Source organism: Serratia sp. YWN4 (assembly GCF_055790845.1).
This window is the reverse complement of the sequence record NZ_CM147696.1, coordinates 2,702,209-2,932,894: the sequence shown is the minus strand read 5'-3', so window position 1 is coordinate 2,932,894 and position 230,686 is coordinate 2,702,209. Positions and strand designations below refer to the sequence as shown.

206 protein-coding genes, 1 tRNA gene, 1 other RNA gene, 4 pseudogenes, 1 riboswitch and 1 other annotated feature (2 of these 214 running past the window's edge) are annotated in these 230,686 nt (G+C 52.5%); of the genes and pseudogenes, 97 read left to right on the top strand and 115 right to left on the bottom strand.

Translation table 11 applies throughout. The annotated features are described in order from the left end of the window. Nucleotides 1-1,622: the 3' portion of a long-chain-fatty-acid--CoA ligase FadD gene (fadD, locus tag ACX9GT_RS13940; RefSeq protein WP_473187347.1), read on the top strand. 67 nt of this gene lie to the left of the window's left edge; the window shows 1,622 of its 1,689 coding nt (coding positions 68-1,689); its start codon lies off the left edge, out of view; the stop codon is at nucleotides 1,620-1,622. A gap of 121 nt (nucleotides 1,623-1,743) precedes the next feature. Then, the gene (gene rnd / locus ACX9GT_RS13935; protein WP_473187346.1) at nucleotides 1,744-2,865 is read left to right on the top strand and encodes a ribonuclease D; all 1,122 of its coding nucleotides are present in this window, start codon (nucleotides 1,744-1,746) and stop codon (nucleotides 2,863-2,865) included. A gap of 223 nt (nucleotides 2,866-3,088) precedes the next feature. Here the strand turns inward: rnd and minE are convergent, their stop codons facing one another. The 3 genes from minE to minC are packed head-to-tail and all read right to left on the bottom strand — an operon-like array spanning nucleotide 3,089 to nucleotide 4,886. After that, nucleotides 3,089-3,358 (bottom strand): cell division topological specificity factor MinE, encoded by a 270-nt coding sequence (gene minE, locus ACX9GT_RS13930; RefSeq protein ID WP_459402523.1) that lies wholly within the window; start codon nucleotides 3,356-3,358, stop codon nucleotides 3,089-3,091. A gap of 3 nt (nucleotides 3,359-3,361) precedes the next feature. After that, nucleotides 3,362-4,174 carry a septum site-determining protein MinD gene (gene minD, locus ACX9GT_RS13925; RefSeq protein ID WP_459402524.1) on the bottom strand — a complete coding sequence of 271 codons (813 nt, stop codon included), beginning with the start codon at nucleotides 4,172-4,174 and terminating at the stop codon, nucleotides 3,362-3,364. Between the two features lie 25 nt (nucleotides 4,175-4,199). Beyond that, entirely contained in the window at nucleotides 4,200-4,886 is a 687-nt protein-coding gene (minC, locus tag ACX9GT_RS13920) for a septum site-determining protein MinC (protein ID WP_473187345.1), read from the bottom strand. Nucleotides 4,887-5,022: 136 nt separating this feature from the next. Here minC and ACX9GT_RS13915 point away from each other — a divergent pair, with 136 nt between their 5' ends. The 4 genes from ACX9GT_RS13915 to ACX9GT_RS13900 all read left to right on the top strand — a co-directional run bounded on the left by ACX9GT_RS13915 (nucleotide 5,023) and on the right by ACX9GT_RS13900 (nucleotide 7,788). Next, entirely contained in the window at nucleotides 5,023-5,295 is a 273-nt protein-coding gene (locus ACX9GT_RS13915; RefSeq protein WP_473187344.1) for a YcgL domain-containing protein, read from the top strand. 89 nt (nucleotides 5,296-5,384) lie between these two features. Further along, nucleotides 5,385-6,419: a lytic murein transglycosylase gene (locus tag ACX9GT_RS13910; RefSeq protein ID WP_473191590.1), complete on the top strand. Its 1,035-nt coding sequence runs from the start codon at nucleotides 5,385-5,387 to the stop codon at nucleotides 6,417-6,419. A gap of 89 nt (nucleotides 6,420-6,508) precedes the next feature. After that, the gene (locus ACX9GT_RS13905; RefSeq protein ID WP_473187343.1) at nucleotides 6,509-7,165 is read left to right on the top strand and encodes a fumarylacetoacetate hydrolase family protein; all 657 of its coding nucleotides are present in this window, start codon (nucleotides 6,509-6,511) and stop codon (nucleotides 7,163-7,165) included. 176 nt (nucleotides 7,166-7,341) lie between these two features. Beyond that, nucleotides 7,342-7,788 carry a YcgN family cysteine cluster protein gene (locus ACX9GT_RS13900; RefSeq protein ID WP_473187342.1) on the top strand — a complete coding sequence of 149 codons (447 nt, stop codon included), beginning with the start codon at nucleotides 7,342-7,344 and terminating at the stop codon, nucleotides 7,786-7,788. On the opposite strand, the gene ACX9GT_RS13895 is transcribed toward ACX9GT_RS13900, so the two are convergent. From ACX9GT_RS13895 to nhaB, 4 genes and pseudogenes are all read right to left on the bottom strand, one after another. Next, the gene (locus tag ACX9GT_RS13895) at nucleotides 7,703-7,981 is read right to left on the bottom strand and encodes a hypothetical protein (RefSeq protein ID WP_473191589.1); all 279 of its coding nucleotides are present in this window, start codon (nucleotides 7,979-7,981) and stop codon (nucleotides 7,703-7,705) included. The genes ACX9GT_RS13900 and ACX9GT_RS13895 overlap by 86 nt on opposite strands. Beyond that, nucleotides 7,900-8,718: pseudogene (locus ACX9GT_RS13890) on the bottom strand (Kdo hydroxylase family protein); the annotation flags it as partial. The pseudogene ACX9GT_RS13890 and the gene ACX9GT_RS13895, both read right to left, overlap by 82 nt. Before the next feature lie 637 nt (nucleotides 8,719-9,355). Beyond that, nucleotides 9,356-9,886: a disulfide bond formation protein DsbB gene (dsbB, locus tag ACX9GT_RS13885; RefSeq protein ID WP_473191588.1), complete on the bottom strand. Its 531-nt coding sequence runs from the start codon at nucleotides 9,884-9,886 to the stop codon at nucleotides 9,356-9,358. Nucleotides 9,887-10,008: 122 nt separating this feature from the next. Beyond that, complete coding sequence (nhaB, locus tag ACX9GT_RS13880) at nucleotides 10,009-11,592, bottom strand: sodium/proton antiporter NhaB (protein WP_473187341.1); 1,584 nt, start codon at nucleotides 11,590-11,592, stop codon at nucleotides 10,009-10,011. 244 nt (nucleotides 11,593-11,836) lie between these two features. Between nhaB and fadR the strand changes: the two genes are divergently transcribed. Beyond that, nucleotides 11,837-12,556: a fatty acid metabolism transcriptional regulator FadR gene (fadR, locus tag ACX9GT_RS13875; protein ID WP_459402532.1), complete on the top strand. Its 720-nt coding sequence runs from the start codon at nucleotides 11,837-11,839 to the stop codon at nucleotides 12,554-12,556. A gap of 57 nt (nucleotides 12,557-12,613) precedes the next feature. Here fadR and ACX9GT_RS13870 read toward each other — a convergent pair whose 3' ends face one another. Both ACX9GT_RS13870 and ACX9GT_RS13865 read right to left on the bottom strand, forming a co-directional pair. Then, entirely contained in the window at nucleotides 12,614-14,149 is a 1,536-nt protein-coding gene (locus tag ACX9GT_RS13870; RefSeq protein WP_473187340.1) for a SpoVR family protein, read from the bottom strand. Between the two features lie 280 nt (nucleotides 14,150-14,429). Next, a complete protein-coding gene (locus ACX9GT_RS13865; protein ID WP_473187339.1) occupies nucleotides 14,430-14,966 on the bottom strand; it encodes a hypothetical protein in 537 nt (178 codons plus the stop codon). 496 nt (nucleotides 14,967-15,462) lie between these two features. Between ACX9GT_RS13865 and ACX9GT_RS13860 the strand changes: the two genes are divergently transcribed. Both ACX9GT_RS13860 and dadX read left to right on the top strand, forming a co-directional pair. After that, nucleotides 15,463-16,767 carry a D-amino acid dehydrogenase gene (locus ACX9GT_RS13860; RefSeq protein WP_473191587.1) on the top strand — a complete coding sequence of 435 codons (1,305 nt, stop codon included), beginning with the start codon at nucleotides 15,463-15,465 and terminating at the stop codon, nucleotides 16,765-16,767. Between the two features lie 62 nt (nucleotides 16,768-16,829). Beyond that, complete coding sequence (dadX, locus tag ACX9GT_RS13855) at nucleotides 16,830-17,900, top strand: catabolic alanine racemase DadX (RefSeq protein ID WP_473187338.1); 1,071 nt, start codon at nucleotides 16,830-16,832, stop codon at nucleotides 17,898-17,900. Between the two features lie 298 nt (nucleotides 17,901-18,198). Here dadX and ACX9GT_RS13850 read toward each other — a convergent pair whose 3' ends face one another. After that, the gene (locus ACX9GT_RS13850; RefSeq protein WP_473187337.1) at nucleotides 18,199-18,375 is read right to left on the bottom strand and encodes a GhoT/OrtT family toxin; all 177 of its coding nucleotides are present in this window, start codon (nucleotides 18,373-18,375) and stop codon (nucleotides 18,199-18,201) included. Between the two features lie 360 nt (nucleotides 18,376-18,735). On the opposite strand from ACX9GT_RS13850, the gene cspE reads away from it, so the two are divergent. Continuing rightward, entirely contained in the window at nucleotides 18,736-18,948 is a 213-nt protein-coding gene (gene cspE, locus ACX9GT_RS13845; RefSeq protein ID WP_076940257.1) for a transcription antiterminator/RNA stability regulator CspE, read from the top strand. A gap of 401 nt (nucleotides 18,949-19,349) precedes the next feature. Here the strand turns inward: cspE and ACX9GT_RS13840 are convergent, their stop codons facing one another. Further along, nucleotides 19,350-20,621 carry a YeaH/YhbH family protein gene (locus ACX9GT_RS13840; protein WP_473187336.1) on the bottom strand — a complete coding sequence of 424 codons (1,272 nt, stop codon included), beginning with the start codon at nucleotides 20,619-20,621 and terminating at the stop codon, nucleotides 19,350-19,352. A 170-nt stretch (nucleotides 20,622-20,791) separates the two neighbouring features. Next, nucleotides 20,792-22,726 carry a protein kinase YeaG gene (yeaG, locus tag ACX9GT_RS13835; RefSeq protein WP_459402537.1) on the bottom strand — a complete coding sequence of 645 codons (1,935 nt, stop codon included), beginning with the start codon at nucleotides 22,724-22,726 and terminating at the stop codon, nucleotides 20,792-20,794. 488 nt (nucleotides 22,727-23,214) lie between these two features. On the opposite strand from yeaG, the gene ACX9GT_RS13830 reads away from it, so the two are divergent. After that, a complete protein-coding gene (locus ACX9GT_RS13830) occupies nucleotides 23,215-23,919 on the top strand; it encodes a MipA/OmpV family protein (protein WP_473191586.1) in 705 nt (234 codons plus the stop codon). Nucleotides 23,920-24,014: 95 nt separating this feature from the next. Here the strand turns inward: ACX9GT_RS13830 and ACX9GT_RS13825 are convergent, their stop codons facing one another. Both ACX9GT_RS13825 and gapA read right to left on the bottom strand, forming a co-directional pair. Then, entirely contained in the window at nucleotides 24,015-24,890 is an 876-nt protein-coding gene (locus ACX9GT_RS13825; protein ID WP_473187335.1) for a D-hexose-6-phosphate mutarotase, read from the bottom strand. An 86-nt stretch (nucleotides 24,891-24,976) separates the two neighbouring features. Continuing rightward, on the bottom strand, nucleotides 24,977-25,972 hold the full coding sequence (gene gapA, locus ACX9GT_RS13820; RefSeq protein ID WP_473187334.1) for a glyceraldehyde-3-phosphate dehydrogenase: 996 nt from the start codon (nucleotides 25,970-25,972) through the stop codon (nucleotides 24,977-24,979). A gap of 348 nt (nucleotides 25,973-26,320) precedes the next feature. Between gapA and msrB the strand changes: the two genes are divergently transcribed. Continuing rightward, complete coding sequence (gene msrB, locus ACX9GT_RS13815) at nucleotides 26,321-26,734, top strand: peptide-methionine (R)-S-oxide reductase MsrB (protein WP_473187333.1); 414 nt, start codon at nucleotides 26,321-26,323, stop codon at nucleotides 26,732-26,734. A gap of 64 nt (nucleotides 26,735-26,798) precedes the next feature. Then, on the top strand, nucleotides 26,799-27,071 hold the full coding sequence (locus tag ACX9GT_RS13810; RefSeq protein WP_473187332.1) for a YeaC family protein: 273 nt from the start codon (nucleotides 26,799-26,801) through the stop codon (nucleotides 27,069-27,071). A gap of 131 nt (nucleotides 27,072-27,202) precedes the next feature. Here ACX9GT_RS13810 and pncA read toward each other — a convergent pair whose 3' ends face one another. The 3 genes from pncA to sppA form a co-directional block, all read right to left on the bottom strand. Further along, entirely contained in the window at nucleotides 27,203-27,835 is a 633-nt protein-coding gene (gene pncA / locus ACX9GT_RS13805) for a bifunctional nicotinamidase/pyrazinamidase (RefSeq protein ID WP_473187331.1), read from the bottom strand. A gap of 17 nt (nucleotides 27,836-27,852) precedes the next feature. Beyond that, the gene (ansA, locus tag ACX9GT_RS13800; protein ID WP_459402542.1) at nucleotides 27,853-28,869 is read right to left on the bottom strand and encodes an asparaginase; all 1,017 of its coding nucleotides are present in this window, start codon (nucleotides 28,867-28,869) and stop codon (nucleotides 27,853-27,855) included. A gap of 81 nt (nucleotides 28,870-28,950) precedes the next feature. Next, nucleotides 28,951-30,807 (bottom strand): signal peptide peptidase SppA, encoded by a 1,857-nt coding sequence (sppA, locus tag ACX9GT_RS13795; protein ID WP_473187330.1) that lies wholly within the window; start codon nucleotides 30,805-30,807, stop codon nucleotides 28,951-28,953. Between the two features lie 160 nt (nucleotides 30,808-30,967). On the opposite strand from sppA, the gene ACX9GT_RS13790 reads away from it, so the two are divergent. From ACX9GT_RS13790 to ACX9GT_RS13775, 4 genes are all read left to right on the top strand, one after another. Continuing rightward, complete coding sequence (locus tag ACX9GT_RS13790; protein WP_473187329.1) at nucleotides 30,968-31,519, top strand: NAD(P)H nitroreductase; 552 nt, start codon at nucleotides 30,968-30,970, stop codon at nucleotides 31,517-31,519. Nucleotides 31,520-31,688: 169 nt separating this feature from the next. Then, nucleotides 31,689-32,732, top strand: coding sequence for a selenide, water dikinase SelD (selD, locus tag ACX9GT_RS13785; protein WP_473187328.1), 1,044 nt, complete (start codon nucleotides 31,689-31,691; stop codon nucleotides 32,730-32,732). After that, the gene (gene mnmH / locus ACX9GT_RS13780; RefSeq protein ID WP_473187327.1) at nucleotides 32,732-33,850 is read left to right on the top strand and encodes a tRNA 2-selenouridine(34) synthase MnmH; all 1,119 of its coding nucleotides are present in this window, start codon (nucleotides 32,732-32,734) and stop codon (nucleotides 33,848-33,850) included. The genes selD and mnmH overlap by 1 nt, the downstream gene beginning before the upstream one ends. Then, the gene (locus ACX9GT_RS13775) at nucleotides 33,850-35,778 is read left to right on the top strand and encodes a DNA topoisomerase III (protein WP_473187326.1); all 1,929 of its coding nucleotides are present in this window, start codon (nucleotides 33,850-33,852) and stop codon (nucleotides 35,776-35,778) included. Before mnmH ends, ACX9GT_RS13775 begins: the two co-directional genes overlap by 1 nt. 62 nt (nucleotides 35,779-35,840) lie before the next feature. Here ACX9GT_RS13775 and ACX9GT_RS13770 read toward each other — a convergent pair whose 3' ends face one another. The 7 genes from ACX9GT_RS13770 to ACX9GT_RS13740 form a co-directional block, all read right to left on the bottom strand. After that, a complete protein-coding gene (locus tag ACX9GT_RS13770) occupies nucleotides 35,841-36,236 on the bottom strand; it encodes a pyrimidine (deoxy)nucleoside triphosphate diphosphatase (RefSeq protein WP_473187325.1) in 396 nt (131 codons plus the stop codon). Nucleotides 36,237-36,284: 48 nt separating this feature from the next. Next, complete coding sequence (gene xthA, locus ACX9GT_RS13765; RefSeq protein WP_473187324.1) at nucleotides 36,285-37,091, bottom strand: exodeoxyribonuclease III; 807 nt, start codon at nucleotides 37,089-37,091, stop codon at nucleotides 36,285-36,287. 102 nt (nucleotides 37,092-37,193) lie between these two features. Then, on the bottom strand, nucleotides 37,194-37,766 hold the full coding sequence (locus tag ACX9GT_RS13760; RefSeq protein WP_473187323.1) for an LOG family protein: 573 nt from the start codon (nucleotides 37,764-37,766) through the stop codon (nucleotides 37,194-37,196). Nucleotides 37,767-37,857: 91 nt separating this feature from the next. Beyond that, nucleotides 37,858-37,957: non-coding RNA, RtT sRNA (locus tag ACX9GT_RS13755), on the bottom strand. A 45-nt stretch (nucleotides 37,958-38,002) separates the two neighbouring features. Beyond that, nucleotides 38,003-38,087: transfer RNA gene (locus ACX9GT_RS13750), tRNA-Tyr, on the bottom strand. Between the two features lie 158 nt (nucleotides 38,088-38,245). Continuing rightward, nucleotides 38,246-39,094 (bottom strand): formyltetrahydrofolate deformylase, encoded by an 849-nt coding sequence (gene purU, locus ACX9GT_RS13745; RefSeq protein WP_473187322.1) that lies wholly within the window; start codon nucleotides 39,092-39,094, stop codon nucleotides 38,246-38,248. 37 nt (nucleotides 39,095-39,131) lie between these two features. After that, nucleotides 39,132-39,593 carry a YchJ family protein gene (locus ACX9GT_RS13740; protein WP_473191585.1) on the bottom strand — a complete coding sequence of 154 codons (462 nt, stop codon included), beginning with the start codon at nucleotides 39,591-39,593 and terminating at the stop codon, nucleotides 39,132-39,134. Between the two features lie 119 nt (nucleotides 39,594-39,712). Between ACX9GT_RS13740 and rssA the strand changes: the two genes are divergently transcribed. From rssA to ACX9GT_RS13715, 5 genes are all read left to right on the top strand, one after another. After that, entirely contained in the window at nucleotides 39,713-40,630 is a 918-nt protein-coding gene (rssA, locus tag ACX9GT_RS13735) for a patatin-like phospholipase RssA (RefSeq protein ID WP_473187321.1), read from the top strand. 105 nt (nucleotides 40,631-40,735) lie between these two features. Further along, nucleotides 40,736-41,749, top strand: a complete 1,014-nt coding sequence (gene rssB / locus ACX9GT_RS13730) for a two-component system response regulator RssB (RefSeq protein WP_473191584.1) — start codon at nucleotides 40,736-40,738, stop codon at nucleotides 41,747-41,749. 204 nt (nucleotides 41,750-41,953) lie between these two features. Next, entirely contained in the window at nucleotides 41,954-42,871 is a 918-nt protein-coding gene (galU, locus tag ACX9GT_RS13725) for a UTP--glucose-1-phosphate uridylyltransferase GalU (RefSeq protein ID WP_473187320.1), read from the top strand. 44 nt (nucleotides 42,872-42,915) lie between these two features. Next, entirely contained in the window at nucleotides 42,916-44,259 is a 1,344-nt protein-coding gene (locus ACX9GT_RS13720; RefSeq protein ID WP_473187319.1) for a UDP-glucose dehydrogenase family protein, read from the top strand. Nucleotides 44,260-44,268: 9 nt separating this feature from the next. Next, a complete protein-coding gene (locus tag ACX9GT_RS13715; RefSeq protein WP_473187318.1) occupies nucleotides 44,269-45,279 on the top strand; it encodes an NAD-dependent epimerase in 1,011 nt (336 codons plus the stop codon). A gap of 153 nt (nucleotides 45,280-45,432) precedes the next feature. Here ACX9GT_RS13715 and hns read toward each other — a convergent pair whose 3' ends face one another. Then, on the bottom strand, nucleotides 45,433-45,840 hold the full coding sequence (gene hns, locus ACX9GT_RS13710; RefSeq protein ID WP_473187317.1) for a histone-like nucleoid-structuring protein H-NS: 408 nt from the start codon (nucleotides 45,838-45,840) through the stop codon (nucleotides 45,433-45,435). A 699-nt stretch (nucleotides 45,841-46,539) separates the two neighbouring features. On the opposite strand from hns, the gene ACX9GT_RS13705 reads away from it, so the two are divergent. Continuing rightward, on the top strand, nucleotides 46,540-47,118 hold the full coding sequence (locus ACX9GT_RS13705) for a thymidine kinase (protein ID WP_473187316.1): 579 nt from the start codon (nucleotides 46,540-46,542) through the stop codon (nucleotides 47,116-47,118). 161 nt (nucleotides 47,119-47,279) lie between these two features. Here ACX9GT_RS13705 and adhE read toward each other — a convergent pair whose 3' ends face one another. After that, nucleotides 47,280-49,952 carry a bifunctional acetaldehyde-CoA/alcohol dehydrogenase gene (adhE, locus tag ACX9GT_RS13700; RefSeq protein WP_473187315.1) on the bottom strand — a complete coding sequence of 891 codons (2,673 nt, stop codon included), beginning with the start codon at nucleotides 49,950-49,952 and terminating at the stop codon, nucleotides 47,280-47,282. 509 nt (nucleotides 49,953-50,461) lie between these two features. On the opposite strand from adhE, the gene ACX9GT_RS13695 reads away from it, so the two are divergent. The 6 genes from ACX9GT_RS13695 (at nucleotide 50,462) to oppF (ending at nucleotide 57,519) form a co-directional block, all read left to right on the top strand. Next, the gene (locus ACX9GT_RS13695; protein ID WP_459402559.1) at nucleotides 50,462-51,106 is read left to right on the top strand and encodes a YchE family NAAT transporter; all 645 of its coding nucleotides are present in this window, start codon (nucleotides 50,462-50,464) and stop codon (nucleotides 51,104-51,106) included. An 869-nt stretch (nucleotides 51,107-51,975) separates the two neighbouring features. Further along, a complete protein-coding gene (oppA, locus tag ACX9GT_RS13690) occupies nucleotides 51,976-53,613 on the top strand; it encodes an oligopeptide ABC transporter substrate-binding protein OppA (protein ID WP_473187314.1) in 1,638 nt (545 codons plus the stop codon). Between the two features lie 74 nt (nucleotides 53,614-53,687). Continuing rightward, nucleotides 53,688-54,608 (top strand): oligopeptide ABC transporter permease OppB, encoded by a 921-nt coding sequence (gene oppB / locus ACX9GT_RS13685; RefSeq protein WP_473187313.1) that lies wholly within the window; start codon nucleotides 53,688-53,690, stop codon nucleotides 54,606-54,608. A 12-nt stretch (nucleotides 54,609-54,620) separates the two neighbouring features. Beyond that, nucleotides 54,621-55,529, top strand: coding sequence for an oligopeptide ABC transporter permease OppC (gene oppC, locus ACX9GT_RS13680; protein WP_473191583.1), 909 nt, complete (start codon nucleotides 54,621-54,623; stop codon nucleotides 55,527-55,529). 11 nt (nucleotides 55,530-55,540) lie between these two features. Next, nucleotides 55,541-56,524, top strand: coding sequence for an oligopeptide ABC transporter ATP-binding protein OppD (gene oppD / locus ACX9GT_RS13675; RefSeq protein WP_473187312.1), 984 nt, complete (start codon nucleotides 55,541-55,543; stop codon nucleotides 56,522-56,524). Then, the gene (gene oppF, locus ACX9GT_RS13670; RefSeq protein WP_473187311.1) at nucleotides 56,521-57,519 is read left to right on the top strand and encodes a murein tripeptide/oligopeptide ABC transporter ATP binding protein OppF; all 999 of its coding nucleotides are present in this window, start codon (nucleotides 56,521-56,523) and stop codon (nucleotides 57,517-57,519) included. The genes oppD and oppF overlap by 4 nt, the downstream gene beginning before the upstream one ends. A 125-nt stretch (nucleotides 57,520-57,644) precedes the next feature. On the opposite strand, the gene tnpA is transcribed toward oppF, so the two are convergent. From tnpA to cls, 4 genes are all read right to left on the bottom strand, one after another. Beyond that, nucleotides 57,645-58,103 (bottom strand): IS200/IS605-like element IS1541B family transposase, encoded by a 459-nt coding sequence (tnpA, locus tag ACX9GT_RS13665; RefSeq protein WP_042659502.1) that lies wholly within the window; start codon nucleotides 58,101-58,103, stop codon nucleotides 57,645-57,647. A gap of 251 nt (nucleotides 58,104-58,354) precedes the next feature. Then, complete coding sequence (locus ACX9GT_RS13660; RefSeq protein ID WP_473187310.1) at nucleotides 58,355-59,788, bottom strand: IS1182 family transposase; 1,434 nt, start codon at nucleotides 59,786-59,788, stop codon at nucleotides 58,355-58,357. 117 nt (nucleotides 59,789-59,905) lie between these two features. Then, nucleotides 59,906-60,229 (bottom strand): HI1450 family dsDNA-mimic protein, encoded by a 324-nt coding sequence (locus ACX9GT_RS13655; RefSeq protein WP_459402565.1) that lies wholly within the window; start codon nucleotides 60,227-60,229, stop codon nucleotides 59,906-59,908. A 56-nt stretch (nucleotides 60,230-60,285) separates the two neighbouring features. Further along, nucleotides 60,286-61,746, bottom strand: coding sequence for a cardiolipin synthase (cls, locus tag ACX9GT_RS13650; protein ID WP_473187309.1), 1,461 nt, complete (start codon nucleotides 61,744-61,746; stop codon nucleotides 60,286-60,288). A 228-nt stretch (nucleotides 61,747-61,974) separates the two neighbouring features. Between cls and ACX9GT_RS13645 the strand changes: the two genes are divergently transcribed. After that, complete coding sequence (locus ACX9GT_RS13645) at nucleotides 61,975-62,151, top strand: YciY family protein (RefSeq protein WP_459402567.1); 177 nt, start codon at nucleotides 61,975-61,977, stop codon at nucleotides 62,149-62,151. A gap of 45 nt (nucleotides 62,152-62,196) precedes the next feature. Here ACX9GT_RS13645 and ACX9GT_RS13640 read toward each other — a convergent pair whose 3' ends face one another. Both ACX9GT_RS13640 and ACX9GT_RS13635 read right to left on the bottom strand, forming a co-directional pair. Further along, nucleotides 62,197-62,688, bottom strand: coding sequence for a Dps family protein (locus ACX9GT_RS13640; protein ID WP_473187308.1), 492 nt, complete (start codon nucleotides 62,686-62,688; stop codon nucleotides 62,197-62,199). Nucleotides 62,689-62,819: 131 nt separating this feature from the next. Beyond that, a complete protein-coding gene (locus ACX9GT_RS13635; RefSeq protein WP_473187307.1) occupies nucleotides 62,820-64,292 on the bottom strand; it encodes an MFS transporter in 1,473 nt (490 codons plus the stop codon). A 121-nt stretch (nucleotides 64,293-64,413) separates the two neighbouring features. On the opposite strand from ACX9GT_RS13635, the gene ACX9GT_RS13630 reads away from it, so the two are divergent. Beyond that, nucleotides 64,414-64,971, top strand: coding sequence for a TetR/AcrR family transcriptional regulator (locus ACX9GT_RS13630; RefSeq protein ID WP_473187306.1), 558 nt, complete (start codon nucleotides 64,414-64,416; stop codon nucleotides 64,969-64,971). Between the two features lie 126 nt (nucleotides 64,972-65,097). Here ACX9GT_RS13630 and ACX9GT_RS13625 read toward each other — a convergent pair whose 3' ends face one another. Continuing rightward, nucleotides 65,098-65,394 carry a YciI family protein gene (locus ACX9GT_RS13625; protein WP_473187305.1) on the bottom strand — a complete coding sequence of 99 codons (297 nt, stop codon included), beginning with the start codon at nucleotides 65,392-65,394 and terminating at the stop codon, nucleotides 65,098-65,100. Between the two features lie 269 nt (nucleotides 65,395-65,663). On the opposite strand from ACX9GT_RS13625, the gene tonB reads away from it, so the two are divergent. After that, nucleotides 65,664-66,386: a TonB system transport protein TonB gene (gene tonB, locus ACX9GT_RS13620; RefSeq protein WP_473187304.1), complete on the top strand. Its 723-nt coding sequence runs from the start codon at nucleotides 65,664-65,666 to the stop codon at nucleotides 66,384-66,386. Between the two features lie 67 nt (nucleotides 66,387-66,453). On the opposite strand, the gene yciA is transcribed toward tonB, so the two are convergent. Beyond that, nucleotides 66,454-66,879 (bottom strand): acyl-CoA thioester hydrolase YciA, encoded by a 426-nt coding sequence (yciA, locus tag ACX9GT_RS13615; protein WP_473187303.1) that lies wholly within the window; start codon nucleotides 66,877-66,879, stop codon nucleotides 66,454-66,456. Between the two features lie 70 nt (nucleotides 66,880-66,949). Further along, nucleotides 66,950-67,489, bottom strand: coding sequence for a septation protein A (locus ACX9GT_RS13610; RefSeq protein WP_473187302.1), 540 nt, complete (start codon nucleotides 67,487-67,489; stop codon nucleotides 66,950-66,952). A gap of 223 nt (nucleotides 67,490-67,712) precedes the next feature. Here ACX9GT_RS13610 and ACX9GT_RS13605 point away from each other — a divergent pair, with 223 nt between their 5' ends. Further along, entirely contained in the window at nucleotides 67,713-69,416 is a 1,704-nt protein-coding gene (locus tag ACX9GT_RS13605; RefSeq protein WP_473187301.1) for a SulP family inorganic anion transporter, read from the top strand. Between the two features lie 47 nt (nucleotides 69,417-69,463). Here ACX9GT_RS13605 and ACX9GT_RS13600 read toward each other — a convergent pair whose 3' ends face one another. Together ACX9GT_RS13600 and ACX9GT_RS13595 are read right to left on the bottom strand one after the other, a co-directional pair. Next, complete coding sequence (locus ACX9GT_RS13600; protein WP_473187300.1) at nucleotides 69,464-70,216, bottom strand: YciC family protein; 753 nt, start codon at nucleotides 70,214-70,216, stop codon at nucleotides 69,464-69,466. A 32-nt stretch (nucleotides 70,217-70,248) separates the two neighbouring features. Then, a complete protein-coding gene (locus tag ACX9GT_RS13595) occupies nucleotides 70,249-70,677 on the bottom strand; it encodes a YkgJ family cysteine cluster protein (RefSeq protein WP_473187299.1) in 429 nt (142 codons plus the stop codon). A gap of 284 nt (nucleotides 70,678-70,961) precedes the next feature. Between ACX9GT_RS13595 and ompW the strand changes: the two genes are divergently transcribed. Continuing rightward, nucleotides 70,962-71,603 (top strand): outer membrane protein OmpW, encoded by a 642-nt coding sequence (ompW, locus tag ACX9GT_RS13590; protein ID WP_473187298.1) that lies wholly within the window; start codon nucleotides 70,962-70,964, stop codon nucleotides 71,601-71,603. 131 nt (nucleotides 71,604-71,734) lie between these two features. Here the strand turns inward: ompW and trpA are convergent, their stop codons facing one another. From trpA to ACX9GT_RS13560, 6 genes are read right to left on the bottom strand one after another with little or no spacing between them, the layout of a single operon-like run. Next, the gene (gene trpA / locus ACX9GT_RS13585) at nucleotides 71,735-72,541 is read right to left on the bottom strand and encodes a tryptophan synthase subunit alpha (protein WP_473187297.1); all 807 of its coding nucleotides are present in this window, start codon (nucleotides 72,539-72,541) and stop codon (nucleotides 71,735-71,737) included. Then, on the bottom strand, nucleotides 72,541-73,731 hold the full coding sequence (gene trpB / locus ACX9GT_RS13580) for a tryptophan synthase subunit beta (RefSeq protein WP_473187296.1): 1,191 nt from the start codon (nucleotides 73,729-73,731) through the stop codon (nucleotides 72,541-72,543). Before trpB ends, trpA begins: the two co-directional genes overlap by 1 nt. A 39-nt stretch (nucleotides 73,732-73,770) precedes the next feature. Then, nucleotides 73,771-75,135: a bifunctional indole-3-glycerol-phosphate synthase TrpC/phosphoribosylanthranilate isomerase TrpF gene (trpCF, locus tag ACX9GT_RS13575; protein WP_473187295.1), complete on the bottom strand. Its 1,365-nt coding sequence runs from the start codon at nucleotides 75,133-75,135 to the stop codon at nucleotides 73,771-73,773. A 3-nt stretch (nucleotides 75,136-75,138) separates the two neighbouring features. After that, nucleotides 75,139-76,137, bottom strand: coding sequence for an anthranilate phosphoribosyltransferase (gene trpD / locus ACX9GT_RS13570; protein WP_473187294.1), 999 nt, complete (start codon nucleotides 76,135-76,137; stop codon nucleotides 75,139-75,141). Between the two features lie 15 nt (nucleotides 76,138-76,152). Then, nucleotides 76,153-76,734: a glutamine amidotransferase-related protein gene (locus ACX9GT_RS13565; RefSeq protein WP_473187293.1), complete on the bottom strand. Its 582-nt coding sequence runs from the start codon at nucleotides 76,732-76,734 to the stop codon at nucleotides 76,153-76,155. Then, complete coding sequence (locus tag ACX9GT_RS13560; protein ID WP_473187292.1) at nucleotides 76,734-78,296, bottom strand: anthranilate synthase component 1; 1,563 nt, start codon at nucleotides 78,294-78,296, stop codon at nucleotides 76,734-76,736. Before ACX9GT_RS13560 ends, ACX9GT_RS13565 begins: the two co-directional genes overlap by 1 nt. Before the next feature lie 25 nt (nucleotides 78,297-78,321). Further along, nucleotides 78,322-78,425: a sequence feature (Trp leader region), on the bottom strand. Nucleotides 78,426-78,689: 264 nt separating this feature from the next. Between ACX9GT_RS13560 and rnm the strand changes: the two genes are divergently transcribed. From rnm to rluB, 3 genes are all read left to right on the top strand, one after another. Then, nucleotides 78,690-79,577: an RNase RNM gene (gene rnm, locus ACX9GT_RS13555; protein WP_473187291.1), complete on the top strand. Its 888-nt coding sequence runs from the start codon at nucleotides 78,690-78,692 to the stop codon at nucleotides 79,575-79,577. A 41-nt stretch (nucleotides 79,578-79,618) separates the two neighbouring features. Continuing rightward, on the top strand, nucleotides 79,619-80,239 hold the full coding sequence (locus ACX9GT_RS13550; protein ID WP_473187290.1) for an L-threonylcarbamoyladenylate synthase: 621 nt from the start codon (nucleotides 79,619-79,621) through the stop codon (nucleotides 80,237-80,239). 153 nt (nucleotides 80,240-80,392) lie between these two features. Continuing rightward, a complete protein-coding gene (gene rluB / locus ACX9GT_RS13545; RefSeq protein ID WP_473187289.1) occupies nucleotides 80,393-81,298 on the top strand; it encodes a 23S rRNA pseudouridine(2605) synthase RluB in 906 nt (301 codons plus the stop codon). Between the two features lie 47 nt (nucleotides 81,299-81,345). Here rluB and cobO read toward each other — a convergent pair whose 3' ends face one another. After that, nucleotides 81,346-81,936 carry a cob(I)yrinic acid a,c-diamide adenosyltransferase gene (gene cobO, locus ACX9GT_RS13540; RefSeq protein WP_473187288.1) on the bottom strand — a complete coding sequence of 197 codons (591 nt, stop codon included), beginning with the start codon at nucleotides 81,934-81,936 and terminating at the stop codon, nucleotides 81,346-81,348. A 13-nt stretch (nucleotides 81,937-81,949) separates the two neighbouring features. Beyond that, a complete protein-coding gene (locus ACX9GT_RS13535; RefSeq protein WP_473187287.1) occupies nucleotides 81,950-82,711 on the bottom strand; it encodes a YciK family oxidoreductase in 762 nt (253 codons plus the stop codon). Between the two features lie 263 nt (nucleotides 82,712-82,974). Between ACX9GT_RS13535 and sohB the strand changes: the two genes are divergently transcribed. Beyond that, nucleotides 82,975-84,021, top strand: coding sequence for a protease SohB (sohB, locus tag ACX9GT_RS13530; protein WP_473187286.1), 1,047 nt, complete (start codon nucleotides 82,975-82,977; stop codon nucleotides 84,019-84,021). Between the two features lie 43 nt (nucleotides 84,022-84,064). Here sohB and ACX9GT_RS13525 read toward each other — a convergent pair whose 3' ends face one another. Beyond that, nucleotides 84,065-84,322, bottom strand: coding sequence for a YciN family protein (locus ACX9GT_RS13525; RefSeq protein ID WP_473187285.1), 258 nt, complete (start codon nucleotides 84,320-84,322; stop codon nucleotides 84,065-84,067). Nucleotides 84,323-84,748: 426 nt separating this feature from the next. Here ACX9GT_RS13525 and topA point away from each other — a divergent pair, with 426 nt between their 5' ends. From topA to acnA, 3 genes are all read left to right on the top strand, one after another. Then, nucleotides 84,749-87,346 carry a type I DNA topoisomerase gene (gene topA / locus ACX9GT_RS13520; protein WP_473187284.1) on the top strand — a complete coding sequence of 866 codons (2,598 nt, stop codon included), beginning with the start codon at nucleotides 84,749-84,751 and terminating at the stop codon, nucleotides 87,344-87,346. A 348-nt stretch (nucleotides 87,347-87,694) separates the two neighbouring features. Continuing rightward, a complete protein-coding gene (gene cysB, locus ACX9GT_RS13515; RefSeq protein ID WP_473187283.1) occupies nucleotides 87,695-88,669 on the top strand; it encodes an HTH-type transcriptional regulator CysB in 975 nt (324 codons plus the stop codon). A 177-nt stretch (nucleotides 88,670-88,846) separates the two neighbouring features. After that, nucleotides 88,847-91,519, top strand: coding sequence for an aconitate hydratase AcnA (acnA, locus tag ACX9GT_RS13510; RefSeq protein WP_473187282.1), 2,673 nt, complete (start codon nucleotides 88,847-88,849; stop codon nucleotides 91,517-91,519). A 50-nt stretch (nucleotides 91,520-91,569) separates the two neighbouring features. Here acnA and ribA read toward each other — a convergent pair whose 3' ends face one another. After that, nucleotides 91,570-92,160, bottom strand: coding sequence for a GTP cyclohydrolase II (gene ribA, locus ACX9GT_RS13505; RefSeq protein WP_473187281.1), 591 nt, complete (start codon nucleotides 92,158-92,160; stop codon nucleotides 91,570-91,572). A gap of 123 nt (nucleotides 92,161-92,283) precedes the next feature. On the opposite strand from ribA, the gene ACX9GT_RS13500 reads away from it, so the two are divergent. Together ACX9GT_RS13500 and ACX9GT_RS13495 are read left to right on the top strand one after the other, a co-directional pair. Then, nucleotides 92,284-93,189: a replication endonuclease gene (locus tag ACX9GT_RS13500; protein WP_473187280.1), complete on the top strand. Its 906-nt coding sequence runs from the start codon at nucleotides 92,284-92,286 to the stop codon at nucleotides 93,187-93,189. Nucleotides 93,190-93,350: 161 nt separating this feature from the next. Then, nucleotides 93,351-94,501, top strand: a protein-coding gene (locus tag ACX9GT_RS13495) for an IS3 family transposase (RefSeq protein ID WP_473187279.1) whose coding sequence is annotated in 2 segments (ribosomal slippage) — nucleotides 93,351-93,612 and nucleotides 93,612-94,501 — 1,152 coding nt in all. Because the reading frame shifts where the segments join, the coding sequence is not laid out codon by codon here. Between the two features lie 385 nt (nucleotides 94,502-94,886). On the opposite strand, the gene ACX9GT_RS13490 is transcribed toward ACX9GT_RS13495, so the two are convergent. Both ACX9GT_RS13490 and ACX9GT_RS13485 read right to left on the bottom strand, forming a co-directional pair. Continuing rightward, entirely contained in the window at nucleotides 94,887-96,146 is a 1,260-nt protein-coding gene (locus ACX9GT_RS13490; protein WP_473187278.1) for a hypothetical protein, read from the bottom strand. A 97-nt stretch (nucleotides 96,147-96,243) separates the two neighbouring features. Beyond that, on the bottom strand, nucleotides 96,244-96,954 hold the full coding sequence (locus ACX9GT_RS13485) for an endonuclease NucS domain-containing protein (RefSeq protein WP_473187277.1): 711 nt from the start codon (nucleotides 96,952-96,954) through the stop codon (nucleotides 96,244-96,246). Nucleotides 96,955-97,550: 596 nt separating this feature from the next. On the opposite strand from ACX9GT_RS13485, the gene ACX9GT_RS13480 reads away from it, so the two are divergent. After that, entirely contained in the window at nucleotides 97,551-97,895 is a 345-nt protein-coding gene (locus ACX9GT_RS13480; protein WP_473187276.1) for a type II toxin-antitoxin system HicB family antitoxin, read from the top strand. 38 nt (nucleotides 97,896-97,933) lie between these two features. Here the strand turns inward: ACX9GT_RS13480 and ACX9GT_RS13475 are convergent. Together ACX9GT_RS13475 and ACX9GT_RS13470 are read right to left on the bottom strand one after the other, a co-directional pair. Further along, nucleotides 97,934-98,312 (bottom strand): annotated as a pseudogene (locus tag ACX9GT_RS13475) (phage portal family protein); the annotation flags it as partial. A gap of 426 nt (nucleotides 98,313-98,738) precedes the next feature. Beyond that, a complete protein-coding gene (locus tag ACX9GT_RS13470) occupies nucleotides 98,739-99,044 on the bottom strand; it encodes a hypothetical protein (protein WP_473187275.1) in 306 nt (101 codons plus the stop codon). A gap of 650 nt (nucleotides 99,045-99,694) precedes the next feature. On the opposite strand from ACX9GT_RS13470, the gene ACX9GT_RS13465 reads away from it, so the two are divergent. The 4 genes from ACX9GT_RS13465 to lapB all read left to right on the top strand — a co-directional run bounded on the left by ACX9GT_RS13465 (nucleotide 99,695) and on the right by lapB (nucleotide 102,918). Then, complete coding sequence (locus tag ACX9GT_RS13465; protein ID WP_473187274.1) at nucleotides 99,695-100,222, top strand: hypothetical protein; 528 nt, start codon at nucleotides 99,695-99,697, stop codon at nucleotides 100,220-100,222. A gap of 201 nt (nucleotides 100,223-100,423) precedes the next feature. Beyond that, the gene (gene pgpB / locus ACX9GT_RS13460) at nucleotides 100,424-101,188 is read left to right on the top strand and encodes a phosphatidylglycerophosphatase B (protein WP_473187273.1); all 765 of its coding nucleotides are present in this window, start codon (nucleotides 100,424-100,426) and stop codon (nucleotides 101,186-101,188) included. A gap of 245 nt (nucleotides 101,189-101,433) precedes the next feature. Beyond that, nucleotides 101,434-101,739, top strand: coding sequence for a LapA family protein (locus ACX9GT_RS13455; protein WP_473187272.1), 306 nt, complete (start codon nucleotides 101,434-101,436; stop codon nucleotides 101,737-101,739). A 6-nt stretch (nucleotides 101,740-101,745) separates the two neighbouring features. Further along, nucleotides 101,746-102,918, top strand: coding sequence for a lipopolysaccharide assembly protein LapB (gene lapB, locus ACX9GT_RS13450; protein WP_473187271.1), 1,173 nt, complete (start codon nucleotides 101,746-101,748; stop codon nucleotides 102,916-102,918). A 41-nt stretch (nucleotides 102,919-102,959) separates the two neighbouring features. Here the strand turns inward: lapB and ACX9GT_RS13445 are convergent, their stop codons facing one another. Then, the gene (locus tag ACX9GT_RS13445; RefSeq protein WP_473187270.1) at nucleotides 102,960-103,247 is read right to left on the bottom strand and encodes an Arc family DNA-binding protein; all 288 of its coding nucleotides are present in this window, start codon (nucleotides 103,245-103,247) and stop codon (nucleotides 102,960-102,962) included. A gap of 157 nt (nucleotides 103,248-103,404) precedes the next feature. After that, on the bottom strand, nucleotides 103,405-103,665 hold the full coding sequence (bhsA, locus tag ACX9GT_RS13440; protein ID WP_473187269.1) for a multiple stress resistance protein BhsA: 261 nt from the start codon (nucleotides 103,663-103,665) through the stop codon (nucleotides 103,405-103,407). Nucleotides 103,666-103,994: 329 nt separating this feature from the next. Between bhsA and pyrF the strand changes: the two genes are divergently transcribed. Next, a complete protein-coding gene (pyrF, locus tag ACX9GT_RS13435; protein WP_473187268.1) occupies nucleotides 103,995-104,723 on the top strand; it encodes an orotidine-5'-phosphate decarboxylase in 729 nt (242 codons plus the stop codon). 10 nt (nucleotides 104,724-104,733) lie between these two features. After that, nucleotides 104,734-105,060 (top strand): stress response translation initiation inhibitor YciH, encoded by a 327-nt coding sequence (gene yciH / locus ACX9GT_RS13430; protein WP_473187267.1) that lies wholly within the window; start codon nucleotides 104,734-104,736, stop codon nucleotides 105,058-105,060. Between the two features lie 95 nt (nucleotides 105,061-105,155). Here yciH and osmB read toward each other — a convergent pair whose 3' ends face one another. Next, nucleotides 105,156-105,371: an osmotically-inducible lipoprotein OsmB gene (osmB, locus tag ACX9GT_RS13425; RefSeq protein WP_473187266.1), complete on the bottom strand. Its 216-nt coding sequence runs from the start codon at nucleotides 105,369-105,371 to the stop codon at nucleotides 105,156-105,158. Between the two features lie 470 nt (nucleotides 105,372-105,841). On the opposite strand from osmB, the gene araD reads away from it, so the two are divergent. Continuing rightward, nucleotides 105,842-106,537: an L-ribulose-5-phosphate 4-epimerase gene (gene araD, locus ACX9GT_RS13420; RefSeq protein ID WP_473187265.1), complete on the top strand. Its 696-nt coding sequence runs from the start codon at nucleotides 105,842-105,844 to the stop codon at nucleotides 106,535-106,537. A gap of 30 nt (nucleotides 106,538-106,567) precedes the next feature. On the opposite strand, the gene ACX9GT_RS13415 is transcribed toward araD, so the two are convergent. Genes ACX9GT_RS13415 through ACX9GT_RS13405 form a run of 3 tightly spaced genes read right to left on the bottom strand, consistent with a single transcriptional unit; the run spans nucleotide 106,568 to nucleotide 110,699 of the window. Continuing rightward, nucleotides 106,568-107,314 carry a DeoR family transcriptional regulator gene (locus ACX9GT_RS13415; protein WP_473187264.1) on the bottom strand — a complete coding sequence of 249 codons (747 nt, stop codon included), beginning with the start codon at nucleotides 107,312-107,314 and terminating at the stop codon, nucleotides 106,568-106,570. Between the two features lie 48 nt (nucleotides 107,315-107,362). Continuing rightward, the gene (locus tag ACX9GT_RS13410; protein WP_473187263.1) at nucleotides 107,363-109,795 is read right to left on the bottom strand and encodes a formate C-acetyltransferase/glycerol dehydratase family glycyl radical enzyme; all 2,433 of its coding nucleotides are present in this window, start codon (nucleotides 109,793-109,795) and stop codon (nucleotides 107,363-107,365) included. Nucleotides 109,796-109,799: 4 nt separating this feature from the next. Next, complete coding sequence (locus ACX9GT_RS13405) at nucleotides 109,800-110,699, bottom strand: glycyl-radical enzyme activating protein (protein ID WP_473187262.1); 900 nt, start codon at nucleotides 110,697-110,699, stop codon at nucleotides 109,800-109,802. Between the two features lie 147 nt (nucleotides 110,700-110,846). Between ACX9GT_RS13405 and fsa the strand changes: the two genes are divergently transcribed. Next, nucleotides 110,847-111,512 (top strand): fructose-6-phosphate aldolase, encoded by a 666-nt coding sequence (fsa, locus tag ACX9GT_RS13400; RefSeq protein ID WP_473187261.1) that lies wholly within the window; start codon nucleotides 110,847-110,849, stop codon nucleotides 111,510-111,512. Between the two features lie 42 nt (nucleotides 111,513-111,554). Here fsa and ACX9GT_RS13395 read toward each other — a convergent pair whose 3' ends face one another. The 3 genes from ACX9GT_RS13395 to ACX9GT_RS13385 form a co-directional block, all read right to left on the bottom strand. After that, nucleotides 111,555-113,621 carry a carbon starvation CstA family protein gene (locus tag ACX9GT_RS13395; protein ID WP_473187260.1) on the bottom strand — a complete coding sequence of 689 codons (2,067 nt, stop codon included), beginning with the start codon at nucleotides 113,619-113,621 and terminating at the stop codon, nucleotides 111,555-111,557. 231 nt (nucleotides 113,622-113,852) lie between these two features. After that, nucleotides 113,853-115,787, bottom strand: coding sequence for an exoribonuclease II (locus ACX9GT_RS13390; protein ID WP_473187259.1), 1,935 nt, complete (start codon nucleotides 115,785-115,787; stop codon nucleotides 113,853-113,855). 181 nt (nucleotides 115,788-115,968) lie between these two features. Beyond that, a complete protein-coding gene (locus ACX9GT_RS13385; RefSeq protein WP_473187258.1) occupies nucleotides 115,969-118,275 on the bottom strand; it encodes an FdhF/YdeP family oxidoreductase in 2,307 nt (768 codons plus the stop codon). Nucleotides 118,276-118,460: 185 nt separating this feature from the next. Here ACX9GT_RS13385 and ACX9GT_RS13380 point away from each other — a divergent pair, with 185 nt between their 5' ends. After that, complete coding sequence (locus ACX9GT_RS13380) at nucleotides 118,461-119,354, top strand: LysR family transcriptional regulator (protein WP_473187257.1); 894 nt, start codon at nucleotides 118,461-118,463, stop codon at nucleotides 119,352-119,354. 91 nt (nucleotides 119,355-119,445) lie between these two features. Here the strand turns inward: ACX9GT_RS13380 and fabI are convergent, their stop codons facing one another. Genes fabI through sapA form a run of 6 tightly spaced genes read right to left on the bottom strand, consistent with a single transcriptional unit; the run spans nucleotide 119,446 to nucleotide 125,541 of the window. Next, nucleotides 119,446-120,234: an enoyl-ACP reductase FabI gene (gene fabI, locus ACX9GT_RS13375; protein ID WP_473187256.1), complete on the bottom strand. Its 789-nt coding sequence runs from the start codon at nucleotides 120,232-120,234 to the stop codon at nucleotides 119,446-119,448. A gap of 24 nt (nucleotides 120,235-120,258) precedes the next feature. After that, nucleotides 120,259-121,071: a putrescine export ABC transporter ATP-binding protein SapF gene (sapF, locus tag ACX9GT_RS13370; protein ID WP_473187255.1), complete on the bottom strand. Its 813-nt coding sequence runs from the start codon at nucleotides 121,069-121,071 to the stop codon at nucleotides 120,259-120,261. A 1-nt stretch (nucleotide 121,072) separates the two neighbouring features. After that, the gene (gene sapD / locus ACX9GT_RS13365) at nucleotides 121,073-122,065 is read right to left on the bottom strand and encodes a putrescine export ABC transporter ATP-binding protein SapD (protein ID WP_473187254.1); all 993 of its coding nucleotides are present in this window, start codon (nucleotides 122,063-122,065) and stop codon (nucleotides 121,073-121,075) included. After that, a complete protein-coding gene (gene sapC, locus ACX9GT_RS13360; protein ID WP_473187253.1) occupies nucleotides 122,065-122,955 on the bottom strand; it encodes a putrescine export ABC transporter permease SapC in 891 nt (296 codons plus the stop codon). The genes sapD and sapC overlap by 1 nt, the downstream gene beginning before the upstream one ends. Then, nucleotides 122,942-123,907, bottom strand: a complete 966-nt coding sequence (gene sapB, locus ACX9GT_RS13355) for a putrescine export ABC transporter permease SapB (protein WP_473187252.1) — start codon at nucleotides 123,905-123,907, stop codon at nucleotides 122,942-122,944. The genes sapC and sapB overlap by 14 nt, the downstream gene beginning before the upstream one ends. Continuing rightward, complete coding sequence (sapA, locus tag ACX9GT_RS13350) at nucleotides 123,904-125,541, bottom strand: ABC transporter substrate-binding protein SapA (RefSeq protein WP_473187251.1); 1,638 nt, start codon at nucleotides 125,539-125,541, stop codon at nucleotides 123,904-123,906. Before sapA ends, sapB begins: the two co-directional genes overlap by 4 nt. 240 nt (nucleotides 125,542-125,781) lie before the next feature. Between sapA and ACX9GT_RS13345 the strand changes: the two genes are divergently transcribed. Further along, a complete protein-coding gene (locus ACX9GT_RS13345; RefSeq protein WP_473187250.1) occupies nucleotides 125,782-126,759 on the top strand; it encodes an RCC1 domain-containing protein in 978 nt (325 codons plus the stop codon). Nucleotides 126,760-126,942: 183 nt separating this feature from the next. Here ACX9GT_RS13345 and ACX9GT_RS13340 read toward each other — a convergent pair whose 3' ends face one another. After that, entirely contained in the window at nucleotides 126,943-127,719 is a 777-nt protein-coding gene (locus ACX9GT_RS13340) for an NAD(P)H-dependent oxidoreductase (protein ID WP_473187249.1), read from the bottom strand. A 91-nt stretch (nucleotides 127,720-127,810) separates the two neighbouring features. On the opposite strand from ACX9GT_RS13340, the pseudogene ACX9GT_RS13335 reads away from it, so the two are divergent. Continuing rightward, nucleotides 127,811-128,703, top strand: a pseudogene (locus ACX9GT_RS13335) (LysR family transcriptional regulator). Between the two features lie 3 nt (nucleotides 128,704-128,706). Here ACX9GT_RS13335 and pspF read toward each other — a convergent pair. Next, complete coding sequence (gene pspF / locus ACX9GT_RS13330; protein WP_473187248.1) at nucleotides 128,707-129,711, bottom strand: phage shock protein operon transcriptional activator; 1,005 nt, start codon at nucleotides 129,709-129,711, stop codon at nucleotides 128,707-128,709. A 186-nt stretch (nucleotides 129,712-129,897) separates the two neighbouring features. On the opposite strand from pspF, the gene pspA reads away from it, so the two are divergent. From pspA to tyrR, 6 genes are all read left to right on the top strand, one after another. Continuing rightward, nucleotides 129,898-130,563 carry a phage shock protein PspA gene (gene pspA / locus ACX9GT_RS13325; protein WP_459402633.1) on the top strand — a complete coding sequence of 222 codons (666 nt, stop codon included), beginning with the start codon at nucleotides 129,898-129,900 and terminating at the stop codon, nucleotides 130,561-130,563. Between the two features lie 57 nt (nucleotides 130,564-130,620). Further along, entirely contained in the window at nucleotides 130,621-130,848 is a 228-nt protein-coding gene (pspB, locus tag ACX9GT_RS13320) for an envelope stress response membrane protein PspB (protein ID WP_044551554.1), read from the top strand. Then, nucleotides 130,848-131,207 (top strand): envelope stress response membrane protein PspC, encoded by a 360-nt coding sequence (pspC, locus tag ACX9GT_RS13315; protein ID WP_473187247.1) that lies wholly within the window; start codon nucleotides 130,848-130,850, stop codon nucleotides 131,205-131,207. The genes pspB and pspC overlap by 1 nt, the downstream gene beginning before the upstream one ends. Nucleotides 131,208-131,240: 33 nt before the next feature. Beyond that, on the top strand, nucleotides 131,241-132,638 hold the full coding sequence (locus ACX9GT_RS13310; RefSeq protein WP_473187246.1) for a YcjX family GTP-binding protein: 1,398 nt from the start codon (nucleotides 131,241-131,243) through the stop codon (nucleotides 132,636-132,638). Continuing rightward, complete coding sequence (locus ACX9GT_RS13305; protein ID WP_473187245.1) at nucleotides 132,635-133,696, top strand: TIGR01620 family protein; 1,062 nt, start codon at nucleotides 132,635-132,637, stop codon at nucleotides 133,694-133,696. Before ACX9GT_RS13310 ends, ACX9GT_RS13305 begins: the two co-directional genes overlap by 4 nt. A gap of 315 nt (nucleotides 133,697-134,011) precedes the next feature. Further along, complete coding sequence (tyrR, locus tag ACX9GT_RS13300; protein ID WP_473187244.1) at nucleotides 134,012-135,583, top strand: transcriptional regulator TyrR; 1,572 nt, start codon at nucleotides 134,012-134,014, stop codon at nucleotides 135,581-135,583. A 100-nt stretch (nucleotides 135,584-135,683) separates the two neighbouring features. Here the strand turns inward: tyrR and ACX9GT_RS13295 are convergent, their stop codons facing one another. The 3 genes from ACX9GT_RS13295 to tpx form a co-directional block, all read right to left on the bottom strand. Further along, a complete protein-coding gene (locus ACX9GT_RS13295; protein WP_473187243.1) occupies nucleotides 135,684-135,980 on the bottom strand; it encodes a type II toxin-antitoxin system RelE/ParE family toxin in 297 nt (98 codons plus the stop codon). Then, entirely contained in the window at nucleotides 135,967-136,233 is a 267-nt protein-coding gene (locus ACX9GT_RS13290; RefSeq protein ID WP_473187242.1) for a type II toxin-antitoxin system ParD family antitoxin, read from the bottom strand. Before ACX9GT_RS13290 ends, ACX9GT_RS13295 begins: the two co-directional genes overlap by 14 nt. A gap of 215 nt (nucleotides 136,234-136,448) precedes the next feature. Further along, nucleotides 136,449-136,949 (bottom strand): thiol peroxidase, encoded by a 501-nt coding sequence (tpx, locus tag ACX9GT_RS13285; RefSeq protein ID WP_473187241.1) that lies wholly within the window; start codon nucleotides 136,947-136,949, stop codon nucleotides 136,449-136,451. 187 nt (nucleotides 136,950-137,136) lie between these two features. Here tpx and ycjG point away from each other — a divergent pair, with 187 nt between their 5' ends. After that, nucleotides 137,137-138,102 carry an L-Ala-D/L-Glu epimerase gene (ycjG, locus tag ACX9GT_RS13280; protein ID WP_473187240.1) on the top strand — a complete coding sequence of 322 codons (966 nt, stop codon included), beginning with the start codon at nucleotides 137,137-137,139 and terminating at the stop codon, nucleotides 138,100-138,102. Nucleotides 138,103-138,120: 18 nt separating this feature from the next. On the opposite strand, the gene mpaA is transcribed toward ycjG, so the two are convergent. Then, nucleotides 138,121-138,828, bottom strand: a complete 708-nt coding sequence (gene mpaA / locus ACX9GT_RS13275) for a murein tripeptide amidase MpaA (RefSeq protein WP_473187239.1) — start codon at nucleotides 138,826-138,828, stop codon at nucleotides 138,121-138,123. Nucleotides 138,829-139,023: 195 nt separating this feature from the next. Here mpaA and ACX9GT_RS13270 point away from each other — a divergent pair, with 195 nt between their 5' ends. From ACX9GT_RS13270 to zntB, 3 genes are all read left to right on the top strand, one after another. Next, the gene (locus ACX9GT_RS13270) at nucleotides 139,024-139,374 is read left to right on the top strand and encodes a hypothetical protein (RefSeq protein ID WP_473187238.1); all 351 of its coding nucleotides are present in this window, start codon (nucleotides 139,024-139,026) and stop codon (nucleotides 139,372-139,374) included. 162 nt (nucleotides 139,375-139,536) lie between these two features. Further along, complete coding sequence (locus ACX9GT_RS13265) at nucleotides 139,537-141,171, top strand: peptide ABC transporter substrate-binding protein (protein WP_473187237.1); 1,635 nt, start codon at nucleotides 139,537-139,539, stop codon at nucleotides 141,169-141,171. Nucleotides 141,172-141,327: 156 nt separating this feature from the next. Next, nucleotides 141,328-142,311 (top strand): zinc transporter ZntB, encoded by a 984-nt coding sequence (zntB, locus tag ACX9GT_RS13260; RefSeq protein WP_473187236.1) that lies wholly within the window; start codon nucleotides 141,328-141,330, stop codon nucleotides 142,309-142,311. A 288-nt stretch (nucleotides 142,312-142,599) separates the two neighbouring features. On the opposite strand, the gene ACX9GT_RS13255 is transcribed toward zntB, so the two are convergent. After that, nucleotides 142,600-142,998, bottom strand: a complete 399-nt coding sequence (locus ACX9GT_RS13255) for a VOC family protein (protein WP_473187235.1) — start codon at nucleotides 142,996-142,998, stop codon at nucleotides 142,600-142,602. A gap of 141 nt (nucleotides 142,999-143,139) precedes the next feature. Then, a complete protein-coding gene (gene ttcA, locus ACX9GT_RS13250) occupies nucleotides 143,140-144,081 on the bottom strand; it encodes a tRNA 2-thiocytidine(32) synthetase TtcA (RefSeq protein ID WP_473187234.1) in 942 nt (313 codons plus the stop codon). A 494-nt stretch (nucleotides 144,082-144,575) separates the two neighbouring features. Between ttcA and ACX9GT_RS13245 the strand changes: the two genes are divergently transcribed. Continuing rightward, a complete protein-coding gene (locus ACX9GT_RS13245; protein ID WP_473187233.1) occupies nucleotides 144,576-145,166 on the top strand; it encodes a hypothetical protein in 591 nt (196 codons plus the stop codon). 208 nt (nucleotides 145,167-145,374) lie between these two features. On the opposite strand, the gene nifJ is transcribed toward ACX9GT_RS13245, so the two are convergent. Further along, nucleotides 145,375-148,908 (bottom strand): pyruvate:ferredoxin (flavodoxin) oxidoreductase, encoded by a 3,534-nt coding sequence (nifJ, locus tag ACX9GT_RS13240; RefSeq protein ID WP_473187232.1) that lies wholly within the window; start codon nucleotides 148,906-148,908, stop codon nucleotides 145,375-145,377. A gap of 236 nt (nucleotides 148,909-149,144) precedes the next feature. On the opposite strand from nifJ, the gene ACX9GT_RS13235 reads away from it, so the two are divergent. Both ACX9GT_RS13235 and ACX9GT_RS13230 read left to right on the top strand, forming a co-directional pair. Then, on the top strand, nucleotides 149,145-149,477 hold the full coding sequence (locus tag ACX9GT_RS13235) for an SMR family transporter (RefSeq protein WP_473187231.1): 333 nt from the start codon (nucleotides 149,145-149,147) through the stop codon (nucleotides 149,475-149,477). Between the two features lie 210 nt (nucleotides 149,478-149,687). Further along, a complete protein-coding gene (locus tag ACX9GT_RS13230; RefSeq protein WP_473187230.1) occupies nucleotides 149,688-149,942 on the top strand; it encodes a putative hemolysin in 255 nt (84 codons plus the stop codon). A 44-nt stretch (nucleotides 149,943-149,986) separates the two neighbouring features. Here the strand turns inward: ACX9GT_RS13230 and ACX9GT_RS13225 are convergent, their stop codons facing one another. Beyond that, nucleotides 149,987-150,973 (bottom strand): 2-hydroxyacid dehydrogenase, encoded by a 987-nt coding sequence (locus ACX9GT_RS13225; RefSeq protein ID WP_473187229.1) that lies wholly within the window; start codon nucleotides 150,971-150,973, stop codon nucleotides 149,987-149,989. A 276-nt stretch (nucleotides 150,974-151,249) separates the two neighbouring features. Between ACX9GT_RS13225 and ACX9GT_RS13220 the strand changes: the two genes are divergently transcribed. From ACX9GT_RS13220 to ACX9GT_RS13210, 3 genes are read left to right on the top strand one after another with little or no spacing between them, the layout of a single operon-like run. Then, nucleotides 151,250-153,862, top strand: a complete 2,613-nt coding sequence (locus ACX9GT_RS13220) for a YdbH family protein (protein ID WP_473187228.1) — start codon at nucleotides 151,250-151,252, stop codon at nucleotides 153,860-153,862. Beyond that, complete coding sequence (locus ACX9GT_RS13215; RefSeq protein ID WP_473187227.1) at nucleotides 153,859-154,056, top strand: YnbE family lipoprotein; 198 nt, start codon at nucleotides 153,859-153,861, stop codon at nucleotides 154,054-154,056. The genes ACX9GT_RS13220 and ACX9GT_RS13215 overlap by 4 nt, the downstream gene beginning before the upstream one ends. A gap of 8 nt (nucleotides 154,057-154,064) precedes the next feature. Beyond that, nucleotides 154,065-154,388: a YdbL family probable chaperone protein gene (locus tag ACX9GT_RS13210; RefSeq protein ID WP_473187226.1), complete on the top strand. Its 324-nt coding sequence runs from the start codon at nucleotides 154,065-154,067 to the stop codon at nucleotides 154,386-154,388. Between the two features lie 90 nt (nucleotides 154,389-154,478). Here the strand turns inward: ACX9GT_RS13210 and azoR are convergent, their stop codons facing one another. Beyond that, nucleotides 154,479-155,084, bottom strand: a complete 606-nt coding sequence (azoR, locus tag ACX9GT_RS13205; protein ID WP_473187225.1) for an FMN-dependent NADH-azoreductase — start codon at nucleotides 155,082-155,084, stop codon at nucleotides 154,479-154,481. 269 nt (nucleotides 155,085-155,353) lie between these two features. Here azoR and hrpA point away from each other — a divergent pair, with 269 nt between their 5' ends. After that, nucleotides 155,354-159,241 carry an ATP-dependent RNA helicase HrpA gene (gene hrpA, locus ACX9GT_RS13200; RefSeq protein WP_473187224.1) on the top strand — a complete coding sequence of 1,296 codons (3,888 nt, stop codon included), beginning with the start codon at nucleotides 155,354-155,356 and terminating at the stop codon, nucleotides 159,239-159,241. Between the two features lie 43 nt (nucleotides 159,242-159,284). Here the strand turns inward: hrpA and ACX9GT_RS13195 are convergent, their stop codons facing one another. The 8 genes from ACX9GT_RS13195 to folM form a co-directional block, all read right to left on the bottom strand. Next, a complete protein-coding gene (locus ACX9GT_RS13195) occupies nucleotides 159,285-160,106 on the bottom strand; it encodes a trypsin-like serine peptidase (RefSeq protein WP_473187223.1) in 822 nt (273 codons plus the stop codon). 117 nt (nucleotides 160,107-160,223) lie between these two features. Next, nucleotides 160,224-160,304 carry a small membrane protein YdgU gene (ydgU, locus tag ACX9GT_RS13190; RefSeq protein WP_473191582.1) on the bottom strand — a complete coding sequence of 27 codons (81 nt, stop codon included), beginning with the start codon at nucleotides 160,302-160,304 and terminating at the stop codon, nucleotides 160,224-160,226. A gap of 93 nt (nucleotides 160,305-160,397) precedes the next feature. Next, the gene (gene asr, locus ACX9GT_RS13185) at nucleotides 160,398-160,676 is read right to left on the bottom strand and encodes an acid resistance repetitive basic protein Asr (RefSeq protein ID WP_473187222.1); all 279 of its coding nucleotides are present in this window, start codon (nucleotides 160,674-160,676) and stop codon (nucleotides 160,398-160,400) included. A gap of 273 nt (nucleotides 160,677-160,949) precedes the next feature. After that, the gene (locus ACX9GT_RS13180) at nucleotides 160,950-162,446 is read right to left on the bottom strand and encodes a carboxypeptidase M32 (protein WP_473187221.1); all 1,497 of its coding nucleotides are present in this window, start codon (nucleotides 162,444-162,446) and stop codon (nucleotides 160,950-160,952) included. A gap of 228 nt (nucleotides 162,447-162,674) precedes the next feature. Beyond that, nucleotides 162,675-164,522 (bottom strand): beta-N-acetylhexosaminidase, encoded by a 1,848-nt coding sequence (gene nagZ / locus ACX9GT_RS13175; protein WP_473187220.1) that lies wholly within the window; start codon nucleotides 164,520-164,522, stop codon nucleotides 162,675-162,677. A 304-nt stretch (nucleotides 164,523-164,826) separates the two neighbouring features. Continuing rightward, on the bottom strand, nucleotides 164,827-166,110 hold the full coding sequence (gene rstB, locus ACX9GT_RS13170) for a two-component system sensor histidine kinase RstB (protein WP_473191471.1): 1,284 nt from the start codon (nucleotides 166,108-166,110) through the stop codon (nucleotides 164,827-164,829). Continuing rightward, nucleotides 166,107-166,832, bottom strand: coding sequence for a two-component system response regulator RstA (rstA, locus tag ACX9GT_RS13165; RefSeq protein WP_473191470.1), 726 nt, complete (start codon nucleotides 166,830-166,832; stop codon nucleotides 166,107-166,109). Before rstA ends, rstB begins: the two co-directional genes overlap by 4 nt. 69 nt (nucleotides 166,833-166,901) lie before the next feature. Next, entirely contained in the window at nucleotides 166,902-167,624 is a 723-nt protein-coding gene (gene folM, locus ACX9GT_RS13160; RefSeq protein WP_473191469.1) for a dihydromonapterin reductase, read from the bottom strand. A gap of 137 nt (nucleotides 167,625-167,761) precedes the next feature. On the opposite strand from folM, the gene ACX9GT_RS13155 reads away from it, so the two are divergent. After that, nucleotides 167,762-168,163 (top strand): hypothetical protein, encoded by a 402-nt coding sequence (locus ACX9GT_RS13155; protein WP_473191468.1) that lies wholly within the window; start codon nucleotides 167,762-167,764, stop codon nucleotides 168,161-168,163. Between the two features lie 164 nt (nucleotides 168,164-168,327). Here the strand turns inward: ACX9GT_RS13155 and ydgH are convergent, their stop codons facing one another. Next, on the bottom strand, nucleotides 168,328-169,278 hold the full coding sequence (gene ydgH / locus ACX9GT_RS13150) for a DUF1471 family protein YdgH (RefSeq protein ID WP_473191467.1): 951 nt from the start codon (nucleotides 169,276-169,278) through the stop codon (nucleotides 168,328-168,330). A gap of 525 nt (nucleotides 169,279-169,803) precedes the next feature. Here ydgH and pntA point away from each other — a divergent pair. The 3 genes from pntA to fabV all read left to right on the top strand — a co-directional run bounded on the left by pntA (nucleotide 169,804) and on the right by fabV (nucleotide 174,135). After that, complete coding sequence (gene pntA / locus ACX9GT_RS13145) at nucleotides 169,804-171,330, top strand: Re/Si-specific NAD(P)(+) transhydrogenase subunit alpha (protein ID WP_473191466.1); 1,527 nt, start codon at nucleotides 169,804-169,806, stop codon at nucleotides 171,328-171,330. Between the two features lie 11 nt (nucleotides 171,331-171,341). Beyond that, nucleotides 171,342-172,730, top strand: a complete 1,389-nt coding sequence (pntB, locus tag ACX9GT_RS13140; protein WP_473191465.1) for a Re/Si-specific NAD(P)(+) transhydrogenase subunit beta — start codon at nucleotides 171,342-171,344, stop codon at nucleotides 172,728-172,730. Nucleotides 172,731-172,941: 211 nt separating this feature from the next. Then, nucleotides 172,942-174,135 carry an enoyl-ACP reductase FabV gene (gene fabV / locus ACX9GT_RS13135; RefSeq protein ID WP_473191464.1) on the top strand — a complete coding sequence of 398 codons (1,194 nt, stop codon included), beginning with the start codon at nucleotides 172,942-172,944 and terminating at the stop codon, nucleotides 174,133-174,135. 54 nt (nucleotides 174,136-174,189) lie between these two features. On the opposite strand, the gene uspE is transcribed toward fabV, so the two are convergent. The 5 genes from uspE to dalD form a co-directional block, all read right to left on the bottom strand. Further along, nucleotides 174,190-175,152 carry a universal stress protein UspE gene (gene uspE, locus ACX9GT_RS13130; protein ID WP_473191463.1) on the bottom strand — a complete coding sequence of 321 codons (963 nt, stop codon included), beginning with the start codon at nucleotides 175,150-175,152 and terminating at the stop codon, nucleotides 174,190-174,192. Between the two features lie 130 nt (nucleotides 175,153-175,282). Then, entirely contained in the window at nucleotides 175,283-176,047 is a 765-nt protein-coding gene (gene fnr / locus ACX9GT_RS13125; protein WP_473191462.1) for a fumarate/nitrate reduction transcriptional regulator Fnr, read from the bottom strand. A 386-nt stretch (nucleotides 176,048-176,433) separates the two neighbouring features. After that, a complete protein-coding gene (locus ACX9GT_RS13120) occupies nucleotides 176,434-177,726 on the bottom strand; it encodes an MFS transporter (protein WP_473191461.1) in 1,293 nt (430 codons plus the stop codon). 57 nt (nucleotides 177,727-177,783) lie between these two features. After that, nucleotides 177,784-179,247, bottom strand: a complete 1,464-nt coding sequence (gene xylB, locus ACX9GT_RS13115) for a xylulokinase (RefSeq protein WP_473191460.1) — start codon at nucleotides 179,245-179,247, stop codon at nucleotides 177,784-177,786. 12 nt (nucleotides 179,248-179,259) lie between these two features. Next, on the bottom strand, nucleotides 179,260-180,645 hold the full coding sequence (gene dalD, locus ACX9GT_RS13110; RefSeq protein ID WP_473191459.1) for a D-arabinitol 4-dehydrogenase: 1,386 nt from the start codon (nucleotides 180,643-180,645) through the stop codon (nucleotides 179,260-179,262). Nucleotides 180,646-180,834: 189 nt separating this feature from the next. Between dalD and ACX9GT_RS13105 the strand changes: the two genes are divergently transcribed. Beyond that, complete coding sequence (locus ACX9GT_RS13105) at nucleotides 180,835-181,788, top strand: sugar-binding transcriptional regulator (protein ID WP_473191458.1); 954 nt, start codon at nucleotides 180,835-180,837, stop codon at nucleotides 181,786-181,788. Between the two features lie 8 nt (nucleotides 181,789-181,796). Here the strand turns inward: ACX9GT_RS13105 and ACX9GT_RS13100 are convergent, their stop codons facing one another. The 3 genes from ACX9GT_RS13100 to ACX9GT_RS13090 form a co-directional block, all read right to left on the bottom strand. Next, nucleotides 181,797-182,990: an MFS transporter gene (locus ACX9GT_RS13100; RefSeq protein ID WP_473191457.1), complete on the bottom strand. Its 1,194-nt coding sequence runs from the start codon at nucleotides 182,988-182,990 to the stop codon at nucleotides 181,797-181,799. A 19-nt stretch (nucleotides 182,991-183,009) separates the two neighbouring features. Then, nucleotides 183,010-183,534 (bottom strand): methylated-DNA--[protein]-cysteine S-methyltransferase, encoded by a 525-nt coding sequence (gene ogt, locus ACX9GT_RS13095; RefSeq protein WP_473191456.1) that lies wholly within the window; start codon nucleotides 183,532-183,534, stop codon nucleotides 183,010-183,012. A gap of 133 nt (nucleotides 183,535-183,667) precedes the next feature. Then, a complete protein-coding gene (locus ACX9GT_RS13090) occupies nucleotides 183,668-184,648 on the bottom strand; it encodes an MBL fold metallo-hydrolase (RefSeq protein ID WP_473191455.1) in 981 nt (326 codons plus the stop codon). A gap of 211 nt (nucleotides 184,649-184,859) precedes the next feature. Between ACX9GT_RS13090 and ACX9GT_RS13085 the strand changes: the two genes are divergently transcribed. Then, nucleotides 184,860-185,426 carry a chromate transporter gene (locus ACX9GT_RS13085; RefSeq protein ID WP_473191454.1) on the top strand — a complete coding sequence of 189 codons (567 nt, stop codon included), beginning with the start codon at nucleotides 184,860-184,862 and terminating at the stop codon, nucleotides 185,424-185,426. After that, complete coding sequence (locus ACX9GT_RS13080) at nucleotides 185,423-185,944, top strand: chromate transporter (protein ID WP_473191453.1); 522 nt, start codon at nucleotides 185,423-185,425, stop codon at nucleotides 185,942-185,944. Before ACX9GT_RS13085 ends, ACX9GT_RS13080 begins: the two co-directional genes overlap by 4 nt. A gap of 142 nt (nucleotides 185,945-186,086) precedes the next feature. On the opposite strand, the gene benD is transcribed toward ACX9GT_RS13080, so the two are convergent. The 6 genes and pseudogenes from benD to ACX9GT_RS13050 form a co-directional block, all read right to left on the bottom strand. Further along, the gene (gene benD, locus ACX9GT_RS13075) at nucleotides 186,087-186,860 is read right to left on the bottom strand and encodes a benzoate diol dehydrogenase BenD (protein ID WP_473191581.1); all 774 of its coding nucleotides are present in this window, start codon (nucleotides 186,858-186,860) and stop codon (nucleotides 186,087-186,089) included. Nucleotides 186,861-186,878: 18 nt separating this feature from the next. After that, on the bottom strand, nucleotides 186,879-187,895 hold the full coding sequence (gene benC, locus ACX9GT_RS13070; protein WP_473191452.1) for a benzoate 1,2-dioxygenase electron transfer component BenC: 1,017 nt from the start codon (nucleotides 187,893-187,895) through the stop codon (nucleotides 186,879-186,881). Between the two features lie 12 nt (nucleotides 187,896-187,907). Continuing rightward, complete coding sequence (benB, locus tag ACX9GT_RS13065) at nucleotides 187,908-188,396, bottom strand: benzoate 1,2-dioxygenase small subunit (RefSeq protein WP_473191451.1); 489 nt, start codon at nucleotides 188,394-188,396, stop codon at nucleotides 187,908-187,910. Beyond that, a pseudogene (locus ACX9GT_RS13060) lies at nucleotides 188,393-189,652 on the bottom strand (Rieske 2Fe-2S domain-containing protein); the annotation flags it as partial. The gene benB and the pseudogene ACX9GT_RS13060, both read right to left, overlap by 4 nt. Before the next feature lie 91 nt (nucleotides 189,653-189,743). Then, nucleotides 189,744-190,886: an IS4 family transposase gene (locus tag ACX9GT_RS13055; RefSeq protein WP_473187570.1), complete on the bottom strand. Its 1,143-nt coding sequence runs from the start codon at nucleotides 190,884-190,886 to the stop codon at nucleotides 189,744-189,746. 721 nt (nucleotides 190,887-191,607) lie between these two features. Next, nucleotides 191,608-192,513 (bottom strand): DMT family transporter, encoded by a 906-nt coding sequence (locus ACX9GT_RS13050; RefSeq protein ID WP_473191450.1) that lies wholly within the window; start codon nucleotides 192,511-192,513, stop codon nucleotides 191,608-191,610. Nucleotides 192,514-192,695: 182 nt separating this feature from the next. Between ACX9GT_RS13050 and ACX9GT_RS13045 the strand changes: the two genes are divergently transcribed. The 5 genes from ACX9GT_RS13045 to ACX9GT_RS13025 all read left to right on the top strand — a co-directional run bounded on the left by ACX9GT_RS13045 (nucleotide 192,696) and on the right by ACX9GT_RS13025 (nucleotide 197,973). After that, entirely contained in the window at nucleotides 192,696-193,565 is an 870-nt protein-coding gene (locus tag ACX9GT_RS13045) for a helix-turn-helix domain-containing protein (RefSeq protein ID WP_473191449.1), read from the top strand. Between the two features lie 19 nt (nucleotides 193,566-193,584). After that, complete coding sequence (locus tag ACX9GT_RS13040) at nucleotides 193,585-194,022, top strand: VOC family protein (protein ID WP_473191448.1); 438 nt, start codon at nucleotides 193,585-193,587, stop codon at nucleotides 194,020-194,022. A 159-nt stretch (nucleotides 194,023-194,181) separates the two neighbouring features. Next, a complete protein-coding gene (locus ACX9GT_RS13035) occupies nucleotides 194,182-195,900 on the top strand; it encodes a penicillin-binding transpeptidase domain-containing protein (RefSeq protein ID WP_473191447.1) in 1,719 nt (572 codons plus the stop codon). Between the two features lie 80 nt (nucleotides 195,901-195,980). Continuing rightward, a complete protein-coding gene (locus ACX9GT_RS13030; RefSeq protein ID WP_473191446.1) occupies nucleotides 195,981-196,586 on the top strand; it encodes a nitroreductase family protein in 606 nt (201 codons plus the stop codon). Nucleotides 196,587-196,869: 283 nt separating this feature from the next. Then, nucleotides 196,870-197,973, top strand: coding sequence for a baeRF11 domain-containing protein (locus tag ACX9GT_RS13025; RefSeq protein ID WP_473191445.1), 1,104 nt, complete (start codon nucleotides 196,870-196,872; stop codon nucleotides 197,971-197,973). Nucleotides 197,974-198,105: 132 nt separating this feature from the next. Here the strand turns inward: ACX9GT_RS13025 and arcA are convergent, their stop codons facing one another. After that, complete coding sequence (arcA, locus tag ACX9GT_RS13020) at nucleotides 198,106-199,377, bottom strand: arginine deiminase (protein WP_473191444.1); 1,272 nt, start codon at nucleotides 199,375-199,377, stop codon at nucleotides 198,106-198,108. 15 nt (nucleotides 199,378-199,392) lie between these two features. Next, nucleotides 199,393-200,907: an amino acid permease gene (locus ACX9GT_RS13015; RefSeq protein WP_473191443.1), complete on the bottom strand. Its 1,515-nt coding sequence runs from the start codon at nucleotides 200,905-200,907 to the stop codon at nucleotides 199,393-199,395. Between the two features lie 580 nt (nucleotides 200,908-201,487). Here ACX9GT_RS13015 and ACX9GT_RS13010 point away from each other — a divergent pair. Then, nucleotides 201,488-202,456, top strand: a complete 969-nt coding sequence (locus ACX9GT_RS13010) for an acyltransferase family protein (protein ID WP_473191442.1) — start codon at nucleotides 201,488-201,490, stop codon at nucleotides 202,454-202,456. Here the strand turns inward: ACX9GT_RS13010 and ACX9GT_RS13005 are convergent. Then, nucleotides 202,415-203,929, bottom strand: a complete 1,515-nt coding sequence (locus tag ACX9GT_RS13005) for a Na+/H+ antiporter NhaC family protein (protein ID WP_473191441.1) — start codon at nucleotides 203,927-203,929, stop codon at nucleotides 202,415-202,417. The genes ACX9GT_RS13010 and ACX9GT_RS13005 overlap by 42 nt on opposite strands. Before the next feature lie 203 nt (nucleotides 203,930-204,132). Next, nucleotides 204,133-204,702 (bottom strand): DJ-1/PfpI family protein, encoded by a 570-nt coding sequence (locus ACX9GT_RS13000; protein WP_473191440.1) that lies wholly within the window; start codon nucleotides 204,700-204,702, stop codon nucleotides 204,133-204,135. A gap of 200 nt (nucleotides 204,703-204,902) precedes the next feature. Here ACX9GT_RS13000 and yghX point away from each other — a divergent pair, with 200 nt between their 5' ends. From yghX to pfkB, 5 genes are all read left to right on the top strand, one after another. Then, complete coding sequence (gene yghX, locus ACX9GT_RS12995) at nucleotides 204,903-205,790, top strand: YghX family hydrolase (RefSeq protein WP_473191439.1); 888 nt, start codon at nucleotides 204,903-204,905, stop codon at nucleotides 205,788-205,790. Between the two features lie 168 nt (nucleotides 205,791-205,958). Further along, nucleotides 205,959-207,056, top strand: a complete 1,098-nt coding sequence (locus tag ACX9GT_RS12990; RefSeq protein ID WP_473191438.1) for a nickel/cobalt efflux protein RcnA — start codon at nucleotides 205,959-205,961, stop codon at nucleotides 207,054-207,056. Between the two features lie 74 nt (nucleotides 207,057-207,130). Continuing rightward, entirely contained in the window at nucleotides 207,131-207,712 is a 582-nt protein-coding gene (locus ACX9GT_RS12985; protein ID WP_473191437.1) for a flavin reductase family protein, read from the top strand. Between the two features lie 19 nt (nucleotides 207,713-207,731). Then, a complete protein-coding gene (locus tag ACX9GT_RS12980) occupies nucleotides 207,732-208,418 on the top strand; it encodes a VIT1/CCC1 transporter family protein (protein WP_473191436.1) in 687 nt (228 codons plus the stop codon). 132 nt (nucleotides 208,419-208,550) lie between these two features. Further along, nucleotides 208,551-209,489 (top strand): 6-phosphofructokinase II, encoded by a 939-nt coding sequence (gene pfkB, locus ACX9GT_RS12975; RefSeq protein ID WP_473191435.1) that lies wholly within the window; start codon nucleotides 208,551-208,553, stop codon nucleotides 209,487-209,489. 21 nt (nucleotides 209,490-209,510) lie between these two features. On the opposite strand, the gene ACX9GT_RS12970 is transcribed toward pfkB, so the two are convergent. Next, nucleotides 209,511-211,067 carry a BCCT family transporter gene (locus ACX9GT_RS12970; protein ID WP_473191434.1) on the bottom strand — a complete coding sequence of 519 codons (1,557 nt, stop codon included), beginning with the start codon at nucleotides 211,065-211,067 and terminating at the stop codon, nucleotides 209,511-209,513. 178 nt (nucleotides 211,068-211,245) lie between these two features. Here ACX9GT_RS12970 and betI point away from each other — a divergent pair, with 178 nt between their 5' ends. From betI to betA, 3 genes are read left to right on the top strand one after another with little or no spacing between them, the layout of a single operon-like run. After that, complete coding sequence (betI, locus tag ACX9GT_RS12965) at nucleotides 211,246-211,833, top strand: transcriptional regulator BetI (protein WP_473191433.1); 588 nt, start codon at nucleotides 211,246-211,248, stop codon at nucleotides 211,831-211,833. 33 nt (nucleotides 211,834-211,866) lie between these two features. Next, a complete protein-coding gene (gene betB, locus ACX9GT_RS12960) occupies nucleotides 211,867-213,339 on the top strand; it encodes a betaine-aldehyde dehydrogenase (RefSeq protein WP_473191432.1) in 1,473 nt (490 codons plus the stop codon). Nucleotides 213,340-213,359: 20 nt separating this feature from the next. Further along, nucleotides 213,360-215,030 carry a choline dehydrogenase gene (gene betA, locus ACX9GT_RS12955; RefSeq protein ID WP_473191431.1) on the top strand — a complete coding sequence of 557 codons (1,671 nt, stop codon included), beginning with the start codon at nucleotides 213,360-213,362 and terminating at the stop codon, nucleotides 215,028-215,030. A 111-nt stretch (nucleotides 215,031-215,141) separates the two neighbouring features. Here betA and ACX9GT_RS12950 read toward each other — a convergent pair whose 3' ends face one another. The 10 genes from ACX9GT_RS12950 to ACX9GT_RS12905 all read right to left on the bottom strand — a co-directional run bounded on the left by ACX9GT_RS12950 (nucleotide 215,142) and on the right by ACX9GT_RS12905 (nucleotide 224,156). Then, nucleotides 215,142-215,471: a type II toxin-antitoxin system RelE/ParE family toxin gene (locus tag ACX9GT_RS12950; RefSeq protein WP_473191430.1), complete on the bottom strand. Its 330-nt coding sequence runs from the start codon at nucleotides 215,469-215,471 to the stop codon at nucleotides 215,142-215,144. Nucleotides 215,472-215,482: 11 nt separating this feature from the next. Then, nucleotides 215,483-215,752, bottom strand: a complete 270-nt coding sequence (locus tag ACX9GT_RS12945) for a hypothetical protein (protein ID WP_473191580.1) — start codon at nucleotides 215,750-215,752, stop codon at nucleotides 215,483-215,485. 318 nt (nucleotides 215,753-216,070) lie between these two features. After that, the gene (locus ACX9GT_RS12940) at nucleotides 216,071-217,213 is read right to left on the bottom strand and encodes an IS4 family transposase (RefSeq protein WP_473187570.1); all 1,143 of its coding nucleotides are present in this window, start codon (nucleotides 217,211-217,213) and stop codon (nucleotides 216,071-216,073) included. Nucleotides 217,214-217,462: 249 nt separating this feature from the next. Beyond that, nucleotides 217,463-217,744 carry a type II toxin-antitoxin system RelE/ParE family toxin gene (locus ACX9GT_RS12935; protein ID WP_473191429.1) on the bottom strand — a complete coding sequence of 94 codons (282 nt, stop codon included), beginning with the start codon at nucleotides 217,742-217,744 and terminating at the stop codon, nucleotides 217,463-217,465. Continuing rightward, entirely contained in the window at nucleotides 217,741-218,007 is a 267-nt protein-coding gene (locus tag ACX9GT_RS12930) for an antitoxin of toxin-antitoxin stability system (RefSeq protein WP_473191428.1), read from the bottom strand. Before ACX9GT_RS12930 ends, ACX9GT_RS12935 begins: the two co-directional genes overlap by 4 nt. A gap of 216 nt (nucleotides 218,008-218,223) precedes the next feature. After that, nucleotides 218,224-218,577: a cupin domain-containing protein gene (locus ACX9GT_RS12925; RefSeq protein WP_473191427.1), complete on the bottom strand. Its 354-nt coding sequence runs from the start codon at nucleotides 218,575-218,577 to the stop codon at nucleotides 218,224-218,226. Between the two features lie 48 nt (nucleotides 218,578-218,625). Beyond that, nucleotides 218,626-221,049, bottom strand: a complete 2,424-nt coding sequence (locus ACX9GT_RS12920) for a DUF3772 domain-containing protein (RefSeq protein ID WP_473191426.1) — start codon at nucleotides 221,047-221,049, stop codon at nucleotides 218,626-218,628. Nucleotides 221,050-221,242: 193 nt separating this feature from the next. After that, complete coding sequence (locus ACX9GT_RS12915; RefSeq protein WP_473191425.1) at nucleotides 221,243-222,607, bottom strand: cation diffusion facilitator family transporter; 1,365 nt, start codon at nucleotides 222,605-222,607, stop codon at nucleotides 221,243-221,245. A gap of 305 nt (nucleotides 222,608-222,912) precedes the next feature. Then, nucleotides 222,913-222,990, bottom strand: coding sequence for a protein MgtS (mgtS, locus tag ACX9GT_RS12910; RefSeq protein WP_473191579.1), 78 nt, complete (start codon nucleotides 222,988-222,990; stop codon nucleotides 222,913-222,915). 143 nt (nucleotides 222,991-223,133) lie between these two features. Continuing rightward, the gene (locus ACX9GT_RS12905) at nucleotides 223,134-224,156 is read right to left on the bottom strand and encodes a magnesium transporter (protein ID WP_473191424.1); all 1,023 of its coding nucleotides are present in this window, start codon (nucleotides 224,154-224,156) and stop codon (nucleotides 223,134-223,136) included. 72 nt (nucleotides 224,157-224,228) lie between these two features. After that, nucleotides 224,229-224,403: riboswitch (M-box (ykoK) riboswitch) on the bottom strand. A gap of 784 nt (nucleotides 224,404-225,187) precedes the next feature. On the opposite strand from ACX9GT_RS12905, the gene ACX9GT_RS12900 reads away from it, so the two are divergent. The 4 genes from ACX9GT_RS12900 to fusA form a co-directional block, all read left to right on the top strand. Beyond that, nucleotides 225,188-226,195, top strand: a complete 1,008-nt coding sequence (locus tag ACX9GT_RS12900) for an iron ABC transporter substrate-binding protein (protein WP_473191423.1) — start codon at nucleotides 225,188-225,190, stop codon at nucleotides 226,193-226,195. Between the two features lie 34 nt (nucleotides 226,196-226,229). Beyond that, entirely contained in the window at nucleotides 226,230-227,816 is a 1,587-nt protein-coding gene (locus ACX9GT_RS12895; RefSeq protein ID WP_473191422.1) for an ABC transporter permease, read from the top strand. Then, entirely contained in the window at nucleotides 227,813-228,850 is a 1,038-nt protein-coding gene (locus tag ACX9GT_RS12890; RefSeq protein WP_473191421.1) for an ABC transporter ATP-binding protein, read from the top strand. The genes ACX9GT_RS12895 and ACX9GT_RS12890 overlap by 4 nt, the downstream gene beginning before the upstream one ends. A gap of 335 nt (nucleotides 228,851-229,185) precedes the next feature. Beyond that, nucleotides 229,186-230,686, top strand: the 5' portion of a protein-coding gene (gene fusA / locus ACX9GT_RS12885) for an elongation factor G (protein ID WP_473191420.1). 605 nt of this gene lie beyond the right edge of the window; the window shows 1,501 of its 2,106 coding nt (coding positions 1-1,501); the start codon lies at nucleotides 229,186-229,188; the stop codon falls past the right edge of the window.

Below are 230,686 nucleotides of genomic sequence, written 5' to 3'. Positions count from 1 at the left end.
CATCTCTGATCGAAGTATTTGAAAATGCGGCCTTACGTTATGCGGATCAGCCCGCTTTTATCAACATGGGCGAGGTGATGACCTTCCGCAAGTTGGAAGAGCGCAGCCGGGCGTTTGCTGCTTATCTGCAAAATGAATTGGGGCTGAAAAAGGGCGATCGTGTCGCACTGATGATGCCAAACCTGCTGCAATATCCGATCGCCCTGTTTGGTATTTTGCGTGCTGGCATGGTGGTGGTGAATGTCAACCCGCTGTATACACCGCGTGAATTGGAACATCAGTTGAACGATAGCGGCGCCAGCGCCATTGTGATTGTCTCCAACTTTGCCCATACGCTGGAAAAAGTGGTGTTCCAAACCCAGGTGAAACACGTGATTTTGACGCGCATGGGCGATCAGCTCTCTGCGGCCAAAGGTACGCTGGTGAACTTTGTGGTGAAATACATCAAGCGTTTGGTGCCTAAATACCATCTGCCGGACGCGATCTCTTTTCGCAGTGCGTTACAGCGTGGTCGTCGTCTGCAATACGTCAAACCGGATGTCGTCAATACCGACTTGGCCTTTCTGCAATATACCGGCGGCACCACCGGTGTGGCTAAAGGCGCGATGCTGACTCACCGTAATATGCAGGCTAACCTGGCTCAGGCGAAAGCAGCCTATGTTCCTTTGCTGCGTGACGGGCAGGAACTGGTGGTGACGGCGCTGCCGCTGTATCACATCTTTGCCTTGACGGTGAACTGCTTGCTGTTTGTGGAACTGGGAGGGCGCAGCCTGCTGATCACCAATCCGCGTGATATTCCAGGGATGGTGAAGGAATTGGCGAAATATCCGTTCACCGCCATGACCGGTGTGAACACATTATTCAATGCGTTGCTGAATAATGAAGATTTCCAGAAACTCGATTTTTCCACGCTGCGGCTGTCGGTAGGCGGCGGCATGTCGGTGCAGAAAGCGGTAGCGGAACGGTGGGAAAAACTGACTGGCAAACACTTGCTTGAGGGCTACGGCCTGACTGAATGCTCTCCGCTGGTATCAGGCAATCCGCACGATCTGAAGCATTATAGTGGTAGTATTGGTTTGCCGGTTCCCTCCACTGATATTCGTTTAGTGGATGATGATGGTAAAGATGTTCCTGCTGGTAATCCCGGTGAACTGTGGGTCAAAGGCCCGCAAGTTATGTTAGGCTATTGGCAGCGGCCAGACGCAACAGATGAAGTGTTGAAAGATGGCTGGCTCGCGACCGGAGATGTCGTTACAGTAGATGACGAAGGTTTTATTCGCATCGTCGATCGTAAGAAAGATATGATCCTGGTTTCCGGATTTAACGTTTATCCGAACGAAATCGAAGATGTGGTCAGCCAGCATCCGAAAGTTCTGGAGTGTGCGGCGATCGGCGTGCCGAGCGGGGCTTCTGGTGAAGCCGTGAAGATTTGTGTCGTGAAGAAAGACGCCTCACTCACCAGTGAGGAGTTGCTCACCCACTGCCGCCGGCATCTCACCGGGTATAAAGTGCCAAAAATTGTTGAGTTCCGTGACGAATTGCCGAAGTCGAACGTTGGCAAAATTTTGCGCCGGGAACTGCGTGACGAACAAAAAAAGCCGAAAGCAGCTGATGCTGCCTAGGTAATGTCGTTACAACTCCTTATTAACAACGCCGGTTTATGCCGGCGTTGTTGTGTTTGAATCATGAAATACCCATTTCCTCCGTGCAGGATAGCGGGTAAACGATAAAGAGAATGACGTTTTGAATTATCAGTTGATCACTACCGACGCTGGCTTGCAACAGGTCTGCGAGCAGGCAAGAAACCATGCCCAGATTGCGCTGGACACCGAGTTCGTAAGAACGCGTACCTATTATCCGCAGTTAGGCCTGATCCAGTTATACGATGGTGAACAACTTTCCCTGATTGATCCACTGCCCATCAAACAATGGCAGCCGTTTATCGATCTGCTGGCTGATACCGGCGTAGTGAAGTTCCTGCATGCCGGTAGTGAAGACCTGGAAGTTTTCCTCAATGCCTTCAAAACGCTGCCGACGCCGATGATTGATACTCAGATCCTGGCGGCGTTTAGCGGCCATGCGCTGTCTTGCGGTTTTGCCAAACTGGTGGCGGAGTATATGCAGGTCGAGCTGGATAAAAGTGAATCCCGTACCGACTGGTTGGCGCGGCCATTAACGGAGCGGCAGTGCATTTATGCTGCTGCCGATGTGTTCTATCTGTTGCCGATGGCCAAGCAACTGGTACAGGAAACCGAAGAAGCGGGCTGCACCGGGGCTGCACACAGTGAATGTTTATTGCTCTGCCAGCGTCGTAGTGAAACGTTAGCGCCAGAACTGGCATATCGCGAGATCACCAACGCCTGGCAATTGCGGCCGCGTCAGTTAGGCTGCTTGCAGAAACTGGCTGAATGGCGCTTGCGCCAGGCCCGTGAGCGCGATTTGGCGGTGAACTTTGTGGTGCGTGAAGAGAACCTGTGGGCCGTTGCCCGCTACATGCCAGCGTCGCTGGGGGAGCTTGATGCACTTGGGCTGAGTGGGCCGGAGATTCGTTATCATGGCAAAACGCTGGTTGCTCTGGTGGCAGAAGCTAACGCGCTTGATGAGTCAGCATTGCCTGAACCAATAACTAATCTGATCGACCAGCCGGGTTACAAGAAAGTCTTCAAGGAAATCAAAGCGGTTATTACCGAAGTGAGTGAAAAGAGCGGTTTAAGCAGCGAACTGCTGGCCTCACGTCGGCAGATTAACCAATTGCTAAATTGGCATTGGAAACTGAAAGGTAACGAGAATCAGCCTGAGTTAATCAGTGGCTGGCGTGGTGATTTATTGGCAGCACCCTTGCAGGATATCTTGAAGAATTATTAATCGCTAACCAGAAAAATGGGGCAGTGTAAGCCTGACTGTTCCATTTTTTGCAGAAATAACGTCGTAAAAAGTTTAACAACCGCTAAAAAATAATCCCTTCAGATTAATTGTGAATTATCTCGGTGCCAAAAAGATCGTTATTCGTGTTTCTTACCTTGCTGCATGTATATATATACAGTCACCCCCTGCATAAAATAGACAGGGGGTAATTAATGCGCTGCAATCATTTAGGTGTTTCTTCCGATTCCGGTAGCGTCACGTTCAGTTCAAGTACCGAAATATCGTCCCCTTTATGCTCGAACTGCACATGCAGCATTTCAGGATCGATTTGAATGTATTTACAAATTACCGCTAGAATGTCGCGTTTTAAATCAGGCAGATAGTGGGGCTCGCTGTCCCCACGGCGACGTTCTGCGACGATAATTTGCAGCCGTTCCTTGGCTACACTGGCTGTTGATTTTTTGCGGGACAGAAAGAAGTCTAACAAAGCCATGGTTTATCCCCCAAAAAGGCGTTTCAGGAAGCCCTTTTTCTCTTCTTCGATGAAGCGGAATGGGCGTTCTTCTCCTAACAGACGGTGAACGGTATCGTCATAGGCCTTACCGGCGTCTGACTCATTATCAAGGATAACAGGTTCACCCTGATTGGAGGCGCGTAATACGGACTGATCTTCCGGAATGACGCCAACCAGCGGAATACGCAGGATTTCCAGCACGTCTTCCATACTCAGCATGTCGCCACGGCTGACGCGGCCCGGATTGTAACGGGTCAGCAGCAGATGTTCCTTGATTGGTGGTTCCCCTTTCTCGGCACGGCGTGATTTGGAGGCCAGAATGCCAAGGATACGGTCGGAGTCACGTACGGAGGACACTTCCGGGTTGGTGGTGATGATAGCTTCATCGGCGAAATACAGCGCCATCAGCGCGCCGGTTTCGATACCCGCCGGAGAGTCGCAAACCACAAATTCAAATCCCATCTCGTCGAGATCGTTGAGGATTTTCTCAACGCCTTCGAAGGTCAGCGCATCTTTATCACGCGTTTGCGAAGCGGGCAGGATGTAGAGGTTCTCGGTGCGTTTGTCTTTGATTAACGCCTGGTTCAGCGTGGCATCACCCTGAATAACGTTAACAAAATCATAAACTACCCGGCGTTCACAGCCCATGATCAGGTCAAGATTACGCAGACCGATATCGAAGTCGATCACCACGGTTTTCTTGCCTTTTTGGGCTAAGCCGGTAGCAATGGCCGCGCTTGATGTGGTCTTGCCAACGCCCCCTTTACCCGATGTAACAACAATAATGCGTGCCATGAAATGGATTCCTTGTCAAAAGGGCTTAATTTAAAGGTTGTATGGTTAAAGCGTTATCCAACAGGCTGAGCCGCGCTGCCTGCCCGAAGAAGTCGGACGGGATCTGATCGCTCAACCAATACTGCCCTGCGATAGAGACTAGCTCAGCACCCAGGTGCGTACAAAAAATCTGGCACTGAGCATCGCCGGAGGCACCAGCCAGTGCACGGCCACGCATCGTGCCGTAAACATGAATGTTGCCGTCGGCAATCAATTCTGCACCGGCGCTGACGCTGCTGGTGACGATCAAATCACTGTTGCGGGCATAAATCTGTTGGCCGGAACGGACAGGAGCACTGATGATACGCGTTTTGGCGGGGGTATTTTCTGGCACCGGCGCGGCGACAGGAGCGGCCATCTTCTGGCTTTTACCTTCATTCAGCAATGGCAAACCGGCACGGGCGATCGCCCGTTTTTGCCGCTCGTCTTTGCAACCGCTGATACCGACCACACGTAAACCCGCAGCCGTGACAGCCTGTTGAATGTCTTTCCAGTTTGCATCACCGTTCAGCGTTGCAACATTGATCACAACAGGGGCATTTTTAAGAAAAGCCGGAGCTTGCTCCACCTTTTCCTGCAATGCCTGACGTATTACCTCGGGTTCCGAATTATACAAATGAACAACCGATAGGGTAAAACTGCTGCCTTTTAGCTCAATTGGCGATTGTGACATCTATCCTGACTCAGTCTCAGCAACGTTAAATCCCCAGAATGCCACTCGGGGTGCGATATTCCGAAGTACTATAAGCATGTTATAGTCAGAGTTATATCCAGGCAAGACGCTGCCTCAATTAAATAGAGTTAAAAAAATGCTTTGTGTGATCTATAGAAGCCCAAAACGTGATCAAACTTATCTTTATGTCGAAAAAAAAGACGATTTCTCTCGAGTGCCGGAAGAGTTGATGAAAAGCTTTGGTACGCCTCAGTTCTCGATGATGCTTTCACTCGACGGGCGCAAGAAATTGGCCTCGGCAGATATTGAAACGGTGAAAGAAGCGTTGCAACAGGATGGCTTTTATCTGCAATTCCCGCCACCGGTGGAAAACTTATTAAACCTGCATCTGTCTGACAGCAAGAAATAACCCTCACGGGTTTTCAGCGCGGAGTTAAACGCCGGTTCTTTGAATATTCTGATTCAGGCCGCAGGTCATCAAAGTTAGGGAAAGTCATGATGAAGTTATCGACAGCGTCGATAGTATTAACCGCGCTGATCCTCGGTGGCTGCGTTCGGCAGATTGTTGCGGCTCCGCTGCCTGCGCCATCAACGCAGGGCAGTTCGCTGGCGGAAACCGGACGCGATCCGGCTGAGTTCCCGGCTTATGTTGAGCAGTTGAAGCATCAAGCGCTGACGCAAGGCATCAGCCAGACGACGGTCGGCAGCGCTTTTGCCAACGTGCATTTTGTTGATCGGGTGGTCAACGCCGATCGCAATCAGTTGGAAAAGAAAACCACGCTGGACGATTATCTGAAGCGCGTATTACCGGCCTGGAAAATCCAGCGCGGGCGCGAAATGGCTCAGCAATATCAACCACAACTGGCACGAGCGGCCGCGCGTTATGGTGTGCCGGAGCGCTATATTGTTGCGTTGTGGGGCATGGAAAGTGGCTTTGGTAAGATACAGGGGAAGGAAGATGTCATTTCAGCCCTGGCGACCTTGGCGTTTGAAGGGCGGCGCGAGGCGTTTTTCAGTAAACAGTTGATGGCGGCACTGCATATTATTGAACAAGGGCATATCGATCCTGAGGGGCTGAAAGGCTCGTGGGCGGGGGCGATGGGGCAGTGTCAGTTTATGCCGACGTCGTTCCTGACTTATGCCGTAGACGGTGATGGCGATGGTCGTATTGATATCTGGAATAATCTTGATGATGTATTTGCCTCCACGGCTAATTATCTGGCGACAGAAGGTTGGAAGGCAGGTGTTGACTGGGGCCGCGAGGTGAAACTGCCCGTAGGATTCAATATCGCCAGCCTGGGGTTGCAAGATGCGCAGGCGCATTCTGTGAATCAATGGGCCGCACGCGGCGTTATGCTGCCGGATGGTTCCGCGTTGCCATCTTCCCGTTTACGCAGTTGGGTGATCGCGCCGGATGATCTACAAGGGCGGGCATTCCTGGTTTATGATAATTTTCGTACCCTCATGCACTGGAATCGCTCATATTATTTTGCGATCAGTGTGGGGATGATGGCCGACGGCATCGGGCAGTAATGCCGATGCCATAAGGGAGCCCGGAGTGGTGCCCTTGTTCAAATATGGGCTTGTATGCTGAGCCCCTACATGTGGTTGGGAGAGGTGATATGTATCAACATAGAGACTGGCAAGGTGCGTTGCTCGATTTCCCGGTAAGTAAAGTGGTCTGTGTCGGCAGCAACTATGCCGATCATATTAAGGAAATGGGCAGTGCGACATCGCCTGAACCCGTGGTATTTATCAAACCGGAAACGGCGCTGTGTGATATTCGCCAGCCAGTAGCGATCCCCAAAGGTTTGGGCTCGGTACACCACGAAGTTGAGTTGGCGGTGCTGATCGGTACTCCGTTGAAGCAGGCCAATGAAGATCGCGTAGCGCGTGCGATCGCCGGATACGGTGTGGCGTTGGACTTGACCCTGCGTGAGTTGCAAGCCGGGTTCAAGAAGGCCGGGCAACCGTGGGAGAAAGCCAAGGGTTTTGACGGTTCTTGCCCAATCTCCGGCTTTATTCCGGTGGCTGAGTTTGGCGATCCGCAAAATGCTGAACTGTCGTTGATCGTCAATGACCAACTGCGTCAGCAGGGTAATACCCGCGATATGATCACCCCGATTTTACCGTTGATCGCCTACATGAGCCGTTTCTTCACACTGCGTGCAGGTGACATCATTCTGACCGGTACGCCTCAGGGCGTCGGGCCGATGGTTTCCGGCGACATGCTGAAAATTTCCCTTAATGGTAAAGCACTCAGCACCCGCGTGATTTAATTTCTTGCTGCCTGCAACATTGATTGTGGCGTTGCAGGCAGAATCAGTTCGACAGCAGTAGGGAGGGGGTAACTGAAACTGCCTGGTTATTTCCTTTTGCATTGAGTGTCTATATAGTGCCCCCCTTGAAACCTGTACGCGGGTGCTCTGTTCATTTACCTATTTTGGATGTAGATATGTCACAACTCCCTTTTTGGCAACAGAAAACGCTGGATGAAATGTCTGAAGCAGAGTGGGAATCGCTGTGCGACGGTTGTGGCCAATGCTGCATGAATAAGCTGATCGACGAAGATACCGACGAAATCTATTTCACCAACGTTGCCTGCGATCAGCTCAATATTAAATCCTGCCAGTGCCGCAATTATGAGCGCCGGTTTGAGCTGGAAGAAGACTGCATCAAGCTGACGCGTGAAAACCTCACCACGTTCGACTGGCTACCGCCAACCTGTGCTTATCGCCTGATTGGTGAAGGTAAACCGCTATTCTCTTGGCATCCGCTGATCAGCGGTTCTAAGGCGGCGATGCACGGTGAACGCATTACGGTGCGCCATATCGCGGTACGCGAAAGCGAAGTGGTGGACTGGCAGGATCACATCTTAAATAAGCCAAGCTGGGCCAGGTAATCACTGATAGGTCAGTTTTCCCCAGCACCGGTAACGTGGCACAAGCTAAATCAGCGGTTGATGAAGCAGCGTTTCCAACACTTTCAGTGGCGCATTCTGCGGTGTTTTCATCGCCTTCACCGGCAGCAGGAAGGTCTGTTCCAGCATAAATTGCCCCGCCATGGCGGCGTGCGGTGTCTGATCGGAAAAGCAAATCCAACTGCTGCCCGGCGGGAATTCAATCGCCTGCTGCGGACCATTCTTCTGATATTCCATATCGGCTTTCATCGCATCATGCATTTGTAGCATCAGATGATCGTAATGACTGCGACGGGTTTTGGTAATTCCCACTTTATCCTGCAACCAACTGATAAAGGGCGAATAACGCCCGATCCGAGGTAGAAAACGCTGCGCCAACTCTGGGAACGGCTCACCGACACGCCAGAGACGGCTTTCACCATGGGGATTGATATTGGTGAAAATCCGTAGAATACGTTCACCGTAATTAGGGCGCGAAGGGAAAGCGTCGACATGAAGACGGGTGTCATCTTTACGCCATGAATTGCTGGCTTTCCAGGCAGAAATAGGGTGCAGGCGCAGGCTGTTGGTTGGCGTATGCAGCGTATGGCGATATTCGGGTAATACCGAAATCACCAACTCCTGGCAGGCCCGATGATGGCGAGCCAGTAATTTCTGCACGGCTTCACGCTTGTCTTCAACTGCCACGCCAGTCAGTTTCTGCTGCTCTGGCTGATAGCTGATATTTTTGCGTTTAGGATCGACCAACTCGGGGGTCAGTAAGGTTTTCTCAGCGTCGGTCAGATTAAAGGCCAGATGGGGGAAAAACAGTACTTTGCCTTGTTCGAGAGCGGCGACGGCATCTATAGAAGAAGGAGAGGTAGCACTCCAATCCCGATAGGGAAGCTGTATGATGGCAGCCTCCTGATTCATTTTAATCTCTGGCATTTTGTTCCCTTACGAAAATACCGCGCCTTTCTCACGGGTTTATCTGTCGAAAAGACAGGTGACTACACAGCCTGATAGGTTGAAGCACGGTGTTATATCTTACCTATGATAGATGTTTATAAACATAATCGGTATACGAAATTAAACAAAGAGTAAATAATGCTATAAATAAATAGCCTAGAGTTAATCTGATGGTGAATTATGAGCTTTATTTATTTTTGTTTATCTTAACAAATCGCGTCAAAATATATCCGCAATGAATAAAATGCGGGTTGTTTATATGAGTGAATGCTGGATGTATACATTTTTGAAACATACCTCAGTGGGCAAATTTTATAGCGGAAAAACAGATTGCTGCTCAAACACAACTTAATGTTATGTAAATTACGCCCTAAATCCTCTGTTCAAGCTTCTTTTTGAGCCCAATGTTAGGTAGTTTGTCGGTTACTCCCGCCCAGTAATGAGAGTTTAATGATGAAGATGGCACGTCTGTTTGCCGTGGCCGGGGCACTGATTGTGCTCGTTTACTTCTTCACACACACTTGATGTGAGGGGATTTTTGCAGTTATAGGCAATTCACTAAAAATGGCGCCAGAGGGCGCCATTTTTGCCAGATGGGCTGTTAGCGGCCGAACAGATCACGCCGGCGCTGACGAACAAATTGACTGATTAACACCAGCACAGCGACTAACAGATAGGCAGCGAAAATCCCCACTAACCACTGTGGCATTTCTAATGACAGGAACTGCCATTGGCGCACGGAACAATCACCCGAAGCGTGGAACACGGCTGGCAGCCATTTGTCGAGCGGCAACCAGGATGGGAAGTTGACGAAGAAATCACAGGTGTTGAATGGTGACGGGTGCAACTGGATCATGGTGTGCTTCCAGGCCAACTGTAAGCCCGCCCAGGCACTGTATATCCACAGCAAGATAGCCACATAGCGCAGCGGCGTTTTGGGTGCCATTGCACCTATCAGCCCAGCCCCGAGGATCCCGAACAGAGCGACGCGTTCGTAGATACACATCACACAAGGTTCCAGCAGCATTACGTGCTGAAAATAGAGAGCAACCAACTCCAGTACCAATGCAGTCAGGACCAGCAGCAGCCAAGCACCGCGCCCCTGTGAGCAACGGTTAAAGAATTGCAACATATATTTGTTCTTCCATGCAGTAAGCAATTGAACCGGCAGTGTAAACCAATTCATCCCCGCTGCCAGCTATCTGGACGCTATTCCGTGAAAAATAGTCACTGGCTACGGGGCGGTTATGGCGGTTAATGTGCCGTGATTGGGGCCACCGCGTCAAGCGATGGCAGCGTTAACCAGTGCCATTGGGTCAGCAAATCGGTGGCTGGAGCCAGCGTATGCTGCACGCACAACAGGCCGACCAGCGTCAGTACCAGCGTGTAAGGCAGCGCCATCCAGACCATACGGCCGTATGACAGACGCACTAACGGTGCTAATGCAGAAGTCAGCAGAAACAGGAACGCGGCTTGACCATTGGGTGTGGCCACAGAAGGCAGATTGGTGCCGGTATTGATGGCCACCGCCAGCATTTCGAATTGTTTGAGTGAAATGGTCCCGTTTTCCAGCGCCGCACGCGCTTCGTTAATATAGACCGTGCCGACAAAAACGTTGTCAGAAACCGACGAAAGCAGGCCGTTAAACAGATAGAACAGCGAAAGTTGCGCGGAAGGTTCTGCCTGCAAGACAAACTCAATCACCGGAGTAAACAGCCGTTGTTCAACGATCACCGCCACGATGGTAAAGAACACTGTCAACAGGGCAGTAAAGGGCAGGGCTTCCTGAAACGCTTTGCCGATGGCGTGTTCATCGGTGATACCGCACAGCGAGGTGGCCAGAATGATCACCGAAAGACCAATCAACCCAACCTCCGCCAGATGGAAAGCCAGCGCAATAACCAGCCAGACGCCAATCAATGCCTGCATCACCAGTTTCAGCTTTTCTTGGCGGTTACGTTTAGCGGTAGCTTTCCGATCGAACTCCTTCAGCACTTCACGTACACGTTCAGGCAACTTGGTGCCGTAACCAAATACCGCAAAACGTTCAACTAACAGACAGACCATTAGACCGCAGACAAACACGGGTAGTGTCACCGGTGCCATGCGCAGGAAAAACTCACCAAAGCCCCATCCGGCGCTTTTAGCGATGATCAGGTTCTGCGGTTCACCCACCATGGTCATGACGCCACCGAGAGCAGTACCGACACCGGCGTGCATCAGCAGGCTGCGCAAAAAGGCTCGGAACTGTTCCAGCGTCTGTTTATGATCTGGGTTGTCAATGCCGCTGTCGTCGCTGACGTCGGGATTATCGTCGGCACCTTTGGATGCGACATTGTGGTAGATCGAATAAAAACCGGTGCCGACGCTGATCACCACGGCAACCACCGTCAGAGCATCAAGGAAAGCGGAAAGCAAAGCTGCCGCGACGCAAAAGGCCAGCGACAGCAGCATTTTGGAGCGGATGTTGAGCAGCAGTTTGGTAAACACAAACAGCAGCAACTGCTTCATGAAATAGATACCGGCCACCATAAACACCAGCAGCAGCAACACTTCAAGATTGTTGCTGATCTCCTCACTGACGTGCGCGGGGCTGGTCATACCGATCAGGACAGCCTCAATGGCCAACAGACCACCAGGCTGCAACGGGTAACACTTCAGCGCCATTGCCAGCGTGAAGATAAACTCAATCACCAGCAACCAGCCAGCCACAAAGGGGTTGATCAGGAAGAACACTAACGGATTAATCACCAGAAAACTGATGATGGCTAATTTGTACCAGTCGGGAGATGACCCGAGAAAATTTTTTATCAATGCCGAGCGTATTGTCATATCCATGCTGTTTTCGCAAAACCTTCAAGAGAGTTAACGCGCTATACCCTAGCAACGGCCATGGGTATGATGCAATCCAAGCTTTGCTTTACGGGGGATATTTCTGCAACTCGGTGTTTTCGCATATTTTTTGCCGGGTTATGCACACTTTCGTTTAATGTTCTTTGCTCCCGCTATGTGATACCCCGGCGATCTGGTATGATCAGCCAACTACTATTACTGCTTATCGTCGCTACGGAACGTCAAACACATGGTTATAAAGGCGCAGAGTCCTGCCGGTTTCGCGGAAGAATATATTATTGAAAGTATTTGGAATAATCGCTTCCCCCCTGGCTCTATTTTGCCCGCGGAGCGTGAGCTTTCAGAACTGATTGGTGTTACGCGCACCACATTACGTGAAGTGTTACAGCGATTGGCTCGTGATGGCTGGTTGACTATTCAGCATGGCAAACCTACCAAAGTAAATAATTTTTGGGAAACTTCAGGTCTTAATATTCTGGAAACCCTGGCACGCCTCGATCACAACAGCGTGCCGCAACTGATCGACAACCTGTTAGCTGTGCGCACCAATATTGCCTCGATCTTTATCCGTGCCGCCGTGCGCAACTACCCAGAGCAGGCGCAGGAAGTGCTGGCGAAAGCCACCCAGGTTGAAGATAAGGCGGATGCGTTCAATCACCTTGACTATGAGATCTTCCGTGGGTTGGCGTTTGCTTCGGGTAACCCGATTTATGGCTTGATTCTCAATGGGTTGAAAGGGTTGTACACGCGTGTTGGCCGTTATTATTTCTCTAACCCTGAGGCGCGCAAACTGGCGCTCAGCTTCTACAACAAACTTTCTACCCTGTGCCATGAAAAAATGTACGATCAGGTGATGGATTGTGTACGTAACTACGGTAAAGAGAGTGGTGCAATCTGGCACAGCATGCAGGGCGCAATGCCGAGTGATTTGGCCGAAGCTCGCCGCTAGCCGGTGTCACGTCAAGTCAAAGGGGCGCTCGATGCGCCCCTTTGTCGTTTTAGCAGTTTATAACGTTGCGGGTCTTGGCGGGCAGCGATCGAGCAGCTCGACGCTGCCATCTTCGTTTTTCTGCTCCAGAATGATATCGAAACCCCACAGGCGATGAAGATGCTTCATCACTTCCCTGCGGCTCTTATCCAGTGGTGCGCGATCCTGCGGAATATAACGCAGCGTCAGTGAGCGATCGCCACGCAGATCAACATTCCAAATCTGAATATTCGGCTCATGATTGCTCAGGTTGTACTGGGCTGACAGCTCCTGGCGTATCGCACGGTAGCCTTCTTCGTTATGGATCGCCGAGATCTCCAGATAATTGTTGCGATCGTCATCCAGCACGGTGAACAAGCGGAAATCACGCATGACTTTCGGCGACAGGAACTGGCTGATAAAGCTCTCGTCCTTAAAATCACGCATGGCGAAATGCAGCGTGTCCAGCCAGTCTTTGCCCGCGATGTCAGGGAACCAGTAACGATCTTCCTCAGTCGGTGACTGGCAGATACGTTTGATGTCCTGGAACATGGCAAAGCCCAGTGCGTATGGGTTAATGCCGTTGTAATAGGGGCTGTTGTACGGCGGCTGGAACACCACGTTGGTATGGCTGTGCAGGAACTCCATCATGAAACGATCCGTCACACGCCCTTCATCATAAAGATGGTTAAGAATGGTGTAATGCCAGAAGGTTGCCCAGCCTTCGTTCATCACCTGCGTTTGTTTCTGCGGATAGAAATACTGGCTCACTTTACGCACGATGCGTAACACTTCACGCTGCCATGGTTCCAGCAGCGGGGCGTTTTTCTCCATAAAATAGAGAATATTTTCCTGCGGTTCACGTGGGTAACGCAGAGCCTGCTCTGGAAGCGCTTCGCGGTCTACGCGTGGCAGGGTTTTCCACAGCGAGTTAACCTGGCTTTGCAGATATTCCTCACGGTTTTTCTGCCGCGCTTTTTCTTCCAGCAGTGAGATTTTTTGTGGCCGTTTGTAGCGATCGACGCCGTAATTCATCAGCGCATGGCAGGAGTCGAGCAGTTTTTCCACTTCTTCAACGCCATAGCGCTCTTCGCACTGGCTGATGTAGTGGCGGGCAAACAGCAGGTAATCCACGATGGAGCTGGCATCGGTCCAACTGCGGAACAGATAGTTGTTCTTGAAAAACGAGTTGTGGCCATAGCAGGCATGCGCCATCACCAGTGCCTGCATGGTGATGGTATTTTCTTCCATCAGATAGGCAATGCACGGGTTGGAGTTGATCACAATTTCATAGGCCAAGCCTTGCTGACCTTGTTTATAGCGCTGCTCGGTTTCAATGAATTTTTTACCGAATGACCAGTGAGTATAGTTAATCGGCATGCCGACGCTGGAGTAGGCGTCCATCATCTGTTCAGAGGTAATGACCTCGATTTGATGCGGATAGGTGTCGAGCCGGTAATGTTTGGCCACCCGATCAACCTGCTCCAGATAGACCTGTAGCAGTTCGAACGTCCAGTCCGGTCCATCGCTCAGACGTTTATCTTCCTTAACCTTTTTATGTGTCGAAGTAGTCATCAGCGCACCCTCATTATTAGCGGACTCTGCTCATTTTGGCAGGCCTTGTATCAATCATAGTTCAAGTTGAAATAAACCGTTATATATCAGCAAAGTAAAATAAACACTTCATCACCGGTTTAGGCTTCAACCTACTTGTTACCGCGATCATACTGATACTCTGCGGTTATTTCTGCTGATTTATAGCCGAGAAGGTGCAGGGCCAAATGCCTCTTCTCTCTTTCGAGTATAGTCCGGCCGAAAGGCTGCGCAACCTGTGGCATGAGGGGGCGGTGCGGCCTTATTGGGTGGCCACAGCAGGTACGGTGATATCCAGACCGTAGAGCCGCAGCGTCGCTGGCGTATCTTCAATGCCAGCAAAGGTATAGCGAACCTTGACCGCTGCTTTTTCCGGGATGGTGATATCGGATTCACCCGGCAGCAGTGCCGCTTTCGGTGGGGAGATAAATCCCTCTTTATCCAGCAATAATAATGAATTGCGTTCATTGAGGTTCGCGAGACGCACGATCTTGTCGGTGTTGTTACGCAGTGCGATCGTGACTTTGTACTCTTGATCGGCCACTTTTTCGATAGTTGATACGGATGGAGCGACGTATTTGGTCAAAGTTTCTTTATCCATCACCACGATTGCACCATCGACGCTGCTGCCGGATTGGCGCCCATCATCCACCCCGTCTTTCACTCCGCTAAGAGCATCTTTCCCTGCGGTGATCACCCCGGAAACGACACTTTTGATGCCGTCTTTAACGACACCGGCCTCTTCAGCCAGTGCTGGAAACGCTGTCATTAGCGCGAATGCGAATGCAATTTTTTTCATATGAAGATCCTTCCCTAAGTTGACGTGATCCTGTTTCAGTCAGCCATCATAGCCTGATGAAAAAGCCGTTGACCATAAATCTTGTATGGGAAAAGCAGGATAGCGTTTTAGAGCGAGTTTTTTCTGCTGTGCGACTGTGGGGTTTTCACAATATTATATTTTGTTTAATCGCGTTTATATTAAAATTAAATTCTAATTTACCGCCATGGTTTTATATTTACATATCGTTAAATAAATGTTGCCAGCAAAGGTTATTGCTATGCTATCAATGCTGTCAATGTCAGCGGTAAAGGTGAGTTTTCTTCTTTTATGCCCCTTATTGCCACATCTTATCGCTATTTATAGGCGGCTATTGCAAAAGATATCCACTTGAATGATAAATTAACTGTGGATGTTGTCACGATTAACGATCAAGTTGTTTGCTAGTTTTTTACGCTGGGTTAATTTCTTGTGAACAGATGATTATGCTTTTCGAGAACTTGAGCTGGAGTCAATGATGCGTGTGGTCATTTTAGGGAGTGGAGTGGTCGGGGTGGCCAGTGCCTGGTATTTGGCAAAAGCCGGTCATGAGGTCACGGTTATCGATCGTCAAACGGGGCCAGCTATGGAGACCAGTGCGGCCAATGCGGGGCAGATCTCACCGGGCTATGCAGCGCCGTGGGCTGCACCGGGTGTGCCGCTGAAAGCGATTAAATGGATGTTCCAGCGCCATGCGCCGCTGGCGATACGTCTTGACGGCAGCAGCTTCCAGCTACGCTGGATGTGGCAGATGTTGAGAAACTGCGATACCGCCCACTATATGACCAACAAAGGCCGTATGGTGCGCCTGGCGGAATACAGCCGTGACTGTATCAAAGTGCTGCGTCAGGAAACCGGTATTCAATACGAAGGCCGTCAAGGTGGCACGCTGCAACTATTCCGTACTCAGCAGCAGTTTGAGAACGCTGCCAAGGATATCGCCGTGCTGGAAGATGCTGGGGTGCCTTATAAACTGCTGGAAGCCAGCCAATTGGCTACGGTTGAACCGGCGTTGGCACAGGTGGCTCATAAGTTGACCGGCGGTTTGCAGTTACCCAATGATGAAACCGGCGATTGCCAGCTGTTTACGCAGCAATTGGCGAAGCTGGCTCAACAGGCTGGCGTCAATTTTCTGTTCAACCGCAGCGTCGATCGCCTGTTGGTGGAGGGCGATAAAATCACCGGGGTGCAATGTGATGGCGAAGTGATAAAGGCAGACTGCTATGTGGTTGCGTTTGGGGCTTATTCCACCGCATTATTGCGCGATCTGGTTTCCATTCCGGTTTATCCACTGAAAGGCTATTCGCTGACGATCCCGATCACCGATGAGGCCGCCGCGCCTTTCTCTACCGTGCTGGATGAAACTTATAAAATCGCCATTACCCGTTTTGATCAGCGCATCCGCGTGGGGGGGATGGCCGAGATTGTCGGTTTCAATACCGAACTGGAACAGAAACGCCGCGAAACGCTGGAAATGGTGGTGCGCGATCTGTATCCAAACGGTGGCAGGATTGAAGATGCCACATTCTGGACCGGTTTGCGCCCGATGACGCCCGATGGCACACCGATCGTTGGCCGTACCGCACTGAAAAATCTCTATCTGAATACCGGCCATGGCACCTTGGGCTGGACCATGGCTTGTGGTTCCGGGCAGTTGCTCGCCGATCTGATTTCTGGCACCACACCAGCAATTCCGTCTGACGATTTGGCGGTGGCGCGTTATAGTGCTGGTTTTCGCCAGAGGCCAACGATCCCTCTGAATGATGTGCACCCGGCACGCTAAAAATTGATGAGTGCCGCAGGTTGTTGCCTGCGGCTTTTGCCATGGAGGCCGAAGGAGAACCGATGCCCCGCCCGATTACAGCCACACTGCATTTAGACGCATTTGCCAATAATTTACAGGTCGTTCGCCGTTTTGCTCCCACCGCTAAAGTCTGGTCGGTTGTTAAGGCTAATGCCTATGGACATGGCTTGAAGCATGTCTGGCGCAGCCTGGCACACACTGATGGTTTTGCCTTGCTCGATCTGGCCGAGGCCGTGCTGTTACGTGAGTCTGGCTGGAGCGGCCCGATTCTGCTACTGGAAGGTTTTTTCCAGCCCGCGGATTTATTGCTGATCGATCGTTATCGATTAACCACCGCCGTGAACAGTGACTGGCAACTTCAGGCGATTGCTGAAGCTCACCTGCAAGCACCTGTGGATGTCTACCTGAAGCTGAATAGCGGGATGAATCGCTTAGGGTTTGCTCCAGAACGTTTGCACAACGTCTGGCTGCAAGCACAGGAGTTGCGCAATATCGGGTCGATGACGTTGATGAGCCATTTTGCCACGGCCGATAGCGCCGAAGGCGTGGTGCAACAGATGGCAACGATCGAGCGTGCGGCGGCGGCAATCTCGCTGCCACGCTGCCTGGCGAACTCTGCCGCTACTTTGTGGCACCCAGCCACCCATGACAGTTGGGTGAGGCCGGGAATTATTCTTTATGGCGCGTCGCCCACCGGGCACTGGCGTGACATCGCTGACACGGGCCTGCAACCGACGATGACATTGAGCAGTGAGATTATTGGTATTCAGACGTTGAAGCAGGGCGATCGCGTTGGTTATGGCGGCCGCTATGCCGCTACTGGGCCGCAGCGTATCGGTATCGTGGCTTGTGGCTATGCCGATGGTTATCCGCGCCATGCACCAACCGGTACGCCAGTGTGGGTAGAGGGCGTACTGACAGGCACATTGGGTACCGTTTCGATGGATATGATGATGGTGGATCTGACACCTTGCCCACAGGCCACTATTGGTACCCAGGTGGAGCTATGGGGGCGGAACTTGCCGGTAGACAAGGTTGCGGCTGCGGCTGGCACGCTGGGTTACGAATTGCTGACCGGATTGGCGGCGCGGGTCACTGTTAACGCTGTCTGACAACTAGATTGGCAGGAGCCTCAAACAGTTCTGTTCATACTTTGAAATAGGTGAAAGCCAGTGAGTCACGGTATGATATTCACCGTCATTCTGTCGGCTTGGTAGCTAGCGTTGAGAACACTTATCTTCATTTTATGCATGATCGGTTATCTGCTGGTACTGGGCTACCTTGGCGTTTTTGTCACCGATAAAATCTGTGAAAAATCCAATAACTTCAGTAGGATTTGCCGCATGGTAGACATCTCTGAGCCCCATATTCAGAGGTAGGATGACGTCATGGAAGTGAACTTTTACCTCGTTAGAACAAGGCAAATAGCAAGACGACGGGTAGGCTCAGTGGCCAGGTCAGACCGATGACTATCGCACTTACGCAGCGAATTTTAATGGTATCCCTGCTGAGCAGATAGGTAAGAATCATAGAAATTAACAGGCCAATTAAGTAAATATGTTGCATTGTTGCCCACAGCGATGACATGAAACCGATCCTAGTTGTTTTTTCAGCCGCGCATTCTAGGAGGTTAACCTACGACAAGCAACGCTTTGCTCGGGCTTATGAACGCTACCTCAGGGCGTTTTGAGATGATTCTAAAACACTTATCAAAAATAATTATAAATATAGTTTGCTAATAACGGATGGTTATGAGTAAATAGCGTCATCGGTTTGTAGCACAGACCTTATGAAAGCAGTTTTAGTAAAGCAGTTCTCAGTATTAGTGATATCCGACAGATACCTCTTCTTCCGCGAATTCTCTTCTTTAGTGCCCCATAAGTTTCCACTGAATAGCAGACCTCATTCGCCACTATGGCGGCCTAAAAAATAATGAAGGAAGTATCTATGTCTAATAAAATGACTGGTTTAGTAAAATGGTTTGACGCGGGTAAAGGTTTTGGTTTTATTTCACCTGCTGATGGCAGCAAAGATGTGTTTGTGCATTTTTCCGCTATTCAGGGTAATGACTATAAAACTCTTGATGAAGGTCAGAAGGTTGAATTCACCATTGAAAATGGTGCTAAAGGCCCTTCAGCAGGCAACGTTACCGCGCTGTAATCTGAACCAGTAGTAGGGCGGTTGAACCTTGCAACAGCGATGATGGCAAAGACCGGAGCAGACAAGCGATAATCCGCACTACCTATTCAACTCCGGCTCAATGCCGGGGTTGAAGATTCCCCTCATCGAAAACAATCACCCAATATTCAAGACTTCAGCAACAGAAAAGTTTATTGAGAAAAGTAGGTTTTTCTGTTGTGAAAGGGCCGTGCTCAGGCCGTGTAACGCTGGAGTGTTCGATGAACGCTTACGCCGCACCATGACAGCCGGGAAAGTGACCGGCACACATTTCAACCCTGGCAGCAATGCCGGGGTTTTTCGTTTTACGGATATAATATTCAGACAGAAATAAAATCAGCCAGAAACCTGGGTTAGCTGGCTGATTGCGATTAAGAAGGGCTCTATGCCGTCTGTTTGTGGAAAAGCTCCCGGAATACCGGATAAATATCCTCTGGCTCACGGATATGCTGCATAGCAAAGTTTTCAAATGTTGCTTGCAGGTTTTCGTATTCGCGCCACAGCGTTTGATGGGCGCGGCGTGTGATCTCGATGTAGCTGTAGTAACGCACCATTGGCAGGATCTGTTTCGCCAGCAGTTCGTGACACAGCGGTGAATCATCTGCCCAGTTATCGCCGTCTGAAGCCTGTGCGGCATAGATGTTCCACTGCGCCGGATCGTAACGCTCCTCAACCACTTCCGCCATCAGCTTCAGCGCGCTGGAAACAATGGTCCCGCCAGTCTCTTGCGAGTAGAAAAATTCCTGCTCGTCCACCTCTTTGGCCTGCGTATGGTGGCGGATGTACACCACCTCGACATTCTTATAAGTCCGGCTCAGGAACAGATAGAGCAAAATATAAAAACGTTTGGCCATATCTTTAGTTGCCTGATCCATTGAACCCGAAACGTCCATCAGGCAGAACATGACCGCCTGGCTGGAAGGCTCCGGACGCCGCTCATAGTTTTTGTAGCGCAGATCGAAGGTGTCGATAAATGGCACGCTGGCGATTTTCTTGCGCAGTTCGGCAATTTCTTTACGCAGACGCTCCTCTTCCAACAGTTGCACCGGCTCGGTGTTTTCCAACTGGGTGAGGGTGTCTTCAAGCTCATGCAGTGCCCGCCGTTTACCTGCAGTCATGGCGGTTCGCCGCGCCAGTGAATTCTGCAACGAACGCACAACGCTGATATTGGCTGGCACACCGTTAGCGGTGTAACCGGCACGATGGGTTTTGTATTCAGTTAACTGCTTATACTGATTTTTCTTCAGGTTTGGCAGCGCCAAATCTTCAAATAACAGGTCGAGATACTCATCTTTGGAGATCTGGAAGACAAACTCATCTTCACCTTCTCCATCCTGGCTGGCGTTACCTTGGCCGCTACCACCGCCGCCGCCGCCACCTTGTGGGCGTTCAACGCGGTCATTTTGCACAAAGTGATCGTTACCTGGATGAACGCGATGATGTGTTCCGCCGCGCCCTTGATGAAACATCGGTTCGTTGATATCACCAGCAGGAATCGAAACCGATTCTCCGCTGTCTACATCGGTGACCGAACGCTTATTGATGGCTTCGGCAATCGACTGTTTGATTTGCGACTTATAACGGCGCAAGAAACGCTGGCGATTCACCATGCTCTTGTTTTTGCCATTCAGCCGTCGGTCAATGAAATAGGCCATAGTTCCCCCAAACGACGTTGCCAACTTTCGTACCCTTCATCAAGCCGCAGCATAGTGAGCTTATGGGCTAACCCCAGTCACTTATTTTTAAGTGACTGGGGATTCGCACATTTACCGCCTACCTGCAACTCGCACTATTCAGGGTATATAACGCTAACCTGCATTAGACGTTATGAGGATTTTCTCACCCGCAGATACCATTCACACAACAGGCGAACTTGTTTACGGGTATAGCCTTTCTCCATCATACGGTCGACGAAGTCATCGTGTTTCTTCTGCTCATCCGTTGAGGTTTTAGCATTAAAGGAAATGACCGGCAGCAACTCCTCGGTGTTCGAGAACATTTTCTTCTCGATAACCGTGCGCAGCTTCTCGTAACTGGTCCAGTTCGGATTCCGGCCGCTGTTATTGGCACGGGCACGCAGAACAAAGTTGACGATCTCGTTGCGGAAATCTTTCGGGTTGCTGATACCTGCCGGTTTTTCAATTTTCTCCAGTTCCGCGTTCAAAGATTCACGGTCAAACAGCTGGCCGGTATCTGGGTCACGGTACTCCTGATCCTGGATCCAGAAGTCAGCATAGGTCACGTAGCGGTCAAAAATGTTCTGGCCGTATTCGGAGTAAGATTCCAGATAGGCGGTCTGAATTTCCTTGCCGATAAACTCGGCATATTTCGGAATCAGATAGCCTTTCAGGTGCTCCAGATATTTTTCAGCCTGATCTTGTGGGAACTGCTCGCGCTCGATCTGCTGTTCCAACACGTAGAACAGATGGACCGGGTTGGCAGCCACTTCAACATGATCAAAATTGAACACCCGAGACAGAATTTTGAAGGCGAAACGGGTCGAAAGGCCGTTCATCCCTTCATCTACTCCGGCATAGTCGCGGTATTCCTGATACGACTTGGCCTTCGGATCGGTATCTTTCAGGCTTTCACCGTCATAAACCCGCATTTTCGAGTAGATACTCGAGTTTTCAGGTTCTTTCAGCCGCGAGAGCACGGTAAAGCGGGCCAGCGTTTCCAGTGTGCCAGGGGCGCACGGCGCGTGGGTCAGCTCACTGTGATCCAGCAGTTTGTCGTAGATTTTGATCTCTTCCGACACCCGCAGGCAGTAAGGCACCTTGACGATATAAACACGGTCGAGGAAAGCCTCGTTGTTTTTGTTGTTACGGAAGGTCACCCATTCCGATTCGTTCGAGTGCGCCAGAATAATACCGCTGAACGGCAGGGCAGAAATCCCCTCGGTCCCGTTGTAGTTACCTTCCTGGGTGGCAGTCAGCAGAGGATGCAGCACTTTAATCGGTGCTTTAAACATCTCGACGAACTCCATGATCCCTTGGTTGGCGCGGCACAGAGCACCGGAGTAGCCATAGGCGTCTGGATCGTTCTGCGCGTGGTTTTCCAGTTTACGGATATCCACTTTGCCCACCAGCGCGGAGATATCCTGGTTGTTCTCATCGCCCGGTTCGGTTTTGGCGATGGCAATCTGATCAAGTATGGAAGGACGAACCTTCACAACTTTGAATTTGGTGATGTCACCACCGAACTCATGCAGGCGTTTCGCGGCCCACGGCGACATAATGGTGCCGAGATAACGCGTTGGGATGTTGTATTCTTTTTCCAGAATATTGGCATCTTCCTGCGGGTTGAACAGGCACAGCGGATGGTCGTTGACCGGGCTGCGCTCACCGTTGGCACTCAGGGTATAAATTGGCACGCGTTGCATCAGCGCTTTCAAGCGTTCTGCCAGCGATGACTTACCGCCGCCCACCGGGCCCAGCAGGTAAAGGATCTGTTTCTTCTCTTCGAGGCCTTGAGCGGCGTGTTTCAGGTAGGAAACTATCTGTTCGATAGCTTCTTCCATGCCGTAGAATTCCTCAAATGCCGGATAGCGTGCGATCACTCTGTTAGAGAACAGGCGAGACATGCGAGACTCAAGCGCGGTGTCCACCATGACTGGTTCACCGATAGCCATGAGCAGACGTTCCGCCGCATTGGCATATGCACTGCGATCTTGCCGGCAAATGGTAAGAAATTCCTGCAGTGTGAACTCTTCGTCCTTGGCAGCTTCGTAGCGCTGGCGATAGTGGTCAAATATGTTCATGGTGATGCCCGTCCTTTCGTTATTAGCACAGGTTAAAGGGAGCTGGTATTTGTATTCTGGCTCCCGAAAGAGAGAAGTTATCTCTGAGTACAGCAACTCGTATGCCAACTTGGTGCGCTTATTATCGCGAGTTGCGCTGTATTGCCACTGAGCTCAGGATAAATTCACCTTCTGATTTAAGCGTAGTTGCATACTGAAAAATTTCCTGCATGAAAAACAGCTTTTTTTAAGTCATATCAATGACTCAGTTATTGCAGCCTGGCCAAATGCCTTGTCTGGCGCGGGTTGCGGCAGAATATGTCATGATTCTGCCATCAATAATTCATGCTTTCGTTCTAAGTTATTCGATCTTGGTCATTTTCTATTGTAAATATTAGGCAGGTAGTTACATTTTCACATAAACTATGCTTCATCGTTTACTCTGCTATTTATGGAAAAAACCAGTGAAGATATCTCATCTCAAAACGCTAGCCATTATTGCTTCTGCAATGGCGTGTGCGCACAGTGCTCAAGCAGGAAACTGGTCGCTTGGTGCAGGCGCGCTGGTTACGCCAGAGCCCTATCGTGGTTATCAAACCCGGGTTTATCCGGTGCCCATCATTAATTATGAGAATGACAATTTCTATTTTCGCAGCCTGACGGCCGGTTATTATCTGTGGAATGACCAACAGAACCAACTGAGCGTTATGGCGTACTACCTCCCACAGGGTTTTAAGCCTGGCGATAGTGATGATGAACGCATGAAGCGTTTAGATAAACGTCGCAGCACGCTGATGGCGGGGGTGACGTATTCACATAATGCAGAGTGGGGGACCATCCGTACTGCATTATCCGCTGATACGCTGAATAACAGTAATGGCATGTTGGGGGATGTAACCTACCTCCATCGCTTTATGCTGGATAGCTGGACGCTAGTGCCGGGCGTGGGTGTGACGTGGAGCAGTAAGAATCAAACGGATTATTACTATGGTGTTAGCGATAACGAATCTCGCCGTAGTGGGTTGAACAGTTATACGCCAGGTAATAGCTTCGCGCCTTATGTGGAACTGACGGCGAATTACAAGTTCAATTCAAATTGGAATGCGTTTATGACCGGTCGTTATATCAGCTTGTCTAACGAAGTGAAGGACAGCCCGATGGTCGATAAATCATATACGGCTCTTTTGCTGACCGGGGTGAGTTACAACTTCTGATGCCAAATGCACGATAATCGTGCGCAGGTTGCACCAAAAAGGGGCGATATCGCCCCTTTTGCTATATTATAGTGCAGTGCATTTAGGCGCAGGATTTAACGGTTTTTGCGGCTGCGGAACGTCACCGCCAGGCGGGCAGGTTGTTCAGCGGTAGCAACCAGCGGTGTAGTCACACGCCCGGTTTCTACACACACCATGGTTTTATAACCTTCATCCGGCATATCTACCATTTTGGCGGACAGCTCGGCACCTGGGTTCCAGGCAATGACATCGCTCATATGCTGGTGATCGATTTCAATGGTGCGTTGTAACACCGGATCGTTGATCAGGCTGCTGGTTGCTGGCTGGGTAAAGACGCGGTCGGTCTGGCCGACAAATACCAGTTCCCCCACCTGACGAGCTTCGGTGATATGGGCCACTTTATCGATATAGTGTTCACCGAGGCCAGCAATGCTGACGCGGGCGATATCGCCGATCTCAAAATACGTGTGCAGTGCGGCAGTTGCCTGATAGTCACCACGAGATTCCAGTTCGATCTCACACTCTTCACCCAACTTGAAACGGGCGATTAGCGTAAAGGCATGAGGCCACTGTGCACGTGTCTGTGCGTTATCTTGCAACGTGAAGGTCAGGATCACTCCGTTTTCATCTTCATCATGGGCAGTCAGGGTCCACGGCTGATTGCGTGCGAAACCATGGGAGGGTGTACCTGCCGTGCCGAACCAGGGCCAGCAAATTGGAACGCCGCCACGGATCGCGATGCCTTCTTTGAACGGGGTATTGTCGCTTAGCCAGATCACCGGCCGATCGCCGTTGGGTTGCCAGGCTAGCAAATGTGCACCCTGCAAAGTAATGGCAGCACGTACTTTAGGGTGGGTAACTACCACGACCGGCAGTTCATCCAACTGTCGTTGGCTGATAAAGGGAGTGATTTGTTCGGTAACGGGTAGGGTGAAGATTTTTTCGTACACGTAAATTGCCTTCTTTTCGCCGCAAAAAACCAGTAAAAAGGGCGACAATAATGTCGCCCTCGTCATCAACTGCACATCATGCCATATTATTTGGAGATGTGAGAGATCAGATCCAGTACTTTGTTGGAATAACCGGTTTCGTTATCGTACCAAGAAACCAGTTTCACAAAGGTGTCGCTCAGAGCAATACCGGCTTTCGCATCGAATACGGAAGTCAGTTTTTCGCCGTTGAAATCGGTAGAAACCACTTCGTCTTCGGTATAACCCAGCACGCCTTTCAGCTCGCCTTCAGAAGCGGCTTTGATAGCAGCACAGATTTCTTTGTAAGAAGCGGGTTTTGCCAGACGAGCAGTCAGGTCAACCACAGACACGTTCGGAGTAGGAACGCGGAACGCCATACCGGTCAGTTTGCCGTTCAGTTCTGGGATGACTTTACCTACTGCTTTAGCAGCACCGGTAGAAGAAGGGATGATGTTCTGGGCTGCGCCGCGGCCGCCGCGCCAGTCTTTATGAGACGGGCCATCAACGGTTTTCTGAGTTGCGGTAGTGGCATGAACCGTGGTCATCAGCGCTTCAACGATGCCGAACTTGTCGTTGATCACTTTAGCCAGTGGTGCCAGGCAGTTGGTGGTGCAAGAAGCGTTAGAAACGATTTCTTGGCCAGCGTAAGATTTGTGGTTCACGCCCATAACAAACATCGGGGTGTCATCTTTAGATGGGCCAGTCAGAACCACTTTCTTCGCGCCTGCAGCGATATGTTTACGCGCAGTTTCGTCGGTCAGGAACAAACCAGTGGCTTCAGCAACGACGTCAACGTTGACTTCGTTCCATTTCAGGTTAGCCGGATCTCTTTCTGAGGTACAACGGATGGTTTTACCGTTAACAACCAGGTGGCCGTCTTTAACTTCTACAGTACCGTTGAAACGGCCATGGGTAGAGTCGTACTTCAGCATGTAAGCCATGTACTCTGCGTCTAACAGATCGTTGATTGCAACGATTTCGATGTCAGAACGTTCCTGAGCAGCACGGAAAACAATGCGACCGATACGGCCAAAACCGTTGATACCTACTTTGATAGTCATATATTCCACCAGCTATTTGTTAGTGAATAAAAGGTTGGTTGTAAAATTACAAAAACCTTACCCAGCGTCAAGCGGAATCGTGTCAATTCTTGCGGCAAATCAAACCACAGAACCGGTTTTGCACGCTTATTGCACATTCCATTCACGTTTACCCTCACAAAGATATGGGGGCAAACTGCTAAGTATAAAGTCCGTACGTGCAATATATGTGATATTGATCACATATGGCTGCGGCGTAACCTTTATGCCGTACAGTTTAGGCCAAAAAGGCCAGCAGCGTTGTTAATTTTTTGTTATTATTACCCATTGTTTTCGTTGATATTATCCACATTTCCGGGAATCGCACAAATGGCTAAAGAGACAACCCCTAACCAACCAGCCACGGAACTGAATGAAATCCAACGCTATGTGACACAGGAACGTGGCACAGAAGCACCTTATTCCGGCAAGTTGCTGCACAACAAGCGTGAAGGGGTATACCACTGCCTGTGCTGTAATGCACCGTTGTTCTACTCCGATAGCAAGTATGATTCTGGCTGCGGATGGCCCAGTTTCTACCAACCGGTTTCGGATGATGCCATTCTTTATCTTGATGATAACTCGCATAATATGCATCGGGTCGAGATCCGTTGTGGTCATTGCGATGCGCATCTGGGGCATGTGTTCCCAGACGGTCCGCAACCAACGGGTGAGCGTTACTGTGTTAACTCTGCTTCATTGAGTTTCACCGACGGCGAGAATGGTGAGAAAACGGCGGGTTAAGTAGTAAATCGATCAACAAAATCGATTCAGCTAATTATTCATCTTTGAGTGAGGAAACGCATAGATGGAAGTGAAAGATCTGATTGCAGCCATGACGCCAGAAATTTACCAGCGCTTGATGCAGGCGGTGGAGTTGGGTAAATGGCCAGACGGTGTTGCCCTGACGCCGGAGCAGAAAGAGAATAGCCTGCAAGCAGTGATGCTATGGCAGTCGATGCACAATGCCGATCCGCAACATATGAGCATTGGTACCGATGGGCAGATTGTGATGAAAAGCAAACAGGAGTTGAAGCAGCAGTTCGCTGCCGAGCCTCTGATCAAACTGAAACCGCAATAACTTCTCGAGTAGGGCGATGCTGGCATCGCCCTGGCTGCTTTACTTTCTAGCGTAATGAAATTTCAGTTAACGTCTGGGCCAGATGGTGATTATTGTCGACACCGTAATTCCCAGAACATCGCCCCGCCTAATTAACGTTGAATAAACTGTGACAGTGTCACTAATTGCGCACCGGCCTGCTGCATTGCTAACAGCGCCTGTTGGCTATCTTGCGGTTGCAGATTGACGCCGCGGCATCCTTCCGTGATCACCAGGGTTTGATAGCCCAGATGCAGAGCGTCCAGCACGCTGAATTTCACACAGTAATCCGTCGCCAATCCCATCACGGCAAGATGCGTAACCCCCTGAGATTTCAACCAGCTATCGAGAGCTGTTTGCGTGCGGTGGCCGTTATCAAAGAACGCGCTGTAGCTGTCGATGTCCGGGTTTTCACCTTTGCGAAACACGGCGGTCAGCGCTTGCTGCCGGAGTTGCGGATGAAATGCGGCTCCTGGGGTTCCTTGAACGCAGTGGACTGGCCACCAGACCTGCGGCAAACCTTCGAGTTCACCGAACGTGCCGACGGTGGCATGAGAATTCACCGCAAAGCTGCGGTGATTGGCTGGGTGCCAATCCTGGCTGGCAATCACCATTTCATGTCGAGCCAGGCAGGCCTCGATGGCCTGATTAGCAATAGCGATGGTTTGATCGCCTTCGGCCACCGCCAGTGCGCCACCGGGGCAAAAATCGTTTTGCAAATCAATCAACAGCAGGGCAGTTTTCATTTCAACTCCGAGATGGGTTAACCCGCAGCGCTCAGTTCGCCACGCAGATCCTGTTGCATCTGGCTGCGGATATCTTCTGGCGTCAGCGGTTGGCTCAGCAGGTAATGCAGTTTGGTCAGGGCAGCTTCTACCGTCATATCAAAGCCGCTGATAACGCCAGCATGGGCCAGGGCATTACCGGTGGCATATCCCCCCATGTTGACCCGGCCTGAGATGCACTGAGTCAGGTTAACCACTACGATGCCACGCGCAGAGGCGTCGCGCAATTCATCCACCAGCTCCGCTTTTTGTGGCGCATTGCCGACCCCGTAGGAGCGCAAAATCAGAGCTTTTACCGGTTGCAGCAAGAAGTTACGCACTACCGCCCCGGAAATCCCCGGATAGATGGTGACCACACCGATCGGCTGCGGCGTAATGTTATGTACTTTCAACTCACCATTACACACCGGTGATGCGATGCCGGTTTGGCGGCGGATATGGATCCCAGCTTCCAATAACGGCGGCAGATTTGGTGAAGCGAAGGCGTCAAAACCATCGGCATGGGCTTTAGTCGTGCGATTGCCACGAAACAGTTTGTTGTTGAAGAACAGGCTGACTTCATTGACCGGATGATTGGCGGCCAGATACAGCGCATTCAGCAGGTTGGTCTGGCCGTCGGAACGGAGTTCTGCCAGCGGAATCTGTGACCCTGTCACAATAACCGGCTTGTCCAGGTTCTCCAACATGAACGACAGCGCCGAGGCGGTAAAAGCCATGGTATCGGTGCCGTGCAGGATGACGAAGCCGTCATATTGGTCGTAATGCTGTTTAATATCATCGGCAATATGTTGCCAGTCTTCTGGTGTCATATCGGAAGAATCGATCAGCGGTGCATATTCATGGATAGTGAAATCTGGCATTTCCGGGCGATGGAATTCGGGCATCAGTGACAGTTGGTGTTGCAGGTGGCCAGAAACCGGGATATAGCCGTGCTCGGAACGTTGCATCCCGATCGTCCCACCGGTATAGGCGACGTAAATGGATTTCTTGTGCATAGCATCAGTCTTAATAGCTTTCAGATGAGCTGAATTATAGGGGGAAAAAGCCCGGCGGATGCCGGGCCAGAGATTAATGCGCTAACGGACTTCTCCGCAGGTCAGGCAGAGAGCATAACGGTGCTGCGGATCGTTCAGATTATTAAACAGACCCGGTTGATCTTTCACCGCCAAAGCGACGGAAGCCAACGGAGCGGGCAGTATCGACTGGATGGCGGCGGGTAACATCGCATGGATGGAAACACCAAATTGGCTGAGGATCATATCCGCCAAACTTGGGTTATCCACGAACCAGTTAAGCTGCCACTGCGGCAATTTGGCCAACTCGGCGGCTTTCTTCACTGCATCGTCAAAGTCACCCAATTGGTCAACCAGGCCATTTTTCTTGGCATCATTGCCAATCCAGACGTGACCCTGAGCGATCTGATCAACCTGTTCTGGCGTCATTTTTCGTGCTTTAGCCACTAGGTTGATAAAGTTCTTATAACCATTCTCGATGTTCAACTGCATCATTTGCGAGAACTCGGCGGGCAATGCCTTGGTAACGGCCAGATCGGCCAACGGTGAGGTGGCTACCCCATCGGTATGCACACCAATGCTGTCTAGCGTGTTCTCAAAGGTGTTGATGATGCCAAAGATGCCGATGGAACCGGTGAGGGTGCTCGGGCTGGCGATGATGTAATCCGCTGGTGTTGAAACCCAGTAACCACCGGAAGCAGCCATGCCACCCATGGAGACGACCACCGGTTTCCCTACCGCCCGCACGGCTGCCAGCTCGGAACGGATCACCTCAGAGGCGGTCACGCTGCCGCCGGGGCTGTTCACACGGAATACCACCGCCTTGATTTTGGGATCCAGACGCGCCTGCCGCAGTTGCGTTGCGGTGCTATCACCGCCCACGGTTCCTGGCGTTTGCTGGCCATCCATGATGGCTCCGTTAGCGAAGATGACGGCGATTTCACCACCTTGCTCCGGCGCTGATTTTGGTTGGTAATCGTAGATGCTGATCGCGTTGAAATTATTGGTTTGCTTATCCCAGCCGAAGATCTTGACCAGTTGTTCTTCAATCACTGTGCGGGACGCCAGCTCATCAACCTGTTTACTGTCGAGCGCAAACTTGGCCGTATCGCCTCCTGCGGCTTGCAGGCCACTGAGGATCGCCGCTGCCCCTGGGAACAGTTGTTCCGGCGTCAGTTGGCGGTTGGCCGCCACGGTATTCAGGTAGTTCTGCCACAGGCCACCCACCCAGCGGCTATCGGCTTCGCGGGCTTCTGGCGACATATCGTTGCGGATCAGCGGTTCCACGGCGGATTTATAGGTGCCGACCCGGAAAATATTGGTCGTGACCTTCAGCGTTTCCAGCAAGGACTTGTAATACAGGCCGTTGGTCGCAAAACCGTGAAGATCTACCACCCCTTGTGGTGACAGATAGATTTTATTGGCATAGCTGGCCAGATAATATTGCGTCTGATTGTAGCTGTCGCCAATCGCAAAGATCGGTTTGCCGCTGTCACGGAATTCGCGCAGCGCTTTGCCAATATATTGCAGAGAAGGCTGGTCGGCGCCGGTGAAGTCATTCAACTGCAACACCATCCCGGTAATGTTTTGATCGTCTTTGGCCTTGCGAATCATCTCCACCAGGTCAAACAGCGAATTTTCCTGTAGACGACTGCTGGAGGTTCCCAGCAGTTCACGGCCCCATTGGCGAACGCGGCTGTTCATCGATGGCTGATCAACCACGACGCCGCTGAGGTTCACTAGCAGCGCGCCACGTGGTGTTTCCACCGGAGTGGTACTGCTTTGGAAAGAAAGATAGATACCGACCCCAACCAGGATCAGCAGAATCAAGAATAAGTTCAGGATAAATTCCCTGATAAAATTCAGCAGACGCCACGTCCACCTGAAAATACCGGCAATGAATCGCCACAATGTGCACATGTGCTCTCCAACAAGAGTCGAGAATGTTCCGCTATCCTAATGAGCGGCCGAAGAAATGTCAGCTTTAAATCGTGAGTCATATACAGTATTGCAGAGGCTGTAACTCCCTGTGGAGCTATGTTAACGTGATCCAAATGAAAATTGTTATCAGGAGTTTACAATGGATGCACTGGATCTTTTACTGAATCGCCGTTCGGCGTCACGGCTGGTGGCCCCTGCGCCAACGGGCGAAGTGCGTCAGAATATCATCAATGCCGGGTTACGCGCGCCCGATCATGGTGCGTTACAGCCATGGCGGTTTGTGCTGATCGAGAATCAGGGTCTGGAGCGTTTCAGTGCCTTGTTACAGGCGGCGGCAAAGCACGATGAGCTTGATGAAGCTGCCGTGGAAAAAGCGAAACAGGCGCCATTTCGCGCCCCGTTGATTATTACCGTGGTGGCGCATTGCAGTGAAAATCCGAAAGTACCCCGTTGGGAACAGGTGATTTCTGCCGGTTGTGCCGTGCAGGCGATGCAGATGGCGGCATTGGCACAAGGGTTCAATGGCATCTGGCGCACCGGTGCCTGGACGGAGCATCCGCTGGTGCGTGAGGCCTTTGCCTGCCGTGAGCAGGATGAGATCGTGGGTTTCCTTTATCTCGGTACTCCACAGTTAAAAGCAACCACCAAAGTGGTGCCCCCAGACAGTGCTACTTTCGTCCGCTATTTCTGATCCTGCTCGCAGGTTTTTAGCAGAAAATGCGCGATATCCCGCAGTTTTGTACTGTTTCTGAGCAGGCTAACGGCATAATGCCAGCCTGCTCTTACCAATCCCCCCGGCAAGCGTTACCCTATACCCCATTGTGATATTCTGAAGCTCGTTACCCAAAGGGAGTGGACTTATGGCATCGTCGGTCATCCGTTTAACCCAGTACAGCCATGGCGCTGGCTGTGGCTGTAAAATCTCACCGAAAGTTCTCGAAACGATACTGCATAGCGAACAGGAAAAGTTTGTTGATCCGCGTTTGCTGGTGGGTAATGAAACTCGTGATGATGCGGCGGTGTATGACATTGGTAATGGCGTTGGCATTATCAGCACCACGGATTTCTTTATGCCGATTGTCGATAATCCGTTTGATTTTGGTCGCATTGCGGCCACCAATGCCATCAGCGATGTGTATGCGATGGGCGGTAAGCCGATCATGGCGATTGCGATTCTGGGCTGGCCGATTGCTGCGCTGCCAGCGGAAGTAGCGCAACAGGTGATTGACGGCGGGCGTTATGCCTGCCAGCAGGCGGGCATCGCTTTGGCCGGGGGCCATTCGATCGACGCGCCTGAACCGATCTTCGGCTTGGCGGTAACCGGCATTGTCAGCACCGAGCGGGTGAAGAAAAACAGTGCGGCGAAGGCAGGAGCGAAATTGTTCCTGACCAAACCATTGGGCATTGGCGTGCTGACCACGGCCGAGAAGAAAAGCAAACTGCGGCCAGAGCACCAAGGGCTGGCAACGCAGGTGATGTGCCAGTTGAATAAACCCGGTGCGGACTTTGCCGATGTGGCGGGCGTGACGGCGATGACCGATGTGACCGGTTTTGGTTTACTGGGGCACCTTAGCGAAATGTGCCAGGGTTCTGAATTGCAGGCGACGGTGTGGTTCGAGCAGGTGCCGAAACTCCCTGACATCGAACGCTATATCAGCGAAGGTTGCGTGCCCGGCGGAACCGGCCGTAACTTCGACAGCTATGGTCATCTGGTCGGTGCTATGAGTGATTTGCAGCGCCAGCTATTGTGCGATCCGCAGACTTCTGGTGGTTTGCTGCTGGCGGTATTGCCGGAGGCTGAGGCCGAGGTGCAGGCGATTGCCGCACGTCATGGCATCACGCTGAAGGCCATTGGTGAATTGCACGCCGCTCAGCCGGGTAAACCGCTGATTGAGGTTGTCTAGTGTTAACCGTGCAAACTCGGCTGGATACCGACGATTATCGACGCATTTTTCTGCAAGATGTGCCACTGATTGATGTGCGTGCGCCAATAGAATTTGGGCAAGGAGCATTCCCTTCAGCCATTAATCTGCCGTTGATGAACGACAGCGAACGCCAGGTGGTGGGAACCTGTTACAAGCAGCACGGCCAGCAGGCGGCGCTTGATCTTGGGCATCAACTGGTTAATGGTCAACTGCGCGAGCAACGCACTCAAGCCTGGATCGCGCAATGTGCCCGGCAGCCGCAGGGGTATATTTATTGTTTCCGCGGTGGGTTGCGCTCACAACTGGTGCAGCAATGGCTACGGGAAGCCGGGGTGGATTATCCGCGCGTTCGCGGTGGCTATAAGGCGCTGCGTACTTTCCTGCTGGAGACTCTGGAATCCTGCTCTGCATTGCCGATGGTGGTCGTGGGTGGCAATACCGGTTGCGGTAAAACGCTGCTGATCAATGAACTGATAGCGGGCATTGATCTGGAAGGTGTAGCGCATCATCGCGGATCGTCTTTTGGCCGGACGTTGGTGGAACAGCATACGCAGATTGATTTTGAGAATCATTTGGCCGTACTGATGTTGAAAAAACAGCATAACGGTTGCCGCCATTGGGTGCTGGAAGATGAAAGCCGGATTATTGGCTCAAACAATCTACCGTTGGCGTTGTTTAACGGTATGCAGCAAGCGCCTCTGGTGGTGATCGACGATCCGTTTGAGGTACGTTTGGCCCGCCTACAGGCTGAATACATCGATCAGATGCGCATTACCTTTGAGCACGCGTATGGTGAACAGGAAGGCTGGCAAAAATATGCTGAATATTTGCACCATGGCCTGTTTGCCATTCGCCGCCGCCTGGGGCTGGAACGTTTCCAGCAGTTGACGCAATGGCTGGATCAGGCGTTGCAGTTGCAGCAATCCCATGGCAACAGCGATGCTCACCAACAGTGGCTGGTGCCGTTGTTGCAACACTATTACGATCCGATGTATCGCTATCAGTTAGAGAAGAAAACCCAGCGGATGATCTTCCGTGGTAACTATGCTGAAGTGAGAGAGTTTTTGATGACGTACAGCCAGAATAACGGTGAATAATGCGCCTGTTTATTGCCGAAAAACCGAGTTTGGCTCGCGCCATTGCCGATGTGTTACCTAAACCCCACCGCCGGGGTGATGGGTTTATTGCCTGTGGCAGCAACGATGTGGTGACCTGGTGTGTCGGCCACTTATTGGAGCAGGCGCAGCCGGATGCTTACGACAGCCGTTATGCGCGTTGGTCGCTGGCGGATTTGCCGATTATCCCCCAGAAGTGGCTGTTGCAGCCGCGGCCTTCGGTCAGCAAGCAGTTAAATGCGATAAAAAGACTGCTGACGGAGGCGGACGAAGTGGTTCATGCCGGTGACCCGGATCGCGAAGGGCAATTACTGGTTGATGAGGTGCTGGATTACCTGGCACTGTCACCAGAAAAGCGCCAGCGCGTGCGCCGCTGTTTGATCAACGATCTTAACCCGCAGGCGGTGGAGCGGGCTATCGAGCGGCTGCGTGATAACCGCGATTTTATCCCGCTGTGCGTTTCTGCGCTGGCGCGTGCGCGTGCCGACTGGCTGTATGGCATCAACATGACCCGTGCTTATACCCTGTTAGGGCGCAATGCGGGTTATGACGGGGTGTTATCGGTCGGGCGGGTACAAACGCCGGTGTTGGGGCTGGTAGTGCGGCGTGACGAAGAGATTGAAAACTTCGTGCCGAAAGACTTTTTCGAAGTAAAAGCGCATATCGTTACGCCAAAAGAGGAGCGCTTTGTCGCCCTATGGCAACCGAGCGATTCCTGTGAGCCTTATCAGGATGAAGAAGGGCGCTTGCTGCATCGGCCGCTGGCCGAGCACGTAGTCAAACGTATTGAGGGCCAGCCCGCTCTGGTGACCTCCTATAATGATAAACGGGAATCAGATACTGCCCCATTGCCGTTTTCCCTTTCCACGCTGCAAATTGAAGCGGCCAAGCGTTTTAACCTCAGCGCCCAGCAGGTGCTGGATATCTGCCAGCGCCTGTATGAAACCCATAAGCTGATTACCTACCCGCGTTCCGACAGCCGCTATCTGCCAGAGGAGCATTTTGCCGGGCGTCATGCGGTGTTGAATGCCATCAGCGTGCATCAGCCCGCTCTCTATCCGCAACCGGTGATCGACAGCGAGCGCCGTAACCGCTGTTGGGACGATAAAAAGGTGGATGCGCACCACGCGATCATTCCAACCGCCCGCGCCAGCAAAGCTAGCCTGAGCCAAGACGAACTGAACGTTTATGGCCTGGTGGCTCGTCAGTATCTGATGCAGTTCTGCCCGGATGCGATGTTCCGTAAATGTGTGATCGAGCTGGATATCGCCGGTGGCAAGTTTATCGCCAAGGCGCGTTTCCTGGCGGAGGCAGGGTGGCGCACTCTGTTGGGCAGCAAGGAGCGCGATGAAGAAAACGAAGGAGCGCCATTGCCGGTAGTCGCCAAAGATGATGAGCTGTTGTGCGAACGTGGCGAAGTGGTTGAACGCCAGACTCAGCCACCGCGGCCGTTCACCGATGCCAGCCTGCTTTCCGCCATGACCGGGATTGCGCGCTTTGTGCAGGACAAAGCCTTAAAGAAAATCCTGCGTGCGACCGATGGTTTAGGCACGGAAGCAACGCGGGCGGGCATTATTGAATTACTGTTCAAACGGGCCTTTCTCTACAAGAAAGGGCGCTATATCCATTCCAGTGAAACCGGTCGGGCGTTGATTCATTCTTTGCCGGACTTGGCGGCACGGCCTGATATGACGGCGCAATGGGAATCCACTCTAACGCAGATCAGTGAGAAATCCTGCCGCTATCAGGACTTTATGCAACCGCTGGAAGGAACCTTGCAGGAACTGATTTACCAGGCTAAACAAAGCCGGGCCAGCATGGCGTTTCGTGGCTTGCCGCCATCGCCTGCTGCTGCCGGGGCAAAAAAACGCAAGAAAAGTGCCCCGAAGGCACAGGTAAAGAGTGAGTAAATCACCAGTGATGCGAGTGTGGAGGGTTTTCTGAAAACAGGGGCTCTGGTAGCCCCTGTGTACTAGGTGGGTAAAGCGGCGATATAGCTCTCCAGCAGCGGGATATCCGCCGGGGCCAGAGGATAACCACGTGCCTGCTGCGGCGTTACCCAGGCAAACGCCGAATGGCAGCGCTTTTGCAATTCACCGCTGAATGTCTCGATCCGCCAGGCATGTAAACGGATGATTCTTTCGCTTTGCTGCCACTGCGTGCTGGCAACATAACTCCCTACGCTGGTCGTAATGCCCAACTCTTCTAGCAGTTCGCGAGCAAGAGCCTGTGGCTGTTGTTCATTGAGTTCGACCTTACCACCGGGAAACTCCCACAGGCCCGCCTGATCGCTGCTGCTATCGCGCTGAGCGAGTAAAATTTTGCCGTCTTTTTCAATAATGGCGGCGACCACGTCGATGATTTTCATGCGGATTATCGGTAAAGCCCCGTTATCACAACGGGGCGGGGAATTAAATTACAGTGAAAACTCAGCCCAGACTGGCGCATGATCTGAAGGTTTTTCCATGCCACGGATCTGATAATCAATCCCCGTCGCCTTGCAGCGCGCCGCCAACGGTGTGCTGGCCAGCAACAGATCGATACGTAACCCACGGTTTTCATCAAAACCGCGTGAACGGTAATCAAACCATGAGAATTCATCGTCGCGCTCGGGGTTGGCGTGACGATAGGTATCCACCAGGCCCCAGTCCAACAGACGTTCCATCCATTCACGCTCTTCCGGCAGGAAAGAACATTTACCGGTGCGCAGCCAGCGCTTACGGCTATCCTCACCGATACCGATATCAAAATCGCTTGGGCTGATGTTCATATCACCCATGATCAATACCGGGGATTCGGCAGAAAGCTGTTGCTCCAAGTAGCTTTGCAGATCCTGGTAGAAACGGGTTTTGGCTGGGAATTTGATCGGGTGGTCGCGGCTTTCACCCTGCGGGAAATAGCCGTTAATCACCGTCAGCGTTCCCTGTGGGGTCGCCAGATCGGCCATGATGATGCGGCGTTGGGCATCTTCTTCGTCGGTAGGGAAACCACGGCGCACGGCAAGCGGTTTATCTTTGGTCAGCAGAGCAACACCGTAGTGGCCTTTTTGCCCATGATAGAACACGTGATAACCATGCTGGCTCACTTCTTCCAGCGGGAACATATCGTCGTGAACTTTTGTTTCCTGTAGGCCGATCACATCAGGCTGATGCTGTTCAATGATGGCGGCCAGTTGATGCGGACGTGCGCGCAGTCCATTGATATTAAAAGAGACAAACTTCATGAGCGGTGCCGTTTTGATCAGAAAAAATGTGTTCAGATAGTAGCAGAATTTGGCCAGAAAAGTAACGCGGACCAGCGGCGGATGGCCGCTGGTAGAGAGGGATTATTTTGCCCAACGGTCGTAATTTTTAGCCTGATAATTGTCGAGTTGCTGTAACAGTGTCTGCGCTGAATCACTGATATGCAGGGTGTTGAGGTAATCTTGGCGCATGAAGCCCTGATCGGCGACCTGCTGCAAGAAGCTGCTCAATGGACGGTAAAAATCGTTCACGTTCAGCAGCCCGACCGGCTTGTTGTGATAACCGATCTGCCCCCAGGTCCAGATTTCGAACAGTTCTTCCAGGGTGCCAATACCGCCTGGCAGGGCAATAAACCCGTCAGCCAGCTCGGCCATACGCGCTTTGCGGGTATGCATATCAGGCACCACTTCCAGCTTGGTCAAGCCGCGATGGGCGGTTTCGGCTTCCACCAAACGTTCAGGTATCACCCCAACGACCTCTCCACAGGCTTCCAGTACCGCATCGGCGACAATGCCCATCAGCCCTTTTTTACCACCGCCATAGACCAAACGCCGCCCCTGAGTGGCAATTGCGTGGCCCAGATTGCGCGCATTTTCAGCATAGGCCGGGTTAATACCTTCGCTGGCACCACAAAAAACGCAGATATTGTTACGCATGCACAGTTCCTTACTGCATTAAAGAAGCCAGTGGTATAGCGAATTGTGGGCGGGAGTTCAAGTGGGGGATACATTGGTTGGATCGACTTAAGCGCTGAGTGGGAAGGATTACCGCGCTGAAGCGCGTTGTCTCGCTGCGCTCGACTCGAACCTTGGTCGAAGTTTCTCATCCTTCCCCTGTGCGGAGAAACATGAATATACGAGGTTGATGGTGGCTTTGTGCGATATATTAAGGATGGTGGTGGGGGAAGGATTCGAACCTTCGAAGTCTGTGACGGCAGATTTACAGTCTGCTCCCTTTGGCCGCTCGGGAACCCCACCACTGGCCTTGCTTGCGAAACGTCTGTCTCGGTAAGCGGGGCGCATCATATCAAATGAAGCGCTCGTGTAAAGCATTGAAATGCAGAAAATGAATCGTTTGCCGTTTTTTTATTCTTGGCGGTGTTTCCGTGAACGAAAGACACCGCTTTCTTGCACAACTACAGGATCACCGTGCGGTTGCCGTACACGAACACCCTTTGTGCCAGCACACGATACAAAGCCCGGCTGAGAACGTTTTTCTCCACATCGCGCCCGGCACGCATCATATCTTCTGCGGAATAGGTGTGATCGACATGAATAACATCCTGCATGATGATTGGGCCTTCATCCAGGCTATCGTTCACGTAGTGCGCCGTGGCGCCGATAATCTTCACGCCGCGCTCATACGCCTGATGGTAAGGGCGTGCGCCGATAAAGGCGGGCAGGAACGAATGGTGAATATTAATCACCTGGTTTGGGTAGTGCTGGACGAATTCCGGCGTCAGAACGCGCATATACTTGGCCAGCACCACATAGTCAGGCAGGTACTGATCGATCTGCGCAGCCATTTTCTGATCGTGCTGTTCACGCGTCAGGCCTTCATGGCTCACCAGATGGAAAGGAATATCAAAGCGCTCTACCAGCGTTTGCAACGTGGTGTGGTTGCCAATAACGGCGGCGATTTCAACATCTAATCCGCCGTAAGCGCTTTTCATCAGCAGATCGCCCAGGCAGTGTGCTTCTTTGGTGACCAGTACCACGATACGGCGGCGGCCTGCGCTGTGCAGTTCACGCACGGAACCCTGAGGCAATGCACCGTCCAAATCCGCCAACAGCGTGGCATCATTGAAAATCCCTTCCAATTCGGTACGCATAAAGAAGCGGCCGGTCAGGTGATCCACAAATTCATTGTTCTGAACGATATTCAGCTCATGTTTGTAACAGATGTTGGTGATCTTGGCGATCAGCCCTTTGGCGTCAGGGCAGATAGTGCGTAGAATTTTTCTTTGTACATTTTGGTGTGGCATAAGTATGTGGATCCTGTCTGATACTTAACTCGCAGGCTCATTGCCCGCAGCACTTTTTGTATTTTTTGCCTGAACCGCAGGGGCAAGTGTCGTTTCGACCCGTTTGGGGTTTGATTCCATCGATATAGTACCAGCGTTGCCCAAGGCGAAGAAAGCGCGAACGTTCATGTATTGCACGGTGCTTTGCCGCGCCATCGCTGAAACGGGCAACAAACTCGACATAACCTTCGTCGGCGTTGTTACCCGCATGTTCTTCAACCACCGTCAGCCCAAGCCATGCGGTATCGTTGAAGCTATTGATAATCGCGTTACGCGACTCTTCCGCCCGGCAATCCGGGTGCCAGGTCGCAACCAGATAATCTGCGCAGTGTTTTACATAGGCGGTATAGCGCGAGCGCATCAGTTTGCCCGGTGTAGGGGCAAGTTGGTCATCATGAATAAAAGGTTCACAACAAAGGCTATACTCCAACCCGCTACCACAAGGGCATAATTCAGTCACCATAACGCCTCAAAAGCTAAAATAAATTTAGTGTATATGTTACCTAACATTATTCGTCAGTGACAATGTACCCTAGGTTTAAGGGTTGAATTCATTCAGCGAGCACAGGACGGCAAGTCATGCGGAAAATCAAAATCGGGCTGGCATTGGGTGCCGGTGCTGCGAAAGGCTGGGCACACATTGGGGTGATCAATGCGTTACGGAAACGGGGGATCGAAATTGATATCGTTGCGGGCTGTTCGGTAGGGGCGTTAGTGGGCGCGGCGTTTGCCAGCCATCGCTTGCCAGCAATGGAGCACTGGGTGCGTTCATTCAGTTACTGGGATGTGATCCGGCTGATGGATCTTACCTGGCAGCGTGGCGGTTTGTTGCGTGGTGAACGCGTCTTCAATGCGGTCGGCCAACTGCTGAAAATTGATGATTTTGCCGATTGTGCGCTCAAGTTTGGTGCAGTTACCACCAATCTCAGCACTGGTCGCGAACTGTGGATGACCAAAGGGGATATCCAGCAGGCAATTCGTGCTTCCTGTAGTATGCCGGGCTTGCTGGCTCCTGTATGGTTTGAAGGCTATTGGCTGGTGGACGGTGCATTAGTCAATCCGGTACCGATCTCGCTGACTCGTGCGATGGGCGCAGATATTGTTATTGCGGTGGATTTACAACATGATGCGCATCTGATGCAACAGGATTTGTTCTCGGTGCACAATACAAATGAAGACACAAATAGTGAAGATGTGAATAATGTAGTGATAGGTAATTGGCGTGGGCGTTTGCGGGAGCGTATCAATAAAGTGATGTTAAAAAAGCCTAATTTTACGCCGACCGCCATGGAGATTATGAGTACGTCCATTCAGATGCTGGAAAATCGGGTGAAACGCACTCGTATGGCCAGCGATCCTCCGGATGTTCTGATACAACCGTATTGCCCCCAGATATCCACACTGGATTTTCATCGCGCCAGCGAGGCGATTGAAGCTGGCCGGTTGGCCGTCGAAAAACAGATAGATATCTTGGCACCATTGATAAAAAATAAATAATTACCGGTTCTTAGGGTGGAATTATGCTGTCAGGGAGACTTTCGGCAGGCACAAGTGACCATTATGAGCCACTATTACATCATGAAAAGGGAAGAGGCTCGGCCGATGGTATTACCACTGACAAACAAGCGCATCTTAATTGTTGAGGACGAACAGGTGTTTCGTTCGGTGCTTGTTGGCTATTTGAAGTCGTTGGGCGCGCAAACCAGTGAAGCGGTCAATGGTTTGTTAGCGCTGAGCGCGGTTGAAGAAGTGAAGCCTGACTTAATCCTGTGCGATCTGGCGATGCCGGAGATGAACGGCATTGAGTTCGTCGAGCACCTGCGCCTAAAAGGGGTACAAATCCCGGTATTGGTGATTTCGGCCACCGATAAAATGACGGATATCGCCAAAGTATTGCGGTTGGGCGTGCAGGATGTACTGTTAAAACCGCTGACTGACCTGAACCGTTTACGTGAGGCGATACTGGCTTGCTTGTATCCTAATATGTTTACCTCACCGGCCATTGAAGAGGTGGAGTTATTTAAGGATTGGGATGCACTGAGCAAGAATCCCTCAGAGGCGGTGAGGTTGCTTAAGCAGTTACAGCCGCCAGTCCAGCAGACTATTGCGGGTTGTCGCATTAATTATCGTCAACTGACTGCGGCTGAAAGCCCTGGTTTGGTGCTGGATATTGCCGCATTGTCAGATAAGGACTTGGCTTTTTATTGTCTGGATGTGACGCGTGCTGGTGATAATGGTGTATTGGCTGCTTTGTTATTGCGCGCACTATTCAATGGATTGTTGCAAGATCATTTAGCGAATCAACAGCATCGTCTGCCGCAAATGTCAGCACTGTTAAAACAAGTTAATCAATTATTGCGCCAAGGAAAGCTTGAAGGGCAATTCCCGCTGTTGATTGGTTATTATCACGCCGAATATAAAAACCTGATCCTTGTTTCGGCCGGTTTGCATGCCACGGTGAATACCGGGGATAATCAAATCCAGTTAAGTACCGGTATACCTCTAGGCACGTTGGGGGCGACCTATCTGAATCAGATCAGCCAACGCTGTGAGGCCTGGCAGTGCCAAATGTGGGGCAGCGGTGGCCGCTTACGTTTAATGCTCAGTGCTGAATAAAACATCAATAGTCACTTATCCTGTTACATTCTGCTATTAAAAACGCCTATTTAACCTCAGAATTTCACTGCTAGGTAATAGTCTTAAATCTTTACTATTTGTTTTTGGGGTAATACTCAGCGGGTTTAAGCTGGTATACTTCGAGGGTTTTTTTGTATAGCAGAAAAAGTTCATAATTTGAGCTCGTATTATGGAGAGGAAATAATGCCTGCTTTAGATCGTAAAGTTCGCAAAGCGGTTATCCCTGTAGCAGGTTTAGGAACTCGGATGTTGCCAGCAACTAAAGCTATTCCGAAAGAAATGCTGCCATTGGTTGATAAACCGTTGATTCAGTATGTGGTGAATGAATGCGTTGCTGCAGGAATCAACGAAATCGTTTTGGTGACTCATTCCTCTAAGAATTCTATTGAAAACCATTTTGATACCAGTTTCGAACTGGAAGCGATGCTGGAAAAACGTGTAAAACGCCAACTGCTGGATGAGGTTCAATCCATTTGCCCAAAAGGCGTCACGGTGATGCAGGTGCGCCAAGGGATTGCCAAAGGGCTTGGCCATGCGATCATGTGTGCTTATCCATTGGTGGGTGATGAGCCGGTTGCCGTTGTGCTGCCTGATGTGATCCTCGATGAATACCGTGCCGATCTGCTGCAGGACAACCTGCATGAAATGCTGCAACGTTTTGAACAAACCGGTATCAGCCAAATTATGGTTGAACCGGTGCAGCATAAAGATGTCGGAAACTACGGCATTGTCGATTGCCAGGGGGCAGCACTGCAACCGGGCGAAAGCGCGCCCATGGTGAGCGTGGTTGAGAAACCTTCTCCAGATGAAGCGCCGTCTGATCTGGCGATTGTGGGGCGCTATGTGCTTTCTGCCGATATCTGGGCACTGCTGGCTAAGACACCACCGGGGGCAGGTGATGAAATTCAACTCACCGACGCGATTGATATGCTGATGCAGACAGAATGTGTTGAAGCCTATCACTTGAAAGGGGTGAGCCACGACTGCGGTAATAAATTGGGTTATATGCAGGCTTTCGTTGAGTATGGCCTGCGCCATGCCAGCCTAGGGCAAGAATTCTCGCTGTGGCTGAAACATTTGGTGAACGGCGCACAGAAATAATTTCATAGCTTATTGTCTTAATTTTTAAAAACTAGGATTTTCCAATGAAAGTAACAGTTTTTGGTATTGGTTATGTTGGCTTGGTACAGGCTGCTGTGTTGGCCGAAGTTGGCCATGATGTGATGTGTATTGATGTAGACGCCAAAAAGGTCGAGAACCTTAAAAATGGGAATATCCCTATTTTTGAGCCGGGCCTGACGCCACTGGTGCAACAGAATTACGAAGCCGGGCGCTTGCATTTTACCACCGATGCGCAAGCCGGTGTTGCCCACGGTACTATTCAGTTTATCGCGGTGGGAACGCCGCCAGATGAAGACGGCTCTGCCGATCTCAAATACGTGACCGCAGTGGCACGCACTATTGCTGAATACATGACCGATCCAAAAATCGTGATTGATAAATCTACAGTGCCAGTGGGTACCGCAGATAAAGTGCGTGAAGTGATGACCGAGACGCTGCGCAAACGCGGCAGTTCCATTACGTTCGATGTGGTCTCCAACCCGGAATTTCTTAAAGAAGGGGCGGCGGTGGCTGACTGCATGCGCCCTGAACGTATTGTTCTGGGTACGGATAACAAAGAGGTTATCGAATCTCTGCGCGAGCTGTATGAGCCGTTCAACCGCAATCACGATCGCATGATTCTGATGGATATCCGCAGTGCGGAACTGACCAAGTATGCAGCAAACTGTATGCTGGCGACTAAAATCAGCTTTATGAACGAAATTTCCAATCTGGCAGAAATGTTGGGTGCCGACATCGAGAAAGTACGCCAGGGTATCGGCTCTGATTCTCGCATTGGCTATCACTTTATTTATCCAGGCTGCGGCTACGGGGGTTCCTGTTTCCCGAAAGATGTTCAGGCGCTGATTCGCACGGCAGAGCACATTGGTTATCAGCCGAAGATATTGCAGGCGGTAGAACAGGTAAACTCCCAACAGAAATATAAGCTGACTGAATTTATCAAGCGTCACTTTGGTCACGACGTAAAAGGGAAAACTTTTGCGCTATGGGGCTTGGCTTTTAAACCTAATACTGATGATATGCGCGAGGCATCCAGCCGGGTGCTGATGGAAACTTTGTGGGAGTTGGGTGCTTCTGTACAGGCCTACGATCCAGAAGCGATGACCGAAGCACAGCGTATCTACGGCCAACGTGCTGACTTGAAGCTGATGGGCACTAAAGAAGCCGCATTACAGGATGCCGACGCCTTGGTTATTTGCACTGAATGGCAGAATTTCCGTGCACCAGATTTTGACGTGATGAAAAAGGCGTTGAAACAGCCAGTGATTTTCGATGGGCGTAACTTATTCGACCCAGAACGTTTGCAGGCGCGCGGTTTTACTTACTATGGTATCGGGCGCGGTGCGTCGATTAAGCCGGTTATTTAAGAGGTGAGCATGAAATTCCTGGTTACAGGCGCTGCAGGTTTTATTGGGTATCACGTAATAGAGCGTTTGTTAGCCGCTGGGCATCAGGTTGTCGGTATCGACAACCTGAATGATTATTATGATGTCAGCCTGAAACAGGCGCGGCTTGATTTGTTGGCTGATAAACCCGCATTTCAATTTATCAGGCTTGATTTAGCCGATCGCAGCGGTATTGCCGGGCTTTTTGTTGCGCACCAGTTTGAACGGGTCATTCATCTTGGTGCTCAGGCCGGGGTGCGTTATTCGTTGGATAATCCCCTGGCTTATGCTGATTCAAACCTGATTGGTCATTTGAACATCCTTGAAGGGTGTCGGCATAATAAGGTGGGGCATTTAGTCTATGCTTCATCCAGTTCGGTATATGGCCTTAATCGCAAGTTACCATTTTCGACGGAAGATTCGGTGGATCATCCCATATCCTTGTATGCGGCGACCAAAAAAGCCAATGAACTGATGTCCCATAGTTATTCGCATTTATATGGGCTTCCTACTACTGGCTTACGTTTCTTCACCGTATATGGCCCTTGGGGGCGTCCGGATATGGCCCTGTTTAAATTCACTAAAGCGATATTGGCGGGTGAAAGTATTGATGTATATAACCACGGCGAAATGCATCGTGATTTTACTTACATTGATGATATTACCGAGGCGGTTGTGCGTTTACAGGCCATCGTTCCGCAACCTAATGCCAATTGGACGGTTGAACAAGGTTCGCCAGCGACCAGCTCTGCGCCGTATCATGTTTATAATATCGGCAATAGCAGCCCTGTGAAGCTCATGGAATATATTCATGCCTTGGAAGAGGCATTAGGTATCACAGCACTGAAAAATATGCTGCCGATGCAACTTGGTGACGTTATGGATACCAGTGCGGATACTGACGAACTTTACCAGACTATCGGATTTAAGCCCGAAATCAGCGTTGAAGAGGGTGTTAAGCGTTTTGTTGCATGGTATAAAGCGTTTTATAAAGTTCAGTAAATGAACACCAATCAGGTAAATAAAGAGGCTTCGGCCTCTTTTTTCGTTTGGTCGTAGAGTGTTGATTACGCCTTGCAGTGAAAGTTAGAGGGAAGGGTTATTGAAAAGCAAAAAGCTCCCATCGGGAGCTTTTTGAGTTAGCTAAAGCCGTTATTACAGCAAGAAATCGTCTAAAGATTTCCCTTGCTCTTCGATAGCTTTTTTAATCACTGCCGGAGTACGGCCCTGGCCGGTCCAGGTTTTCATTTCGCCGTTTTCATCTTTATATTGGTATTTAGCTGGACGTGCTGCGCGTTTTGCTTTGCCTGCGGCTTTAGTGGCAGCCATCGTTTGCAGCAATTCGTTTGGATCAATGCCATCAGCAATCAGCATTTCGCGATATTGTTGCAATTTGCGAGTACGTTCTTCAATTTCAGCTTGAGCTTGGCTGTCTTCATCGCGACGCTCGTTAACAACAACTTCCAATTTCTCAAGCATCTCTTCCAGCGTTTCCAGGCTGCATTCTCTAGCTTGTGCACGTAGAGTACGGATGTTGTTCAAAATCTTTAATGCTTCGCTCATTGTTCTAGTCTCAAATTATATTGGTGGGGGGGCGTTTGGATAATAATAGAGTGCTCTTTTCTTTTCTGCAATAGCCAAATTGAAAGAGATCCTAAATTTACCTTTAAAAAAACCGTTATATGAGAACTGTCTTGCTAATAGCACCTGATAATCTAACTATTACTCTACATGTTGCTAAGCTAAATTTTCAACCGGCGCTGTATGCTCATCGAGCTAAAAGGCATTTCATCGGGCAGTTATAATTGCGCTCTATACAAGATGAGGATGAATTCTATGGGCTTAATCACTGTCGTAAGAGGCAGGCAGTGTAAACAAAAGGGGGGTTAGGTAAGGATAACGTTAGAAATGTCATATCATGTGAGATTGCAATTAACCCCTGGGTAATTGGTGATAAGGTTTTTAATAGCGCTGCCTTATGCCTGTAAGCCTGCACTTTGCGGGCCTATGCATGATAATTGGCTCATCATTAATGAGTTTAGTTAATCATTAGTAATAATTAAATTGTGATGGGCCGAGAGGTGCATTCTGTAAATAGATGTAAAAACGGGCAAGGTTTGCAGCAAAAAGCTTCATTTGAGAACTTGCCTATTACATGCTCTGATAATGACTCGGTGTCAGGCTGAGTCTGACAAAGGGATATGTTACACTGGCCATCGAATCTTTAACTGAATATTTCTTATACCACTGGAGTCGCGGGCCATGGCTCAGCTTTATTTTTATTACTCTGCTATGAATGCAGGAAAATCTACCGCGCTATTACAATCTTCATATAATTATCAAGAACGTGGTATGCGGACCTTGGTGTTTACGGCTGAAATCGATCACCGCTTTGGCGTGGGCAAAGTCAGTTCCCGAATAGGGCTGTCGTCGCAAGCACAGCTCTATAATAATGGAACTCAACTGTATGCCATGATTAACCAGGAACATCAGCAGCAGCCCGTACACTGCGTTCTGGTTGATGAAAGCCAATTCCTGACTAAAGGGCAGGTTGAAGATCTGTGTGAGGTGGTGGATCAATTAGATATTCCGGTGTTGTGTTACGGCTTGCGTACGGACTTTCTCGGTGAGCTGTTTATCGGCAGCCACTATTTGCTGGCTTGGGCTGACAAACTGGTCGAGCTGAAAACCATCTGCCACTGTGGCCGCAAAGCCAATATGGTGCTTCGTTTGGGCGAAAACGGTAAAGCGCTGCATGCTGGCGAGCAGGTGGTTATTGGAGGCAATGAAAGTTATGTGTCCGTATGCCGCAAACATTACAAAGAAGCGATCAAGACATAGGAATAACCTTATCACAGCGGCCAGCAGCGGGTTGCTGTGAGGTTTGAAGATGATGTCTGTAGGACGGGGGCGCTTTTCCGTTAAATCGCGTAGAGCGCTGTTTGAATGAATATAAAAAAACCCGCCGAAAAGGCGGGTTTTTTGTCAGCTCAGGGAGCGGATTACTTCTTGGACTTTTTTTCTGCTTTAGCCGCAACCGGAGCCGCTGCCACAGTTTCTTCGGTATCTTCGCTGAATTCGCGGCCGTAGAAGGTATCCATCAGGATTTGCTTGAGTTCAGCAATCAGCGGATAGCGTGGGTTGGCACCGGTACATTGGTCATCAAACGCATCTTCAGACAGTTTGTCGACCTTCGCCAGGAAGTCCGCTTCCAGCACGCCAGCTTCACGGATAGAAGCAGGGATGCCCAGTTCTGCTTTGATCTCGTCCAGCCATTTCAGCAGTTTCTCGATCTTCTGAGCAGTACGGTCACCCGCGGCGCTCAGGCCAAGGTGATCGGCGATTTCAGCATAACGACGGCGCGCCTGCGGGCGGTCATACTGGCTGAACGCAGTCTGCTTGGTCGGGTTATCGTTAGCGTTATAACGGATAACGTTCGAGATCAACATGGCGTTGGCCAAACCGTGCGGAATGTGGAACTCAGAACCCAGTTTGTGGGCCATTGAGTGACACACACCCAGGAAGGCGTTAGCAAACGCAATACCGGCGATGGTCGCGGCGTTATGCACACGTTCGCGGGCCACTGGGTTTTTCGCGCCTTCTTTATAGCTGGCTGGCAGATATTCTTTCAGCAGCTTCAGGGCTTGCAGCGCCTGACCGTCTGAATATTCGTTGGCCAGAACCGAAACGTAAGCTTCCAGGGCGTGAGTGACCGCATCCAAGCCGCCGAAGGCGCACAGGGATTTAGGCATGTTCATCACCAGGTTGGCATCGACAATCGCCATATCCGGGGTCAGTGCATAATCTGCCAGTGGGTATTTTTGGCCAGTCGCATCGTCGGTCACCACCGCAAACGGCGTCACTTCTGAACCGGTGCCTGAAGTGGTAGTGACGGCGATCATTTTCGCTTTCACGCCCATTTTCGGGAATTTGTAGATACGCTTACGGATATCCATAAAGCGCAACGCCAGGTCTTCGAAATGGGTTTCAGGATGTTCGTACAGCACCCACATGATTTTCGCTGCGTCCATCGGTGAACCCCCACCCAGCGCGATGATCACGTCTGGTTTGAAGGAGTTCATCTGCTCAGCACCTTTACGCACGATGCTCAACGTTGGGTCAGCTTCGACTTCAAAGAACACTTCCGTTTCAATACCGTGCGATTTCAGAACTTTGGTGATCTGATCGGCATAACCGTTATTGAACAGGTAGCGGTCGGTCACGATAAAGGCGCGTTTTGCCCCATCGCTAGCCACTTCATCCAGCGCGATAGGCAGTGAGCCACGGCGGAAGTAGATTGATTTAGGAAGTTTGTGCCACAACATGTTTTCTGCTCGCTTCGCTACAGTTTTCTTGTTGATCAAGTGTTTTGGACCGACGTTTTCAGAGATGGAGTTACCCCCCCAAGAACCACAGCCCAGCGTCAGCGATGGCGCGAGTTTAAAGTTGTACAGGTCACCGATCCCACCCTGAGAGGCCGGGGTGTTGATCAGGATACGTGCGGTTTTCATCTTGTCGCCGAAATACTCAACGCGCGCAGTCTGGTTGTCTTGATCGGTGTACAGGCAAGAAGTGTGGCCGATACCGCCCATGGCGACCAGTTTTTCGGCTTTGCTGACGGCATCTTCGAAGTCTTTGGCACGATACATTGCCAGAGTAGGCGACAGCTTCTCATGGGCAAAGGGTTCGGATTCATCAACCAGCTTCACTTCACCGATCAGAATTTTGGTGCTGGCTGGCACGCTGATACCGGCCATTTCAGCGATTTTTGGTGCAGACTGGCCAACGATGGCGGCGTTCAGGCCACCATTTTTCAGGATGATATCCTGAACGGCTTTCAGCTCTTTACCCTGTAGCATATAGCCGCCATGGGAAGCGAAACGCGCACGCACGGCATCATAGACAGAATCAACCACGATAACCGATTGTTCAGAAGCGCAGATCACACCGCTGTCGAAGGTTTTCGACATCAGGATAGAAGCGACAACACGTTTGATATCGGCAGTTTCATCAACCACCACCGGGGTGTTACCGGCACCGACGCCGATAGCCGGTTTACCGGAGCTGTAGGCTGCTTTCACCATGCCTGGGCCACCGGTGGCCAGAATCAGGTTGATGTCTGGGTGGTGCATCAGTTGGTTAGACAGATCAACGGTAGGCTGATCGATCCAACCAACGATATCTTTTGGCGCACCCGCTGCGATAGCGGCCTGTAGCACGATATCTGCTGCTTTATTGGTAGCATTTTTCGCACGTGGGTGCGGAGAGAAAATAATACCGTTACGGGTCTTCAGGCTGATCAGCGCTTTGAAGATGGCGGTAGAGGTTGGGTTGGTGGTCGGTACGATACCGCAAATCAGGCCAATCGGCTCAGCGATAGTGATGGTACCGAAAGTATCATCTTCAGAGAGGATACCGCAGGTCTTTTCATCTTTATAAGCGTTGTAGATATATTCGGAAGCGAAGTGGTTTTTGATCACTTTGTCTTCAACGATACCCATACCGGATTCTTCAACGGCCATTTTAGCCAAGGGGATACGGGCATCGGCAGCGGCGAGGGCAGCAGCGCGGAAAATCTTATCAACTTGCTCTTGTGAGAAGTTGGCATACTCGCGCTGGGCTTTTTTGACACGTGCTACAAGCTCGTTCAGTTCAGCGACATTCGTTACAGCCATAATGCTCTCCTGATAATGTTAAACTCTTTCAGTGAATAAGCCGTTCGAGCAACTAGTATAGACTTGAGAGAGGAAGGCGTCTGTTAAGGCACCACGGCTTTCCGGTCTTTTGCGCTTATACGGCTGATTGACTTAAAGAGCTTCACTCAGTGCAGGCGGGGGAACAGAACATCTGCTTTACTCTAAATCTGTTCTACCTTCTGACTATGACCAAGAGCTTAACTATTCCTGAGTAGTTATTTTGTGATTTAAATCATAAAAATCGCAAGCTGACACCTTTCAGCATGAGGTTATTGATAATGATTATCATCTTAGTGAGCGTCACTGGCGTTTTCACACGTAAAACATCAATAGCTATACATTAAGTTAACAATGGAGAATTACTTTGTAACATTATGCGGTGGTAGGGGAAAATGCTGTTCTTGGCGGATGGATTACCGGACACAATTCTATTACATTAGCGCGCATCGGCAGTGTCTCTTTCTATAGCTATTTATGCGGAGTTTTTCGTGGGCCAATCTCTGTTGGATTTTTCCGTCTACATCAAGTTCTTTGTTGGCTTGTTTGCATTGGTAAACCCGGTAGGCATCTTACCGGTCTTTATTAGTATGACCAGTTATCAGGCGGAGGCCGGGCGTAATAAAACCAACCTGACGGCCAACCTGTCGGTGGCGATTATTTTGTGGACGTCGCTGTTTCTGGGGGAGGCGATACTGCGCGTGTTCGGCATTTCCATCGACTCGTTCCGCATTGCGGGTGGGATCCTGGTGGTGAGCATTGCGATGTCGATGATCAGCGGCAAATTGGGTGAAGATAAACAGAACAAACAAGAAAAATCAGAGAGCGCAATCCGCGAAAGCATTGGTGTGGTTCCACTGGCACTGCCGCTGATGGCGGGGCCAGGGGCGATCAGCTCAACCATTGTCTGGAGTTCGCGTTACCACAGTTGGCAGAACCTGTTAGGTTTTAGTCTGGCCGTTGCGGTGTTTGCTTTCTGCTGTTGGCTGTTGTTCCGCGCTGCGCCACTGCTGGTGCGTTTGCTGGGGCAAACCGGTATCAACGTTGTTACGCGTATTATGGGTCTGTTGCTGATGGCATTGGGTATCGAATTTATTGTCACCGGCATCAAGGCGATATTCCCTGGGTTGTTATAACCACGAATATCCTTCAGCGGGCCTCATTCTTGAGGCTCGTTGCTTGGGGTTGCCAGAGGTTAATTATTGGCTTAAAGCTTTTTTTAATCATTCAGCATAGATATTATTTTGCTTTAATAAACGGCGGCATCTGCTTGGTTTTTATTCTATTTCACCACTCTGTAGTACAAATCTTCCTTTATTGCCTAATAAAACACCTAGTATTATTTCCAGTACTTTTTATAAGATTATTTTTACTGATTTCCTCCTTCGGCTATCAAATCTGCTGTTAATTTAGTCACATCATTCTGTAGGGCTTGTCTCCGTTTCATCCAGGTGTTATTAGTGATTAACCACGCATAAGCAGGTGTTTATTCTTTGAACTGCTGTTTTGTTAACGAAATGTTTCTTTTCGTGGCTTTTTGCCGTGCAAGCCAGGTGCTATCTAAGGGTTTTCTTTTTTGCTCAATAAAATCATGTAATTAAAATAACATGGCGATTTTATAACGAGAGCGTACGGCCGGTATAGGGGCTGATAAAAGAGAAACGCTTAACATTTTTGCAAAAATTATTGGCTAAGGTTTTTTGCTTCTGCTAGTTTCCGAGCAACTTTACTGCCGATAATTCTTAGTTTTCCGCGTAAGGCAGGAATGAATTTTGCTGATATTATTTTATTTGGTTTTTTTACTAAATATTTCTAAATATGACCAGTTCATATTTTCCAGGTAAAAAGGCCAAGCGGTAATCACGGGTATTACTGGTAACGACAGGTAATACAGAAGAAAGGCTGCACCGCGTCGTTCCGCGCTGTCTGGCCACAACCCCACCCGGTCAACGGGCAACGCAGAACCCACGATGGCTCTGTGATAATAAAAACTGGAGTTCTAGATATGACCAACATCACAAAAAAATCACTCCTGGCGGCCGGTATTATTGCCGCACTGGGCATTACCGCAACCGGAAGTGCTTTTGCGGCCGAAGTGCCAGCGGGCGTGCAACTGGCAGACAAACAGGAAATCGTTAAAAATAACGGTGCAGAAGTGCAGTCTCTCGATCCGCACAAAATTGAAGGCGTGCCGGAAAACAACGTTACCCGCGATCTGATCGAAGGGCTAGCCAACACCACGCCGGATGGTTCCATCGTACCGGGCGCGGCAGAAAGCTGGGATAACAAAGACTTTAAAGTGTGGACCTTCCACCTGCGCAAAGATGCTAAATGGTCGAACGGCCAACCGGTGACGGCACAGGATTTTGTCTATAGCTGGCAGCGTATTGTCGATCCAAAAACCGCATCCCCTTATGCCAGCTACCTGCAATATGCCCACGTAGAGAACGTCGATGACATCATTGCCGGTAAAAAAGACAAATCCACCTTGGGCGTCAAAGCCATTGACGATCATACTTTCCAAGTCACGCTGACCGAGCCGGTGCCTTATTTGGTCGAAATGACCCAGCACTACGCCATGAAGCCAGTAAATAAAGAAGCGGTGGAGAAGTTTGGCGAGAAATGGACGTTGCCGCAAAACTACGTCAGTAACGGTGCCTATAAGCTGAAAGATTGGGTAGTCAACGAGCGTATCGTACTGGAGCGTAACCCGGAATATTGGGATAACGCCAAAACCGTCATCAATAAGGTGACCTTCCTGCCGATTGCCTCGGAAGTGACCGATGTAAACCGCTACCGCACCGGCGAGATCGACATGACCTACAATAACTTGCCGATCGAACTGTTCCAAAAGCTGAAAAAAGAGATCCCGAACGAAGTGCGCGTAGCACCTTACGTCTGTACCTATTACTACGAAATGAACAACCAGAAAGCGCCGTTTAACGATGCCCGCGTGCGCGAGGCGCTAAAATTGGGGCTAGATCGCGATATTATCGTCAATAAAGTCAAAAACCAGGGCGATCTCCCGGCTTACAGCTACACTCCGCCTTACGTTGATGGTGCCAAAATGACCGCACCAGAGTGGTTCGGCTGGACGCAGGACAAACGTAATGAAGAAGCGAAAAAACTGCTGGCCGAAGCAGGCTATGGCCCAGGCAAGCCGCTGAGCTTCTCGCTGCTGTACAACACCTCCGATCTGCATAAAAAACTGGCGATTGCCGCCGCCTCGATCTGGAAGAAAAACCTGGGGGTGGATGTGAAGTTGGTGAACCAGGAGTGGAAAACCTTCCTGGATTCGCGCCATCAGGGGAACTACGATGTGGCACGTGCTGCCTGGTGTGCTGATTACAACGAACCTAGCGCTTTCGTAAATACTATGCTGTCTGACAGCAGCAACAACACCTCACACTATAAAAACCCGGTGTTCGATAAGTTAGTGGCTGACACACTGCAAGCCAAAACTAAAGAAGAGCGCGCTGCGCTGTATCAGAAAGCCGAAGCTCAGTTGGATAAAGATTCCGTTATTGCTCCGGTTTACTACTATGTGAATGCTCGCCTGGTGAAGCCTTATGTTGGTGGCTACACCGAGACTGACCCGCTTGATAACGTGTACGACAAAAACCTGTACATCATCAAGCATTGATACGGTAAGGGCCGGTGGCGTGAGTCGCCGGTCCATTTTCAGACGATAAGCCGTTATCAGGCTGGAGCAGGGCTATGCTTAAATTTATCTTTCGTCGCCTATTAGAGGCGATCCCGACGCTATTTATTCTTATCACCATCTCTTTCTTTATGATGCGCTTGGCACCCGGTAGCCCATTTACCGGCGAGCGTGCATTACCGCCAGAGGTCATGGCCAATATCGAAGCCAAATACCATTTGAATGATCCGATCTGGAAACAGTACGGGCATTATTTAGTGCAATTGTCGAAAGGCGATTTCGGCCCTTCATTTAAATACAAAGACTATTCGGTTAATGACCTAGTGGCGGCTTCCTTCCCGGTTTCGGCCAAGCTCGGTTTGGCCGCCTTTGTGCTGGCGGTGGTGCTGGGCGTCAGCGCTGGGGTGATCGCGGCCTTGAAGCAGAACACCAAATGGGACTACATGGTCATGGGGTTTGCCATGACCGGCGTGGTGATCCCCAGTTTTGTCGTCGCGCCGTTGCTGGTGCTGATTTTTGCCATCACTTTGAAATGGCTGCCCGGCGGCGGCTGGAACGGTGGGGCACCGAAGTTCATGATCCTGCCGATGGTGGCGTTATCGCTGGCCTATATCGCCAGCATCGCACGTATTATGCGCGGCTCGATGATTGAAGTGCTGCACTCCAACTTTATCCGCACCGCGCGCGCCAAAGGGCTGCCGATGCGCCGGATTATCTTCCGCCATGCGTTGAAGCCCGCGCTGCTGCCAGTGCTGTCTTATATGGGGCCCGCGTTTGTCGGCATCATTACCGGTTCGATGGTGATTGAAACCATCTATGGTCTGCCGGGGATCGGTCAGCTATTCGTTAACGGTGCGCTGAACCGTGACTATTCGCTGGTTCTGAGCCTGACCATTCTGGTGGGGGCTCTGACCATTCTGTTTAACGCGATCGTCGACGTGCTGTACGCGGTGATCGATCCGAAAATCCGTTATTAATCTGGAGCACGCATCATGTTGACGAAAAAGAACAGCGCAGCTCTGGAGAACTTCAGCGAAAAGCTGGAAGTCGAAGGGCGCAGCCTATGGCAGGACGCGCGTCGGCGCTTTATACATAACCGTGCGGCGGTGACCAGCCTGTTTGTGCTGACGCTGGTTACCCTGTTTGTGATCTTTGCGCCGTGGCTGTCGCAATTTGCCTATGACGACACCGACTGGGCAATGATGTCGGCAGCGCCGAGTATTGAATCGGCACACTATTTTGGTACAGATTCCTCCGGGCGCGATCTGCTGGTGCGCGTGGCGATTGGCGGGCGGATTTCGCTGATGGTCGGTGTCGCTGCCGCGCTGGTGGCGGTGATCGTCGGCACGCTGTATGGCGCGACCTCCGGCTATCTGGGCGGTAAAATCGACTCGGTGATGATGCGCCTGTTGGAAATCCTCAACTCCTTCCCCTTTATGTTCTTTGTGATCCTGCTGGTGACCTTCTTTGGGCAAAACATCCTGCTGATCTTCGTGGCGATCGGCATGGTGTCTTGGCTGGATATGGCGCGTATCGTGCGCGGTCAGACCCTGAGCCTGAAGCGCAAAGAGTTTATCGAGGCGGCGCTGGTCTGTGGCGTTTCGACGCGCAATATCGTGTTGCGCCATATTGTGCCAAACGTCTTGGGGGTGGTGGTGGTTTATGCCTCGCTGCTGGTGCCGAGCATGATCCTGTTTGAATCCTTCCTCAGTTTCTTGGGATTAGGGACGCAGGAGCCGTTAAGCAGTTGGGGCGCATTGCTCAGCGACGGGGCCAACTCGATGGAAGTTTCACCGTGGTTGCTGCTGTTCCCGGCGGGTTTCCTGGTAGTCACTCTGTTTTGTTTCAACTTTATCGGCGATGGCCTGCGTGATGCCCTCGACCCGAAAGATCGTTAAGGAGTGCCACCATGAGCATTAATGAAAATTCGTTGCTGCTGGACGTCAAAGATCTGCGCGTGACCTTTGCTACGCCAGATGGTGACGTTACGGCGGTGAACGATCTTAATTTCGATCTGCGTGCGGGCGAAACCCTGGGTATCGTGGGGGAATCCGGCTCCGGCAAATCACAAACGGCTTTTGCGCTGATGGGCTTGCTGGCAAGCAATGGCCGCATTGGTGGCTCGGCGAAGTTTAACGGCCGTGAAATTCTCAATCTGCCGGAAAGCCAGCTTAACAAGCTGCGAGCCGAAGAGATTTCGATGATCTTCCAAGACCCGATGACCTCGCTTAACCCGTATATGCGCGTCGGTGAACAACTGATGGAAGTGCTGATGTTGCATAAGAGCATGAGCAAAAGCGAAGCGTTTGAAGAGTCGGTACAGATGCTGGATGCGGTAAAAATGCCAGAGGCGCGTAAGCGTATGCGTATGTATCCGCATGAGTTTTCCGGCGGTATGCGCCAGCGGGTGATGATCGCCATGGCGCTGTTGTGTCGGCCAAAACTGTTGATCGCCGATGAGCCTACAACGGCGTTGGACGTGACCGTACAGGCGCAGATCATGACGCTGTTGAACGAACTGAAGCGCGAATTCAATACGGCCATCATCATGATCACCCACGATCTGGGCGTGGTGGCGGGGATCTGCAACAAAGTGCTGGTGATGTACGCCGGGCGTACCATGGAATACGGCAGCGCGCGTGATGTGTTCTATCATCCAAGCCACCCTTATTCCATTGGGCTGCTGAATGCGGTGCCTCGCTTGGATGCAGAGGGTGGAGCGCTGATGACCATTCCAGGCAATCCGCCAAACCTGCTGCGCTTACCACAAGGCTGCCCGTTCCAGCCGCGTTGCCCGTATGCCATGGAACAGTGCACGAGTGCTCCGCCGTTGGAGCAGTTTGGTGAAGGGCGCCTGCGCGCCTGCTTCAAGCCAGTGGAGGCATTGGTATGACAGCAACCGATAAGAAAGTGCTGCTCGAAGTGGCAGATCTGAAAGTGCATTTCGACATTCACGATGACAAACAGTGGTTCTGGCAGGCCCCTAAAACCCTGAAAGCGGTAGACGGTGTCACCTTAAGGCTGTTCGAAGGCGAAACCTTGGGGGTGGTTGGGGAGTCCGGCTGTGGTAAATCGACCTTTGCCCGCGCCATTATCGGCCTGGTAAAAGCCACCAGCGGCCGGGTGGCCTGGCTGGGCAAAGATCTGCTGGGGATGAGTGATGCGGATTGGCGCAATACGCGCAGCGATATTCAAATGATTTTCCAGGATCCGCTGGCTTCGCTTAACCCGCGTATGACCATTGGTGAAATCATTGCTGAACCGCTGCGCACCTATCATCCGAAAATGTCGCGCCAGGACGTGAAGGACAAAGTGAAAGCGATGATGATGAAGGTTGGCCTGTTGCCGAACCTGATCAACCGCTATCCGCATGAGTTCTCCGGGGGCCAATGCCAGCGTATCGGCATTGCCCGCGCGCTGATCCTGGAGCCAAAACTGGTGATCTGTGATGAACCGGTTTCGGCACTGGATGTTTCGATTCAGGCGCAGGTGGTGAATCTGTTACAGCAATTGCAGCGCGAGATGGGGTTGTCGCTGATCTTTATCGCTCACGACCTGGCGGTGGTGAAGCACATTTCCGATCGCGTGCTGGTGATGTATCTGGGCCATGCGGTGGAGCTGGGAACCTATGATGAGGTGTACCACAACCCGCAACACCCTTATACCAAAGCGCTGATGTCGGCGGTGCCGATCCCGGATCCGGATAAAGAGCGGGATAAGCAGATCCAACTGCTGGAAGGGGAGCTGCCATCACCGATCAACCCGCCATCTGGCTGTGTGTTCCGCACGCGCTGCCCGATCGCCGGGCCAGAGTGTGCCAAAACGCGCCCGCTGCTGGAAGGGAGTTTCCGCCATGCGGTATCCTGCCTAAAGGTTGATCCACTGTGATTGACTAGCCACCAATAAATAAATATCCTCCGGCATAGCCGGAGGTTTTTCATATGCGCCTATAAGGCTCTGTTACCAGCCGCGCCCTAACAGGCGCATCGCGATCTGACATTTGCATCTATGGATTACTTACGGCCCGTAAACGGGCTGCCCGGATACGGGATCGACAGTTGCTCACCCATTTTATCCTCTTCCAACTGGTGCTTTATGTATTCTTGTATCCTGGCTGTATTTTTACCAACCGTATCAACGTAATACCCTCGACACCAAAACTCCCTGTTACGGTATTTGAACTTCAAATCGCCAAACTGCTCATAGAGCATCAGGCTGCTCTTTCCCTTCAGATATCCCATAAAGCCCGACACACTCATCTTCGGTGGGATTTCCAGAAGCATATGGATGTGATCCACACAACATTCTGCCTCCAGAATATTCACGTTCTTCCATTCGCACAGCTTTCTTAAGATACTGCCAATCGCTCTGCGCTTTTCCCCGTAAAACACCTGTCTTCGGTACTTCGGCGCAAATACTATGTGATATTTACAGTTCCATCGCGTGTGAGCTAAGCTCTTTTCGTCCCTCATGGGGACCCCCTTTTGATTTCTTGTTGAATATTTGCAGTTGCCAGACCGCAAACTGTTTTAACAAATCAAAAGGGGTTTTTATAACTGGCTCAAAGCTGAAAGCTTTACGGAACCTCCAGCCTAGCTGGAGGTTTTCTGTGCACAAAAAACCTGCCAATTGGCAGGTTCAGACTGCTGACTAACCCCACTTTTTCAGGTGGGGTTCTTCTTTTCTAGCGACCGCAGGTCGCGATCGCGATATTTTTCCATAACTACGTCATTTGAACGTTCTGCTCGCTCAAGTCGGCTTTCTGGCCTTCCCAAGACGCTTTCAGCCACGTAAAAAGACCGTAAAGAAGCGCCAGCAGCGCCATCTTCTTCATATTCTGCGCTGTGGCCGCAAGCAGGCACTGCATCTGCACTTTTGACAGGCCACGGAACCGCGCATATCGATGGCCATGGTGCTGTTTCGCATCCGCGAAGCTTCTCTCCACTGTCTCTTTGCGCCGCGCGTAGATTTTCTTGCCCCATTTCGTCAGCCGTAACCTGTTGGCTTCCTCTTTCGCCTCTTCCCACACATGCCGCGTTATCGTTTTCTGTGCCTTGCTGTTCTGCGTACATTGCTGCCTCTGCTCACACCGCTGGCACACTGCCGGGGGTGAACGGTAATGCCGATAACCGTTACGGTCTGTCGTGCTGTAGACCAGCAACGTGTCTGCCGGGCACACATACACATCACGCTTCTCATCGTACCTGAAGTGCTTTTTCTGGAAGTCATTCTGACCTTTGTGCGGCCGCCGATAGCCGGGAACCAGCGCGATACCCATTTCCTGTGTCAGATGGCACACCGCGGCGGTGAAGTAACCCGCGTCCACGCCCACCGCCACCGGCTCCAGACCGAAGCGCTCGACCTGCCGCTCAAGTCGCCCGATAAAGGGCTGGCTGTCATGGACATTGCCCGGTGTTACATGCGTATCCAGGATGATGCCGTGCTTCCCGTCCACCGTGCGGTGGTCCAGATAGAAGAAGCCCTTCGGTTTGTTATCCCGGTGCATAAAGCCGCTTTCCGGGTCGGTGGTGCTGACTTTGGTGTTCTTAACGGCGACGCTTTCTGGCGTCTTTTTTACGGCGGGCAGCGGCTTTTTTTCGTGCTTCCTCCTGTCGGCCTCCACGGCAGCATCAAGCTGCTCCAGATATTCACTGACGCCTACCGGACGTTCTTCATTCACCGCTCTGCGAGGGTTGGCGTCGGCTTTCAAGTGCGTGCTGTCAGTGTAGAGAACACGCCCGTTAGCCATGCCACGGCTGAGAGCCTGTTCTACGATGTGGTCAAAAATCTGCTGGAAGACGTCGCTGTGGTTGAAGCGGCGGAGGCGGTTCTGGCTCAGGGTCGAGGCGTCAGGGACTTTTTCGGTGAGGGCCATACGCAGGAACCAGCGATAAGCGACATTGACCTGTATTTCCTTGACCAGACGGCGCTCGCTGGGGATACCGAAGAGATAACCCAGCAGCATCATTTTAATCAGGCGAACGGGGTCAATAGCGGGTCTGCCGTTATCAGGACAATAGAGATGAGCAACGGCATCGCGGATAAATTCAAAATCGATGGCGGCATCGATTTGGCGAACCAGATGGTCTTCGGGGACCAACTCATCCAGGGTGAGGGTTTCAAACTGATATTGCTGGGGAGAGGGTGTTTTGAGCATGGCAGTCAGTCCATTTTTTGCACTGACCTTATTAGATCAAAGTCCTGGCCTCACGGCCAGGACTTTGTCATCAATCTGAACCTGCCAATTGGCAGGTTTTTCAGGTCTACAACGTTCTTATTCTTTCCACAAAATATGGCACAGCTTGTTGTCTTTCTCGCGGCAAATCAGCACGCGGGCAAAAACGTCGTTGATCGGTTCGCCGTCGCTGTCTGCCAAGCCAATCACCACTTCGGCAAAGAAATCCGGGTTTAAATCGTATTCGACGTGCTCCTGCCAATCCTCTGCCGGATCGTACAATTCTGCGCCGCCACGCTCTTCAAACTGCAGATTAAACAGCAGAATATCTGCCGGATCCAGATTGTCGCCAGCCAGTTCCAAAAAGATATCGTAAGCCTGCTCCAGCGTTTCATCTTCGGTAAGGCGATTATTCAAATCCATAAAAAAATCCCGATAACAAATAAATTGGCGTTATTAAACCATGCCCGTAGCGGCTTTTACAGCAACGGACTGAAAAAGTAGAACACACGCTCAACGATACGGTGCCAGAACGGGCGTTTCAGCCACTGTTGGCCATCCAGCAACTGTGAACGGGCGATATAGTCGTCCTGTACGCAAGCTAAGTCGCTGCCGAAACCGGCATCGTCGATCACCAGCGTGATTTCAAAGTTCAGCCACAGGCTGCGCATATCCAGATTGACCGTGCCCACCAGGCTGAGCTGGCCGTCAACCAGCACGCTCTTGGTATGCAGTAATCCGCCTTTAAACTGGTAAATTTTTACCCCGGCTTCCAGCAATTCAGAGAAGAAAGCACGGCTGGCCCAGCGCACCATCATCGAGTCATTGTCGTGCGGGACGATGATGCTGACCTCAACGCCGCGTAGCGCGGCGGTACAGATGGCATGCAGCAGATCGTCACTGGGTACAAAGTAGGGGGTGGTCATGATCAACTGTTCACGGGCGGAATAGACCGCTGTGAGCAGCGCCTGGTGGATCATCTCTTCAGGGAAACCCGGGCCGGAAGCGATAACCTGAATGGTATGACCGGTTTCCTGTTCGAACGGCATGATATTGACGTCGGGCGGCGGTGGCAGAATACGCTTGCCGGTTTCAATCTCCCAGTCACAGGCGTAAACAATCCCCATCGTGGTCGCCACCGGGCCTTCGGTACGCGCCATCAGATCGATCCATTGGCCGACCCCGGCATCTTGCTTGAAGAAACGCGGATCAACCATGTTCATGCTGCCGGTATAGGCGATGTAATTGTCGATCAGCACGATCTTACGGTGCTGACGCAAATCCATGCGGCGCAGGAACACGCGGAACAGATTAACCTTGAGCGCTTCGACCACTTCAATCCCGGCGTTGCGCATCATGCCGGGGTAGGGGCTGCGGAAGAACTGCACGCTGCCAGCGGAATCCAGCATCAGGCGGCAATGTACCCCACGGCGAGCGGCAGCCATCAAGGATTCCGCCACCTGATCGACCAGACCGCCCGGCTGCCAGATGTAAAAAACCATCTCAATATTGTGCCGCGCCAGTTCGATATCACGAATCAACGCCGTCAGCGTGCTATCGGTAGTGGTGAGCAACTGCAACTGGTTGCCTTTGACGCCGTCGATACCTTGCCGGTGATGGCAAAGCTGGAACAGCGGGCGAGCCACTTCGCTGTACTCGGTGGCGAAAATCCGGCGGCTCTCTTTCAGTTCATTCAGCCAACGGGCGGTTGAGGGCCACATGGCTTTGGCGCGCTCGGCCCGGCGCTTGCCCAAATGCAATTCGCCGAAAGACAAATAAGCGACGATCCCCACCAACGGCAGAATATAGATCACCAGCAGCCAGGCCATGGCGGAAGGAACCGTGCGTCGTTTCATAAGAATACGCAATGTGACCCCGGCAATAAGCAGCCAGTAGCCGAACACCAAAAGCCAACTGATTACAGTATAAAATGTTGTCATAAAGACGAAAAATCCTGTTCGTAAACCACCAATAGTGAGTGTACGCACAGAACGGTAAAGGCGAAACCTTTTCCCGGCACTTAAGTTACATAAAAATGATTGACGAAAGGCACTTGCCGAAAATAAAAACGGCAGCTCATCTGGAGAAAAAGTGGGTTATCCACGACTTGGATCGCTGGCTGAAAAGGCTATAATGCGCGCGGTTGGCATTGGATGGGTGACATAACGATGAAACGCAGTAGAAACGAAGTTGGTCGCTGGCGGATGCTCCGACTGCGCCAGCGCCGCAGGCACCATTGGCTGGAGCGTCAGTCATGCAGTAACCGGCATATTATTCGCGTACGCCGCCGGTTGGACGATCAGCATCGTCGCGCATTATTGTTCGTCGTGGCTTACGAGTGGTAAAACAAAAACAGTCCCGATTTGGGACTGTTCTGTTCTCGGTAGGGATTATTTACCCAGATAGGCGTTCAGCATCCACACCTGTTTTTCCTGCTCTTTGATGTAATCACTCATCAGTGAAGAAGTGCCTTCATCGCCAGCATCAGCGGCCAGCGCCAGCAGGTCGCGCTGCTGTTGCAGCAGAATAGCGTAACCGTTCAGTAAACCGCGCAGCGTGCCTTTATCGTCGGTCACGTTGGTATCTTCTTTGATATCTGCGGTTTTCAGGTAGTCACTGAAAGCGTGACGCGGTTGTGAGCCCAGAGTCAGAATACGCTCTGCCAGTTCATCAACCTTGAGCAGCAGATCGTTGTAGGTTTCTTCAAATTTAACGTGCAGTTCAAAGAAGTGCGGGCCGGAAATATTCCAGTGATAACCGCGCACATTCATATACAGCACCTGATAGTTCGCCAGTAAGGCATTCAGAGCGTCAGAGAGTTTTGCTGATTGTTTGGTATCCAGGCCAATATGAGTTTTTGCTGCTTTCTTTGCCGTTGCCATAATAATCTTCTCCTGATGGTGGGTTCCAATGATCGATAGCGATACAGTAACTGGATTTATCTCAAGGTTAAAGATGATAACAAGTATCAATATAATCGTTTAAACCGATAGTGATAAAAAGAGTAGAGCGTTTACCGGCGCAGGGCGAATTTTAATACCCCGGCGCTCAGGCTCACCAGTATGGACGCAGCAATCAACACGGCGATAAACGCCTGGTCGAAAGCAGAACGTGCCAGCTGGATCAGCTCTGCCGCACTGCCTGCGCCCATATTACCCGCTAACCGCAATGCTTCATCAATGCTGTCATAGGCCAGATCGCCAACCGGCAGGCTATCTGGCAATGCCAGGCTGTGGCTGTAGACCGCAGTCATCAAGCCACCCAGCAGCGTGATACCCAATACGCCACCCAACTCCCAGGCAACGTCTTCAATAGAAGCCACCATACCGGCTTTCTCTTCGGGGGCGTTGAGCATGATGGCGGTAGAGGCGGCGGTAATGGCACCGCCAAGACCAAATCCGATCACAAACAGGCAAATAAGCTGCATCACCACGTTGCCTTGATACCCGAGAACGATGCCAATAATCCCCAGCGCGGTGAGAACGAAACCACCAATTAACATACTGCGCTCGCCATAACGTGGCATCAACATCCCGGCCAATGGGCCAGCCAACGCAGAAGCCACCGGAATAGGGAGAATAAACAGCGCTGCTAATAATGGTGACATTCCCAATACCAGTTGCAAACGCTGGCTCAAGACCAGTTCAACCCCGACCAATGCGATCATCGACATGATCGCCACACCGACGCCGCTGGCAAACATGCGGTTGTGAAACAGCGAAAAATCGATCATCGGGTGTAGCGCTTGCCGCTGGCGGCGGACGAATAGCGTCAGAAACAGGATGCCGAGTGTGACTGCAACCGCAAAGTCGCGCACTGACAGGGTGGGCTTGCTTAGCTCTTTCAACGCATAGATAGCAGCAACCAGGCCGAGCATGATCTGTATCGAGCCAATCACATCACAGGGGCGCTTATTATCGCCGCCGCATTGCGGTATCAAATACCATGCCAGCGGCAATACCAGCATCACCACCGGAACGTTAATCAGAAATACCGCTCCCCACCAGAAATAGGCCAGCAAAGCGCCGCCGACTACCGGCCCAAGCGCTGCGGCACCGGAAGCAACCGCCGCCCAGATGCCGATGGCCAGTGCGCGCTCGCGTTCATCGGTAAATACGTGGCGCACAATGGATAAGGTGGCTGGCATCATCATAGCAGCCCCAACCGCCAGAAAGGCGCGGGCGGCAATCAGCCACTGGGCGCTGGGGGAAAAGGCGGCACATAGCGAGGCCAGAGCAAAAACCGGTAGCCCGGCGATAAACATTTTCTTGTGGCCGATGCGATCGCTTAGCATACCTGCACCCGGCAGCAGCCCGGCGACCACCAGTGGGTAGGCATTCACGATCCAGAGTTTTTGTGAGGCGCTGGCATCCAGCGCCTGGGTCAAGCGTGGCAAGGCGGTGTAAAGTACCGTCATATCGGTAATGATTAAAAATAATGCGCTGGAGATCATTGCCAGGATCAGCCAGCGGTTTTGGGCGTGCATAATCGTATCCTAAAAAACCGATGGCGCGGCTGCGCCATCTTGCGGTAACCACCCGGTTTCTGCGGTGGTATACTGAGCATAATATAAATCCATACGTTCGTATTGAAAAGGGGTTTTCTTAATGGGGCGTCAACGAAGCATCGATCGTGACAAAGTGCTGGACGTGGCAGAGGAGATCGTCGCTACCCAAGGTGCCGCTGGGTTAACCATTGATTCAGTGGCGAAAGCTATGGGGATTTCCAAAGGTGGAGTGCAGTACTGCTTCGGGAATAAAGATGCCTTGATTGACGCCATGTTCGAACGCTGGGGCAAGGCTTATGACCGGGTGTTTGACAGCATTGCGGGCAGCGATCCGGCACCGGTTACCATCGTGCAGGCACATATGCAGGCCACTCGCAGTTCCGATCAGGCATCGAGCGCCAAGGCAGCCGGGCTAATGGCCACGTTAATACAGACGCCGGAACATTTGGACAGCACGCGGGAATGGTATCGCGGCCGCATCGCAGGATTGGATCTGAACACTGAGCAGGGCAAAAAAGCCCGGCTGGCATTTTTAGCCACCGAGGGGGCTTTTATGCTGCGGTTTTTTGGCTTTATGGATATCGACCAGCCAGAGTGGGACGATATGTTTGCCGATATGCAAAAGTGGGTTCTCAATGAAATGGTTCAACATGATTAACCTATCGCAGTGATAGGTGGCGGCCACATCATTCGGGGAGTATGTTTAGCCAATAACTATTTATTAAACAAGAATTCCCTCGAAGAACCCACTTAGCCAGCCACCTCCGTGCTGGTTTTTTTTTGCTTAAAATACCTGCTTGAAGGGCTTTATTGTAACATCAGCATACACGCCAGCGGCGACGTAAGGGTCTTGCTCTGCCCAGGATTTTGCGGCTGCCAGAGACGCGAATTCTGCGATCACGGTGGAACCGGTAAAACCGGCGCTGCCGGGATCGTTGCTATCGATCGCCGGGTTAGGGCCAGCAACCACGAGTCGGCCTTCATCACGCAGCGCCTGTAGGCGCGCCAGATGGGCTGGACGAGCTTCCAAGCGTTTTTCCAGTGAGCCGGGTACGTCTTGTGCGTAGATCAGATAAAGCATATTTCACCTTTAAAATCATTGCTATAGAACGGTGAGGTAAAATTAGCGTAAAACCGGGGGCAAGGGAACGCTAATTCGCACAATTTTGTGCAGATGGAAAAGAAAGGTTAAAAATTGGTGTAAAAAACGCAGGATAAAGGCAGGTAGAGGTTAATATCCCCATGAGTTTGCTGGTTTTAGTGGCGATTAAAGCGATAGTTCGTCTTTCTTTATTGAATATGATAACCATTTGCATTTAAACTTGGCGGACCAGAGGAAAAAGAATCATTATGCCGCTAAAAAAGATGTTCCTTATTCGCCGTTTTTCCGTGCCAATTGTTCTCTCCGTTGGCTTGCACAGTGTCTTGGTGGCCACCTTGCTTTATGCTTCGGTAAAAGAAGTGATGCAGTTGCCGAAGCAGGAAGATGCTCCAATCAGCGTCATGATGGTCAATATGACCGCGCTGGCTGAGCCACCACCGCCTGCGGCTGCGGAGCCCGAGCCACAGGTAGAGCCTGAGCCGATCCCTGAACCATTGCCGGTGCCAGTAGCGATCCCGAAACCCGAGCCTGAAAAACCTAAGCCAAAGCCCAAGCCGAAGGTTGAAAAAACGGTGAAGCGTGAAGTGAAGAAAGCCGAACCGCGTGAGCCTTCTCCTTTTGAGAATGATTCACAGGCTAAACCGATCGATAACGCCCCGATCAAACAGGCACCTGCCGCGCCAGCTCCGGGTAACTCGCGCGAGTTGGGGCCAAAAGCGTTGAGCCTGTCTAAGCCGATGTATCCGCCACGGGCATTGGCGTTGCAAATTGAAGGTAAGGTGAAAGTGCAGTTTGACGTCGATAGCGATGGGCGGGTGACGAATCTCCGAATCCTGTCGGCAGAGCCGCGCAACATGTTTGAACGTGAAGTGAAGCAGGCGATGCGCAAATGGCGTTATGAACCTAAAACGGCACAGAACCTGACAAAAACCATTATCTTCAGAGTGGATGGATCAACCGATCTGAACTGATTGCGCCTGAGAATAAAAAAGGGCTGCCTGGTTTATCTGGCAGCCCTTTTTAGTGTTTCTGGTACGCTTATTCTTCGGCGTCAGCGCGGAGGTTCATTTTACCATCCGGCAGGGCGCGAGGGCTGCCAGCCGCATCTACCGCGACATAGGTGAATACCGCTTCGGTGGCACGATAGCGCTGGCCAATCGGGGCAGAGGATACCTTCTTCACCCACACCTCAATGTTAACGGTAATCGAACTGCGGCCGGTACGGATGCAACGGGCATAGCAGCAGACCACATCGCCAACCGCCACCGGTTTCAGGAAGGTTATCCCGTCGACGCGCACGGTCACCACGCGGCCTTCGGCAATCTCTTTTGCCTGGATTGCACCGCCAATATCCATTTGCGACATCAGCCAGCCACCGAAAATATCACCGTTGGCGTTGGTATCCGCTGGCATTGCCAGCGTACGCAGCACCAGCTCTCCGCTGGGTAAAGGTTGTTGTGTCATCACTGTCTGCTTATCAAAAAGGAATCAAATTAATACTGCCCACGGTAAATACCGCGGGCATTAACACTGGCTATTTTTTTTGTTCTGCTGGCATATGCCGATAAATATAGACACCACTCAACAGGGTAAAGACCAACGTCAGCGCGGTCAGGCCAAAGACTTTGAAGTTGACCCAAACGTCTTGCGGCAACCAGAACGCCACGTAGATATTGGCCAGGCCGCAGGCGAGGAAAAACACCGCCCAAGCAAGGTTGAGGTTGCCCCAGACCTTATCCGGCAGCGTCAGTTCTTTACCCAGCATGCGCTGGATCAGCGGTTTTTTCAGGATCAGTTGGCTGACTAATAGCGCCAGTGCGAACAGGGTGTAGATCACGGTGACTTTCCACTTGATAAATAAGTCATTGTGGAACACCAGCGTCAAGGTGCCAAATACTGCCACCATCGCGAAGGTGATCAGCGTCATCTTCTCGACCTTGCGATATTTGATCCAGGTAAAGACCAAAGCCAGGGCGGTTGCAGCGATCAACGCGCCAGAAGCAACATAAATATCGTAGAGCTTATAAAAAGCGAAAAAGACAATAAGTGGCAGGAAATCAAGAAACTGCTTCATAAATCAATCCATCAAAGGTTCATCGGCCGACTATACCGGATTCGGCGTGATCTGTGTACTGCGGGAAAGTGCTGATTATCGGCGTTTGGCCATCGGATTTCCGCTGGTTAGGCAGGAATTTGCATAACCTTACGATTCTTATCGTGGATTCATGGCGTGTGCGGCTCGTACAATCGCCCAGTAAACGCAATAATAGACCGATAATTTACCATGGAAAATAGCTATGCAGTGGAAATCTCTCCAGGCGCTGACGCCTGGTTTGACACATTTGTTAGGGTATGAACGCAGTTGGTTGAAGTCAGATATTCGTGCCGGATTGTCGGTAGCGGCAGTGGCGCTGCCGGTGGCCATTGCTTATGCCGAACTGGCCGGTGTCAGCCCGGTAGTGGGGCTTTATTCCTGTATTTTGCCGATGATTGCCTATGCGATTTTCGGCTCATCACGCCAATTGATTATCGGCCCGGATGCGGCCACCTGTGCGGTGATTGCCGCCGTGGTGACACCGCTTGCCGCGGGGAATCTGGAGTTGCACTGGCAGCTGACTATCATGATGACCGCCATGATGGGGGCATGGTGCCTGCTTGCCAGCCGCTTCCGACTGGGAGCGCTGGCCGATTTATTATCCCGGCCGATTCTCAATGGGCTGCTGAACGGCGTGGCGGTGACCATTATTGTCGATCAAATCGGTAAGGTGACGGGATTTGGTACGCATCCAGCGCAACTGATCGAACGTATTTATGCGTTACCCGGTAACTTATTGCACAGTGACTGGCTAACCATCGGCGTTTCTTTGCTGACGCTATTAATGTTATTTGGCGTTAAAAAGCTACGGCCGAACTGGCCTGCGCCGCTGTTTGCCATCGTATTGGCGACCTTTGTCACCTGGGCCGGTGATCTGCAACAGCACGGTATTATCACCGTTGGTGGTTTCAGCGGCATGTTGCCCATCGTCCAGTGGCCAGATTTTCAGCCAGGATTGCTGCGTGACATGGTGATCCCGGCATTGAATCTGGCGGTGGTGAGCTTTGTCAGTATGATGCTGACCGCCCGCAGCTTTGCAGCAAAAAATGGCTACGAGGTGAATGCCGATGCGGAGTTCCGCGCGCTGGGCCTGGTCAACATTGTTTCTGCGCTGTCACAAGGGTTTGCTATCAGCGGTGCCGACTCGCGTACGGCGGTAAACGATGCTAACGGCGGCAAGAGCCAGTTGGTTTCGATCATTGCCGCCGTGGTGATCGCCATTGTGTTGTTGTTCCTCACCGAACCGCTACAGTTTATCCCTGTTGCGGGCTTGGGCGTGGTGCTTATGTATGCCGCCTGGTCGTTGATCGATATCCGGGGGATCTGGATCTTGCGCCGTCGCAACGCGCAGGCATTTCGTCTGGCGGCCTTTACCTTCCTTTGCGTGTTGCTGGTGGGGGTGATCAGCGGTATCGGCCTGGCGGTTTTACTGGGATTGATGCAATTCTTGCGCACCGTCTTTCGCCCAACCGAGCAATTGCTGGGGGTTAACGACGAAGGCATGATCCACTCAATGGGGAATAACAACGGCGTGAAGGCCGTTTCAGGCGTGATGATGTATCGCTTCAATTCACCGCTGACCTATTTTAACGTGGCTTACTTCAAGCGCCGGATCCTCAACTTGGTAGACGGCACGCCGTTCCAGCCACGTTGGGTAGTAATTGATGCGGTTGCCAGCTTTACCCACGCAGATATCAGCGTGTTGGCGGCAATTGATGAACTGAAACGCGATCTGTTACAGCGTAACGTAAAATTGGTGCTGGCAGGGCGGCGTACCGAACTGACGCGCTGGTTCCGTATCAACCGGGTAGGGCGCGATCAGGATCTGATTCTGGTGCCTGACCTTTATCTGGCTCTAAAGCTGATTCAAAGTAAGGAGCAGGCGGAGCCCACTGCGGCATTGTAAGCAAAAAGGGCACGCCGAAGCGTGCCCTTGACATATCCAGCGAATAATCAGTCGCGCAGTAGCATATACAGGCGGGACAGATAAATCAGCAGCAGTGCTGAAACCAGATTGCTCAGTGCGGTCAACACCACGCTGGCGACGTTTGGCGTCAGAACAGACAGATGGCTGACCATAAACAGCACCAGCAGTTTGGCCGCCAACCACAGCATCATCGCCGGAACAATCACGCGAGCGTTAGCGAAGGCCAGCTTGCAGCTCAATTTCATTGAGGCAAACACGCCTTTTTTGTCAGCAAGCGAAATCACCGGTGCCAGCGAGAATGAGATCGCCAGGATCACACCGGGCACGACGAACAGCGTCAAGCCAAGTTGGGTCAGCAGGGTGCAGACAAACAGCAGCAGCAGTAAACGCGGCAGTTGCGGCGCAGAGATGCCGATAGCGCGCAGTGCACTGGTACGCTCGCCTTGAGAAATCAGGCGGATCAGCGTCAACATCCCACCCACCAGCAGTACGTTACCTACCAGGGCAGAAAACGTCGCGGCAGCGGAGACTTTTAACAACACCATTTGTTGCTCTGGTGTCATTTGCTGAATGATTTCCTGAATGCCCATACCGGCGGTCGAGGTAAAATCACTTTCCGTCGCACTCAACAGTTTCAACTGCTCAACGTCAGGACTGAAAGCCTGATTGAGCAGCACTGAAATAAGCCCGGTCAACAGAGCCAGCAAGAGGATGCTGGCCAGTTGATTACGGAAAAAGTTAAAACTGTCACGGTACAACGTGTTGGCCGTGATAGGCATGCAGACTCCTTGGCGTCGAGAACAGAGATAAATCAGTGGGCGATTGTACCCTGTTCCGCGCCGCTGTGGCACCCCGTGAGTTGCGCAGTGCCTATTTCTTCGGCGATTAGCCTATTCGGCACCGGCAATAGCAGGGGTGGCAGGTTATAACCTGCGCGGGCGCGATCGCAGGCCTCATTATGCAGGCCATTATCCCAGGATTGCTCGAACTCGCGGCACGTGCTTGGTCGGTTAAGGTAGATCGAACAGGAGACAGCCCTACCGATCTCACCTTCCAGTGCTTTACAGTGTGGAGATCGGCTATTGGTGCCCTGCATACAGCGCAGGAAAAGGGGCAATGGTTCAGTCACCGATAAAGGAACGGTGCCGCCGCCGTCTTCCGCTTCGGCCCAATAGAATGACACTCGAAAATATCCGCAGCATGCGCCGCAGCTGATACAGGGATTTTGAATTTCGCTCATCTTGATTGCTCACGGATTCCTTGCGGGCACGAACCAAAACCAACATGAATGATGAAGCTACTCAGCAACCATTTCTTTAGCAACTGAAATTTAAGTGTGTATCATTTTTGCAACAAGCGGCCTTTTTTGATTTAGATCAATTCTTGATTTATTAGCGGCTTAGATATCCTTGTTTTTGGTATGAATTTAAATTTTTACACATAAGATGTGATCTCGATTGGATCATAAATACCCGTTAATAGGTATATTCGTCGAGACTGTAAACCACACAAATGGAATGGATAATGAAAAAGACAACTCTGGTGGTATTGGCGGCTATGATGGCGCCCATGTTGGCAAGTGCGCATCAGGCAGGTGATTTCTTGTTCCGTGCGGGCGCTGCAACGGTGCGTCCAAATGCGGGTTCAGATAATGTTCTTGGTCAGGGATCGTTTGATGCCAACAATAATACTCAGTTGGGTCTGACTTTCGGCTATATGGTCACGGACAATATCGGTGTTGAACTGTTGGCAGCAACGCCGTTCAGCCACAAAGTGTCCCTGAAAGGCAGTGCTGTAAACGGTGATATCGCCACCATTAAACATCTGCCACCAACGCTGATGGCACAGTACTATTTCGGTGAAAAGCAGGACAAACTGCGCCCTTATCTGGGCCTTGGCCTTAACTACACCATGTTCTTTGATGAAAAATTCAATGACTATGGTAAGAGTGCTGGGTTGAGCAATCTGGATCTGAAAAATTCCTGGGGCGTAGCGGCGCAGGCCGGTCTGGATTACAACCTGGATAAGAACTGGATGTTGAATATGTCGGTATGGTGGATGAATATCGAAACTCAAGTCCGCTTTGATGCTGGTGATCAACATCAAAATATTGATACGCGTCTGGATCCGATCACATTTATGTTCGGGGCGGGTTACCGTTTCTGATGTAGTTTTTACAGGGGAGGCACTGCCTGGTGCCTCCTCTTGTATTATTCGATTTGCCTATCGTTTTACAAACCTACTTTGAACGCGCCTCGTTACCGGGCACAACGGTTGCACCCGGTGATTGAGGGGGATCAGGCGTGGGTAGCCGCTTTCATTTCTCGCACAAACTTGCCAAGTTTAACCAGCATCTCTGCGGGCTGCGCCTGATTTTGTTCGATGATTTTGACAATTGCCGAGCCGGATATGGCCCCGGCAGCGCCAGATTGCAACGCGCCTTTCACCTGCGAAGGTTCAGAAATGCCAAAGCCCTGCAGCGGCGGTGCCGCATGATATTCCCGCAGTTTGTTCACCAGATGATGCAGTGGCAACTGCGCACGGCTTTCCGTGCCGGTGACCCCAGCGCGCGACAGCAGATAGGTATAGCCGCGGCCATGAGAAGCGATCTCACGCAGCAGATCGTCGTCAGCATTCGGCGGGCAGATAAAGATCGGCGCGATGCCGTGGCGTGCCGCCGCTGCGCGGAACGGTGCAGACTCTTCAAACGGAACGTCGGCGATCAACACCGAATCCACGCCCACTTCTGCGCAACGCTGATAAAAGTCGTCGATGCCTTTGTGGAATACCAGATTGGCATACATCAACAGGCCGATGGGAATAGTGGGGTGTTTCTGGCGGATCGCCGCCAACATTTCGAAACAGTGGGTTGGCGTTACGCCAGAGGCGAAAGCACGCAGGGCCGCACCTTGGATCGTCGGGCCATCCGCCAGCGGATCGGAGAACGGGATCCCCAACTCCAACGCATCGGCCCCGTTTTCCACCAGGGTATCGATAATCTGCAACGATAACGTTGGGTTAGGATCGCCCAGGGTGACAAACGGCACGAACGCGCCCTCTCTGTTGCCTTCCAGGCGTTTAAACAGCTGCTGGTAACGTTCCATCAGATTTCTCCCCGAGCTTTCAGAATATCGTGAACGGTAAATATGTCTTTGTCGCCGCGGCCGGACAGGTTAACCACCAGAATCTGCTCTTTTTCCGGCGTTGCACGGATCATTTTGAGCGCATAGGCCAAGGCGTGGGAAGACTCCAACGCCGGGATAATGCCTTCGTGGCGCGACAATTCTTTGAAGGCTTCCAGCGCCTCATCATCGGTAATCGACACGTATTCCGCGCGGCCAATGCTGTTCAGATACGCATGCTGTGGCCCAACGGAAGGGAAATCCAGCCCGGCAGAAATTGAGTAAGACTCCTCGATCTGCCCTTCAGAGGTCTGCATCATCGGGGATTTCATACCGAAGTAGATGCCGATATGGCCGTGTTTCAGCGGCGCGCCATGCTGACCGGTTTCGATCCCCAGACCAGCGGGCTCAACGCCAATCAGGCCAACGCTGGCGTCGTCGATAAAGTCGGCGAACATGCCAATAGCATTGGAACCGCCGCCAATACAAGCCAGCACCGCATCTGGCAAGCGGCCTTCGCGCTCCAGCATCTGGGCTTTGGTTTCTTCGCCGATCATGCGCTGGAACTCACGCACGATGGTTGGATAAGGGTGCGGGCCTGCGGCAGTGCCGAGCATATAGTGGGCTGTTTCATAAGTGCCAGACCAGTCGCGCAGCGCTTCGTTGCAGGCATCTTTCAGCGTGGAAGAACCGCTGTGCACCGGGATCACTTCTGCCCCCATCAGGCGCATACGGAATACGTTTGGCGACTGGCGTTCAATGTCTTTTGCACCCATATAGATGCGGCATTTCAGCCCGAGCAGCGCACAGGCCAGCGCCGAAGCTACGCCGTGTTGACCGGCACCGGTTTCCGCAATGATCTCGGTTTTGCCCATGCGCTTGGCAAGCAGCGCCTGACCCAGTACCTGGTTGGTTTTATGCGCACCGCCGTGCAGCAGATCTTCACGCTTCAGGTAAAGTTTGGTTTTGGTGCCCGCGGTCAGGTTTTTACACAGCGTCAAGGCGGTTGGGCGACCCGCGTAGTTTTTCAGCAGATCGATAAACTCTGCCTGAAACTCCGGATCGCGCTGTGCGCTGACAAAGGCTTCTTCAAGTTGTTTCAGGGCCGGCATCAGAATTTGTGGCACATACTGACCACCAAATTCGCCGAAGTAGGGGTTAAGCAGCGTCATGATGTTTCCCGTTGTTATCCGTTAAATTTATATTCGCAATCAGTAAGCGCGCAGAGCCTGGAATACCGCCGCCAGACGTGTGGCATCTTTGATGCCGGGCTGGCTCTCTACGCCGGAATTAAAGTCGAGGCCCGCGCAGCCGAGCTGGGCGGCGGCAGCGCAGTTGTCTGCGCTCAAACCACCGGCCAGCATCACATTGCTCAGGGTTTCCCCTTGCAGGAGCGCCCAATCGAAGCGCACCCCAGTACCACCGGCACCGTTATCCAGCAGATAACGATCGACATGTTGCAGATCGCGCGCGGGCAGGCTGCCTTTCACACTTAAGGCTTTCCAGATCTGGCAGGCAGCGGGCAGTTTGGTACGCAGGGCATTGATGTAAGCCTGGTCTTCTGCACCGTGCAGTTGCACGGCATGCAGGCCGAGTTGTTCAGCGGTTTGCACCAGGGTATCGAGCGGTGCATCGCAGAACACGCCGACGTATTTCAGCGGTGCTCCGGCAATCACTTCGCGGCCACGGGCGATATCGATGCAGCGCGGTGAACGGCCAACGAAGATCAGCCCACCGTAATTGGCACCGGCCTGATAGGCGGCGGCGGCATCCTGCGGGCGGGTCAGACCACAAACTTTATTATCACCGAGGATCACCCGGCGTACCGCGCTGCGCAGATCGCCTTCCGACATCAGCGCACTGCCGATCAGGAAGCCGTTGGCAAAGTGGCTGAGTTCACGGATCTGGCCGTAGTTGTTGATCCCCGATTCGCTGATCACCGTAACGCCCTGCGGCACCTGTGGGGCTAAGACGCGGGTGCGGTTGAGATCGATAGAGAGATCGCGCAAGTCGCGATTGTTGATGCCGATCACGCGGGCTTCAAGCTGCACTGCACGTTGTAATTCGTCTTCGCTAATCACTTCGGTCAGCACGCCCATGTTCAGGCTATGGGCTACGCTGGCCAACTGACGATACTGTTCATCATTCAAAACCGACAGCATCAGCAGAATGGCATCGGCCTGATAATAGCGCGCCAGATAGATCTGGTACGGGTCGATAATGAAATCTTTGCACAATACCGGCTGAGTGATGGTTTTGCTCACCAGCGGCAGAAAATCGTAGCTGCCCTGGAAGTATTTTTCATCGGTGAGCACGGAAATCGCCGAGGCAAAATCCTTGTAGACCGAAGCAATTTCCACCGGATCAAAATTCTCGCGGATCAATCCTTTAGAAGGAGATGCCTTTTTACATTCAAGAATAAATGCCGTTTGGGGCCCTTGCAGCGCCTGATAAAAACCACGGTTGCTTGGGACGATGTCATTCTGAAAGCTGGCCAGTGGCTGTTGTTGGCTTCGTGCCGCGACCCATTGCGCTTTATCACGAACAATCCTGTTGAGCACGGTTTCCTGCTGCATTACTTATCCTCTTGCTGCCAAAGCGGTAACACGGCTATAGGCCTGCCCGCTGTGAATCATGTCCAATGCCTGTTGCGCGTTGTGGCGCAGATCTTCCTGCCCAAATAACTTCATCAGCAGCGCGACGTTAGCGGCGACCGCTGCGGCGTGAGCCGGGTCACCGTTACCTTGTAACAACCTTGCCAGAATGTCACGATTTTCTTCCGGTGATCCGCCCAGCAAAGAATCCAGCGAATGGCTCGCCAGTCCGAAGGATTGTGGCGTCAGTTGATAGCTTTCAATCTCACCATTATTCAGCTCGGCGACGTGGGTGGTGGCATGAATAGCGACTTCATCCATCCCGCCGCCGTGCACCACGGCAGCACGGCGATAGCCCAGTACGCGTAGGGTTTCGGCGATGGGTAGCACCAGATCCGGGCTGTAGACACCAATCAGCGCCAGCGGTGGGCGAGCCGGGTTAATCAGCGGGCCGAGCACGTTGAACACGGTGCGGGTTTTTAACTGTTGACGTACCGGCATCGCATGGCGGAAACCGGTGTGATACTGCGGCGCAAACAGGAAGCACACGCCAAGTTCGTCTAACGCCTGGCGCGATTCTTCGGCCGGTAGATCCAGGCTAATGCCAAACGCCGCCAGCAGATCGGACGAACCCGAACGGCTGGATACGCTGCGGTTGCCGTGTTTGGCGATTTTGGCACCGCAGGCCGCAGCGACAAAGGCGCTGGCCGTTGAGATATTAATGCTGTTGGTGCCGTCGCCGCCGGTACCGACAATATCCGCAAAGTCATAATCTGGCCGTGGGAATGGCAGCGCATCATCCAGCAGCGCTTTGGCCGCGCCTGCAATTTCTTCAGGGCGTTCGCCGCGGATCTTCATGCTGATCAGGGCAGCGGCCAACTGGCTGTGCTCTAGTTCACCGCGCATGATGGCGCTGAACAGTTGTTGGCTTTCCTGCTGGTCCATCGACTCTGATCGATACAGCTTTTCAAGAATAGGTTGCATAGTCATTTCTCTTAATTATTTCGCCAGAGCCCAGGCGAGAGTCTGCTCAAGCAGACGCGCACCCTGGGTAGTCAGAATTGATTCGGGATGGAACTGGAAGCCACAGACGCGGTGCCGATCGTGGCGAACCGCCATCACCATGTCAGCGAAACGGGCGTTTACCGTTAGCTCCGCAGGGATATTGCTGCCGACCAGCGAGTGGTAGCGGGCAACCGGCAGTGGATTGGGCATACCGGCAAACATGCCTTCGCCATCATGCGTAATGGCAGAAGCTTTGCCATGCAGGATCTCACCGGCCTGGCCAACGTGGCCGCCGTAGGCTTCAACAATTGCCTGATGGCCGAGACAGATACCGATAATCGGCATCTGGCCGCGCAAGCGTTGCAGCAGTTCCGGCATGCAGCCAGCCTCTGCCGGGGTGCCGGGGCCGGGTGACAGCATCAGCACCGGTTGTTCCATCTGCTGAAGCCGATCAACGATGAGATCGGCGGCAATCTGGTTACGGTAAATCACCACCTGATGACCACTGGCGCGCAGTTGGTCAACCAGGTTGTAGGTAAAGGAATCGACGTTATCGAGCAGCAGGATATCGGCCATTAGAACACCTCCTTGGCCTGATGCGCGCTGGCGATGGCACGCAGCACGGCGCGTGCTTTATTACGGGTTTCATCGGCTTCTGCCTGGGGAACGGAGTCCAGCACCACACCGGCACCGGCTTGCACGGTGGCAATGCCGTCCTCAACATAGGCTGAGCGGATGACAATACAGGTATCGAGATCGCCGTGAGCGGTGAAATACCCCACCGCGCCACCGTAGCTGCCACGGCGCGAGCCTTCAGAAGCCGCGATTAACTGCATGGCGCGCACTTTCGGTGCGCCGCTCAGGGTGCCCATATTCATACAGGCCTGATAGGCGTGTAGCACATCGAGATCGGCGCGCAGGGTACCGACCACGCGGGAAACCAGGTGCATCACGAAGGAGTAACGGTCGACTTTGGTCAAATCTGCCACATAGCGGCTGCCCGCTTCGCAGATGCGCGCCAGATCGTTGCGCGCCAGATCGACCAGCATTAAATGTTCGGACAGCTCTTTATGATCGGTACGCATTTCCAGTTCGATGCGGCTGTCGAGATCCAGATCCAAAGAACCATCGACACGACGGCCGCGCGGACGGGTACCGGCGATCGGGTAGATTTCGATCTGGCGGTTGCTGGCATCGTATTTCAGCGCGCTTTCTGGGGAAGCACCGAACAGGGTGAATTCATTATCCTGCATGAAAAACATATAAGGACTTGGGTTGCTGTCTTTCAGCGTCTGGTAAGCGGCCAGCGGGGCCGGGCAGGGCAGCGAGAAGCGGCGTGAAGGCACTACCTGGAAGATTTCGCCATGGCGGATCGCCTGTTGCAGTTCGCTGACCACCGCGCCGTATTCCTCATCGCTCTGGTTACAGCTTAATTGCATGTCTTCCAGTTTTTGCTGGGGAATCGCTTGGGGAACCTGCTCTAATTGCGCCTGAATCTGTTCAAGGCGCTGTTGCAAACGCTGTGTCTCGCTGCTTTCACCGGTGAATACGCTGGCCTGCAAGCGGGCAATGCTGCCTTGATGATCGAGAACCAGCAGGGTTTCTGCCAGATAGAAGCAGAAATCGGGGCAACGCTGGTCGTGGCGCAACTCCGGCAAATCTTCGAACCCGGCGACCAGATCGTAGGCAAACAGGCCGCCAAGCAGCATGGCTTCGCGCTCATCGGCCGGGGCATCAACCAGTGCCAGCAAGGTACGCAGTGAGTCGAAAACCGACAGCGAACGCAGGCGCGCATCTTCATCCTGCACGGCGTCGATGGCAGGGAAGGTCAATTCACGACCATTAGGGCGCACCAGAGTCTGCACTTCCGCCGGGAGGGCGTTATCCAGCAACGGTAACAGCGCAGCGCCATTGATCGTCAGTGCCTGAATGGTGACCTTACGGCCCAGCGCGGTGATGCGCAGGGCGCTGTCGATCACCAGCAGGCTTTTCAGGTTTTGCTTGCTGGTGATATCTGCCGATTCCAACAGCAGGGTGGCCGGGCGAGCGCCACACAGCTGGTGGAAAATCGCCGTGGGATCACCCCGGTAACCGGCCTGCGCCGTCAGCAGTTTAAGTTGTGGCTTGGTGTTCATCATCGGTGGTTCCAGTTAAATTTTGTCCGTAAAAAAGCCCGCGTTACCAGCGGGCTTAGGGAATCTGCAGTGTCAGATGACAGGTATGCGTGATTACTCCGCCCGTAAAAGGGAGGTACGCCACCAACGAAAAAGAGAAGTTTGCTTAATCATCTTATGCTCTCTTGCTTATCATCCAGCACGGTCAATACCGTGAACTTGTGTACTAGTAAACTAGTTCGAGAGTGTAAAGTCAACCCTCTTTTCACACAGCAGCTTAGCTTCAGGCGTTAAATATTTTCATTAACCTTAATAGCTGACGGGGCGTTGAGCGTGGAAGGCGCAGGGATAATAGATTTCCGTCCAACCCCGCATAACGGTTATGATAGAAAGCCAAGCCATTGCAGGATATTTCTTTTGACAGACAGCAGCCCACAGTCTTCCGCTTTTACCTTGTACGATCTCCATAGCCATACCACTGCCTCCGACGGCTACCTGACGCCGACGCAACTGGTGCAGCGTGCGGTCGAGATGCGCGTTGGCGTGTTGGCGATTACCGATCATGACACCATTGACGGCTTGGCAGAGGCCGCAGCGGCGATTGCGCAACAGGCGTTACCGCTGCAACTGGTCAACGGGGTGGAGATTTCCACCCTGTGGGAAAACCATGAGATTCATATCGTTGGTTTAGGCATGGATATTACCCATCCGGCACTGACCCAACTGCTGGCCGAGCAGACGCAGCGCCGTAATCTGCGTGCGCAGGAGATTGGCGTGCGGCTGGCAAAAGCGCGCATTCCTGATGCTTACAGCGGAGCACAGCAACTGGCGGGGGATGGCGCGGTTACGCGTGGTCACTTCGCCCGCTATCTGGTGCAAACCGGCGTGGCCGATAATATGGCGCAGGTATTCAAGAAATATCTCGCCAAAGGGAAAACCGGCTATGTTCCGCCACAGTGGTGTACAATAGAACAAGCTATTGATGTGATTCATCAATCTGGTGGGCAAGCCGTGATGGCGCACCCTGGCCGTTACGAACTGACGGCCAAGTGGCTCAAGCGTTTGCTGGCACACTTCGCCGAAAGCGGCGGGGATGCGATGGAAGTGGCGCAGTGTCAGCAGGCGCCGCATGAACGCACGTTGTTGGCTAAATATGCCCAGGATTACCAATTATTGGCGTCACAGGGCTCTGATTTTCATCAGCCCTGTTCGTGGATCGAGCTGGGGCGGAAACTGTGGTTGCCCGGCGGCGTTGAGCCGGTGTGGCGTGATTGGCCGCAGCAGCCGAAAACCGCCGCCCAATAAGCTTTTGCGTTGCCAGCATGTATCATTTTCAGGAGTAACAGATGAGCCAGTTATTTTATATTCACCCGGACAACCCGCAGCCGCGCCTGATTAACCAGGCGGTTGAAGTGCTACGCAAGGGCGGGGTGATTGTTTATCCAACGGATTCTGGCTACGCGCTGGGCTGCAAATTGGAAGAAAAGACGGCAATGGAGCGTATTTGCCGTATCCGCCAGTTGGATGGCAACCACAATTTCACCCTGATGTGCCGCGATCTGTCTGAACTGTCGACTTATGCCTATGTGGATAACGCGGCGTTTCGCCTGATTAAGAACAATACGCCGGGTAATTACACCTTTATTCTGAAAGCGACTAAAGAAGTGCCGCGTCGCCTGATGAACGACAAGCGTAAAACCATCGGCCTGCGCGTGCCTTCCAACCCGATCGCATTGGCATTGCTGGAAGTGCTGAACGAGCCGATGATGTCGACCACGTTGATGCTGCCGGGCAATGACTTTGCCGAGTCCGATCCGGAAGAGATCGGCGAGCACTTGGGCAGACAGGTGGATCTGGTGATCCACGGCGGTTTCCTCGGCCAGCAACCGACAACGGTGATCGATCTGACCGAATCCGCGCCGGAAGTGGTGCGCGAAGGAGCGGGCGATCCCGCGCCCTTTCGATAAACACCCCGACGAAGACGATTCCAACCTAGGATAAAGCCTGTATAATGAACGGTTGGTTTTAACCAAAAAGATTACTTTTGCGGCCACATTCCTGCTGGGATATGGCCGCAAAATCCCCCCGACGCCTGTGAAGGCGACACTAGAGGTTGCTCAATGAGCGAAAAGTTACAGAAAGTTTTAGCGCGCGCCGGCCATGGCTCGCGTCGTGAAATCGAAACCATGATTGAAGCTGGCCGTGTCAGCGTCGACGGTAAAATTGCCAAGCTGGGCGATCGTGTCGAAGTGACTCCTGCGATGAAAATTCGGATGGATGGTCACGTGGTTTCTATCAAAGAATCCGAAGAAGCGGTGTGCCGCGTGTTGGCGTATTACAAGCCAGAAGGTGAGCTTTGTACGCGTAGCGATCCCGAAGGCCGCCCAACGGTGTTTGATCGCCTGCCAAAGCTGCGTGGTTCACGCTGGGTGGCGGTAGGGCGCTTGGACGTCAACACCTCCGGCCTGCTGCTGTTCACCACCGACGGTGAACTGGCCAACCGCCTGATGCACCCAAGCCGCGAAGTTGAGCGCGAATATGCGGTGCGCGTATTCGGCCAGATTGATGACGAGAAAATCAAGCAACTGAGCCGTGGTGTGCAGTTGGAAGACGGCCCTGCCGCATTCCGCACTATCAGTTTCCAGGGGGGCGAAGGCATCAACCAGTGGTACAACGTTACCCTGACCGAAGGGCGTAACCGTGAAGTTCGCCGCCTGTGGGAAGCGGTTGGCGTTCAGGTCAGCCGTTTGATTCGTGTGCGCTACGGTGATATCGATCTGCCTAAAGGGATACCGCGTGGTGGTTGGACCGAGCTGGATTTGAAAGCGATCAACTATCTGCGTGAACTGGTGGAACTGAAGCCGGAAACCGTCAGTAAGCTGCCGGTTGAGCGTGAACGCCGCCGTGTGAAAGCCAATCAGATCCGCCGTGCGGTGAAGCGCCACAGCCAGGTTGCAACCGGCAGCCGCCGTGGTGCGCCAGGCAGCAAACCGGGTAAACCGGCCAAGCCTTCCAAACGTAGTTAAGATCTGCTCGCGTAGCCCTGCTGAACGGCAGGGCTACGCGCCTTCTGTTACCAATCGATCCCTTGCTGTGCCTTGATCCCGGCGTCAAATGCGTGCTTCACCGGCCGCATCTCTGTGACGGTATCCGCCAGTTCCAGCAAATCACGGTGGCAACCGCGCCCGGTGATGATCACCGTCTGATGTGCAGGGCGCTGATGCAGTGCCTCCAGCAACTCCTCCAGCGCCAGATAGCCGTAGCTCACCATGTAGGTCAACTCATCCAGCAGCACCAGATCCAGGTTGCTGTCAGCCAGCATACGCTTGCCATGCTGCCAAACGGCCTGACAGGCGGCGGTATCGCTCTCTTTGTCCTGAGTTTCCCAGGTAAAGCCGGTCGCCATCACCTGAAATTCCACACCGTGCTGTTGCAGCAGGTTTTTCTCACCGTTTGGCCATTGGCCTTTGATAAACTGGATCACGCCAGCTTTCATGCCGTGACCCACCGCGCGGGTGACCGTGCCGAATGCCGCCGTGGTTTTGCCTTTGCCGTTGCCGGTAAATATCATGAGTAAACCGCGCACATCCTGGGCGGCGGCAATGCGTGCATCCACCTGTTGTTTCAAGCGTTGCTGACGCTGCTGGTGACGTTCTTCAGCCATTTAAATAGGCTCCTTATTCGGCTGCGCCGGGTTTGCGGTTAGGTTGGGCATCGAAGCTGATGCCGGTTTTACGGCGGCTGTCATCCCCCATCAGATACAGATATAACGGCATGATCTCGGCCGGGGTTTTCAGCTTGCTTTTATCTTCATCGGGAAAAGCAGATGCGCGCATTTGCGTGCGTGTTCCACCCGGATTGATGCAGTTTACCCGCAAGTTATGCGTTTTATACTCATCTGCCAGCACCTGCATCATCCCCTCGGTGGCGAATTTGGAAACCGCATAAGCGCCCCAATTGGCACGGCCCAACCTGCCCACGCTGGAACTGGTAAAAATCAGGGAACCTGCGCTGGATTTCAGCAGCAACGGCAGCAGCGCCTGGGTGAGCATAAAGGTGGCGTTGACGTTAACTTGCATCACCTCGTTCCACATCGTCATTGAAAGTTCAGCCATCGGGGCGATATCGCCCAGCAACCCGGCGTTGTGCAGCACACCGTCGAGGCGTGGCACTTTGGTTATCAATTCGTCGGCTACCTGTTGGCACTGCTCGGGGGTGAGATGCAATAAATCGAGCGTGATTATCTGGGCTGGTGCGCCGCCGCCAGCGGCGATTTCCGTCTGTACTGCCCGCAGCTTGCTCTCTGTGCGCCCCAATAATATCAGCTGCGCGCCAAAACGTGCGTAGGTCAAGGCCGCTTCACGGCCAATGCCGTCGCCCGCGCCAGTCACCAGGATAATGCGTTGATCGAGTAGGTCATGTTTCGGTTGATAATGCACAATAGCTCCTCGCGCAGGGAGTGCCGATGGTTGTGGAGGGGATCATCAGTTTGATGAATAATGCGTGTTATATGCCTGAAATGGATCGCATTTTCAATGATTAACCCGCAGAATTGGCATTCTTTTGTAACAAAAACGGCTTGGGTATAATCCCATAGTGAAGTGTACACACAAGGAATTTTCATTTGGCCGCGACAGCCGTAGCAGCAATTGGTTAAAATGAACCAAATCATACTAACAAACTGTAAATAAAGGCGGAATCTGTGGAGTTTATATCTATTTACGGCCTTTTTCTGGCCAAAGTTGCCACGGTGGTGATTGCCATTGCTGCGCTGGCGTTGCTGGCGGTGAGCCTGGGGCATCGCAAAAGTCAGCAGAAAGGGGAATTACAGCTAACCGATCTGGGTGAGCAGTATCGTGAAATGCAACGTGAAATGCGCTTGGCGCGCATGGGGGTTGCGGAACAAAAAGCCTGGAGCAAACAGTTCAAGAAACAAACCAAGGCCGATGAAAAACTGAAAAAACACCGTGCCAAATCCGGCGCGGTGGAAGCCAGCAAACCTTGCCTGTATGTGCTCGATTTTAAAGGCAGCATGGACGCCCATGAAGTCACCTCACTGCGTGAAGAGATTTCTGCCGTGCTGGCGGTGGCAACGGCTCAGGATGAAGTGCTGCTGCGCTTGGAAAGCCCCGGCGGCGTGGTACACGGCTATGGCCTGGCCGCTTCGCAGTTGGAGCGTTTGCGTAAAGGTGGTATCCGCCTGACGGTCACCGTGGATAAAGTGGCGGCCAGCGGGGGGTATATGATGGCCTGCGTGGCCGATCGCATTGTGGCGGCCCCCTTTGCCATTATCGGTTCGATCGGCGTTGTGGCCCAGATCCCCAACTTCCATCGCTTGTTACAGAAGAATGAGATCGATGTTGAACTGCATACCGCTGGGCAATTCAAACGTACTTTGACGCTGTTTGGTGAAAATACTGAGCAAGGTCGTGAAAAGTTCCGTGAAGAGCTGAACGAAACCCATGAACTGTTCAAGCAGTTTGTCCATCAGCAGCGGCCTTCGTTGGATATCGACAGCGTGGCGACCGGCGAACACTGGTTTGGCACTCAGTCGAAAGACAAAGGGCTGATTGACGCGGTAGGGACCAGCGACGATCTGCTGATTGCCGAGATGGAAAATCATGAGGTGATCGGCGTGCGCTATACCCGCCGCAAACGTCTGCTCGATCGTTTTACCGGCAGCGCGGCAGAAAGTGTCGATCGCCTGTTGCTGCGCTGGTGGCAGCGTGGTGAAAAACCGTTGCTCTGAATATCGGTAGAGATAACGTCACGGGGGCTTTGGCCCCCGTTTTTTATGCCTGATCGACCAGATGATATTTCTCAGAAAGCACATGAGCTAAATGCTTAAACATATTAAATACCGCGGTGGTTTTTGTGGTGGGCAAGCCGTCTGAGTCTAAAAAGAATTCACCACGGAAAACCAGAACGTTACTTTTTTGTTCAACCTCGGTGACCACCATGCCGTGCAGATAATCTTCGTGTTGGCGGATGATGTTATTGGCTTCCACCAACAGGGCTTGCCGTTCAATAGGCTGAGTCGTCGTTCGCATTTTATTGCACTCCAAACAAAAATTCTGCCGCTATTCTAACGCCGGTTCGCGTTTATCCGCAAACCGACTAAGGTTTAATTGCCGTCTGGATGGAGCCAGTGGCAGGCGGTCATTAGCGAAATATCGCTTTCCGTGCTAATTAGGTTGCGTACCGCTTTTTATCAGGTAGAGTGTGGGATTTTGTAGCTTCTGGTGGAAGGATTTGTTTACGCTTTGCGGGGGCCACGTGTGGCCTGGCTTCTGGGCGCGGGTGTAAACAGACAAGATCGGCAATTTGCGGTCAGGTTGAGCAATCGGGCAACCATTAGAAAAAACATGTTGATCTCTTGCCAAAGTGCCGCAATATAAAAAAGAGATACGAATTGCCGCGGTACGGCGAGATAAATGGCTTCTTTTTAGAAGAAATAAAATTAGGTAAAGGTAAATATGGGCAAAGCTCTCGTAATAGTTGAGTCCCCGGCAAAAGCCAAAACTATTAATAAATATTTAGGAAGTGACTACGTGGTGAAGTCCAGCGTCGGTCACATCCGTGATTTGCCGACCAGTGGATCAGCCAGTAAAAAGAGCGCTGAATCAACCGAAGACAAAGCCAAAAAGAAAGTTAAGAAGGATGAAAAGACGGCGCTGGTTAATCGTATGGGCGTCGATCCTTATCATGGCTGGAAGGCGCATTACGAAATTCTGCCGGGTAAAGAAAAAGTTGTCGCCGAGTTAAAATCGTTAGCAGAAAACGCCGACCATATTTATCTCGCAACCGACCTTGACCGCGAAGGGGAAGCCATTGCCTGGCACCTGCGGGAAGTGATCGGCGGGGATGACAAACGCTTTAGCCGCGTAGTGTTTAACGAAATCACCAAAAACGCCATCCAACAGGCGTTCAAGGCACCAGGTGAGCTGAATATTGACCGTGTTAATGCACAGCAGGCGCGTCGCTTTATGGACCGCGTGGTGGGTTACATGGTATCGCCGCTGCTGTGGAAAAAAATTGCGCGTGGGTTGTCAGCAGGGCGCGTGCAGTCGGTGGCGGTGCGTCTGGTGGTGGAGCGCGAGCGCGACATCAAGGCGTTCGTGCCAGAAGAATACTGGGAATTACATGCCGATCTGCTGGCGAAGAATAATGTCGCATTGCAGATGGAAGTGACCCATGCCCACGATAAACCGTTCAAACCGGTTAACCGTGAGCAAACCCATGCAGCGCTTAAGCTGCTGGAAAAAGCCCGCTACCAGGTGCAGGATCGTGAAGACAAACCGACCAGCAGCAAGCCGGGCGCACCCTTCATTACCTCCACGCTGCAACAGGCTGCCAGCACACGACTGAGCTTTGGCGTGAAGAAAACCATGATGATGGCGCAACGTCTGTATGAAGCGGGCCACATTACCTACATGCGTACCGACTCCACCAACCTGAGCCAGGATGCGCTCAGCATGGTGCGTGGTTATATCGGCGACAATTTCGGTGATAAATATTTACCGAAAGCCGCTAACCAGTACAGCAGCAAAGAAAACTCGCAGGAAGCGCACGAAGCGATTCGTCCTTCTGATGTCAGCGTGTTGGCTGAACAGCTAAAAGATATGGAAGCGGATGCGCAGAAACTGTATCAACTGATTTGGCGCCAGTTTGTCGCCTGCCAGATGACGCCAGCGCAGTACGATTCCACTACCTTGACAGTGAAAGCCGGTGACTTCCAACTGCGCGCCAAGGGCCGGACGTTACGTTTTGACGGCTGGACCAAAGTCATGCCAGCGCTGCGTAAAGGCGATGAAGATCGGACCTTGCCGTTTGTTGAAGTTGGTACGGATTTGGATCTGCAAAAGCTGATCCCAAGCCAGCACTTTACCAAGCCACCTGCGCGTTACAGCGAAGCATCGCTGGTAAAAGAACTGGAAAAGCGCGGCATTGGCCGCCCGTCAACTTACGCCTCGATCATCTCGACCATTCAGGATCGTGGCTATGTGCGGGTTGAAAGCCGCCGTTTCTACGCGGAGAAAATGGGTGAGATCGTCACCGATCGCCTGGAAGAGAACTTCCGCGAACTGATGAACTATGACTTCACCGCGCGCATGGAGAGCGGCCTGGATCAGGTTGCCAACAACCAGGCTGAATGGAAAGCGGTGCTTGATGAGTTCTTCGCTGAATTCAGCGAGCAACTGGAAACGGCAGAAAAAGATCCGGAAGAGGGCGGTATGCGCCCGAACCAGATGGTGATGACCAGCATTGACTGCCCGACCTGTGCCCGCAAAATGGGTATCCGCACCGCCAGCACCGGCGTGTTCCTCGGTTGTTCCGGTTATGCGCTGACGCCGAAAGAGCGTTGCAAAACCACCATCAATCTGGTGCCGGAAGCAGAAGTGCTGAACATCCTCGAAGGGGATGATGCAGAAACCAACGCCTTGCGTGCCCGCCGCCGTTGCCAGAAATGTGGCACCGCGATGGACAGCTATCTGATCGATAACCAGCGTAAGCTGCATGTCTGCGGTAACAACCCGGCCTGTGACGGTTATGAGATCGAAGAGGGCGAATTCCGCCTGAAAGGCTACGATGGCCCGATCGTCGAGTGCGAGAAATGTGGTTCTGAGATGCACCTGAAAATGGGGCGTTTCGGCAAGTACATGGGCTGCACCAACGACACCTGTAAGAACACCCGTAAAATCCTGCGTAATGGTGATGTTGCACCACCGAAGGAAGATCCGGTTCCGTTGCCAGAGTTGCCGTGTGAGAAATCAGACGCTTACTTTGTCTTGCGTGACGGTGCGGCGGGCGTGTTCCTGGCGGCCAATACTTTCCCGAAATCGCGCGAAACCCGTGCGCCACTGGTGGAAGAGTTGCAACGCTTCAAGGATCGTTTGCCGGAAAAACTGCGCTATCTGGCCGATGCACCGGTTGCTGATGCCGAAGGTAACAAAGCGATGGTGCGTTTTAGCCGTAAAACCAAGCAGCAATATGTCTCCTCAGAGAAAGACGGTAAAGCCACTGGCTGGACGGCTTTCTATGTTGATGGCAAATGGGTTGAAGGTAAGAAATAAACCGGCCATTTAGGCAGTATGAGAAACCAGCCCAATGTGGCTGGTTTTTTTTGGGTTAAAGAAGCGGGCAGGCCGGTTTTTTGCTGCTTTTGCAGTGCTTGAAGAGCAGGCGCTCATGCGAAATAATCGTTATTCCACAGCGGCCTGGATCTATACTTGATACAGCAACATGATATAGTAGTTATATAAAATCTTTTCTTATGACCAAAGCTTATTAATAACGGCGTTTTCTTCGGCATCTGGGCGAAATCACTGTGTTTAGGGCTTGTGATTATTCAGCATATCGGAGCGATACCGAGATACCTGGCTGCGGCAAGCCGCAGTGTTTAACCTAGGATGGTATAAGATATGAAATTGCAGCAACTGCGTTACATCGTAGAAGTGGTGAATCATAACCTGAACGTTTCTTCTACGGCAGAAGGCCTTTATACCTCTCAACCGGGTATCAGTAAGCAGGTGAGAATGCTGGAAGACGAACTCGGCATCCAGATTTTTGCCCGTAGCGGTAAGCACCTGACTCAGGTAACGCCCGCTGGTTTGGAGATCATTCGTATTGCTCGCGAAGTGTTGTCCAAAGTCGATGCAATTAAAGCCGTTGCTGGCGAGCATACCTATCCTGATAAAGGTTCGCTGTACGTCGCTACCACGCATACCCAGGCTCGCTATGCGCTGCCTAACGTGATTAAGGGCTTTATCGACCGCTATCCGCGCGTGTCGTTGCACATGCACCAGGGGTCGCCAACGCAGATTGCCGAAGCGGTGTCCAAAGGTTCCGCCGATTTTGCCATCGCCACCGAAGCGCTGCACCTGTACGACGATTTAATCATGCTGCCGTGCTACCACTGGAACCGTGCGGTAGTTGTGAAGCCCGATCATCCCTTGGCTGGAAAGAGCCACATCACCATTGAAGAGCTGGCGGCTTACCCGATCGTTACCTATACCTTTGGTTTTACCGGCCGTTCTGAGTTGGATACCGCTTTTAACCGTGCCGGGCTGACGCCGCGCATCGTGTTTACTGCCACCGATGCTGATGTGATTAAAACCTACGTGCGTTTGGGTCTAGGGGTAGGGGTGATTGCCAGCATGGCGGTAGATCCGGTACAGGATCCCGATCTGGTCACCCTGAATGCGAGCGATATCTTTACCTACAGCACCACCAAGATCGGCTTCCGTCGCAGCACATTCTTGCGCAGCTATATGTATGATTTTATTCAGCGCTTTGCGCCACACCTGACCCGCGACGTGGTGGATACCGCCGTGGCGCTGCGTTCGAATGAAGACATCGAAGCTATGTTCCAGGACATCAAGCTGCCGGTGAAATAATCTCTACTGCGGGCTGGTATTTTACCGGCCCGTTTTTCATCCCATCCCCTTTGCCCCGCAATACCCCGCACGTTGGATTTAATTCTGTTGTTATAAAAATGTTAAAATCGAGTCTGTGTTATCTTTAAACAGACCTCAGTAATTACCCTGTTTTGACATAATAAAAATGGAGGAGCTATGTCACCCAATCTGCGTGAAACAAGTATGGATAAGCTGGTGGTGCTGAATAGTGAGTATCACTACTACAGCCTGCCACTGGCGGCCAGACAGTTAGGGGATATTGACCGGCTGCCGAAATCAATGAAGGTGCTGTTAGAAAACCTGCTGCGCCATGTGGATGGCGACACGGTGCAGGAGGGCGATTTGCAGGCGCTCGTCAGTTGGCTGCAAACCGGCCATGCCGATCGTGAGATTGCCTACCGCCCGGCGCGTGTGCTGATGCAGGACTTTACCGGCGTTCCGGCGGTGGTGGATCTGGCGGCGATGCGCGAGGCGGTACAACGCCTGGGGGGGAACGTCGATCAGGTGAACCCATTGTCACCGGTGGATCTGGTGATCGACCACTCGGTTACCGTCGATGAGTTTGGCGATGACGAGGCCTTTACCGAGAACGTGCGCATCGAAATGGAGCGCAACCACGAACGTTACACCTTCCTGCGCTGGGGGCAGAAAGCCTTCAACCGCTTTCGTGTGGTGCCGCCGGGCACCGGCATTTGTCACCAGGTTAACCTGGAATATCTGGGGCAAACGGTTTGGCATACCGAAGAGAACGGCCAGCGTATTGCATACCCGGATACCTTGGTCGGCACCGATTCGCACACCACCATGATTAACGGCCTGGGCATTCTTGGTTGGGGCGTAGGGGGGATCGAAGCGGAAGCCGCGATGCTGGGCCAGCCGGTGTCGATGCTGATCCCAGACGTTGTGGGTTTTAAACTGACCGGCAAGCTGAGCGAAGGGATCACTGCCACCGATTTGGTGTTGACCGTGACCCAAATGCTGCGCAAGCACGGGGTGGTGGGTAAATTTGTTGAGTTTTACGGTGACGGGCTGGCAGATTTGCCGCTGGCGGATCGTGCCACTATCGCCAATATGTCGCCGGAATTCGGCGCGACCTGTGGTTTCTTCCCGGTGGATGAGGTCACTCTGGGCTACTTGAAGCTAAGCGGCCGCTGCGCCGAGCAAATCGCTCTGGTAGAAGCCTATGCCAAAGCGCAAGGTATGTGGCGTAATTCTGGTGACGAACCGGTTTTCACCAGCACTCTGGCCTTGGATATGTCAACGGTCGAAGCCAGCCTGGCTGGGCCGAAACGCCCGCAGGATCGCGTTGCCTTGCCACAGGTGCCACAAGCGTTCAATGCGACTACTGAATTAGAACTCGGCAGCCAGAAAGATAAGCTACAAGCCAAGAGCTTCACGCTGAACGGCCAGCAGCATGAGCTGCATACCGGTGCGGTGGTGATTGCGGCGATTACCTCCTGCACTAACACCTCTAACCCCAGCGTGATGATGGCCGCTGGTTTACTGGCGAAAAAAGCGGTAGAGAAAGGTCTGAAAACCAAGCCTTGGGTGAAAACCTCGCTGGCTCCCGGTTCCAAGGTGGTCACCGAATATTTCAACAGCGCCAAACTTACGCCGTATCTGGAGGCACTGGGTTTCAACCTGGTGGGCTATGGTTGTACCACCTGCATTGGCAACTCTGGGCCGTTGCCAGAGCCGATTGAGCAGGCGATAAAAGCTGGCGATCTGACCGTGGGTGCCGTGCTGTCCGGCAACCGCAACTTCGAAGGGCGAATCCACCCGCTGGTGAAAACTAACTGGCTGGCATCACCGCCGCTGGTGGTGGCTTATGCGCTGGCGGGTAACATGAAGGTCGATCTGACCAAAGATCCGTTGGGAGAAGGGCATGACGGCAAGCCGGTCTATCTGAAAGATATCTGGCCAACCGGTAAAGAAATTGCCCAGGCGGTGGAAGAGGTCCGCACTGAGATGTTCCACCAGGAATATAGCGAAGTGTTTAATGGTGATGCGAACTGGCAGTCGATCCAGGTTACCGGTTCGGCGACCTATCAGTGGCAAGCGGACTCTACCTATATTCGCCACCCGCCATTTTTCAGCACCATGAAAGCGCAACCGGACCCGGTGCAGGACATTAAAAACGCCCGCATTCTGGCGATCCTGGCAGATTCAGTCACCACCGACCATATCTCGCCTGCGGGTAACATCAAACGTGACAGCCCGGCAGGGCGTTACCTGAGCGAACGCGGCGTTGAGGTGAATGACTTCAACTCTTACGGTTCACGCCGTGGCAACCACGAAGTGATGATGCGCGGGACTTTCGCCAATATTCGTATCCGCAACGAAATGGTGCCGGGTGTGGAAGGGGGATATACCCGCCATCTTCCGTCGCAAAATCAGATGTCGATCTATGACGCCGCCATGCAGTATCAGCAAGAGCAGGTGCCGCTGGCGGTGATTGCCGGTAAAGAGTATGGCTCCGGCTCCAGCCGTGACTGGGCGGCCAAAGGCCCGCGTTTGCTGGGGGTGCGCGTGGTGATCGCCGAATCCTTCGAGCGCATTCACCGTTCTAACCTGATTGGTATGGGCATTCTGCCGCTGGAGTTCCCGCAGGGGATGACGCGTAAAATGCTGGGGTTGACGGGGGAAGAGCAGATCAGCATCAATGGTTTGCAGACCCTGACGCCGGGCCAGACGGTGCCGGTGCATATTACCTATGCTGATGGTCGACATGAGGTGGTGAATACCCGTTGCCGTATTGATACGGGCAATGAGCTGACCTACTACCAAAATGACGGCATTCTGCACTATGTGATCCGCAAGATGCTGTAGAAAATAATCAGGGCACCGCAATGGTGCCCTGAATGCTTCATGACCGGGAGTTATTTACCCAGCAAATGCCCCATTTTAGCGGCCTTGGTGGACAGGTAGCGTTCATTTTTCGGGTTGCGGCCAACGATCAACGGTACGCGCTCGGTGATGTTGATACCCGCCTCAGTCAGGATCTCAACCTTTTTCGGGTTGTTGGTTAGCAGGCGCACGGCATTCACACCCAACAGTTTGAACATGTCGGAACACAGGGTAAAGTCACGCTCATCCGCAGCGAAACCGAGCTGATGGTTGGCTTCTACCGTATCCGCCCCTTTATCCTGTAGGGCATAGGCACGGATCTTATTCAGCAGACCGATGTTACGGCCTTCCTGGCGGTGATAGAGCAGAATGCCACGCCCTTCTTCCGCGATGCGCTCCAGCGCCGCTTCCAGTTGGAAACCGCAGTCACAGCGCAGGCTGAACAATGCGTCGCCGGTTAAACACTCGGAATGGACGCGTGAGAGTACCGGTATTTCGCCGGAAATATCACCGAACACCAGCGCCAGATGATCTTGCCCGGTTGCCAGTTCTTCGAATCCCACCATCAGGAAATCACCCCATGGCGTTGGCAGTTTGGCTTCTGCCACTCGTTTAAGCTGCATGTTACTCTCCACTGACTTTGCACCCCCCGTCAATGCGGGGGATTTTTTATTTAAAACTTGCATGACCCAGGCTTGGCTGTAGGGCAATGATATTACCCTCATTCTGCATAAAATGCGTTGCAAATGTGTGCTGGCGCACATTTGCAACTTGTCTGGCAGGATACGGGTAAGCCGCTGCGGGATATGGCCACCGCTGTCACTTCCTGGGCGTCTACGTGGCGTACTCCGCAGTTTAAATCTCTCGGTGTGCCAACCATGGGCGCTTACCGCGAGTGCCATGCTGATTGCTTACGCCGGATTAGCTTGGCCAAAACTTTTGACGAACGAGTCGAAGCGGTTCGCGCGGCGGCTTCTGCCAGTGACTTTGCGGCGAACATTGCCGGGCAGGGTGGTGCAAACGTCCCGCGTGACGTTCAGACGGTGCGTGTCGCGCGCAAGGTGGCCGATGAGCCGAACGCCTATGATGAAGAGGTGCAGAAGGTGGTCGGTATCTTCGCGCCGCATCTTGGCTCTGGTCACGTATTTGAAACCCGTACAACAGAATGGCGCATCGTTCGTAAAGCCGTTGACGTTGAGCCTTTGATTTTAAAAAGCGCCTCTGGCGCGCCTCGGAGTCCTGTTAATAACTGTGGGGAAGTTGAGCGAGAACCGGAACCTGTTATGCAGGATACGCCGCCTGAGTACGTCACGGTGGTGATGAAGTTGATCGAGAGCGGGGAAGTTAGCTGGGATGATCCGGGCGTCGCCAAGACGCTGAAAGAGGCGATAAGGGGGCAGTCGTCGAAGGCCAAGGGGCAGCAGTGCATCAAAAACCGCAATAAATCGCGAAATGATGCGCCGTCAGCGCGCCTGACACCGGCGGAACGTACAAGGATCCCACAAATACAGCTTGAACTGGCGCAGCAGGGTATTACCGTCGAGCGTTGGGAACTTAAGGCTCTGGCGCGCGGTGCAACGGTCAGTTTCAATGGTAAACAGTTTTTGTATCCGCCACTTGATGAGTGGCGGGGGGTCAATGACGAAGCGTAAAAGGTGACGTTATGCATAGATTCCGTTAACCGAGATGATCCTAACGTTGCCAAGACATTGAGATGAGGCGATAAGGGACAGCCGTCGAAGGGAGATCTGATCTTACCCAGCAATAGTGGACACGGCGCTAAGTGAGTAAACTCGTAACCCAGAGGTGACTCATGACTAAACCATCAGCAACGAAAAGCAAACCCCGTAAACAACACTCGCCCGCCTTTCGGGATGAAGCGCTTAAGCTCGCTCAACGTATTGGCGTGGCCGCAGCCGCGCGTGAACTCGGTCTCTACGAATCGCAACTTTATACCTGGAGGAGCAAGCAACAGCAGAGCCTGTCAGCTTCCGAACGTGAGCAGGAACTTGCGACCGAGAATGTCCGGCTCAAACGCCAACTGGCAGAACAGGCTGAAGAGTTGGCCATTCTCCAAAAGGCCGCGACATACTTCGCGAAGCGCCTGAAATGAAGTATGTCTTTATCGAAAAACATCAGGCTGAGTACAGCATCAAAGCCATGTGTCGGGTGCTCCGTGTCGCCCGCAGCGGCTGGTATGCCTGGCGTCTGCGTCGTCATCAGATAACCCTGCGTCAGCAGTTCCGTCTTGTCTGCGATGAGGCCGTTCGAAAGGCATTCAATGACGCAAAACAGCGGTATGGTGCGCCGCGTCTTGCTGATGAGCTTCCAGCGTACAACGTCAAAACCATCGCAGCCAGCCTGCGCCGTCAGGGACTGCGCGCAAAGGCCTCGCGCCGGTTCAGGCCGGTCAGTTACCGTGAACATGGTTTGCCGGTATCAGAAAACCTGTTGAAACAAGACTTTACCGCCTGTGGGCCAAATCAGAAATGGGCGGGTGACATTACTTACTTGCGTACAGATGAAGGCTGGCTTTACCTGGCGGTGGTGATTGACCTGTGGTCACGAGCCGTCATCGGCTGGTCGATGTCCTCGCGGATGACGGCACAACTGGCGTGCGATGCGTTGCAAATGGCGTTATGGCGGCGTAAACGCCCGGAAAATGTCATTGTTCATACAGACAGAGGCGGGCAGTACTGTTCAGCGGATTACCAGGCCTTACTGACACGCCATAATCTGCGTGGCAGTATGAGCGCAAAAGGCTGTTGTTACGACAATACCTGTGTGGAAAGCTTCTTCCACTCACTAAAAGTGGAGTGTATCCACGGCGAGCACTTTGCCAGGCGGGAAATAATGCGAACGACGGTGTTTAATTATATCGAGTGCGATTACAATCGCTGGCGTCGCCACAGTGCCTGTGGTGGTCTTAGCCCGGAACAATTTGAAAAGCAGAACCTCGCTTAGCCATGTGTCCATTGTTCGTGGGTAAGATCAATAATCAGGAACGAATTATAAATCCTAACAAATCGCGAAGTGATGCGCCGTCGGTGCGCCTTACCTCAGCTGAACGTGCCGGGTACCAAAAATCCGGTATCAGTTGGCGCGAGAGGGGAGCATTGCCGAACGTTGGGAACTGAAAGTGCGGACGTGCAGGGCAACGATCCTTTTGACTACCAATGATTTTCATATTAAGTCATTAGATGAATGGTTTGGACTGAGAATGTACACTCTCACTTTACCAGATGCTATGCTTCAGCGGCTTGCGTCAGTATAATATCACTCTTAAGAATCAATATATAAAAGATGTGATGACCCATTACCTACTAGGCTTTGGGTCACTTGGTTTATTTTAGCTAAAAATAACCTCTCTGATATAGTCCTCTATTTTGCTTGCTGATAACCCGCACATTTCAGAAAGCTTATTTAAACCCGGTAATTGTTGCTCTACAAAGGTGTTTAAATTGGTGGTTTTAAATTCAATGCGTAGATTTTTATCAAGAGTTATTTCTTTTTTCTTTATCTCAAAGAAGCATAGTGAGAAAATTTTGAGTGTCATCGGAGAGACAAAGAAAAAAAGGAATGGAATTGATTTGCTAACTAACTTGACGTATTGTCTGATATTTTCTATTTCGTAGATCTCAGCATCGAAGTCGTACCCATTAAATGATATAATTACCTCTCCTTGTAGGTGTTTCATCGCAGAAGTAGACGATGTTGCGAACTCAAAAAAGTTCATTAATTTCTTGATGCTACTACTTTCTACTTCTTCTCTTTCTATTATGATATGAGTCTCAATATCTGGTGCGGAGAATATATCGCCTTGGTCAAAAAAAGAGATTTCATTAACAATTGCATTAATTAATTCTTGATTGTCTTTAGTGTAATTTTCAAGTGACAACTTTGATTTATCAACAACCTTCCAGCGGTCATCAATTAGTCCATACATAACGTCATTATTTATATCATCAAAATAGAAGCTTTTATAACTAAGTCCTAAATCTTCAATTATATCGATGTCTCGTTGCTCTCTTCCGCCCCAAGTAATGGTGGAAATAAGTTTTCGTATGTCACCTTCATAATATTTATCTATTATGTATGAAAATGAATTTATTGTACCATTGCTTTGAAGTGTTCCAATATACCTCCTGGAGGTCTTTTTATTCTCATCAAAAGTTGATAGAAGATAACTAGGTAGGTAACCACTATATTCACTTTTAAACAAATAGTATAAACTAAAAATACCTAGGCTAGGGTAGCTAATATTTAACTCTATATTTGTTTTTGGTTCCTTTTCAATATCTTGTATAATTCGTAATATATGGTTTTTCCAGACTGGATTGGTTGACAATACTCTCTCAATATCATCTTTCAACATTGATAAGTGTGCTTTATTATCCGTTGATACTGAGCTTTTCAACAATTGCTCTGTATTGCCTTTATGTCCGCATAGTTCGGCTATTAACCTTTCATCACTAAGTAAATTATTCCGTTTAAAACAACCTCCTTTTATTAATTCGACCACGTTTATATATTCATGAATTAGGTACTTTGTGAATTTTGCGGGATAGCCAATTTCGAAATCATCATAGTGAACATTGTCGCTTTCCATGGCGTATTCATGCAGTATGCATAATTTTGCGTTATCATCACTTTCATTTTCTACTATCCAAAGAATCTCATTTTTTTCCTCTTCGCTTTTTGATGAATTAGTAATTATAGATATATATTCTTTGGCTGTCTTTACTTGTATTGATACAGTTACAATGGTGACTAAATAAAGTCGGATCTCGCTTATTTTTATTGTTGGCTAGAGATAGAATTATTTCTATTCTTCTTTCTTTTGATGGTGAAGGAATTGGTGGGTTGGATTGAAGTATTGTGATGATATAATCATTAATGTCCTTTTTAGAGAGACAGCTCTTTATTGTTTCAACTCCACGTCGAAGGCTATTCTCGTTTTCATACCAGTAGATGTCATACCATGGGGCAATAAAACGCCCTCGATTGAACTCTAATGGATGCATGACCTCGGATTTTACTATTTCATCGGTAATCTTTAGGGTTAAGCCTTTTATCGAGATGTTGGATTCAGCTACAAATCTGGAGTACGGTACTAATAACTCTTTCCACTCAGTAGAGGCAATTATAACTCTAATTTCATCATCTCTAGCTCCGAAGTGTGACTTCACCCCTTCAACATATTTTATTACTTCATTGATTGCTTCTCTTGCAGCCTGGTTACTTCTTTTTATTTCAATTAAAACATGATGGTTTTTCCTGTCTTTTGCATAAATATCAATGAAACTTCTTGTGCCTAAATGATTTGGTATGTATTTCTCTTTGTCTATTAGATATAAGCCATCCTCTAAGACGGAAATGTCGGAGCAAATCAAATCCCTTAGTTCATTTTCTAACATAATTCCCCCACTGTCTATAATAATGACCGCTTTGCTAATTGATATCAATTTAATTGATTGTTTTAAGTCGGTCTAGTACAATCTTTACTGAATGGAAGTTTGTGCTTTTAGCAAACTACCACACAAGTTTTCTATTCAGTAAATTCCCCTTATTGGCTACCTAACTAGTAAACCATAGCTGCATTAGTCTCAATTGTTTGAGTTTGCATAGTTTACAGTGATACTAACTAGTTTTGATGCATAAATATGCATCAATATGCATGTATCTGCACTCAAAAAAGTAGTGTCATCCTTTTAATCAAACTCAATATAGACGTTGTTTGGCTGCTTCATGCAACTGCATTAAAACCGCCTCCTAAAGCGGGCAGGCGTGGCGGGGATAGCATTGCGCGCAGGCGGTGTTTTACGTCATTTAAAAATCGCCGTCAGCGGCTTGTTACGATGATTTATCATGGCATCTGAATCCTTAGCATGACATCAGTGATGTGGCACGATAGCGACGCTCTCAGAGCGTGGTAGGGTGATCGACTTATGTCACCCTCTCATCATCCTGGTAATGCCATCAGGATCTGGTCAGACAGTTTAGGAATTAAACCATGATGAATAACACACTGAAAATCGACGGTCATATTGCCGTGATCAGCTTTGACCCGGAGATCGAAATGTTCCGGGGCGAGTTTATCGGGCTGAATGGTGGGGCAGATTTTTACGCCTACAGCGTGGAAGAGCTCAAAAAAGAAGGGGCCACCTCACTGGCGATCTTCCTGGATGAGTGCCAGAAAGACGGTATTGCGCCGTATAAAACCTACAGCGGCAAAGTAACTACCCGCCTCTCGCCAGAACGCCATCAGGCGTTAGCAGTAGCGGCACAGGCGACCGGGCAATCCATCAATGAATTGCTTAATGAAGGCGTTGATCTGGTTATCGAAAAACACTCTTAATCCCGCACAAAAAGCCGCCAGTGTTGGCGGCTACGGGGTTACTCGTCGTCATTCTCCAGGCTGTATTTTTTAAAGCGGATCACCTCTTGGCCGAGCCAGTCATTAACCTCCTTCATGCGTTCCTGCAATGGCGTTAATTCATTGCGCACAAACACTTTGGCGGCTTTCTCCACGTCACCCACTGAGCCGACGTTTTCCGGCTTGCCCCCATCAGTTGATAAGGGATGCGGTGCGCGTCCAGCAGATCAGCGGCGCTGACCTTTTTGATATTGAAAAATCATCCTTGGTTGCCACCTCACTGAGCGGCACGATTTTTATGCCATCAGGCTTGCCGTTCGGCGCGTAGAAAAACAGACTCTTGATATTCCCCAATCCTTTTGAATTACTCATCGCTTGGCGCAGCGCCTCAACGCCGGTATTGTCCCAAAGAGATAAGGTCTATCAAGCGGCGAGAGCCGCGAACCCGAAACGTTGGTCACAGAAGACGCGAAGCTGGGAATGGCAAGGTAGCACCACGCTCAATCCAGAGCGGGAAAAACAGGCCGCATAAATCAACCTGGGGTGACAACTTCATTGACACTTACCGCGCGGTGGGGTTGCCAATATGGCATTTTTTATTTGCAGTTATTGTGAGCCAGACACAATGGAATGTGAGCCCGGAAGGATTTTCAGTTGTAGTCAATGTGAGCTCAAAAAGCGGATAAATACGAACCTACAGGATTTCAAGCACGAGCTATTTCGATATATTGATTGAGAAAGCGCCCTGAAATAAATAAAATATCAGGGCGCTTTGATTAAAAAATTTAATTCCCTGGCGTTGGCGTTGTATCAGAAAATTTCAAACTATAAATAGGTGACATTCATAATTCCAAGGGTGTGCTTTTCATTGAGCCACTTGATGCTCGACACTTTCCCTGAAGGGAATTTGATATTCGATGAATTGATCGATGCTGTTGTATGCATCATTTTCCCATTATTGTAACACCCTATATCAACAACGCGTTGCGAGTTATTAATGGTGCAGCCGCCTTCAACAATCGCTCCTCTGAAATTGATAACACCGCTAGAGGCGCTGTTAGCGAGCGGGATGCTGGTGAGCAAAAGAAGGCTGATTGAGGCTGAAATGCAGGCAAGCTTTTTAGCGTTCATGTGACACCTCTACAAGCAGAGAAGACACATCCATGTAACAAAAGTGCAGATACTCACTAACAATCTAGTCGGCGTTTTTTATAATGGCAATAGATGGTGAAAAAAATTTGAAGTAAGCGGGGGAGCATGAGAGTGAATAGCGAACCGGTTGGATTGATATCTCGTTAATAGTAACGTTTGTTATTATGAGGCTGAGTGGCTAACTGGTCTAACTCATTATAATCACTTCGAATTAACGATCATGAGTAATCTACCGGTGATCGTACGGCATGATGCAGTCGTAGGCAGCTTATAGCGTCTTTCGAGTAGGTTATATCAATGATATAAAAAATAGATAAGTAAAATTTAAACGTTATTTGATGGGTTAATTTATCGGCCTTTATATCGAGTGTTTAATGATAACTAAATGTAAAAAAAACTGATGCATTCATATTAGTGGGGTTAACATTTTTATGTAATTTTCTTATTCTATTTCGTTTGATTTTTTAATTATTTTCACTGGTAAAAATAGATCTTTCATTTTAAAATTATTTCCTCTTCGTTGAGAGTAGTAAGACATCAATCCAAATGGCTATAAATCAAGGCATGGATAGCTCATTTTGACGAGATGCCGTTATGTTACAACACATAGGGTTAAGGGATTAAAAACAATGAGAAATGTTAAAAGTATTATATTAAGTGTTTTTGTTTTGATTTTTACCGCCTCTGCCATGGCCGAAGCAGTAAAAGTGGAAAGAATAGATGTATTAGAAAAGCGAGTTTCACTGAATATGCCAACCACGTTCAGTGAGATGAGCAAAGATGTGATGAAGGTTAAGTATCCCGCCAATAACCGGCCAACGCAGGTTTACACCAACCCTGAAACTACCGTCAATTTTGCGTTTAACTATACGGTCAATAAGATCGCGGATAATCAGCTTGATGCTTTTTCTCAGCAAATGAAAAGCATGCTGGCAAATTTCTCACCAAAGATAAGTAAAGTGGACGTTAATGGTCAAAAAGCGGTGCTGTTTGACTTTGTCACTCCTGCGGCAGATACCGAAATCCACAACCTGATGTTGGCAATGTCTGTTAATGGTCGCTTGCTGTTAACCACATTTAATACCACTAAAGAACAAGCTCCGCAGTGGTTGGAAATTGGGCGCGAGTCACTGCTTTCCGTTAAAGTCAATAAATAATATCCTCAATATGGTACTAAGTGATTGTTATCTTAGTACCGTATCTTTCCCCCTTTCAAACGTATCTCTCCTAATTTTTCCAGAAAACCTGTTACGCCCAATCTCTATTGCGACAGGTTTGCTATCTGTTTAATTTTGCGTGTTTTGTTGGGATTACAAGATTGTTACACTACTCGGCTGTACCCCGTAGAGGACAATCGAATGTTAGAAATAGCAAAACGAACGGCGAGTGGGGCATTGGTACTATTACTGATGCCGTTGATAATCTGGTTTTCTGGCTGGCAATGGCAACCTGGTGGTAATAATGGCCTGTTAAAGGGATTGTTCTGGGTAACGGAAACGGTCACTGCGCCCTGGGGCATTCTCACCAGCCTGATTTTTTCCACCTGGTTCCTATGGTGCCTGCGCTTTCGCCTGAAACCGGCAGTCGGTGTGTTCATGCTGTTATTAGCCTCAATTGCGATCGGGCAAGGCGTTAAGTCGGTGATCAAAGATCGGGCGCAGGAACCGCGGCCGTTTGTGGTGTGGTTGGAATCTGCTCATCAGGTTGATGAAAAGTACTTTTATTCACTGGGTAGGAAAGAGCGCCGTGCGTTGGTGAAAGAGCAACTACAGGATCAAACGCTGGTGCCGAAATGGTTAAGCAAGCACTGGCAGTTTGAAACCGGGTTTGCTTTCCCTTCTGGACATACGATATTTGCCGCCACTTGGGCGCTGTTGGGCGTCGGATTATTGTGGCCACGTCGCCATTACAAAACCGTAGCGGTGCTGATGGTGTGGGCGATGGGGGTGATGGCGAGCAGGCTGATGCTGGGTATGCACTGGCCTCGGGATCTGGCGATGGCGGTTGTTATCGGTTGGCTGTTGGTGACTATCGCGTGCTGGTTGGCACAGCGCTGGTTTGGCCCACTGACGATCCCATTGCAGGAACAGCAGGAGATCGCCGATCGCGAGCCGTCAAAATAGCCCGCCAGGCACGTTGGGCGGTTTTCTTATTCATTCGCGCAGGCTCCATTTCCTGCTGAATGTGCCAGCAGGTAGGTGCTTTTATCATGTTGTAGGGTTTCCCTGTCACGGTGGGAAATGCTAACTTAGGGGCCAGGGACGCCACTTAATGGCATATACTTTCCATCTTTCAAGTTTCCGTTTGGCGCAACTTGAAATCTATGGGGTAGTGTTCATCCGATTCACTCGGCATTGCGGGAAAGAATGTGAAATATTTGCTGATTTTTTTGTTAGTTCTGGTGATATTCGTGATTTCAGTCACGCTGGGCGCACATAACGATCAGGTAGTGACGTTTAACTATCTGGTTGCTCAAGGTGAATATCGAGTATCGACCTTGTTGGCCGCTTTATTCGGTGCGGGTTTTGTGCTCGGTTGGATCATCTGCGGGTTGTTTTACCTGCGCGCACGTATTGCACTAGGCCGTGCCGAACGTAAAGTCAAAAGGCTGGAGCTGGAGCTTGCAACGCCTGCCGAGCCAGCGTCTCAGTCTGTTGTCGTCAGCAAGGAATAATCCTTTATGTTAGAGCTGCTGTTTCTGTTGCTGCCTGTAGCTGCCGCGTACGGTTGGTACATGGGCCGCAGAAGTGCTCAGCAGGATAAACAGCAGGATGCTAATCGCCTGTCGCGGGAATACGTGGCCGGGGTTAACTTCCTGCTTTCTAACCAGCAGGATAAAGCGGTCGATCTGTTCCTGGATATGCTGAAAGAGGACAGTAACACCGTTGAAGCCCACCTGACGCTGGGCAATCTGTTTCGTTCGCGTGGTGAAGTCGATCGCGCTATCCGCATCCATCAGGCGCTGATGGAAAGTGCCTCTCTTACCTTCGAGCAACGTCTTCTGGCGGTACAACAACTGGGGCGAGACTATATGGCCGCCGGGTTGTATGACCGTGCCGAGGACATGTTCAACCAGTTGGTTAATGAAGAGGATTTCCGCGTTTTCGCACTGCAACAATTGCTGGTGATCCACCAGGCAACCAGTGACTGGCAGAAAGCCATCGACGTAGCGGAAAAACTGGTCAAGCTGGGTAAAGAGGCGCAGCGTATTGAGATCGCGCATTTTTATTGCGAACTGGCCTTGCAGGCGATGGGCAGTGACGATCTGGACAAAGCGATGAGCCTGCTGAAACGCGCGGCGGCGGCCGATAAGCAATGTGCGCGTGTCTCCATAATGGTAGGGCGCATCTTTATGGCGCAAGAGGATTACGCCAAAGCGGTAGAGGTGCTGAAACGCGTGCTGGATCAGGATAAAGAACTGATTAGCGAAGCACTGCCCATGCTGCATGAGTGCTACCCGCATTTACCGCAACAGCAGAATGACTGGGCCGACTTTCTCAAGCGCTGCGTAGAAGAAAACACCGGTGCGGCGGCTGAGCTGATGCTGGCCGAAGTGATTGAACAGCAAGAGGGGCGTGACGTTGTTCAGGTGTATATCAATCGCCAGTTGCTGCGCCATCCCACTATGCGCGTTTTTTATCGCTTGATGGATTACCACCTGGCGGATGCAGAAGATGGGCGGGCTAAAGAGAGTTTGCTGCTGTTGCGCGATATGGTGGGCGAGCAAATCCGTACCAAGCCCCGCTACCGCTGCCATAAGTGCGGTTTTACCGCACACTCACTGTATTGGCATTGCCCTTCGTGCCGCACCTGGGCTTCTGTAAAACCGATCCGCGGGTTGGATGGGCAATAAAAAACGGGACGATATTCTCATCCCGTTCTCTCTTCGATTAATCACTTCTTCTTGCTGCTTTTCACTCCACCCTTCAACAGCAGGCGTAGTTTCTTCAGTTCTTTCTGGCTGAGAGGTTGCTCACTTTCTTCTTCAGTACCTTGATTATCAACCTCATCCTGATGCAGTGCGGCCTGTTTTTTGCTGGATTTGACCGGTAACTGGAAACTGTTTTCCAGCCGCTGACAAACCTCGGCACTCAGGGAAAGTTGATTCTCCAGGGCGATAGCTTTGATCTTCTCTTTAAGTTCAAGAGGGATTTTTATAGTCAGTGTCGATATCTCGCTCATTTCGCTGCCTTTTATACGGGAAGATTCTTTCAAGCTAAGTCAGCGGCGCAGGCGTGTCCAGTCCGTAATGAAAATTTAATGTATTTGTAACATTGAGGAGCTAGCAGAGGAGGGAGGAAATAGTCAGGGCCCGAGGATTCGAGCCCGTAATTCATGCTTACTTGTAGATCACCGCAGTGCCGTGCAGCAGATTATTACCCGTGGTAGCAATGATGCGATAACCGCTAGCACCTTGCGCGTCTGCTTGGGCTGCCAGTTTGGCTTCCAGGCTGCTCAGCGTGCTGGCATGCCCGGCAGAAACCACACCGATTTCAGTTAGGCTCTGAGCCTGCTGCGGGTTGATCGGCTCAGCGGCGAATGAGGCAAAAGAGGTCAGTGCGATGGCGGTTGAAATTGCAAAGTATTTGATGGTTTTCATAGGTGACTCCAGTTTATTTTTTTAGAATTGAAAGCGTTTTGCTTTCGATGTGTTGAATAATATACCTATTGGCAGGCTTTAAAATCTGATAATGCTGAGTGAATTGATCAAATTTTTTGATTAATAATTTACGCATCTTTACGACGCTTTACTCAGGCTGCGCTAAGGCAAAAATGCGGAGTGACATTGCCTGACCAACCCTGGGTTAACCTTACTTAAGGGTAAACGGCGTCGCGGCTGGGATTTCAAATGCCTGACATGTAGAATGCGGCGGTCAGTTTTGGCCGCTTGGTTAACCATTCATGTCCACTTTACAGAAGGTAGAAGAAATGAAGTCTAAAAATAACACTAATAACAATGACTTAAAATCATCTCCAATCATCGTTGCGCTGGATTATGCCGACAGAAATGCCGCACTGGCGTTTGCCGATCGTATTGATCCGCAAGATTGCCGGTTAAAAGTGGGCAAAGAAATGTTCACCCTGTTCGGGCCAGAGATTGTGCGCGATCTGCACCAGCGTGGGTTCGACGTTTTTCTTGACCTGAAATTCCACGATATCCCTAACACTACGGCGCATGCGGTGGCGGCAGCGGCGGAGTTGGGCGTGTGGATGGTCAATGTGCATGCCAGCGGCGGTGCGCGCATGATGACGGCGGCCAAAGAGGCGTTGCAGCCTTATGGAGCGGATGCGCCACTGCTGATTGCGGTCACCGTGCTGACCAGCATGGAAGCAGGCGATCTACAGGCCATCGGTATTACTATCAGCCCAGCGGAGCAGGCGGAGCGCCTGGCGCGCCTGACCCGTGACTGTGGTCTGGATGGCGTAGTCTGTTCCGCGCAGGAAGCACAGCGCCTGAAGGCCGCCTGTGGCCACCAGTTCCAACTGGTGACGCCGGGGATTCGCCCAGAAGGCAGTGCCGCAGGCGATCAGCGGCGCGTAATGACACCGCAGCAGGCACAGGCGGTTGGGGTGGATTATATGGTGATCGGTCGCCCGATTACGCAATCGGTGGATCCTGCTGCCACACTCAGTGCTATCCGTGCGTCACTGGCTTAAGGGGGAAAGTATGAATGATGATAACAGCCGCCTGGTGTATTCCACCGACAGCGGGCGCATCAAACAGGAAGAAGCTAAGCCGCAGCGTGCCAAAGGGGATGGGATTGTCCGCATCCAACGCCAGACCAGCGGGCGTAAAGGTAAAGGCGTTTGCCTGATTAACGGTATCGATCTGGATGATGCTGCGCTGGAAAAACTGGCCGCAGAGCTTAAGAAAAAATGCGGCTGCGGCGGCGCGGTTAAAGACGGCGTGATTGAAATCCAGGGTGATAAACGCGATCTGCTTAAGCAACTATTGGAAGCCAAGGGCATGAAGGTGAAACTGGCCGGGGGTTAAGTGGGTAACCATGCCCCAGCATAGCGGCTGCGGCATGGTGAGAATGGGGATTGCCAGAGCGCTGGCTCACAGCAGTCATTGGATGCAAACCGTAATTATTTACCTACCTGGCGGCCAATCAGCCCTCCCACAGCAGCCCCGCCAACGGTACCCAACGCACTGCCATTCGTCAGTACGGCCCCGCCGACAGCACCGGCCCCGGCCCCGATCGCCGTATTACGGTCGCGTTTGGACATATCTGCGCAGGAACTCAGGGAAATCGCCAGGGTAATTGCCAGAGCGGCGGTGGCAAAACGTTTATCAATGTTCATAGTAACTTCTCCTTAGCATGGGCTATTCCCAAAAAACCTTGTGTTGCTAATGCTCCAGCAACTTCAAGATCGAAAGGGATGACGGAAGTACCTTACTGGCGTAACACTCTTCTAGTATAAGCATTAATCACCAAACGGGTTGACTACTTGCGCCCCCATCATATTGGGATAAAAAGTGGTGATAAATATAAAAAACCACACGAACTGATGCGAATGGTGGTTTTATTGCCTTTGAGTAGTATAAATATCTCATGAGGGGCGGGTAGGTAAAGAGTCTTAATTTCTGCGGTAATGCTGGATGATTATTCTGATTTATCAGCAGAGATTAAAACATTTCCATCAAGTCACCCGTTGTTCAGCACATCCTTGCTCATCCAGCAGAACCCTACGTGGTCTTTAGCGATTTATGCCATACCGGCCTGCTGCTTGCCTGCCGACAATAGCCACAGGCCAAGCAACAAGGAAAACCGATGCTTAACGAACTTAAACAGCAGGTGCTGGAAGCCAATCTGGCGCTGCCGCGCCATAATTTGGTGACTTTTACCTGGGGCAACGTCAGTGCGGTAGACCGGCAGCAAGGTCTGATGGTGATCAAACCCTCTGGCGTTGAGTATGAGGTAATGACCCGCGACGATATGGTGGTGGTGGAACTGGAAAGCGGCAAAGTGGTGGAGGGCAGCAAAAAGCCCTCGTCCGATAGCGATACCCACCGGGTGCTCTATCTGAATTTTGCCGCAGCGGGCGGGATTGTGCATACCCATTCGCGCCATGCCACTATCTGGGCGCAGGCCGGGCTGGATATTCCCGCCTGGGGAACAACGCACGCGGATTATTTCTACGGCGATATTCCCTGCACCCGCCCAATGCAGGATGCGGAAATCCATGGTCGCTACGAATGGGAAACCGGGCGAGTGATCGTTGAAACCTTCGCTGAGCGCGGTTTGGATCCGGCAGCGGTCCCGGCAGTGCTGGTGCATTCGCACGGCCCGTTCGCCTGGGGTAAAGATGCCAGCAGCGCGGTGCATAATGCCGTGGTGCTGGAAGAAGTGGCCTACATGGGGATTTTTTCACGCCAGTTGGTACCGGCATTAGCCAACATGCCGCAGACGCTGTTGGATAAACATTACCTGCGCAAGCACGGTAAACACGCCTATTACGGCCAGTAATGCGGGGGCCAACTGGCCCCGTTTGGCGATTTATTCGTTGACCAAGTCTAGCTGGATGCCCTGGCGTTTAAGCAAGTGCTGATAGTCGAGATCCAGCCGCGAATCGGTAATCACCCGGCCGATCTGGCTCATAGGATCCAGCGGGTTGGGTTGGATCTGGCCGAATTTTGACGAATCGGACAGCACGATGTTTTCCACCCCTTTGGCCAGTACCGCATTGACCACGTCGGCACGCATCATATCACGGCCGGTGAAGCCGGTTTCGGCGTGGTAGCCATCAACCCCGATAAAGGCCTTACTGAAATGCACCTGCTGGATGCACATCCGCGTCAGCGGGCCGACCACGGTTTCGCTTTTCTTCTGGTACATCCCGCCGAGCACGATCACCTCGCAATCGGTCTCTTTCAGCAGATGGGAGATGTAATGGCTAACGGTAATCAGCGTGATGTGTTTGCGTTCGGCAAGATAGCGGGCCAGCAGGGCGTTGGTGCTGCCGCTTTCGATAAAGATGGTTTCACCGTCGTTGACCAGCGAAGCGGCATAGTGCGCCAGCTTCTGCTTGAGGATGAAATTGGACATCATGCGGGCATCAACGTCATCGCTCTCTAATGCCACCGCCGAGCCATGCACGCGTTTCAGATAGCTGCGTTTTTCCAACAGATTGAGATCCTGGCGGATCGTTACCTCAGAAACGTCGGTAGCGCGTGCCAGTTCACTGACGCTGATGCGCCGACGGTCGTTAACTAACTGCAATATGGTTTGTTGTCTTGAATTCATAGCGGCCTGATGTGCGGCTACCGAGAGGCAGCCGCCAATATTCACGGATTAAAGAGTATGTTCGGTGCGCGCGATAATATCATCCTGTGCGTCTGGGGATAATGCGGTAAAGAAGGCAGAATATCCAGCCACCCGCACCACTAAATCACGATATTGGTCAGGATGTTGCTTTGCAGCCAGCAGCGTTTCCCTGGAGACAATATTGTACTGCACGTGCCAACCGTGATAAGTCTCGAAGAAGGTGCGCAGCATCAGCATCAGTTTCTCGCGGTCACGTGGGTTTTCCAGCGTAGACGGATTCAGCTTCTGGTTGAGCAGCACACCGCCAAGAATCGAGGCGGTCGGCAGTTTAGACAATGAATTAAACACCGCCGTTGGCCCCAAATGGTCGGTGCCTGAAGCCGGGCTGGCCCCTTCCGCCAATGGCGTATAGGCTTTACGGCCGTCTGGCGTCGCCATAGTGGCCGCGCCAAACGGCACGTTGGCGGAGATGGAAGATGTCCCGGCATAGTAGGTACCGCCAATCGGGCCACGGCCAAAGCGGGTATTGTGGTACTGCTTCAGTTCGTCGATGTAGGTCTGATAAGCACGCACCAGCAACTGGTCAACATCATCCACGTCGTTGCCGTATTTCGGTGCGGCGTTGATCAGCCGTTGACGCAGTTGTTCACCGTCCAGCCCAGCGAAGTCGTTGGCCAACGCCTGTGCCAACTGCTGCTGGCCAATGATCCCTTGTTCAAACACCAGCTTGCGTACCGCCGCCAGGCTGTTGCCGAGGTTGGCAATCCCCACCTGCAAACCAGAAACCCAGTCATATTTCGCGCCGCCTTGCTTGATGCTCTTGCCGCGCTCAATGCAGTCATCCACCAAAGCTGAGCAGACGATATCGTGGGCATTTTCTTCCAGCACGGTATCCACCACGCATTCAATCTCGATCGATTTGCGGGTGTAGTAGCGGATTTGCGTATCCCAAGCCTCCATCACCTGATCAAATTGCTTGAAGTTACCCTGTGAGAGCGCCAATTCTTGCGGCAGGAAGGTTTTGCCAGAGGTGGCATCGCGCCCTTGCTCCAGCGCCGCCAGCATCACGCGGGCGAAGTTGATAAAGCTCATACCGGTGCAGCGATAGCCCCACTTGCCACCGACGGCGGTCTCGATACAGCCGATAGCGGCGTAATCGTAGGCATCCTGTGGCTCAACTCCCAGCTTGATAAATTCCGGGATAACAATTTCATCGTTGTTGAACGCCGGCATACCAAACCCACAGCGGATCACCTGCACGCAGGCATCGAGGAAGTCATTACTGATCCCAGAGTGGTAACGCACGCTGAGGTTAGGCTGGGTGGAACGCAGGCGGCCGCAGGACTCCAGAATGGTGTAAGACAGCGGGTTGACCGCATCCGCTGGCTTGCCGTTCACCAGTTTCTGGCCACCGATGGTCACGTTCTGATACAGCGGGCTACCGGCCGAGGCTTTGGAGTGCGAACCGGAACGGATCTTGTTCACTTCCAGCAGTTTCAGCCAGCAACTGTGCAGCATCTCAATAGCTTTTTCGCGCGGCAGGCTTTGTTCCAGCTCGACATCGCGGCGATACCACGGATAGAGGTACTGATCGAGGCGGGCAAAAGACACCGAGTGGCCGTTGGATTCAATCTGCAACATCAACTGAATGAAGTAGCACAGTTGCAGCGCCTGCCAGAAGGTCTGCGGTGGCTGATGGGCGATCAGCTCGCAGTTGGCAGCCATGGTCAGCAACTCTTCACGGCGCCAGATACGGCTCTCTGCCTGTGCCATCTCGCGGGTCAGCAGGGCGAAGCGCAAAATATGTTCGCTCAGCGCAGCCAGGGAAATATCAATGGCCTTCAGGAACTGCTCTTTGTGCAGATCGTCCCAGTCGGTCAGATGCAGGCGGCTGCGGCGTTCGGTGACCTTGTCACGTAAGCCATCCAGACCTTTTTCCAGTAACAGCGGGAAGTTGACCGCCAAGTGCGCATCGCCGGAGGTCATATTGCCTTCCGCTTTGATGATCCCGGTCGCCAGCAGCGCTTTCTGCTCATCGGTAAATATGCCGTAGCAGCGATCCTGCACTGTTTGGCCGCGCCACCATGGGCACAGCTTGTGCAAGATCGCTTTGTTCTCTTCGCTGACGGAAAAACCCGCGCCAGGGCGATCGGCCAGTTCGTCAATTTCGCTTTCGATCCAACTGACGGTGTATTCCGGGAAGATCGGCGCAGCACGCAGCTCGCTGGCTTGGTTGCCGATAATCAGCTCATCGTTTTTGATCCAGATGGTGCGCTTTGCCAAGTGGTTGGCCAGCGCCAATGCACGCCGTACCGGCAGCGGTTTATCCTGATGCTGCTGGTAGCTTTCGGTGTAATGCTGCGCACGCTCGGTGCAGACCGGCGGTTTAACGATATGGATCAGCGCGTTCTTGTGCGCCTGGGTGCGTTCGGTCAGGGTGGTCAGATCCAGCGTTGTCATAATGTTATCCTCGTAAAATGGCGGTCAAGCCTTTGGCGCTGGCGTAATCTTCGGCATAAGCCAGCAGTTCAGGATCGTCCAGTGGGGTACGGGAAGCGTGATAAGGCGCACCGAGCAGGTGGTACTTATTGATGCCCAGCGTGTGGTACGGTAAAAAATGAATTTCTTTCACGCCAACCTCGTCGGCGGCAAAATCGGTAATGGCGCGGATTGAGGCACGGTCGGCGTTAAACTTGGGGATCAGCGGCACTCGCACGGTGATCTCGGTGCCCGCCGCGGCTAAACGGCGGAAGTTGTCCATCACCCGCTTGGCGGAACCATCGGTCCATTGCTTGAAGCGCACTTCGTCAACGTGTTTGAGGTCGGCCAGCATCAGATCGAGCCAGGGCAGAGAAGGTTCAATGTAAGACCAAGGCGTATGCAGGCAGGATTCCACCGCCGTATGAATACCGGCCTCGCGCCCGCGTTTGAGCAGAGCTGCGGCGATCTCCGGTTGCATGAACGGCTCACCGCCGGAAAGCGTCAGACCACCGCCAGTGCGCAGATAGTAGGGTTTATCGCGCAGCACTTCGGCCATCACGGCGTCGAGATCGAGCGCGCTGCCGCAGACGCTCAGAGCGCCGGTGGGGCAACAGCCGTTCAAGGCCTCATAGTCGGCGGCAGTGAGCAGTGTACGCTGAATGGCCAGGGACTCTGCCGTGCGCGTAATAGCGTGTGGGCAACGTTCGCTGCACAGGGTGCAACCTGCCAGGCACAGGCGTTCATCGAACAGCAATTCCTGCTGGCGTGAGCGGCTTTCCGGGTTCTGGCACCAGCGGCAACCCAGGGAGCACCCCTTAAGGAACACCACGCTGCGGATGCCTGGGCCGTCATGTGTAGAATAGCGCTGTAGGTTGAAAAGCATTGTTCACCTGTGAAGTTTGGTTTCTTCTTACGTAAATTTAATATCTTTCGAATGAAGCATGTATTGATTTTGATCAAATAGCGAAGGCCTTTTTGCCTTATTATGATGAGAGTTTGAATTTGTTCGCAAAATAATCAGGAGACCGATATGGAGCTTTATCTCGATACCGCCGATGTCACCGCAGTAAAACGTCTGGCGCGGGTGCTGCCGCTGCACGGTGTGACCACCAACCCCAGCATTGTGGCTAAAGAACGTAAACCGATTTGGGAAGTGCTGCCCGCTCTGCGCGATGCCCTTGGCGGCACCGGCAAGCTGTTTGCGCAGGTGATGGCCAGCGACGCGGAACGCATGGTGGCAGAAGCGGTGCTGCTGAATCAGCGAGTACCGGGGCTGGTAGTAAAGATCCCGGTTACCGCAGAAGGCTTAGCGGCTATCAAAAAACTTAAAGCGATGTCGATCCCCACGCTGGGAACGGCGGTTTACGGCGCGGGCCAGGGTTTGCTGGCGGCGCTGGCGGGGGCGGAATATGTGGCACCTTATGTGAACCGTCTTGATGCGCAGGGCGGTGACGGCATTGCAATGGTGCATGAGCTGCAACAGTTACTTAATCTGCATGCCCCGCATGCCAAAGTGCTGGCAGCCAGCTTCAAAACGCCGCGTCAGGCGCTGGAGTGCCTGCTGGCGGGTTGTCAGTCGATTACTTTGCCGGTAGACGTGGCTGAGCAGTTTATTGGCACACCGGCGGTGCAGGCGGCGGTAGAGAAGTTTGAACAGGATTGGCAGGGCGCTTTTGGCACCACGCTGCTGAGTTGAGTGGATAATGGGCGGCGCTGAGCCGCCCATGATTTAAAACCTTCAGATACGCCCGGTTTCTTCACGCAGAACAATGGCACTTTCGCGCACCGTCGGCGTGCTCGAATTCATCGCGCGGCGGATCACAAAGAAAGCGGAAATCAGCATAGTGACCGCCACCAGCATAAAGAAGGCGCACAACGCGGCGTTAATCTGGTTGCTGAACACGATGGTTTCCATGTCTTTCAGCGATTTCGCCGGGGCGATCAGCGTGCCTTGCTCAATTCCGGCAGAGAATTTCTTCGCCTGCGCCAGGAAGCCAATGCTCGGTTTTTCGTGGAAGATTTTCTGCCAGCCAGCGGTCATTGAGGTAATGAACAGCCAGATGGTCGGCAGAATGGTCACCCAGGCGTAGCGCTGCTTCTTCATTTTGAACAGCACCACAGTACCGAGGATCAGCGCCATTGAGGCCAGCATCTGGTTACCGATGCCGAACAGCGGCCACAGAGTGTTAATGCCCCCCAATGGATCAACCACCCCTTGATAAACGAAGAAGCCCCAACCGGAGACCGCAACGGTGGTTCCTGCCAGGTTGCCGATCCATGAACGGTTGTTGGCCAAGCGTGGAATGGCGATACCGACCAGATCCTGCACCATAAAGCGGCAGGCGCGGGTACCGGCATCGACTGCGGTCAGAATAAACAGCGCTTCAAACAGAATGGCGAAGTGATACCAGAAGGCCATCATGGCACGGCTGTTAAACACTTCGGTGATGATGTGTGCCATCCCAACGGCGAAGGTGGGTGCACCACCTGCGCGCGACAGGACTGAGTTCTCACCTACATCTTTGGCGATCTGCGTCAGCATTTCGGGGGTCACCATAAAGCCCCAGCCGTTGATCACCTGTGAGGCATTTTCCACCGTGGTGCCGATCAGCGCCGCCGGGGAGTTCATGGCAAAGTAAACGCCAGGGTCGATCACCGAGGCACAGATCAGCGCCATGATGGCAACGAATGACTCCATCAGCATTGCGCCATAGCCGATAAAACGGATATGGCTTTCACGCTCGATCAGTTTTGGCGTGGTGCCGCTGGAAACCAGGGCGTGGAAGCCGGAAATGGCGCCGCAGGCAATGGTGATAAACAGGAACGGGAACAGTGAACCGGCAAAGACCGGGCCGCTGCCGTCGATAAAACGTGACACCGCTGGCATTTTCATTTCCGGCATGGCGAACACAATACCCACCGCCAGCCCAACGATCACACCGATCTTCAGGAAAGTAGACAGATAATCACGCGGTGCCAGCAGCAACCACACCGGTAGCACCGAAGCGATAAAGCCATAAATCACCAGCACCCAGGTCAGTGTGGTGCCGTGCAGGGTAAAGAACGGCCCCCAATAGGGATGCTGCGCCACGTTACCGCCGTAGATAATTGCCGCCATCATCAGCACAAAGCCGAACAGCGAGACTTCGGCAATCTTGCCAGGGCGGATAAAACGCATGTAAACGCCCATAAACAGCGCGATAGGGATGGTGGCGGCAATGGTAAACAGACCCCATGGGCTGTCTGCCAGCGCTTTCACCACCACCAGAGCCAGCGCAGACAGGATGATAATCATCACCCCCAGCGCACCGAGCATGGTGATCACCCCGGCAAAGGCACCGAGTTCCTGCTTGGCCATTTCACCCAGAGAGCGCCCATCGCGGCGGGTGGAGATAAACAGGATCAGGAAATCCTGCACCGCACCGGCCATCATCACGCCGACCAGGATCCAGATGGTGCCCGGCAGGAACCCCATCTGCGCGGCCAGGATCGGCCCAACCAGCGGGCCAGCACCGGCAATGGCGGCAAAGTGGTGGCCGAACAGCACCCATTTATTGGTAGGGACGTAGTCCAGGCCATCGTTATGGCGCTCCGCCGGGGTGAGCCGACGATCGTCCAGTTCAAACACGTTTTTGGCAATAAACAGGCTGTAAAAACGGTAAGCAATGCTGTAGCAGGAGACTGCGGCGATCACCAACCAAACGGCGTTGACGTGCTCTCCGCGGCTGAGTGCCAGCATGGCGAAAGCGAAGGCGCCGAGTAACGCCACCGCAAGCCAGATAATGCCGGACTTGACGTTTTTCATGTTCCACAACTCCTTGTTGTGCAGAGGTAGATAAAAGTAATGTTTCGTAAGTAAAAGTGAGTCGCAGGTTAAAAATAGGGATTTTAAACGTGAAGAGAAGTCGGTCAGATGAAAACTGTGAACTCGGCGGGTGTTTATTGAAAAAACAAGGTGATGTGACAGGGGAAGTGTTGAACGAAGCACAATAAAAAGGGCGATACCGCAGTATCGCCCTGATAACTATCCGTTCAGTTACGCAACCGGTTTGGCAATCACGCTACGGGTTTCCATGCGCACTTCGGCGATGTTGACCTGCAAAGTATCGCTCTGGCGATAAATCATTTCGCCTTTCACCTGAACCATGCCGGTTTCCTGGCTACACACCAGTTCATCACGCACCGCATGAATGAACGGGGCGGGAATAAAGGCCACCGCGCCGTTTTCCAGCAGGCGTACACGCAGGCCGCCGCGAGTCACATCGATGATTTCCGCCGTGAAGCGCTCATCGGTGCCAGCTTTGTCTTGCAGGAAGCGGGCATACAGCCAATCGCCAACGTCGCGTTCGGCCATGCGGTTCAGGCGGCGGCGTTCAGCCAGTTGCACTGTCACTTCATCCTGCGGCTTGCTGGCCGCTTGCTCGCTGATAATGGATTTCAGCAGGCGATGGTTGACCATATCGCCGTATTTACGGATTGGCGATGTCCAGGTGGCATAGGCTTCCAGCCCCAGGCCAAAGTGTGGGCCTGGAACGGTGCTGATCTCGGCAAAAGTCTGGAAACGGCGAATGCGGCTATCAAGGAACTGGGTCGGCTGCGCGTCGAGATGGCGGCGCAGTTCGCAGAATCCGTCCAGCGTCAGCAGTTTTTCCGCTTCTGCTTCAACGGCGTTGGTCTGCAACACGTTAACCGCTTGCTCAACCAGCGCCGGGTCGAAACCGGTATGCACGTTGTAAATGCCAAAACCGAGGCGATCGCGCAGCACAATCGCGGCACAAACGTTGGCGGCAATCATGCACTCTTCAACGATACGGTTAGCGGTGCGGCGCTGTTCGGTGATGATGTCCAGCACGTCACCTTTTTCGCCGAGCACAAAGCGGTAGTCCGGGCGATCTTTAAATACCAGCGCGTGCTGGTGGCGCCAGGCGTTGCGGTTATCACAGACTTTCTTGAGCAAAGTGATCTGCTGCGCAATGACTTCGCTTGGCGGCTGCCAACCGGCAATGCCGTCCAGCCAGTCAGAGACTTCGTCATAAACCAGCTTGGCTTTGGACTCGATCTCGGCGGCGAAGAAGTGGATATCATTGCTCAAAGCACCGTCTGCGGCGATCGTCACGCGGCAAGCCAACACCGGGCGGCGCTCATGCGGGCGCAACGAACACAGGTTGTCGGACAGATCGCGCGGCAGCATCGGAATATTGAAGCCCGGCAGGTAGTTGGTGAACGCGCGCTTGCGGGCGATATCATCCAGGCTGCTGCCTTGCTCGACGTAAGCGGTCGGATCGGCAATGGCGATGGTCAACTGTAATGTGCCGTCGCCGTTATCCTGCACGTGCAGCGCATCGTCCATATCTTCGGTGCTGGCGCTATCGATGGTGACGAAATCCAGCGCGGTCAGATCCTCTCGCGGCAGAGCGGCGTCATGATCGCCGATGGTGACCATGTCTGGCGCTTCTTTTTCCAGATTATGGCGTGCCAGCGTCACCCACCAAGGGGCGAAATGGTCTTCAGCATCGGTAATGAACTGGGTCAGATCGGCATAAAAACCGCGATCGCCCTTCAGAGGGTGGCGACGCATTTCTGCCACCGCCCAGTCACCGGCCTGGAAGGCATGAGTGACGTCATGCACTGGACGACACTGAATCGCGTCTTTCAGCAAGGGATGATCGGGCACGATGGACAGGCGATCGTCTTTCTTCTGCACCCGGCCGACAAAGCGTGACAGGAACGGCTCAACCAGGGTTTCTGGCTCGGCGATCTCGCGATCTTTTTCGGTATGCAGGGTGGCGACGATACGATCCCCATGCATGACTTTTTTCATGTACGGCGGCGGAATAAAATAACTCTTCTGACCGTCGACTTCTAAAAAGCCAAAACCTTTCTCAGTCCCTTTTACTACGCCTTCAACACGCGGGGTTTGAGAGTGAAGTTGCTGTTTAAGCTGCGCCAGCAGCGGGTTATCTTGAAACATATCGTCCAGTAAATGGGTTGTGAGTGGCAAGATTTGCGGCAGACAGTTTTACGCGAATCACCTGCCGTGGGCAAGCCTAACGTCACGATTTCACTGCGCTGATGTGTGATGACTCGCCAGATCGGCCAACAACAAGTCATTGGCACACCATGGCTATTTTAGCCATGGTGTGAGAACAAGGTCAGACGATACGCAATGCGGGTGCGCTGGCACAGCGGCGGATCGTCACCGGAATGGATTTAGAGGTCGGCGTACCGGTGCCATCGCCAAAACTGGCCAGTGGCACCAACGGATTGGTCTCGGGATAATAAGCCGCCAAGTTGCCCCGTGGGATAGCGTAGCTGACCAGCTTGAAACCGCTGACCTTTCTCACCACGCCGTCATGCCATAGGGTTTCTATTTCCACCAATTCGCCCTCCTGCAAACCGAGCGCCGCCAAATCCTCCGGGTGGATAAACAACACTTCCCGCTGACCATAGACCCCGCGATAGCGGTCATCCAGCCCATAAATGGTGGTGTTGTACTGATCGTGTGAACGCAGGGTCTGTAGCGTAAAAGGCGCGGGTTCCGTGCCCAGGTATGGGAACAGCGTTTCCGGCAGCGCCGCGGCGCTGAACTGTGCCTTGCCGCTTGGCGTGGCGAAACGCAACTCTGCGGCGGCATTGCCCAGATAGAAACCGCCGGGTTGTTCGCAACGCTGGTTGAAATGGTCAAAGCCGGGAAGGGTGGCCTGAATATGATCGCGAATCAGCGAATAGTCATCGGCCAGCGCCAACCAGTCCAGCTTTTCGCTGCCCAGCACCGCATCGGCAATGCCACAGACAATCGCGGTTTCCGAACGCTGCGTTTCCGCCAACGGCCTGCCGATGCCTTCCGAGGCATGGACCATGCTGAAAGAATCCTCCACCGTGATGAACTGCGGGCCGCTGGCTTGCAGATCCAGCTCGGTGCGCCCCAACGTAGGCAGGATCAACGCCTCTTTCCCGGTGACCAGGTGGCTGCGGTTCAGCTTGGTGCTGATATGCACCGTCAGATCGCAGTTGCGCAGGGCCTGGGCGGTGCGCTCGGTATCGGGTGCCGCCGCCGCCAGATTACCACCAAGCGCCAGCAGCACTTTAACTTCGCCACGCAGCATGGCCTCAATCGCCTCCACGGTGTTATGCCCGGCCTCGCGGCGCGGGGTGAAGCTGAAATGCTGTTCCAGGCTATCGAGCAACGCTTTAGGCGCTTTTTCATCAATGCCCATGGTGCGATTGCCTTGCACATTGCTGTGACCGCGCACCGGGCACAATCCTGCCCCCGGTTTGCCCAGTTGGCCGAACAGCAGTTGCAGGTTAGTGATTTCGCGCACCGTGGCTACCGAGTGTTTATGCTGGGTGATTCCCATCGCCCAGGTACAGATAACGCGTTTGGCACCCTGATAAATCGCCGCTGCCTGGCGCAGTTGGCTTTCGCTCAGGCCAGATTGCGCAGTAATTTGCGACCAATCGGTGGCATCCACCTGTGCCAGATAGTCTTCAACGCCGACGCAGTGCTGCTCAATAAACGCCAGGTCGAATAGCCCGGCTTGGCCATCTGCCAGCCGCTGGCGATGCGTTTCCAGCAGCGCTTTCACCATGCCGCGCACCGCCGCCAGATCGCCGCCGAGGTTGGGCTGAAAATAGGCCGAACTGATGGGGGAGGATTTTGGCGTCAGCATTTGCAATGGATCCTGCGGATCGGCAAAACGCTCCAATCCGCGCTCGCGCAGCGTATTGAAGCTGACGATGCGTGCGCCACGTTTCGCTGCCTGTTTCAGACTATGCAACATGCGCGGGTGGTTGGTGCCCGGATTCTGACCAAACACAAAAATGGCATCGGCCTGCTCAAAATCCTCCATACGGATGGTGCCTTTACCCACGCCAATGCTTTGCTTGAGGCCCACGCCGCTGGCTTCGTGGCACATATTGGAGCAATCGGGGAAGTTACTGGTGCCCAGCATGCGGCCAAACAGCTGATAAAGATAAGAGGCTTCGTTGCTGGCACGGCCGGAAGTATAAAGCTCGATCTGATTGGGGTTGTCCATCTGCCGGATGTGTTGCGCAATCAAGGCAAACGCCGCTGGCCAACTGATGGGGTGATAGCGATCGCTGGCCGCGTCATAACGCATCGGGTGGGTAAGGCGTCCCTGATACTCCAGAAAATAGTCGCTTTGCTGCAACAGCGTGCTGACGCTGTGGGTGGCGAAAAAGGCCGGTTCAACCGCATTGCGCGTGGCTTCCCAACTGACCGCTTTGGCCCCGTTTTCGCAGAAGCTGAAGGTGCTGTGGTTATCATCGCCCCAGGCGCAGCCAGGGCAGTCGAAACCGCGTGCTTGGTTAACGCGCATCAGGTTGCGCAGGTTTTTCAGCGGCTGTTTGCTGTCGAACACATAGCGGGTGGTGGCTTCCAACGAGCCCCAGCCGCCCGCCGCGCCGCGATAAGGCTTGATTGACGGTTTGAATTTCATGGTTTTCTTCGCAGGTGATGATTGTTATTAAAAAGTAAGCACTTTTTTAAGCGCTTTGAGTGTTTATGTCACAAGATTAGGGGCGGAAAAGCGGGGCGTCTAATCGAATGGAGCAATGACGGCATAGAGGGCATTTATCGCCAGAGTGATATACTCAACGCAAAATTTATCTCCCAGGCCAATTCATGGATATTAAGCAGCTGATTTACCTGTGTAATCTTGAACGGGAACGCCACTTTGGCCGCGCGGCAGAGGCCAGCTTCGTCAGCCAGCCAACGTTATCCATGCGGCTGAAAAATCTGGAAAAAGAGCTGGGTGTGGCGCTGATCAATCGGGGTAACAATTTCGAAGGATTCACCGCTGAAGGTGAACGGGTGCTGGTGTGGGCACGGGAAATTGTTTCGGTTTATCAGGGGCTGAAGCTGGAGGTGGAATCACTCAAGCATGGCCTGAACGGCACGCTGCGCTTGGGAACCGTGCCGCAGTGCAGTATTGCACTGGCGCAATTGCTGAAAGCGGTCAGTGAGCGTTATCCACAGCTGGATTATCGGGTGGCGGTGATGAGTGCCGATCAACTGCTGGAGGCACTGACTGCCCACACGGTGGATATCGGGATTGGCTTTTTTGAACGGCCCACCCTCAAGGAGTTGCATTTCCAGTCACAACCGCTGGCAGACAGCGGGGTGGAACTGGTGTTTCATCCGCAGCATTTTCCTGAACTGGCTGGCGATACACCACTGGCGCTGGACGCCGTGGCGGCGTTGCCGCTGTGCCTGGCGGAACCGACGCGTTATTTCCGCCGTTATCTTGATCAACACTTCCGCGATGCCGGTCTTGCGCTGCACGTTCGTCTGGAAAGCACGTCGATTTTCCAACTGTTGCAGGGGATTTTTGTCGGGTTGGGCTGCGGGTTGTTCCCCAGCGGTAGCCTGTTGCCGGACATGACGCCACAACTGCAACGGCGGGCGATGGCTATGCCACCGATGGCGCGTCATGCCGCGCTGGTGATTGCCGAACCGGGCCGCGCAACCCCGCTGGCGCAGCATTTCTTTGATGCGGCGCAGGAATGGCTACTGTAATAGGGTTTTAAGGTGACAATGTCACTTTTATCGTAGCGAATAAACCGTGGGGGCAAACAAAGCAGGGCTGAAACTGTTCAGCCCCGTTGAATTATTTCAGTTCCAACTCGTTCATCGCCGCAATGCTGAAACCGCCGTCAACGTGGACGATCTCGCCGGAAATACCGGCCGCCAGGTTGGAACACAGGAAGGCGGCGGTGTTACCCACATCCTCGGTGGTGACGGTACGGCGAATCGGCGTCACGGCTTCGCAATGGGCCAGCATTTTGCGGAAATCCTTGATGCCGGATGCGGCCAGCGTGCGGATCGGTCCGGCGGAGATGCCGTTAACCCGTACCCCTTCAGGCCCCATGGCATTGGCCATATAGCGTACGTTGGCTTCCAACGAGGCCTTTGCCAGGCCCATCACGTTGTAATTGGGAATAGCGCGTTCTGCTCCAAGATAAGACAGCGTCAACAATGCCGAATCGGCGTTGAGCATAGCGCGGCAAGCCTTGGCCATTGCCACAAAGCTGTAGGAACTGATGTCGTGGGCGATGGCAAAACCTTCGCGCGTCACGGCGTTGACGTAATCGCCATCCAACTGATCCGCCGGGGCGTAACCGATCGAGTGGACGAAACCATCAAACGTGGGCCAGCGTTGCCCTAATGCAGCAAACATGGCGCTGATGCTTGCATCCTGCGCCACGTCGCATTCCAGTATCAGGTCAGAACCCAATGCGGCAGCGAATTCTGCCACGCGCGGTTGGAGTTTGTCATTCTGGTAGGTGAAGGCCAGTTCGGCACCTTCACGATGCATGGCCTGTGCGATACCAAAAGCGATGGAAAGTTTGCTGGCAACGCCGGTGATCAGAATACGTTTGCCGGTTAAAAAGCCCATATACCGTTATCCTTGAAGTTTATTTCAGAACCTGCCGCCGTCACGCCGCCAGGCATCGGCGGTGAGTGCCTCACCAAAATGGCTGGCGATCAGGCGCTTGGTGAGCTCGTGCAGCGGAGCTGCCAGCACCTCGGCCGTGCTGCCACGCTCAACGATTTCACCCTCATGCATCACCATCACCTGATCGCTGATATGCTTCATCATGCCCAGATGCTGTGTGACATAAATATATGATATACCGTGCTTTTCCTGCAACTCCAACATCAGGTTAATGATTTGTGAACGCATCGACATATCCAGCGATGCCAGCGCTTCGTCGGCGATGATCACCTGGGGTTGCAGGATCAGCGCACGCGCCAAGGCGACACGCTGTTTCTGGCCGGAGGCGAGCATATGCGGATAATAATAGGCGTGGTCCGGCAGCATACCCACTTGGCGCAGAGTCTGATTGATGCGCACTTCGCGCTCTGCGGCTTGCAGATCGGTATTCAACCGCAACGGCGCATCAAGCAACTGGCCGATGCGCTGGCGCGGATTGAGCGAGGTGCTGGGATCTTGGAAGATCATGCGAATACGCTGGCTGCGGTAGCGATAATCGCCAAACTCCAGCGGGTGATCGCCAATCAGTACCTCACCGGAAGAGGGTTCGATCATGCCGGAAAGCATTTTCGCCAGAGTTGATTTGCCAGAGCCGTTCTCGCCGATGATTGCCAGGGTTTGGCGTTCGCGCAGGGTAAAGCTGACGGACTTCACCGCCTCCACATGCTGGTTGCGGAATAGCCCGGTGCGATAACGGTAAGTTTTGGTCAGATTGCGCACTTCCAACAGCGTTTCCATGTTATTGCTCCTCCATGTTCAACGGGAAGTGGCAGGCAAACAGGTGATTCTTCACCGAGCGCAGGCGCGGGGTTTCAATGCATTTTTTCTGTGCATAGGGGCAGCGTGGTCCCAAGCGGCAGCCGATCGGCAGGTGTTCCAGCGAAGGGATCGCCCCTGGCAGCGTATTCAGGCGGCTTTTATGCGGCAGCGAACGGCCAAAATCCGGCATCGAGCGGATCAGCGCCTGGGTATAAGGGTGGTGCGGGGCGGCGAGCAACTCCTCGCACTGTGCGCTCTCCACCGTTTGGCCGCAGTACAGCACGTTTATCCGGTCCGCCCATTTGCTCATCATCTGCAAATCGTGGCTGATCAACAGGATAGTAGTGTTGTTGTTCTGGTTGAGGCGCGCCAGCAGGCGGAAAATCTGCGCCTGGGTGGTGGGTTCCATAGCGTTAGTCGGTTCATCGGCAATCAGCAACCGTGGCTGGTTGGCCAGCGCAATGGCGATCATCACCTTCTGGCATTCACCCTCGGTCAACTCATAGGGGAAACTGCCCATAATGTCTTTATGATCTTTGATCCCCACGCGGTGCAACAGTTCGATGGCGCGGCGTTTGCGCCAGTTGAACCTTTGCCACCAACGGCCTTTATAGGTCCAGCCGGGAATGGCCTGCGCCAACTGGCGGCCAATGTTTTCGGAAGGATCCAAGCAGGACTGTGGCTCCTGAAAGATCATCGAGACGTTATGGCCCACCAGCTTGCGCCGTTCGCGCGGCGACAGTTGCAGCAGATCGATATCGTTGAAGCGGAAGCGATCGGCCGTAACGCGCCAGTTGTCTTTGGTGACGCCACAAATCGCTTTGGCGATCAGGCTTTTTCCTGAGCCGGATTCCCCCACCAGGCCGCGCACTTCGCCTTCGCTCAGCGTCATGCTGACGCGATCGACGGCTTTGACCGGCCCTTCGGCGGTCATAAATTCAATCGTCAGATTGCGGATATCGAGTAACGGCATTATTCCACTCCCGCATTAATCGCGCGGCGCACGCCATCGCCCAACAGGTTAACCAACAGCACGCTGACCAGAATGGCACCACCGGGCAGCATGACCGCCCAAGGGGCGACGTACATCAGTTCCAGCGAGTCACCGAGCATCGCTCCCCATTCAGGGGAAGGTAACTGGGCACCCAGATCGAGGAAGCCCAGCGCGGCGATATCAAGAATGGCCATCGACAGCGCACGGGTGAATTCGGTCACCAGCACTGCCGCAATGTTTGGCATTACCGCATACCACAGGATCTGTGGCGTTGAGGCACCGTCTAAGCGGGCGGCGACCACATACTCTTTTTCCAGTTCGTCATGCACCGCGCTGTAGATGGTACGCACCATGCGCGGCAGCAGCGCCAGCCACACCGCCAGCATGGCGTGCTCCAGCTTCGGCCCGAGAAAGGCCACCACGATGATCGCCAACAACAGCGAAGGGATAGACAACAGGGTGTCGAGCACATGGTTCAGCACTGCCGAGATCAGGCCACGGGTTACTCCGGCAAACACGCCGAGGATCACGCCAAAGAAGGCGGAGGCAATAGTCACGATCAGCGCGGAACCGAAGGTGGCGGCGGTGCCCGTCAACAGGCGGCTTAGAATATCGCGGCCCAGATCGTCCGTGCCGAGAAAGAATGACACGTTGCCGTAGCGCGACCAGGATGGTGGCAACAGTTGATAACCGAGGAACTGCTGATCCAAAGCATAAGGTGCCAGCAGGCTGCCGAAAATGGACAGTAACAGCAGGGCAATCATGCCGTAAAAGCCAATCATCGCTAGTGTGTCGCCGTAAAAAATCCGCCAGGTGTAGCGCAGCGGGCTTGGCATTTTCTTTTCGCCATAGACGTTATCGAAGGGCATACCATTCCTTATGCTTCAGCGGGTTGGTGGCGGCACCCAGAATATCGGCCAATACGTTGATGGTGATCACCAGCGAACCCACCACCATCACGCCAGCGGAGATTGCCGCATAATCCTGCTGACGGATGGCATTCACCAGCCAGCGGCCCAGCCCTGGCCAACTGAATACTACTTCAGTGATCATCGCCAGCGTGAGCATGGTAGAAAACTGTAGCCCGAGTTTGGGGATAATCGGCGGCAGCGCATTATGCAGCACGTGACGGCGGATAATGGTAAAGCGCGAAAGGCCACGGGTGGCCGCCGCTTTGATGTAGTTCTGGCCGAGCACATCGTCGGTGCTGATGCGCATCAGGCGGATCACCTCGGTGATTGGCGCTATCGCCACGGCGATAATCGGCAGCGCCATATGGCGCAGTGCGCTGGTAATCATCTCAGCGCGATAAGGCGAATCAGAAAGCCAGGCGTCAATCAGCGCAAAGCCGGTCACCGGCTTGACCTGATATAGCAAATCGAAACGGCCCGACACCGGCAGCCAGCCCAGGTGCAAAGAAAAGTACAGCATCAGCAGCAAGGCCAGCCAGAATACCGGCATGGAAAAACCCAGCAGAGCAAAGGTGCTGATGGCGGTGTCCTGCCATTTGCCGCGCATCACCCCGGCGATGATACCCAGCGGGATGCCGATACACAGCGCCAACACGAACGCTAAAATGCACAGTTCCATGGTGGCTGGGAACACTTCGCGCAACTGTTCGCTGATTGCCTGACCGTTAATGCTGGAAACACCAAAATCCCCCTGTAGCAGGCTGACGAAATAGAAGCGATAGGCGTCGAACAGCACCGCACCATTGAGCGGCGCGCGCGGGGTGAAATAGCTCAGGCTGAAGCTGACCAGCGTCAGAAAGAACAGCGTAATCAACAGCAGCAGAATACGGCGCAGGGTAAAGATAATCACTTTTTCACCTCCGCCAGTTCGCGATACACCCCGGCAAACGATGCGTTACCGAATGGGCTCAACACCAAGCCCTTGATGTCATAACGGTAGGCTTGCAGACGCAGGGAAGAGGCCAGTGGCAGCACCGGCAACTGCTGTGCGAGTATCTTCTGCGCCTGCTGATATTTCTCGATACGCTGCGCCAGCTGTTGTGATAACAGCGCGTCCTGTAGCACTTCATCGAAGCCGGGATCGCACCAGTGAGCATAGTTGGTTTGCGATCGGATCGCCGCGCAGCTCAGCAACGGGCGGAAGAAACTGTCTGGGTCGTTACTGTCGGTGGCCCAACCGCTAAGGGTGAGATCGTGGTTCATTTCCATCAGCCGGGCTTCTTGGAAACGGCCTTCTACCGGCACGATGGTGACATTAATACCGATCTGGGCTAAATCCGCCTGGATCAGTTCGGCGGTTTTCAACGGGCTCGGGTTATAGGACTGCGACGCGGTAGGCACCCACAGTTTCATCTCCAGCGGGCCAACCCCGGCCTCACGCAGCATCTCCCGGGCTTTGGCCGGATCGTATTCCGTCACGTGGGCTTCACTATCATACGCCCAGGAGGCGCGCGGCAGCAGCGACGCAGCGGTTTCTGCCGTGCCGTAATAGATTGACTGCATCAGGCGCTGATTGTTGATGGCCAACGAAATGGCTTGGCGCACTTTCAGATTATCCAGCGGTGGTTTGCGGGTATTGAAGGCCAGATAGGCGATATTCATGCCGGGCCGCAGGGTAAGGCGCAAACGGGGATCGTCGCGCAGAATCGAAAGCTGGCTGGCGGCCGGGTATGCCAACACATCGCATTCACCGGTCAGCAGTTTGGATAGCCTGCCGGTGCCCCCGGCACCCAGATCGATCACCACCTGTGACATCCGTGGTTTGCCTTTCCAGTAAACGTCATTACGCGCTAAGCGAATGTATTGCCCGGAACGGTATTCGTTCAGCAGGAACGGGCCGGTGCCGACCGGTTCACGGTCGATCAGCTCTTGCGTACCCGCCAGCGTCAGATTGGCGGCATATTCTGCCGACAGTATCGGGGCGTAGTGGGTCGCTAGATGCCACAGGAAGGAGGCGTCTGGCGCTTGCAGGCGGATCTCGACGGTGTAGTTGTCCAGCTTCTTCACGCTTTGTACGGAATCGGCAAACTGCAAACTGTCGAAGTAGGGGTATTCGCCGCCGTTCACGTCGTGGAACGGATGCTTGTGGTTGAATACTCGCTCAAAGCTGAATACCACGTCATCGGCATTCATTTTACGCGTGGGTTGGAACCAGGCGGTGGTCTGGAAAGGCACGTCGCGGCGCAGATGGAAACGATAGGTCGCACCGTTATCCAGCACCTCCCAGCTTTGCGCCAGTTGCGGGATCAGCCGATAAGTATAAGGATCAACATCCAGCAGACGATCGTACAGCTGGGCCGCCAGCGTATCGACCGTCAGGCCACTGCTGGCCATCTGGGGATTGAAGGTATTCAGGATGCCACTGACACAATACACGAAACCGCTCTGGCGGATATCCGCTGGCGGGGGCACTGGTGGCGTCGAGGCCAGCACTGAGGTTGCCAAGCCACTCAGCGACATTATCCAAAGGGGTAAACCACGCATAGACGCTTCATAAGTTAATGAGCAATAACGTTAGTGTATCGCACTCTGGCAATCTGCCCAATTCCTTGCGTAAAACGGCTGAATTTTGTGCTTTCAGACAGGACTCCTGCCGATGAGAGTTGAGTTAGGAAAACTGATGTTTGATCAATTACTGTACAGGGGTTATATTTTTGCTGCTTTTGTAAATAAAAATATCGAAATGTAACATTACGTTTTTTATTCATACAAGGAAGCATAAAAATGATCTCTCATTACACGCCGACCAAAAGCATTTTCAAGGCATTAGGTGCCGCAGTACTCCTGCTCTCTGTTCCATTAGCCGCTTCTGCGGATCAAGTGACCGGCTGGGGGAGAAGCACCGCTGGTCAAATCAGCGTTCCAGCGTCGTTAAATAATCAACAGATCTTTGCTCTGGCTGCGGGAAGAGAGCACTCCATGGCGCTGACCAGTGCCGGTAAGGTAGTGGCCTGGGGGTTAGGTTCATCAGGGCAACTGGTGATCCCAACTGCACTCAATAATCAGGTAGTGAAGGCGATTGCCGCAGGTTTTCCACTTGGTATCACTCCTCCTGGCGGCGAACACTCAATGGCACTGACCACGACAGGTAAGGTGTTTGCTTGGGGGCTCGGTACTTCAGGCCAAACCTCTGTGCCAGCCTCACTGGATAGTCAGTTTGTCAGCGCCATTGCGGCAGGGAGCCAGCACTCGATGGCACTGACCACGGCAGGTAAGGTATTTGCATGGGGACTCGGTACTGCAGGCCAAACCTCTGTACCAGCCTCACTCAGTACCCAGATCGTCACCGCTATTGCGGCAGGGGGCGAACACTCAATGGCTCTGACCAGTGCCGGTAAGGTGGTAGCCTGGGGGCGCAGCACCGCCGGTCAAATTGCGGTTCCAACCTCGCTGAACAGTCAGGTTGTTACAGCCATTGCGGCAGGGGGCGAACATTCGTTGGCACTGACCCAAGCAGGCAAAGTGGTAGCCTGGGGGCGCAGCACCGCTGGCCAAATTACGGTTCCAGCCTCGCTGAATAATCAGGTTGTTATCGCCATTGCGGCAGGGTGCGAACATTCCTTGGCATTGACCCAAACGGGCCAGGTGGTGGCCTGGGGGCGTAGCACCTCAGGTCAAATCACGGTTCCAGCTTCACTGAATAGCCGCAAGGTCACCGGTATTGCCGCAGGGTGCGAACACTCTTTAGCACGATCAAACTGAACCGCTGCGGGTTTCCTTAAGACTGCTGCCATGCTGTTTATTAGGGGGAGCGTGCCGAAGGGGTCGTAACGGCGTAAGCCGTCGGAGCGCCCCTCGGTGCGCTAGACCCGTGTATCTCGGGCTAGAAGGCGACTTTGTCATCAACCTCAGCGATCGTTACCGATCGCTGTTTTCAGCAGGAGATTATTTCAGATGGGCGGCAAAACCGTAACGACCCGGGGCGATATCGGCGCGCAATGTGAGTTGTGGAATGTCGTAATCCCCGGCATTTTGTTGACGAAAGGCGATCGGCGTTGTCTGTGCCAGATTGTCCAACCGTTGCCCCAGTTCTGCACACAGGTTTGAGAACCGGGTTTCGTCCATATGATCGGTGCGATACATGACGAGCGGTGGCAATACGTCAAAACCCGGGTAATAGAGAATGCCATGGTGGATCGGGAACAAGATATCCTCTATCGGGCCATTGATCCCGCGTGGGCTGTAATGAGGTTCCCACCCGCCGGTAGTCACTATCAGCATTGCCCGTTTCCCCGCCATTGAACCTTCACCGTAGCGATCGCCCCAGTGCGTATCAGAATGCTCGCCCACACCATAGGCAAAACCATAGGCATACACGCGTTCTACCCAACCTTTGAGGATGGCTGGCATCGAGAACCACCACAGTGGGAACTGTAAAATGACGGTATCCGCCCAGCGCAGTTTTTCCTGCTCGCGGGCAATATCTTCGCTCTGCGTGCTGTTTTCAAAGGCCAACCGGGAATCCTTCGAGGGATTAAACCGGGCATCTGTCTGCCGATCAGTGCGGTCATCACCATCCAGTGAGGCTTTCCATTTCATGGCATACAGGTCAGATACCTGTACTTGATGCCCCGCATCCTCCAAATGTTTGACCGTAAAATTCTTAAGCGAGCCATTGAGCGATTTGGCTTCGGGGTGAGCATAGACAAGAAGAATATTCATGATTGAGTTGTTCCATTGCTGAAAAGAGAGGAACAGGGTAGTTTGCCATCAGGTATAGTTAAAATTGATTTCTATAATTACAGGTATTGTTATGAGTAATTTCGGCAAGTTGGATCTCAATCTGCTGGTGACGCTCGATGTCTTACTGGCGGAACATAATGTGACTCGTACCGCAGAGCGACTCTGCCTGTCTCAACCTTCCGTCAGTATTCATTTAGCCAAGTTGCGAGAGTTTTTTGCCGATCCTCTGTTGTTACCGGGGCCAAGAGGCATGCGGCCAACGGCCAGGGCAGAAGCATTGCGTGAACCTTTGCGGCAGGCGCTGGAAGTGCTGGAACTGGCGGTTGCACCCGCCAGCCCGTTTGATCCTGCTACGGCCAGCCTCACCTGGCGTGTGGCAGCTGCTGATTACGCGGAATCTACCATCTTGCTGCCAGCCTTGGCCGGATTACGCCGTTTGGCACCGGGGAGCCGGTTAGCCGTATTTGAGTTGGCCCCTACGCGGATTGCCAAGCAGGCAGAACTGGGGAAATCGATCTGGTTTTCCACACGCGTGATTGTTCACCACCCGGTATGCGCCAGCGGATCCTGTTCAACGAACGCTATGTGCTGGTTGGCCGCAAGGGACATCCGCAGTTAAAAAATCCACCAACGCTGGCGCAATTCAGCCAACTGGAGCATGTGGTGGTATCGCCGAACGGCGGTGGGTTCAGCGGCATCACCGATCAGGCGTTGGAACAGACAGGGCTTTCGCGCCGGGTTGTGCTTTCCGTGCCGCACTTTCTCTTCGTGATGTCCGTGTTGGTGAAAACGGACCTGGTGGCCATGCTGCCAGAACGATTGGTACGTGATAGCACAGCGTTGCAGATCGCCGAACCACCGGTGGAAGTGCCGGGCTATGAGATGGCGATGCTGTGGGATGAACGTTCCCAGCGCGATCCTGCTCACCAGTGGTTGCGGGAACACATGGTTCAATCGCTGTAAAACCTATTCGCCCTCTGGCTCACCGTTTTGCAGCAAGGCGTGTTTTTTCAGCATGCCGCGCAACTGATGGTAGGTTAGCCCCAGCAGATCTGCCGCTTTGCGCTGGTTGAAACGACCCTGTTGCAGTGCCATTGCCAGCAAATCTTTTTCCTGCTGATGCTGCCAGGCTTTCAAATCCAGCGGTAGCATGGGCAGGCCGCTAGCCTGTTGTGGCGTGATATCTACCGATACTGAACGTTGGGAAAACGGGTTAATAATAATTTCATCCAGCTCACTGCCGCTTGAACCGTGGCGATACACCGAACGTTCCACCACATTCTTCAGTTCACGCACGTTACCCGGCCAGTTGTAACCGAGCAGAGTGGCCTGCGCATGTTGGCTGAAGCCGGGGAACAGCGGCAAGGACAGTTCACGGCACATCTGAATGGCAAAGTGTTCGGCCAGTAGCATGATGTCCTGCTGGCGTTGGCGCAGTGGTGGCAACTGCACGACATCGAAAGCCAGGCGATCCAGCAAGTCGGCGCGGAACTTACCGGCGGCGGCGAGCGCTGGCAGATCGTCATTGGTGGCGCACACCAAACGCACATCCACCCGCAGCGGCTGGCTGCCGCCGACGCGCTCCAGGTGACCATATTCAATCACCCGCAGCAGTTTTTCCTGCACCAGCATTGGCGCGGTAGCCAGTTCATCCAAAAATAACGTGCCGCCGTCGGCGCGTTCAAAGCGGCCAAGATGGCGCTTCTGCGCGCCGGTAAAGGCACCCGCTTCGTGGCCGAACAGTTCCGAATCCAGCAGGTTTTCGTTCAGCGCCGCGCAGTTGAGTGAAATAAACGGCCCCTGCCAACGGTTAGAAAGATAGTGCAAACGGTGGGCGATCAGTTCTTTACCGGTGCCGCGCTCACCAATCACCATCACCGGTTTGTTCAGCTTCGCCAGTTGCGAGACTTGCTCCAGCACTTCAACAAAGGAGTTTGCTTCGCCCAGCAGGTTTTCTAACGGTTCGCTCATGATGAAATTCGCCAATGTTTGGTGAAAATACTCACTCTACAGCAAGCATGGAGAGTGTCAAAAATAAATATTCCTTTATTTTCAATAAAATAAAAGTTGGCACGGGTTTTGATAAGGTATTAGGACGAACAGTATGATTCAACGCGGCGCTTCAGACGCCGACCTATAACCAAGAGGAAGTGAATTATGGGTATTTTTTCTCGTTTTGCCGACATCGTGAATGCCAACATCAACACTCTGCTGGATAAAGCAGAAGATCCGCAAAAACTGGTGCGTTTGATGATCCAGGAAATGGAAGACACCCTGGTGGAAGTGCGCTCCACCTCGGCGCGGGCGCTGGCGGAGAAAAAGCAGCTGCTGCGCCGTATTGAGCAGGGTGAAAACCAGCTCAACGACTGGCAGGATAAAGCCGAACTGGCCCTGCGCAAAGATAAAGAAGATCTGGCGCGCGCTGCGCTGATCGAAAAGCAGAAAGTGGCCGATCTGATCGCCACACTGCGCCATGAGGCCGCCACGGTGGAAGAAACGCTGGCCCGCATGAAAAGCGAAATTGGCGAACTGGAAAACAAACTGACCGAAACGCGGGCACGCCAGCAGGCATTAACCCTGCGCCATCAGGCAGCCTCTTCTTCACGCGATGTGCGCCGCCAGTTAGACAGCGGTAAACTGGATGAAGCCATGGCGCGTTTTGAGCAGTTCGAACGCCGGATTGACCACATGGAAGCCGAAGCGGAAAGTATCGGCATCGGTAAAAAGAAAAGCCTGGAGCAGGAATTTGCCGAACTGAAGGTGGATGATGCCATCAGCGAGCAACTGGCGGCCCTGAAGGCCAAAATGAATCGCTCAGAGTAATGTTTCAGCGGCCACTTTTATGTGGCCGCCTACCAAAACCAATAAGAAGGAATCGAAATGAGTGCTCTATTACTTGCCATCCCGTTGACAATTTTTGTGTTGTTTGTCGCACCGATTTGGCTTTGGCTGCATTACAGCAACCGGCAACAGAGCGGCATTCAGCTGAGCCATCAGGAGATGCAACGGCTTGCACAGTTGGCGGAAGATGCCAAGCGCATGCGTGAACGCATTCAGGCGCTGGAAGAGATCCTTGATGCCGAACACCCAAATTGGAGACAGTCTTAATGGCGAATACTCTGGGCAGTAAAAAGCTTTATCGCGTCCCTGAAGAAGGCATGCTGAAGGGCGTTTGTGCCGGTTTGGCCCACTATTTTGACGTTCCGGTGCGGTTAATTCGGGTGATGGTCGTGTTGTCGATGTTTTTCGGGCTGTTTTTCTTCACTATAGTGGCCTACATCGTGCTGACCTTTATGCTGGACGAAGTGCCCGCCAGCCGCTACGAAAATGAACACCCGCAAACTCCGCGCCAGCTGTTGGATCATCTGGAGTACGAACTGGGCAGCGGTGAGCAGCAGTTACGCCAGGTCGAACGCTATGTCACGTCCGATACCTTCGGGGTGCAGAGCCGTTTCCGTAAGCTGTAACCTGTCAGGCCAGGGCATTTGCCAAGGAGAACAATGAAACGACTACAAAATGAATTAACCTCGCTGGTCAACCGCGGCATGGATCGCCATTTGCGGTTGGCGGTGACCGGCCTGAGCCGCAGCGGCAAAACGGCGTTTATCACCGCTTTCGTTAATCAGTTGCTTCATGTTCACAGCGGCGCACGTATGCCGCTGTTTTCAGCGGTGCGGGAAGAGCGCTTGCTGGGCGTAAAGCGCATTCCGCAGCGCGATCTCGGTATCTCGCGTTTTACCTATGACGAAGGGTTGGCACAGCTTTATGGCACTCCGCCGAGTTGGCCAACGCCGACGCGCGGCGTCAGCGAGATCCGTCTGGCGCTGCGTTACCGCTCCAATGATTCGCTGCTGCGTCATTTCAAAGAAACATCCACGCTGTATCTGGAAATTGTCGACTATCCCGGCGAATGGCTGCTCGATTTACCGATGCTGGAACAGGATTATCTGGCCTGGTCGCGCCAGATGGTCGGGCTATTGCAAGGGCAGCGCGCCGAATGGGCTAAGCCTTGGCTGGCGCTGTGCGACGATCTCGATCCGCTGGCCGTGGCCGATGAAAACCAACTGGCCGCAGTTGCGCAGGCTTATACCGATTATCTGCTGCGCTGCAAAGCAGAAGGGCTGCACTTTATCCAGCCGGGCCGCTTTGTGCTGCCGGGCGATATGGCCGGTGCTCCGGCGTTGCAGTTTTTCCCCTGGCCGAACGTTGATGCCGCCGGGGAATCGCGGCTGGCGCAGGCGGATAAGCACAGCAACTTCGGCATGCTGCGTGCGCGCTTTAACTACTATTGCCAGTCGATCGTCAAAAACTTCTACAAAGAACACTTTGTCCGTTTCGATCGCCAGATTGTGCTGGTGGATTGCCTACAGCCGCTCAACAGCGGGCCGCAGGCGTTCAACGACATGCGTCTGGCGCTAACGCAACTGATGCAGAGCTTCCATTATGGTAAACGCACGCTGTTCCGCCGTTTGTTTTCGCCCACCATCGACAAACTGATGTTTGCCGCCACCAAGGCGGATCATATTACTGCCGATCAGCACGCCAATCTGGTTTCGCTGTTGCAGCAACTGGTGCAGGAAGCCTGGCAGAACGCGGCTTTTGAAGGGATCAGCATGGACTGTGTCGGGCTGGCGTCGGTGCAGGCCACCGAAAGCGGTATTGTGGATCACCATGGGCAGCGGATCCCGGCCTTAAAAGGCCATCGCCTGGATGATGATACGCCGCTGACGGTTTTCCCTGGTGAAGTGCCAGCCCGTTTGCCGGGCCCGGCGTTCTGGCAGCAGCAAGGGTTCCATTTTGATGAGTTCCGCCCACGGGCGATGAGCGTTGATAGCCCATTACCGCACATCCGCCTGGATGCGGTGATGGAGTTTTTATTGGGAGATAAATTGCGATGAGCGAGCCGTTAAAACCGCGTATCGATTTTGCCGAACCGCTGCAACCGCCACAGGAACCGGTGCTGCGTGCCGGAGTGGCGTTTGACGAATTACAGGCCGAAAAATTTTATCCTGCGGCCCCTGAATGGGAGCAGGAAGAGGAAGAAGGGCGCGCCGAAGGGATCATCAATGCGGCATTGAAACCCAAACGCAGCCTGTGGCGCAAAATGGTCAACGCCGGGCTGGTGCTGTTTGGCGTCAGCGTGGTGGCGCAGGGAATTCAGTGGCTGCATACCTCTTGGGTGCAGCAGGATTGGATCGCCCTCGGCGGTGGCGTGGCCGGTGGTTTGATTGTGTTCGCCGGTATTGGTTCGGTGGTGGGCGAATGGCGGCGGCTGTATCGCCTGCGCCAGCGTGCGGAAGAGCGCGATGAAGCGCGTGAACTGTTGCACAGCCATGGTCTGGGCAAGGGGCGTGAATTCTGCGAAAAACTGGCACGGCAGGCCGGTTTGGATCAAGGCCACCCGGCATTGCAACGCTGGCAGGCTTCGTTACATGAAACCCAAAACGATCGTGAGGTGGTGGCGCTGTATGCCAAGCTGGTGCAACCGGTGTTGGATAACCAGGCGCGGCGTGAGATCAGCCGTTCGGCGGCGGAATCGGCGTTGATGATCGCCGTCAGCCCATTGGCCTTGGTGGACATGGCGTTTATCGCCTGGCGCAATATCCGCCTGATTAACCGCATTGCGACGCTGTATGGCATTGAGTTGGGCTATTTCAGCCGCATTCGCCTATTCCGGCTGGTGTTGTTGAACATTGCCTTCGCCGGGGCGTCTGAACTGGTGCGGGAAGTGGGGATGGACTGGATGTCGCAGGATATTGCGGCGCGGCTGTCTGCCCGTGCGGCTCAGGGGATCGGTGCTGGCCTGCTGACGGCGCGCTTGGGTATCAAGGCGATGGAATTGTGCCGCCCGTTACCTTGGCTGGAAGACGACAAACCGAAACTGGGGGATTTTCGCGGCCAGTTAATCGCGCAGTTGAAAGACACCATGAAGAAAAGCGAAAATAAAGCCAAGTAACCTCAAAGACTGCGTCAGGTGGCGCAGTCTCTCTATGAGTTGTCGATAGCATGTTTGTAACCCCCGATTGACGAAAGACGATCTTCCTGCATCTGCATTATATTTCCCTGAAAAATCACCTACGGTTATGATAACTCTCTGACAATAAGCTAAAATTACGCCGAAGGTGTTATTCAGTTGCGTTTAAAATCAGCAGCGACAGCGATAAATCAGAGATCTGTCAACTTTTACTGACAGATCGCTTCTTCCGTTCGGGGTGAGAGGGTATCATCATCGTCAGTCATCCCCGCACTTGCAGAGATAAGGCCAATACTGATGCGTTTGGAAGTATTTTGCGAAGACCGTCTCGGTCTCACTCGAGAGTTACTCGATCTCCTGGTGTTGCGCAGCATCGATTTGCGCGGCATCGAAATTGATCCTATCGGCCGTATTTACCTGAATTTTTCCCAGTTGGACTTTGATACGTTTCGTGCCCTGATGGCCGAGATCCGCCGTATTAGCGGCGTCACCGACGTGCGTACCGTCAGCTTTATGCCTTCGGAGCGTGAACATCGTGCATTGCGTGCGTTGCTGGCGTCGATGCCTGAGCCGGTGTTCTCCATCGATATGAAAGGCAAAGTGGAGCTCGCCAACCCGGCAGCGCAGGCGCTGTTCAACTTCAACGAAGACAGGATCCGCAACCAGACGGTGACGCAACTGATCGGCGGCTATAACTTTGGCCGCTGGCTGGAAAGCGAGAATACCGCGCCGCACTCTGAACGGGTGGTGATCCGCAGCCAGGATTTCCTGATGGATATTACGCCGATCTATCTCGAAGATGAGAATCAGCAAAGCTCTACGGTAGGTGCGGTGGTGATGCTCAAATCTACCGCGCGCATGGGCCGTCAGTTGCAAGATCTGTCGGTGAATGACGATACCGAATTTGACCATATCGTGGCCGTCAGCCCGAAAATGCGCCATGTTTTGGAGCAGGCCCGCAAGCTGGCGATGCTGGATGCGCCGTTGCTGATTGTTGGCGATACCGGCACCGGTAAAGATATTCTGGCACGAGCCTGCCACCTGCGCAGCCCGCGCGGCAAACAACCGTTCCTGGCGCTTAATTGTGCCGCATTGCCAGATGATGTGGTGGAAAGTGAACTGTTCGGCCACGCGCCGGGCGCTTACCCGAATGCGCTGGAAGGCAAAAAAGGCTTCTTCGAGCAGGCTAACGGCGGCTCGGTATTGCTGGATGAGATCGGCGAGATGTCGCCACGCATGCAAACCAAGCTGCTGCGCTTCCTCAATGACGGCACTTTCCGCCGCGTGGGGGAAGAGCATGAGGTGCATGTGGATGTGCGGGTGATTTGTGCCACGCAGAAAAACCTGACTGAACTGGTTCAGCGCGGTGAATTTCGCGAAGACCTTTATTATCGCCTCAACGTACTGACCATCACCATTCCACCGCTGCGTGAGCGCGCGCAAGATATCATGCCGCTGACCGAACTGTTTGTGGCACGCTTTGCCGACGAGCAGGGCGTGGCGCGGCCGAAACTGGCCAACGATCTCAACAGTTTCCTCAGTAAATACGGCTGGCCGGGCAACGTGCGCCAGCTGAAAAATGCTATCTACCGCGCGTTAACGCAGACCGATGGCTATGAACTGCGCCCGCAGGACATCATTCTGCCAGAGTTTGAAGTGGAGATATCGCTGGGGGATGAAGTGTTGGACGGTTCGCTGGATGATATCAGCAAGCGCTTTGAACGTTCGGTGCTGACTCGTCTTTACCGCACTTATCCCAGCACGCGTAAATTGGCCAAGCGTTTGGGCGTTTCCCATACCGCGATCGCCAATAAACTGCGCGAGTATGGCCTGAGCAGCCGTAAGCCGGTGGATGAGGGTGAGGAGTAGCTTTATATACGTTATCTTTCAAGCTCCTAGTCACCCGCCAAGTTGGTGATTGGGAGCTTGAAATTTGTGCGATCTTTCTGTACTAAGTGACCAAGATGAATTAACGCCAGGGAAAGTGGCGTGTGGTTTCCTGAGACTGGCTGAGAATACGGATCACCGTCACAATGGATTCAGCCGGTATAAAGAAGATGACATGCTGTTCTACCGGTAATGAATAAATTTGGTCGCCCAACTCTGGCCTGAATGTACCGATGCGATGCCTCGATAAGACATCAAACAAATCTGAAAACCGGCTGATATACTCATCGGCTTTTGCTAAGCCAAATTGCTCATAGCTGTATAGCCAGATGGATTCCAAATCTTCCGTTGCTTTCGGTGTCAACTCAATCGTTTTCATGGCCAGCCCGAGCCTTTGCTTTCACGCGCTGCAGAAACGCATCCTTATTCCATGACTCTGGCGTACCGCTGTCGAGCCCTTCTGCCAGTAGATCCCGCAATGTTTGCAGACGTGACTCAGCCTGTTTTTCGCGTAATAAACGCAAAGCATCCCGCAAGACTTCACTTTGCGTCCGATAATCGCCGGAACGAACCAGTGAATCGATAAACTCACGGAGTTCGTCGCCGATATCAACCGTCATGGTACGTGCCATACTATGCTCTCTGAATGTAAGATTTGATCTTACATTCAGTGTATACCCCTAATTGTGGCGTTACCAGTGATGGGCGAAGAGAAGCGCCAGATGAATGGGAAGCAGGGGTATGGTTCGGAGTAATGCAGGGGGCATAATAAAACGCCCCTAGTTATGAAGGCCAGGGGCGTTTTGGATATCAAAAGCCAGCGGGCTTTGTCATATCTGCAAAGTGATTACAGCGCAGCGAGTGCCGCATCGTAGTCAGGCTCAGTGGTGATCTCATTCACCAGTTCGCTGTACAGCACCTGGTCTTGACCATCCAGCACCACCACGGCACGGGCAGCCAGGCCAGCCAGTGGACCTTCGGCGATTTCCACGCCATAAGCGGATTTGAATTCGCCGCCGCGCAGGGTCGATAGCATCACCACGTTATTCAGGCCTTCTGCACCGCAGAAACGAGACTGGGCGAACGGCAGATCGGCAGAAATGCACAGCACTACGGTGTTATCCATGCTGCTGGCCAGTTGGTTGAATTTGCGTACTGAAGCGGCACAGACGCCGGTATCAATACTTGGGAAAATGTTCAGAACTTTGCGTTTACCGGCAAAGCTGCTCAGCGTGACGTCTGACAGGTCTTTGGCAACCAGTGTGAAACCTTTGGCCTGCTCGCCTTGTTGTGGCAGTTTGCCTGCTACAGTGACAGGATTGCCTTGAAAATGTACGGTCTGAGTCATTGATTTATTCCTTTCAACGAAGTTTATACAAAGATATAAATCTAATTAACATTAGATTCACACCCTGCTATCAGTTTAAGTCAATGATAGCGACTTAGATATATAAAGTTTGCTAAATAGTTGTATATATTGAAATACCCCTGCGCAGTGGAATGACTTTATGCGCTTTTTTTGTTCAGGAGCCGTTATGAGAAACATGCGTTTTTACCCGGAAGCCTGGCCGCTGCATACGGCGTTTGTGATCGCCCGTGGCAGCCGTACGGAGGCCAAAGTCGTCGTGGTTGAAATTGCACAGCAAGGGGTGTGTGGCGTAGGGGAGTGCACGCCTTATCCGCGTTATGGCGAGAGCGAAGCCTCGGTTATGGAACAGTTGGCTAACGTAATGGCAGCGGTGGAGCAAGGGGCCACGCGGGAAGATTTGCAGCGGTTGATGCCTGCTGGCGCGGCGCGCAATGCCGCCGATTCGGCACTTTGGGACCTGGAGTGCCAAATGAGTGGGCAGGATCGGTGGCAGCGCAGCGGCGTTGAAGCGCCACAACGTATTGTGATGGCGCAAACCGTCAGTATCGGTACACCGGAAGCGATGGCGTTTGCGGCCAAAGAGTTGGAACAACAGGGGGCCACGCTGCTGAAAATCAAGCTCGACGATCGTTTGATCAGCGAAAGGCTGGTAGCGATCCGTGCCGCAGTGCCGGAAATAACGCTGATCGTCGATGCTAACGAATCCTGGCAGGCAGAAGGGTTGGCTGCGCGTTGCCAGTTGCTGGCCGACTTGCGGGTGGCGATGCTGGAGCAACCGCTGCCAGCGGCCGATGATAGCGCTCTGGAAAACTTCATTCATCCATTGCCGATTTGCGCCGATGAAAGTTGCCACACCAGTGCCGATCTGGCGCGGTTGGCCGGGCGCTATCAAATGGTCAATATCAAGCTGGATAAAACCGGTGGTCTGACCGAGGGGCTGAAGCTGGCCGCGCAGGCGCGGGCGCAAGGTTTCGCTATCATGCTCGGCTGTATGCTGTGTACTTCAAGAGCGATCGCCGCCGCGTTGCCGCTGGTACCCGGTGCGCGCTTTGTCGATCTCGATGGCCCTACCTGGTTGGCTAAGGATGTGGAGCCCGGTTTGGCTTTTGCATGCGGCGCAATCGATCTTTAACTGCGCCGCAGGCTTGATTCACTGCTGATACGTCAGCAATTCCACCATCGCTTCCAGATAGCTTTCGCTGGCCGCGTCAGCAGAAATCGGTGGGAGTTCGGCGGTGATGCAGGGCAAGGAGAGATCGGAGCACCAACTGCCGAATGAACCCGGCGTTTCGTAACCCACGCTGGTCACCAGCGGCAGAGTAAACTGATGCGCCAGCCAAACGCCCAGTTTGGTGCTTTCTGGATCTTCAATACAGGCCAGCGGCTCATGGAATGACACTACCCAACGCGGTTTCAGGCTGTGGATAAGGCGACATAGCGCCTGTGTTTCCGGTTCGGAACCCGGCCTGCCGCCGGTGGAAAGACGCACATCGCGTGCTTGTGCGGCGCTGTTCCAGCGGTAAACCGTGTCGCCAGAGCGCCAGTTGGCAGCCGGGAAATTGCGATTGAGATCGACACCGTTGGCATTGGAACGCAGCCCGAGTTGGCAACCATCTGGATTGACCGATAAAATCACGTGGTGGCGCAATTGAGAAGGCGCGATGCTGCGTAATGCGCACGACAGCGTCACAACCGCCGCAGTTTCATCACCGTGGGTGCCAGCAATCACCAGCCCGGTTTCCGGGCCACGGTGTGCTGCCGGGAAGTAGAGCAGCGGGGCGCCTAACAACGACTTACCGTAACTTTCACCGGCAATGGCCAGTTGACCACGCTCACTGCGCGGTTTGTGTTGGATCATGGTGTAGTCCCTTCATGCCAAGGTATTCCTTCGTACCGGAGATTGCAGAGGTGCATTCCTGCAACATCGAGTAAGACGTGATTGCTAATTTATTCAGTGTATTACGTTTTAACTTATCTTTCCCAGTGTCTATGCGAATAAAACCCCGGCAGTTGTTATACTATCGGCAGAAGTTAATCATAAAGAGGATTTAACATGCCAGTTGCCAGAATAGTTGCTCGCTATAGCGAAAACGCCAAGGATACCATCACGCTGCTGTGCGGCGTGGATGCGGAAAACCAGATCCGTCAGGGTGAGTGGTTTGGTGTGGTGAAAAACGACGACGGGCGTGGGGATGAATCCAACTATCCGTTTACCCTGCACGTCGATCATCAGAAAGATGAGTTCTACCTCGACTATGGTTATGACGATGTTGACTCGCGTCAGTTACAGAAAACCGACATTCAGCTCAATCCACTGGTGGAAAAGAGTTATTTCACCATTTTTGACGAAGAAGAGGGTGAAGAGTTCAGCTATCAGATCGTGAGTATTCATCTTTACGATTAATCCTCGCTAATGAATCACGCCCGTATTGCGCCTGCCGTAATACGGGCGTTTTTTTACCGTCTGACGCCCAGTTTTTGTCATCTTGTCTGTGCTGGATTAGGGAGGAAGCGTATCTTGTGCTATATGATAGATAATTCATATGGTTAACTGGGGTAGATCAAGATGGCGATAAGCAAAATTCAACAGAGTTTTCGGTTGGCGCTTTGTGCAGTGGCAATCGGCGCAGGGTTCAGCGGTGCAATAGCGGCTCAGGTTCCCCCAGGCACCGCTCTTGCGGAGAAACAGGAGATTGTGCGCCATATCAAAGATGAACCGGCTTCTCTGGATCCGATTAAAGCGGTAGGGTTGCCGGAAGCCCAGGTGGCGCGCGATCTGTTTGAAGGGCTGGTGAATCAAGGGGCCGATGGCAAAGTGATCCCCGGTGTTGCGAGCCGTTGGCAGACTTCCGATAACCAAATTTATCTGTTTACGCTGCGCAAAGATGCGCGTTGGTCAAATGGTGACCCTGTCACGGCTAAAGACTTCGTTTATAGCTGGCAGCGGTTGGTTGATCCGAAAAACCTATCGCCATTTGCCTGGTTTGCCCAGTTAGCCGGGATCCAAAATGCGGATGAAATCATTGCGGGTAAATTGCCTGTCGATAAGCTGGGCGTAACGGCGGTAGATGCCCATACGCTGAAAGTACAACTGAATAAGCCGGTGCCCTATTTTGTCAGTTTGACCGCCAACTTCAGCCTGTTCCCGGTGCCGCAAGCCACCGTTGAGAAATGGGGTAACGATTGGACCAAAGTGGGTAATCTGGTCGGTAACGGCGCATTCAAGCTGCAAGATCGGGTGGTTAACGAGAAGCTGGTTTTGGTGCCGAACGAACATTATTGGGATCATGCCCATACCATGCTGACCAAAGTCACCTTTGTGCCGATTAATCAGGAATCCAACGCCACCAAGCGTTATCTGGCGGGGGATATCGACATCACCGAATCCTTCCCGAAAAACATGTATCAGAAGCTGCTGAAGGATATTCCGGATCAGGTGTATACCCCGGATCAGCTCGGCACCTATTATTACGCTTTTAATACCCAACGCGCGCCAACTAACGACGTGCGGGTACGCAAGGCGCTGTCGTATGCCATCGATCGCAAGATTATTGCCGAAAAAGTGTTAGGCACCGGCGAAAAACCGGCTTATCACTTCACGCCGGATGTGACCGCTGGCTTCCAGCCAGAAACCAGTCTGTTGCAGCAGCAGTCACAGGAAGAACTGGATGCGCAAGCCAAAGCGCTGATGCAGGCCGCAGGCTATGGCCCGAATAAGCCACTGACGTTGACATTGCTGTATAACACCTCGGAAAGCCATCAGAAGATCGCCATTGCTGTGGCGTCGATGTGGAAGAAAAAGCTGGGGGTGGATGTCAAACTGCAAAATCAGGAATGGAAAACCTATATTGATAGCCGCAATACCGGTAATTTCGATGTGGTGCGTGCTTCCTGGGTTGGGGATTACAACGAAGCGTCAACCTTCCTCTCGTTGCTGACGTCTGCGCACAGTGGCAACATCGCCAAATTTAACAGCCCGGAGTACGATAACCTGTTGATCGAAGCCAGCCGCGAGACAAATCCAGCGGCGCTGACTGACGATTACAATAAGGCCGAACAGATGATTGCAGCGCAGGCACCGATTGCGCCCATTTATCAGTACACTAATGGACGTTTGATCAAGCCCTGGGTGAAAGGTTACCCGATCGCTAACCCGGAAGACGTGGCGTATAGCCAGGAAATGTATATTCTGAAGCACTGATTCCAGGTTCTTATTGCGTTCGAGGCCCCGCTGAAATGTGGGGCTTTTTTGTCTAAGCATAAAAAATATTGTTAAAGTTGAACCTTGAGGAACAATTGGCCTGGAAACAGACCGCGGTTAGACTTTTATTAAACAGCCAAATAGAGAGGGTATTGAATGGATGTCATTGAGGGGCGCGATCTGCAAGTGCCCGACGCGGTGTACGCGTATCAACTCGACGGCAAAGGCGGAACGACGCCGATTGACTATGAAGATAAAGTCACCCGTGATGAACCTTGCTGGCTGCATCTCGATTATGCCCATACGGCAAGTGCTGCATGGTTGGCGACAACGCCGCTGTTGCCAGATGCGGTGAGGGAGGCACTTTCTGGCGAAAGCACACGTCCGCGCGTCAGTCGTTTAGGTGACGGCACCATGATCACGCTGCGTGGGATCAATTTTAATGCTGACTCAAGGCCGGATCAGTTGGTCACGTTCCGCGTGTATATGACCGATAAGCTGATTATCTCTACCCGGCACCGCAAAGTGTACTCCATCGATGCCGTGGTCAACGAACTGCAAAACGGTTCTGGGCCGACCAACAGCGGCGATTGGTTGGTGGAGATTGCCGATGCTTTGACCGATCACACCAGCGAGTTTATTGAAGACTTGCACGACAAAATTATCGATCTGGAAGACGCGTTGCTGGAGCAACAGATCCCGGAACGCGGGCAGTTGGCGTTAATGCGTAAACAACTGATTGTGCTGCGCCGCTACATGGCACCACAGCGCGATGTGTTCTCGCGTTTGGCCAGCGAGCGCCTGCCGTGGATGAGTGACGACGATCGGCGCAGAATGCAAGACATCGCCGACCGTTTGGGGCGCGGATTGGACGATCTGGATGGCAGCATTGCCCGCACGGCGATACTGTCTGATGAGATCACCACCGTGATGGCCGATGCCATGAATCGCCGCACTTACACCATGTCTCTGATGGCGATGGTATTTCTGCCCACCACGTTCCTGACCGGGCTGTTTGGTGTGAACCTGGGGGGGATCCCCGGCAGCGGCAGCCCGCTGGCTTTTGCCTCTTTTTGCTTCATGCTGGTGACACTGGTTGTCGGTGTGGCCTGGTGGTTGAAGCGCAGCCGATGGTTATGACGTAAATAACGATTATTTCAAGATACGCCCCAATAGCTTGGCAGGCGATGGGGATAAAACGCAGTTAAAGTTGAGCGATATCAATATTCACCTGCGTGAAGTGCGGCATGATCTCTCCCGCAGGTGAATGCAACGTCAAGCGATGGGCGTTGCGCTCCATAATTGTCTTACTTTCTTATTTTTAGAATTACTGCATAGCACATTTGATTCATACAATGCCGGTTTAATCACCGGCATTTTTTTCGTCTTTATTTTATCTTAGCCAGGTTTTTATCTGGTCAAGGTATTTTACGCTGCGCTTTCATCCCAGAAACTGGCTTCTATCTTGTGCCCGTCCAGATCGCGGACAAAACAGCCGTAATAGGCTGCGCCATAGTGTGGTCGCGTGCCTGGGGCGCCTTCTTCCTTGGCTCCTGCCGCTACGGCTTGCTGATAGAACTCATCAACCTGTTTCTTGCTGGTGGCAAAAAATCCCACATGGACGCCGTTGGCGGTTCCGGCAGGCTTACCGTCTATCGGTATTTGCAGCCAGAACTCGGGATAGTCACGGCCATAGCCGATGGCACCGGGGTGTTCCATCACGCGTCGGCAACCTAAAGCACCAAGCACTTGGTCGTAAAATTGCGCCGCAGCATCAAAATTGTTGGTTCCTAACGAGACGTGGGATAGGCAGGGGGTAATGTTCATTGATAATCTCCATTTAACTGTATAAATAAACAGTAATAAATAAAGATGCCGCTGTCAGGTACTTTGTGCGTGAAATGTGAGCAGGATCGAAAACCCTAAGGGGAAAACGGTCCGCCTGCGGTTGCAGGCGGAAAGGCGGGATTATTTAATTTCCAGCACGTTCAGGCGCTCAAACGCAGGCGCGCTCTGTTCATCTGCTTCTTCAGGCTGCCAACCAACGGGTTGCAGCGGAATATCTTCGCGGTCAAACGCCAGATCGCCGCCGTCGACCACTTCGCTGCCGTGGTGAATACCTTTGAAGTCAAATAAATCGGTATCGCACAGGTGAGAAGGCACCACGTTTTGCATCGCGCTGAACATGGTTTCAATCCGGCCTGGATAACGTTTATCCCAGTCGCGCAGCATATCGCCAATCACCTGGCGTTGCAGGTTCGGCTGTGAACCACACAGGTTGCACGGAATGATGGGGTATTCCTTGGCGACAGCGAAACGCTCGATATCTTTCTCGCGGCAGTAGGCCAGCGGGCGGATCACCACATGTTTGCCATCATCACTCATCAGCTTGGGTGGCATCCCTTTCAGCTTGCCGCCGTAGAACATATTGAGGAACAGCGTTTGCAGGATGTCGTCGCGATGGTGGCCCAGGGCAATCTTGGTGGCACCCAGCTCAGTGGCGGTGCGGTAGAGAATGCCACGACGTAGGCGTGAACACAGGGAGCAGGTGGTTTTACCCTCTGGGATTTTCTCTTTGACGATGCCGTAGGTATTCTCTTCGACGATCTTGTACTCCACCCCCAGCTTTTCCAGATATTCCGGCAGAATATGCTCTGGGAAGCCGGGTTGCTTCTGATCGAGATTCACGGCTATCAGAGAGAAGTTTACCGGGGCGCTCTGTTGCAGGTTACGCAGGATTTCCAGCATGGTGTAACTGTCTTTACCACCAGACAGGCATACCATGATGCGATCACCTTCTTCAATCATATTGAAGTCTGCGATGGCTTCACCCACGTTACGGCGCAGGCGTTTTTGCAATTTGTTCAGGTTGTATTGCTCTTTTTGACTAACTGTTTGTTTTTCTGACATTTAAATCGTGCTCATTTTCATTTGAGGGGCACTATAGGGGGATGGTGATTTTAGATGGCAAGTTTAGCACTCAACATGCTGATTTGGTCATTATTCATTTCATCCATCCACGCGCCATAGATTGCCAACGTCATCCGCGTATTTGACTGGCAATAAACGCAGGATTTGCACCAGTTTATAAAACAACCCGCATGCGTAAGTGTGGCGTATGGTACGGATTACGACGGCGAATGCCAGTGCCTTTTATGAGGTAGTTCCAAAATCGCGAAGTTAAATCTTAATAAGCTTTCGAGAGCAAATGGGGGGAATCAAATGGGTGGGGTGGTTCCTATCATGCTGTAAATAGGTTTCTTGCGCAGGTGGCTAATTGCTCTGATAATCTTAAAATGTACAACTTTGCCCAAGAAGTGTTGCTCGGGTGCGGTTACAGAGGATGGGATGTATTCGGTGGCATGGCCATCAATCGAGTTGGTTCACTACTTAGGAGGTAGGAAATGGCATTGCCAGAAGAACACACTAACGAGCGCGTAAAGTATCTAGCTGGTGAATTTGAGAAGTATAAAATAGATGAGCTGCATAATTTAAGTGAAGAGGATTTTAGAATTATAGGCATGTATGTTCAGATTTATAATTTTATTGACTTTAATGTGCAGCGAATTTATTCCCTTTTAAAATGGAAGGGAGTTATTTCAGTGCATTCGAAAGACAGAGAGTATATGTCCTTTATGTTTGATAAGTTGAAAGCGTCCGCGAGCTATTTTCCATCGCATCATGAAAGTGTAGAATCCACTTTGGGTAAGCTAACAGAAATAGCTCGCCTTAGACCTTATAGAAATATATTTGCGCACTGGGCGGCAAAAAAAATCCCGAATGAAGATGCAATTGTATTTTTCACCAGCAGTGCCAATGAATACAGTAAGCTTTTTGAAAGTGAAATGGCAATCGGGGAGGTTCTTTATGCAATTCATGATGTTGCTGATATCAGGGGGCTGATAATTCATTTGCAAAAGTATGAAAGTTGGTTGGCTATTTCATTCTCAACGATTTTTAGTGAACTTCATGGGGAAAGTATTGATAATAATTAACTTGTCATCATCTTATACATTTTTAATCATTTTTAATCATTTTTGATGGTCGTATTCGTTCATTATACATTTTTAATATCAGTTAACTTACTCATGTGCACTACGAATATTAGCTAATAACGAAAGTAATAAGCATTGCTAAATCGTCAACTGATGTGTTGTGCGTAAAATAAAAAAAAGGGCGCGAACCTGTCGCGCCCTGAGAGAATTACTCTGCTGATGACTTCTCTGCTTTACCCGCCAGCAGGCTGAGGAAGTCGTATTTTTGCTTCAGCTCTTTTTCTGCTGCTTGATAAAGCGCGGCGGCTACCTCGGGTTGTTGCGTATTGAGGCGGCGGAAACGCTGTTCTTTATTCAAGGTTGTAGCCAGATCGCTGTTAGGCGGGCGTGAGTCCAGCACCAACGGCAGTTTACCCTCATCGGCCCGGCGCGGATCGAAGCGATACAACGGCCAGAAGCCTGTGGCGGTCAGCTGCTTCATCTGCTCGTGGCTGAGTGCCAGATCGTAACCATGCTCCTCGCACGGGCTGTAGGCGATGATCAACGATGGGCCTGGATAGGCTTCCGCTTCCTGAATCGCTTTCACCGTTTGGTTAAGCTGTGCTCCCAGCGAGATTTGCGCCACATACACATGGCCGTACATCATCATGCTGACGCCGAGATCCTTACGTGCCTTGCGTTTGCCGTGCTCACCAAACTTGGTGACCGCCCCCAGAGGCGTGGCTTTGGATTGCTGCCCGCCGGTATTGGAATAGCATTGCGTATCCAGCACCAACACGTTGACGTTTTCTGTCAGGCTCAGCACGTGATCCAGGCCACCAAAGCCGATATCGTAAGCCCAGCCGTCACCGCCAATCAGCCAGATAGATTTATCCACCAGATAATCGGCATCGGTGGCCAACTGTTTAGCCTCGTTGCCGGTTATATTGGCCAACAGGCTGCGCAATTCGGCAATCTGCTGGCGGCGCGGTTCTGGTGCAATATCTGTGGCCTGCAAGGCGCTTACCAGTGGGGCTGGCAGCTGCGGTGCCAGGGTTTCCAGCAAACGCAGCACGCGGAGGCGATGCTGATCCACCGTTAAGCGGAAGCCCAGGCCAAATTCGGCGTTGTCTTCAAACAGCGAGTTGGCCCATGCCGGGCCGCGCCCAGCCGCATTGGTGGTATAAGGCGTGGTCGGCAGGTTGCCGCCATAGATGGAAGAACAACCGGTGGCGTTGGCGATCAGCAGGCGATCGCCATAAAGCTGGGTCAGCAGCTTGATATACGGCGTTTCGCCACAGCCGGAGCAGGCACCGGAGTATTCGAACAGCGGTGAAATCAATTGCGAGGTGCGGATATCGATACGTTCTATCTGGGCAGGATCGATTTCCGGCAGTTGCAGGAAGAAGTCGTAATGGGCTTTTTCTTCCTCTAAGTGTGCCAAGCGCGAAGCCATATTGATCGCTTTGATCTCTGGGTTCTGGCGATCTTTCGCCGGGCAGACTTCCACGCACAGGTTGCAGCCGGTGCAATCCTCTGGGGCGACCTGCAACACATACTTCTGGCCGCGCATATCGCGCGCTTTTACATCCAAGGATTGCAGCGTGGCAGGGGCATGTTCCATCGCCTGTGGCTGAACCACTTTGGCGCGGATGGCCGAATGCGGGCAGGCGGCGACGCAGTGGTTGCACTGAGTACATAAATCCGGCTGCCAGATCGGGATCGCTTCGGCAATATTGCGTTTTTCCCATTGGGTGGTGCCTACCGGCCAAGTGCCGTCTGGCGGGAAAGCCGACACCGGCAAAGCATCACCGAGCCCGGCCAGCATCGCGGCGGTAACGGTTTTGACAAAATCTGGCGCAGCATCGGCAACCACCGGCGGGCGCAGCGGGCTGTGGCTGTCGATGGGTTGCAGTGGGATCGCCGTTAGCGCGTTTAAAGTGGCACCCAGCGCCTGCCAGTTACGCTCGACAATCTCCGGGCCTTTGCTGCTGTAGCTACGGGCAATCGCATCTTGCAACTGTTGCAGTGCCACGTCACCGGGCAAGATCTGCGTCAGATGGAAGAACGCCATCTGCATCACGGTGTTGATGCGGGCACCTAGCTGGCATTCGCGCGCCAGTTTGGCGGCGTTGATAATGTAGAATTTTGCCTGGCGCTGGTGCAGCAGTGCCTGGACTTCCTGCGGTAGGCGTGCCCAAACCTCATCGGCGCTATATGGCGTATTCAGCAGGAAAGTGCCGCCCGGCTTCAGGCGTTCCACCATTTGGTATTTGTCGATGAACTGCCACTGGTGGCAACCGACAAAATCGGCCTGAGTGACCAGATAGGCTGAATTGATCGGTTTCTCGCTGACCCGTAGGTGCGACACGGTTAAACCACCGGCCTTTTTCGAGTCGTAGACAAAATAGCCCTGTGCGTACAGCGCGGTGCTGTTGCCGATGATTTTGATGTTGTTTTTGGTGGCAGACACCGAACCGTCGCTGCCCAAGCCGTAGAACAAGGCTTCCAGCGAGGCACGCGGCGGCAGACTTTCTGTGCTCAGCGGCAGAGAAAGGCCGGTCACATCGTCGAAAATCCCCACGGTAAAGCGCGGGCGGGGGTGATCCAACAGCAACTCAGTGAATATTGCCAGTGCGCAGTCTGGGCCGAATTCTTTGGAAGACAGCCCGTAGCGCCCGCCAATCACCCGTGGCAAAGTGGCGCGATCCCCGCGGCTGAAGGCTTCTGCCAGCGCGGTCATCACGTCCAGATACAGTGGTTCGGCCAGCGCGCCGGGTTCTTTGGTGCGATCGAGCACGGCAACTTTTTGCACGCTTTCCGGCAATGCGGCGAGCAGGTGCTGGGCGGAGAAGGGGCGGAACAGGCGCACTTTCAGCACGCCAACTTTTTCCCCACGCGTCAGCAAAGTGTCGATCACTTCTTCGCAGGTGCCGATGGCAGAACCCATCAGGATCACCACGCGTTCGGCCTGCGGATGGCCGTAATACTCAAACGGCTGATAGCGGCGGCCGGTCAGTTGGGCAAATTTCTCCATCGCTTCGCTAACGTGGCGGTAAGTATCGTCGTACCACGGATTGGTGGCCTCGCGCGATTGGAAATAGGTATCCGGGTTGGCGGAGGTGCCGCGAACTACCGGATGATCCGGCGATAGCGCACGGCTACGGTGTGCGTCAATCGCCCCTTGCGGTAGCATTTTCAGCAGCGCTTCATCGCTCAGCGGGACGATCTTGTTGATCTCGTGCGAGGTGCGGAAACCATCAAAGAAATGGATAAAGGGTATACGGCTGTTGAGCGTGGCGGTTTGAGCGATCAACGCAAAATCCTGCGTTTCCTGCACGTTGCTGGCACACAGCATGGCACAGCCGGTTTGGCGCACGGCCATCACGTCGGAATGATCGCCGAAGATCGAGAGTGCATGGGTAGCAACGGTGCGTGCCGCCACGTGCAGTACGAAGGGCGTCAGTTCTCCGGCCAGTTTGTACAGGGAAGGGATCATCAGCAACAACCCCTGGGAAGAAGTGAACGAGGTCGACAGCGCCCCGGTTTGCAGCGCACCGTGTACGGTGGCAATGGCACCGCCCTCGGACTGCATTTCCACCACGCGTGGGATGTCTCCCCAGATATTTTTTCTGCCGTCGCCGGACCAGGAATCAGCCTGTTCCGCCATCGTTGAGCTTGGGGTAATGGGATAAATGGCAATCACTTCATTGATGCGATAGGCCACGGAGGCGACAGCGTTATTACCATCGGTAGTTATCATTTGTAGTACCTTTCTGTGCTCACAACGCTGCAAAAGCGATCTTTTGCAGTAATGTTCAAAGTCTAACAGAGGGATATATTCGCGCTTTATCGCATTTGTGTGGCTCGGATAGCGTTGATGTAACGCGATATTTCTCCACGTCCAGGCTCAGCTAGGATATAGTGGCTGCGGTTTAACACTAATTTAATCGCTGTGTTTCATACTAATAAAATTCCACCTAGATAGAAGAAAACGTAATGACCGGATTTATGTATTTGACTATGGCAATTATCGCCGAAGTTATTGCCACGACCATGCTGAAAGCCTCTGAAGGGTTTACCCGCTTATGGCCTTCGGTGGTGGTGATCGTCGGCTATGCCATCGCATTTTGGGGGCTGTCGATGGTGGTAAAAACCATGCCGTTGGGGATTGTGTATGCTATCTGGTCGGGAATGGGCATCGTGCTGGTTTCAGTGGCGGCGGTGTTTATTTATCAACAGAAATTGGATCTGCCAGCCGTTCTTGGCATGAGCTTAATTATTGCCGGGGTGCTGGTGATTAATTTATTTTCAAAATCGTCGGTGCACTGATTATTAGTGATGGCTGCGCTCGGACTTTCTCTCAGGTCAAAAAAAAGCCAAATAAATACGCTGCGATATTTCCATTATTTAATTATCAGGCTAGATTAAATAGGTTTGCATCAGAGATAGACTCTCTGTCCCTCTGTGGGCGTTGAGTATACCGTTTATAGCAATGGCGATTTTACACAGCAAAGTCGTAACGGGTTCAGAGGTAAAATAATGACTACAGCAAAATGGCTGCTTGCCAGCGTCGTACTGGTTTTGGCTGCTTGCAGCAGCAACAACGAAGAACCACCACAGATAGGCACCAGCGCCAATATTGGCATGATACCTACCAGCGCTCACTGCGCCAGCGTTGGCGGCGTGACCACCATTGCACATAACCTGAACGGCGATACGTTGAGGATGTGCCAGATGCCAAACGGCAAGCAGTGTGAAGAGTCAGCGCTGGGGCAGGGAGCCTGCGCAGGCTGATGCAGTAGCCGGGCCACGCTGCTGGCCCGGTTAACATACTTTACTTAGAGCTGGTTCGGGCAGCTTTCACCGTTTGCAAGCTGTTCGATATTTCTCAGCGTGGTTTCCGAAATGCTGATTAGTGCCTCTTCGGTCAGGAACGCCTGATGCCCGGTGAACAGCACGTTATGGCAGGCCGACAGACGGCGGAAAACGTCATCCTGGATCACGTCGTTGGATTTATCTTCAAAGAACAGATCGCGCTCGTTTTCGTACACGTCCATCCCCAAAGCACCGATTTTCTGCTGCTTCAGCGCGTCAATGGCCGCTGATGAGTCAATCAACCCGCCACGGCTGGTGTTAATCACCATTACCCCGTCCTTCATGAGCGCAAAAGCCTCGGCATTCAGCAGATGATGGTTTTCCGGCGTCATTGGGCAGTGCAGGGTGATCACGTCAGCTTGGCCATACAGGGTTTTCAGATCGACATATTCCGCACCCAGTTCCAGCGCCTGTTCGCTCGGATAAGGATCGTAAGCCAGCAACTTCATGCCAAACCCTTTCAGAATGCGCATGGTGGCTACGCCGATCTTACCGGTACCAATCACCCCCGCCGTGCGGTTGTGCATGTTGAAACCGATCAGCCCTTCCAGTGAGAAGTTGGCGTCGCGGGTGCGTTGATAAGCGCGATGAATACGGCGATTCAGGCACATCATCATGCCTACCGCATGTTCGGCGACCGCTTCCGGTGAATAGGCCGGAACGCGCACCACTTTGGTACCCAACTCTTTGGCGGCCTCCAGATCAACGTTATTGAACCCGGCACAGCGCAGGGCGAGGATCTCGACCCCCATTGCAGCCAATTCTTGCAAAACTTCGCGGCAACCATCGTCGTTCACAAAAATACACACCGCTTTGCAGCCGTGAGCGGTTTTGGCGGTTTTCTTGCTGAGAAGAAAATCAAAAAACTCCAGCTCATAACCAAACTGCTGATTTACCAGCTCAAGGTACTTGCGGTCATACTGTTTGGTACTGTAAATCGCCATTTTCATCGTGGTTTCTCCCGCGTCATCATCTGTTTAATTTAGCCTGTTTTGCTAAATTCGACAATGAGTTAGCTTACCAATGTGCGGGTAGAGAACTAGGGTTTAGTGCTAGAAATCAGAGTATTAGTGGTTTTAACCGCGCCGAGGGAAAGAGAAACCTATTATATTACTAATGGGAATGTATCACCTTCACCTGATCGGGGATTCATGCCATCATTAGCCGCGATTTAACGGCAATGGCTCTGTTTTATCAGTGTTTATCGGGAATAAAATCAGCGCGTAATGACAAAAAGATTAAAAATATCCATCGCGATAGTGGCGGGCATCGCCCTCTTGTTAATCACGCTGTGGCAGACAGTGCCACGCTGGTTGCCACGCGCCATCACCCCTTGGCTGCCGCAGGGTAGCCAACTGGTGTTACAGGGGCCGTTGCGCTGGCAACAGGGGGCTCTGCGTATTGATGGAGTGCGCTTTAACGCGCAGGGTTGTGCCATCGCTGATGCCAGCCGCTTGAGCCTGGCGTATCAGCGTGGTCGCTGGCTGCTGAACGGCGATCGTCTGACGGTGGACACCGCCTGCCTGCCCAAATTACCCGCCGGTGATGCCAACCCGGCACCGCTGACGCTGGATCGGCTGCAAAGCCAGCTACCGCCGTTTGATCTGAATATCCATCTTTTCACTCTCACCCCATGGCAATTCTATGCCGGTAAATTGCAGTTGTTCTCTTCGGCCGATGGCCAGCGCCTGCATTATCAGGGGGAAAATCTTACCGCCGAAGCGCTGCTGGACGATCGTCAACAACTGACGCTCAATCGTCTGAGCATCACACCGCACAACGCTGCGCCGCCGGTTCAACTGAGCGGCAAAATGACCGTGCCGCTGGATTTGAGCAGCTTGCCAGCCCAAGGGGCGCTGCAAGGGCAAGTACAAACCGTTTATCTGGAAAATCCTTTGCTGCTGGATCTGCGCTGGCAACAGCAGCAAGGGGTACTGACGTTAACGGAAAAAGGCAGCGACCAACCTTTGGCGACGTTGCCATGGCAAGTGACACCCCAGCAGATTCGTATTAACCAGGGGGAATGGCGCTGGCCTTACATCGAACAACCGCTTAGCGGCGGATTGAGCTTGGCGCTGCATGACTGGAGTAAAGGGCTCGATGAAACCCAAATCAGCGCACGGCTGAACGTGATCACTGCCGGGCATAACGGCAAAGGTAACGCCGTGCTGACGCTGGGGCCGGGTAAAGTCGGGCTGACCAATAGCGATCTTCGCTTTCAACTAACTGGCCAAGCCAATCTGGCCGATTTTTCGTTCACTGCGTCGATTCCGGGCGTGATCAGCGGCAGCATTCTCAATCCTACATTGGCCCTGCAACCCGGTTCGCTGCTGCGCGCCTGGGGGCAAGCCACGCCTGATATGAGGTTGGAAGAGGCCCGCCTGCCGCTGGCCGGGGTGAAAGTAACCGCCGCAGGGATCACCGGGCGATTGCAGGCGATCGTTCGCGCCAGCGATCGCTATTGGGGGAGTTTCAGGCTGCATCTGGATGGGCAGGCACAGGCATTCTGGCCAGACAGCGGCCATTGGCAATGGCACTATTGGGGGAATGGTCAGTTGCCTCCGCTACAGGCGGCCTGGGATGTGGCGGGCAGCGGCCATTGGCAGGATTCCACCATTACGCTCAACCAACTGTCGACCGGATTCAATCAGCTTAAATACGGTATGGTGACCGTGATGGCACCACGGTTGACGCTCAGCCAACCAGTAGTGTGGCAGCGAGATGCCAGTGCGCCACGCTTTAACGGCGATCTGCAACTGGTGGCGGAGCGGGTAAACTTCAACAATGGTGCTCATCTGCCGCCTTCGGTACTGGACTTGCAACTCGCCGGTAAGGAACCTGGCAATTTCCAATGGCAGGGCGCGCTACAGGCCCAACAGATCGGGCCGATCGCCCTGCGTGGCCGTTGGGATGGCGAGCGCCTGCGCGGTGAAGGCTGGTGGCCGAAACAGTCGCTGACGGTATTTCAGCCGCTGATTTCGCCGGAGCTGAATTTCAAACTGCGCGATGGCCAGTTTTATGCGCAATCGGCGTTCTCCGCCGCACGCCAACAAGGTTTTGCAGCTGGTGGCCACTGGGTGGTGAGGAACGGTGGTCTGTGGCTGAGCGACGGCGAAGTGAGCGGGGTGGATTTTGTGCTGCCTTACCGGCTGCAAAACCACCAGTGGCAGTTTGGCGCCAAACGGCCGGTGATGCTGCGCATCAAGTTGATCAGCAATTTGTTTGAAATGCAGAATATTACCGCCGATTTGCAGGGGACTTATCCTTACAGCGAGGCACAGCCGTTGACGTTGAGCAACGTGGGTGTCGATATCCTTGATGGGCATATCAGCCTGTCGGCCCTGCGGTTGCCGCAGCATGATGCGGCGGTATTAAAACTGGACAAGATCGATCTCAGCGCGCTGTTTACCGCTCTGAATCCGAAGCAGTTTGCGATGTCCGGGCGGGTGAACGGTGAATTACCGTTGTATCTCAATCATCCTAAATGGCTGGTACGCGATGGCTGGATCGCCAATGATGGCGTGCTGACGCTGCGGTTGGATAAAGACATGGCCGATGCGATTGGCAGCAATAATCTGGCGACCGGTATCGCCATTGATTGGCTGCGCTACCTTGAAATCAGCCGTTCGAAGGCGCGGGTCGATCTCGACAACCTGGGCGAACTGACGCTGAAGGCGCAAATAAATGGCGCAAACCCGCAGAAAAATGCCAAACGTGAGATTATCCTTAATTACAGCCATCAGGAAAACGTGTTTCATCTGTGGCGCAGCTTGCGTTTCGGTGACAATTTACAGGAGTGGCTGGAGCAGGCCCTCTCACAACCTGGGGAACAACCATGAATAACACGACCGGGGCGTTGTTGGCTGCCGTACTGGGTGCTGGCTTACTGAGCGGTTGCGTGCCGCGTATTGAAGTGGCGACGCCAAAAGATCCGATCACCATCAACATGAACGTCAAAATTGAACATGAGATCCGCATCAAGGTGGATAAAGACGTTGAAAGTCTGCTGAAAAACCAGAGCGGTTTATTCTAGGAGCCGAGATGAAAAAACGTTATCTATGGTTGATAGGCGCTGGGTGGCTGTTCAGTGGGGTGGTACAGGCGCTGACGCTGGATGAAGCCAAACAACAGGGGCGGGTGGGTGAAACTTTGAGCGGCTATATCGCCCCTGTTAAGCAGGATGCAGAGACTGATGCCTTGGTACAGCGTATTAACACCGGCAGGGCCGAAAAATACCAGGAAGTGGCAGACAGTAATCATATCGCGATCGACGAAGTGGCGCGCCTGGCGGGGCAGAAACTGGTCACCCGCGCACCTGCCGGTGAGTATGTTCGCGGTATCAACGGCCAGTGGCTGAAAAAATAAAAAAGCGCGCCCTTGGGCGCGCAACAGAAGAAACACAGTTATTTATTATTGTGGGGTAATACGCGTTTTGCAGGGCTTGTCTTACTCGATTTATGCAGCGATCACTTCAGCCAGCACGGCTTTGGCATCGGCCTGCGCCTTGGTCGCCACATCTGGGCCATAGGCGATACCTTCAGCAAACACGAACTCTACTTCGGTGATGCCGATAAAGCCCAGGAACAAGCGCAGGTAAGGCTCGATCAGATCGGTAGCGGTGCCTTTATGGATGCCACCACGGCTGGTCAGAATAATAGCGCGCTTGCCTTTCACCAGGCCTTCTGGGCCACTTTCGGTATAACGGAACGTCACGCCAGCACGAGCAATCAAGTCAAAATAGTTCTTCAACTGGGTTGGGATATTGAAGTTATACATGGGTGCGGCGATCACGATGGTGTCATTGGCTTGCAGTTCGGCAATCAGCTCATCAGACAGCGCCAGCGCTTCTTTCTGACGTGGCGTCAGTGGCGCATCTGAAGGACGCAGCGCACCCACCAGTTCACCATCCAGCACCGGAATCGGCTGTGCAGCCAGATCGCGCACGGTGATGCTATCGTTGCTGTGAGCCGTGGCCCACTGTTCAACAAAGAAATCGGCCAATTGGTTGGACTGGGAGTAGGTTGCCAGAATGCTTGATTTAAGAACCAATACTTTGCTCATCGGTAGTTCCTTGGTTATGACAGTGACATCAGGACGTAGTGTCCTTTGCATGGAATACACTCTATTCATCTTTATCCAAGAGAGATAGTGGAATATTTCGAGACCATTGTTCGATTTTATTGAATGAAACAAGAATGGCTAAGCGGATGGATTATGGAGAGAAACTTGTGTGTGATATCCTGTGCGCCTGTAGCTAAGTGAGAGCTGCCCCCTATTTAAAATCGTTGCTATGCAGTGATAACGCAGCGAAGAAACAAGGAATACCGAACGTGAAATCTCCGCTCGCGGCACTGTCAGCCCAATTGGCTGGCTTGATGCTCCGTGATCAACAGCGCCTGCAACGCCGGTTGCAGGGCGCGCACAAAGTCAAAAATCCCGAGGCTCAACAGGCGGTTATTACTGAGATAGCCAGTGATATCGCTCAGGCGTTGCAGAAAGCGCAGTCGCGCGCGGCGTCATGCCCGAAAATCACTTATCCGGAAAACCTGCCGGTCAGCCAGAAGAAACAGGACATCCTGAACGCCATTCGCGAGCATCAGGTGGTGATCGTGGCCGGTGAAACCGGTTCGGGCAAAACCACCCAGTTGCCGAAAATCTGCCTGGAGCTTGGGCGCGGGGTCAAAGGGCTGATCGGCCATACCCAGCCGCGCCGCTTGGCCGCACGTACCGTTGCCAACCGCATTGCCGATGAGTTGGAAACCCCGTTGGGCGGCAGCGTGGGCTACAAAGTGCGCTTTAACGATCAAGTGGGCGAGAACACGCTGGTCAAACTGATGACCGACGGTATTCTGCTGGCCGAGATCCAGCAGGATCGGTTATTGATGCAGTACGACACCCTGATCATCGATGAAGCGCACGAACGCAGCCTGAACATCGACTTCATTCTGGGTTACCTGCGGGAACTGTTGCCCAAACGCCCGGATCTGAAAGTGATCATCACCTCGGCCACCATCGATCCACAGCGTTTCTCGCGCCATTTCAACCATGCGCCGATTATCGAAGTGTCAGGCCGCACCTATCCGGTAGAAGTGCGTTACCGGCCAGTGGTGGATGATGCCGACGATACCGATCGCGATCAGTTGCAGGCGATTTTTGATGCGGTCGACGAACTGGGGCGCGAAGGGCCGGGCGATGTGCTGATCTTCATGAGCGGTGAGCGCGAAATCCGCGATACCGCCGATGCGCTGAACAAGCTGAACCTGCCACATACCGAAGTGCTGCCGCTGTATGCGCGCCTGTCGAATAGCGAACAGAACCGGGTGTTTCAGTCTCACCATGGCCGCCGCATTGTGCTGGCGACCAACGTGGCGGAAACCTCGCTCACCGTGCCGGGTATCAAATACGTGATCGATCCAGGAACCGCGCGTATCAGCCGCTACAGCTTCCGCACCAAAGTGCAACGCCTGCCGATCGAACCGGTTTCACAGGCTTCTGCCAACCAGCGTAAAGGCCGCTGCGGGCGTGTCTCTGACGGCATCTGTATCCGCCTGTATTCGGAGCAGGATTTCCTGTCGCGCCCAGAGTTCACCGATCCGGAAATTCTGCGTACCAATCTGGCTTCGGTCATTTTGCAGATGACCTCGTTGGGGTTAGGGGATATTGCGGCCTTCCCGTTTGTCGAAGCGCCGGATAAACGCAATATTCAGGATGGTGTGCGGCTGCTGGAGGAGTTAGGGGCGATTAAAACTGCCGCCAACGGCCATAACCAACTTACCCCGCAGGGCCGCCAACTGGCGCAGTTGCCGATCGATCCGCGCCTGGCGCGCATGGTATTGGAAGCCCAGAAGAGCGGCAGCGTACGTGAGATGATGATCATTACGTCCGCGCTGTCGATCCAGGATCCGCGTGAACGGCCAATGGATAAACAGCAGGCTTCAGATGAAAAACACCGCCGTTTCGCCGACAAAGACTCTGATTTTATGGCGTTCGTCAACCTGTGGGATTACCTGAAAGAGCAGCAGAAGGAAAATTCCTCCAGCCAGTTCCGCCGCCTGTGCCGCAACGATTTCCTTAACTATCTGCGCGTGCGTGAATGGCAGGACATCTACACTCAACTGCGCCAGGTGGTCAAAGAGCTGGGTCTGCCGGTTAACAGCGTGCCTTCGGACTACCGCAGCATACATACCGCGCTGCTGACCGGTTTGCTGTCGCACGTCGGGCAAAAAGACGCGGACAAGCAAGAGTTTACCGGTGCGCGCAACGCTCGTTTCTCTATCTTCCCCGGTTCTGGCCTGTTCAAGAAGCCGCCGAAGTGGGCGATAGTGGCCGAACTGGTGGAAACCAGCCGCCTGTGGGGGCGCATTGCCGCGCGGATTGAGCCGGAATGGATCGAACCGCTGGCGCAGCATTTGGTGAAACACCATTACAGCGAACCGCACTGGTCAAAATCCCAGGGTGCCGTGATGGCCAGCGAAAAAGTCACGCTGTTCGGCTTGCCGATCGTGGCCGCCCGCGCGGTGAATTACAGCACCCTTGATCCGCTGCTGTGTCGTGAGCTGTTTATCCGCCATGCGCTGGTAGAAGGAGACTGGCAGACGCGCCACGCCTTCTTTGCTGCCAACCTGAAGCTGCGCGCCGAGGTGGAAGAGCTGGAACACAAATCCCGCCGCCGCGATATTCTGGTGGATGATGAAACGCTGTTCAGCTTCTACGATCAGCGTATTCCTAGCGATGTGATGTCCGGGCGACATTTCGATAACTGGTGGAAAACAACCGCTAAACAGAAGCCCGATTTGCTCAACTTCGAAAAAGCGATGCTGATCAAGGACGGTGCCAACAAGGTTAGCGCACTGGATTATCCCAACACCTGGTATCAGGGCAACCTGAAGCTGCGCCTGACCTACCAGTTTGAGCCCGGCACCGATGCGGATGGGGTGACGGTGCATATCCCGCTGCCGATCCTCAATCAGGTGGAAGCGGCCGGTTTTGAGTGGCAGATCCCCGGTATCCGCCGCGAACTGATTATTGCCTTAATCAAATCGCTGCCGAAGCCGGTGCGGCGTAATTTTGTGCCAGCCCCCAACTACGCAGAGGCTTTCCTTGGCCGTGCCACGGCGCTGGAAATGCCGCTGCTGGATTCACTGGAACGTGAGTTACGTCGCATGACTGGCGTGACGGTGTCACGTGAAGATTGGCAATGGGATCAGGTGCCCGATCATCTTAAAATGACTTTCCGCGTGGTGGGCGAAAAACACAAAACGCTGCGTGAAGGCAGAGATCTGATGGCATTGAAACTGCAACTGAAAGAGCAGGTGCAGGAAACGCTGTCGGCGGTGGCGGACGACGGCATTGAGCAGAGCGATCTGCATATCTGGAGCTTTGGCAAGCTGCCCGAGTTTTACGAACAGAAGCGCGGCGGTTACTCGGTCAAAGCCTATCCGGCGTTGGTGGATGAGAAAGACAGCGTGGCGATCCGCCTGTTCGACAGTGAACAGGAACAGCAGCAGGCCATGTGGCAAGGAACGCGCCGCCTGCTGTTGCTGAACATTCCGTCCCCGATCAAATATCTGCATGAAAAGCTGCCGAACAAAGCCAAGCTGGGGCTGTATTTTAACCCGTATGGCAAAGTGCTGGATCTGATTGATGACTGTATTTCATGCGGTATCGACAAGCTGATTGCCGAACATGGCGGGCCGGTCTGGCAGGAAGAAAACTTTGCCCGGTTGCAGGAATTGGTGCGTGCGGAGTTGAATGAAACGGTGGTGGAAGTGGCCAAGCAGGTCGAACAGATCCTGACCACGGTGTTTAATATCAATAAGCGCCTGAAGGGCCGGGTGGATATCTCACTGGCGCTGGCGCTTGCAGATATCAAAAGCCAGCTTGGTGGCCTGATTTACCGTGGATTTGTCACTAATAACGGTTTTCACCGTTTGCAGGATACCCTGCGCTATTTGCAGGCAATCGAACGCCGGTTAGAGAAGCTGGCCGTCGATCCGCAACGCGACCGCGCGCAGATGTGGCGAGTGGAGCAGGTGCAACAGGTGTGGCAGCAGTGGCTGAACAAACTACCGCCGAAGCGCCAGCAGGATGAAGAAGTGAAAGCCGTGCGCTGGATGATCGAAGAACTGCGCGTTAGCCTGTTTGCGCAGCAATTGGGCACGCCTTATCCCATTTCTGATAAGCGTATTCTGCAAACTATCGATCAACTTTCGGTGTAAATAATACCGCACCGGCCGTTGCCAGCCCGGTGCGGCCCTTTCACTATTTACCTGCCGCCAATGCATTCAGGGCATCGCGAATGGCGCTAACGGAAAGTGCCCGATTATCGGCCTGGTAGCGATCTTCCGCTGCCGGTGCGGAACTCTGGATAGCGATCAGCCGCCAGCCATCATCAGTTTTCAGCAACAGCGGGGAACCACTGTCGCCCGGCAGCGTATCACATTGATGCGACAGCACGCCTTTTTGTGCCCAACCGGTGATTTTGCAGCTTTGATGGCCATAGAGCTTGTCCAGATGATCTTCCGGATAACCGGCCTGAGTGATCAGGCGCTTCGCCTTCTTTAATGCCTGGGTTAGTGCTTTGCTGTCACCCTGCCATAGCGGTAGCGGTTTGATCGGTAAGGTATTTTGGTCTTTCAGCCGAATCAGCGCAAAATCATAAGCGGCAGCGGCAGGGGGCACGATCCAGCCGTCACCATCGGGTTTTAGCTTTTTGCCTAACTTCTGGTCAACCAGCGTTTCGATATTCTCCGTCTGGTATTGCCAGCCGTTGGTATTGGAAATAAAGCGCAGAGTTACTGCCTTATCAAGATGGCCCGGTGGTGCCAGCACGCAATGGCCCGCAGTGAGCGCCAGATGAGGCGAAATCAGTGTGGCGGTACACAGATTACCGCTGGCGGTTTCGACCTGACCAATGGCCTGCCAGGGTGATTCGCTGGTTTCTGCTACTTTGATGCGCTCGTCTTTGCCGAAAAACAGGCGGTTTTGTTCTGCCTCAGACGCATCAGAAGGGCTGTCAGCGCGGGCGGAAAAGGATAAAGCCAATGGAAGTGAACACAGCAACAGCAAAACGGGTATGCGCATAGGTTTCTTGCCTGACAAGTACGAATTTTCCATAAACACAATGAATGCTAACTATAGACTGATTTAGCTATCGCGTGGATGGTCAGTCATTGATTTCCTGACAAAACTGACGGGAAATTAAAGATAAAAGAAGGCGGCGATTAATCCGCAAACGATCAGGGTTCCAAGGATGATCTCAAACAGGTAGCGACGCAGCATAGTGACAACCCCCCGATGATAAAACACCCGGCGAACCGGGTGTTGAGCAACATTTGCCAGAACAGGTGAGGGGTGCCTCACGCCGGGTTGCTATCAAGCAGCCGGAGTTGCTGCTTTTTTACTGGCTTTTTTGTGATGCTTTTTAGCTGCCTGTGCTTTCTGAACGGCTGCTTTCTTATGATGTTTCTTGGCGGCTTGGGCTTTTTGTTCAGTAGTTTTCTTCGCGTGATGTTTTTTCGCATGAGTCGCTTTAGCCGGTGCAGCCTGAGTGGTGGTTGCACCAGATGCCGCAGGAGCCATGGTATCAGCAGCGAAAGCGACAGAAGACAGACCCATTGCAGCGGCAACAATCAGAGCTAATACTTTTTTCATGATAAACGCCTCGAATTACGATTTATGTTTCAACCCCACTGCGGGGCCGTTGAAAGAATCTTAGGCAAAGTTCAGGATACTTTCCGTGAGTGATTGGTTTCGGCTTGTAACCCAATGTACAGGGGTTTTATTTCTTACTTTAGTTACAACATACATTGAAAGTTATCTATCCCACACTCTGCAACTACCATGCATCGGGTAACATCGTGCCCCTTGATATTCCATAAAGTTTTACAGCGGAAAACGGCACGGAATTAACCGTGCCGGAAGAGGTTACAGATAGCGGTTTTCCAGGTGCTGGCGGAAATAACGTGGATTCAGCGTTTCACCGGTCGCATTGGCGATCAGGGTATCGGTCGAGTATCGGCTGCCGTGACGCCAGATATTTTGCTGCAACCAGTGGAACAGGGCGCTTAAGTCGCCTGCTGCAATGTCATCGCTCAAATTGGGCAGCGCTTTACGTGCGTGCTGGAATAGCTGCGCGGCGTACATTGCACCAAGGGTATAGGTAGGGAAGTAGCCAAAAGCACCATCGGTCCAGTGAATGTCCTGCATACAACCATTGCGGTAATTACCCAAGGTATCCAGCCCGAGATAGCGGTGCATTTTCTCGTTCCACAACGCCGGAATATCCTCTACTTCAATCTCGCCTTCAACCAACGCCTGTTCGATTTCATAACGCAGAATCACATGGGCTGGATAGCTGACCTCGTCGGCATCAACGCGGATCAAGCCGGGTTTTACGCGCTGATTCAAACGGATAAAATTGCTCTCTTCCAAGGCTGCCTGCTCACCAAACTGGGCGGTAACCAAAGGGCGCAGGACCTTCAGGAAATCGCTGCCGCGTGCCAGTTGCATTTCAAACAGCAGGCTTTGCGATTCATGAATGGCGGTAGAAAGAGCCAGAGCAACGGGTTGGCCAAGCCATTCACGCGGCAGGTTCTGTTCATAACGGGCATGGCCGGTTTCGTGCACGATGCCGAGTAGCGCGGTAAGAAACTCATTCTCATTATAGCGGGTGGTAATGCGTACATCTTCCGGCACCCCGCCGCAGAAAGGATGCACGCTCACGTCAACGCGGCCACCGTCGAAGTTGAAACCGAGCAGTTTCATGACGCTCAGGCCGAGTTTACGTTGCAGTTCAACATCAAACGGACCTTGCGGGATCAGGCAAGGCTCTTTTGCCTGTTTGGCGACCACTTTTTGCAGTAAGTCCGGCAACCAGGTTTTCAAATCACCGAAAATCCGATCCAGATCGCGGCTGCGCATACCGGGTTCATACAGGTTAAGCAGGGCATCATAACGGCTGACGCCCGCCGCTTGCGCCCGGATTTGTGCTTCTTCACGAGTCAGTTTGACCACTTCACGCAGGTTATCGCTAAAACCTTCCCAATCGTTGGCCGGGCGCTGCGCACGCCAGGCGTGTTCACAACGGGCACCTGCCAGTGATTTTGCTTCAACCAGAGATTCTGGCACCAGCACGGCGTTATCATACTGGCGACGCATTTCTTGCAGGTTGGCGCTGTCAATACCACTCAGCGATTCTTGCTGAGCGCGTTCAAGCAGCGTTGCGGTTTTGGGGGCCGTCAGGATCTGGTGCTTCAGCACGCTTAATTCAGCCAGAGCTTCAGAGCGGGCCTTGTTGCCGCCCGGTGGCATCATGGTCTGCATGTCCCAGCCGCTGATGGCGGATAGGTGATCAAACCGCGAAAGGCGGGTGAATAATGCGCGTAGCTCTTGGTAAGCTGATGAGGAATGTGCAGATGTCATGAATTAGTTCCCTATAATATCCCGCGTAGAGGTTGTTGCCCACAATGTACTATAGGTCGCCGCGCTCGAGAAAAAAATCAACCCTGGTTAGCAATAACGCACTAATACTGGGTGTTTAGTTATCACAAAATTGTTCGAGATTAATACCCCTATTAAGTGCAAAAGCAATACCGCCTTCTAGGAAGGCGGATTTTTACTTTGTGCAACTGAGGGCAATTTTTACCGGGTTCAGTAAGTCAAGCCATGCCCGAAGGGGTAGATGATTTCGCCTTCAGGAGATTTGATATCAACAGGCAATTTACCGCTAGGAACATTAAAGAAGAGGGTATCAGCATCATTTTTAAACAATGTTCTGATGCCTGCCCGAATATTGGCTTCAAGAGAGTTACGATTGTTATTGGTGACATCAAACCCGGTGATACCATAAATAGCCAGGTTAGCTGTCACATTATCCAAATAAGCAATGTCATAGGGATTGCGTGATGAGATAACAACCAGGGGTATCCCCAGCTCTCTCGCTTTATCAATGGTCTGTTGTGCAGCACGCCCTTTGGTTTTTAGATTGTAAGTGACCAGAATAACCAGATCGTTGGCTTTAATACTCTCTTCCAGAGTGGCTGGCACGGTTTGCTGATCCAGCTTATAGGCCAGGCTGGAAACTGTGATTTCCTGGTTTTCAAGCTGGCTGGCAATGTTTTGCAATTCACTTCGGATAATATCATTGCGCGTATTTTCATCAGAGATGATCAGCACGTTATTCTGTGCATTGAGGGAATAGGGCAACAGGTTGTCATTCTTGATCAGCGTAACGGCGTGTTCTGCCACTTTTTGTTCATCGCGTTTATGCGCTGGTGAAGCAACGACAGATTGAGCGAACGCCAAAGTATGTGGATTATTGGTAGCCGCGATCTTTTTTGCCAATTTAGTTTGGACAACCCGGGTCGCCGCTTCTTGTAGGCGTGACGCAAACTCTGGGTTTTTATAGTATTGAGTTTCCAGATAGTGGTAAAGATCTTCCAGTTGTTCAATCCCCTGTTGATCCCAGACATGGACTGGCATCACGATGACATCACTGCCTGCCATCAACGCCATTTCCACTGCTTCATTAGCACCAAAGTTTTCGGTGATAGCTCCCATATCCATTGCGTCAGTAAATATCAGACCTTGGAATTTGAGCTCATCACGAAGAATACCGGTGATGATTTTTTTGGATAATGTGGCTGGCAAACCGATTTCAGTACCATCTTTTTTAGAAACTACTGTGGTATCGTCAAGGGCAGGAACGATGATATGTGCCGTTATTACGGCATCAATGCCCTGTTCGATAACGTATTTGAATGGTAACAAATCGCTTTGCCGCCATTCGCTTTCAGTATAAGGAACCAGCGGCAGCCCAAAGTGCGAGTCGGTTTCCACGTTACCATGGCCAGGGAAGTGCTTTGCGGTGGCCAGAACGGAGTTCTGCTGCAATCCCTTGATATAGGCACCCGACATCTCATTAACCAGCGCAATATCGCTGCTGAACGAACGCACGCCGATAACCGGGTTATTCTGGTTGGTATTGATATCCACCACCGGAGCAAAGTTAATGTTCACTCCCAGTGCGTTGAGTTCCGAGCCGTGAACTTCACCCACATGTTGTGCCATATTGGCATCGCGCGTTGCTGCCAGTGCCATATTACCCGGCATTTCTGTGCCTTCGCGCAGACGCGTGACATATCCGCCTTCCTGATCGGTACTGATCAGTAAAGGCAACTGATAACTGGCCTTCTGTAAATCCTGAATCAGCTGATAACTTTGTGGCGTATTAATAAAGTTTTCCCGAAACAGGATCACAGAACCCAGCCGGTAGTCATTGATGACTTTAGCCAACTCGGTAGGGAGTACGGTGACACCTTCCGGTTCCCCAGCAGCGTTTTTGCCCCAATTGCGCACATCCAGCATTAGCACCTGGCCGATCTTTTCTCGTGGGCTCATCTGAGTTACTCTCTGTTCGGCACTGGTTTGCGGTTCTTGCTGGCTGGAGGATACTTGAGCGTTATCGCACCCCATCATCGTCAGACTGGAAATAAACACAGCAACAGTTGCTACTCCTGGTATTTTCATTGCATTCCCTCATGATGAATAAAAAACTCATCACAGAGAATAATAAATTCTTAAAATAATAATAGGCTAGAATTTAATATTCATGGTTTGTATCACATTTCTCACTGGGAAAATGAGGATGTATACCGAGCTTTTGTAGATTCAGGGCGCGCAATGTGTCGCTATGGTAAATAAAATAAGCGGTTGATATTAGCCACCATAGTGATAGCTATATTTCGCTATCAGTTTCTCTTGGCGCTCTGATAGTTTTTACTTGAAGGATGACCAGTTAAGGTTAAAAAGTCTGTTTGACCGGCCAGCAGAAACGGAAACTGGCACCGCCCAGAGAACTGGCTTCGACATAGACATGGCCCTGATAGGCCACCGCAATGGAATGAACAATCGCCAGCCCCAGCCCGCAGCCCCCGGTTGCGCGACCGCGGCTCGGATCAAGGCGTACAAAAGGTTCGAAGACGCGCTCACGTTCGTCCGGCGGAATACCTGGGCCGTCATCTTCCACTTGCAGGCAGGCACCATCGCCATCAAACCACAGGCCGACGCGCAGGTTCTGCTCCGAGTAACGCAGCGCATTGTTGACCAGGTTATCCAGCACTCGCTCCATCAGCCGCAAATCGACACCGCCAAAATCACCGACGTGCGGGATATTCAGCTCAATCTGCCGCTCGGGATGGACCAACTGCATGTCTGCCACTTTATCTTTCAGCCAGCCAGGTAAATCGATCGGTTCGATGTTCAGCGCCAGCTGCGGGCGATCCAGGCGCGCATAGGTCAGCAGTTCGTCAATCAGCGATTCCAACTGGCCGATATCACGATTTAGCGCCTGCTGTTCGCTTTCGGAAAGATTTTCGCTCATCGCCAAGCGATAACGCAGGCGAACCAGCGGAGTGCGCAGTTCATGGGCGATCCCATCAATCAGCTGTTTCTTGCTGGCAATCAGCGTGCTGATGTTATCCGCCATCTGGTTGAACGCCACGCCGAGCCGGCTGAGGCTGGAGGTCGGTTCAAAATAGGTGCGTTCGTCAAGATGCCCAGCCCCCAAGCGCTGAGCGGCGTTCTCCAGCTTCAGCAAATCCCGCCAGTGCGGGCGCATCCACAGGAACACCGGCAGAGCTAACGACATACCGATAAAGATCAGCAAAGCCAAATCCAGTATCCGCATTTGATGCAGATAGAACAGGTAAGGGATCGGGCCCACCACTAACACATAGTGGCTGCGTGGAATGCGTTGCATAAAGGTATAGCGATCGTCCAGGGCGATGATCTCCCCCAGGCGCAGCCGTTTGGTCAGTTCTTCGCTCAGGTTCTGCTTGCCGAGGGGTTCGATATGCAGTTGGAAAGACAGGTTTAAATCCAACGTAGCAATGGTTTTGTTCCAGTCTTTGAGCGGAGTTTCCCGCAGTTCGCTGCGCATCAGATACAGCGAGCTTTTCATCAGATCGTCCATTGACTGGCGGCCAGCGCGTTCGGCGGTGAATTTGTAAACCAAGCCGACCAGCATAGCCATGACCAGAAAACAGACAAACAGCAGCAAAAAGAACTGAACAAAAAGTTTTCTCATTGCTGCACCGATGCCCAAGCGTTGGGTGCAAACAGGTAACCCTTGTTGCGCACGGTTTTGATGCGGAACGGCTCCAACGCATTGTCATACAATTTGCGGCGCAGGCGTGAGATCGCCACGTCGATGCTGCGATCCATACCGTCATAACTGACGCCGCGCAGGTTTTGCAGCAGGGCTTCGCGATCCATGATCTGCCCGGCGTGAGTTGCCAACTCCCACAGCAGATCGAAATCTGAAGTGGATAGGGTGATGATCTCTTCGCCCAACGTGACTTGCCGGTTGACCGGATCGATACACAACAGGCCGAAATGCAACGCATTGTGCTGGGTGATGGTCTGCGTTTGTTCTTCTTTCGGTTGGCTGCCGTGCTGGCGCAGGTGTAAACGCAGGCGAGCCAGCAGCACCGCGGGCGGCGTGGTTTTCAGGATGTAGTCATGGGCACCCATTTCCAACGACAGAATATGGTTCATATCGCTGTCAAGAGAGGTGAGCAAGACGATCGGGCCAGGATAAACCGGGCGCAGATCGCGGCACAGCGTCATGCCATCCTTGCCGGGCAGCATGATATCCAGCAGCACCAGGTCCGGCTGTTCTCGTTCAATGCAGGCCTGCGCCGTGTCGCCACGCGGTTCGATGATAACGTCAATATCGTGTTTGCCCAGATAGGCGGCAATCAGTTTGCCCACTTCCGGGTCGTCTTCTACAAAAACAATTTTAGGCATTTTGCGTGCTTTTATAAAAAAAACGGCATTCAGCATAGCGCGCCATTCGGCGTTGCGCTATGCCCACATTCAGCGCAGCGGCCGTCCGCCGTCGACACCATGGGTCCGCCCGGTCACGTAACGGCTGCTCATCAGATAATCCACCAGATTGACCACCTCATCTTCACCTGGAGCGATTTTCATCAGTGACTTTTCCAGTGCCTGGCGGCGATAGGCTTCATCATCATCGGGATTAAACATTATCAGCGCTGGAGCAATGGCATTCACTTTCACTTCGGGTGCCAGTTTGCGCGCAAAAGAGCGTGTCATATTATCCAGTGCGGCTTTACTGGCGGCATAGGCAATATGTTTATCGCTGCCTTTTTCCACCACGTAATCGGTCAGATGGATTATATCGGCACCGGCTTGCCCTTGGCCGAGCAGGCAGGATTCCAGCAGTTGATTTAACAGGTACGGCGTATAAACATGGATTTGCAACATTGAAGCCATGACCTGCTCCGGCGGCATTGAGGCTGATTCTGCCAGCCAGGCGCTGGCATTGTGGATCACCGCACGCAGCTTTGGTGCGATCTCAGTAACCTGCTCAGCAAACCGGTAAATGCCCGTATGTGCCGAAAAATCACTTTGCAGGCAAATTGCCCCTAGCTGTTTCAACTCGGTCAATGCCGGATAGTCGCTGCGATAGGCAATGATCACCGGAATATTGCGTTGCAAAAATGACTTGGCCAGTGCCAGTCCAATCCGGCGAGCTCCGCCGGTAATCAGCACCGGGGCTGAGTTGTGAGGTACCATCAAGTAAAGCTCCTGGGCAAGCTGGCAAACAATGAAGGAATCATGTCATTATACGGTAGAAAGCGGTTAAAGCTTCCCTTCGATTATCCATTTCAGCTGCATTACCCAACTGGCTATAAGTAAAGAGGAATAGGGGGATGAGGAATAATCACGCACGCAGTGAGAGAGTCTGTTTTGACTATATGGATTTTCTGTCCGCATCCTGCAAAAAGCAATGGCGTTTTATGGATGCCATTTATGGTGTGATGCCGATTTTTGGCATGGTTTTGAAATCAGGCGCGGCCGGGTCGCAAACGCGCAACGAACAATTGAAAGCGCTGGCCTTGCAGGTGCTCTCTACCCAGCTTAGCGATGAAATCAACATTATCCGCCTGATCGATCTGGCCCAGCAGCAACAACTTGCGGTGTTTGATATTCAACTGCCTTATGCACTGAAGGCAGAGCAATTGGCCGTGATCGAAAAAAAGTGCGCCAATCGCGTGGTGGTGACCCAGATCGATGAACGTATTACCGTCACTGCACAACAGCTGACCGGGTGAAACCACCCGGTTTCGTTTTATTTACTGCAACATAAACCAACCGGCTGGCATCAGGCCCGCGGCATACTGCGCGGCATCAGGCCCAATTTCACCCTGCGCTGATACTCAGCAGCATAGAAAAGGGCAGCTCGATCGCTGCCCGATGGTAAACCATAATATGGCAATTATTTAAACAGATCGGCGCTGACGGTCAGGTTGCCGCCGCTATTGTTCTGCCACTGGCGCGTAACGTGATAATACTTGGCACCTTTCTCTGCGGCACGTTTTGCCACTTCGCTGGAAACTTCGGTCATGCTGCTGAAGTGGCCGTTGAAAGTGACAGAATCAAACGGCACCATCTGCGCGGCGGCGGCATTGTTCAGTTCCTGAATTTTGGTGCCATTCGGCAGCGTGACGGTGTAACGCTGGCCGGTAGAAGATTGGGTTTCGAAGAAACGGCCAATATCACGGCTTGGTGAGGAAGAAGAGGCGACGCCAGGAATTTCCACTTTGGCCGCTTCTGCGCCACCGGCTGCCAGCGCGGCTCGGCCAGCATCAGAATCGGCAGGAATGACATCTGGGCTCTGAACCACACGTTTCTGGGCATCAGCTTTATAAACATAGGCGGTAATGAACTGGTTGCCGCCTTGGTTGGCATCAATTTGGCGCACGATAAAGAATGAGGCTGCGCCTTTTTTCTTCGCTTCTTTGGCGATCGCATCGTTAATGTCTGGCTGGCTACGGTAGAAACCGCTGACGCTAACGGTATCGTAAGGTTCAAGCAGGAACGCTTCGTCTTTCGGCAGTTCGTTCACACCATGGAAGACGCGGTAGTTTTTCTCTTTGCTCACTTCTGGCGCATCTTTATGGTAAAGATCTGCGGTGACGCGCCAGTTGCCGCCATTATTGCCGCTGTTAAGGTCTTGAATATAGAAAGAGTCGGCGCCCAGTTTATCTGCCCGGCGTGATACGGCATCGGCAGCTTCATAGATGGCATTAAAACGGCCGGTAATCGTGATGCGATCAAACGGCTTAATCGCCGCTGCTTTTTCCGGTGTTAGCTCTTGCGCGGCATGCACAGATAGCGCGGTGAGTGATAACAAGGCTGATGCGATGATCGTGGTCTTCAGCTTCATAAAAAATCCTTTCGCCTAGCGCATTAACGTTTATAAAGTGTCATTCAGCCGCAGATTATGACATGCCATCTCGGCAAATGTCTCAGCATTTTATCTGATGATATGAGACAAATCCGTGTCGGAGTCCTTTAGCGACTACGCCGCCAATTCGATATAAGTTTCAATAATAAAGCGTTTCATCTCATTAATGTTAATTATTCACAATTTTATAACTTTTATGCTCTTACCACCGCCTCTGGCTGGAAGTGGCTGGGAGCAGTGTTGGTACAAACCTGTGATGAAAAGAGCTATTGCAGGCTCTTTTTCACGCAAAATTGCGATTCGTCATATCCTTAAGTGAATTTTTATGTAAAAACTGACCGGTAAACGTAAGCAATTATGGATCATCGACCTTATTTTCAGTAGGTTATAGATGGCACCTTAATCTGCGTACAGACAAGGACAAAAAAGCCTTGCCTGGCCGGTGCTATTGCTATGGGTAGAAAGATAATAAACATCATCAAAGACAGGTGAGAAGGGAACATTATGCGTATTGGTGTACCAAGAGAACGGTTGGCCAATGAAGCCCGTGTTGCAGCAACGCCGAAAACGGTAGAGCAATTGCTGAAACTGGGCTTTACCGTCGCGATCGAAAGCGGGGCGGGCAAGTTGGCAAGCTTTGAGGATGTCGCTTATGAAGTTGCAGGAGCGACAATTACCGATACCACGGACGTGTGGCAGTCGGATCTGATTCTGAAAGTTAACGCGCCACAAGAGGACGAAATCGCGTTAATGCGTGAAGGGAGCACGTTGGTCAGCTTTATCTGGCCTGCGCAAAACCCGGAACTGATGGCAAAACTGGCGGCGCGCAATGTCACCGCCATGGCCATGGATTCCGTGCCGCGTATCTCCCGTGCGCAATCGCTGGATGCGTTGAGTTCGATGGCCAACATCGCAGGCTATCGCGCTATCGTTGAAGCTGCACACGAGTTCGGGCGTTTCTTCACCGGCCAGATCACCGCCGCTGGTAAGGTTCCACCGGCAAAAGTGATGATTATCGGCGCTGGCGTGGCGGGTTTGGCCGCCATTGGTGCCGCAGGCAGCATGGGTGCCATCGTGCGCGCCTTCGATACCCGCCCGGAAGTGAAAGAGCAAGTGCAGAGTATGGGCGCGGAATTCCTAGAGCTGGACTTTGAGGAAGAAGCGGGCAGCGGCGATGGCTATGCCAAAGTGATGTCAGAAGCCTTTATCAAGGCCGAGATGGCACTGTTTGCTGCTCAGGCGGAAGAAGTGGACATTATTGTCACCACCGCGTTGATCCCAGGTAAACCCGCTCCGAAGCTGATTACCAAAGAGATGGTGGCTTCGATGAAGCCGGGCAGTGTGATTGTCGATCTGGCAGCGCAAACCGGTGGTAACTGCGAATTAACCGTTGCCGACCAAGTGACCATGACCGACAACGGCGTGAAAATCATCGGTTACACCGATCTGCCAAGCCGTTTGCCGACGCAATCTTCACAGCTTTACGGTACCAACCTGGTTAACCTGCTGAAGCTGTTGGCGAAAGAGAAGAACGGCGAGATCGATATCGATTTCGAAGACACCGTGATCCGCGGCGTGACCGTGGTGCGTGACGGTGAAGTGACCTGGCCAGCACCGCCAATTCAGGTTTCCGCTCAGCCGAAACAGGCTCAGGCGGCTCCGCTGGAAAAAATAGAGAAGAAACCGACTTCACCTTGGGTGAAATACGGTTTGATCGCGCTGGCGATCGTGCTGTTTGGCTGGTTTGCCAACTCGGCACCGCAAGAATTCCTGTCACACTTTACCGTGTTTGCGCTGGCCTGCGTGGTGGGTTACTACGTGGTCTGGAACGTCAGCCATGCGTTGCATACTCCGTTGATGTCGGTCACTAACGCGATCTCAGGGATTATTGTGGTCGGTGCGTTATTACAGATTGGCCATGGCGGTTGGGTGAGTTTCCTCTCCTTTATTGCCGTGCTGATTGCCAGCATCAACATTTTCGGTGGTTTCACCGTGACTCAGCGCATGCTGAAAATGTTCCGCAAAAACTAAAGGGGTAGCAAATGTCTGGTGGATTAGTTACAGCTGCATACATTGTTGCCGCTATTTTGTTTATTTTCAGCCTGGCTGGTCTTTCACGCCATGAAACGTCGAAGCAGGGCAACCTGTTTGGCGTCGCCGGGATGGCGATCGCGCTGATTGCCACCATCCTCGGGCCGCACTCCGGCAACGTGGGTTGGATCATTATCGCGATGATCATCGGTGGTTCGATCGGTATCTATCTGGCGAAGAAGGTCGAAATGACCGAAATGCCAGAACTGGTGGCAGTGCTGCACAGCTTCGTGGGTCTGGCGGCGGTTCTGGTGGGCTTCAACAGCTATCTGGATCACGGCGCGCCAATGGAGCCGGTGATGGAAAACATCCATCTTACCGAAGTGTTCCTCGGCATCTTCATCGGTGCGGTCACCTTTACTGGTTCTATCGTGGCATTCGGCAAACTGCGCGGCATTATCTCTTCCAAGCCGTTGACGCTGCCTCATCGTCACAAGCTGAATCTGGCTGCGATCGTGGTTTCCTTCCTGCTGATGGTGCTGTTCGTGCGTACCAACAGCGTGGGTTGGGAAGTGTTTGCCCTGTTGATCATGACGATTATCGCGCTTGGCTTCGGCTGGCACTTGGTGGCCTCGATCGGCGGTGCCGATATGCCGGTGGTGGTGTCCATGCTCAACTCCTATTCCGGTTGGGCCGCGGCGGCGGCAGGCTTCATGCTGAGCAACGATCTGCTGATCGTGACTGGTGCGCTGGTCGGTTCTTCCGGTGCGATCCTGTCTTACATTATGTGTAAGGCGATGAACCGTTCGTTTATCAGCGTGATCGCTGGCGGTTTCGGTACCGATGGTTCCTCTACCGGCAACGCAGAAGAGATGGGCGAATACCGTGAAACCACGGCGGAAGAAGTCGCTGAACAGTTGAAGAACTCAACCTCAGTAATCATCACCCCAGGTTATGGCATGGCGGTAGCGCAGGCGCAGTATCCGGTGGCAGAGATCACCGAAAAATTGCGCGCTCGCGGTATCAAAGTGCGTTTTGGTATTCACCCGGTGGCGGGCCGTTTACCGGGCCACATGAACGTACTGCTGGCGGAAGCCAAAGTGCCTTACGACGTGGTGCTGGAGATGGACGAAATCAACGAAGATTTCCCTGATACCGATACCGTGCTGGTGATCGGCGCTAACGATACGGTGAACCCGGCGGCGTTGGAAGATCCACGCAGCCCAATCGCCGGTATGCCAGTGCTGGAAGTGTGGAAAGCGCAAAACGTGATTGCGTTCAAACGTTCGATGAATACCGGTTATGCCGGTGTGCAGAACCCGCTGTTCTTTAAAGAGAACACCCAGATGCTGTTTGGCGATGCCAAAGCCAGCGTGGAAGCGATCCTGCGCGCGCTGTAATCGAGAACTGCAAGATAAAAGCACGGGCGAAAATCCGTGCTTTTTTTCGTCATAATGGTGACCAACTCTCACTATCGATCGTGATTTTTGTGCTTAATTTAACGTAATCAGTTCAATATTTGTGCAATTCAACACATCAGATCACCAAACAGGGGCGCAATGAGGTATCTTATGTCCCGATTTCATCCATTTAACGGATCCTAGACCCATTATGATTATCAAACCTAAGGTTCGCGGCTTTATCTGCACCACCACTCATCCGGTGGGTTGCGAAGCCAATGTTCGTCGTCAGATTGCCTACACCAAAAAACAAGGCACCATTGCTAATGGTCCTAAGCGCGTGTTGGTGATCGGTGCCTCCACCGGTTATGGTCTGGCTTCCCGTATTGCTACCGCGTTTGGCAGCGGTGCCGCCACCATCGGCGTGTTCTTTGAAAAAGCGGGTACGGAAAGCAAAACGGCGACCGCGGGCTGGTATAACTCAGCCGCGTTTGACAAAGCTGCCAAGGAAGAAGGGTTGTACGCCAAGAGCATCAACGGTGACGCCTTCTCCAACGAATGCCGTGCCAAAGTGATTGAGCTGATCAAAGCCGATCTGGGCCAGATCGATCTGGTGGTTTACTCGCTGGCTTCGCCGGTGCGCAAAATGCCGGAGACCGGCGAAATCGTGCGCTCTGCGTTGAAACCGATCGGCGAGGTGTATACCACCACCGCCATCGACACCAATAAAGATCAGATCATCACCGCCACTGTTGAACCGGCGACGGAAGAAGAGATCCAGAACACTATCACCGTAATGGGTGGGCAGGATTGGGAACTGTGGATGTCTGCGCTGGAAGAGGCCGGGGTTCTGGCTGAAGGTGCAAAATCTGTGGCTTACTCCTATATCGGTACCGATCTGACCTGGCCAATCTACTGGCATGGCACGCTGGGCCGCGCCAAAGAAGATTTGGATCGTGCAGCCACTGCTATTCGCGGCGATTTGGCAGCCAAAGGCGGTACTGCCCATGTGGCGGTGCTGAAGTCGGTCGTGACCCAAGCGTCTTCTGCCATTCCAGTGATGCCGCTGTATATCTCCATGGCCTTCAAGATCATGAAAGAGAAGGGCATTCACGAAGGCTGTATGGAACAGGTTTCCCGCCTGATGCGTACCCGCCTGTACGGTGACGAACTGCCGCTGGACGATCACGCTCGTATCCGTATGGATGACTGGGAACTGCGTGACGATGTGCAGCAGGCATGCCGCGATCTGTGGCCGTCAATCACCTCGGAAAACCTGAGCGAACTGACCGATTACACCGGTTACAAGCAGGAATTCCTGCGCCTGTTCGGTTTTGGCCTGGAAGAAGTGGATTACGACGCCGACGTGAACCCAGACGTGCGTTTCGACGTGGTCGAACTGTAAGTTTACCCCCGCATAGCAAACAGGGCCTTTCGGCCCTGTTTTTTATCTTAAACTTTAATCTTCGTCGTCATGCTCGTCATCTTCATCCACCTCGATCGGGCAGTTGAAGTCATCGGGCTTCAGCACCAGCAGATCGCATTTCAGTTGGTCGATCACATGCTCTGCGGTATTGCCGATAAAGGCGGCAGAAATCCCGGTGCGCCCGAGCGTGCCTAATACCACCACACCGGCTTGCAGATGTTCGGCTAAATCCGGGATCACCTCTTCCGGCAAGCCCTTCTCAACGTGGGTGAACTCTTCTTTGATATGGAATTTCTGTCTTAACGCCTTCATGGCGATCAGATGTTGCCCGCGAATGGCGTCGTTATAAACGCTGGGGTCAAAATCCGGCAGTTCGATGGCGATATTGATCGGGGTAACCGGGTAGGCACCCACCAGGTGGACTTCGGTTTGATTGACGTTTTGCGCCAGCTCAAGGGTTTGCTGCACCAAGCGGATATTCAGCGGATCGTGATATGGCTCCTCGCTGGAAAGGTTGACGGCGACCAACGCTTTGCCGCCTTCTGGCCAAGGTTGATCTTTCACCATCCAGACCGGGCAAGGGCATTTTCGCAGCAGATGCCAGTCGGTTGGGGTAAAAATCAGCGATTCCAGCCGATCGTGCTGATGCGCCATTTTCAGCAGCAAATCGTGATTGCCACCCAGCACTTCCTGAATAATGGCCTCGTAAGGGCGATTGTGCCATACCACTTTGATTTCAATCGGAACGCCGTCCTCAAGGTAAAAACGGCACTGCTCTTTAATCCACGCTGCGCGTTGGTTGATCACCCCTTGCCGCATGGCGGTGCGTTCGTCCGGTGAAAGCAGGGTGGTCATTTCGTAAGAGAAGTCATAGATAGGAAGGAAGGCCTTGATTCGCCCGCCATTCCGCTTTACCAGGTAAACCGCCCGGCGAAGCGCCGGTTGATCGTCCTGATTGGGGTCAATAGCCACCAGAAGATTCTGATACTTCGCCATAGGGCCTCCTTCTTACAGCTGTAGATCAACAGTCTGTCCAATTACAGAGTAACTCAACATTGGAAAACAGGACAGCGACAGAGAAGTGCCAGGCCAATAAAATTTCAGCAAATTATTGGCCTGGTGAGTATTAAGCGCTGACGGATACGTTAATCTGTGACGTTCCCGCCAGTTGTGATAACGCCTCGGCGTTCTCGATGGTGATGTATTTGCCTTTCACGCTGAGGATTTCGCTTTTCTGGAAACGCCCCAACAGACGGCTGATGGTTTCAACCGTCAGGCCAAGATAGTTACCGATATCACCACGCGTCATGGTCAGGCGGAATTCACGCGGTGAGAAACCCCGTTCGGCAAAACGGCGTGACAGGTTATAGACGAAAGCGGCCAGGCGTTCTTCCGCATTTTTCTTCGACAGCAGCAGGATCATATCCTGATCGCCTTTGATTTCACCGCTCATCAGCCGCATGATTTGCTGGCGCAGGTTAGGCATTTTGCCGGAGAGATCGTCCAGCGTTTCGAAGGGGATTTCACACACCATGGACGTTTCCAGCGCCTGGGCAAAACTCGGGTGCTTCATGCCGCCAATGGCGTCAAAACCCACCAAATCGCCCGCCAGATGGAAGCCGGTAATCTGCTCATCACCTTGCTCGGTGATGGTGTAACTCTTGATGGTTCCGGAACGGATCGCGTACAGGGATTTCAATTCATCGCCCGCCTTGAACAGCGTCTGGCCTTTCTGGATCGGCTTTTTCCTTTCGATAATGTTGTCGAGTTGGTCTAACTCGTGCGTATTCAGGGTAAAAGGGATACACAGCTGGCTGATACTGCAGTCTTGGCAATGGATCGCACAACCACCAGACTGGATACGACGAATCACGCGTTTTTCCGGGATCATAGATTACGCTCATGCAATAATTGATATGAGTCAATTTTAACATCTTTTGCGGCAGGTGATAAGAGCAGCAATAACAAGATTAGGGGTATTGTGTGCGAATTTTAAACGATGGTTCCGCCGATTATTCTATAGCTTACTGAAGTTACTTGGTTTATTGATAAATCGCCTAACCGGCCGGTTTCCGCTATCGATTGATAAATAACGAAGTAATTTGTCTATCCCCGCAGAATTTTTTTGTCCTGCATATGGTGAGTTTCTCGCGACAATCACGACAAGTGATGATCGCCTTGATCAACAAATCAATATTTCACCATAACCCACTGCCGCCGCGCTGCGCAAAACCCGGTAAAAGGCAGTGCGCAGGCGGCGGCAAATAATGTTCCGGCTTACTGTGCGGTATTTTTAGCCAACACCTCGTTGCTCAACCGATAGTGCGGCACCGAGTTATGGCCCGGCTGTTCAACTTTAACCACCAGCGTCAGCACCGCCGCCACCAGATATAATCCGGTATACACCCAGACCACCCCAACAATATCGAAGAACGGCAGGATGATGGAAGCGATGGCCGGGGCGGCAAAATTACTCAGGCCAGCGGACAGGTTATAGATAGAAATGGCCGCACCTTTATGTTCAGGCTCCAAGACCGGGAACACCGCTGTCATCGGCACAAAAGCCGCCACGGTGATCCCCAGCATCACCGCCGGGATCAGCGCAGCCCAGAAGTTGTGGCCGAAATAGACCGGCAGGTAATAGAACGCCAGGCTGGAAATAGCGCAACCAATGCAGCCAAACCAGCGAACCTGCCGCATCCAGCCGATTTTTTCCCCCAGAATGCCCCACATGATATTGGTAAAGATGGTGACGAAGAAGAACACCGCCCAGATTTGCAGCCATTCGGACATGCTGAAGCCCAAACGGCCGACAAACAGCATCGGCATGATCACCGCAAAACCAAACAGTGACAGCGTATTGATGATGCGGATCAGGCTGGCGAGAAAGATATTGCGGTTGGTGAACAGAATGGTCACCGCACGGGAAAGTTCCTTCAGCTTCTCTTTCGGCGTTAAATCGGCTTTGCTGCTGGGTTGACCCACGTTGCGCAGCAGTACCAGCGCCATCACGCCACCGGCGGTGACCCAGGCGATGGCAAACCACAGCGTACCGGTTTCACCGATCAGCGGAATGGTGAAACTGGGCAGATAGCTACCCACACAGCCGATGCCGATGGAGTACATCGCCCAGAACCAGCCCATCGCCGAAGAGAGTTGCTGCTTTGGTACGTTCTGCACCACCAACATCACAAAGGAATAGATGAACAACGGATAGGCCAGGCCGCGAATGCCGTAGAACAGCAACATCAGCGGGTAATTTTTCATCCCCAGGCCAAACAGCATAAACAGCACGTGCATCACCACCCACAGGATAAAGCCGATGCGCATCGCTTTCTGCGGGGTGATGATCTCTGCCACCACGCCGGAACTCCAGGCGGCTAGCGCTGCCGCCAGGCCATACACGGTAAACACCAGCGCCGACTCCGCCGGTGAAAATCCCATATCGGTGATATGTTTCGACAGAAAGGCCATCTCAAAGCCATCGCCGCTCATGAAAACGGCAATGGCGATATAACCCCAGAACAGGTTCATCGGTAGCCCAAACCAATGCTTGTGCGTTTCTTGCATAGCAAACTCCAACGTAGGTGTAAGGGAACAGGTTTTTTTATTATTTATTACGCCGGGTTATGCCCGGCGCAGTGCTAGCTGTTGTTGATACAGTTGGCGGTAAACCGCCAGCCGCTCGGTCAGTATCGGTTGACGTTCACCGTTAGGCAGGAAGCTGCGCTCGATGGCCGGTTTATGACAAACCTGTGCCACGGTGCCACCGGTGGCCAACCAGCCCAAGCGCGCCGCACCCAAGGCACCACCGGCTTCGCCACCCTGATGGGTGACTACCGGCAGATCGAGCACATCGGCCATCAGCTGTGCCCAATGCTCACTGCGTGCGCCGCCGCCGATCAGCGAACATTGTTGCAATCGTGTTCCCGCCTGCAGCAGCACCTCCAGCCCGTCGGCCATGCCAAACGCCACGCCTTCCAAGACCGCGTAGCCCATCGCTGCCCGCTGATGAGCATGAGTCAGACCATGGAAAGCCCCTTGCGCCAAAGGATCGTTATGCGGGGTGCGTTCACCGGAAAGATAGGGCAGGAATACCGGTGCCAGCCGCTGTTCCGCCTGATTCATCTGGGCGATCTCGGCCAGCAACGTGGTTTCATTGCTGCCCACCAGTTGGCAGAACCAGCGCAATGCACTGGCAGCAGTGAGCATCACGCTCATCTGATGCCAACGATCGGGCAGGGCGTGGCAGAAGGCATGAACGGCCGATTGCGGATTCGGGCGAAAACGATCGTTAACCGCAAACAGCACGCCGGAAGTGCCTAAGGAGATGAATGCATCGCCGGGATTAACCGCGCCAATACCCACTGCGCTGGCGGCGTTATCACCACCGCCACCGGCAATAGTGACATTGTCACATAACCCCCAGGCGCGGGCGATATCGCCTTTTAACTGGCCGGAGGCTTCACTGCCTTCGACCAGGCGCGGCATATGGTCGCGCGTCAGGCCACAGGCGGCGAGCAGGCTATCCGACCAATCCCGTTTCGCCACATCGAGCCACAAAGTTCCGGCAGCGTCCGACATATCAGATACTTTGTCACCGCTCATCATCCAGCGCAGAAAATCTTTCGGCAGCAGCACGGTAGTGGTCTGCGCAAAGATCTCCGGTTCATGGCGGGCGACCCACAGCAGTTTTGGCGCAGTGAAGCCCGGCATGGCCAAGTTACCAGCGATCTGATGCAGTTCCGGCGCGCTTTGCGTCAGTTGTTGGCACTGCTCGGCGCTACGGGTGTCATTCCACAGAATGGCTGGGCGCAAAACCTGATTATCACGGTTGAGCAGCACCGCGCCGTGCATTTGGCCGGACAGGCCCAGCGAGCGGATTTGCGGCCATTGCTGCGGTATTTTACTGCGCAGACGGGCGACCACCGCCTGCGTAGCTCGCCACCAGTCGGCGGGATCCTGCTCTGCCCAGTGTGGATGCGGGCGCTGCACGTCCAGCGCCTCACCAGCGCTGGCGACAATGCTGCCGCTGTCATCAATCACCACGGCTTTGATTTCTGAAGTGCCTAAATCGAGTCCTAAATACATGATCCGCTCCCGTTATTGCGCCAGCCAGTGGTTAACCTTGTCGATCGATTGGCGCAGCAACTGGGCAAACGCTTCACTTTGGGCCAAGGTGCTGAACAGCTTTTCATCGGCGGCAAAAACCGCCACCGGATCGGCGCTGTTGAACATCTGGTGCACGCTGTCGGCGTCCAAAATGCCGTCCTGATAGTCATAAGGCAGGTTGTTCTGGTGCCAGCGCTGCATAAAGACAAAGAACAGCGCAGGCAGCATGGCGGTGGCCGCAGGCACCTGGCCGCGCTGATAGCATTCCTGCAAGGTGGGGGTGATAAAACCGGGGATTTTGGAGAAGCCGTCGGCGGCCACGCGCTGATTGGTATCACGGATGTAAGGATTACTGAAGCGCTCCAACACCACGTCACGGTAAGCAGCCAAATCAAGCGGGCTTGGGGTCAGCGACGGGATCACATCCTGCGTGACATAGTCGTAAGCCAACTGGCAGATCGCAGGCGTCCCGGTGCTTTCGTGGATAAAACTTTGGCCAATCAGCGTACCCGCCCAGGCAATACAACTGTGGCTGGCATTGAGAATGCGGATTTTGGCTTCTTCATACGGCAATACCGAGGCAACCAGCTCAACGCCCACGTCTTCCAGCGCCGGACGCCCGGCAATGAAGTCATCTTCGATCACCCACTGGATAAAGGCTTCGCCCATCACTGGCGCACGATCCTGGAAGCCAGTAGTCTGCGCCACGCGTTGGGCAACGTCTGGCGAAGGGCGCGGCGTAATGCGGTCAACCATGGTATTCGGGCAACGGGTATGGCTTTCAATCCAGCCGATCAGCGCCGTTTCCTGGCGCAGTTGCAGGAACTGCATCAAACCATGGCGGAAACGCTCACCGTTATGGCGCAGGTTGTCACAGTTCAGTAACGTGACAGGGTCACCATTAAGCTGTTTTCTGTGCGCCAGCAGTTGGGCGATAGTGCCATAAATGGTGCGGCAACCACCCAGCAGATCCGCCTGAATATCGGCATTGTTCTGCTCCAGGTTGAACTGGTTATCCAGATAGTAACCCCCTTCGGTCACGGTGAAGGAGATGACGCGGGTTTCTGGGCGCGCCCCTTCAGCCATCAACGCTGCGAGTTCGTTATCCCAAGGGATCACTTTGCGAATGGAAGTGATGGTTTCGTACTGGCGATCACCTTGCGGAGTTACGGTTTCCAGCACGTATTGACCGTTTTGCTCTGCCAGCGCGTTAAGCAGTGGCGTTGCGTCGTCGCGGATATTGGCTAACGCAATCGACCAGCGCGTATCGCCGTTGGCAATCAGGCGGTGCAGATACCATGCCTGATGAGCTCGATGGAAAGAACCGGCACCAATATGCAGCCAAACGGCGGGGGAAGCGTTCAAAGGGTTGCTCATAATGTTCTCCGTCAAAGGTAGTTTTGAGCATCGGCCCAAATATTGGGCATTTGCTCTTTTGCTGGCGCTAGACTAATTAAACTTTTGCCCTTTAAATGGGCTTTAGCTCACAAAAGTGCAAATCGATAGCCCCGAGCAGCAGGAATGCCAGTAAAATGGGGCATCAGTGTTAGAAGGCAGAAGGGTTAAATGAGTCGACACGATAAGAAACTGGATCAGGCCGCACGCGCCGCCTGGATGTATTACGTGGCTGGGCAGACCCAGCATGAGATTGCCGATGCGCTCGGCGTATCGCGCCAGGTGGCGCAACGTTTGGTGGCGCTGGCGATCGACAGCGGCCTGATCAGCGTCAATATCTCGCATCCGGTCGGCCGCTGCATGGAACTGTCCGCCCGCCTGAGCGAGCGCTATGGGTTGAATCTGTGCCAGGTGGTGCCGAGCCAAGGCATGGCGAGCGCAGGGCTGAACCGGGCGGTGGCGGTAGCCGGTGCTGAAGTGATGGCGCAGTTTATCCGCGCTGAACAACCGCTGATCATTGGCGTCGGTTCTGGCCGCAGCCTGAAAGCGGCGATTGATGAATTACCCGATTTTGAACGGCCGCAGCACAGCTGCGTGTCACTGATCGGCGCGATTGCTGCCGACGGTTCTTGTACGCGCTATGACGTGCCGCTGTGGATGGCAGAAAAAACCCAGGGCCGTTACTTTATTCTGCCTGCACCGCTGTTTGCCGACAGCGAACAGGACCGGGCTCTGTGGTGCAATCATCGCATTTATCGCACGGTAAATGAGAAAGCCAGCCAGGCCGATGTGACCTTTATCGGCATTGGCACCGTCGAAGTTCAGTGCCCGTTGCACCAGGATGGGTTTATCTCAGAGGAAGAGGTTGAGCGTTTAGCGGCCGCCAATGCGGTCGCCGAAATGCTGGGGCATTTTATTGACAGCGAAGGGCAGCGGGTAGCCAGTGAGCTCGATCAACGCTTGACCAGCGTCAACCTGCGGCAGCAGCCAGAAAAACCGGTGATCGCCTTGGCCGGTGGTGCGGAAAAACATCGCGCCATCCGCGCCGCGCTGTTAGGCCGCTGGATCAACGGCCTGGTTACCGACGAAGAGAGTGCGTTAGCCTTGCTAGAGCCAACGGTATGAACCATGTTTCAGTATTTCTGAACGATACTCGGTGCCAAACGCAGGCCTAACAGCGTAATGATGCAGATGATCGCCCCGGCAAAGAATGTCGATTCCGCGCCCCAGAATTGCCACAACATGCCAGCCCCAAAACTGGCCAACAGCAGCGCGATGCCACTCATCAGGTTAAACATTCCATAGGCAGTGCCGCGTAAATCCGGCGGGGCGGTGTTGGCGATCATGGCTGCCAGCAGGCCCTGAGTCATCCCCATATGAATGCCCCACAGCGCCACCCCGAATAACAGACCGCTCCAGTGGTTGCTGAATGCCAGTACCAGATCGGCGGCGATCAGCACCCATAATCCTAGCTGCAACATGCGGCTGTGGCTCATGCGATCGGAGAGTTTACCGAAGGGATAGGCAGAAAAAGCATACAGAAGATTCATGGCCACCATAACGAGCGGGATCAGCGCCAGAGAGATGCTCATCTGTTGGGCTCGCAACACCAGAAAAGCCTCACTGAATCGAGCCAGAGTGAATACCGCTCCGAGGCCGACAACCCACCAGTAGGATTTCCCCAGTCGGCGCAGATTTTCACGCCGGATGGGGTTAGTGCGCTGATGCGTAACCGGCAAGCGGGGTTCATGTAGGCCGAAAAACAGCAGCGCCACAGCCAGCACGGCAGGGATCACCGCCACCCAGAAAATGGCCCGAAAGTCATTATGCCACAGCAGCATTAATCCGACGGCGAGCAATGGGCCGAGAAAGGCACCAATGGTGTCCAAAGACTGGCGTAATCCAAATGCAGCCCCGCGAAGTTCGGCAGGGGTAACATCTGCGACCAGAGCATCGCGCGGAGCCCCACGAATGCCTTTGCCTACCCGATCCAGCAAACGCGCGCCGAGAACCATTCCCGATGATGAAGCAATGGCAAAGAAAGGCTTGCTGAGCGCACCCAATCCATAACCGAGCAACGCCAGCCCTTTGCGTTTACCCAGGTAATCGCTGAGTACGCCGGAGAACACTTTAATGATTAACGCGGTGGCTTCCGCGAGGCCTTCAATCAACCCTATCATTAAAACGCTGACGCCTAACGTAGTGGCCATAAACAGCGGCAGCAGGCTGTGGATCATTTCAGACGAAATATCCATCAGCAGGCTGACACCACCAACGACCCAAACCCCAGCAGGAATGCGGCCCAGCGTTGAAAAGCGAGATAGCATGATGTTAATCCTAAAAGGTTTAAATCAGATCTTTTGGCAGATAGCCTTCATGCCTGAGCAGCCACTGTTTGCGCTGCACGCCGCCCGCATAGCCGGTGAGCGCACCCTGCGCGCCAATCACCCGGTGGCAGGGCACCACAATGCTGATGGGGTTGGAACCATTGGCCATGCCCACTGCGCGTGAAGCGGTCGGGCGGCCGATGCGTTTTGCCAGTTCGCCATAGGTAATAATCTCGCCGCAGGGGATCTGGCGCAGTTGCTGCCACACGGTGCGCTGGAATTCGGTCCCGGCGGTCATCACCGGCACGCGGTCAATCACCGTCAACTCACCGGCAAAATAACGCTGCATCAGTTCGGTCAGGCCGCCGGGGTTAGCTTGCTCCTGCAACGTAAAGCGATCGGCACGGTAATGGGTGTTCAGCAGCTTCATCAGGCGTGCTTCATGATCGGTCCAATCCAGGGCGCGCATGCGGCCTTGTTCGTCACCGATCAACACCAGTTCACCGACCGGCGTCGGCATACGATCAATAAAAAAAGTCTGCATGTTGTTCACTCCTCAGGTTTGAGGTGCAGATTATGACATGAAAAATCGCAGAGCGATGGCGGATTTCGGACATCAAGTAAGTCATCGGAAGGGGATAGCACATGCACCAAAATGCATGTGCTGGAACGCTATATCACGGCTTTTTACTGGCTACTGGTGCATATTCAACGGGTACCCAGGCATAACCCAATTTCTCGGCGCGAACATGCCCCAGCCCAGGGAATGGTAAGTGTGCCCCACCGACCCACAGCTGTTTTTTGGCGGCGTCAGCAAAAACTTTCAAGCGTGTGGCAATGGCTTGTTTGCTATCGGTATCAAACTCCAGCGAGACTTTCGGTTGAGCAAATTGCAGCGAATGGCTATGCACAATATCGCCCCACAGCAACAGGTTTTGCCCTTCGGAACTGAACAGGTAAGCGGTGTGCCCTGGCGTATGGCCCGGCGTTGATACCACCTCTACACCGGGGAGCAAGGCGTCGCCTGGCGCATAGCGCTTCAGCCGCCCTTGTGCTTCATAAGGGGCCACGGCCTCTTGCGACAGTTTGAACATCGGCTGTGCCGCTTCTGGTGCTTTCTGTGCAATCTCCTTGCTCAACCAGTAATCGGCTTCTGCCTTGGCGACATACACCGTCGCGTTAGGGAAGGCCGCTTTGCCCTGATCGTTGATGCCGCAGGCGTGATCCGGGTGCAAGTGGGTCAGCAATACGCTGTCGACCTGTTCAGGTTGATAACCGGCAGCGCGCAGATTGCTCTGAATCTTTCCTAGCGTTGGGCCGAAGCACTGTGCCGTGCCCGCATCCACCAGGATCAGATGCGTTCCGGTATTCACTAAGAAAGCGTTAACCGCGGTTTGCATCCCTGAAGTGCTGTCGACAAACATGCGCGCCAGCAGCTTTTGCATATCGGGTTCGCTGATGTTGTGGAATAGGCTGGTCTTTAACATCGTGTTGCCATCGTACAGCGCCGTGACTTCCATGTTACCCAGCATCATGCGGTAGTAACCGGGAACCTGGGTTTGCTGCTGTGCAGGCACACTGGCGGCGCTGATCTGCGGCACCACGCTGGCGCAGGCCAAAGCGATGGCTAATAACGTGCGGCGAAATGATTGATTCATAAAGATCCCTTTTAAATGGATGGAGAGGAGATGACTGTGGGTGATAATACATTGCGGTGAGCGTAAATTTTATATCAACAAATGCGCTTACTCACCAGAGATATCAATGGGAAGGGAATAGTGATTGCTTGCCGTTAATCCATTAGACATTCTGGCGTGGCTGCGCGCATCATGCGAACAATCAACATAAATGAGCGAGATGGAAAACCTTATGACGGCCCCTAACACAGCCCACGCCGAAGTCAGTGCGCCACCGGATAACACCGAACTATTTCTCGGTTTTTTAATGCTCGGTTTGACCGGCTTTGGCGGGGTACTGCCACTGGCACGCAGCATGCTGGTTGAGAAGAAGCGCTGGCTGACCGGAGCACAGTTCACCGAGCTATTAGGCCTGTGCCAATTCCTGCCAGGAGGGAACGTGATCAATCTTTCCGTGGCGGTGGGCATGGAGTTTCGTGGGTTACGTGGCGCACTCTGTGCTTTGCTGGGCTTGATCTGCGCCCCCACCGCGATCGTCATCGGTTTAGGTGTGATGTACGCCCGCTTTCAGAACGAACCCCATGTGCAGCACGTTTTTGCCGGATTGGCTGCGGCCGCTGCGGGGTTGCTGCTTTCTACCGGGATAAAAATGCTGCTACCGCTGCGGGGGAAATGGCTGGCGTTGGCGGTGGTTGCCATTTGCCTGGTAGCGATCGCCTGGCTGCATTTACCGCTATTACCCACCATGCTGGTGCTGGCCGCGCTGAGTATGTTGTTGGCGTGGAGGAGGCTTTTATGATGGTGGTCTTAATCTCGTTGGCGATCATTTTTAGCCAGCTTTCGCTGATGGCATTGGGCGGAGGCTTGACGATCTTGCCGGAAATGCAGCGGCAGGTGGTGGACGTACATCAATGGATGAGCGCACAGGAATTCAGCGCCCTGTTCGCCATGGCGCAGGCAGCACCGGGGCCAAATATGATGATCGTGCCGTTGATTGGCTGGCACGTGGCGGGTGGGGCCGGGCTGCTGGTTGTATCAGTGGCTAATTTTGTCCCTTCTTCCGTGTTGACGGTGCTGGTGATGAAGGCCTGGAAGCGGTTCAAGGACAAACCGTGGCGGCGCATTGTGCAAGCCGGGTTGGTGCCGGTAACGGTTGGGCTGGTTGTCGCCAGCGGCATCTTGATCAGCGAGGCGTCGGTCACCCACTGGCGGCTGGCGCTGCTGACCCTGCTGGCTACGGCGTTAGGGATGAAAAAACGCCTCCACCCGCTGTGGATCCTGGCCGGCGGGGCGCTGTTGGGGTTATTGGTGGCTTGATGGCACCAGCGCATCATAATTTTTCCGACGGTAATTCAGCGCCGAAACACCCAGAACAGCACAAACAGCGCAATGGCGGCGTATCCGCCGCTGCTCATACGTTCGTTGAGCATGGCAATGTGCTCCAGGGGAGTTAGGGCAATCAGCCAGGATCCCCGCCCGCCACCGGCAGGACGGTGCCGTTGATGTAACTGGCTTCATCGCTGGCAAGGAATAAAATCGCACTGGCCTGTTCGTTTACGGTGCCATAACGGTGCATCAGGCTGGTATTGAGGGTTTGATCGACCACTTGCTGATACCAGCTTGTTTCCTGCGCCGTGGGGATCTCCTGGTTGCGTGGCGTCAGGCGCGGCGGGGCTTCTGTGCCCCCCGGCGCGGTAGCGTTGATGCGAATACCGGCTTGGGCATATTCAAAAGCCAGAGATTGAGTAAGGGCATTAACCCCCCCTTTGGCGGCAGAATAAGGCACACGGTTTATCCCGCGAGTGGCCACGGACGACACGTTGACAATCACCCCGCACCCTTGTTGCAACATATATGGCAACACGGCGCGGCAACCCCAGAGCGTGGGGAACAGCGAACGTTGGATCTCGGCGGAAATCTGTTCCGGGGAATAATCCGCAAAGGGGCGTGCCCAGATGGTTCCGCCAACGTTATTGACCAGAATATCCAACCGGCCAAAATGCCGTTGAGCCTGTAGCATGGCGCTCTCGGTCTCTTCCCAGCGCTCCAGATCGGCACCGATCGCCAGCACCTCACTACCTTGTTCGCTCAATGTGGTGGCCAGTTCCTTCAGGTAGGGCGCTCGGTCGATCAGCGCCAGTTTGGCACCTTCACGCGCAGCCTGTTCAGCAACCGTTTTACCGATGCCCTGTGCTGCCCCGGTGATCACCATCACCTTGTTTTCAAATCGCATTCTTTGCATGGTAATTCCTTATACCGATTGGCTGGCGGCGAATTTTTCATAATGGAAACTGGCCGGGGTAAAGGCGCGGCGCTGGAAATCGTTCAATACCGCTTCCACCATCGGCGGTGGGCCGCACAGGTACACGTCCAGATCGCCATCGTTCAGCACGCTGGCATCAAGATGCTGTGTAACATAGCCTTTGTGCGGTGACAGTGAGGCTTCACTGGCCACGCAGGTGAGATAGCTGAAGTTGGGCAACCGTGCGCGGTATTGTTCCAGCTGTTCCAGTTTCACCAGATCGTGGTCGTGGGTGACACCGTACACCAAATGCACCGGTTGTGAACTGCCGCTTTGCACCAACTGCTCGAGCATGGAAAGGAAAGGTGCCAGCCCGGTTCCCCCCGCCAGAAACAGCAGTGGGCGCGATACCGCACGCAGATAGAAACTGCCCTGTGGCCCACGCAGCCGTACTTTGTCCCCAGGCTGCGCTTTGCCGGTCAGATAGCTGCTCATCAACCCGCCTGGGACATTACGCAGCAGGAACGAAACCTGTTGTTTGCCAGGCAGAGAACTGAACGAGTAAGCCCGGCTGGCATCGCTGCCGGGCACCTCGATGTTGACGTATTGACCGGGCAGGAAGGTAATGCCATCACAGCCGTCAAGTTGCAGGCTGAATTCGATCGCGCTGTCAGACAGCGGCGTTGCGGCCACCACGCTGGCGGAAAACTCTTCACAGCCGGTTTTACACCGGGTCGATGCCATCGGCACGTCGATCACACAGTCAGATTCCGGCACCATCTGGCAGGTCAGCACGAATCGCCGCTGCGCTTCCTGTTCGGACAGCGCTTCTGCCAGATAATCGTCACCCAGGCTGTACTCGCCCTGTTCGCAGTGGCATTTGCAGGTGCCGCAGACACCGTCGGAGCAATCCATCGGCAGATTAATTTTTTGCCGGTAAGCGGCATCCAGCACTTTTTCGTTGGGATTGCATTGAATAAAGCGGCTGACGCCATCTTCAAAATTAAGCGCAATGGTAAAGGCCATAATCACCTCGTATTAAATATGATAAATATCTATGACCTGACTGATGTAGTCGTTGTTGAGTTGAACCGTTTTGCGTTCGATCAGCGGCTGCCCGTCGTTGAGGGCGATACGGCAACGCGTGTTGCCGAAGAACAGGTCGGTCTTTTGATAACGATGGCTGAACGTCACCCAGTTGTAACGCACCTCAACGTACCCGGCGGTGGCTTCCAGCAGCTCAACGTTGCTGATCTGATGGCTGGTGCGCGGTTCTGGCGTGCTGGCCGCAGAGCGTTCGGTTTTGATGCGATAGATGCGATCTTCCAGCCCTTCACGGTTTGGGTAGTAGATCAGCGAAATCTCTCGCTGGGGATCGCGGGTTAAGCGATCGTCATCGCCCCAGGCGGGCATCCAGTATTCCACCGCTGGGCTGTAGCAAGCCAACCACTCATCCCAGTTACGCTCATCCAACAGGCGGGCTTCGCGGTACAGGAATTGTTCAATCTCAGGCTGTAGGTTGCTCATTGCGTCACCTCGCGGTTATTCAGGCTGCGTAGCAGGGTTTGTTGCCAGTGGTGGTGGTGGCTGATGTACAGCGCTTCATCTTCGGAACGTGGCGCGCTTAACAGCGGGTTGATACCCATCGCCTGTGCATTCTCATCGGCACCTTCCAGCCAGCGGGTCGCTCCCCGGCTCATATCGCTCCAGGGCAGGTTACTGGCGTTATAGCCTTGCTGACAGGCGCGGAACTCTTCCAGATCGTCCGGCGTACCCATGCCGCTGACGTTGAAGAAATCCTCATATTGGCGAATTCGCAGCGCACGATCCCCGGCGTTTTCCCCTTTGGGGGCGAAGCAGAAGATAGTGACTTCGGTTTTATCAACGGCCAGCGGGCGAACGACGCGGATCTGCGTCGAAAATTGATCCATCAGGTAGACGTTAGGATACAGGCACAGATTGCGCGTTTCGTTGACCATCAGATCAGCGCGCGTCGCGCCAAAAAGGTGATTGAGGCGCTCAAAATGCTTGAACACCGGGCGAACTTCCGGGTTCAGCGCTCGGGTCCACAGCAGCATATGGCCATGCTTAAAGCCATAGACGCCGCCGGTGCTTTTCGACCAGCCATTGGCGTCCACGGTAGGGGTGCCGTTGGCCTCATAGTTGCGGCGTGACATGGTGGAGGCGTAGTTCCAATGCACCACGCTGACGTGATAGCCATCGGCACCGTTCTCCATTTGCATCTTCCAGTTACCGTCATAGGTATAAGTGGAAGCACCTTGCAGCACTTCCAGCCCGTCGGGAGCCTGATCGACGATCAGATCTATCACCTGGCGGGTATCACCCAAGTATTCCTCCAACGGCAGCACGTCGGCGTTCAGGCTGCCAAACAGGAAGCCACGGTAGGAGGCAAAATGGGGCAAATGCTTGAGATCATGTGAACCTGCCTGTTTAAAACAAGCAGGGTAAGCACCGCTCTTTTCGTCTTTGGCTTTCAGCAAATTGCCGGAGTTGTTGAAGGTCCAACCATGGAAAGGGCAGGTGAACGAGGTTTTGTTACCAGATTTGCGGCTGGCCAGCATGGCACCGCGATGTGAACAGCTATTGATCATCCCATGTAATTGCATGTCTTGGTCACGGGTGATGATGATGGGCTGGCGGCCCATGGCTAGGGTGTAATAATCGCCCGGTTCGGCAATTTGGCTTTCATGGGCCAAATAAATCCAATTACCTTCAAAGATGGCTTTCATTTCCAGTTCAAATAAAGATTCATCGGTAAATATCTTAATGATCCCCTCATTTTTAGAGACTCAAATAATTCCAAGTGTGCGGGTATATAACCGATGCTGCAATGATCCCCTCATTTTTAGAGACTCAAATAATTCCAAGTGTGCGGGTATATAACCGATGCTGCCTCAGGTAATAAGTAAACTTCTCCATCAACAACGTCGCGTAGGCTTCTTTCATTTTAGGCAGCAACTGATAGTAGATGACACCCTGTCGGAAAAATGAATACGTTCGGCTTTTGCTGGTATTGACCTTGATCGTTCGTTCCAGACCCACGCTGTCACCCGCCTTGCCCAGCAGCGTCAACAGGACTATCGCCAGCGCACTGAACAGAAATAATCGGTCGCGTCGTGCCGGATTTTTGACACGAACCTGACCCATTCCCATGCCAAATCTGTAGTCCTTGATGTCCCGAAAACTGCTCTCGATACCCCAGCGCTGACCATACAGACTCAAGGCCTTGGCAGCGCTCAAATCGACGCGATTACTCGCCAGAAACCACGGCTCTTTCATACCGCTCTTGTGACAGCAATAGACCCGCTCGACCCGCTGTCGTTGCCCGGTAAGCTCCACCTCTTTGAGCGTGCGAGTTCGCCCGGTCGGGGTAAGCCATTCAGTCGCCGGCACCTGAGCCATACCTGGGTAGCCAACGAGAATATTGCTTTTAAAACGAATGATATAGGCAAAACCCAACTCTTGTTCAAGACGTTCAAACAACGCCATATAACCGAAGCCACGGTCCGCCACGACGGTGACAAAAACCCCTTGCGGCAAGGTCTTCCTGAGCTTGGTTAACAGCGCCTTTTCATGAGCGTTGCGTTGCCCTTTGAGCAAGGATTTCTGGTGGGTTTTCCACAGGAGCGGCGTGTTGCGTCCATGGTTGGTTTGCAAGCTGATAACCAGGGTGCTGTGGTCATCAGTATCAAACTCAGTCCAATCCATGGAGACGACGATGTCAGTACGTTCAGCCACCACATAGGGAACCCAGTCATCAAACAGGCTCCAGACGTTTAGTTTAGTGTTGGTGAGCAGTCTATCAACCTGCTTGACGGCGTGCTTTCGCTCAAGGCCGCTTGCCAAAGAGAGCCCATTGCCAATTGCATGGATGGCCAATGAGCCCGACTCAATCACCCCGTGGGTTGCATTGGCGAGCGACAATACACGCTTGGCATGCATGTCCTGCCCGAATATGTCATCAATGTGGTTAAGGATTATTTCGTGGTTAAGCATGGAGATTGTCTGCTCGTTATTAGCGGGTCAATAACGGAGATCATACCTCAGAAGCCGTACCATGCCTCACTCATATGAGGGGATAGCTAAGGGTAAATATGGCACGATTGCATCGATAAATGCCTTTTTCTTTATCTATTACCAGGGCGTTATTTATTTTTTCTTCCAGTGTGGAAAATAGCGTAGTGGAGGATGAGTTCATCATGAAACCTCGTTTTAAATAGGTCCGTTAAAAGGCTGCGGTAATAGCAAGCCATTGCCCGCAGTAGGCAATATCACTCCAATTGTCACCGTATTAATTAATGCTGTTACGCACGGGCAGGCTTAAGGCCGCTGGCCGTGGCGTTATACTCGTCACACTGTGTTGGCGGATTAGCTGTTTTTATCGATCATTTCTTCTCCTGAGTATGTGGATGATTTCGGCATTAAGCTGGTTGGCCTGTTGTTTAACTTAGGGGATGTAAATTTCACCGACAAGGGCGAATATAGAGTGTTTGTGCGATTATCAGTTCATTTGTTATTTTTGTGTTAATTATGTGATGCAGGTAGCTAATTGGTTATTTAGCACGAGTTGGGGATTATTCTTGTTTCGCTGTGAGAAGGGCAGGAGCATGGAGATAAAATAGCGAGCGCGTAATTTAAAATAAGCGTGATGGTGTCTTGTATTACCCAGCACTGCATCATGGTGAACGGATAACTGCCCCATGATGCAGTGTTTGCGTTATACCGTACGGCGGCGCCAGCGCGGGGTGAACATGCCCGGTTTAGAGAACATCACCAGATTACCCAGCAGGATCAGGCACAGACCGATTACCGCATTCAGATGCCACTGGTAGCCTTCGTAAATGGTCGAAATAGTCAGCGCAACCAATGGGAACAGCAGGGTACTGTAGGCAGCGGCGCCAGCCCCAATGCGCCCGAGCAGGCTGAAATAGGCCGCGAAGGCGATCACTGAGCCAAAGATGGCCAGATAGAACAACGAACCCAGGTAGCGGGCGGTGAATTCGATGTGGAACGAAGCCCCTTGTGCCAGTGCGATCCCCATCATCAACAGCGCACCGTAACTCATGGCGTAGGTGTTGGTGGAGAGGATGTCCAACCCACGGCGCTGATGCCGTGCGCTGAGCATGTTGCCCAGCGAAAAACCGTAGGTGCCCAGCGCACTCAGGCCAATCCCTTTAAGCAACTCGGGTGCCATCTGCGTGGCCACCAGATCCTGCCAGAACAGCGCCACAATGCCGATCAAGCCCAACAACGCCGCAGGCAGCAAGTTTGGGCTGGGGCGCTGGCGGAAAAAGATCATGCTGTTGACTGCGTTAAACAGCACGGCCATGGAGAAGATCACCGACTCCAACCCACTGCTGATATAGGCGGCTGCATGGTAGAAACAGTAGAAGTTGAAGCCAAACACACAGCAGCCTTGCAGCAGGCAAAACAGGTGGTCGCGTAGGCTGATGGCGCGCAGGCGGCGCAGCGCCAGCAAGATCAGCAACATGACAGCAGCGGAAAGCAGAAAGCGGTAAGCGATCGAGACTGGAATGGCGACCGATCCTTCCTGTTGCATCGTAATCGCAATCCAGGTGGTGCCCCAAATCAGCACCACAGCAAGATACAGCAGCGTATTCATGATTAACTCCGGTTAATTATCCTGAACCGGAGTATTCAGCGTTTACGGTTTTGGCGCTTTCAGCGCTTTGCGCACAGTTGCATATTCTTGCGCTTTTTTTCGCAAAAGCATCGGTCGATGGTTGGCAGGAAGGGGCGTGACTCTTTACACTGAAACCGTTTTCTTATTAGGGCGGAGCGATCATGGTTTATCAGGCATTTGAAACACTGCGGCAGCACAAGGCGCAACTGCACAATAGCGTGCAATTGGGCTCTGGCGTGCAGTTGGCGGCCTGGTCCAACCGTAACGATCGTATCACGCAGGAAAGCGCCGATCACCATACCCTCAGCCTGTATGTGGCAGACGGTTACGAGTGCTACCAAAAAGTACCGGGCGGCTGGCAGAACGGCGGAGGGCCGGATCGTTTCTGCATCATGCCGCGCCAGTATGAATCCACCTGGGATATCCGCAGCGATCTGTCTTTTGTGCATCTTTATTGTACCGACCAGCATTTGCGCCATCTGTTAGAGCAGACATGGGATCGCAGCCCGGCGTCGATCAATATGGAACAGCGGGCGTTTGGGGAAGACACGCAGATCACGCTGCTTTACCGCCAATTTCTGCTGAATTGTGATTGGCAGGACAGCGCCAACCAACTGGCACTGAGCAGCGTTTCCACCTTGCTGATGTCGCATCTGTTGCAGCATTACACCCAGTTGCAATGGCGTTTGCCTGCGGTGCGCGGCGGTTTGGCCCCAATGGTGCTGAAACGCGTGCGTGAATATGTGGAAGGCCATCTCGATCGGCCACTGCTGCTGGCAGACTTGGCCGCCCAGGCTGGGTTGAGCGAATTCCATTTCGCCCGCATGTTTAAACACAGTACCGGGCAGGCACCGCATCAGTATGTGATGCGCATACGCTTGCAGCAGGCGGAGAAACTGCTGCGCCATACGTTGATTCCCTTGACACAAATCGCGCTGGAGTGCGGCTTCAGTTCATCCAGCCATTTCAGCAACCGATTCAAAGCGGCCTATGGCTGCGCCCCTATGCAACTGCGGCAGCAGGCGCGTTGAATTTCTTGTGGAGAAAAGCATGAAACTACCTTTCGGTGATATTGAGATTCTCTTCGTGGCCGGTTTTGGCCCCATTACGCAAAACACCAGCGCAAGCAAAGCCTTCTATCAGGATGCGCTGGGTTTACCGTTAAAGCCGATGGGTGGCAATGAAGAGTATCTGTTGACTGAGCATGATGCTTTACCCGGCGTGAAACACTTCGCTTTATGGCCGTTGGCCCAGGCGGCGCAATCCTGTTTCGGCAGCGAGCAATGGCCACAGGATTTGCCAGTGCCGCAGGCCTGGTTGGAGTTCGACGTTGCGGACATCACTCAGGCAACAGCAACGCTGGTTGCTAAAGGATATCGGCTACTGGTTGCCAACCGGCTGGAGCCCTGGGGCCAAAGCGTAACGCGCTTGCTTAGCCCCGAAGGGGTGTTGGTTGGCGTAACGGTAACGCCTTGGCTGCGTGACTAAACGGGGCTTTTACCCCCTATTTGCAGCGCCAAATAGGGGGCAACACCTTAAACCATGAAACGTGTTTGTTTTTACTTTCTTACAAACTGCAATCTACTAAAAACCCTGCCAGCGTTAGACTTAAGCCATAGATAATCTAAATAAAACGCAGGGTTCACCGTGGCTCATTCAACCAAAAAAAGCGCTAAAAATTATTCGTCGGGGCGTTTTACCTGGATTTGTGCAGGGATCCTGGTGTGCTTTTTCCTGCTGATGTTCCGGGTAGGGTATTTGCAACTGATGGAGCACCAGCAATTGGCCGATCAGGCAGACCAGCGTTCGATCCGCACTCAGATCTTGCCAACCAACCGGGCGATGATTACCGATCGTAATAATGCCGCGCTGGCCGTCAGCGTTTCTTCTAAGGATATTGTGCTGGATCCCAAGCATATCCTCGATACCCATACCGATATCAGCAACGAACGCTGGCAGAGCCTGGCCAACGTGCTGAAAATACCGCTCAGCGATGTTCAGCACCTGATCCAGGCCAATGCCCGTAAGCGTTTTGTTTATCTGGCACGCAAAGTCGAAGACGACAACGCTAATTACATCAACAAGCTGCACCTCACCGGCGTCAGCGCCGAGCAGGATTTCAGTCGTTTTTATCCGATGGGCCAGGATGCGGCTGGGCTGATCGGCATTGTCGGGCAGGATAACCAAGGGTTAGAAGGTATCGAGCTGGGCTTTAACCCGCTGCTCGAGGGTAAAAACGGCCTGCGGGTGTACCAGAAAGACGGTAATGGCGCCATTATCGGCGTGATCCGCAGTGTCGACCCGGTACCACCGCCAAACGTGACGCTTAGCATCGATAAATTTATTCAGTACGTGCTGTTTTCCCAACTGCGTGACGGTGTGATTGCCAACCAGGCCGACTCCGGCTGTGCGGTGCTGGTGAAGATCAATACCGGTGAAATACTCGGTATGGCCAGTTATCCCTCTTTCAACCCGAACAACTATGCCAATACACCGGCCAAAGATATCCATAACGTGTGCAGCAGTGACAGTTTTGAGCCGGGTTCAACGGTGAAACCGGTGGTAGTGATGGTCGGCTTGGATCACAAATTGATCCGCCCGGACACCGTGCTGGATACCACGCCTTATTTTGTTAACGGCCATTTGATCAAGGATGTTGGCCACTGGTCAAAGCTGACCATTACCGGCGTCTTACAGAAATCCAGCGATATTGCGGTTTCGCATATTGCCCTGGCGTTGCCTGCCACGGTGCTGCCAGCGGTTTATCACAATTTTGGCCTTGGACGGCCCACCGATTTGGGGATCGGTAACGAAAGCAGCGGTTATCTGCCTGCACACCGGGCGCGCTGGGCCGATATCGAGCGTGCCACTTTTGCCTTCGGCTATGGCCTGCGGGTCACACCGCTGCAAATGGTGCGTGAATACGCCACTATCGGCTCTTATGGCGTCTATCGGCCGCTTTCCATCACCAAAGTGACGCCGCCGGTCATGGGGCAACAGGTTATCTCGCCTGAGGTAGTGAAAACGGTGGTGCATATGATGGAAAGCGATGCCTTGCCAGGGGGAAGCGGCGTCAATGCGGCAATCCCCGGCTATCGGTTAGCCATCAAGACCGGCACCGCCGAAAAAATGGGCCCCGGCGGTAAATATGATGGAGGTTATATCAACTATACCGCGGGCGTGGCGCCCGCCAGCGATCCGCAGCTCGCGTTGGTGGTGATGGTCAATAACCCCAAAGCAGGCAAACACTTCGGCGGTTCAGTCGCTGCACCGGTATTCGGTAAAATCATGGCTCAGGTACTCGAGCATATGAATATTCTGCCGGATGCTCAGCCATTGAAGGTGGTATCAACAGTGAAAAGCTGAAACACACGAATTAGTCTGGACAGTGGCGGCGAGATCGTGACAATAGTCACGAAACATCATTACTAAACATAAGGATAGCCATGCACACTCTTGACGCCATTCAACAACGCCGTGCCACCAAACAGTTCGATACCCAGCATGTGATGACGCTGGAAGAGAAAAAAGCGCTGCTCAATATTGCGCTGCAAAATGCGCCCAGCGCGTTTAACCTGCAACACTGGCGTCCGTTGCTGATTGAAGATCGTGCGCAGCGTGAAAAAATCCGTGAATCCGCCTGGGGTCAGGCACAGGTGACAGACGCTTCAATGCTGGTCGTGTTGTGCGGCGATCTGCTGAGTTGGGAATCACAGGTGAAAACCATCTGGGGAGAAGCGGCAGAGCCCGTTCAGCAGTTTATGTTCCCGGCTATCGATCAATATTACCGCGGCAAAGCGCAGGTACAGCGCGACGAGATCATGCGCAGCAGCGGGATTTTCGCTCAAACGCTGATGCTGGCCGCCAAAGCTCAGGGCTATGATTCTTGCCCGATGGACGGTTTTGATTTCGACGCCGTTGGCAAGATCATCAACAAACCAGAGCATTACCAGATCGCCCTGATGGTGGCGATTGGTAAAGGCATCGGCCAGCCTTATCCACGCATCGGCAAATTGCCGTTGGATGAAATTGTAAAGGTCGACCGTTTTTAATCGCACCCGCTTCACCGTTCTCTTTCCCCGTTGGGAAAGAGAACATCCTCCTGTCAATCTCCAACCTCCTTTGCCGAAAATCTCTCAGGGCAGGGTAATTGCCTGATTAAAAGCTGGAATATCACCCCCATTTACCGGTGGTAGTTAAGAAATAGCAACTATACTAAAAGCTCACACCGCCTGTGTGGCAGAGTTCTAGTCGATAAGGTTATAGCCGTTCCAATTTGTACGAACTGAATAACATCACACAGCCCAACTAAACTGTAAGTTCGCGAGGTGGTCCATGCTATACGTTGATATTCCAAGCCGTGAAGAGTTCTCCCGTTTATCCGATGTCCGCTCTGATGCCTGTATTTCCATCTACCTTGAAACTTCTCCGCTGCGCCAAAAATTAGAAGCCAGCAAAATTCAACTGGGCAACTTTATTAAAGAGGCATTGCAGCAGGTTGCGGAAAAAGGTTTGGATAAACGCCGCTTAGCCCTGTTGGAGGAAGAACTTTATTCGGTGTTGGAAGATGAGGATTTTTGGGATCTGCATGCGCGCAGCCTGGCCATTCTGGCCACACCGGACAGCATTACCACTTACCGTTTGGCGAACGAACTGCCCAACCAGCTTGAAGTAAGCGGGCGTTTCTACCTTAAACCTTTGCTGCGGGCGCTGACATTCCCTCATTCAGCTTATGTGCTGGCGTTGTCTGAGAATCAGACGCGCCTGATCGAATTTTTTGCCGATGTACCGCCTGTGGAAGTTGCGGTGCCGAATATGCCATCTCACAAACGTGACGCCATGGGGGATGCTGCCTTAAACGATCATCATCATGGCGCGGTGCATCATAAGGTACGGCTGGCACAATATACCCGTAAAGTCGACCAAGCCTTGCGCCCACTCTTTGCCAACCATGATTACCCGCTGATTTTGGTCACTACCGAGCCCTTGGCTTCTATTTATCGTGCCACCAATTCGCTACCGAATCTTACCGATGAAACGCTTTTCAGCAATGCCGAGCATCTGGGGGCATCTGAGCTGGTGACCCAGGTTCGTCCACTGCTGGAAAACTATTATCAGGCGCAGCTGAATGCCTTGAAGTCACGCTTCGAAGCCCGCTCTGGTGAGCGGCGGGTGACGCAGGATCTGTCCGATGCAGCCCGTGCGGCCACCTTTGGTGCCATCGATCTGCTGCTGATTAATATCGACAGCAGCGTGAACGGAACCATTGATGATGAAGGCTTGATCTCCTTCAGCGGCAGCGGTGATGAGGCTAGTTACGGGATTATCGATGAGATTGCCAAACGGGCGATGGCTACCGGAGCCAGGGTACTGGCAGTGCGTAGCGAAGATCTGCCATCCGGTGCCGATCTCAACGCGATATTACGTTATCCGCTGTAAAATCAGTCGCCAGTTCAAGCCCCGAACAGGGGCTTTTTTGTACCTGCTGTTCCACTGACTACAGGCAAAAGAAAAGCCGGATAGTCAGGCTATCCGGCTTTGGCTCAACGAAATGCTACTGATTTATTTCAATCAATAATCAATGGCATCACGGATAATCGGGCAGGTCATACAGTGGCCGCCGCCGCGCCCACGGCCCAGTTCACTGCCAACAATCTCAATCACCTCAACCCCTTCTTTACGCAGTTGGGTATTGGTTTTGGTGTTACGGTCGTAAGCCAGAACCACGCCTGGAGACAGAGCAACCATGTTGTTACCGCTGTCCCATTGTTGGCGTTCGGTGTCGTAGTCGTTGCCTTCGGTTTCCACGACGCGCAGTTTCTTCAGGTTCAGAGCCCCGGCGATCGCTTCAACAAAGGTGCCTTTGTCACGGCTCAGTTTCATGCCGGTTGGGCCGTCATCTGGGCGCAAGGAGAAGGTCTTGATCTGATCGACGATCGCAGGGTAGAGCGTGACCACATCACGATCGCAGAAGGTGAATACCGTATCCAGGTGCATAGCGGCACGCAGTTTTGGCATTGCAGCAATCATCACCCGCTCAACACCGGAGTGTTTGTTGGCAAACAGTGCGGCCGCCAACTGGGTGATCGCCTGATGCGAAGTCCGTTCGCTCATGCCAATCAGCACCGTTTTATTACCGATCGGCATCACATCGCCCCCTTCCAGAGTGGCGGTACCGTGATGCACCGTTGGATCCCCCCACCAGACGTTAACATTACCCGCAAAGTCTGGATGGAATTTGTAGATAGCCGTCGTCAGAATGGTTTCTTCGTGGCGGGCAGGCCAATACAGCGGGTTCAATGTGACACCGCCATAGATCCAGCAGGTGGTATCGCGGGTATATAAGGTGTTGGGCAGCGGCGGCAGCAGGTACTCAGTAATGCCCACCGCCTCGCGGATCAGTTTCAGTTCTTCGTGATCGGCATAGCCTTCTTTTGCCAGCTCGGTGGTGGAGAGGCCGCCAATCAGCACCTCAGCCAGAGCGCGTGGTGCCAAGCCATCCAGGAAGCTGCGGGTTTCATTGAGGATCCCCAGCGACACTTCATTCGGCACAATCTGCTGATCCAGGATCCATTTTCTGGCTTCCGGCAGCGCCAGCGTTTCTGCCAGCAGATTGTGCATCTCAACCACATCAACGCCGTGTTCGCGCATCTTGGTCATAAAGTCAAAATGGTCACGCTTGGCGCGTTCAACCCACAGCACATCATCAAACAGCAGTTCATCACAATTGCTTGGCGTCAGCCGGTTGTGCGCCTTGCCTGGCGCACAAACCATCACTTTATGCAATTTCCCTACTTCTGAATGTACACCAAACTTAGTCTGTGTCTTTTTTTTAGTCGACATAATGACTTGCCTCAATCAGATAGTAATAACGCCCGTTGCAATGTTGTAGATTGCAACCACCGCGGCGACCATAACGATAACGAAGAGCCCCATTTCAGCCGTATTGTTGAACAGTTTTGCATGCTGTTCACGTTTGGCCATAATGTACAACAGCGTGCCTGGGCCATAGATAATGGCCGACAGCAGCAGATACTTCATCCCTCCGGCATACAGCATTAACAGTGAGTAGAAAGTGGCGATAACCGCAATAATCAGGTCTTTCTTGTGGTCTCTTTTATCGTTTTCGTAGGTTTCCCCAGTCCAGGCCAGTTTCAACCCGTATGCCCCAACCAGCAGGTAAGGGATCAGGGTCAGTGAGCTGGTCAGTTCAAGCGCCAGTTGGAATGCATATTGGCTGAACAGGGTCAGGATCAAGAACACCTGAATGGTGACGTTGGTTAACCAGACGGCGGAAGAAGGGACGGCGTTACTGTTCTCTGTACTAAACACCCTTGGCATGCTTTTGCTTTTCGATGCGGAGAACAACACTTCTGCCGCCAGCAGTGACCAGGAAAGGTAAGCACCAAGCACAGAAACAATCAGGCCCACGCTGATAAAGATGGCACCCCAGCGCCCCACGATGGCTTCCAGCACGCCAGCCATGGAAGGCTGACGTAACGCGGCCAAATCAGGACGCAGCATCACACCGTAAGACAGCATGGTGATCAGCACCAGCAGGCACAGTACGCCGATAAACCCCATCACCGTTGCAATACCGACATGGCTGCGCTCTTTGGCATAGCGGGAGTAAACGCTGGCCCCCTCAATACCTAGGAACACAAACACCGTAACCAGCATGGTGCTGCGTACCTGGCTGAACAAGGATTCAGGTTCAACCGTAGGGACGATAGCCGCCGCCGCATGCCCGACATAGCCATAGTCATTAAGGTGAGACAAATCGCCAACATTGGCCGCAACTTGCGGTGCGCCCCAGAAGTTGAGCGCGAAAAGGTCACCTTTGAAGGCAAAAATCAGCACAATAACAAAGAGGATAATCGGCAGGATTTTGGCGATAGTGGCAATGGTATTGATGGCCGCTGCGCTTTTCACCCCACGGAGTAACAGAATATGAAAGCCCCACAGAATGACCGAAGCCACTATTACGGCAGGGATGGTATTACCGTCACCAAATATTGGGAAGAATGCCCCCAAGGTTGATTTAATCAGCACAAAGTAGGAGACGTTACCAATACAGGTACCGGCCCAGAATCCTAGTGCTGAGGCAAACCCGAGATAATCACCAAATCCTTCTTTGGCATAAATAAATACGCCGGAATCCAGTTCGGGTTTACGTTGAGCCAAGGTTTGGAAAACAAACGCCAGCATTAACATCCCACCGCCCGCAATACACCACGCGATGATGGCACCAAACCCACCCGTTGCACGCCCAAAGGTCGCCGGTAAAGAAAATATCCCGGCACCTATCATGGAACCCACCACCAATGCGGTGAGAGACCATAGGGACAGTTTATTCGTTGATGAACTTGTCATGGTTTTCCTTACTGACACCAAGTCATAAGTTATGTGTTATTAAAGGCTAACGTTACGCACTCACGATTTAAATCATAGTCATAACCGCCAATTTTTCCTGCCCAGAGAAAATCCTTTACGCTCATTGACAGCACAGTTGCTTTTAATCGATTGAACCCCCCCTATCAGACAGAATAAAACACTAGAAATTTTATTTATTCTGGCTAATAGCGCTTCACTCAGGTAAAAATAAAAATATTATTTTATTTTTACCTCTGAGAGGTAGAGATAGATGGCTGGGTTATTGCTGCGTGGAAAGATAAGGTTATTTCTATTTTTCTTTTAATTAAAAATTGACATAACGCTATTCTGTCATGAAGTTGTCACGTAAAGATGGTAGCCAAACGCGCAAACCATCAAGCCGGGTTAATTGGAAAAAACGTGCTTTTCGATAACGGTTAATTTGACCAAGGAATAACGCTGTGCACGCCATGCTCACTGACAATTATGCATTGTGCAGATAACGTTATTGTACTAAAATTATTTTTATAAAAAACAGTAGGGTGCATCATGATTGCACTGAGTAATTGGTGGTAGCATAATGATTAAAAACGTAAGCCAGCACGCTTTAAAAAGCCTGAGCTGTTTTGCCGCAGTGACTTTCTTCTCAACAAGCCAAATTTGTGCCTATGAGTGCTTTCTCAACGCTAATGCCATGAGCATCTTATACTTCCTGTCAATCATATCTAAACCATTGTTTTTTATCATCATAGGCTATATGGATGAAGTAGAGGAACTGACCAAAAAAGATATCGCGGTAAAAATAAAGTCCATTATTTTGATCATGCTGTTTTGGAATATCGTTTTATCATTGATCAAGACGACATATATACAGCAAGGCTATCTCTTGCAGAATGGCATACTGCTGAATATGGGCATCATCTATTTGATTTACCCGGTCATCCTGAAAGGCATTAAGCATTTGAGAGTGACAGCGTTTTTTTTCGCCAGCCTGGTGGCCGTTATTGCGTTGCTTGATATTTTCAGCCCGTTGGATACCCAAGATGACCCGCTGTTTATTTCCAGTTATTCGTTTATCTGGATCTGGGGCGGGTACTACATTTTTGGCCACATGCTCGGTTCTGAACAAGGGCGCTTGTTCACCAAAAGAGTGCGCGTGCTTGGGTTGGCAAAAATAATGCTTATTCCAATTGGAGTCTCAATGTACTTTTATGAGCGTTATTTATCAACCCATGTACAACCCAGCGTCGCTGGCTGGTTTGTGCTAGAGCACATTCATCTGTTGGCCATGAGCCTAGTACTGTTTATTTTGTTTGATAATATCAATATCAAAAACCGGCTGATCACCAATGTGGTCGAGTTTATCAGCCCGGCGATGGTAGGAGTGTATATCGTTCACTACAGCGTGTTTTACTTCATTACCACGCTGTATCACTTCGACGATATTACATTAAAGTTTACGCTGTTGGTGTTGGTTTTTATTGCCTCGGTGATTATTTGCCGTTTGTTACTTCTGAACAGATTCACAGCTAGAATCATTTCCTTTTGAATTTTCTGGCAGGGCGGCAACAGGTATCCGACGAATATTAATGCCGGTAATAGCTAATGCCAGCGTCATTAACGGCGCAGCAATATTAAACACGGCAAACGGCATATACCCCATGGTCGAAACCCCTAAGACGGCGGCCATATAAGCACCGCAAGAGTTCCATGGCACCAACGGTGAAGTAACAATACCGGCGTCAGAAACAATACGCGACAGGTTCTCTGGTGCCAGCCCACGTTTGGCGAATTCGCCACGGAACAGGCGGGTTGGCAGCAGCAGGGCAATATACTGATCGCCAGCGGCGATGTTAAGACCAATGGCGGTTGCCACAACAGAGGCAAACAGGCGGACAACGCCTTTGGCCCGCAGCAGCAGTGGGGTGACCAGTTTATTGAGCAAGCCAAAGTCATCCACCATAATCCCGAAGGTAACCGCTCCGATGATCAACCAAATGGTCAGCAACATGCTGTCCATTCCGCCGCGAGAAAGCAGGGCATCGATCTGCGCTATCCCCGAATTTTCCTGAAAACCGTTTGCCATCGCCAACCAAATGGCTTTAATCGCCTGCAACGGCGTGGCTAAATCCGGTTCTGCAATAAACCGCACGATAACCTGTGGCTGCATAAATGTGGCCATCACACCGGCCAGCAATGCCGAACACATAATAGCCAGTGAGGCCGGTACTTTACATACCGATAATCCCAACAGGAACACCAGCGGCATCAGGTTCCACGGCGTGATGTGGAACAGCTCACTGAATCGGGAAAGTTCATTATTGGTGACCGTAACATCAAAACCATTTTTATTGATGCCCAAAATGATAAAGGCCACCAAGGCGATAATACCGGCAGGAATGGTGGTCCATAGCTGCGCACGGATGTGTTTATACAAGGGGACGCCATTCAACTGAGCTGCCAGCACGGTACTTTCCGACAGCGGAGAGATCTTGTCACCCACGTAAGCCCCGGAGATAACCGCTCCGGCAGTGACTTCTGGCGATAGCCCCAACATGTTGGCCAAACCCACCAACCCAACGCCCAGCGTACCGGCCGTCGTCCAAGAGCTACCGATGCTCATTGATACGCCGACACAAATCAGGAAAGCGATAGGGAAGAACCAGTTCGGCGTGATCATCTGGATACCGTAATACACCATCGTCGGGATGGTGCCGGACATATTCCAGGTTCCAATCAGCGCCCCTACGGAAAACAGGATAAAGATTGCGCCAACAACGGTTGAGATGCCTTTACGCCCAGATTCAGAGACTTCATCCCAGGTGTGGCCATTCTTTAAAACGATCACTGCGGTGATCATGGTGCTAATAATGATCGCCACCTGTAACGGGCCGTTGACTGCATCCAAGCCAAACAAAGCAACAGAAGACCCCACCAAAACGATCAGGGTAAATACCGGAATCAGTGCATCAAGATAACTTGGTGCCTTCACCGTGCGGGGGGTTTTGGAATCAATGGCCATATGCACTCCACAGACAAATAAGACAATGGGATTGCCGAGGTTTTTAAGATGGTTGTACTGCTATACCCAGGGTAGCTACTGCGCTAAGTATAGCTTGCGGCGACATATCGCAATGATTATTTGCACAATTGTGCGGCTTACCGGGCAAGCTGATGAATATGGCGCTCTCCTGCTGAAACTGGAGAGCGCTCTGGGAGAAAACTCTACTTTTCCAAGACCTCGACAAATTTGGCTAACCATTGTGGGTGTGCTGGCCAGGCCGGAGCAGTAACCAAATGGCCATCAACATGTGCCTGATCGATGCCGATATCGGCATATTCTCCGCCGCTCAACCGCACCTCAGGGGCGCAGGCCGGGTAAGCACTACAGGTGCGCCCCTTGAGCACGCCAGCCGCCGCCAATAATTGCGGGCCGTGACAAACGGCGGCAATCGGTTTGCGTGCGGCATCAAATTCTTGAATTAATTCAATCACTCGCGGGTTGAGACGCAGATATTCTGGCGCTCGGCCGCCAGGAATCAGCAGGGCGTCATAGTCTTCAGAGCGTGTTGTAGCAAAATGAGCATTCAGCACAAACCGGTGGCCCGGTTTTTCACTGTAGGTCTGTGCGCCATCAAAATCATGAATGGCCGTCATAATGTAATCGCCTTTGCTTTTGTCTGGGCACACGGCATCAACGGTATAACCCAGCATTTGCAATGCCTGGAAAGGCACCATGGTTTCATAATCTTCGGCGTAATCACCAACCAGCATCAGTATCTTTTTCTTGGACATTGTGAACATCTCAGGTGGAGGAAAAACACTGTTAGTTATAGCCCATCGGTAGAAAGATGGGTGAGGGTAAAAGTCTCAACATTAATAAAAATCTGGATCACCGCAGCACTGCTTGGCATGCTGTATAAGGGTACGCCAAGCGCCTGAAGCTGTTTGGTGCTGGGGTAATGCTACATCGACAGAAATGACCGGAGGAACAAATGAGTCGTCTTACTGCAAAGGATTTCCCCCCAGAACTGCTCGAACTTTACGATTATTATGCCCATGGACTGATTTCCCGACGTGAGTTTTTTGAGCGCGCAGCCCGCTTTGCGGTGGGCGGGATCGCCGCCACCACACTCATCGGCTCACTGCTTCCCGATTATGCTCTCGCTCAGCAGGTTGAGTTCACCGATCCTGATATCATCCCACAATACATTAATTATCCTTCCCCCAACGGCCACGGTCAGGTGCGTGGTTATCTGGTGCTCCCAGCCAAAGTGCAAGGGCCGGTTCCCGGCGTGGTGGTGGTGCATGAGAACCGCGGGCTGAATCCGTATATCGAAGACGTTGCGCGCCGCCTGGCAAAAGCCGGGTTTGTTGCGCTCGCACCGGATGGGTTGAGTTCCGTGGGCGGCTACCCCGGTAACGACGACAAAGGAAGGGAATTGCAGCTTCTGGTCGATCCTGAAAAGCTGATGAATGACTTTTTCGCCGCCATCGAGTTCCTGATCAAGCACCAGGCGACCACCGGCAAAGTTGGGATCACCGGCTTTTGCTACGGCGGGGGTGTGGCCAATGCGGCGGCCGTCGCTTATCCAGAACTGGGTGCCGCAGTGCCATTCTATGGCCACCAGTCCAAAGCAGAAGATGTGTCACGCATCAAAGCACCGTTGCTGCTTCACTATGCCGCACTGGATACCCGCATCAATGAAGGGTGGCCAGCTTACGAGGCCGCACTCAAAGCGGCAGGTAAAACCTATGAAGCCTATATTTATCCGGGCGTAAATCACGGGTTCCATAACGACTCTACGCCGCGTTATGACGAAGCCGCCGCTAAACTCGCCTGGGACAGAACCCTGGCCTGGTTCCGGCACTATTTGGCATGAGGCCCAAGATGGCGGCTAGACTCGTTTTAGCCGCCATGAAATTGGCTCAAAGCGCACCGCAGGTTTTCATACTTAATTTTACTCTGGAGGTATAGTATTTCAGACCTGCCAGCAGGTTAACTGACTGGATTCTATGCAAGCCACAGAATTTTTTTAGAGAACTTATCTATGACGGATTTTTCCGCCTTATTACAGCAAGGCATAGGCAACGCCTGGTTATTTATCCCCAGTGCCATTTTGCTTGGCGCACTGCACGGCCTAGAGCCCGGGCATTCCAAAACGATGATGGCTGCGTTTATCGTTGCCGTCCGGGGCACCATAAAACAGGCTGTTCTGTTGGGGTTGGCTGCCACGCTGTCACACACGACTGTTGTATGGTTGATAGCCTTTGGCGGGATGTACCTGAGCCGCCAATTCACCGCAGAAGCCAGTGAACCGTATTTCCAACTTATCTCTGCGGTGATTATTTTGACCACGGCTTTATGGATGTTTTGGCGCACCTGGCGCGGAGAGCAGCAATGGAAGGCAGGGCATGAGCCTCATGAACATGATGAATCACTGCTGATTGATACGGGGCACGGGCAAGTTGAGTTATCGATTTTTGAACAAGGCATGCCTCCTCACTGGCGTTTAAAAAATCTATCAGGACAACATTGGGGAGCCCAAAAGGTTACCGTCACCACGTTGAGGGAAAACGAGGCTCCGCAACTTTTTGAGTTTGAAGAACACGGGGACTTTTTACAGTCAGTGCACCCGATCCCTGAACCTCACAATTTCACCGCGCGTTTATCGTTGACACATGGCGGGCATTCACATGATTACGAGGTCATGTTCAAGGAGCACGATCACGCGGAACTGACAGGGCTGGATGTCTCTTCTCAGGAATATCAGGACGCTCATGAAAAAGCACATGCCAGTGATATCAAACGGCGTTTTGCCAATCGTAACGTCACCACCGGTCAAATCGTCCTTTTTGGCCTGACCGGTGGGTTGATCCCATGCCCGGCCGCTATCACGGTACTTTTGTTGTGCATCCAAGTGAAAGCATTCACCCTGGGTGCCGCTTTGGTGTTGTGCTTCAGTATCGGGCTGGCACTCACTTTGGTGGCGGTCGGTGTTGCCGCAGCCTATAGCGTCCAGCGAGCGACACAGCGTTGGAGCGGTTTCAACACGCTGGCGCGTAGAGCACCTTATTTTTCAAGCGTGTTAATCGCCGTTGTCGGTATCTACATGGGATACCATGGTTGGGCGGGGTTGATGAAATAATTCAATATTCCCCCCAAATGTACCGAGCGAAGTAGGGTTAACTCTCTGAACATCAATCAACTTTAAGAGATTTCATGGATAAACACATTGCCCCCGTTGCACTCGAAAAAGCCTATCGCTTGATCAACCACGGCCCGACGATCCTGGTTTCTTCTCGCTATGAGCAAGTCGATAATGTAATGGCCGCCGCCTGGATCTGTGGGCTGGATTTCTCACCACCGAAGTTAAGCGTGGTGCTGGATAAATCGACTAAAACTCGCGAACTGATCGAGGGTGGTGGCACTTTTGTGGTGCAGGTGCCTACGGTGGCGCAACTGCAATTGACCTATGAAGTGGGTAACCGCAGTCTGTTCACAGAGCCGGATAAACTGGCGCGTTCCGGGGTGACACTGTTTAGCATCGACGGCTACGATCTGCCTTTTGTGACCGGATGTGCCGCCTGGCTGGCATGCCGCTTAATCCCGGAGCCGCACAATCAGCAAACCCACGACCTGTTCATTGGCGAAGTGATCGGTGCATGGGCTGATACGCGCGTGTTCAAACAGGGGCATTGGCACTATGAAACCGCAGATCCCTCACTGCGCAGTTTGCACTACATTGCCGGCGGGCAATTCTATGCCATTGGTGAGACACTGACGGCCAGCAAACAGAAGTGATAAGAAAAGGAAAGCCCCGATGCACAGAGAACGCCACAGCATAGAAAAGATCGGCTGGCTGCGCGCCGCAGTTTTAGGTGCCAATGACGGCATTGTTTCTACCGCCAGCCTGCTATTGGGCGTTGCTTCAGCCAACGCCACTCACAGCAGCATTCTGCTGACGGGGATTGCGGGCTTGGTGGCTGGCGCGATGTCGATGGCAACTGGGGAATATGTCTCGGTTTCTTCCCAGTCTGATACGGAAAAAGCCGCGCTGGCCGAAGAGCAGGCTGAACTGCATGCCGATTATCCGGGTGAACATCGCGAGTTAACCTCTATTTATGTGCATCGCGGGCTGGATCTGGCGTTAGCCAAACAAGTGGCAGAAAAGCTGATGCAGCATGACGCTCTAGGTGCCCACGCCCGCGATGAACTGGGTATTTCAGAAATCACTACCGCACGCCCATTGCAGGCGGCGCTGGCTTCGGCGACGAGCTTTGCCGTTGGAGCGGTACTGCCGCTTTGCGTTGCGCTGATTGCGGCTGCGCAGGCGATCCCGGCCATTGCGCTATCAGCGTTGTTGTCGCTGGCGATCTTAGGCGGCATCGCCGCTAAAGCCGGGGGCGCCCCCATCGGCCCCGGCATTATCCGCATCACATTCTGGAGTGCGCTCGCCATGGGGGTATCATCCGGCGTGGGGGCGTTATTTGGTTTGATAGCAGGTTGAAGGTTTTAACTATCGAGGCAATCATATCAACGTGGAGTTATGTGCTTTACTTAGGATAATAGAATGACTTATTTCTGAACTTTCTAGCTGCCTTGTCACGAAGTAAAGTCCACAGAGGAAGGTTGTATTATCATGACTCAGATTTTCACTTTAACATTATCCCCCTCGCTAGACAGTGCAACAACCACCGCCAAAATCTACCCAGAAGGGAAACTGCGCTGCACTACGCCGATATTTGAACCCGGCGGCGGGGGCATCAATGTCGCCCGCGCCGTTGTATATCTTGGTGGCCAAGCTCACGCGATTTTCCCCATTGGTGGCCCGACAGGCGAACATTTAAAAGATTTGCTCGATCGAGAAGGCATTCATACGGAAACCTTGCGAACCCAGGACTGGACGCGGCAAAACCTGCATGTCCATGCAGACAATAGCGGCGAGCAGTTTCGTTTTGTTATGCCGGGTGCGCGCCTGAATGAAGCAGAGTTTGATCAGCTTGTGGAGCGCGTGCACCAGATCCCTTCAGGTTCAATTCTGGTTATCAGCGGCAGCTTGCCGCCAGGGACCGCCCTTGAAAAATTAACCTATTTGGTGCAGCAGGCGCAGGCGATGGGCTTGCAATGTATCGTTGATAGTTCTGGCGATGCGTTAAAGGCTTGCCTGGATTTGGGCGGGCTGGCGTTGGTAAAACCCAATCAGAATGAGCTTTCGGCACTGATCGGTCGATCATTAGAACACCCTGACGATGTGCGCAGTGCCGCCCAGGAATTGGTTCAGTGCGGTGCCGCCGAGCGGGTGGTGGTGTCGCTTGGGCCACAGGGGGCATTGGCCGTCGATCGGGCTCATTGTGTGCAGATAGTGCCGCCGCCGGTGAAGAAAATGAGTACCGTTGGGGCAGGTGACAGCATGGTAGGGGCGATGACCTTGAAACTGGCGCACGGCGCCGATCTGATCGATACCGTGCGCTTTGGCGTAGCCGCCGGTAGTGCTGCCACGCTTAATTTTGGGACGCGTCTTTGTTCATTAGAAGATACTCAGCGGCTGTATCACTATATCTGCAAGAATTCGCATTAGCGGGCAGCCAGCAAACTGCTGCTAAATCTTCTGGGCTGGTAGGGTGATTCTGCTTTCAGTGTGATGGAGTTCTTTGTACAGGTTAACCATGTACAGCATGATCACCAGCGAGAATGGCAACCCGCACAATACCACCGCCGTTTGCATCGCCCCGAAGCTCCCGGCATACAGCAAACCAGCACACACCAGCGTGGTGACTGACGCCCAGAAAATCCGCAGCCAGGCGGGTGCATCATCACTGCTGGTTCCCCCGATGCTGGAGAGATTGGCAATCATTAGCGTTCCTGAATCAACCGGCGTCAAAAACAGCACAAAGCTAATCAAGATCGTGAAACCGGTGGTGATTTGCGTATAGGGCAGATACTCAAGCAGTTGAAATACCGCCATTGGCGGATCGGAGATGGCCACTTTGCCAAGCAGAGTATTACCTTGCTCCAAGACTAAACTGATAGCGGTATTACCAAAGATCGACAGCCATGCCAGCGTAAAACCCAAAGGGATTAACATTACGCCAAGGATTAGTTCGCGAATGGTACGGCCTTTAGAAATCCTGGCGATAAACATCCCGACAAATGGAGCCCATGCCACCCACCACGCCCAATAGAATAGCGTCCATGCCCCTTGCCATTGGCGGGCTTTGCCATACAGATAGACATCAAAGCTCTTACCGACCAGCGAAGAGAGATAATCCCCGGTATTCTGCAATAACCCGTTGATCAGATTGAGCGTTGGGCCATTCAGAAAGACAAACAGCAGCAACAGACTCAAAAAGCCGATATTGATATTCGACAACATGGCAATCCCTTTCTCTACGCCAGTCACCGCAGCAAGCGTGGCCACGATCATCATCACCACGATCAGCATCAGCAACACATACGGGGCTTGGGGAATATCAAACAGGTAGTTCAAGCCAGAATTGAGCAGTAATGCGGCGATCCCCAGATTGGTAACCATTGAAATAACGGTCACCAGAATCCCGAAGCTATCGACCAAGTGGCCAATCCAACCGTGGATCCGCTCACCAAACATCGGATACAAGGCCGAACGTAAAGCCAGGGGCAATCCACGACGATAGGCAAAGTAGGCTAATGCGGTAGCAATCAGCGCATACAGCGCCCAACCGTGCAACCCCCAATGGAGAAAGGTAATGACCATCGCCTGACGAGCAGCCTGCGGCGTTCCGCCTGCCCCTTCCGGTGGCTGTAGAAAGTGATCAAGAGGTTCGTAAGCACCGTAATAAATCAACGCAATGCCGATCCCGGCGGAGAATAACATCGAGATCCAGGAGAGATAGTTAAACTCGGGAGCTTCGTTCTCTTTGCCTAACTTGATCTGCCCGAAACGTGACAGCGCCAGCCAGAATACAAACACCATGCAAACCACCATCAGCAGCATGTAGTACCAGCCAAAGACATCTGACATCCATATTTGGGCTTCACTTAACCATTGCTGACTACCGGTGGGAAAAAATGCCACCAACAGGCCCAATAGCAGAATAACCGTTGCTGAAGTGAAAAAAACGGGGGCATTAAGTCGTATCGATTCTTCATCGACGGATTTTGGACTCATCACTGTCATTTGTCAGTTCCATGATGCAAAGGTTGTTGAACGATACCATCCGCAAAAACCAAACGATTTATTAACATTTAAAAACCGTTTGTTTTACATTTTTGCAGCATATAGTATGTTGATTGAACGTTCAATCAATGAATTTTCATGTACTATGGGGTGAGTCCACATCACTTTCGGAGGCCAGATGTACCGCAAAGACATTCCAGAACAGAGAAAAGAGCAGCTGATTAACGCGGCTTATGAAGTTATCGGAGAGGTTGGTTTGGCAGGGGTGACCATCTCCCAGGTTGCCAGTTTGGCCGGGATGTCCAGCGGGCTTGTCAGCCACTACTTCGGCGATAAAGAGGCCTTTCTCAACGCGACGATGCGTAAGATGTTGCGCGATCTCCATGACGCCATTGCTGAGCGCCGTAAAAATGCGGATAACTCCGTGAAGGCACAACTTTTTGCCATCATTGACGGTAACTTTCACCCTAGCCAGACCAATCCTCTGTCAATGCGCATCTGGCTCGACTTTTGGGCCGCAAGCATGCATCAGCCAGCGCTGAGCCGCTTGCAGCGCGTTAACGATCAGCGCCTGTTTTCAAATATTTGCTATCAATTTCAAAGAAATATGCCAAAGGATAAAGCACGCAAAGCGGCTCGTGGGTTAGCAGCCATGATTGATGGCTTGTGGCTACGCGGCAGCCTGACAGGCACGGTTTTCAACGCCCGCAAGGCCAGTGAAATCGCTTATGACTATGTTGAAAGCATTTTATCTTCAAGCACTTAATCACTTCACCAATAGACTAGAAGGAACATGTTAATGGCAAGATTTCCGGTACAGCGGCTTTATATTGATGGTCAATTGACCGATGCCAGCGGTTCTGAAACGTTTCACACCATCAACCCCGCGAACGGCGAAATCCTCGCAGAGGTGCAACGTGCTACCGAAGCTGACGTGGAACGTGCGGTGGTGAGTGCCGAGCGTGGGCAAAAAATCTGGGCGGCGATGACCGGGACCGAACGTTCACGCATTTTGCTGCGTGCCGTTGAGATCCTCCGTCAACGTAACGATGAGTTGGCGCAGCTTGAAACGTTAGACACCGGCAAGGCTTACTCTGAAACATCAGCCGTGGATATCGTTACCGGTGCCGATGTGCTGGAATATTATGCTGGGCTGGCTGACGCCTTCGAAGGAGGGCAATACCCGTTACGCGACACCAGCTTCTTTTATACGCGCCGTGAACCACTGGGCGTAACCGCCGGGATCGGAGCCTGGAATTACCCGATTCAGATCGCGCTGTGGAAATCGGCTCCCGCTCTGGCTGCCGGTAACGCCATGATCTTTAAGCCAAGCGAAGTAACCCCCTTGAGTGCACTGAAACTGGCCGAAATTTATACCGAAGCCGGTCTGCCAGATGGCGTGTTTAATGTTCTGCAAGGTGCCGGGCGTTACGTCGGCCAATTGCTGGCCGAGCATCCACGTATTGAAAAAATCTCCTTTACCGGTGGGGTTGAAACCGGCAAGAAAGTGATGGCTAGCGCGGCCGCCTCTTCACTGAAAGAGGTCACCATGGAGCTTGGTGGTAAATCACCGCTCCTGATCCTGCCAGATGCCGATATCGAACTGGCAGCAGATATCGCCATGATGGCCAACTTCTACAGTTCGGGTCAGGTTTGTACTAACGGAACCCGCGTGTTTGTTCATCGTTCACAAAAGGCCGCGTTGGAGCAGGCATTAATCACGCGTGTTAAACGCATTCGCCTTGGCGATCCGATGGATCCTCTTACAAACTTTGGCCCGCTGGTCAGTTTCCAACATATGGAAAACGTGCTGCGCCATATCGAAAGCGGCAAGGCTGAAGGCGCACGCCTGCTTTGCGGCGGTGCTCGCGAAACCTCGGGCGCTTTCGCGCAAGGGGCGTATGTGCAACCGACCATTTTTACCGACTGTGAAGATCATCACACCATCGTCAAAGAAGAAATCTTTGGCCCGGTGATGAGCATTCTGACCTATGACGATGAGCAGGAGGCCATCGCCCGAGCCAATAACACCCAATTTGGTTTGGCTGCTGGCGTGGTGACGCGCGATCTGGCGAAGGCGCACCGAACCATTCATCAGTTGGAAGCCGGTATTTGCTGGATCAACGCTTGGGGTGAGTCGCCCGCACAGATGCCGGTCGGTGGTTATAAGCAGTCCGGCGTCGGGCGTGAAAATGGCATCAGCTCACTGGCGCACTACACGCGCATCAAGTCAGTTCAGGTTGAACTCGGTACTTTCAGTTCGATATTTTAACCGCATCTATTGGAGTATTTATGAGTAATATCAGGGAGTATGACTACATCATTATCGGTGCTGGATCGGCAGGCAATGTGTTGGCAACGCGCCTGACCGAAGATGCTGATGTGACAGTGTTATTGCTGGAAGCCGGGGGCCCGGACTATCGTCAGGATTTCCGCACCCAGATGCCTGCGGCGCTGGCTTTCCCGTTACAGGGCCGCCGCTATAACTGGGCTTATCTTACCGATCCTGAACCCTTTATGAATAACCGCCGTATGGAGTGTGGGCGGGGTAAGGGCTTAGGCGGATCCTCGCTGATTAACGGTATGTGTTATATCCGTGGCAACGCTCTGGATTACGATAGCTGGGCGAAAGAACAAGGGCTGGAAAACTGGAGTTATCTGGATTGTTTACCTTATTTTAAAGCTGCGGAACGCCGTGATATCGGCGGCAATGACTATCATGGTGACAACGGCCCTGTTAGCGTCACAACGCCAAAACCGGATAACAACGTGTTGTTCCACGCGATGGTCGAAGCGGCGGTGCAGGCCGGTTATCCACGTACCGACGATCTTAACGGTTATCAGCAGGAAGGTTTTGGCCCAATGGACAGAACCGTCACACCGCGCGGCCGCCGCTCCAGCACCGCGCGCGGTTATCTCGATCAGGCACGTTCACGCCAGAATCTGACCATTGAAGTGCATGCGGTGACTGACCGCATTCTTTTTGATAACCACTGCGCCACCGGCGTGGCCTGGCTGCAAAAAGGAGAAAAACGGCAAGCACGCGCACGGCGTGAAGTGCTGCTTTGTGCCGGTGCTATTGCTTCACCGCAAATCTTGCAGCGCTCCGGCGTCGGCCCAGGCGAACTGCTGAAAGGCTTGGATATCCCGATCGTTCTCGACCTGCCAGGGGTAGGGGCCAACTTGCAGGATCACCTGGAAATGTATTTGCAGTATGAGTGTAAACAACCGGTGTCTTTATCCCCAGCGATGAAACTGCATAATCGGCCCGCGATCGGGGCGGAATGGTTGCTGATGGGGAGCGGTATTGGTGCCAGTAACCACTTTGAGGCCGGTGGCTTTATTCGCAGCCATGAAGAGTTTGAGTGGCCGAATATTCAATACCATTTCTTGCCGGTCGCGGTTAACTATAACGGCTCTAACCCGATAAAAGTCCATAGTTTCCAGGCGCATGTGGGCTCGATGCGTTCGCCAAGCCGCGGGCGCATCCAGGTTCGTTCAAAAGATCCTAATGAGCATCCGAGTATTCTGTTCAACTATATGGCACACGAGCAAGACTGGCGGGAGTTCCGCGCCGGGATCCGTATTACGCGTGAAATCATGCAGCAACGTGCTCTGGAACCGTTCCGCGGCAAAGAGATTTCGCCAGGTATTAATAGGCAAAGTGATGCCGAACTGGATGACTTTGTGCGTAATCATGCAGAAACGGCTTACCATCCGTCCTGCTCAAACGCCATGGGTTACCACAATATGGCGGTGGTCGGGAATGATGGCAAAGTGCACGGCATCGATCGGCTGCGCGTTGTTGACGCCTCAATCATGCCGCAGATCACTACCGGGAACCTGAATGCTCCAACCATTATGATTGCCGAGAAGATCGCCGACGCAATCCGTGGCCGCCAGCCGTTGGCGCGCATTGAGGTGCCTTATTATGTCGCCAATGGTGATCCTGTTCGGCGCTAGCGCTGGAGAGAGTAGGGAAGAAGAAGGTTGATAAAGAAGGCAAGTAAATCCATCGGCTGCGATGGTTTTGCCTGACATATTCGAGGCTCCAAGTCTGTTTGAAATAGACGGTTATTTGGTGATCAGATAACGATATAGAGCCTTTTCAATATCCTGCTTCATGCTGATAAAAAGTAAGATCTCTATGGTCTCACCGTCAAAATCATATATCAGACGATATTCGCTTTCCGTCTCAAGCCTTTCACGTAACAACATGCCTTTATCAGCAACCAGGCTATTGTATCGGTATCGAGTAGGATCCTCTGTGACAGCCGCAAGAGACTTATCAAAGAGTTCATCGACAAAATGTGCTGCTTCATTAGCACCCAGCGTCACACTTTTGAAGGATTCAATTTCCAGCAAGCATTTTAAGGCCGCTGGAGAAACAACGACGTTAAACATCTGTAGGCCTTCTATTTACGAGCTTCTCGCAATTTCTGTCGGATTTCCTCAACGCTCATCCCGTTGCCCTGATGAATATCTTGCTTTGCCAGCATAGCGAATTTGAGCAGGGCATTGGCCTGCCGTTCTAATTCCTGTGCCCGTATTTCAGCTTCCCGTTCAGCGGCGGTTTGAACGAACAGTTCAGCAACACCATTTTTCGTAATATACACACCACCTTCAAAGAGTTCCGGTGAACCCAGACCTTCTCTGGCCGCGCGTTGTGACATTGTATTGGACATTTTTTCCCCTTGAGATATCGCCATTAACGGTGAGCCGCAGTAACTCAGTGTATTGAACTATAGCATCATCTCGATGGTGTGGACAAATTGAGGTCATATCTATACCATGCATTCGGTATCGATCTCATAAGAGAGGGGATAAAAGGTAACTGCTTGATTTGTTGTCATATGGAGGACGACCATGAGCTAATGAACACAGGCAGGTTATTTAACATAATATACATTATGCGCACCTAAATAATGATACGCATAACAGTTGAAATGTCTTGCGGCCTTTTACTGGATTACAGGCTTAATGATCCCCTCATTTTTAGAGACTCAAATAATTCCAAGTGTGCGGGTATATAACCGATGCTGCCTCAGGTAATAAGTAAACTTCTCCATCAACAACGTCGCGTAGGCTTCTTTCATTTTAGGCAGCAACTGATAGTAGATGACACCCTGTCGGAAAAATGAATACGTTCGGCTTTTGCTGGTATTGACCTTGATCGTTCGTTCCAGACCCACGCTGTCACCCGCCTTGCCCAGCAGCGTCAACAGGACTATCGCCAGCGCACTGAACAGAAATAATCGGTCGCGTCGTGCCGGATTTTTGACACGAACCTGACCCATTCCCATGCCAAATCTGTAGTCCTTGATGTCCCGAAAACTGCTCTCGATACCCCAGCGCTGACCATACAGACTCAAGGCCTTGGCAGCGCTCAAATCGACGCGATTACTCGCCAGAAACCACGGCTCTTTCATACCGCTCTTGTGACAGCAATAGACCCGCTCGACCCGCTGTCGTTGCCCGGTAAGCTCCACCTCTTTGAGCGTGCGAGTTCGCCCGGTCGGGGTAAGCCATTCAGTCGCCGGCACCTGAGCCATACCTGGGTAGCCAACGAGAATATTGCTTTTAAAACGAATGATATAGGCAAAACCCAACTCTTGTTCAAGACGTTCAAACAACGCCATATAACCGAAGCCACGGTCCGCCACGACGGTGACAAAAACCCCTTGCGGCAAGGTCTTCCTGAGCTTGGTTAACAGCGCCTTTTCATGAGCGTTGCGTTGCCCTTTGAGCAAGGATTTCTGGTGGGTTTTCCACAGGAGCGGCGTGTTGCGTCCATGGTTGGTTTGCAAGCTGATAACCAGGGTGCTGTGGTCATCAGTATCAAACTCAGTCCAATCCATGGAGACGACGATGTCAGTACGTTCAGCCACCACATAGGGAACCCAGTCATCAAACAGGCTCCAGACGTTTAGTTTAGTGTTGGTGAGCAGTCTATCAACCTGCTTGACGGCGTGCTTTCGCTCAAGGCCGCTTGCCAAAGAGAGCCCATTGCCAATTGCATGGATGGCCAATGAGCCCGACTCAATCACCCCGTGGGTTGCATTGGCGAGCGACAATACACGCTTGGCATGCATGTCCTGCCCGAATATGTCATCAATGTGGTTAAGGATTATTTCGTGGTTAAGCATGGAGATTGTCTGCTCGTTATTAGCGGGTCAATAACGGAGATCATACCTCAGAAGCCGTACCATGCCTCACTCATATGAGGGGATAGCTAAGGATTACAGGTCGTCCGGTTGTTTTTCTTCGGGACTTGATTTAAATGAAACAATTGATACTGACCGTGGCTGCAACGGCATGCCTTACTCTTCCTGCGCTGGCGATTGTAGGTATGCAGGTCGATCATTTTTTTAATGTTATATCCTAGTTTAATACAGTTATTTTGCTCTGGGCCAAAGCTGAGAGGTATGGATCAAAGTTAAAACCCAAACCTCATTTAACTGAATTTCATAAACCATCCGATAATGTTCATGAGGGAAAACCTCGCGCGTCCCGACAATTAAACCTTCTCGTCCCATATAGGGAAAATCAGCAAGGCGTTCGGCTGTAGCTTCAAATAACTCATCCATTTTCACAGCAGCTTCAGGATTCTTCTCGACAATATATTCCCATATCTGCTCACTCTCATTAAGTGCTTGTTGTGTCCAATTAACTTTCACAGTGCACCTTTAACTTTATCTCTGCGTGCAGCAAAAATAGCTTTTACATCACTATGTTCGAAAGTTCTTCCAGCGTCTATATCCTGACGAGCAGCGTTAACCTTATCTTCGAGGAAACGACGGTATTCCTGATGATCAATATATTGTCTCATTAAGTCACGAACGACCTGCGATGCTGGGCGATGCTCGGCTTCGGCAGCGGCCATAAAGGTATCACGAAGCTCTGCTTCAAGTTTCATGGTAAAAACAGCTTGCTTGGTCATATTCTTTCCTCTTTTTGAGATACTAACCAAGTATATACCTTTTCATTACCCTGCAAAAGCGACAAAGGTGTTCTGAAGCAGCACAAGTTTTTGTAACACTTATGTCATTCATGGTTGCGCTACGCGAAATCTGAGAAACTATCGCTATATCGCCCTTACAGATTTCACCAAAACGCATGCAAAATCAGAGAGCGATATTTGCAGTATTTCGCAAATCTACAGACTTTTTTCTAGCACCTCTAAACCGTAATGAACGGCTAACCACACGGTCGGGCCATCTGGATCTGTCCATTCGACCCGGTGTCGGCATTGTGCCGGGATGTTAATGAAGTCACCCACGTGCATCACTCGTGCTTCTGCTTCATTTTCGAACCGGACGCCTGCTGAACCCTGTAACACCATGACCCATTCACTTTGAGGCTGGCAATACCAAAATCCCGGCGGGCTCGATTGCCCGGTAGAAATGATGCGCTCAATTAACATCCCCGGCTGAGATATTAATTCCTCGAAAGTTTCAGCTTCTGCCTTGAGTGCGGCGTCAGGAAAATGTTTGAGCATATTTGTTATCATCTGCACGTTTCTCCATCTCAACAAATGAATCACCCTGATCTTAAATGATCAGGATGAGTGCTCTTCTTCGTCGATAAGCTCTTTGGCGTTCTGCTTCATAAATACCACTTCTTTCGGATTGGAAAGATTCACCCGCTGTTCACGCAACAACTTGAGGATATTAAATAACAGATCGCTCTTAGTGGCACCGACCATGCGCGGGCTGGCAACATAGCCGGTCACGCTGAGGATGATGCCATCCGGGCCAAGCTGGCTGAAGCGCACGTAAGGCGCAGGCGTTTCAAGGATGGATTCATATTCCCGATACGCGCTCAGCAGAATATTGCGCACCAGCTCAGGATCGATATTAATGGGGAACGTCAGCGCAATCGTCACTACGCCTTGTGCATTGCCCATGGTGGCGTTGCGCACGTTCTGCGAAATCAGCTGTGAATTAGGCACGATCATGGTTGAACGATCGCTAAGCTGAATTTCCGTGGCGCGCACGTTAATACGACGCACATCCCCTTCTACACCGCCAATGCCGATCATATCCCCGACTTTTACCGGGCGTTCGGTGAGCAGAATCAGGCCGGAGATAAAGTTTTTCACAATCTCTTGCAGACCAAAACCGATCCCGACCGATAACGCACTGACGATCCACGCCAGATTGTTCCACTGGATACCCAGCGTGGCCAGCGTGATCAAAATGATCAACACATAGCCAACGTTGCTGAACAGCGTCACCAATGAGGCACGGATACCGATGTCGCTGATGGTTTTTGGTAATAATTCATGGCTCAACCAGCGTTGGGTCACCCGCAGAACATAGATACCGATCACCAGGATAACCACCGCATTGAGCAGATTACTCGGCACAATGTTCAGCCGCTTCAACCCTTCGCCGCTCAGAATGGCGATAATTTTCTCAATCAGCGAATTAGGTGTGGTGGTGCCGAATGAGCCGTTGATCAGTGCCACAATCATCAGTAACAGCAGCGAACATTTGGCAATAGCGGTGAAGATAATCGTCAGTTGATCCAGATGACGATCTTTGAAGTTGAGGGATTTCTTCAGCGCCCGGCCGCTGGCGGTTTGCGGTGAGAAAACGGCGGCGCAGAGATCGGTGGTGAACATCACCAGGAAATAGAACGCCATCAGAACCAGCGCAATCCAGATCAGTTGGTAGGCCAGAAAACGGGCGAAAGCGACGTAGCCTATCAACAATGAAAACAAGATCACCACAGAAGAAACCAGAATCAGGATATGTGCCACACCGTCAAGCGTAGAACGCTTTTCGACATGCGCACCACTCAACTCCAGCCGACGACGAATGCGGCGGGCACGCAAAGGTATCGCCAACAGCACCAGCGCCATCAATGCGGCCACCAGTCCGTTGCCCAATACCGTGGTGCCAAGGCTGGCACCGGTCACGGTATTGATCAGTTCAACGGTGCCAAAGGCCAAGGCCAGCACCGCAAGCAGAGGTGAAAAGTAGCGCATGCCGGAAGCAATGGCATCATCCATCGATGCCAAACGCCATGATGGTCGGCTAAGCGAAAGAAACGCGCGCCCTAACCCGGCGATCAACGCACAGAAAATCCCCAATTGCATAAACCCATCGGCGAAATCCTGAATTTGAGGGACAAACGGCTGAGCACGAGAGAATGCGGTTTCGATCAGGTTCAGCGCCAATGTGGTGGCAAATAGCGTAATCATCGCGGTCGCCAACGCCATAAAACTGCGGCGCAACCGGCCATCGGGCAGATAGCGAATACTGAGCCAGGCTAAAGAAAGCTCGATGGCATAACGCCCTAACGACCAGATAGCGACGGCCAGCACCAGCAGCCCTAAAGTGCCGTAGCGCCATTCTTCCTGCCAACTGGCATCCCAGATTTGCTGTAACTGTTGATTGAGCTCGCTGAACCGATCCATATCTTCCGCCAGCGGATCGGCCTCCGGCGACCAGAAATCGCTACTTAAAATACTGCCGGTATTAAGTGCCAACTGGGTCTTGAATGCTACGCGGCGCAGATCGTTGATCTGCTGCCCCAACGCGATCGCACTGCTTCTGATGGCCTGCGAACGTGTGACCGCGTCATCCATCTGTTTCTTGCTGCTGTTGAGCGCATTACGCTGTTTGGCCACGGCGGCCGTTTCTGCCATCGAACCTGGCGCAGGTTCTGGCCCTAGCACATCCAACTGCGCCTGCAGCTTTTCCTGCACCGGTTGCAGGTCGGTCGCCAACTTCTCCAGGTCTGCGGCCAATTTCTGTGTGGTATCAAACAGTTTGATTAACTGATTATCCGTGCTGGCTTTAGAGACCTGCTGCTTGATGGCATCCAGTTGCTTTTGATAGTTTTTCAGTGTGGTAGCGGTATCCGGCTGGCTGCTTTCCGCCGTGGCTACCGGAGTTGCTGCCTGCGCCATCGGGGCCAGTTGCAGGCCAAACAACAAACAGGTGAACAGGAATATCTGTAAGGACTTCATCATAACCGTGAATGCTCAGAATGAGTTGGCGATAGACGCGACAGGCGAAGTTTCGCCTGAATAATAGGGGCTGATTATAGTAATAACCTATACCACGCAAAAGCGTATTCATCCGAGAATCAGAGCAGAAGTTGTAAATCAGGAAGGCAATAAGGGTTAACGCCCCCTTTTCTGATGGTAAGGGGGCGTCAGTCAATCACAGCGGTTCGACGTGCCCAACAACCCGCGATACGGCAGGAAACTGCATTCTCAGTTGCCTTTCAATAAAGTCGACAGCGTCGTGCGCGGCGGTAATCGACAACGCTGGCAAAACCCGGCAATGGAAATTCACAATCACACCCTGGGATGTTTTACGGGCGCGGATATTATGTACATCCTTGACCAGCCCGCCGTTTTCAGCAGACAGCGTCAGTGCTTGCTGGATCTGCGTCAGTTCGCCGTGATCCACATCCTGGCTGGTCAGGCAATGTGCTGTCTGCGGTTCCAGGTGTGTTTCTATCTCGGTATTTTCCCCCAGCGTCTGGCGCAGAATATTCTCTATTTCGCAGGCGATATCATGCGCTTGCTCTACGCTGGCACTGGCCGGTACTGCCAGATCCATACTGATCGCCATATGGTTTGCCAACTGTTGCAGCGTGAGGTTTTGCACCACAGCCCCGTGATTGGCCGCCAACATGCGGATGCGGGTCGCCATATCCTCATCGCTTCTTGCCTGAGGGATGGCAATCACCCTCACCTCCGCCTTGGTGTACTGTTGCGCAATCTGCGCGGCAATCTCGGTTTTCAGCGCGTTAATCCGCTCCAGCGGCAACGTCCGACATACTCCGACGTTCACCTCGATAAACAACGTTGCTCCGGCACTGCGCAAACGGATGTTTTCTGTGGAGAGGATCGCCGGAAAACCGTTGAGCAAGGTAGCGATATCTTCCCGGCTGCCAGTCGGAGCGGTGTCGATCAGGGAATCAAACGAGCGTTTGCCCAGCTTCAATGCCGCAAACAGGATGAAGCAAGCCACCACCAAGGCTGCCAGCGCATCCGCACGGGCAAAACCGAACAACACAAAAACCATGCCTAACAGCACCACACTGGATGACAGCATGTCGGAAAAGAAATGCAGCGCATCGGCCTCCAGTGCCGCACTGTCGGTCGCTTTTGCCACGCGATTCAGCGCCTTAACGCGGAAATAGTCGACCACGATCGACACCAGCAGCACCGCAATCACGACGGGCGCAGCAACAATCTGATGTGCCTCGCCCAGCAAACTGTTCACCGCTTCATAAATGATCCAGCCAGCGGCGGCCAACAACAGTAACACCTCGAACAGCGCCGCCAGGTTTTCGACCTTGCCATGGCCAAAATGGTGATCGTCATCGGCCGGTTTATCGCTGACGCGCACCGCCCACCAAGTAATAGAAGTAGCGATAAAATCGGTGAAGGAATGAATACCTTCGGAGATAAGGCCAATACTGCCGGTGAAAATACCGGCAATAAATTTGCCCAATGCCAATAGACCGCTGGCAATCATTGAATTTCTGGCAACGGCTTGTTTTTCATTTTGCATAACACAACTCATATTCAGCGTAAGAAATTAATTTTTTGTTTTTGCCGAAAATTGCCAGACAAAAGCGATGAGCAGAATACTCCCCGAAAACGTTAACATCAAACTGGAAATAAATTCAGACTTACCGGTTGAATAGAAATAAATCTCATTAATACCTACAGAGATCATTAAAATAGCGTAAAGCAATCCAATAATAAGAATAACCATCATTATCACCCACGGATTATATTGTCAGTATAAAATCCTCCCCATAATCCATGGTGCAATCACGGGGAGGATGCTTCTAGGCGGTTCTTTTTCGTTCATTAGTCATCCCATCTCGTGCTCATGTAGGCTGCTGCCAGCCCCAGTACGCTGACCAAACCCAAAAACCCTATAAACATCATCATGTTTCCCATAATTTCATCCTCTTTACATGTAATCGATAACGACCTCGTTGATTAAAAGTACACTTGAAAAAGTGCTCATTGCGTTGACGTACCTCCGTGGTTATGGCTCCCGCATCGGCAGGAGTCGATAAATCGTGTTAAATCCCCAGAACGGCCTGAGCAATTTTGAAATAAATAATCAGACCGGTGCCATCAATAAAGGTGGCAATAAACGGAGCAGAGACTACCGCTGGATCGATCCCCCCTTTTTTCAGCAGCATCGGAATAATGGAGGCAACAATCGCGCTCCAAACGGTGATCGCCACCAGTGACAGGCTGACCACCAACGTCACATCCATCCCGACCCCCATGATCCAGGCACGGATCCAGGCCGCCACCCCGATGGTAATGGCGATCAGCAACGAAGTGCTCACCTCTTTGCTGATGACGGCACCCAAATTACGCAGGCTGACCTCACCCAGCGCCATGGCTCGTACCAGGGTTGAGGTGATCTGGGTACCGCTGTTACCGCCGGTTCCGATCAGCAACGGAATAAAGAATGCCAGCGCGATTGCTGCTTCCAGTTGCTCTTCGAACGCCTTCAGCACGTTGCCGGTATAGGCCTCCGCCACAAACAGCAGCAGTAACCAGGCAGAGCGCTTACGCCACAGCGACCAGGGACTGGTTTCCAGATAAGGTTTATCCAGCGGTAAACTGGCGCCCTGACGCTGCGCATCTTCGGTATTTTCATCCTCAATCAGACGAGCAATTTCTTTTTCACCCAAAACACCAACCAGCGTCTTATTGACCACTACCGGCACAACATCCAGCCCGCCTTTACCCAGCAAATGGGCAATATTATTCCTGTCATCATCCGGTGAAACATGAAAATAGGTATGGTTCATCATTGAATCCAGCGTTCGGTCACCCTCATGGCATTGCAGCAGTTTCTTCACTGACAGCATGCCACGTAAATGGTAATCATCGGCGGTAATGAACAGTTGTGTGGGTATTTCATCGGTTTGCAATTGCGACAAAAAGTAATCTTTTGCCTCATTCACGGTCATCGTGCCAGAAACGGTGATGAAATCTGAGCTCATGTAGCAGGCAACAGAAGATTCTTTATGAGCTACCGCCGGGGTAGCCACCATGGCTGGCGAGTATGGAAGTGATTTAATCATGTTAGTCCCTATTTCTGTTTAAACTTCAACAGTGAATCGCATAGGGGCGTTAACCAAAGAGGGAGTGCAGACAGCCTATCTCCGCGTCCAGGTTTTAGCACTATACAACGTATCTGAAAAAACTTTTCAGAAGTTACCTTGGGCTAAACCTTAATCCGATAAAGCCTGTCTTAACCTTGGGCATCTCTCGATGTCGTCAGATCAGTAACCTGTGTTTGTATAGGAGCCTCGCCAAACGAGATACTGCATATAAACTACATGGCGATTATAGGCCTGTTAGGCTTGATTGCGCCCAATAACTCACCTCTCGTTGAGGTTATATTTAAGAAATATCTGCATGCCTGAATTTGATTTTAAATTAGACAGCTATCTTAAGATTGCCTTATAAGATATATCCCATAGAAAAATCTGTGCCTAGAAAAGACGATTTCGGTATTTAATTCTTTATGTTACGCTATTCCCTATAACCACTTTAAATCTGTGCTTATCCGCATAATAAATAAAAAATCTATGCTTTACAGAAAGTTGAAAAAGGGAAATAACACCCAATGGAAAATCGCTTATTCACCAGAGTTGAAGATCTCATACATAGAAAATATGATGGGGACATAAAATTCTTCGCACAATTGCATAAAACCAGCGTTTATAAAGTTCACGATTGGATACGTCGTGATGCGCATATTATTAATGGGAAAATCTGTATCCCGACCAAGCATTCTGTATGAAATACCTGCTGGATCCTGTGTTATTCACCGATCTTAGCTATCGGGCCAAGCACGTTTTGCCTGTGCCCGAGAGCGTACCTTTTTCTTGCATACATCCCCTCCTCTTCCCAGCCTATTGCCCCGTTCGATGAGTCAAGCTCAAGCTTAATTTTTCCTTAGGAACAGATGATTAGTGAGCAAAAACCAAAAATATTCTAATACGAATCGTTTTCACTATCATTCTTGATGTTCTTGGATACAATTGAGCAGTTCACGCTTCCCCAGCGCTGTTTACTTTTCTTCTTCGCTCATTAAAAGGATAACCGTATGAAGTTGCGTTTCACCTCTATTGCCCTGCTGGCCTCATCCATGATGCTGGCCTTCTCCGTCAGCGCAGCCTCCAGCGATCAAGAGATCGTGGTTTATAATGCCCAACACGAAAACCTGGTGAAATCCTGGGTTGATGGCTTTACCAAAGACACCGGCATTAAAGTCACTCTGCGTAACGGCGGTGACAGTGAACTGGGTAACCAACTGGTACAGGAAGGCAGTGCTTCCCCGGCGGATGTTTTTCTTACTGAAAACTCCCCAGCGATGGTTTTGGTGGACAACGCCAAACTGTTTGCTCCGTTGAATGCCAGCACGCTGGCGCAGGTAGAACCGCAGTATCGCCCGGAGCATGGCCGCTGGACGGGCATCGCCGCTCGCTCGACGGTATTCGTTTACAATCCGGCCAAGCTCAGCGAAGCGCAGTTGCCGAAGTCCTTGCTGGATCTGGCTAAGCCGGAATGGAAAGGCCGCTGGGCGGCTTCGCCATCGGGGGCAGACTTCCAGGCCATCGTCAGTGCCCTGCTGGAGTTGAAAGGTGAAGAAGCCACGCGCGAATGGCTGAAAGCGATGAAAACCAACTTCACCGCCTATAAAGGCAACAGCACCGTGATGAAAGCCGTTAACGCGGGCCAGATCGACAGCGGTGTGATCTATCATTACTACCCGTTTGTTGATGGTGCAAAAACCGGTGAAAACAGCAAAAACGTCAAGTTGCACTATTTCAAACATCAGGATCCCGGTGCTTTCGTCAGCACCTCTGGCGCAGGTGTTCTGGCTTCAAGCAAGCATCAGCAACAGGCTCAGGAATTCGTGCAATGGATCACTGGCAAACAGGGCCAGGAAATTCTGCGTACTCACAACGCCTTTGAATACGCCGTTGGTGTCGGTGCCGCTTCCAATCCTAAACTGGTGCCGCTAAAAGATCTGGAAGCACCCAAAGTGGAACCGTCCAAACTGAACAGTAAGAAAGTCGTCGAACTGATGACCGAGGCAGGCCTGCTGTAAGGCAGATTCATCGATACAGAGTGTTTTAACCGTTATGTCGAATATTTCTATCAATGCTGCGCCAGCATTACCCAGTGGTTCAGTGGCACGGCGTTATCAGCAGCGGCCAGGGCTGTGGATGGTGGTTTCTGCGGTACTGCTGTCGTTGTTAGCCCTGCTGCCGCTGGGATTTGTGATCGGTGTCGCCATCGACACCGGTTGGCAAACGGTTAAAACACTGGTTTTCCGCCCCAGGGTCGGGGAACTGCTGCTCAATACTCTGTTACTGGTTATTTTCACCCTGCCGACGTGTGCGCTGCTCGGTGTGGCGCTGGCCTGGTTGACGGAGCGCACTCGGCTGCCGGGGCGGCGTATCTGGTCCATTCTGGCCATTGCACCGTTGGCCGTACCGGCCTTTGTTCAAAGCTATGCCTGGATCAGCCTGGTGCCTGGCATGCATGGCTTGGCCGCTGGTGTGTTTATCTCGGTCATTGCCTATTTCCCGTTTATCTATCTGCCGGTTTCGGCGGTTTTGCGCCGCCTTGATCCGGCAATTGAAGACGTCGCCACTTCACTGGGCAAACGGCCGCTGGCGGTTTTCTTCCAGGTGATCCTGCCACAGCTCAAACTGGCTATCTGGGGTGGATCATTGCTGATAGCCCTACACCTGCTGGCAGAGTATGGGCTGTATGCCATGATCCGTTTCGATACCTTTACTACCGCCATTTTCGATCAGTTCCAATCCACCTTTAACGGCCCGGCGGCCAATATGCTGGCAGGTGTACTGGTTTTGTGCTGCCTGGGGCTGTTGGTGGTTGAAGCAGCCAGCCGTGGCCGAGCCCGCTATGCGCGCGTTGGCTCTGGCAGTGCGCGTAGCCAGAATCCGTACCCGCTCAGCCCGGCTATTGGCCTGCTGTGTCAACTGCTGCCGATAACGCTGACCGCGCTGGCCTTAGGCGTGCCTTTCATTACGTTGGCACGCTGGCTGTATCTGGGCGGTTTCGCCGTCTGGGATAATAGCGACCTGTGGCCAGCCGTTCGGCAAACCCTGACGTTGGCCGCCAGCGGTGCTGCCATCATCACCCTGTGCGCTATCCCGATGGCCTGGCTTTCGGTACGCTATCCGGCGCGGCTCTACCGGGTGTTGGAAGGTTGTAACTACGTCACCAGTTCGCTACCCGGCATCGTGGTGGCCCTGGCGCTGGTGACGATCACCATCCATTCGTTCCGGCCCATCTATCAGACCGAAATCACGCTGCTGCTGGCTTATTTGCTGATGTTTATGCCCAGAGCGCTAATTAACCTGCGGGCTGGCATTGCACAGGCACCGGTTGAACTGGAGAATGTGGCACGCAGCCTTGGGCGCACGCCGTTGCAGGCATTGTGCAGCACCACGTTACGTTTGGCCGCTCCGGGGGCTGCCGCGGGGGCTGCGCTCGTGTTCCTGGCGATTACCAATGAACTGACCGCCACCCTGCTGCTCGCGCCTAACGGCACCCGCACGCTGGCTACCGGATTTTGGGCGCTGACCAGCGAAATTGACTACGTGGCGGCCGCGCCCTATGCCTTGATCATGGTTTTGTTGTCCTTACCGTTGACCTGGCTTCTTTATTCTCAATCTAAACGCACGGCAGGATTATGAGCACGCTTGAACTGCATGATATTGGCAAATCCTATAACGGAGTGGCGGTACTGGAGGGGGTTAATCTTCGGGTGGCCGAAGGCAGCCGTACCGCGATTGTCGGCCCTTCCGGTTCAGGGAAAACCACGTTACTGCGCATTATTGCCGGTTTCGAAGTGCCGGAGCGTGGTCAAGTGCGATTGCAAGACAAACCGCTGGTCGACAACGGGGTGTGGGTTCCAGCGCATCAGCGCGGTATCGGCTTTGTCCCGCAAGACGGTGCCCTGTTCCCCCATTTCAGCGTGGCTGGCAATATCGGTTTTGGGCTGAGCGGCAGTAAGCGGGAAAAACAGCAGCATATTGATAGATTGATGGAGATGGTTGCGCTGGATCGGCGCTTGGCGAACTTATGGCCGCATGAGTTATCCGGCGGGCAGCAGCAGCGGGTGGCGCTGGCCAGAGCCCTGTCGCAGCAGCCCACGCTGATGCTGCTGGACGAACCTTTCTCCGCGCTGGATACCGGCCTGCGTGCCGCAACGCGCAAAGCGGTGGCGGAACTGTTAGCGGAAGCCAAGGTTGCCTCGATCCTGGTCACTCACGATCAGGCAGAAGCCCTATCCTTTGCCGATCAGGTAGCGGTGATGCGTAATGGGCGGTTGGCTCAGGTCGGGCAGCCACAAGAGCTTTATCTGCGACCTGTCGATGAACCTACCGCCACCTTCCTGGGGGAAACGCTGGTGCTCTCCGCCAACCTGGATCAGGGCTGGGCGAACTGCGTATTGGGCCGCATTGCGGTAGACGATCGCCTGCGCAGCGGGCACGCCCGTATCATGCTGCGCCCGGAGCAGATCCAGATTGCTCTTTCACCACAGCCCGCTCAACCTCAAGCGGTGGTCACCCATATCGATTTTGCCGGGTTTGTTTCTACGCTCAGTCTGCTGATGGCCGATAGCCATGAAAGCGTAGAGATTAAAACCATCAGCCGCGAAGGTATTCGAATCAGTTCGAACGTCAGCCTGAGCATTCTCGGCCAGGCGCATATCTTTGCCGATTGACTCAATGGCCGGGCTCCTTGCCCGGCCCGCTTAACGGCAGCTCTTGTCGTGCCGCACTTTCTTTGGCATCAGTAAATAATCCACAACGGCTTCATCCACACAGCTATCGGCTCCCGTCTATAACCATCGCCTTCACGGATAATCAGTGGGCCGGTTTTTTGTTGTATATCTTTTACCTATCACAGTCATCGCTTAATAAAATCAATACCATCGACTACGATTAGTCTGAAGTCGTTGCAGACGTATTCTCGCGACCCGGTTGATAACCCATTGAGGGGTATCATTATAGTTTAAATTGTTTAAGCCTCATGCCACACGGCTAAGAAAGGTTGATTATGGCACGCACTACCCCCATCGAACGCTACCGCAATATCGGCATCTCGGCGCACATTGATGCCGGCAAAACTACGACGACCGAGCGGATTCTGTTTTATACCGGGGTCAGTCACAAGCTGGGCGAAGTCCACGACGGTGCCGCCACCATGGATTGGATGGCGCAGGAACAGGAACGCGGGATCACCATTACTTCAGCGGCAACCACCTGCTTCTGGAACGGCATGGAGCATAATTACCCTCAGCACCGCATCAATATCATCGACACCCCAGGGCACGTGGACTTCACCATTGAGGTGGAGCGTTCGATGCGTGTTCTGGATGGTGCCGTCATGGTGTATGACTCGGTCGGTGGCGTGCAGCCGCAATCGGAAACCGTGTGGCGTCAGGCCAATAAATACAAAGTGCCGCGTCTGGCCTTCGTCAACAAAATGGACCGCACTGGCGCGGACTTTTTCCGCGTGCGTAAAATGATGATCGAGCGCTTGAAAGCCAACCCGGTGCCCATCGTGATCCCGATTGGTGCGGAAGACCATTTCGCTGGCGTGGTGGATTTGGTTCGCATGCAGGCGATCCGCTGGGATCAGGCGTCACAGGGTATGAGCTTCAGCTTTGAAGCGATCCCGGCCGATATGCTGGAGCCCGCTCACGAATGGCGTGCCAAGATGATCGAAGCCGCCGCAGAAGCCTCTGAAGAGTTGATGGACAAATACCTTAACCAGGTTGAACTGACCAATGAAGAAATCGTCCACGGCCTGCGGATGCGCACCATTGCCGGTGAAATCCAGCCGATGCTGTGCGGTTCGGCATTTCGCAACAAAGGCATCCAGCGCATGTTAGATGCGGTGATCGAACTGATGCCTTCCCCGCTGGATGTGCCGCCGATGGAAGGCCATGACGAACGTGATAACATCATCATCCGTAAGGCCGATGATAACGAGAAGTTTTCGGCGCTGGCGTTCAAACTGATGACCGATCCGTTTGTCGGCCAACTGACCTTTGTGCGCGTCTATTCTGGCATTTTGGCCAAAGGTGATAGCGTGTATAACCCGGTCAAAGGGAAAAAAGAGCGTATCGGCCGCATCGTGCAAATGCATGCCAACGATCGCAAAGAGGTGGATGAGCTGCACGCCGGGGATATTGCCGCCTGTGTCGGCCTGAAAGACGTGACCACCGGCGATACCCTGTGTGACCCTAACGCCATCATTACCCTGGAGCGCATGGTGTTCCCAGAACCGGTGATCGCGCAAGCCATCGAGCCAAAAACCAAGGCCGATCAGGAAAGAATGGGCATCGCCCTCCAGCGTTTGACCTCCGAAGATCCGTCGTTCCGCGTGCGTACCGACGAAGACTCTGGCCAGACCATTATTTACGGTATGGGTGAACTGCATCTGGAGATCATCGTTGACCGTATGCGGCGTGAATTTGGCGTGGAAACCAATACCGGTAAACCGCAGGTGTCTTACCGCGAAACTATCCGCCGTAAAGTTACCGATGTGGAAG

Coding starts and splice junctions, on each gene's coding strand:
- minE (WP_459402523.1), bottom strand. CDS start 3,358: ATGGCTTTGTTAGACTTCTTTCTGTCCCGCAAAAAATCAACAGCCAGT.
- minD (WP_459402524.1), bottom strand. CDS start 4,174: ATGGCACGCATTATTGTTGTTACATCGGGTAAAGGGGGCGTTGGCAAG.
- minC (WP_473187345.1), bottom strand. CDS start 4,886: ATGTCACAATCGCCAATTGAGCTAAAAGGCAGCAGTTTTACCCTATCG.
- ACX9GT_RS13915 (WP_473187344.1), top strand. CDS start 5,023: ATGCTTTGTGTGATCTATAGAAGCCCAAAACGTGATCAAACTTATCTT.
- ACX9GT_RS13910 (WP_473191590.1), top strand. CDS start 5,385: ATGAAGTTATCGACAGCGTCGATAGTATTAACCGCGCTGATCCTCGGT.
- ACX9GT_RS13905 (WP_473187343.1), top strand. CDS start 6,509: ATGTATCAACATAGAGACTGGCAAGGTGCGTTGCTCGATTTCCCGGTA.
- ACX9GT_RS13900 (WP_473187342.1), top strand. CDS start 7,342: ATGTCACAACTCCCTTTTTGGCAACAGAAAACGCTGGATGAAATGTCT.
- dsbB (WP_473191588.1), bottom strand. CDS start 9,886: ATGTTGCAATTCTTTAACCGTTGCTCACAGGGGCGCGGTGCTTGGCTG.
- nhaB (WP_473187341.1), bottom strand. CDS start 11,592: ATGGATATGACAATACGCTCGGCATTGATAAAAAATTTTCTCGGGTCA.
- fadR (WP_459402532.1), top strand. CDS start 11,837: ATGGTTATAAAGGCGCAGAGTCCTGCCGGTTTCGCGGAAGAATATATT.
- ACX9GT_RS13870 (WP_473187340.1), bottom strand. CDS start 14,149: ATGACTACTTCGACACATAAAAAGGTTAAGGAAGATAAACGTCTGAGC.
- ACX9GT_RS13865 (WP_473187339.1), bottom strand. CDS start 14,966: ATGAAAAAAATTGCATTCGCATTCGCGCTAATGACAGCGTTTCCAGCA.
- ACX9GT_RS13860 (WP_473191587.1), top strand. CDS start 15,463: ATGCGTGTGGTCATTTTAGGGAGTGGAGTGGTCGGGGTGGCCAGTGCC.
- dadX (WP_473187338.1), top strand. CDS start 16,830: ATGCCCCGCCCGATTACAGCCACACTGCATTTAGACGCATTTGCCAAT.
- ACX9GT_RS13850 (WP_473187337.1), bottom strand. CDS start 18,375: ATGTCATCGCTGTGGGCAACAATGCAACATATTTACTTAATTGGCCTG.
- cspE (WP_076940257.1), top strand. CDS start 18,736: ATGTCTAATAAAATGACTGGTTTAGTAAAATGGTTTGACGCGGGTAAA.
- ACX9GT_RS13840 (WP_473187336.1), bottom strand. CDS start 20,621: ATGGCCTATTTCATTGACCGACGGCTGAATGGCAAAAACAAGAGCATG.
- yeaG (WP_459402537.1), bottom strand. CDS start 22,726: ATGAACATATTTGACCACTATCGCCAGCGCTACGAAGCTGCCAAGGAC.
- ACX9GT_RS13830 (WP_473191586.1), top strand. CDS start 23,215: ATGGCGTGTGCGCACAGTGCTCAAGCAGGAAACTGGTCGCTTGGTGCA.
- gapA (WP_473187334.1), bottom strand. CDS start 25,972: ATGACTATCAAAGTAGGTATCAACGGTTTTGGCCGTATCGGTCGCATT.
- msrB (WP_473187333.1), top strand. CDS start 26,321: ATGGCTAAAGAGACAACCCCTAACCAACCAGCCACGGAACTGAATGAA.
- ACX9GT_RS13810 (WP_473187332.1), top strand. CDS start 26,799: ATGGAAGTGAAAGATCTGATTGCAGCCATGACGCCAGAAATTTACCAG.
- pncA (WP_473187331.1), bottom strand. CDS start 27,835: ATGAAAACTGCCCTGCTGTTGATTGATTTGCAAAACGATTTTTGCCCC.
- ansA (WP_459402542.1), bottom strand. CDS start 28,869: ATGCACAAGAAATCCATTTACGTCGCCTATACCGGTGGGACGATCGGG.
- sppA (WP_473187330.1), bottom strand. CDS start 30,807: ATGTGCACATTGTGGCGATTCATTGCCGGTATTTTCAGGTGGACGTGG.
- ACX9GT_RS13790 (WP_473187329.1), top strand. CDS start 30,968: ATGGATGCACTGGATCTTTTACTGAATCGCCGTTCGGCGTCACGGCTG.
- selD (WP_473187328.1), top strand. CDS start 31,689: ATGGCATCGTCGGTCATCCGTTTAACCCAGTACAGCCATGGCGCTGGC.
- ACX9GT_RS13775 (WP_473187326.1), top strand. CDS start 33,850: ATGCGCCTGTTTATTGCCGAAAAACCGAGTTTGGCTCGCGCCATTGCC.
- ACX9GT_RS13770 (WP_473187325.1), bottom strand. CDS start 36,236: ATGAAAATCATCGACGTGGTCGCCGCCATTATTGAAAAAGACGGCAAA.
- xthA (WP_473187324.1), bottom strand. CDS start 37,091: ATGAAGTTTGTCTCTTTTAATATCAATGGACTGCGCGCACGTCCGCAT.
- ACX9GT_RS13760 (WP_473187323.1), bottom strand. CDS start 37,766: ATGCGTAACAATATCTGCGTTTTTTGTGGTGCCAGCGAAGGTATTAAC.
- purU (WP_473187322.1), bottom strand. CDS start 39,094: ATGCCACACCAAAATGTACAAAGAAAAATTCTACGCACTATCTGCCCT.
- rssA (WP_473187321.1), top strand. CDS start 39,713: ATGCGGAAAATCAAAATCGGGCTGGCATTGGGTGCCGGTGCTGCGAAA.
- rssB (WP_473191584.1), top strand. CDS start 40,736: ATGGTATTACCACTGACAAACAAGCGCATCTTAATTGTTGAGGACGAA.
- galU (WP_473187320.1), top strand. CDS start 41,954: ATGCCTGCTTTAGATCGTAAAGTTCGCAAAGCGGTTATCCCTGTAGCA.
- ACX9GT_RS13720 (WP_473187319.1), top strand. CDS start 42,916: ATGAAAGTAACAGTTTTTGGTATTGGTTATGTTGGCTTGGTACAGGCT.
- ACX9GT_RS13715 (WP_473187318.1), top strand. CDS start 44,269: ATGAAATTCCTGGTTACAGGCGCTGCAGGTTTTATTGGGTATCACGTA.
- hns (WP_473187317.1), bottom strand. CDS start 45,840: ATGAGCGAAGCATTAAAGATTTTGAACAACATCCGTACTCTACGTGCA.
- ACX9GT_RS13705 (WP_473187316.1), top strand. CDS start 46,540: ATGGCTCAGCTTTATTTTTATTACTCTGCTATGAATGCAGGAAAATCT.
- adhE (WP_473187315.1), bottom strand. CDS start 49,952: ATGGCTGTAACGAATGTCGCTGAACTGAACGAGCTTGTAGCACGTGTC.
- oppA (WP_473187314.1), top strand. CDS start 51,976: ATGACCAACATCACAAAAAAATCACTCCTGGCGGCCGGTATTATTGCC.
- oppB (WP_473187313.1), top strand. CDS start 53,688: ATGCTTAAATTTATCTTTCGTCGCCTATTAGAGGCGATCCCGACGCTA.
- oppD (WP_473187312.1), top strand. CDS start 55,541: ATGAGCATTAATGAAAATTCGTTGCTGCTGGACGTCAAAGATCTGCGC.
- oppF (WP_473187311.1), top strand. CDS start 56,521: ATGACAGCAACCGATAAGAAAGTGCTGCTCGAAGTGGCAGATCTGAAA.
- tnpA (WP_042659502.1), bottom strand. CDS start 58,103: ATGAGGGACGAAAAGAGCTTAGCTCACACGCGATGGAACTGTAAATAT.
- ACX9GT_RS13660 (WP_473187310.1), bottom strand. CDS start 59,788: ATGCTCAAAACACCCTCTCCCCAGCAATATCAGTTTGAAACCCTCACC.
- ACX9GT_RS13655 (WP_459402565.1), bottom strand. CDS start 60,229: ATGGATTTGAATAATCGCCTTACCGAAGATGAAACGCTGGAGCAGGCT.
- cls (WP_473187309.1), bottom strand. CDS start 61,746: ATGACAACATTTTATACTGTAATCAGTTGGCTTTTGGTGTTCGGCTAC.
- ACX9GT_RS13645 (WP_459402567.1), top strand. CDS start 61,975: ATGAAACGCAGTAGAAACGAAGTTGGTCGCTGGCGGATGCTCCGACTG.
- ACX9GT_RS13640 (WP_473187308.1), bottom strand. CDS start 62,688: ATGGCAACGGCAAAGAAAGCAGCAAAAACTCATATTGGCCTGGATACC.
- ACX9GT_RS13635 (WP_473187307.1), bottom strand. CDS start 64,292: ATGCACGCCCAAAACCGCTGGCTGATCCTGGCAATGATCTCCAGCGCA.
- ACX9GT_RS13630 (WP_473187306.1), top strand. CDS start 64,414: ATGGGGCGTCAACGAAGCATCGATCGTGACAAAGTGCTGGACGTGGCA.
- ACX9GT_RS13625 (WP_473187305.1), bottom strand. CDS start 65,394: ATGCTTTATCTGATCTACGCACAAGACGTACCCGGCTCACTGGAAAAA.
- tonB (WP_473187304.1), top strand. CDS start 65,664: ATGCCGCTAAAAAAGATGTTCCTTATTCGCCGTTTTTCCGTGCCAATT.
- yciA (WP_473187303.1), bottom strand. CDS start 66,879: ATGACACAACAACCTTTACCCAGCGGAGAGCTGGTGCTGCGTACGCTG.
- ACX9GT_RS13610 (WP_473187302.1), bottom strand. CDS start 67,489: ATGAAGCAGTTTCTTGATTTCCTGCCACTTATTGTCTTTTTCGCTTTT.
- ACX9GT_RS13605 (WP_473187301.1), top strand. CDS start 67,713: ATGCAGTGGAAATCTCTCCAGGCGCTGACGCCTGGTTTGACACATTTG.
- ACX9GT_RS13600 (WP_473187300.1), bottom strand. CDS start 70,216: ATGCCTATCACGGCCAACACGTTGTACCGTGACAGTTTTAACTTTTTC.
- ACX9GT_RS13595 (WP_473187299.1), bottom strand. CDS start 70,677: ATGAGCGAAATTCAAAATCCCTGTATCAGCTGCGGCGCATGCTGCGGA.
- ompW (WP_473187298.1), top strand. CDS start 70,962: ATGAAAAAGACAACTCTGGTGGTATTGGCGGCTATGATGGCGCCCATG.
- trpA (WP_473187297.1), bottom strand. CDS start 72,541: ATGGAACGTTACCAGCAGCTGTTTAAACGCCTGGAAGGCAACAGAGAG.
- trpB (WP_473187296.1), bottom strand. CDS start 73,731: ATGACGCTGCTTAACCCCTACTTCGGCGAATTTGGTGGTCAGTATGTG.
- trpCF (WP_473187295.1), bottom strand. CDS start 75,135: ATGCAGCAGGAAACCGTGCTCAACAGGATTGTTCGTGATAAAGCGCAA.
- trpD (WP_473187294.1), bottom strand. CDS start 76,137: ATGCAACCTATTCTTGAAAAGCTGTATCGATCAGAGTCGATGGACCAG.
- ACX9GT_RS13565 (WP_473187293.1), bottom strand. CDS start 76,734: ATGGCCGATATCCTGCTGCTCGATAACGTCGATTCCTTTACCTACAAC.
- ACX9GT_RS13560 (WP_473187292.1), bottom strand. CDS start 78,296: ATGATGAACACCAAGCCACAACTTAAACTGCTGACGGCGCAGGCCGGT.
- ACX9GT_RS13550 (WP_473187290.1), top strand. CDS start 79,619: ATGAGCCAGTTATTTTATATTCACCCGGACAACCCGCAGCCGCGCCTG.
- rluB (WP_473187289.1), top strand. CDS start 80,393: ATGAGCGAAAAGTTACAGAAAGTTTTAGCGCGCGCCGGCCATGGCTCG.
- cobO (WP_473187288.1), bottom strand. CDS start 81,936: ATGGCTGAAGAACGTCACCAGCAGCGTCAGCAACGCTTGAAACAACAG.
- ACX9GT_RS13525 (WP_473187285.1), bottom strand. CDS start 84,322: ATGCGAACGACGACTCAGCCTATTGAACGGCAAGCCCTGTTGGTGGAA.
- topA (WP_473187284.1), top strand. CDS start 84,749: ATGGGCAAAGCTCTCGTAATAGTTGAGTCCCCGGCAAAAGCCAAAACT.
- cysB (WP_473187283.1), top strand. CDS start 87,695: ATGAAATTGCAGCAACTGCGTTACATCGTAGAAGTGGTGAATCATAAC.
- acnA (WP_473187282.1), top strand. CDS start 88,847: ATGTCACCCAATCTGCGTGAAACAAGTATGGATAAGCTGGTGGTGCTG.
- ribA (WP_473187281.1), bottom strand. CDS start 92,160: ATGCAGCTTAAACGAGTGGCAGAAGCCAAACTGCCAACGCCATGGGGT.
- ACX9GT_RS13500 (WP_473187280.1), top strand. CDS start 92,284: ATGTGTGCTGGCGCACATTTGCAACTTGTCTGGCAGGATACGGGTAAG.
- ACX9GT_RS13490 (WP_473187278.1), bottom strand. CDS start 96,146: ATGGAAAGCGACAATGTTCACTATGATGATTTCGAAATTGGCTATCCC.
- ACX9GT_RS13485 (WP_473187277.1), bottom strand. CDS start 96,954: ATGTTAGAAAATGAACTAAGGGATTTGATTTGCTCCGACATTTCCGTC.
- ACX9GT_RS13480 (WP_473187276.1), top strand. CDS start 97,551: ATGATGAATAACACACTGAAAATCGACGGTCATATTGCCGTGATCAGC.
- ACX9GT_RS13470 (WP_473187275.1), bottom strand. CDS start 99,044: ATGAACGCTAAAAAGCTTGCCTGCATTTCAGCCTCAATCAGCCTTCTT.
- ACX9GT_RS13465 (WP_473187274.1), top strand. CDS start 99,695: ATGAGAAATGTTAAAAGTATTATATTAAGTGTTTTTGTTTTGATTTTT.
- pgpB (WP_473187273.1), top strand. CDS start 100,424: ATGTTAGAAATAGCAAAACGAACGGCGAGTGGGGCATTGGTACTATTA.
- lapB (WP_473187271.1), top strand. CDS start 101,746: ATGTTAGAGCTGCTGTTTCTGTTGCTGCCTGTAGCTGCCGCGTACGGT.
- ACX9GT_RS13445 (WP_473187270.1), bottom strand. CDS start 103,247: ATGAGCGAGATATCGACACTGACTATAAAAATCCCTCTTGAACTTAAA.
- bhsA (WP_473187269.1), bottom strand. CDS start 103,665: ATGAAAACCATCAAATACTTTGCAATTTCAACCGCCATCGCACTGACC.
- pyrF (WP_473187268.1), top strand. CDS start 103,995: ATGAAGTCTAAAAATAACACTAATAACAATGACTTAAAATCATCTCCA.
- yciH (WP_473187267.1), top strand. CDS start 104,734: ATGAATGATGATAACAGCCGCCTGGTGTATTCCACCGACAGCGGGCGC.
- osmB (WP_473187266.1), bottom strand. CDS start 105,371: ATGAACATTGATAAACGTTTTGCCACCGCCGCTCTGGCAATTACCCTG.
- araD (WP_473187265.1), top strand. CDS start 105,842: ATGCTTAACGAACTTAAACAGCAGGTGCTGGAAGCCAATCTGGCGCTG.
- ACX9GT_RS13415 (WP_473187264.1), bottom strand. CDS start 107,314: ATGAATTCAAGACAACAAACCATATTGCAGTTAGTTAACGACCGTCGG.
- ACX9GT_RS13410 (WP_473187263.1), bottom strand. CDS start 109,795: ATGACAACGCTGGATCTGACCACCCTGACCGAACGCACCCAGGCGCAC.
- ACX9GT_RS13405 (WP_473187262.1), bottom strand. CDS start 110,699: ATGCTTTTCAACCTACAGCGCTATTCTACACATGACGGCCCAGGCATC.
- fsa (WP_473187261.1), top strand. CDS start 110,847: ATGGAGCTTTATCTCGATACCGCCGATGTCACCGCAGTAAAACGTCTG.
- ACX9GT_RS13395 (WP_473187260.1), bottom strand. CDS start 113,621: ATGAAAAACGTCAAGTCCGGCATTATCTGGCTTGCGGTGGCGTTACTC.
- ACX9GT_RS13390 (WP_473187259.1), bottom strand. CDS start 115,787: ATGTTTCAAGATAACCCGCTGCTGGCGCAGCTTAAACAGCAACTTCAC.
- ACX9GT_RS13385 (WP_473187258.1), bottom strand. CDS start 118,275: ATGAAATTCAAACCGTCAATCAAGCCTTATCGCGGCGCGGCGGGCGGC.
- ACX9GT_RS13380 (WP_473187257.1), top strand. CDS start 118,461: ATGGATATTAAGCAGCTGATTTACCTGTGTAATCTTGAACGGGAACGC.
- fabI (WP_473187256.1), bottom strand. CDS start 120,234: ATGGGCTTTTTAACCGGCAAACGTATTCTGATCACCGGCGTTGCCAGC.
- sapF (WP_473187255.1), bottom strand. CDS start 121,071: ATGGAAACGCTGTTGGAAGTGCGCAATCTGACCAAAACTTACCGTTAT.
- sapD (WP_473187254.1), bottom strand. CDS start 122,065: ATGCCGTTACTCGATATCCGCAATCTGACGATTGAATTTATGACCGCC.
- sapC (WP_473187253.1), bottom strand. CDS start 122,955: ATGCCCTTCGATAACGTCTATGGCGAAAAGAAAATGCCAAGCCCGCTG.
- sapA (WP_473187251.1), bottom strand. CDS start 125,541: ATGCGTGGTTTACCCCTTTGGATAATGTCGCTGAGTGGCTTGGCAACC.
- ACX9GT_RS13345 (WP_473187250.1), top strand. CDS start 125,782: ATGATCTCTCATTACACGCCGACCAAAAGCATTTTCAAGGCATTAGGT.
- ACX9GT_RS13340 (WP_473187249.1), bottom strand. CDS start 127,719: ATGAATATTCTTCTTGTCTATGCTCACCCCGAAGCCAAATCGCTCAAT.
- pspF (WP_473187248.1), bottom strand. CDS start 129,711: ATGAGCGAACCGTTAGAAAACCTGCTGGGCGAAGCAAACTCCTTTGTT.
- pspA (WP_459402633.1), top strand. CDS start 129,898: ATGGGTATTTTTTCTCGTTTTGCCGACATCGTGAATGCCAACATCAAC.
- pspB (WP_044551554.1), top strand. CDS start 130,621: ATGAGTGCTCTATTACTTGCCATCCCGTTGACAATTTTTGTGTTGTTT.
- pspC (WP_473187247.1), top strand. CDS start 130,848: ATGGCGAATACTCTGGGCAGTAAAAAGCTTTATCGCGTCCCTGAAGAA.
- ACX9GT_RS13310 (WP_473187246.1), top strand. CDS start 131,241: ATGAAACGACTACAAAATGAATTAACCTCGCTGGTCAACCGCGGCATG.
- ACX9GT_RS13305 (WP_473187245.1), top strand. CDS start 132,635: ATGAGCGAGCCGTTAAAACCGCGTATCGATTTTGCCGAACCGCTGCAA.
- tyrR (WP_473187244.1), top strand. CDS start 134,012: ATGCGTTTGGAAGTATTTTGCGAAGACCGTCTCGGTCTCACTCGAGAG.
- ACX9GT_RS13295 (WP_473187243.1), bottom strand. CDS start 135,980: ATGAAAACGATTGAGTTGACACCGAAAGCAACGGAAGATTTGGAATCC.
- ACX9GT_RS13290 (WP_473187242.1), bottom strand. CDS start 136,233: ATGGCACGTACCATGACGGTTGATATCGGCGACGAACTCCGTGAGTTT.
- tpx (WP_473187241.1), bottom strand. CDS start 136,949: ATGACTCAGACCGTACATTTTCAAGGCAATCCTGTCACTGTAGCAGGC.
- ycjG (WP_473187240.1), top strand. CDS start 137,137: ATGAGAAACATGCGTTTTTACCCGGAAGCCTGGCCGCTGCATACGGCG.
- mpaA (WP_473187239.1), bottom strand. CDS start 138,828: ATGATCCAACACAAACCGCGCAGTGAGCGTGGTCAACTGGCCATTGCC.
- ACX9GT_RS13270 (WP_473187238.1), top strand. CDS start 139,024: ATGCCAGTTGCCAGAATAGTTGCTCGCTATAGCGAAAACGCCAAGGAT.
- ACX9GT_RS13265 (WP_473187237.1), top strand. CDS start 139,537: ATGGCGATAAGCAAAATTCAACAGAGTTTTCGGTTGGCGCTTTGTGCA.
- zntB (WP_473187236.1), top strand. CDS start 141,328: ATGGATGTCATTGAGGGGCGCGATCTGCAAGTGCCCGACGCGGTGTAC.
- ACX9GT_RS13255 (WP_473187235.1), bottom strand. CDS start 142,998: ATGAACATTACCCCCTGCCTATCCCACGTCTCGTTAGGAACCAACAAT.
- ttcA (WP_473187234.1), bottom strand. CDS start 144,081: ATGTCAGAAAAACAAACAGTTAGTCAAAAAGAGCAATACAACCTGAAC.
- ACX9GT_RS13245 (WP_473187233.1), top strand. CDS start 144,576: ATGGCATTGCCAGAAGAACACACTAACGAGCGCGTAAAGTATCTAGCT.
- nifJ (WP_473187232.1), bottom strand. CDS start 148,908: ATGATAACTACCGATGGTAATAACGCTGTCGCCTCCGTGGCCTATCGC.
- ACX9GT_RS13235 (WP_473187231.1), top strand. CDS start 149,145: ATGACCGGATTTATGTATTTGACTATGGCAATTATCGCCGAAGTTATT.
- ACX9GT_RS13230 (WP_473187230.1), top strand. CDS start 149,688: ATGACTACAGCAAAATGGCTGCTTGCCAGCGTCGTACTGGTTTTGGCT.
- ACX9GT_RS13225 (WP_473187229.1), bottom strand. CDS start 150,973: ATGAAAATGGCGATTTACAGTACCAAACAGTATGACCGCAAGTACCTT.
- ACX9GT_RS13220 (WP_473187228.1), top strand. CDS start 151,250: ATGACAAAAAGATTAAAAATATCCATCGCGATAGTGGCGGGCATCGCC.
- ACX9GT_RS13215 (WP_473187227.1), top strand. CDS start 153,859: ATGAATAACACGACCGGGGCGTTGTTGGCTGCCGTACTGGGTGCTGGC.
- ACX9GT_RS13210 (WP_473187226.1), top strand. CDS start 154,065: ATGAAAAAACGTTATCTATGGTTGATAGGCGCTGGGTGGCTGTTCAGT.
- azoR (WP_473187225.1), bottom strand. CDS start 155,084: ATGAGCAAAGTATTGGTTCTTAAATCAAGCATTCTGGCAACCTACTCC.
- ACX9GT_RS13195 (WP_473187223.1), bottom strand. CDS start 160,106: ATGCGCATACCCGTTTTGCTGTTGCTGTGTTCACTTCCATTGGCTTTA.
- ydgU (WP_473191582.1), bottom strand. CDS start 160,304: ATGCTGCGTCGCTACCTGTTTGAGATCATCCTTGGAACCCTGATCGTT.
- asr (WP_473187222.1), bottom strand. CDS start 160,676: ATGAAAAAAGTATTAGCTCTGATTGTTGCCGCTGCAATGGGTCTGTCT.
- ACX9GT_RS13180 (WP_473187221.1), bottom strand. CDS start 162,446: ATGACATCTGCACATTCCTCATCAGCTTACCAAGAGCTACGCGCATTA.
- rstB (WP_473191471.1), bottom strand. CDS start 166,110: ATGAGAAAACTTTTTGTTCAGTTCTTTTTGCTGCTGTTTGTCTGTTTT.
- rstA (WP_473191470.1), bottom strand. CDS start 166,832: ATGCCTAAAATTGTTTTTGTAGAAGACGACCCGGAAGTGGGCAAACTG.
- folM (WP_473191469.1), bottom strand. CDS start 167,624: ATGGTACCTCACAACTCAGCCCCGGTGCTGATTACCGGCGGAGCTCGC.
- ACX9GT_RS13155 (WP_473191468.1), top strand. CDS start 167,762: ATGAGGAATAATCACGCACGCAGTGAGAGAGTCTGTTTTGACTATATG.
- ydgH (WP_473191467.1), bottom strand. CDS start 169,278: ATGAAGCTGAAGACCACGATCATCGCATCAGCCTTGTTATCACTCACC.
- pntA (WP_473191466.1), top strand. CDS start 169,804: ATGCGTATTGGTGTACCAAGAGAACGGTTGGCCAATGAAGCCCGTGTT.
- pntB (WP_473191465.1), top strand. CDS start 171,342: ATGTCTGGTGGATTAGTTACAGCTGCATACATTGTTGCCGCTATTTTG.
- fabV (WP_473191464.1), top strand. CDS start 172,942: ATGATTATCAAACCTAAGGTTCGCGGCTTTATCTGCACCACCACTCAT.
- uspE (WP_473191463.1), bottom strand. CDS start 175,152: ATGGCGAAGTATCAGAATCTTCTGGTGGCTATTGACCCCAATCAGGAC.
- fnr (WP_473191462.1), bottom strand. CDS start 176,047: ATGATCCCGGAAAAACGCGTGATTCGTCGTATCCAGTCTGGTGGTTGT.
- ACX9GT_RS13120 (WP_473191461.1), bottom strand. CDS start 177,726: ATGCAAGAAACGCACAAGCATTGGTTTGGGCTACCGATGAACCTGTTC.
- xylB (WP_473191460.1), bottom strand. CDS start 179,247: ATGTATTTAGGACTCGATTTAGGCACTTCAGAAATCAAAGCCGTGGTG.
- dalD (WP_473191459.1), bottom strand. CDS start 180,645: ATGAGCAACCCTTTGAACGCTTCCCCCGCCGTTTGGCTGCATATTGGT.
- ACX9GT_RS13105 (WP_473191458.1), top strand. CDS start 180,835: ATGAGTCGACACGATAAGAAACTGGATCAGGCCGCACGCGCCGCCTGG.
- ACX9GT_RS13100 (WP_473191457.1), bottom strand. CDS start 182,990: ATGCTATCTCGCTTTTCAACGCTGGGCCGCATTCCTGCTGGGGTTTGG.
- ogt (WP_473191456.1), bottom strand. CDS start 183,534: ATGCAGACTTTTTTTATTGATCGTATGCCGACGCCGGTCGGTGAACTG.
- ACX9GT_RS13090 (WP_473191455.1), bottom strand. CDS start 184,648: ATGAATCAATCATTTCGCCGCACGTTATTAGCCATCGCTTTGGCCTGC.
- ACX9GT_RS13085 (WP_473191454.1), top strand. CDS start 184,860: ATGACGGCCCCTAACACAGCCCACGCCGAAGTCAGTGCGCCACCGGAT.
- ACX9GT_RS13080 (WP_473191453.1), top strand. CDS start 185,423: ATGATGGTGGTCTTAATCTCGTTGGCGATCATTTTTAGCCAGCTTTCG.
- benD (WP_473191581.1), bottom strand. CDS start 186,860: ATGCGATTTGAAAACAAGGTGATGGTGATCACCGGGGCAGCACAGGGC.
- benC (WP_473191452.1), bottom strand. CDS start 187,895: ATGGCCTTTACCATTGCGCTTAATTTTGAAGATGGCGTCAGCCGCTTT.
- benB (WP_473191451.1), bottom strand. CDS start 188,396: ATGAGCAACCTACAGCCTGAGATTGAACAATTCCTGTACCGCGAAGCC.
- ACX9GT_RS13055 (WP_473187570.1), bottom strand. CDS start 190,886: ATGCTTAACCACGAAATAATCCTTAACCACATTGATGACATATTCGGG.
- ACX9GT_RS13050 (WP_473191450.1), bottom strand. CDS start 192,513: ATGAATACGCTGCTGTATCTTGCTGTGGTGCTGATTTGGGGCACCACC.
- ACX9GT_RS13045 (WP_473191449.1), top strand. CDS start 192,696: ATGGTTTATCAGGCATTTGAAACACTGCGGCAGCACAAGGCGCAACTG.
- ACX9GT_RS13040 (WP_473191448.1), top strand. CDS start 193,585: ATGAAACTACCTTTCGGTGATATTGAGATTCTCTTCGTGGCCGGTTTT.
- ACX9GT_RS13030 (WP_473191446.1), top strand. CDS start 195,981: ATGCACACTCTTGACGCCATTCAACAACGCCGTGCCACCAAACAGTTC.
- ACX9GT_RS13025 (WP_473191445.1), top strand. CDS start 196,870: ATGCTATACGTTGATATTCCAAGCCGTGAAGAGTTCTCCCGTTTATCC.
- arcA (WP_473191444.1), bottom strand. CDS start 199,377: ATGTCGACTAAAAAAAAGACACAGACTAAGTTTGGTGTACATTCAGAA.
- ACX9GT_RS13015 (WP_473191443.1), bottom strand. CDS start 200,907: ATGACAAGTTCATCAACGAATAAACTGTCCCTATGGTCTCTCACCGCA.
- ACX9GT_RS13010 (WP_473191442.1), top strand. CDS start 201,488: ATGATTAAAAACGTAAGCCAGCACGCTTTAAAAAGCCTGAGCTGTTTT.
- ACX9GT_RS13005 (WP_473191441.1), bottom strand. CDS start 203,929: ATGGCCATTGATTCCAAAACCCCCCGCACGGTGAAGGCACCAAGTTAT.
- ACX9GT_RS13000 (WP_473191440.1), bottom strand. CDS start 204,702: ATGTCCAAGAAAAAGATACTGATGCTGGTTGGTGATTACGCCGAAGAT.
- yghX (WP_473191439.1), top strand. CDS start 204,903: ATGAGTCGTCTTACTGCAAAGGATTTCCCCCCAGAACTGCTCGAACTT.
- ACX9GT_RS12990 (WP_473191438.1), top strand. CDS start 205,959: ATGACGGATTTTTCCGCCTTATTACAGCAAGGCATAGGCAACGCCTGG.
- ACX9GT_RS12985 (WP_473191437.1), top strand. CDS start 207,131: ATGGATAAACACATTGCCCCCGTTGCACTCGAAAAAGCCTATCGCTTG.
- ACX9GT_RS12980 (WP_473191436.1), top strand. CDS start 207,732: ATGCACAGAGAACGCCACAGCATAGAAAAGATCGGCTGGCTGCGCGCC.
- pfkB (WP_473191435.1), top strand. CDS start 208,551: ATGACTCAGATTTTCACTTTAACATTATCCCCCTCGCTAGACAGTGCA.
- ACX9GT_RS12970 (WP_473191434.1), bottom strand. CDS start 211,067: ATGACAGTGATGAGTCCAAAATCCGTCGATGAAGAATCGATACGACTT.
- betI (WP_473191433.1), top strand. CDS start 211,246: ATGTACCGCAAAGACATTCCAGAACAGAGAAAAGAGCAGCTGATTAAC.
- betB (WP_473191432.1), top strand. CDS start 211,867: ATGGCAAGATTTCCGGTACAGCGGCTTTATATTGATGGTCAATTGACC.
- betA (WP_473191431.1), top strand. CDS start 213,360: ATGAGTAATATCAGGGAGTATGACTACATCATTATCGGTGCTGGATCG.
- ACX9GT_RS12950 (WP_473191430.1), bottom strand. CDS start 215,471: ATGTTTAACGTCGTTGTTTCTCCAGCGGCCTTAAAATGCTTGCTGGAA.
- ACX9GT_RS12945 (WP_473191580.1), bottom strand. CDS start 215,752: ATGTCCAATACAATGTCACAACGCGCGGCCAGAGAAGGTCTGGGTTCA.
- ACX9GT_RS12940 (WP_473187570.1), bottom strand. CDS start 217,213: ATGCTTAACCACGAAATAATCCTTAACCACATTGATGACATATTCGGG.
- ACX9GT_RS12930 (WP_473191428.1), bottom strand. CDS start 218,007: ATGACCAAGCAAGCTGTTTTTACCATGAAACTTGAAGCAGAGCTTCGT.
- ACX9GT_RS12925 (WP_473191427.1), bottom strand. CDS start 218,577: ATGATAACAAATATGCTCAAACATTTTCCTGACGCCGCACTCAAGGCA.
- ACX9GT_RS12920 (WP_473191426.1), bottom strand. CDS start 221,049: ATGATGAAGTCCTTACAGATATTCCTGTTCACCTGTTTGTTGTTTGGC.
- ACX9GT_RS12915 (WP_473191425.1), bottom strand. CDS start 222,607: ATGCAAAATGAAAAACAAGCCGTTGCCAGAAATTCAATGATTGCCAGC.
- mgtS (WP_473191579.1), bottom strand. CDS start 222,990: ATGTTTATAGGGTTTTTGGGTTTGGTCAGCGTACTGGGGCTGGCAGCA.
- ACX9GT_RS12905 (WP_473191424.1), bottom strand. CDS start 224,156: ATGATTAAATCACTTCCATACTCGCCAGCCATGGTGGCTACCCCGGCG.
- ACX9GT_RS12900 (WP_473191423.1), top strand. CDS start 225,188: ATGAAGTTGCGTTTCACCTCTATTGCCCTGCTGGCCTCATCCATGATG.
- ACX9GT_RS12895 (WP_473191422.1), top strand. CDS start 226,230: ATGTCGAATATTTCTATCAATGCTGCGCCAGCATTACCCAGTGGTTCA.
- ACX9GT_RS12890 (WP_473191421.1), top strand. CDS start 227,813: ATGAGCACGCTTGAACTGCATGATATTGGCAAATCCTATAACGGAGTG.